Annotated in this window: 198 protein-coding genes, 2 tRNA genes and 4 pseudogenes (1 of these 204 only partly in view); 126 read left to right on the forward strand and 78 right to left on the reverse strand. The window is 67.6% G+C overall.

Annotated features, from left to right (window positions below):
- On the forward strand, positions 1-415 hold the 3' end of the coding sequence (locus ACX1DX_RS12815) for a carbohydrate ABC transporter permease (RefSeq protein WP_076063170.1). 467 nt of this gene lie to the left of the window's left edge; only the last 415 of its 882 coding nucleotides appear in the window; the start codon falls outside the window, past its left edge; the stop codon is at positions 413-415.
- Positions 416-469: 54 nt separating this feature from the next.
- Here ACX1DX_RS12815 and treS read toward each other — a convergent pair whose 3' ends face one another.
- On the reverse strand, positions 470-2,680 hold the full coding sequence (gene treS, locus ACX1DX_RS12820; RefSeq protein ID WP_459396900.1) for a maltose alpha-D-glucosyltransferase: 2,211 nt from the start codon (positions 2,678-2,680) through the stop codon (positions 470-472).
- Between the two features lie 188 nt (positions 2,681-2,868).
- Here treS and clpB point away from each other — a divergent pair, with 188 nt between their 5' ends.
- Together clpB and ACX1DX_RS12830 are read left to right on the forward strand one after the other, a co-directional pair.
- Entirely contained in the window at positions 2,869-5,439 is a 2,571-nt protein-coding gene (gene clpB, locus ACX1DX_RS12825) for an ATP-dependent chaperone ClpB (RefSeq protein WP_459396901.1), read from the forward strand.
- Positions 5,440-5,515: 76 nt separating this feature from the next.
- The gene (locus ACX1DX_RS12830; RefSeq protein ID WP_459396902.1) at positions 5,516-6,175 is read left to right on the forward strand and encodes a DUF1707 SHOCT-like domain-containing protein; all 660 of its coding nucleotides are present in this window, start codon (positions 5,516-5,518) and stop codon (positions 6,173-6,175) included.
- On the opposite strand, the gene ACX1DX_RS12835 is transcribed toward ACX1DX_RS12830, so the two are convergent.
- Positions 6,172-6,534 (reverse strand): hypothetical protein, encoded by a 363-nt coding sequence (locus ACX1DX_RS12835; protein ID WP_459396903.1) that lies wholly within the window; start codon positions 6,532-6,534, stop codon positions 6,172-6,174. The two genes, ACX1DX_RS12830 and ACX1DX_RS12835, sit on opposite strands and share 4 nt — an antisense overlap.
- 56 nt (positions 6,535-6,590) lie before the next feature.
- Between ACX1DX_RS12835 and pdxH the strand changes: the two genes are divergently transcribed.
- The gene (gene pdxH / locus ACX1DX_RS12840; protein WP_459396904.1) at positions 6,591-7,229 is read left to right on the forward strand and encodes a pyridoxamine 5'-phosphate oxidase; all 639 of its coding nucleotides are present in this window, start codon (positions 6,591-6,593) and stop codon (positions 7,227-7,229) included.
- Positions 7,230-7,238: 9 nt separating this feature from the next.
- Here the strand turns inward: pdxH and ACX1DX_RS12845 are convergent, their stop codons facing one another.
- The 5 genes from ACX1DX_RS12845 to ACX1DX_RS12865 form a co-directional block, all read right to left on the reverse strand.
- Entirely contained in the window at positions 7,239-8,036 is a 798-nt protein-coding gene (locus ACX1DX_RS12845; RefSeq protein ID WP_459396905.1) for a hypothetical protein, read from the reverse strand.
- 81 nt (positions 8,037-8,117) lie between these two features.
- Complete coding sequence (locus ACX1DX_RS12850) at positions 8,118-9,374, reverse strand: PQQ-dependent sugar dehydrogenase (RefSeq protein WP_459396906.1); 1,257 nt, start codon at positions 9,372-9,374, stop codon at positions 8,118-8,120.
- 47 nt (positions 9,375-9,421) lie between these two features.
- Entirely contained in the window at positions 9,422-10,732 is a 1,311-nt protein-coding gene (locus ACX1DX_RS12855; RefSeq protein ID WP_459396907.1) for an MATE family efflux transporter, read from the reverse strand.
- Between the two features lie 68 nt (positions 10,733-10,800).
- Positions 10,801-11,307 carry a DUF1707 SHOCT-like domain-containing protein gene (locus tag ACX1DX_RS12860; protein WP_459396908.1) on the reverse strand — a complete coding sequence of 169 codons (507 nt, stop codon included), beginning with the start codon at positions 11,305-11,307 and terminating at the stop codon, positions 10,801-10,803.
- Positions 11,308-11,502: 195 nt separating this feature from the next.
- Positions 11,503-12,309, reverse strand: a complete 807-nt coding sequence (locus ACX1DX_RS12865) for a spermidine synthase (RefSeq protein ID WP_459396909.1) — start codon at positions 12,307-12,309, stop codon at positions 11,503-11,505.
- Positions 12,310-12,439: 130 nt separating this feature from the next.
- Here ACX1DX_RS12865 and ACX1DX_RS12870 point away from each other — a divergent pair, with 130 nt between their 5' ends.
- The 3 genes from ACX1DX_RS12870 to ACX1DX_RS12880 are packed head-to-tail and all read left to right on the forward strand — an operon-like array spanning position 12,440 to position 15,587.
- Positions 12,440-13,549: a ferredoxin reductase gene (locus ACX1DX_RS12870; RefSeq protein WP_459396910.1), complete on the forward strand. Its 1,110-nt coding sequence runs from the start codon at positions 12,440-12,442 to the stop codon at positions 13,547-13,549.
- Positions 13,550-13,557: 8 nt separating this feature from the next.
- Entirely contained in the window at positions 13,558-14,814 is a 1,257-nt protein-coding gene (locus ACX1DX_RS12875) for a fatty acid desaturase family protein (protein WP_459396911.1), read from the forward strand.
- Positions 14,815-14,864: 50 nt separating this feature from the next.
- The gene (locus tag ACX1DX_RS12880) at positions 14,865-15,587 is read left to right on the forward strand and encodes a hypothetical protein (protein ID WP_459396912.1); all 723 of its coding nucleotides are present in this window, start codon (positions 14,865-14,867) and stop codon (positions 15,585-15,587) included.
- Positions 15,588-15,620: 33 nt separating this feature from the next.
- On the opposite strand, the gene ACX1DX_RS12885 is transcribed toward ACX1DX_RS12880, so the two are convergent.
- Positions 15,621-16,139: a hypothetical protein gene (locus tag ACX1DX_RS12885; protein WP_076063684.1), complete on the reverse strand. Its 519-nt coding sequence runs from the start codon at positions 16,137-16,139 to the stop codon at positions 15,621-15,623.
- Positions 16,140-16,151: 12 nt separating this feature from the next.
- Positions 16,152-16,505, reverse strand: a complete 354-nt coding sequence (locus ACX1DX_RS12890) for a DUF5997 family protein (protein WP_459396913.1) — start codon at positions 16,503-16,505, stop codon at positions 16,152-16,154.
- A gap of 33 nt (positions 16,506-16,538) precedes the next feature.
- Here ACX1DX_RS12890 and ACX1DX_RS12895 point away from each other — a divergent pair, with 33 nt between their 5' ends.
- From ACX1DX_RS12895 to ACX1DX_RS12915, 5 genes are all read left to right on the forward strand, one after another.
- Positions 16,539-17,177 carry a LysR family transcriptional regulator substrate-binding protein gene (locus tag ACX1DX_RS12895; protein WP_459396914.1) on the forward strand — a complete coding sequence of 213 codons (639 nt, stop codon included), beginning with the start codon at positions 16,539-16,541 and terminating at the stop codon, positions 17,175-17,177.
- Between the two features lie 82 nt (positions 17,178-17,259).
- Positions 17,260-17,949: a class E sortase gene (locus ACX1DX_RS12900; protein WP_459396915.1), complete on the forward strand. Its 690-nt coding sequence runs from the start codon at positions 17,260-17,262 to the stop codon at positions 17,947-17,949.
- Positions 17,946-18,485, forward strand: a complete 540-nt coding sequence (gene pyrE / locus ACX1DX_RS12905; protein WP_459396916.1) for an orotate phosphoribosyltransferase — start codon at positions 17,946-17,948, stop codon at positions 18,483-18,485. The genes ACX1DX_RS12900 and pyrE overlap by 4 nt, the downstream gene beginning before the upstream one ends.
- Before the next feature lie 94 nt (positions 18,486-18,579).
- Positions 18,580-19,311 carry a LemA family protein gene (locus tag ACX1DX_RS12910; RefSeq protein WP_459396917.1) on the forward strand — a complete coding sequence of 244 codons (732 nt, stop codon included), beginning with the start codon at positions 18,580-18,582 and terminating at the stop codon, positions 19,309-19,311.
- A 487-nt stretch (positions 19,312-19,798) separates the two neighbouring features.
- Positions 19,799-20,341, forward strand: coding sequence for a YceI family protein (locus tag ACX1DX_RS12915; RefSeq protein WP_076063695.1), 543 nt, complete (start codon positions 19,799-19,801; stop codon positions 20,339-20,341).
- Between the two features lie 74 nt (positions 20,342-20,415).
- On the opposite strand, the gene ACX1DX_RS12920 is transcribed toward ACX1DX_RS12915, so the two are convergent.
- Complete coding sequence (locus ACX1DX_RS12920; protein ID WP_459396918.1) at positions 20,416-20,778, reverse strand: GNAT family N-acetyltransferase; 363 nt, start codon at positions 20,776-20,778, stop codon at positions 20,416-20,418.
- Positions 20,779-20,804: 26 nt separating this feature from the next.
- Here ACX1DX_RS12920 and ACX1DX_RS12925 point away from each other — a divergent pair, with 26 nt between their 5' ends.
- The 5 genes from ACX1DX_RS12925 (at position 20,805) to fbaA (ending at position 25,571) form a co-directional block, all read left to right on the forward strand.
- Positions 20,805-22,163 carry a hemolysin family protein gene (locus ACX1DX_RS12925; protein WP_459396919.1) on the forward strand — a complete coding sequence of 453 codons (1,359 nt, stop codon included), beginning with the start codon at positions 20,805-20,807 and terminating at the stop codon, positions 22,161-22,163.
- On the forward strand, positions 22,160-23,203 hold the full coding sequence (locus tag ACX1DX_RS12930) for a hemolysin family protein (protein ID WP_459396920.1): 1,044 nt from the start codon (positions 22,160-22,162) through the stop codon (positions 23,201-23,203). The genes ACX1DX_RS12925 and ACX1DX_RS12930 overlap by 4 nt, the downstream gene beginning before the upstream one ends.
- Before the next feature lie 18 nt (positions 23,204-23,221).
- Positions 23,222-23,866 carry a TrmH family RNA methyltransferase gene (locus ACX1DX_RS12935; protein ID WP_459396921.1) on the forward strand — a complete coding sequence of 215 codons (645 nt, stop codon included), beginning with the start codon at positions 23,222-23,224 and terminating at the stop codon, positions 23,864-23,866.
- Positions 23,867-23,876: 10 nt separating this feature from the next.
- Positions 23,877-24,422, forward strand: a complete 546-nt coding sequence (locus ACX1DX_RS12940) for a hypothetical protein (RefSeq protein WP_459396922.1) — start codon at positions 23,877-23,879, stop codon at positions 24,420-24,422.
- A 126-nt stretch (positions 24,423-24,548) separates the two neighbouring features.
- Positions 24,549-25,571 (forward strand): class II fructose-bisphosphate aldolase, encoded by a 1,023-nt coding sequence (gene fbaA, locus ACX1DX_RS12945; RefSeq protein ID WP_459396923.1) that lies wholly within the window; start codon positions 24,549-24,551, stop codon positions 25,569-25,571.
- Positions 25,572-25,642: 71 nt separating this feature from the next.
- Here fbaA and ACX1DX_RS12950 read toward each other — a convergent pair whose 3' ends face one another.
- Positions 25,643-28,777, reverse strand: a complete 3,135-nt coding sequence (locus tag ACX1DX_RS12950; protein ID WP_459396924.1) for a S8 family serine peptidase — start codon at positions 28,775-28,777, stop codon at positions 25,643-25,645.
- 161 nt (positions 28,778-28,938) lie between these two features.
- Positions 28,939-32,115, reverse strand: coding sequence for a S8 family serine peptidase (locus ACX1DX_RS12955; protein WP_459396925.1), 3,177 nt, complete (start codon positions 32,113-32,115; stop codon positions 28,939-28,941).
- A gap of 295 nt (positions 32,116-32,410) precedes the next feature.
- Here ACX1DX_RS12955 and ACX1DX_RS12960 point away from each other — a divergent pair, with 295 nt between their 5' ends.
- The 7 genes from ACX1DX_RS12960 (at position 32,411) to ACX1DX_RS12990 (ending at position 40,981) form a co-directional block, all read left to right on the forward strand.
- A complete protein-coding gene (locus ACX1DX_RS12960; protein WP_459396926.1) occupies positions 32,411-33,931 on the forward strand; it encodes a sugar ABC transporter ATP-binding protein in 1,521 nt (506 codons plus the stop codon).
- Positions 33,928-34,929 (forward strand): ABC transporter permease, encoded by a 1,002-nt coding sequence (locus ACX1DX_RS12965; protein WP_245244075.1) that lies wholly within the window; start codon positions 33,928-33,930, stop codon positions 34,927-34,929. Before ACX1DX_RS12960 ends, ACX1DX_RS12965 begins: the two co-directional genes overlap by 4 nt.
- A gap of 73 nt (positions 34,930-35,002) precedes the next feature.
- Positions 35,003-36,088 (forward strand): ABC transporter substrate-binding protein, encoded by a 1,086-nt coding sequence (locus tag ACX1DX_RS12970; RefSeq protein WP_182762610.1) that lies wholly within the window; start codon positions 35,003-35,005, stop codon positions 36,086-36,088.
- A 198-nt stretch (positions 36,089-36,286) separates the two neighbouring features.
- On the forward strand, positions 36,287-38,056 hold the full coding sequence (locus tag ACX1DX_RS12975; protein ID WP_459396927.1) for an L-fucose isomerase: 1,770 nt from the start codon (positions 36,287-36,289) through the stop codon (positions 38,054-38,056).
- A gap of 75 nt (positions 38,057-38,131) precedes the next feature.
- Positions 38,132-39,544 carry a rhamnulokinase gene (locus ACX1DX_RS12980; protein WP_459396928.1) on the forward strand — a complete coding sequence of 471 codons (1,413 nt, stop codon included), beginning with the start codon at positions 38,132-38,134 and terminating at the stop codon, positions 39,542-39,544.
- Positions 39,541-40,527 carry a LacI family DNA-binding transcriptional regulator gene (locus ACX1DX_RS12985; RefSeq protein ID WP_076063718.1) on the forward strand — a complete coding sequence of 329 codons (987 nt, stop codon included), beginning with the start codon at positions 39,541-39,543 and terminating at the stop codon, positions 40,525-40,527. The genes ACX1DX_RS12980 and ACX1DX_RS12985 overlap by 4 nt, the downstream gene beginning before the upstream one ends.
- A gap of 19 nt (positions 40,528-40,546) precedes the next feature.
- Complete coding sequence (locus ACX1DX_RS12990) at positions 40,547-40,981, forward strand: RbsD/FucU family protein (RefSeq protein WP_182762602.1); 435 nt, start codon at positions 40,547-40,549, stop codon at positions 40,979-40,981.
- Positions 40,982-41,006: 25 nt separating this feature from the next.
- Here the strand turns inward: ACX1DX_RS12990 and ACX1DX_RS12995 are convergent, their stop codons facing one another.
- The 3 genes from ACX1DX_RS12995 to ACX1DX_RS13005 all read right to left on the reverse strand — a co-directional run bounded on the left by ACX1DX_RS12995 (position 41,007) and on the right by ACX1DX_RS13005 (position 43,439).
- A complete protein-coding gene (locus tag ACX1DX_RS12995; RefSeq protein ID WP_459396929.1) occupies positions 41,007-41,492 on the reverse strand; it encodes a protealysin inhibitor emfourin in 486 nt (161 codons plus the stop codon).
- A 184-nt stretch (positions 41,493-41,676) separates the two neighbouring features.
- Positions 41,677-42,201 (reverse strand): GyrI-like domain-containing protein, encoded by a 525-nt coding sequence (locus ACX1DX_RS13000; RefSeq protein WP_459396930.1) that lies wholly within the window; start codon positions 42,199-42,201, stop codon positions 41,677-41,679.
- A gap of 101 nt (positions 42,202-42,302) precedes the next feature.
- Positions 42,303-43,439 carry a sulfite oxidase gene (locus ACX1DX_RS13005; RefSeq protein WP_459396931.1) on the reverse strand — a complete coding sequence of 379 codons (1,137 nt, stop codon included), beginning with the start codon at positions 43,437-43,439 and terminating at the stop codon, positions 42,303-42,305.
- Positions 43,440-43,468: 29 nt separating this feature from the next.
- Here ACX1DX_RS13005 and ACX1DX_RS13010 point away from each other — a divergent pair, with 29 nt between their 5' ends.
- Positions 43,469-44,122: a DUF1294 domain-containing protein gene (locus tag ACX1DX_RS13010; protein WP_345579312.1), complete on the forward strand. Its 654-nt coding sequence runs from the start codon at positions 43,469-43,471 to the stop codon at positions 44,120-44,122.
- A gap of 123 nt (positions 44,123-44,245) precedes the next feature.
- Here ACX1DX_RS13010 and ACX1DX_RS13015 read toward each other — a convergent pair whose 3' ends face one another.
- A complete protein-coding gene (locus ACX1DX_RS13015; RefSeq protein WP_459396932.1) occupies positions 44,246-44,596 on the reverse strand; it encodes a VOC family protein in 351 nt (116 codons plus the stop codon).
- Positions 44,597-44,900: 304 nt separating this feature from the next.
- On the opposite strand from ACX1DX_RS13015, the gene ACX1DX_RS13020 reads away from it, so the two are divergent.
- From ACX1DX_RS13020 to ACX1DX_RS13035, 4 genes are all read left to right on the forward strand, one after another.
- Positions 44,901-45,452, forward strand: coding sequence for an RNA polymerase sigma factor (locus ACX1DX_RS13020; RefSeq protein ID WP_459396933.1), 552 nt, complete (start codon positions 44,901-44,903; stop codon positions 45,450-45,452).
- Positions 45,449-46,408 (forward strand): hypothetical protein, encoded by a 960-nt coding sequence (locus ACX1DX_RS13025; protein WP_459396934.1) that lies wholly within the window; start codon positions 45,449-45,451, stop codon positions 46,406-46,408. The genes ACX1DX_RS13020 and ACX1DX_RS13025 overlap by 4 nt, the downstream gene beginning before the upstream one ends.
- A gap of 172 nt (positions 46,409-46,580) precedes the next feature.
- Entirely contained in the window at positions 46,581-46,826 is a 246-nt protein-coding gene (locus ACX1DX_RS13030; RefSeq protein WP_459396935.1) for a hypothetical protein, read from the forward strand.
- Positions 46,827-46,928: 102 nt separating this feature from the next.
- Complete coding sequence (locus ACX1DX_RS13035; protein WP_385899779.1) at positions 46,929-47,477, forward strand: hypothetical protein; 549 nt, start codon at positions 46,929-46,931, stop codon at positions 47,475-47,477.
- 44 nt (positions 47,478-47,521) lie between these two features.
- Here ACX1DX_RS13035 and ACX1DX_RS13040 read toward each other — a convergent pair whose 3' ends face one another.
- Complete coding sequence (locus ACX1DX_RS13040) at positions 47,522-47,788, reverse strand: Txe/YoeB family addiction module toxin (protein WP_459396936.1); 267 nt, start codon at positions 47,786-47,788, stop codon at positions 47,522-47,524.
- Positions 47,785-48,027 (reverse strand): type II toxin-antitoxin system Phd/YefM family antitoxin, encoded by a 243-nt coding sequence (locus ACX1DX_RS13045; RefSeq protein ID WP_459396937.1) that lies wholly within the window; start codon positions 48,025-48,027, stop codon positions 47,785-47,787. Before ACX1DX_RS13045 ends, ACX1DX_RS13040 begins: the two co-directional genes overlap by 4 nt.
- Before the next feature lie 185 nt (positions 48,028-48,212).
- Here ACX1DX_RS13045 and ACX1DX_RS13050 point away from each other — a divergent pair, with 185 nt between their 5' ends.
- Positions 48,213-48,896, forward strand: coding sequence for a uridine kinase family protein (locus tag ACX1DX_RS13050; RefSeq protein ID WP_197971685.1), 684 nt, complete (start codon positions 48,213-48,215; stop codon positions 48,894-48,896).
- 369 nt (positions 48,897-49,265) lie between these two features.
- A complete protein-coding gene (locus ACX1DX_RS13055; RefSeq protein WP_459396938.1) occupies positions 49,266-49,940 on the forward strand; it encodes a hypothetical protein in 675 nt (224 codons plus the stop codon).
- Positions 49,941-50,141: 201 nt separating this feature from the next.
- On the opposite strand, the gene ACX1DX_RS13060 is transcribed toward ACX1DX_RS13055, so the two are convergent.
- Entirely contained in the window at positions 50,142-50,480 is a 339-nt protein-coding gene (locus tag ACX1DX_RS13060; RefSeq protein WP_459396939.1) for a hypothetical protein, read from the reverse strand.
- 625 nt (positions 50,481-51,105) lie between these two features.
- On the opposite strand from ACX1DX_RS13060, the gene ACX1DX_RS13065 reads away from it, so the two are divergent.
- Together ACX1DX_RS13065 and ACX1DX_RS13070 are read left to right on the forward strand one after the other, a co-directional pair.
- Complete coding sequence (locus ACX1DX_RS13065) at positions 51,106-51,441, forward strand: type II toxin-antitoxin system Phd/YefM family antitoxin (RefSeq protein WP_182781430.1); 336 nt, start codon at positions 51,106-51,108, stop codon at positions 51,439-51,441.
- A 39-nt stretch (positions 51,442-51,480) separates the two neighbouring features.
- Complete coding sequence (locus ACX1DX_RS13070; protein WP_459396940.1) at positions 51,481-52,059, forward strand: type II toxin-antitoxin system RelE/ParE family toxin; 579 nt, start codon at positions 51,481-51,483, stop codon at positions 52,057-52,059.
- A gap of 61 nt (positions 52,060-52,120) precedes the next feature.
- On the opposite strand, the gene ACX1DX_RS13075 is transcribed toward ACX1DX_RS13070, so the two are convergent.
- The gene (locus ACX1DX_RS13075; RefSeq protein WP_459396941.1) at positions 52,121-52,675 is read right to left on the reverse strand and encodes a GNAT family N-acetyltransferase; all 555 of its coding nucleotides are present in this window, start codon (positions 52,673-52,675) and stop codon (positions 52,121-52,123) included.
- A 230-nt stretch (positions 52,676-52,905) separates the two neighbouring features.
- On the opposite strand from ACX1DX_RS13075, the gene ACX1DX_RS13080 reads away from it, so the two are divergent.
- The 6 genes from ACX1DX_RS13080 (at position 52,906) to ACX1DX_RS13105 (ending at position 58,936) form a co-directional block, all read left to right on the forward strand.
- Positions 52,906-53,421, forward strand: a complete 516-nt coding sequence (locus tag ACX1DX_RS13080; protein WP_459396942.1) for a SigE family RNA polymerase sigma factor — start codon at positions 52,906-52,908, stop codon at positions 53,419-53,421.
- The gene (locus tag ACX1DX_RS13085) at positions 53,418-55,160 is read left to right on the forward strand and encodes a hypothetical protein (protein ID WP_459396943.1); all 1,743 of its coding nucleotides are present in this window, start codon (positions 53,418-53,420) and stop codon (positions 55,158-55,160) included. Before ACX1DX_RS13080 ends, ACX1DX_RS13085 begins: the two co-directional genes overlap by 4 nt.
- A gap of 364 nt (positions 55,161-55,524) precedes the next feature.
- Positions 55,525-55,815, forward strand: coding sequence for a penicillin-binding transpeptidase domain-containing protein (locus ACX1DX_RS13090; protein WP_459398220.1), 291 nt, complete (start codon positions 55,525-55,527; stop codon positions 55,813-55,815).
- A gap of 69 nt (positions 55,816-55,884) precedes the next feature.
- Complete coding sequence (locus ACX1DX_RS13095) at positions 55,885-57,189, forward strand: ABC transporter substrate-binding protein (RefSeq protein ID WP_459396944.1); 1,305 nt, start codon at positions 55,885-55,887, stop codon at positions 57,187-57,189.
- 8 nt (positions 57,190-57,197) lie between these two features.
- Positions 57,198-58,115: a carbohydrate ABC transporter permease gene (locus ACX1DX_RS13100; RefSeq protein WP_345579282.1), complete on the forward strand. Its 918-nt coding sequence runs from the start codon at positions 57,198-57,200 to the stop codon at positions 58,113-58,115.
- A complete protein-coding gene (locus tag ACX1DX_RS13105; protein ID WP_077343552.1) occupies positions 58,112-58,936 on the forward strand; it encodes a carbohydrate ABC transporter permease in 825 nt (274 codons plus the stop codon). Before ACX1DX_RS13100 ends, ACX1DX_RS13105 begins: the two co-directional genes overlap by 4 nt.
- A 55-nt stretch (positions 58,937-58,991) precedes the next feature.
- Here the strand turns inward: ACX1DX_RS13105 and ACX1DX_RS13110 are convergent, their stop codons facing one another.
- The gene (locus ACX1DX_RS13110; RefSeq protein WP_459396945.1) at positions 58,992-59,822 is read right to left on the reverse strand and encodes a carbohydrate kinase family protein; all 831 of its coding nucleotides are present in this window, start codon (positions 59,820-59,822) and stop codon (positions 58,992-58,994) included.
- 98 nt (positions 59,823-59,920) lie between these two features.
- On the opposite strand from ACX1DX_RS13110, the gene ACX1DX_RS13115 reads away from it, so the two are divergent.
- A complete protein-coding gene (locus ACX1DX_RS13115) occupies positions 59,921-60,874 on the forward strand; it encodes a COX15/CtaA family protein (protein WP_459396946.1) in 954 nt (317 codons plus the stop codon).
- On the opposite strand, the gene lplAB is transcribed toward ACX1DX_RS13115, so the two are convergent.
- A complete protein-coding gene (gene lplAB, locus ACX1DX_RS13120) occupies positions 60,840-61,889 on the reverse strand; it encodes a lipoate-protein ligase LplAB (RefSeq protein WP_459396947.1) in 1,050 nt (349 codons plus the stop codon). The two genes, ACX1DX_RS13115 and lplAB, sit on opposite strands and share 35 nt — an antisense overlap.
- Positions 61,890-62,320: 431 nt before the next feature.
- Here lplAB and ACX1DX_RS13125 point away from each other — a divergent pair, with 431 nt between their 5' ends.
- The 10 genes and pseudogenes from ACX1DX_RS13125 (at position 62,321) to ACX1DX_RS13170 (ending at position 71,499) form a co-directional block, all read left to right on the forward strand.
- A complete protein-coding gene (locus ACX1DX_RS13125) occupies positions 62,321-62,827 on the forward strand; it encodes a SigE family RNA polymerase sigma factor (RefSeq protein ID WP_459396948.1) in 507 nt (168 codons plus the stop codon).
- A 1-nt stretch (position 62,828) separates the two neighbouring features.
- Positions 62,829-63,914 (forward strand): hypothetical protein, encoded by a 1,086-nt coding sequence (locus ACX1DX_RS13130; RefSeq protein WP_459396949.1) that lies wholly within the window; start codon positions 62,829-62,831, stop codon positions 63,912-63,914.
- 360 nt (positions 63,915-64,274) lie between these two features.
- Positions 64,275-64,760, forward strand: coding sequence for a SigE family RNA polymerase sigma factor (locus tag ACX1DX_RS13135; protein ID WP_459396950.1), 486 nt, complete (start codon positions 64,275-64,277; stop codon positions 64,758-64,760).
- Between the two features lies 1 nt (position 64,761).
- Positions 64,762-66,177, forward strand: a complete 1,416-nt coding sequence (locus ACX1DX_RS13140) for a serpin family protein (protein WP_459396951.1) — start codon at positions 64,762-64,764, stop codon at positions 66,175-66,177.
- Positions 66,174-67,397, forward strand: coding sequence for a serpin family protein (locus tag ACX1DX_RS13145; RefSeq protein WP_459396952.1), 1,224 nt, complete (start codon positions 66,174-66,176; stop codon positions 67,395-67,397). Before ACX1DX_RS13140 ends, ACX1DX_RS13145 begins: the two co-directional genes overlap by 4 nt.
- Positions 67,394-68,626 (forward strand): annotated as a pseudogene (locus ACX1DX_RS13150) (serpin family protein). Before ACX1DX_RS13145 ends, ACX1DX_RS13150 begins: the two are co-directional and overlap by 4 nt.
- Before the next feature lie 94 nt (positions 68,627-68,720).
- The gene (locus ACX1DX_RS13155; protein WP_459396953.1) at positions 68,721-69,056 is read left to right on the forward strand and encodes a hypothetical protein; all 336 of its coding nucleotides are present in this window, start codon (positions 68,721-68,723) and stop codon (positions 69,054-69,056) included.
- Positions 69,008-69,391, forward strand: a complete 384-nt coding sequence (locus ACX1DX_RS13160; protein WP_459396954.1) for a MerR family transcriptional regulator — start codon at positions 69,008-69,010, stop codon at positions 69,389-69,391. The genes ACX1DX_RS13155 and ACX1DX_RS13160 overlap by 49 nt, the downstream gene beginning before the upstream one ends.
- Before the next feature lie 9 nt (positions 69,392-69,400).
- Positions 69,401-70,537, forward strand: a pseudogene (locus ACX1DX_RS13165) (prolyl oligopeptidase family protein); the annotation flags it as partial.
- A 338-nt stretch (positions 70,538-70,875) separates the two neighbouring features.
- Positions 70,876-71,499: a prolyl oligopeptidase family serine peptidase gene (locus ACX1DX_RS13170; protein ID WP_459396955.1), complete on the forward strand. Its 624-nt coding sequence runs from the start codon at positions 70,876-70,878 to the stop codon at positions 71,497-71,499.
- 48 nt (positions 71,500-71,547) lie between these two features.
- On the opposite strand, the gene ACX1DX_RS13175 is transcribed toward ACX1DX_RS13170, so the two are convergent.
- Positions 71,548-72,363, reverse strand: coding sequence for a hypothetical protein (locus ACX1DX_RS13175; protein WP_459396956.1), 816 nt, complete (start codon positions 72,361-72,363; stop codon positions 71,548-71,550).
- 181 nt (positions 72,364-72,544) lie between these two features.
- On the opposite strand from ACX1DX_RS13175, the gene ACX1DX_RS13180 reads away from it, so the two are divergent.
- Positions 72,545-73,939 carry a tyrosine-protein kinase domain-containing protein gene (locus tag ACX1DX_RS13180; RefSeq protein WP_459396957.1) on the forward strand — a complete coding sequence of 465 codons (1,395 nt, stop codon included), beginning with the start codon at positions 72,545-72,547 and terminating at the stop codon, positions 73,937-73,939.
- A gap of 157 nt (positions 73,940-74,096) precedes the next feature.
- The gene (locus ACX1DX_RS13185; protein ID WP_459396958.1) at positions 74,097-75,173 is read left to right on the forward strand and encodes an EpsG family protein; all 1,077 of its coding nucleotides are present in this window, start codon (positions 74,097-74,099) and stop codon (positions 75,171-75,173) included.
- A 339-nt stretch (positions 75,174-75,512) separates the two neighbouring features.
- Here the strand turns inward: ACX1DX_RS13185 and ACX1DX_RS13190 are convergent, their stop codons facing one another.
- On the reverse strand, positions 75,513-76,115 hold the full coding sequence (locus ACX1DX_RS13190) for a transposase (RefSeq protein ID WP_459396959.1): 603 nt from the start codon (positions 76,113-76,115) through the stop codon (positions 75,513-75,515).
- 165 nt (positions 76,116-76,280) lie between these two features.
- Here ACX1DX_RS13190 and ACX1DX_RS13195 point away from each other — a divergent pair, with 165 nt between their 5' ends.
- Positions 76,281-76,499: a hypothetical protein gene (locus ACX1DX_RS13195; protein ID WP_459396960.1), complete on the forward strand. Its 219-nt coding sequence runs from the start codon at positions 76,281-76,283 to the stop codon at positions 76,497-76,499.
- Here the strand turns inward: ACX1DX_RS13195 and ACX1DX_RS13200 are convergent.
- Positions 76,482-77,243, reverse strand: a pseudogene (locus tag ACX1DX_RS13200) (ISL3 family transposase); the annotation flags it as partial. The gene ACX1DX_RS13195 and the pseudogene ACX1DX_RS13200 overlap by 18 nt on opposite strands.
- Before the next feature lie 166 nt (positions 77,244-77,409).
- Here ACX1DX_RS13200 and istA point away from each other — a divergent pair.
- Genes istA through ACX1DX_RS13220 form a run of 4 tightly spaced genes read left to right on the forward strand, consistent with a single transcriptional unit; the run spans position 77,410 to position 81,182 of the window.
- Positions 77,410-78,963: an IS21 family transposase gene (gene istA, locus ACX1DX_RS13205; protein WP_459396961.1), complete on the forward strand. Its 1,554-nt coding sequence runs from the start codon at positions 77,410-77,412 to the stop codon at positions 78,961-78,963.
- On the forward strand, positions 78,960-79,256 hold the full coding sequence (locus ACX1DX_RS13210; RefSeq protein ID WP_459396962.1) for an ATP-binding protein: 297 nt from the start codon (positions 78,960-78,962) through the stop codon (positions 79,254-79,256). Before istA ends, ACX1DX_RS13210 begins: the two co-directional genes overlap by 4 nt.
- A gap of 39 nt (positions 79,257-79,295) precedes the next feature.
- Positions 79,296-80,648 carry an IS256 family transposase gene (locus ACX1DX_RS13215; protein WP_459396963.1) on the forward strand — a complete coding sequence of 451 codons (1,353 nt, stop codon included), beginning with the start codon at positions 79,296-79,298 and terminating at the stop codon, positions 80,646-80,648.
- Positions 80,649-80,699: 51 nt separating this feature from the next.
- A complete protein-coding gene (locus tag ACX1DX_RS13220; protein ID WP_459398221.1) occupies positions 80,700-81,182 on the forward strand; it encodes an ATP-binding protein in 483 nt (160 codons plus the stop codon).
- A 115-nt stretch (positions 81,183-81,297) separates the two neighbouring features.
- Here ACX1DX_RS13220 and ACX1DX_RS13225 read toward each other — a convergent pair.
- A pseudogene (locus ACX1DX_RS13225) lies at positions 81,298-81,858 on the reverse strand (transposase); the annotation flags it as partial.
- A 258-nt stretch (positions 81,859-82,116) separates the two neighbouring features.
- Here ACX1DX_RS13225 and ACX1DX_RS13230 point away from each other — a divergent pair.
- On the forward strand, positions 82,117-83,448 hold the full coding sequence (locus tag ACX1DX_RS13230) for an ISL3 family transposase (protein WP_459396964.1): 1,332 nt from the start codon (positions 82,117-82,119) through the stop codon (positions 83,446-83,448).
- Between the two features lie 356 nt (positions 83,449-83,804).
- Here the strand turns inward: ACX1DX_RS13230 and ACX1DX_RS13235 are convergent, their stop codons facing one another.
- The 10 genes from ACX1DX_RS13235 to ACX1DX_RS13280 all read right to left on the reverse strand — a co-directional run bounded on the left by ACX1DX_RS13235 (position 83,805) and on the right by ACX1DX_RS13280 (position 95,564).
- On the reverse strand, positions 83,805-84,746 hold the full coding sequence (locus ACX1DX_RS13235; protein ID WP_459396965.1) for a nitroreductase family protein: 942 nt from the start codon (positions 84,744-84,746) through the stop codon (positions 83,805-83,807).
- An 83-nt stretch (positions 84,747-84,829) separates the two neighbouring features.
- Positions 84,830-85,879 carry a glycosyltransferase family 2 protein gene (locus tag ACX1DX_RS13240; protein WP_459396966.1) on the reverse strand — a complete coding sequence of 350 codons (1,050 nt, stop codon included), beginning with the start codon at positions 85,877-85,879 and terminating at the stop codon, positions 84,830-84,832.
- Between the two features lie 229 nt (positions 85,880-86,108).
- Positions 86,109-87,332 carry a lipopolysaccharide biosynthesis protein gene (locus ACX1DX_RS13245; RefSeq protein ID WP_459396967.1) on the reverse strand — a complete coding sequence of 408 codons (1,224 nt, stop codon included), beginning with the start codon at positions 87,330-87,332 and terminating at the stop codon, positions 86,109-86,111.
- A gap of 53 nt (positions 87,333-87,385) precedes the next feature.
- On the reverse strand, positions 87,386-88,282 hold the full coding sequence (locus tag ACX1DX_RS13250; protein WP_459396968.1) for a polysaccharide pyruvyl transferase family protein: 897 nt from the start codon (positions 88,280-88,282) through the stop codon (positions 87,386-87,388).
- 330 nt (positions 88,283-88,612) lie between these two features.
- Positions 88,613-89,800, reverse strand: coding sequence for a glycosyltransferase family 4 protein (locus ACX1DX_RS13255; protein ID WP_459396969.1), 1,188 nt, complete (start codon positions 89,798-89,800; stop codon positions 88,613-88,615).
- 16 nt (positions 89,801-89,816) lie between these two features.
- Positions 89,817-90,470 (reverse strand): acetyltransferase, encoded by a 654-nt coding sequence (locus ACX1DX_RS13260; protein ID WP_459396970.1) that lies wholly within the window; start codon positions 90,468-90,470, stop codon positions 89,817-89,819.
- A complete protein-coding gene (locus tag ACX1DX_RS13265) occupies positions 90,463-91,098 on the reverse strand; it encodes a sugar transferase (RefSeq protein WP_459396971.1) in 636 nt (211 codons plus the stop codon). The genes ACX1DX_RS13260 and ACX1DX_RS13265 overlap by 8 nt, the downstream gene beginning before the upstream one ends.
- Complete coding sequence (locus tag ACX1DX_RS13270) at positions 91,085-92,242, reverse strand: DegT/DnrJ/EryC1/StrS family aminotransferase (protein ID WP_459396972.1); 1,158 nt, start codon at positions 92,240-92,242, stop codon at positions 91,085-91,087. The genes ACX1DX_RS13265 and ACX1DX_RS13270 overlap by 14 nt, the downstream gene beginning before the upstream one ends.
- Positions 92,242-94,035 (reverse strand): polysaccharide biosynthesis protein, encoded by a 1,794-nt coding sequence (locus ACX1DX_RS13275; RefSeq protein WP_459396973.1) that lies wholly within the window; start codon positions 94,033-94,035, stop codon positions 92,242-92,244. The genes ACX1DX_RS13270 and ACX1DX_RS13275 overlap by 1 nt, the downstream gene beginning before the upstream one ends.
- A gap of 293 nt (positions 94,036-94,328) precedes the next feature.
- A complete protein-coding gene (locus tag ACX1DX_RS13280) occupies positions 94,329-95,564 on the reverse strand; it encodes an ROK family protein (RefSeq protein ID WP_459396974.1) in 1,236 nt (411 codons plus the stop codon).
- Positions 95,565-95,685: 121 nt separating this feature from the next.
- Between ACX1DX_RS13280 and alsB the strand changes: the two genes are divergently transcribed.
- From alsB to rpiB, 6 genes are read left to right on the forward strand one after another with little or no spacing between them, the layout of a single operon-like run.
- On the forward strand, positions 95,686-96,666 hold the full coding sequence (gene alsB, locus ACX1DX_RS13285) for a D-allose transporter substrate-binding protein (RefSeq protein ID WP_459396975.1): 981 nt from the start codon (positions 95,686-95,688) through the stop codon (positions 96,664-96,666).
- Positions 96,663-98,222 carry a sugar ABC transporter ATP-binding protein gene (locus ACX1DX_RS13290; protein ID WP_459396976.1) on the forward strand — a complete coding sequence of 520 codons (1,560 nt, stop codon included), beginning with the start codon at positions 96,663-96,665 and terminating at the stop codon, positions 98,220-98,222. Before alsB ends, ACX1DX_RS13290 begins: the two co-directional genes overlap by 4 nt.
- On the forward strand, positions 98,219-99,250 hold the full coding sequence (alsC, locus tag ACX1DX_RS13295; RefSeq protein WP_459396977.1) for a D-allose ABC transporter permease: 1,032 nt from the start codon (positions 98,219-98,221) through the stop codon (positions 99,248-99,250). Before ACX1DX_RS13290 ends, alsC begins: the two co-directional genes overlap by 4 nt.
- Positions 99,251-99,270: 20 nt before the next feature.
- Positions 99,271-99,951, forward strand: coding sequence for a D-allulose 6-phosphate 3-epimerase (gene alsE, locus ACX1DX_RS13300; RefSeq protein WP_459396978.1), 681 nt, complete (start codon positions 99,271-99,273; stop codon positions 99,949-99,951).
- The gene (locus tag ACX1DX_RS13305; RefSeq protein WP_459396979.1) at positions 99,948-100,820 is read left to right on the forward strand and encodes an ROK family protein; all 873 of its coding nucleotides are present in this window, start codon (positions 99,948-99,950) and stop codon (positions 100,818-100,820) included. Before alsE ends, ACX1DX_RS13305 begins: the two co-directional genes overlap by 4 nt.
- Positions 100,821-100,828: 8 nt before the next feature.
- Positions 100,829-101,287 (forward strand): ribose 5-phosphate isomerase B, encoded by a 459-nt coding sequence (gene rpiB, locus ACX1DX_RS13310; protein ID WP_459398222.1) that lies wholly within the window; start codon positions 100,829-100,831, stop codon positions 101,285-101,287.
- 400 nt (positions 101,288-101,687) lie between these two features.
- Here rpiB and ACX1DX_RS13315 read toward each other — a convergent pair whose 3' ends face one another.
- Both ACX1DX_RS13315 and ACX1DX_RS13320 read right to left on the reverse strand, forming a co-directional pair.
- Positions 101,688-102,431, reverse strand: coding sequence for a hypothetical protein (locus tag ACX1DX_RS13315; RefSeq protein WP_459396980.1), 744 nt, complete (start codon positions 102,429-102,431; stop codon positions 101,688-101,690).
- A gap of 464 nt (positions 102,432-102,895) precedes the next feature.
- On the reverse strand, positions 102,896-103,573 hold the full coding sequence (locus tag ACX1DX_RS13320) for a fructose-6-phosphate aldolase (RefSeq protein ID WP_182766239.1): 678 nt from the start codon (positions 103,571-103,573) through the stop codon (positions 102,896-102,898).
- A gap of 114 nt (positions 103,574-103,687) precedes the next feature.
- On the opposite strand from ACX1DX_RS13320, the gene ACX1DX_RS13325 reads away from it, so the two are divergent.
- From ACX1DX_RS13325 to ACX1DX_RS13360, 8 genes are all read left to right on the forward strand, one after another.
- A complete protein-coding gene (locus ACX1DX_RS13325; RefSeq protein ID WP_459396981.1) occupies positions 103,688-105,568 on the forward strand; it encodes a hypothetical protein in 1,881 nt (626 codons plus the stop codon).
- Positions 105,569-105,799: 231 nt separating this feature from the next.
- A complete protein-coding gene (locus tag ACX1DX_RS13330) occupies positions 105,800-106,552 on the forward strand; it encodes a DeoR/GlpR family DNA-binding transcription regulator (RefSeq protein ID WP_459396982.1) in 753 nt (250 codons plus the stop codon).
- A gap of 18 nt (positions 106,553-106,570) precedes the next feature.
- Positions 106,571-107,953, forward strand: a complete 1,383-nt coding sequence (locus tag ACX1DX_RS13335; RefSeq protein WP_459396983.1) for a dihydrolipoamide acetyltransferase family protein — start codon at positions 106,571-106,573, stop codon at positions 107,951-107,953.
- Positions 107,954-107,967: 14 nt separating this feature from the next.
- Entirely contained in the window at positions 107,968-109,335 is a 1,368-nt protein-coding gene (lpdA, locus tag ACX1DX_RS13340; RefSeq protein WP_182762513.1) for a dihydrolipoyl dehydrogenase, read from the forward strand.
- Positions 109,336-109,354: 19 nt separating this feature from the next.
- Positions 109,355-111,817, forward strand: a complete 2,463-nt coding sequence (locus ACX1DX_RS13345) for an alpha-ketoacid dehydrogenase subunit alpha/beta (RefSeq protein WP_459396984.1) — start codon at positions 109,355-109,357, stop codon at positions 111,815-111,817.
- 217 nt (positions 111,818-112,034) lie between these two features.
- Positions 112,035-113,381, forward strand: coding sequence for a PHP domain-containing protein (locus tag ACX1DX_RS13350; RefSeq protein WP_459396985.1), 1,347 nt, complete (start codon positions 112,035-112,037; stop codon positions 113,379-113,381).
- A gap of 32 nt (positions 113,382-113,413) precedes the next feature.
- The gene (locus ACX1DX_RS13355; RefSeq protein WP_459396986.1) at positions 113,414-114,523 is read left to right on the forward strand and encodes an SDR family NAD(P)-dependent oxidoreductase; all 1,110 of its coding nucleotides are present in this window, start codon (positions 113,414-113,416) and stop codon (positions 114,521-114,523) included.
- Between the two features lie 417 nt (positions 114,524-114,940).
- Positions 114,941-116,200 (forward strand): endo-1,4-beta-xylanase, encoded by a 1,260-nt coding sequence (locus tag ACX1DX_RS13360; RefSeq protein ID WP_459396987.1) that lies wholly within the window; start codon positions 114,941-114,943, stop codon positions 116,198-116,200.
- A gap of 252 nt (positions 116,201-116,452) precedes the next feature.
- On the opposite strand, the gene ACX1DX_RS13365 is transcribed toward ACX1DX_RS13360, so the two are convergent.
- From ACX1DX_RS13365 to ACX1DX_RS13390, 6 genes are all read right to left on the reverse strand, one after another.
- On the reverse strand, positions 116,453-117,691 hold the full coding sequence (locus tag ACX1DX_RS13365) for a carboxylesterase family protein (protein WP_459396988.1): 1,239 nt from the start codon (positions 117,689-117,691) through the stop codon (positions 116,453-116,455).
- Positions 117,692-117,958: 267 nt separating this feature from the next.
- The gene (locus ACX1DX_RS13370; protein ID WP_459396989.1) at positions 117,959-118,876 is read right to left on the reverse strand and encodes a type IV toxin-antitoxin system AbiEi family antitoxin domain-containing protein; all 918 of its coding nucleotides are present in this window, start codon (positions 118,874-118,876) and stop codon (positions 117,959-117,961) included.
- Between the two features lie 949 nt (positions 118,877-119,825).
- Positions 119,826-120,824 (reverse strand): LacI family DNA-binding transcriptional regulator, encoded by a 999-nt coding sequence (locus ACX1DX_RS13375; protein WP_459396990.1) that lies wholly within the window; start codon positions 120,822-120,824, stop codon positions 119,826-119,828.
- A gap of 42 nt (positions 120,825-120,866) precedes the next feature.
- A complete protein-coding gene (locus ACX1DX_RS13380; protein WP_459396991.1) occupies positions 120,867-121,760 on the reverse strand; it encodes a carbohydrate ABC transporter permease in 894 nt (297 codons plus the stop codon).
- Complete coding sequence (locus ACX1DX_RS13385) at positions 121,760-122,755, reverse strand: carbohydrate ABC transporter permease (protein WP_459396992.1); 996 nt, start codon at positions 122,753-122,755, stop codon at positions 121,760-121,762. Before ACX1DX_RS13385 ends, ACX1DX_RS13380 begins: the two co-directional genes overlap by 1 nt.
- Before the next feature lie 14 nt (positions 122,756-122,769).
- The gene (locus ACX1DX_RS13390) at positions 122,770-124,077 is read right to left on the reverse strand and encodes an ABC transporter substrate-binding protein (RefSeq protein WP_459396993.1); all 1,308 of its coding nucleotides are present in this window, start codon (positions 124,075-124,077) and stop codon (positions 122,770-122,772) included.
- A 145-nt stretch (positions 124,078-124,222) separates the two neighbouring features.
- Here ACX1DX_RS13390 and ACX1DX_RS13395 point away from each other — a divergent pair, with 145 nt between their 5' ends.
- The 3 genes from ACX1DX_RS13395 to ACX1DX_RS13405 all read left to right on the forward strand — a co-directional run bounded on the left by ACX1DX_RS13395 (position 124,223) and on the right by ACX1DX_RS13405 (position 128,669).
- Positions 124,223-126,520, forward strand: a complete 2,298-nt coding sequence (locus ACX1DX_RS13395) for a beta-glucosidase (RefSeq protein WP_459396994.1) — start codon at positions 124,223-124,225, stop codon at positions 126,518-126,520.
- Positions 126,521-126,524: 4 nt separating this feature from the next.
- Positions 126,525-127,511, forward strand: a complete 987-nt coding sequence (locus ACX1DX_RS13400; RefSeq protein WP_459396995.1) for an acetylxylan esterase — start codon at positions 126,525-126,527, stop codon at positions 127,509-127,511.
- 297 nt (positions 127,512-127,808) lie between these two features.
- The gene (locus ACX1DX_RS13405; protein WP_459396996.1) at positions 127,809-128,669 is read left to right on the forward strand and encodes a hypothetical protein; all 861 of its coding nucleotides are present in this window, start codon (positions 127,809-127,811) and stop codon (positions 128,667-128,669) included.
- Between the two features lie 31 nt (positions 128,670-128,700).
- Here the strand turns inward: ACX1DX_RS13405 and ACX1DX_RS13410 are convergent, their stop codons facing one another.
- Both ACX1DX_RS13410 and ACX1DX_RS13415 read right to left on the reverse strand, forming a co-directional pair.
- The gene (locus ACX1DX_RS13410) at positions 128,701-129,114 is read right to left on the reverse strand and encodes a CBS domain-containing protein (protein WP_182766222.1); all 414 of its coding nucleotides are present in this window, start codon (positions 129,112-129,114) and stop codon (positions 128,701-128,703) included.
- A 114-nt stretch (positions 129,115-129,228) separates the two neighbouring features.
- Positions 129,229-129,792, reverse strand: coding sequence for a DinB family protein (locus ACX1DX_RS13415; RefSeq protein WP_182766221.1), 564 nt, complete (start codon positions 129,790-129,792; stop codon positions 129,229-129,231).
- A 128-nt stretch (positions 129,793-129,920) separates the two neighbouring features.
- On the opposite strand from ACX1DX_RS13415, the gene ACX1DX_RS13420 reads away from it, so the two are divergent.
- The 4 genes from ACX1DX_RS13420 to ACX1DX_RS13435 all read left to right on the forward strand — a co-directional run bounded on the left by ACX1DX_RS13420 (position 129,921) and on the right by ACX1DX_RS13435 (position 137,441).
- The gene (locus ACX1DX_RS13420; RefSeq protein WP_459396997.1) at positions 129,921-131,279 is read left to right on the forward strand and encodes a hypothetical protein; all 1,359 of its coding nucleotides are present in this window, start codon (positions 129,921-129,923) and stop codon (positions 131,277-131,279) included.
- Between the two features lie 199 nt (positions 131,280-131,478).
- A complete protein-coding gene (locus tag ACX1DX_RS13425; protein WP_459396998.1) occupies positions 131,479-133,857 on the forward strand; it encodes a glycoside hydrolase family 3 N-terminal domain-containing protein in 2,379 nt (792 codons plus the stop codon).
- Between the two features lie 168 nt (positions 133,858-134,025).
- On the forward strand, positions 134,026-134,436 hold the full coding sequence (locus ACX1DX_RS13430; protein ID WP_345578009.1) for a hypothetical protein: 411 nt from the start codon (positions 134,026-134,028) through the stop codon (positions 134,434-134,436).
- Positions 134,437-134,483: 47 nt separating this feature from the next.
- On the forward strand, positions 134,484-137,441 hold the full coding sequence (locus ACX1DX_RS13435; RefSeq protein ID WP_459396999.1) for a glycoside hydrolase family 3 C-terminal domain-containing protein: 2,958 nt from the start codon (positions 134,484-134,486) through the stop codon (positions 137,439-137,441).
- A 69-nt stretch (positions 137,442-137,510) separates the two neighbouring features.
- On the opposite strand, the gene glf is transcribed toward ACX1DX_RS13435, so the two are convergent.
- Positions 137,511-138,650 carry a UDP-galactopyranose mutase gene (gene glf, locus ACX1DX_RS13440; RefSeq protein WP_182762478.1) on the reverse strand — a complete coding sequence of 380 codons (1,140 nt, stop codon included), beginning with the start codon at positions 138,648-138,650 and terminating at the stop codon, positions 137,511-137,513.
- Between the two features lie 87 nt (positions 138,651-138,737).
- Here glf and ACX1DX_RS13445 point away from each other — a divergent pair, with 87 nt between their 5' ends.
- Entirely contained in the window at positions 138,738-139,451 is a 714-nt protein-coding gene (locus ACX1DX_RS13445; protein WP_459397000.1) for a LytR/AlgR family response regulator transcription factor, read from the forward strand.
- Complete coding sequence (locus ACX1DX_RS13450; protein WP_182762475.1) at positions 139,448-140,749, forward strand: ATP-binding protein; 1,302 nt, start codon at positions 139,448-139,450, stop codon at positions 140,747-140,749. Before ACX1DX_RS13445 ends, ACX1DX_RS13450 begins: the two co-directional genes overlap by 4 nt.
- Here ACX1DX_RS13450 and ACX1DX_RS13455 read toward each other — a convergent pair.
- Genes ACX1DX_RS13455 through ACX1DX_RS13465 form a run of 3 tightly spaced genes read right to left on the reverse strand, consistent with a single transcriptional unit; the run spans position 140,742 to position 144,791 of the window.
- Complete coding sequence (locus tag ACX1DX_RS13455) at positions 140,742-141,746, reverse strand: glycosyltransferase family 2 protein (protein WP_459397001.1); 1,005 nt, start codon at positions 141,744-141,746, stop codon at positions 140,742-140,744. The genes ACX1DX_RS13450 and ACX1DX_RS13455 overlap by 8 nt on opposite strands.
- Positions 141,747-141,755: 9 nt before the next feature.
- Complete coding sequence (locus tag ACX1DX_RS13460; RefSeq protein WP_182762471.1) at positions 141,756-142,376, reverse strand: hypothetical protein; 621 nt, start codon at positions 142,374-142,376, stop codon at positions 141,756-141,758.
- A 24-nt stretch (positions 142,377-142,400) separates the two neighbouring features.
- Positions 142,401-144,791 (reverse strand): glycoside hydrolase family 3 C-terminal domain-containing protein, encoded by a 2,391-nt coding sequence (locus ACX1DX_RS13465; RefSeq protein ID WP_459397002.1) that lies wholly within the window; start codon positions 144,789-144,791, stop codon positions 142,401-142,403.
- Between the two features lie 306 nt (positions 144,792-145,097).
- On the opposite strand from ACX1DX_RS13465, the gene ACX1DX_RS13470 reads away from it, so the two are divergent.
- The 6 genes from ACX1DX_RS13470 (at position 145,098) to ACX1DX_RS13495 (ending at position 150,762) form a co-directional block, all read left to right on the forward strand.
- Entirely contained in the window at positions 145,098-145,325 is a 228-nt protein-coding gene (locus tag ACX1DX_RS13470) for a CsbD family protein (protein WP_459397003.1), read from the forward strand.
- A 181-nt stretch (positions 145,326-145,506) separates the two neighbouring features.
- Positions 145,507-147,006, forward strand: coding sequence for a methylmalonyl-CoA carboxytransferase subunit 5S (locus ACX1DX_RS13475; protein WP_459397004.1), 1,500 nt, complete (start codon positions 145,507-145,509; stop codon positions 147,004-147,006).
- Between the two features lie 11 nt (positions 147,007-147,017).
- A complete protein-coding gene (locus ACX1DX_RS13480) occupies positions 147,018-148,574 on the forward strand; it encodes an acyl-CoA carboxylase subunit beta (protein ID WP_182762459.1) in 1,557 nt (518 codons plus the stop codon).
- An 11-nt stretch (positions 148,575-148,585) separates the two neighbouring features.
- Complete coding sequence (locus ACX1DX_RS13485) at positions 148,586-148,846, forward strand: hypothetical protein (protein ID WP_076062734.1); 261 nt, start codon at positions 148,586-148,588, stop codon at positions 148,844-148,846.
- 12 nt (positions 148,847-148,858) lie between these two features.
- A complete protein-coding gene (locus ACX1DX_RS13490) occupies positions 148,859-149,218 on the forward strand; it encodes a biotin/lipoyl-containing protein (protein ID WP_182766209.1) in 360 nt (119 codons plus the stop codon).
- A 95-nt stretch (positions 149,219-149,313) separates the two neighbouring features.
- The gene (locus tag ACX1DX_RS13495; RefSeq protein ID WP_459397005.1) at positions 149,314-150,762 is read left to right on the forward strand and encodes an AI-2E family transporter; all 1,449 of its coding nucleotides are present in this window, start codon (positions 149,314-149,316) and stop codon (positions 150,760-150,762) included.
- A gap of 320 nt (positions 150,763-151,082) precedes the next feature.
- On the opposite strand, the gene ACX1DX_RS13500 is transcribed toward ACX1DX_RS13495, so the two are convergent.
- The 4 genes from ACX1DX_RS13500 to phoU are packed head-to-tail and all read right to left on the reverse strand — an operon-like array spanning position 151,083 to position 154,213.
- Positions 151,083-151,817: an SDR family NAD(P)-dependent oxidoreductase gene (locus tag ACX1DX_RS13500; RefSeq protein WP_459397006.1), complete on the reverse strand. Its 735-nt coding sequence runs from the start codon at positions 151,815-151,817 to the stop codon at positions 151,083-151,085.
- A 44-nt stretch (positions 151,818-151,861) separates the two neighbouring features.
- On the reverse strand, positions 151,862-152,722 hold the full coding sequence (locus ACX1DX_RS13505; RefSeq protein WP_459397007.1) for a thermonuclease family protein: 861 nt from the start codon (positions 152,720-152,722) through the stop codon (positions 151,862-151,864).
- A gap of 32 nt (positions 152,723-152,754) precedes the next feature.
- A complete protein-coding gene (locus tag ACX1DX_RS13510; RefSeq protein ID WP_459397008.1) occupies positions 152,755-153,504 on the reverse strand; it encodes a phosphoglyceromutase in 750 nt (249 codons plus the stop codon).
- A 43-nt stretch (positions 153,505-153,547) separates the two neighbouring features.
- Positions 153,548-154,213 carry a phosphate signaling complex protein PhoU gene (gene phoU, locus ACX1DX_RS13515; protein ID WP_459397009.1) on the reverse strand — a complete coding sequence of 222 codons (666 nt, stop codon included), beginning with the start codon at positions 154,211-154,213 and terminating at the stop codon, positions 153,548-153,550.
- A 205-nt stretch (positions 154,214-154,418) separates the two neighbouring features.
- Here phoU and ACX1DX_RS13520 point away from each other — a divergent pair, with 205 nt between their 5' ends.
- Together ACX1DX_RS13520 and ACX1DX_RS13525 are read left to right on the forward strand one after the other, a co-directional pair.
- A complete protein-coding gene (locus ACX1DX_RS13520; protein WP_459397010.1) occupies positions 154,419-155,594 on the forward strand; it encodes a sensor histidine kinase in 1,176 nt (391 codons plus the stop codon).
- Positions 155,591-156,268 (forward strand): response regulator, encoded by a 678-nt coding sequence (locus ACX1DX_RS13525; RefSeq protein ID WP_182762445.1) that lies wholly within the window; start codon positions 155,591-155,593, stop codon positions 156,266-156,268. Before ACX1DX_RS13520 ends, ACX1DX_RS13525 begins: the two co-directional genes overlap by 4 nt.
- Before the next feature lie 129 nt (positions 156,269-156,397).
- Here ACX1DX_RS13525 and ACX1DX_RS13530 read toward each other — a convergent pair whose 3' ends face one another.
- Complete coding sequence (locus ACX1DX_RS13530) at positions 156,398-156,886, reverse strand: hypothetical protein (RefSeq protein ID WP_459397011.1); 489 nt, start codon at positions 156,884-156,886, stop codon at positions 156,398-156,400.
- A gap of 160 nt (positions 156,887-157,046) precedes the next feature.
- Here ACX1DX_RS13530 and ACX1DX_RS13535 point away from each other — a divergent pair, with 160 nt between their 5' ends.
- Genes ACX1DX_RS13535 through ACX1DX_RS13550 form a run of 4 tightly spaced genes read left to right on the forward strand, consistent with a single transcriptional unit; the run spans position 157,047 to position 159,323 of the window.
- Positions 157,047-157,532 (forward strand): CarD family transcriptional regulator, encoded by a 486-nt coding sequence (locus ACX1DX_RS13535; RefSeq protein WP_076063820.1) that lies wholly within the window; start codon positions 157,047-157,049, stop codon positions 157,530-157,532.
- A 14-nt stretch (positions 157,533-157,546) separates the two neighbouring features.
- Entirely contained in the window at positions 157,547-158,245 is a 699-nt protein-coding gene (gene ispD / locus ACX1DX_RS13540; RefSeq protein WP_459397012.1) for a 2-C-methyl-D-erythritol 4-phosphate cytidylyltransferase, read from the forward strand.
- The gene (gene ispF, locus ACX1DX_RS13545) at positions 158,245-158,706 is read left to right on the forward strand and encodes a 2-C-methyl-D-erythritol 2,4-cyclodiphosphate synthase (protein ID WP_459397013.1); all 462 of its coding nucleotides are present in this window, start codon (positions 158,245-158,247) and stop codon (positions 158,704-158,706) included. Before ispD ends, ispF begins: the two co-directional genes overlap by 1 nt.
- A gap of 47 nt (positions 158,707-158,753) precedes the next feature.
- Positions 158,754-159,323 (forward strand): hypothetical protein, encoded by a 570-nt coding sequence (locus ACX1DX_RS13550; RefSeq protein WP_459397014.1) that lies wholly within the window; start codon positions 158,754-158,756, stop codon positions 159,321-159,323.
- A 91-nt stretch (positions 159,324-159,414) separates the two neighbouring features.
- Here the strand turns inward: ACX1DX_RS13550 and ACX1DX_RS13555 are convergent, their stop codons facing one another.
- The gene (locus ACX1DX_RS13555) at positions 159,415-160,851 is read right to left on the reverse strand and encodes a glycine hydroxymethyltransferase (protein ID WP_182762435.1); all 1,437 of its coding nucleotides are present in this window, start codon (positions 160,849-160,851) and stop codon (positions 159,415-159,417) included.
- An 81-nt stretch (positions 160,852-160,932) separates the two neighbouring features.
- On the opposite strand from ACX1DX_RS13555, the gene ACX1DX_RS13560 reads away from it, so the two are divergent.
- Entirely contained in the window at positions 160,933-162,087 is a 1,155-nt protein-coding gene (locus tag ACX1DX_RS13560; protein ID WP_459397015.1) for a hypothetical protein, read from the forward strand.
- Here the strand turns inward: ACX1DX_RS13560 and rlmB are convergent.
- The 4 genes from rlmB to ACX1DX_RS13580 form a co-directional block, all read right to left on the reverse strand.
- Entirely contained in the window at positions 162,062-163,024 is a 963-nt protein-coding gene (rlmB, locus tag ACX1DX_RS13565) for a 23S rRNA (guanosine(2251)-2'-O)-methyltransferase RlmB (protein ID WP_182762431.1), read from the reverse strand. The two genes, ACX1DX_RS13560 and rlmB, sit on opposite strands and share 26 nt — an antisense overlap.
- A gap of 12 nt (positions 163,025-163,036) precedes the next feature.
- Complete coding sequence (gene cysS, locus ACX1DX_RS13570) at positions 163,037-164,482, reverse strand: cysteine--tRNA ligase (RefSeq protein WP_459397016.1); 1,446 nt, start codon at positions 164,480-164,482, stop codon at positions 163,037-163,039.
- A 66-nt stretch (positions 164,483-164,548) separates the two neighbouring features.
- Positions 164,549-165,343, reverse strand: coding sequence for a hypothetical protein (locus ACX1DX_RS13575; protein ID WP_459397017.1), 795 nt, complete (start codon positions 165,341-165,343; stop codon positions 164,549-164,551).
- Positions 165,344-165,377: 34 nt separating this feature from the next.
- The gene (locus ACX1DX_RS13580; protein ID WP_459397018.1) at positions 165,378-166,091 is read right to left on the reverse strand and encodes an ABC transporter ATP-binding protein; all 714 of its coding nucleotides are present in this window, start codon (positions 166,089-166,091) and stop codon (positions 165,378-165,380) included.
- A 155-nt stretch (positions 166,092-166,246) separates the two neighbouring features.
- Here ACX1DX_RS13580 and ACX1DX_RS13585 point away from each other — a divergent pair, with 155 nt between their 5' ends.
- From ACX1DX_RS13585 to ACX1DX_RS13600, 4 genes are read left to right on the forward strand one after another with little or no spacing between them, the layout of a single operon-like run.
- Entirely contained in the window at positions 166,247-167,479 is a 1,233-nt protein-coding gene (locus ACX1DX_RS13585; protein ID WP_459397019.1) for a sensor histidine kinase, read from the forward strand.
- Complete coding sequence (locus ACX1DX_RS13590) at positions 167,476-168,144, forward strand: response regulator (protein ID WP_245244086.1); 669 nt, start codon at positions 167,476-167,478, stop codon at positions 168,142-168,144. Before ACX1DX_RS13585 ends, ACX1DX_RS13590 begins: the two co-directional genes overlap by 4 nt.
- Before the next feature lie 50 nt (positions 168,145-168,194).
- The gene (locus ACX1DX_RS13595; protein ID WP_209455192.1) at positions 168,195-168,914 is read left to right on the forward strand and encodes a DsbA family oxidoreductase; all 720 of its coding nucleotides are present in this window, start codon (positions 168,195-168,197) and stop codon (positions 168,912-168,914) included.
- A gap of 50 nt (positions 168,915-168,964) precedes the next feature.
- Positions 168,965-169,585 (forward strand): class I SAM-dependent methyltransferase, encoded by a 621-nt coding sequence (locus tag ACX1DX_RS13600; RefSeq protein WP_459397020.1) that lies wholly within the window; start codon positions 168,965-168,967, stop codon positions 169,583-169,585.
- A 74-nt stretch (positions 169,586-169,659) separates the two neighbouring features.
- On the opposite strand, the gene ACX1DX_RS13605 is transcribed toward ACX1DX_RS13600, so the two are convergent.
- From ACX1DX_RS13605 to ACX1DX_RS13625, 5 genes are all read right to left on the reverse strand, one after another.
- Positions 169,660-170,346 (reverse strand): hypothetical protein, encoded by a 687-nt coding sequence (locus tag ACX1DX_RS13605; RefSeq protein WP_459397021.1) that lies wholly within the window; start codon positions 170,344-170,346, stop codon positions 169,660-169,662.
- Between the two features lie 23 nt (positions 170,347-170,369).
- Positions 170,370-171,746: a DUF4032 domain-containing protein gene (locus ACX1DX_RS13610; protein WP_459397022.1), complete on the reverse strand. Its 1,377-nt coding sequence runs from the start codon at positions 171,744-171,746 to the stop codon at positions 170,370-170,372.
- A 71-nt stretch (positions 171,747-171,817) separates the two neighbouring features.
- A complete protein-coding gene (locus ACX1DX_RS13615) occupies positions 171,818-172,204 on the reverse strand; it encodes a pilus assembly protein CpaE (RefSeq protein WP_459397023.1) in 387 nt (128 codons plus the stop codon).
- Complete coding sequence (metB, locus tag ACX1DX_RS13620) at positions 172,201-173,358, reverse strand: cystathionine gamma-synthase (RefSeq protein WP_459397024.1); 1,158 nt, start codon at positions 173,356-173,358, stop codon at positions 172,201-172,203. Before metB ends, ACX1DX_RS13615 begins: the two co-directional genes overlap by 4 nt.
- A gap of 153 nt (positions 173,359-173,511) precedes the next feature.
- Positions 173,512-174,603 carry an ABC transporter ATP-binding protein gene (locus tag ACX1DX_RS13625; RefSeq protein WP_459397025.1) on the reverse strand — a complete coding sequence of 364 codons (1,092 nt, stop codon included), beginning with the start codon at positions 174,601-174,603 and terminating at the stop codon, positions 173,512-173,514.
- Positions 174,604-174,832: 229 nt separating this feature from the next.
- Between ACX1DX_RS13625 and ACX1DX_RS13630 the strand changes: the two genes are divergently transcribed.
- Positions 174,833-175,570: a DedA family protein gene (locus tag ACX1DX_RS13630; RefSeq protein ID WP_459397026.1), complete on the forward strand. Its 738-nt coding sequence runs from the start codon at positions 174,833-174,835 to the stop codon at positions 175,568-175,570.
- A 93-nt stretch (positions 175,571-175,663) separates the two neighbouring features.
- Here ACX1DX_RS13630 and ACX1DX_RS13635 read toward each other — a convergent pair whose 3' ends face one another.
- From ACX1DX_RS13635 to manA, 3 genes are all read right to left on the reverse strand, one after another.
- Complete coding sequence (locus ACX1DX_RS13635; protein WP_182762404.1) at positions 175,664-176,272, reverse strand: class I SAM-dependent methyltransferase; 609 nt, start codon at positions 176,270-176,272, stop codon at positions 175,664-175,666.
- 17 nt (positions 176,273-176,289) lie between these two features.
- Positions 176,290-176,362, reverse strand: a tRNA-Thr gene (locus tag ACX1DX_RS13640).
- 40 nt (positions 176,363-176,402) lie between these two features.
- The gene (gene manA, locus ACX1DX_RS13645) at positions 176,403-177,581 is read right to left on the reverse strand and encodes a mannose-6-phosphate isomerase, class I (protein ID WP_459397027.1); all 1,179 of its coding nucleotides are present in this window, start codon (positions 177,579-177,581) and stop codon (positions 176,403-176,405) included.
- 116 nt (positions 177,582-177,697) lie between these two features.
- Here manA and ACX1DX_RS13650 point away from each other — a divergent pair, with 116 nt between their 5' ends.
- Complete coding sequence (locus ACX1DX_RS13650; protein WP_182762399.1) at positions 177,698-177,970, forward strand: DUF3263 domain-containing protein; 273 nt, start codon at positions 177,698-177,700, stop codon at positions 177,968-177,970.
- A 4-nt stretch (positions 177,971-177,974) separates the two neighbouring features.
- On the opposite strand, the gene ACX1DX_RS13655 is transcribed toward ACX1DX_RS13650, so the two are convergent.
- Complete coding sequence (locus ACX1DX_RS13655) at positions 177,975-178,427, reverse strand: hypothetical protein (RefSeq protein ID WP_459397028.1); 453 nt, start codon at positions 178,425-178,427, stop codon at positions 177,975-177,977.
- A gap of 207 nt (positions 178,428-178,634) precedes the next feature.
- On the opposite strand from ACX1DX_RS13655, the gene groL reads away from it, so the two are divergent.
- The 7 genes from groL to pulA all read left to right on the forward strand — a co-directional run bounded on the left by groL (position 178,635) and on the right by pulA (position 193,667).
- Positions 178,635-180,260 (forward strand): chaperonin GroEL, encoded by a 1,626-nt coding sequence (groL, locus tag ACX1DX_RS13660; RefSeq protein WP_076063776.1) that lies wholly within the window; start codon positions 178,635-178,637, stop codon positions 180,258-180,260.
- 244 nt (positions 180,261-180,504) lie between these two features.
- Positions 180,505-180,660, forward strand: coding sequence for a hypothetical protein (locus ACX1DX_RS13665; protein ID WP_459397029.1), 156 nt, complete (start codon positions 180,505-180,507; stop codon positions 180,658-180,660).
- A 38-nt stretch (positions 180,661-180,698) separates the two neighbouring features.
- A complete protein-coding gene (locus ACX1DX_RS13670) occupies positions 180,699-182,189 on the forward strand; it encodes a DUF3375 domain-containing protein (RefSeq protein ID WP_459397030.1) in 1,491 nt (496 codons plus the stop codon).
- Entirely contained in the window at positions 182,155-182,796 is a 642-nt protein-coding gene (locus tag ACX1DX_RS13675; RefSeq protein WP_459397031.1) for a DUF4194 domain-containing protein, read from the forward strand. Before ACX1DX_RS13670 ends, ACX1DX_RS13675 begins: the two co-directional genes overlap by 35 nt.
- Positions 182,793-186,128, forward strand: a complete 3,336-nt coding sequence (locus ACX1DX_RS13680) for an ATP-binding protein (protein ID WP_459397032.1) — start codon at positions 182,793-182,795, stop codon at positions 186,126-186,128. Before ACX1DX_RS13675 ends, ACX1DX_RS13680 begins: the two co-directional genes overlap by 4 nt.
- Positions 186,125-187,228 (forward strand): Wadjet anti-phage system protein JetD domain-containing protein, encoded by a 1,104-nt coding sequence (locus tag ACX1DX_RS13685; RefSeq protein WP_459397033.1) that lies wholly within the window; start codon positions 186,125-186,127, stop codon positions 187,226-187,228. The genes ACX1DX_RS13680 and ACX1DX_RS13685 overlap by 4 nt, the downstream gene beginning before the upstream one ends.
- Before the next feature lie 124 nt (positions 187,229-187,352).
- Entirely contained in the window at positions 187,353-193,667 is a 6,315-nt protein-coding gene (pulA, locus tag ACX1DX_RS13690) for a pullulanase-type alpha-1,6-glucosidase (RefSeq protein WP_459397034.1), read from the forward strand.
- A 62-nt stretch (positions 193,668-193,729) separates the two neighbouring features.
- On the opposite strand, the gene ACX1DX_RS13695 is transcribed toward pulA, so the two are convergent.
- Complete coding sequence (locus ACX1DX_RS13695) at positions 193,730-194,260, reverse strand: GNAT family N-acetyltransferase (RefSeq protein WP_076063772.1); 531 nt, start codon at positions 194,258-194,260, stop codon at positions 193,730-193,732.
- 48 nt (positions 194,261-194,308) lie between these two features.
- Here ACX1DX_RS13695 and ACX1DX_RS13700 point away from each other — a divergent pair, with 48 nt between their 5' ends.
- Positions 194,309-195,016 carry a copper homeostasis protein CutC gene (locus ACX1DX_RS13700; RefSeq protein WP_076063770.1) on the forward strand — a complete coding sequence of 236 codons (708 nt, stop codon included), beginning with the start codon at positions 194,309-194,311 and terminating at the stop codon, positions 195,014-195,016.
- On the forward strand, positions 194,997-195,518 hold the full coding sequence (locus ACX1DX_RS13705) for an NUDIX hydrolase (protein ID WP_459397035.1): 522 nt from the start codon (positions 194,997-194,999) through the stop codon (positions 195,516-195,518). The genes ACX1DX_RS13700 and ACX1DX_RS13705 overlap by 20 nt, the downstream gene beginning before the upstream one ends.
- A 5-nt stretch (positions 195,519-195,523) precedes the next feature.
- On the opposite strand, the gene ACX1DX_RS13710 is transcribed toward ACX1DX_RS13705, so the two are convergent.
- Positions 195,524-196,282: a hypothetical protein gene (locus ACX1DX_RS13710; protein ID WP_459397036.1), complete on the reverse strand. Its 759-nt coding sequence runs from the start codon at positions 196,280-196,282 to the stop codon at positions 195,524-195,526.
- A gap of 216 nt (positions 196,283-196,498) precedes the next feature.
- Between ACX1DX_RS13710 and nagB the strand changes: the two genes are divergently transcribed.
- From nagB to ACX1DX_RS13725, 3 genes are all read left to right on the forward strand, one after another.
- Positions 196,499-197,284: a glucosamine-6-phosphate deaminase gene (gene nagB / locus ACX1DX_RS13715; RefSeq protein WP_076063843.1), complete on the forward strand. Its 786-nt coding sequence runs from the start codon at positions 196,499-196,501 to the stop codon at positions 197,282-197,284.
- 88 nt (positions 197,285-197,372) lie between these two features.
- Complete coding sequence (locus ACX1DX_RS13720; protein ID WP_076063845.1) at positions 197,373-197,756, forward strand: cold-shock protein; 384 nt, start codon at positions 197,373-197,375, stop codon at positions 197,754-197,756.
- On the forward strand, positions 197,757-198,530 hold the full coding sequence (locus ACX1DX_RS13725) for a DUF3027 domain-containing protein (RefSeq protein WP_459397037.1): 774 nt from the start codon (positions 197,757-197,759) through the stop codon (positions 198,528-198,530). It begins immediately after the preceding gene.
- 66 nt (positions 198,531-198,596) lie between these two features.
- On the opposite strand, the gene ACX1DX_RS13730 is transcribed toward ACX1DX_RS13725, so the two are convergent.
- Together ACX1DX_RS13730 and ACX1DX_RS13735 are read right to left on the reverse strand one after the other, a co-directional pair.
- Positions 198,597-199,112, reverse strand: coding sequence for a lipoprotein LpqH (locus ACX1DX_RS13730; protein WP_182762380.1), 516 nt, complete (start codon positions 199,110-199,112; stop codon positions 198,597-198,599).
- Positions 199,113-199,326: 214 nt separating this feature from the next.
- Complete coding sequence (locus ACX1DX_RS13735) at positions 199,327-200,736, reverse strand: IS1380 family transposase (protein WP_459397038.1); 1,410 nt, start codon at positions 200,734-200,736, stop codon at positions 199,327-199,329.
- Between the two features lie 204 nt (positions 200,737-200,940).
- Between ACX1DX_RS13735 and ACX1DX_RS13740 the strand changes: the two genes are divergently transcribed.
- From ACX1DX_RS13740 to ACX1DX_RS13755, 4 genes are all read left to right on the forward strand, one after another.
- On the forward strand, positions 200,941-202,485 hold the full coding sequence (locus ACX1DX_RS13740) for an NCS2 family permease (protein ID WP_459397039.1): 1,545 nt from the start codon (positions 200,941-200,943) through the stop codon (positions 202,483-202,485).
- A gap of 94 nt (positions 202,486-202,579) precedes the next feature.
- Entirely contained in the window at positions 202,580-205,150 is a 2,571-nt protein-coding gene (locus ACX1DX_RS13745; protein ID WP_459397040.1) for a PEP/pyruvate-binding domain-containing protein, read from the forward strand.
- 81 nt (positions 205,151-205,231) lie between these two features.
- Entirely contained in the window at positions 205,232-206,578 is a 1,347-nt protein-coding gene (locus tag ACX1DX_RS13750) for an alpha-L-fucosidase (protein WP_459397041.1), read from the forward strand.
- A 17-nt stretch (positions 206,579-206,595) separates the two neighbouring features.
- The gene (locus tag ACX1DX_RS13755; RefSeq protein WP_459397042.1) at positions 206,596-209,997 is read left to right on the forward strand and encodes a pyruvate carboxylase; all 3,402 of its coding nucleotides are present in this window, start codon (positions 206,596-206,598) and stop codon (positions 209,995-209,997) included.
- Positions 209,998-210,319: 322 nt separating this feature from the next.
- Here the strand turns inward: ACX1DX_RS13755 and ACX1DX_RS13760 are convergent, their stop codons facing one another.
- On the reverse strand, positions 210,320-210,940 hold the full coding sequence (locus tag ACX1DX_RS13760; protein WP_459397043.1) for a DUF7691 family protein: 621 nt from the start codon (positions 210,938-210,940) through the stop codon (positions 210,320-210,322).
- A 161-nt stretch (positions 210,941-211,101) separates the two neighbouring features.
- Between ACX1DX_RS13760 and ACX1DX_RS13765 the strand changes: the two genes are divergently transcribed.
- Positions 211,102-212,067, forward strand: a complete 966-nt coding sequence (locus ACX1DX_RS13765; RefSeq protein WP_459397044.1) for a hypothetical protein — start codon at positions 211,102-211,104, stop codon at positions 212,065-212,067.
- A 1-nt stretch (position 212,068) separates the two neighbouring features.
- Here the strand turns inward: ACX1DX_RS13765 and serC are convergent, their stop codons facing one another.
- Positions 212,069-213,166 (reverse strand): phosphoserine transaminase, encoded by a 1,098-nt coding sequence (serC, locus tag ACX1DX_RS13770; RefSeq protein ID WP_182762366.1) that lies wholly within the window; start codon positions 213,164-213,166, stop codon positions 212,069-212,071.
- A gap of 85 nt (positions 213,167-213,251) precedes the next feature.
- Here serC and ACX1DX_RS13775 point away from each other — a divergent pair, with 85 nt between their 5' ends.
- The 9 genes from ACX1DX_RS13775 to ACX1DX_RS13815 all read left to right on the forward strand — a co-directional run bounded on the left by ACX1DX_RS13775 (position 213,252) and on the right by ACX1DX_RS13815 (position 223,922).
- Complete coding sequence (locus ACX1DX_RS13775) at positions 213,252-214,394, forward strand: N-acetylglucosamine-6-phosphate deacetylase (protein WP_459397045.1); 1,143 nt, start codon at positions 213,252-213,254, stop codon at positions 214,392-214,394.
- A 72-nt stretch (positions 214,395-214,466) separates the two neighbouring features.
- Positions 214,467-215,153 carry an iron-dependent transcriptional repressor DtxR gene (locus tag ACX1DX_RS13780; RefSeq protein WP_459397046.1) on the forward strand — a complete coding sequence of 229 codons (687 nt, stop codon included), beginning with the start codon at positions 214,467-214,469 and terminating at the stop codon, positions 215,151-215,153.
- Entirely contained in the window at positions 215,150-215,902 is a 753-nt protein-coding gene (locus tag ACX1DX_RS13785) for a class I SAM-dependent methyltransferase (RefSeq protein WP_459397047.1), read from the forward strand. The genes ACX1DX_RS13780 and ACX1DX_RS13785 overlap by 4 nt, the downstream gene beginning before the upstream one ends.
- A 134-nt stretch (positions 215,903-216,036) precedes the next feature.
- Positions 216,037-216,393 carry a thioredoxin gene (gene trxA, locus ACX1DX_RS13790; protein WP_076063888.1) on the forward strand — a complete coding sequence of 119 codons (357 nt, stop codon included), beginning with the start codon at positions 216,037-216,039 and terminating at the stop codon, positions 216,391-216,393.
- Between the two features lie 240 nt (positions 216,394-216,633).
- Complete coding sequence (locus ACX1DX_RS13795; protein WP_459397048.1) at positions 216,634-218,271, forward strand: NAD(P)-binding protein; 1,638 nt, start codon at positions 216,634-216,636, stop codon at positions 218,269-218,271.
- Complete coding sequence (nifJ, locus tag ACX1DX_RS13800; protein WP_076063891.1) at positions 218,268-221,843, forward strand: pyruvate:ferredoxin (flavodoxin) oxidoreductase; 3,576 nt, start codon at positions 218,268-218,270, stop codon at positions 221,841-221,843. Before ACX1DX_RS13795 ends, nifJ begins: the two co-directional genes overlap by 4 nt.
- Positions 221,843-222,856 carry a dihydroorotate dehydrogenase-like protein gene (locus tag ACX1DX_RS13805; RefSeq protein ID WP_459397049.1) on the forward strand — a complete coding sequence of 338 codons (1,014 nt, stop codon included), beginning with the start codon at positions 221,843-221,845 and terminating at the stop codon, positions 222,854-222,856. The genes nifJ and ACX1DX_RS13805 overlap by 1 nt, the downstream gene beginning before the upstream one ends.
- 68 nt (positions 222,857-222,924) lie before the next feature.
- A tRNA-Arg gene (locus ACX1DX_RS13810) sits at positions 222,925-223,000 on the forward strand.
- A 445-nt stretch (positions 223,001-223,445) separates the two neighbouring features.
- Positions 223,446-223,922, forward strand: coding sequence for a DUF2510 domain-containing protein (locus tag ACX1DX_RS13815; RefSeq protein ID WP_459397050.1), 477 nt, complete (start codon positions 223,446-223,448; stop codon positions 223,920-223,922).
- 1,830 nt (positions 223,923-225,752) lie between these two features.
- Here the strand turns inward: ACX1DX_RS13815 and ACX1DX_RS13820 are convergent.
- From ACX1DX_RS13820 to ACX1DX_RS13830, 3 genes are all read right to left on the reverse strand, one after another.
- Complete coding sequence (locus ACX1DX_RS13820; protein WP_459397051.1) at positions 225,753-226,016, reverse strand: helix-turn-helix domain-containing protein; 264 nt, start codon at positions 226,014-226,016, stop codon at positions 225,753-225,755.
- A 371-nt stretch (positions 226,017-226,387) separates the two neighbouring features.
- Positions 226,388-227,566, reverse strand: a complete 1,179-nt coding sequence (locus tag ACX1DX_RS13825) for a GmrSD restriction endonuclease domain-containing protein (RefSeq protein ID WP_459397052.1) — start codon at positions 227,564-227,566, stop codon at positions 226,388-226,390.
- A gap of 3 nt (positions 227,567-227,569) precedes the next feature.
- Positions 227,570-228,691, reverse strand: coding sequence for an adenine-specific methyltransferase EcoRI family protein (locus ACX1DX_RS13830; RefSeq protein ID WP_459397053.1), 1,122 nt, complete (start codon positions 228,689-228,691; stop codon positions 227,570-227,572).
- Positions 228,692-228,711: the final 20 nt, after the last annotated feature.

Here is a 228,711-nt window from a genome sequence, read left to right on the forward strand (position 1 = left end):
TGTGCTGGGCGTGATCCTGTTCCACGTGGCGTTCGGCCTGCCGTTCGCCATCTTCCTGCTGCGCAACTTCTTCACGCAGTTCCCTTCGGAACTGCTGGAGGCGGCGAGGGTGGACGGCGCGTCGGAGTGGCAGATCTTCTTCCGGATGATCCTGCCGCTGGGCCTGCCGGCCATCGCGTCGTTGGCGATCTTCCAGTTCCTGTGGACCTGGAACGACATGCTCGTGGCGCTGATCTTCACCAACGCGCAGTCCATGCCGTTGACCGTGGCGATCCAGTCTCAACTGAGGCAGTACGGCTCGAACATCGACGTGCTCTCGGCGGGTGCCTTCCTGTCGATGATCGTGCCGCTGATCGTGTTCTTCGCCTTCCAGCGCTACTTCGTGCAGGCCCTGTTGGCCGGTTCGCAGAAGTAGCCACACAGCACGTCCCCTGCGCCTGACCCGGGCGCAGGGGACGTTGCTGTTGGTTCAGTTTCGGATGATCATCGCCTGGCCGCCGTAGGCGGGCAGCTCGACGGTGAACCCGCCGAGGTCGTCCACGGTGCCCACCTTGCGTCGGGTGGACAGGTCGAACACGCGGCCGCTGGGCAGCTTGTCGGACTGCACGCGGGCGCTGAGCTTCTCGCCGCCGAAGTTCAGGGCGGTGATCTGCGTGGTGCCGGTCTCCAGCTCGTTGACCATCACGAGCAGCGCCTTGTCGCCCACTTCCGGCACGTCCACCAGGGCGCCGGTGGGCAGACCGTTGCGCTTGCGCACCTTGAGGACGGCGGCGAGCCGGCTCGCGAACGACGTCTCGCGCTTCAACTGGTCCGGCACCGAGCCGTACAGCGCGCGGGCCCGCGGCATGCCGCTCGCCGACTTCTTCGCGTCCGGGACCACTCCCAGCAGGTCGTAGGCGCCGCGCTCGATCCACCGGGTGTCGCCCATCGCGGTGAGGGCCTTGACCTCTTCGCGGTCCAGCGGCAGCGCGCCGACGAGGTCCCACCCGGAGAGGGCGAACACCCCCGGCTGCCACGCGTTGAACATGCACAGCAGCAGGTGGGCGTTCGAGATGCGCCGCGCCTCGCTGTCGGAGATCGCGTCGAGGTCCGTGAACCCCAGCGAGGCCGCGACGATCGACGCGGTGGTGCTGGCGATGCCGTTGGTGGTGAACAGGGAGTTGTACGGGGCCGCCGGTCCCGTCAGCTTCTCGCGCATCGTCTCGCGGACGTGCTCGGCCAGCTCGCCGCCGGTGTAGGTCTGGCCGCCGAGGGTGTACTCGTCGTCGCGGTGCGTGGTGGTGAAGTGGACCAGCTCGTAGGTGAGCTCGTCGTGGTTCTGCATGGCGTGCACCAGCGACGCCTGGTCGATGCCCAGGCGCATGGCTTCGCGCAGCACGAGGCGCAGGAACTCGGTGTCGCCCGTGGCCAGCGAGAACTGGGCGGCGGGGCGCGTGATGAAGTCGTAGGAGAGGTCAGGGCCGACGGTGCCGGTGCGGGCGATGTCGTCGATGGAGAGGTTCAGCTCCTGGAAGGTGAACCCCCCCACCTTGCGCACGAGTGATCCGATCAGCTGGTTGGCGGCCAGCGACAGCGGGTGGCCCTCGGACCAGGCGGGGGAGCCGAACGTCTTCTCGACGCCCAGGAAGCCGTTGGCGTCCAGCCGGAGGCCGCGGGAGCCGAGGTCCAGCTGCGAGTGCAGCGCGTCGCCCATCACCAGCCGCATGCCGGCGCACGTGGGGTCGAGCCAGTTGATGGTGGGCTGGCCCTCCTTGAAGTAGTGGAGGTAGACCCAGCGCCGCTCGACGCCCTTGTAGTCGACGATCGGGGGCGTGCAGGACCAGTTGGTCTCCTTGACTCCGGGCTCGTAGAAGATCACCCGCTGGAGAGCGCCGATGATCAGCCCCTCGTCGGAGAGTGCCTGCTCGGCCTCGGGGGAGAGGTTGACCGAATCGCGACCCTCGGGCACGTCGGGCAGCAGCGACCAGTGCTCCGGCGGGATGTCGACCATGTGGAACACCCCCGGGTAGTCACGGTAGTTCAGCTCCGCCAGCCGGAAGTCGGCGCCCTTGCCCGTGTGGCCGGGGACGATGTCGTCGATGATGGTGCCGTGGTACTTGGTGGCGGTCTCGCACATCTCGCGGAACTCGGCCTCGTTGCCGAACAGCGGGTCGATGGCCATCGAGATCCGGTCGAAGTGGCCGTCCACTGACGGGGTGGGCTCCCAGCCGTGCAGGCCGCCGGCCAGCTTCACCGGGCCGGTGTGGACGGCCTCGATCCCGATGCTGGAGAAGGCCTCCCACAGTTCCTGGCTGCCGAGGGAGCCGAGGAAGGACTGCGCCCGGTCCGTCATGTGCGACAGCGGGTAGGCGGTGAACCACACCGAGGCCCGCTGCACCGCCGCGCGTGGGTCCGGGTGGGCGTAGGGGTGGGCCCACATCAGGTGCTTGCCGGCCACCTGGCGCGAGATCTGGTTGGCGTCGTGGAGCATGGATTGCTCCTCGAGCCACTCGACGTAGGCCCGGTTGGCGCCCGAGGCGGTGAACGGCGGGGCGATGGGCCCCTGGTCGTCGGAGCGACGGCGGGCGCGGGGCCGCAGCCGGGCCGGGCGGGCCGCGAACCGCTGCTGGTCGAAGCTTGCCTCGAGCAGTTCGTCGTCGTCGATCTGCTCGGGCACCGGGTTCTCAGGTGTCGTGGTCACCTGCCTTACGCTACCGGTCACTTCGCGCGCGCAGCGCACGTACGGTCTGCCGCGCCCTCGTCCGGGGGCGGGGATGAGGGGATGTCGGTGGAATACAATGGGCCTGAACAAGGTTGAGTGATGTAGACTCAACTTTGTATCCAGAGCGCGGGACTGCGCTTGAGAACTGAACGAGGAGATCCAGCTACATGAACACGGAACGGCTCACGACGAAGTCGCGGGACGCCGTCACGGCGGCGGTCCGGCAGGCTCTCACCAACGGCAACCCCAACACCGAGCCCGTGCACCTGCTGCACGGACTCCTCCTGACTCCTGACAACACCGTCGGCGCCCTGCTCGAGGCCGTCGGCGCCCGCGCTGACCAGGTGGATGGGGCCGCTGTCGCCGCCATCAAGAAGTTGCCCTCCACGTCGGGCAGCTCGGTCAGCCAGCCCGCCCTGAGCGGGCCGTTCGCGCGCGTGCTCGCTGCGGCGGAGACGCTGGCGGATTCCCTCGGCGACGACTTCGTCGCCACCGAACACCTCCTCATCGGGCTGGCCACCATCGCCTCCGATGCAAAGACCATCCTGGACAACGCCGGCGTGACGGCAGACGCGCTGAAGGCCTCGTTCGAGGCCTCCCGCGGGGGTAAGCGCGTCACCTCCGCTGAATCCGAGGGCGGCGAATCCGTCCTCGAGAAGTACTCGATCGACCTCACGGAGCGGGCGCGTTCCGGAAAACTCGACCCGGTCATCGGCCGAGACCAGGAGATCCGCCGCGTGGTCCAGGTGCTGGCCAGGCGCACCAAGAACAACCCGGTGCTGATCGGTGAGCCCGGCGTCGGCAAGACCGCCGTCGTCGAGGGCCTCGCCCAGCGCCTCGTGGCAGGCGACGTGCCGGATTCGCTGAAGGGCAGGCGGCTGGTGTCGCTCGACCTCGCGTCGATGGTGGCCGGCGCCAAGTACCGCGGTGAGTTCGAGGAGCGGCTCAAGGCCGTGCTGAACGAGATCAAGGAGGCCGAGGGCCAGATCGTCACGTTCATCGACGAACTCCACACCGTCGTCGGCGCCGGCGCGTCCGGTGAGGGCGCCATGGACGCGGGCAACATGCTCAAGCCCATGCTCACGCGCGGTGAGCTGCGGATGATCGGCGCCACCACGCTCGATGAGTACCGCGAGCGCATCGAGAAGGACCCCGCGCTGGAGCGGCGCTTCCAGCAGGTCTACGTGGGGGAGCCCTCCGTCGACGACACCGTGGCCATCCTGCGCGGCCTCCGCGAGCGGTACGAGGCGCACCACAAGGTACGCATCACGGATTCCGCGCTGGTCGCGGCCGCCGAGCTGTCGAACCGCTACATCACCAGCCGGCAGCTGCCGGACAAGGCCATCGACCTCGTCGACGAGGCCGCGTCGCGCCTGCGGATGGAGATCGACTCCTCACCGGAGGAGATCGACATGCTCCGCCGCGACGTGGACCGCATGACCATGCAGAAGTTCCACCTCGAGAAGGAGGACGACGAGGCCTCGCGCGAGCGCCTCGCCGCCCTGAACGCCGAGCTCGCCGACGCGCAGGAGAAGCTGCGCGGACTCGAGACCCGGTGGGAATCGGAGAAGTCCGGCCTCAACCGGGTGGGCGACCTGAAGGAGCGCATCGACCAACTGCGCATGGAGGCAGATCGCGCCCAGCGCGAGGGCGACCTCACCAAGGCCTCCACCATCCTCTACGGCGAGATCCCGGCCGCGGAGAAGGAGTTGGCGGAGGCGGAGGCCTCCGACGCCACGCCGTCGATGGTCTCCGAAGAGGTCAGCGCCGGCGACATCGCCGAGGTCGTCGCCGCGTGGACGGGCGTGCCCGTCGGGCGCCTGCTGCAGGGCGAATCCGAGAAGCTGCTCCAGATGGAGGAGCGCATCGGTGAGCGCCTCATCGGCCAGCGGTCCGCCGTCGTGGCTGTGTCCGACGCCGTGCGCCGCTCGCGCGCCGGCATCTCGGACCCGAACCGGCCCACCGGTTCGTTCCTGTTCCTCGGCCCCACCGGTGTCGGTAAGACCGAGCTGGCCAAGGCCCTGGCGGATTTCCTGTTCGACGACGAGACCGCGCTGGTGCGCATCGACATGAGCGAGTACTCCGAGAAGCACTCGGTGGCCCGCCTCGTCGGTGCTCCTCCGGGCTACGTCGGCTACGAGGAGGGCGGCCAGCTCACCGAAGCGGTGCGTCGCCGGCCCTACTCGGTGATCCTGCTCGACGAGGTGGAGAAGGCGCACCCGGATCTGTTCAACATCCTGCTGCAGGTGCTCGACGACGGCAGGCTGACGGACGGCCAGGGCCGCACCGTCGACTTCCGCAACACGCTGCTGATCATGACCTCGAACCTTGGTTCGCAGTTCATGGCGGATCCGCTCCTCGACCGCGAGGAGAAGGAGAAGTCAGTCATGTCCGTGGTGCGGCAGGCGTTCCGGCCGGAGTTCCTCAACCGGCTCGACGAGGTGGTGCTGTTCGATGCCCTGAGCCGGGAGCAGCTCAGCCAGATCGTCGACATCCAGTTGCGGCGCCTCAACGCGCGGCTGGCCAGCCGTCGGATCGCCGTCGAGGTGTCCGACGCGGCGAAGCTGTGGCTGGGTGAGGCGGGCTTCGACCCCGTCTACGGCGCGCGGCCGTTGCGTCGCCTGGTGCAGTCCACCATTGAGGACGACCTGGCCCGAGGCCTGCTGTCCGGCGCGATCAACGACGGGCAGACGGTGCGCTTCGACCGGACGGACGACGGCATCGCCATCGTCGCCTGAGTAGCGAGGGGCCCGCAACACGCGGGCCCCTTCGCCGACAGCGACGACCGCCACGCGCAGCGGTACGCTGGTGCTCATGGCTGGGGACTTCATGCGCATCGGGGATGCTGAACGCGACGACGCTGTCGGGATGCTCCGCGAGCACCACGCCACCGGCCGGTTGAGCTCGGAGGAATTCGACGACCGGATGTCGCGCGCGCTGAGCGCCCGCACGGAGAGCGACCTGACGTCGCTGTTCCTGGACCTGCCCAACCCCAAGCCGGGCAGCCCGTACCCCGCCTCGGCGCCGTCGCCGCAGCCCGTGGTGCCGCCGGTCTACGGCTACGACCTCAACACGCAGGGCTACGGCTACGAGCAGGAGCCCATGCCGTACGCCGAGCCCAATGCGCCCGTCCAGCTGGGCAAGCCTCCGCGCCCCTGGTACGCGCAGTGGTGGATGATCTTCGTGGGCATCGCGCTGGCCGGGGCACTGGACTGGGGCTTCCTCGTGGTGCTCATGGCGCTGTGGATCTGGCTGATCTACCCCATGGTGTTCGAGAACCGACGCGGCCTCGGCGCGGCGCCCAGCATGGAGCCGCCCCGCCCCCTGACCTACTCGGAGCGCGAGTACGTCATGGACGAGGTGCGCGCCGGCCGCAAGATCAACGCCGTCAAGCGTTACCGCGAACTCACCGGGGCGGATCTCCGCACGGCGAAGAACACCGTGGACTCCTGGAGCCGGCAGATCGGCCGCTAGCTGGTTCCGCCGCCCGGCAGGAACAGTCGTTCATCACCCGAGTTGGCGTTGTAGAACCCGACGCCGTGCTTGGCCGCCAGCGAACGACCGGTCCTGGCGGCCTTCTCGGCCTCGCCGTCGGGGCAGCTCGCCACCGTGACGGTGCGGCCGAAGCGGTAGGTGGTGGTGCCGTCGTCGTCGGCGTAGGGGCCGTTGAGGGCGGGGAAGTGGCTCGAGAAATCAGAGAACCAGTTGCGGAGGGCGACGGTGCCCGCGTCGGGGTCGTCGTCGGGGGTGCTCTGCTGTTGGAACCAGGCGACGAAGGCGTCGTCGTCGGTGGGAGCGCCCACGGGATTGAACACGGCGATGTCGTAGCTCATGTGCCGACGTTAGTCCCCCCTGTCTGGGCCCGTGGGGGGAATGGTTGGATGGGTCCATGGCCAACCTCCACGATGTGCGGCGCGACTACACCGGCGCGCCCCTGCCCGACGATGTCGCCTCGGTCGAACCCTGGCGGCTGCTCGACGACTGGGTCAACGACGCGCTCGCCGGCGGGGAACCGGAGCCGACGGCAGTGACGCTGGCCACCGTCGACGTCGACGGTCGCCCGCAGGCGCGGATCGTGCTGCTGAAGGAGATCTCGCCGGACGGGCTGGTGGTCTTCACCAGCTATGAGTCGGCCAAGGGCCGGGAGTTGGCTGAGCACCCCGTCGCCTCCGTGTCGTTCTGGTGGCCGCTGCAGATGCGGCAGGTCCGGGCGGTCGGCTCGGTGACCAGGCTGGCGCGGGAGCGGTCCGAGGAGTACTTCGCCAAGCGCCCCCGCGAGAGCCAGTTGGAGGCGTGGGCCTCGCACCAGTCGTCGCCGATCCGCTCCCGCGACGACCTGGTCGCCGCGCTGGAGGAGGCCAGGCGGCGTTTCGAGGGACGGGACGTGCCGTGCCCACCGCACTGGGGTGGCTACGTGCTCAGCGTCGACACCTTCGAGTTCTGGCAGGGGCTGCCGGGCCGCCTGCACGACCGGGTCGTCTGCCGCCGCACCGCCGACGGGTGGGCGAACGAGCGCCTGCAGCCTTGAGCGCTTGGATCAGTCTGCTGCTGCGAGACCTGCGATGACCCGCAGTTCTGAGACCTCGGGCAGCGACCAGTCCACGTCGGCGTCGTCCTCGGGGTACGGCTCCATCATGTGCGACAGGTACGAGAGCTGCCCGTCCTCGATGTCGAGCATGAGCACGTGGGTGGCGCCGTCGCGCGTGAACGTGGCGCTCGCCGGGAACGTGTAGCTGTCCAGCAGCGTGAGGGGAGCCTCCGGGTCCGGCACCAGGAGGTAGTGGCCGTCCTCGTCGCGGCACACGGCGTCCTCGAGCTGGACGCGCAGTTCCTCGCTGCCGTAATCGTCGACCGCGTCGAGCAGCGCGGTGATGACCGCCCGCGCCTCGGCCGGGAGCGGCTCCAGCGTCTCCGGGAGCGGCTGGCCGAACTCGTCGAACCCGTCAGCATCCTCCGCCGCGGGCTCGGAACCCTGCGCCAGGGAGACCGTCATCATCGAGGCGAAGACACCGGCAGCGGCCCAGAGCCGGGGGCGCCTGATGCCCAGTCGCTGCAGCTGCTTGATGGACCAGGCGTCGCTGCGGGCCAGGAGGTCCTGCGCGCCGTAGGTCACGCCGGCCGTGCCCAGCGCCAGACCGGTGCTCAGGCCGGCGGGGCGGTAGGTGCCGTCGTCGGGCAGCGCCACCTCGGCGGCGGTGCCCCCGGCCATGGCCAGCCAGTAGGCGTGCTTCTTCCACCCGCTGAGGCGGTTGGGGTCGATCAGGGTGATGCCCGCCCACGCGGCGGACTTCAGAACTGCGGTGGCGAGAGCGGAGCGACTGATGCGTCGGGTCATGCCCGCCACACTAGTCCCCACCGCAGGGGGCTCGTTCTCCCGGATAGCAGTGGGGCGTGACCGGCCGCAGCCGCCAGGGCATCAGGCCGGGCGCAACTCCAACAGCAGCGCGCTCTCGCCGTCCTGCAGCAGCCAGATCGCGCCGTCGGGGCCCTCCTCGACGGCCCGGATGCGGGCGCCCATCGGCCAGGTCTCCTGTTCGGCGGCGGTCTCGCCGTCCAGCTTCACCCGCACCAACGCCTCGCCGGAGAGGGCGCCGAGGAAGGCGTCCCCCGTCCAGCCGGGGAACAGGCTGCCCTGGTAGATCATCAGCGAACCGGGCGAGATCGACGGGGTCCAGAACACCTTCGGCGGCTCGAAACCGTCGCCGGAAGCGTGGTCCGGGATGGGCCCGCCGCCGTAGTGGGAACCGTTGGAGGCGGCTGGCCAGCCGTAGTTGAGGCCCGGCTTGATCAGGTTGAGTTCGTCGCCGCCCTCGGGCCCCATCTCCGACGCCCACAGGCGGCCGTCGGCGTCGAACGCCAGGCCCAGGGGGTTGCGGTGCCCCATGGACCAGAACTGCTGCGCTGCGGGCGCATCCTCCTGGAAGGGGTTGTCGGGGGCCGGTTGTCCGTCGAGGGTGAGGCGCAGGATCTTGCCGAGCGTGTTGTCCATCTCCTGCGCCGGGTCCATCTTCTGGCGGTCGCCGGAGCTGACGAAGAGGTGGTCGCCCTGGATGGCCATGCGGTGGGAGAAGTGGCCGTCGCCGTCCACCTTCGGGGTCTGGGCCCAGATCTTGGTCACGTTGCTCAGCGTGGCGGCGTCGACGTCGAGCGTGGCCGTGCCGATCACCGCGCCCGACCCGCCGTCACCACGCTCCACCCAGGAGAGGTAGACGGTGCCGTCGGTCTCGAACGTCGGCCCGGCGACGATGTCGCCGAAGCCGCCCTGGCCCGCGACGGCGACCTCAGGAACGCCGCTCACCTCGCGCACGGTGCCGTCCGGCGAGCGCAGCTTCAGCGCCCCGGTGCGCTCGGTGATGGCCAGGAGATCCGTGCCCGGCAGGAACTCCAACGCCCACGGGTTGGTGTAGGCCTCATGCTCCGTGACGGCGAACTCGTGGGTCTCGGGCACCGGCTCCGTCGACTCCGCGGTGGGCGATTCCGCGACGGTGGGCTCCGCCGCCGTGGACGACGCCTCGGGGGCGGCCGGTGACGGCGCGGACGGTGCGGAGGTGGTGAAGTTGGGGGAGGTGGCGGGAGTGGGCGCCGGGTCTCCCGGCCTGGGCTGCTCACCCGGGCCGGTGCAGGCGGCCAGCGTCAGTGCGGCAGTGAGGACAAGCGGTGCAAGTACTCGCATGCCACGACGCTACCAGCCGGTCCGGCGGGCGCGTCACACCCGCTGGGTCAGCTTGCGCCCAGCCGCATCCAGTGGTCGCCGCGGGCGCGCAGACCCAGCGTGAGAGCCCGCAACCCCATGAACCCGACGGCGAACGCGAGCCACAACCACGTGAGCCCTGGCACTCCGGCGTCGACGGTGAGCGCACCGAACGACAGGGGAGCGTAGCCCAGCAGCGTGATCACCCCGGCGATGGCCAGGTAGCGGCCGTCCCCGGCGCCGATCAGCACGCCGTCGAGGAGGAACACGTAACCGGCCAGCGGGAGCGTGACGGCGATCAGGACCAGCAGCCAGGCGACGAGCGTGCGGACCGCGTCGTCCGGTGCGAAGAACGCCGCCACCGGTTCCCGGACGAGCAGCACGAGCACGCCGATCACTGCGCCGCCGCCCACGGACCACCAGGTCATGAGGCGGGTGGAGTCGCGGGCCTCCTTCGGGTTGGCCGCCCCCAGCGCCGTGCCGATGATGGTCTGCCCGGCGATGGCGAGCGCGTCGAGGGCGTAGGAGAGCAGACCCCACACCTGCATCACGACGTGGTGCGCGGCCAGTCCGGCCGTGCCCTGCCGGGCGGCGATGTAGGTGGTGATGAGGAGCGCGATGCGCAGGGTGACGGTGCGCAGCAACAGCGGGACGCCGACAGCGAGGCTGCTCATCATCTCCGTCCACGACGGGCGGAGCCTCGCCCCTGCGGCGCGGGCCTTGCGCGCGACGAGCAGGGCCGCCGTCGCGCCCAGCGCGGTTTCTGCCAGCGCGGTGCCGAGGCCTGCGCCGCCGATGCCCATCTGGAGGCCGACGACGAGCGCCACGTTGAGCACCAGGTTGAGCGCCGCGCTGCTGATGGACAGCACCAGCGGGGTGCGGGGGTCCGCGAGCCCGCGGAAGGTGCCGGTGGCGGCGAGCATCACGAGCATGCCCGGCAACCCGGGGAGGGACCAGCGCAGGTACTCCACCGCCTGGGTGTGCACGTCGCCCGTCGCCCCCAGCGCGGTGGCCAGCAACGGCGAGGCGATCCAGACGAGTGCGCCCACCGTCGCCCCGATGAGGCCGGCCAGCCACATGGCCTGGACGCCCAGCTCGATGCCCCGGCCGCGGTGACCGGCGCCGATCTGGCGCGCCACCACGGACGTCGAGCCGTAGGCGAGGAAGATCATCAGGCCGGTGGCCGTGGTGAGCAGGCCGGAACCGATGCCGAGGCCGGCGAGCGGAACGGTGCCGAGGTGGCCCACGATCCAGGTGTCCGCCAGCATCATCAACGGCTGGGCGACCAGCGCGGCGAAGGCGGGCACCGCTAGGGCGAGGACACGTCGGCTCAAACTCATGGCGGGGGCGAGTCTATGCCCCTGTCACGGCGCCTCATCTCCGGCGCCTGCCCGTTGGGACCGGCGGTTCAGTACCCGCGTTTGGTGTTCCAGTCCCAGATGTACCAGGCGTAGATGATGTTGCCGATGCCGCCGGTGAGGAAGAACAGGAGCAGGTGCACCCAGAACGAGTTGTACTTGCGGTACATAGCGACGGGCCCGCTCTGGTTGACGAACACCTGCTGGACCGGGGCCATGGGTTGGTGCGCGTACATGGGCGGCGGGTAGGGCGGCGGCATCTGCGGCGGGCCGTAGGGCGAGGGCGGCAGGTGGGGCGCGGCGTAGGGCGGCGGTGGGGGAGTCTGCAGCGGGGCCGGCGACGGGACCGCGGGCAGGCTTGACGCGGGGCCGGGCTTGGGTGCGGGCAGATCCAAGAAGAGCGAGGCCAGTTCCCCGAGCGTGCGGGCCGTCAGCGCGTTGCCGATCCGTTCGTTGAACTCCTCGGAGCTGAGCCTGCCCTGCTCGGCATGGGTCTGGAGGAACCCGACGGCCTCGTTGCGTTCCAGGTCTCCGATGCGGAGCTGCAGGTTGTCCATGACCTCAGGCTAGCTGCGTAGGGCGACAAAATCCCCGCGCCCTACGGACCGCTCACCATCCCCGGCCCCGGGGGCCGGGCGAGTCCTCCATGGTGTCGTCGGTGAAGGGCAGCGCCCCGCCGGGCCAGCGCTGCGCCGCGTGCCCTGTGACCCAGCGGTAGCCGAGCGACAAAATCCCCGCGCCCCACGGACCGCTCACCATCCCCGGCCCCGGGGGCCGGGCGAGTCCTCCATGGTGTCGTCGGTGAAGGGCAGCGCCCCGCCGGGCCAGCGCTGCGCCGCGTGCCCCGTGACCCAGCGGTAGCCGAAGAGCCGGCGCCCGGATTCACGCTCGATCGGCCCGGTGTCGGGCTTGGTGTCGGACGCCAACATCAGCAGGTTCCCGAAGCGTCGGCCCTTGTAGACGTCGTTCTCCATCCCGATCATCGAATGCTTCCACCGTTGGTTGAGCCCGCCGGCGAGCTTCCGGGCCCACTCGAAGGGCGCCTTGTCGGTGATGTTGAAGATGACGACGGCGTCGCCCCTGCCGATGCGCCGCAGGTCGTCCAGCGCCTGTTGGGTCACCAGGTCTCCCGGCACCACGAGTTCCTTGAAGGCATCGACGATGATGACGTCGGCCCACTGCGAGGGCATCGCGGCCAACCCGGTGCGGCCGTCGACGTCGCGCACCTTGATCCCGGAACGGGTGGGCAGCGGGATCTTGCGCCGCACCTCCTCGGTGAGCTCGACGTCGGGCTCGCACACCACCTGGGCAGTCTCCGGCCGACGGTGGGCCACCCAGCGCGGGATGGTCATGCCGGCGCCGCCGATGTGAACGACGCGGAGCCGCTGGTCCGCAGGCGCCCGAAAGGCCGAGTGCTCCAGCAGCAGGGAGATGTGCGCCACGTACTCGAACAGGAGCAGATCCGGCTGGTACGGATCCACGTAGGACTGCGACGTGGGGCCGAACCGGACGTAGTACGCCCCCATCGTTTCGGGGTCGGGAAAGAGTCGGTCAGCCACCTGGAGAGCCTAGCCAAACCTCAGCGGCGGCGCTGCAGGCAAGGGCTGGAGGGGCCTCCCTGAGGCGGATCCTGTCCACCGGTATACCGTTTTCCCTGCCCGTTACCTACGGTGCCGTAGGCTAGGGGGCATGACCACAACGGGGGTCATCGCCCCTCAGCCCCAGGCCACGTCGGTCGCGAAGCGCGTTCTCGGCGGTGTACGTAAGGGCGCCCGCAGGGTTGCGGAGGCCATCGCCACCCCGCTTCTCCCCGAAGACTTCCTCGACCTCATCAGCCCACTGGGCTCCGGTGCCGAACTCCGCGGCCGGGTGCTGGGCGTCCGCGCCGAAGGCCCCAACGCCACCACCGTCACCATCCGTCCCGGCAGGGGTTGGCGCCCCCACACGCCCGGTCAGTACGTCCGCATCGGCTTCGACGTGGACGGCGTGCGCCTGTGGCGCGCGTACTCCCTGACCAGCCCCGTGAATGCGGACACCTTCACCATCACGGCACGCGCCATCCCGGACGGCAAGGTCAGCAACTTCGTCCGCAGCCTCGCCCCGGGCACGCTGCTCCACCTGGACCAGGCCGAAGGCCTCTTCACGCTGCCCACGCCCACCCCGCCCGCAGCGCTGTTCCTGACGGCGGGCTCCGGCATCACGCCCATCATGGGCATGCTGCGCAACGACCCCCTGCCGGCGGATGTGGTCATCGTGCACTCCGCCCCCCGCGAGGCCGAGGCGCTGTTCCTCCCTGAGCTGCGTCGCCTCGAGGCGGCCGGCCGCCTGCGGCTGGTCACCCGCTTCACCGCCGTCGACGGCATCCTCACGCCGGACCAACTCGACTCGGTGGTCCCTGACTGGCGCAGCCGCGACACCTGGGCCTGCGGCCCTGCCGCCATGCTCGACGACGCGGAGGCCCACTGGGCCGCCGAAGGCCTGGGGGAGCGGTTGCACACCGAACGCTTCCGCGCGGCCATCATCGCCGTCGGCGACGGTGGCGCGGTGACGTTCGACACCTCCGGGGTGACGGTGGACGCCGACGCCGCCACCACCCTGCTCGACGCCGGCGAGAGCGCCGGTGTCCTGATGCCCTCCGGATGCCGGATGGGTATCTGCTTCAACTGCGTGTTGCCGCTCACCGGCGGCAGCATCCGCGACCTACGCACCGGGGACGTCACCACGGCTGATCCGCAAGACCCTGTACTCGTCCAGACCTGCGTATCGGCCGCGGCCGGACCCTGTCACCTCACCGTTTAGGACATGCCATGACAGCAACTACGGAAGTTCGCTCCAACCGCATCACCGCCAGCACACCGCAACAGCGTGCCGAGACCTCGTCGACGGGGCGGCGCAACCCCATCGCCCATCTCAGCCCGGCAGACATCGAGGCCATCGGCCGCGAGCTCGACGAGCTCCGCGACGAGGTGCTCAACAGCCGCGGCGCCAACGACGCCGACTACATCCGCGGCGTCATCCGGCTTCAGCGCATGCTGGAGGCGGGCAGCCGCGTGATGCTGCTGTTCTCGAAGTTCCCGCCGGCGTTCATCGCGGGCACCGCGGGGCTGACGTTCGCCAAGATCATCGAGAACACCGAGATCGGCCACAACATCCTCCACGGGCAGTGGGACTGGATGCGCGACAAGAAGATCCACTCCAGCACGTGGGAATGGGATTTCGCGTCGCCGGCGGACCAGTGGAAGCGCTCGCACAACGTCGAGCACCACACCTACACCAACGTGGTCGGCATGGACAACGACCTGGGCTACAACATCATGCGGGTGGACTCCGGCCAGGAATGGGAGCTCAAGCACCTGTTCCAGTCCGTGACGAATTTCTTCACCATGCTGTTCTTCGAGTACGGCATCGCCGCCTACGACATGCAGATCAAGGAGTGGAAGGACGGCAAGCGGTCCACGGCTGAGTTCAAGGCCGACCTGACCGCCACGCTGAAGAAGATCGGCAAGCAGTTCAGCAAGGACTACGTGGTGCACCCGCTGCTGTCGGGTCCGTCGGCGTTGCCCACGCTGGCCGCCAACGTGATCGCCAACACCCTGCGCAACATCTGGACCCACTCGGTGATCCTGTGCGGGCACCTGCCTGAGGGCGTCGAGACGTTCGAGACGGAATCCATCGAGGGCGAGACCCGGGGCGAGTGGTACCTGCGGCAGATGCTCGGCTCCGCCAACATCACCGGCTCGAGGGTGATGCACCTGATGACCGGGCACCTCTCGCACCAGATCGAGCACCACCTGTTCCCGGACATGCCCAGCAACCGGTACCCGCAGATCGCGCCGCGGATCCAGGAACTGATGGAGCGCCACAACCTGCGCTACGTCTCCGGGCCCCTGTACAAGCAGGTGTTCTCTGCCTGGCGCACGGTGCTGCGCCATTCGCTGCCGGACAAGCGCGAGGGTTCGAGCCGGCTGCGCGAGGTGGCCGGCGCCGCACGCGACGCAGTCGGTGAGGTCGTTCGCAACACGCGCGGCATGTGGCTGCCCCGGCGGGCCGCCGTCGCGTCGTAGGCGACTATCCTGTGCTCCGACCGCCGTTGAGGGCATAGGAGGTGCGCGTCGTGCGGGAAGACCGGCCAAGTAGCCACCAGCAGTTGGGGCGAACCTTCATCACGCAGCAACGCGTGATCGCCATGCTGAGCTTCTTCCTGCCGGTGTCGCTCATCGGTTGGAGCCTGATCAGCGGCGAAGGCCTCCGCGGCAGCATCTCGGAGTACTACTACACGCCGATGCGCGACGTGTTCGTCGGCACGCTGTGCGCGCTGGCCCTGTTCCTCTGGTCCTACCGCGGCTACCACCCCACCAACCCGGAGCTGCGGGCCGATCGGATCGTGGCCAAGGTGGCCTCGATCGCCGCGGCCCTCGTCGCGCTGGCCCCGCTCCAGCCGCGGCAGGCGGAGTGGGACTGCACGGTGCTGCAATGCGTGTTCGGGGTGGGCACCACCTACTGGCTGCACAATGTCGCCGCTTCGGTGTTCCTGCTGGCGCTGGCGACCTTCTGCCTGATCCTGTTCCCCCTGAGCGCCATCCCGGAGCATGACCTGGGACCCCGCCTGGTGGCCTACGGCATCAGCGGCGCCACCATCGTGATCTCGGTGCTCCTGATGGTGCTGTGGACGTTCCTGCCCGTGGAGATCTACTTCATGCTGGGCCGCTACAAGCCCATCCTGATGTTGGAGACGATCGCGATGGTGGCCTTCGCGTGGAGCTGGTTCCTGCGGAGCCGCGCCGTCGAGCACGCCGCGCTCGCCCGGTTCAGGCCGCCCGAAGAGGTGGCGGCCTGACCCCGTCGTCGTCGCGGCGCGAACGGGGCGGCGTCAGTCGCCCTCGGCGTCCTGCCTCGGCACGAAGCTGAGCACGCCGCAGTCGTGGCACCGGACGGCGTCGCCGTCGAGCAGCGCCTGCACGCCCACCTGCTTCTTCCACTCCAGGTACCGCGCGCGGTCCAGGTGCGCCACCTGGGCGGGGTCGATGACCTCCACCTGGTAGCTGTCGCACTCCGGGCATTGGGGCGTGGCGTCGAGCCACTGCACCTCGAAGTCGTCTCCCATGAGGCTGAAGTTGCCGCATTCCGGGCAGTCCCAGCACATGAGGATGGTTTCCGGGTCGATGTCGTAGCGATTCACCAGATCATCGAACGACTGGGGGTCCACCGCCCGAAGGTCCGTCGGGTCCAGCCAGGTGACCGGTGCCTCGCAGTAGTCGCAGACCTTCTCCGACATCAGCTGCAGGATCTTCTGCGCCTCTTCGTCGTCCTCCAGGGAGCGCAGGAATTCCTCGTCGACGACGACCTCCTCGTCGGCGACCGGGGGATCTGTGGGTTCAATCGTGGCCATGGGTCAGTCCTCTCAGTGCTGGTCGCGCTGACGGGCCTGTTCCTTCAGCACCTTCTGGTGCGTCTCGCGCTCGTCGACGAGCCAGCCCGGCGGGTTGGCCAGCAGCTCGCCGATCTCATCGCCGGTCAGCGCCTCCTTCACGCCGGAGCGGGCGAGGCCCGACTTCGAGACCCCCAGCTTCTGCGCGACGACGTCGCGGGGGAACGGGCCGTTGCGGCGCAGCTCCACCAACCACTCCGGCGGGTCGTCACGGAGCGCGTCGACCTCTTCGCGGGTGATGGGGGTGGTGCGGAAGTCCTCGGGCGCGGCGGGCAGGTAGATGCCCAGTTTGGCCGCTGCGGTGATCGGCTTCATCGTCTGGCTCATGCCCGAAGCGTAGCCCTGCAGTAGCCTCAACGCATGACAGCAGCAGACGACGGCGGCCTGCGCATCGGCTTCGTGCCGGGCGTCACGCTCACCAAATGGCGCCGCATCTGGGGCGAGCGGTTCCGCGAACCGCTGGAGGTGACGGAGATCACTGAGGCGGAGCAGCGGCGCGCCGTGGTCGCCGGCGACGTCGACCTGTGTTTCGTGCGGCTGCCCATCGACAAGAACGGGCTGCACGTCATCCCGCTCTACGAGGAACAGCCCGTGCTGTGGTTGAGCAAGGACCACCTCCTGGCGGCGCTGGACGAGGTCACCGCCGAGGACCTGGCGGAGGACGGCACGCGGGTGATTCACGACGCGGAGCCGGAGAGCGTCGACCTCGCCGCCTACTCCGCCGCCGTGCTCCGGGTGCCGATGTCGATCGCGCGCTCCGGTAGCCGGAAGGACATGGTCTATCTCCCGGTCGTCGATGCGGAGCCGACCACGGTCGGGCTGGCCTGGCGGGTGGACAACGAGCACCCCCGGATCGAGGACTTCATCGGCGTGGTGCGCGGCCGCACGGTCAACAGCACGCGGACGGCCCAGGCCAAGGGGGAGAAGCCCCCGAAGGAGCAGCCGCGCGCGGCGAAGCCCCCGCAGCCGAAGGGTCGACGGAGCCCACGCCGCCGTTGACCGCGGAGGCTCGCCGCCCAGTGGTGTCCGCTGGGACGGGCTCAGGGACCGCGAGGCGGGGGCATCCTGCAAGAATGGGTCCGTGGCGACTCGGGTGATCAGGGAGAAGCGGGGCATCTCCCCGTTCCTGCTGCTCCTCGTGACCCTGCTCGTCGTGATCCTCGCGGTGGGCGGGTACGTCGGCTGGCAGGTCTGGGGGACCACTGCGTTCGCCCGTGACCGTGCCGTCGACGAGATCACCCGGCTCCGCACGGAATGGGACGCGCCGCTCCCTCCCGAATTGCTGCAGGAGGATCCCGCCGCCCCGCCGCTCATCGCGGAGCCCGGCATGCATGAAGCCAACTGGCTGCTGCGCATTCCGGCCTTCAGCGCGGAGTGGCCGATCATCGCCGGGGTCGAGCCCACGGATCTCAACCGGGGGGTCGGCTGGTACCCCGGCAGCGCGTTGCCCGGCCAGTTGGGCAACTTCGCACTGGCGGGCAACTGCGTGACGGAGGGCGAGCCCTTCCGCCGCCTCCTCGAGTTGCGGCAGGGCGACGACATCATCGTCGAGACCCGCACCGCCACCTTCACCTACGAGATCGTCTCGGCCCCCGCCGAGCTCACCGTCGGGGCTGACGACAACTGGGTCCTCGAGCCGGTCCCCGGCCACCCCGACGTCGTGCCCCACCAGGCGCTCATCACCCTCACCACCTGCGAGGATCTGTTCCCCACCCCGGACCGGGCCGTCGGCTTCGGCACCCTCAGCGACACGGAGAAGAAGACATCATGACCGACCGCACCGAACTCATCGAGCACGTCCAGAACCTCGCCGTCGTGCACGGCAAGGTCACCCTCGCCTCCGGCAAGGAGGCCGACTACTACGTCGACATGCGCCGCGTGACGCTCGACGGCGCGGCCGCCCCCGTCGTCGGCCGCGTGATGAACGACCTGGTCGCGGACCTCGACTTCGACGCCGTGGGCGGCCTCACGCTGGGCGCCGACCCTGTCGCCACCGCCATGCTCCACTCGAAGGCCGCAGCCGGCGGACGCCTGGACGTGTTCGTGGTGCGCAAGGAGAGCAAGTCGCACGGCATGCAGCGCCGGATCGAGGGCACCGAGGTCTCGGGCCGCCGGGTGCTGGTCGTCGAGGACACCTCCACGACGGGCGGCTCGGCCCTCACCGCAGTCGAGGCCGTGCGGGAGGCGGGCGCCGAGGTGGTGGCCGTGGCGGTGGTCGTCGACCGCGGCACCGGTGCGGCCGAGGCTGTCGCCGAAGCCGGGCTCGATTACCGCTACGCCCTCAACCTGGCCGACCTCGGCCTCTGACCCCCTTTTCGGGACCCCATCCAATTGCTCCGGTGAGACCCTGCCCGTGGCTTCGCGCCTGCGGTAGCGTGATTCCCGAAGATAGGAGAACTTCGTGGACACACTGCTGATCATCCTGGCCGTGCTGGTCGTCCTCGCCCTCGGCGTGGTCCTCTGGGGCGTTGCGGCCTACAACGGTTTCGTCAAGAGCCGCAACCTCATCCAGGAATCCTGGCGCCAGATCGACGTCGAACTCAATCGGCGCTATGAGCTGATCCCCAACCTGGTGGAGACGGTCCGCGGCTACGCGGCGCACGAGCGCAACACGCTCGAGCAGATCACCGCGCTGCGCAACCAGGCCCGTGCGCTCGCCGGCCAGAGCGGCGGCCAGCCCAGCCAAGAGCGCGCCGCCGTCGAATCCGAACTGACCCAGGCGGTGCACAACCTGCTGGTGTCGGTGGAGGCCTACCCGGATCTGAAGTCCAACCAGAACTTCATGCAGCTCCAGCGCGAACTGACGGACACGGAGGATCGCATCGCCGCCTCGCGTCGCTTCTACAACGCCAACGTGCGTGACTACAACACGCGCATCGAATCGGTGCCCAGCAACATCATCGCCGGGTTCGCGAAGTTCGAGAAGGCCACGTACTTCGAGGTCAACGACCCGATGGTCCGCCAGGCCCCCGACGTGAACTTCGGCGAGATCTCCCAGCGCCCCGCCGCCGCCCCCGAGCAGCAGCAGCAGATCGCGCCGCAGCAGCAGTACCAGCAGCCGGTCCAGCCGCCGCAGCAGCAGATCCAGCAGCCGCAGCAGCAGCCCGCGGAGCGGCCCCCGTTCGAGAACTGAGCGGCCGGTGAGCAGGCAGACGCCCCTTCGTCGTAGCGACGGAGGGGCGTCTTCCGCTTTCGGCTCTCCCGCCGTCGGCCCCGACCCACGTCGCGCCCGGCCGTCGGCCCCGAATCCAGATTCGGCGTCGTCCGCGACCTCAGATCTAGATTCGGCCCCCCACTCCACCCCACCCCAAATCCAGATCCAGCGTCATCAACCACCCCAAATCTGGATTCGGCGTCGTCCGCGACCTCAGATCTAGATTCGGGCCCCACGCCACCCCACCCCAAATCCAGATCCAGCGTCATCAACCACCGCAAATCTAGATTCAGCGTCATCAACCACCCCAGATCTTGATGTGGAGCCATCGCCCCAACCAGACGTCCCTCGTCAGCCAGGCGACACGCGGATGCCACTAGGCGTTTTGTTGAAAACCGCTCGATATAGTTGAAACCTCAACCAAAGACTGTTAGAGTTTCAACTACCACCCCGGAAAGGAAACAACATGTCACTCAACGAACTCCACGGCACCTTCGTCCTCGATCCCGCCCACACCACCTTCTCCTTCGTGACCCGCCACGCGATGGTCACCAAGGTCCGCGGCTCCTTCGAGAAGTTCGAGGGCCAGGCCGTCATCAACGCCGACGATGTGAAGGCCAGCACCCTCGAGGTCACCATCGACGCCGCGTCGATCAACACCCGCAACGCCGACCGCGACGGCCACGTCCGCTCCGCCGACTTCTTCGATGTCGAGAACTACCCCACCTGGACCTTCAAGGGCACCGACTTCTCCATCGAAGGCGACACCGTCAACGTGACCGGCGACCTCACCATCAAGGACGTCACCAAGTCCATCACCATCCCGCTGGAGTACCAGGGCTCGGCCCTCGACCCCTTCGGCAACACCCGCGTGGGCTTCGAAGGCTCCAAGCAGATCCAGCGCTCCGACTTCGGCCTGACCTGGAACGCAGCCCTCGAGACCGGTGGCTTCCTCGTCTCCGACAAGGTCGTCCTCGAGTTCGAGATCTCGGCCATCAAGCAGGCCTGATCTCCCCAGATCACCACAGGAACGCCCCGGTGACCACACCGGGGCGTTCTTCTGTCTCCGCTCAGGGGAGCGGGTCAGGAACCGTAGCCGAGCGACTCGTATTCGGGGTGCTTGGCCATCCAACTCTTGACGAACGGGCAGATCGGCAACACCTTGCGGTCGCCGGCCCCGCGCACGTCGTCGAGGGCGCCGCGGACGAGGGTGGAGCCCAGGCCCTTGCCCTCGAAGGCGGGGTCGATCTCCGTGTGGGTGAACGTGATGAGCTCGTTGCTCAGGATGTAGTCGGCGAAACCGGCGAGGTCGTCGCCCAGCCGGATCTCGTAGCGGTTCTGCTCGGGATTGTTGGTTACGGTGGCTTTTTCGGTCATGTGTCGACGATACGTCCACCTGACATACTGGAGCGCATGCCATGCTGTGACACATCGGAGGGGTCCCAACGTCTGCCTCTCAGAGGTAAACCGAGATGACCCCTGTTGTATCCCTGCTCGTAGGCGTCCTGGTCGTGCTCCTGATCACGGTCGCCACCGGCTATTTCGTGGCGCAGGAGTTCGCCTACGTCGCCGTTGACCGGTCCAAGTTGGGCAGCCGCGCCAAGGCCGGCGACGACCGCGCGGCCCGCACCCTCGAGATCACCCGCCGCACCTCGTTCATGCTCTCCGGCGCCCAGCTGGGCATCACCGTCACGGGACTGCTCGTCGGGTACGTCGCGGAGCCGCTGATCGGCCAGGCCATCGGCTCCCTGCTCGACGGCGGGGCGCTCACCGCGGTCAGCGTGGCCATCGGCGGATTCGTCGCCATCGGGTTCTCCACGTTCGTGCAGATGCTGATCGGCGAGCTGTTCCCCAAGAACTACGCCATCGCCCGCTCGACGGTGGTGGCGGACGCGCTGACGCCGTCGACGCGCATCTACCTGGCCGTGTTCGGCCCCATCATCTGGGTCTTCGACAAGGCCGCCGAACTGCTGCTCCGCGCGCTGCGGATCGAGCCCGTGCACGACGTCGAGTCGGCCGCGTCGGCCACAGATCTCGAGCGCGTCGTCGCCGCCTCGCGCGAATCCGGCACGCTGTCGCCTCAGCTGGCGCACATCCTGGACCGGATCCTCGACTTCCCCCGCCGCGACCTCGACCACGCCATGAACCCCCGCGTGCACGTCGACGTGGTGCGCGCCGACGCCACCATCGGCGAGGTGCGCAACCTCATGGCCACCGGCCACACCCGCTACCCCGTGGTGGACGAGCATGATTCGGTGATCGGGGTGGTCCAGTTGGCAGATGTGCTGCGCACCGGCCGCGCCCTCGACGAGCCCGTGCTGCGCATCGCCCGCGAGCCCTTCCGGCTGCCGGACCTCACCAAGCTGCCGGACGCCGAGAACCAGCTGCGCGCCGCCGGCGAGCAGATGGCCTGCATCATCGACGAGTTCGGCGTCTTCGTGGGCGTCGTGACCCTCGAGGACCTGGCCGAGGAGGTCATCGGCGAGCTGACCGACGAGCACGACCCCGACAACCCCGATTACCTCCCGCAGTCCGACGACGGCGTCTGGGTCATGCCCGGCGACGTCCACGTGGACGAGGTGGAGCGCGCCATCGGACTCAAGCTCCCCGGCGGCGACTTCGAGACCATCTCCGGCCTCATCATCCACTCCCTGGGGGACCTGCCGGAGGAGGGCGCCGTCGTGAACCTCGTGCTGGAGCCGACGGCGGCGCAGCGTGCCATCGACTCCCACTCCCCGGCGCACCTCGTGCGCATCGAGGTGCTGGCCGTGGAGCGCCACGTGGCCTCCCGCGTGCGGATCTCGCTGCCTGAACTGGGGGAGCAGAAATGACGTTGCTCGAGACAGGCATGAGCGGCTGGACCGTCACCCTCTGGACCGTGCTGATCATCGTGCTGAGCGCGTTCTTCGTCGCCGTCGAATTTGCGCTGATGGCCGCCAAGCCGCACCGGCTGGAGGAGCGGGCGGGCACATTCGCCGGCCGTGCCGCCATCAAGAGTTCGCATGAACTCACCCTGGTGCTGGCCGGCTCCCAACTGGGCATCACGGTGTGCACGCTGGCGCTCGGCGCCATCACCAAGCCCGCCGTGCACCACGCGCTGACCCCGCTGTTGGAGGTCACCGGGCTGCCCGCCGCCGTCGCCGACGTCGCGTCGTTCGTGCTGGCGCTGATCATCGTCACGTTCCTCCACCTGGTGGTCGGGGAGATGGCCCCCAAGTCCTGGGCCATCGCGCACCCCGAGGAATCCTCGGTGCTGCTGGCGGTGCCGATGCGGGCCTTCATGTTCGTGGTCCGCCCCATCCTCAAGGCGATGAACGCGATGGCCAACTGGCTGGTCCGCAAGGCCGGCGCGGAGCCCGTCGACGGGCTGTCGGCCACGCAGGACGTCGCCGGCCTGCGTCACCTGGTGGAGCATTCCGCCAACGTCGGCGCCCTGGAGGCCAGCTTCCAGTCGTCGATCACGTCCGTGCTGACCCTGCGCGAGCGCCAGGTGCGCGAACTGGTGCCGGAGGGGCAGGAACTGGCCGCCATCCCGGTGACCGGCACCCTGGCGGACGTGCAGACGGTGACGCGCAACCACGGCCACATGCGGGTGCTCGTCCGCGACGGTGGAACCACCGTCGGCATCGTGCACGTCCGCGACACCCTGGACGAGCCGGACCTGTCGCGCCCCGCGATGGACCTGGCCCGCCCGCCCGTACGGCTGCCCGCGGACACCGGTGTCGCCACCGCGCTCAACCAGCTGCGCCTGGCCCGCACCCAGATCGCCGTGGTGACCGACGGCGACCTCGAGATCGGCATCGTCACCCTCAGCGACGTGCTGCCCGGGCTGATGCCCACGGGCATCGTCCAATCCGTCGATGCGGGCTGAGCCGCTATCCTGCCGGGCATGACCGACGAGCCCCACGACCCCACTGCGCCAACCGTGGGAGTGGGGCCGCACCCGGAGCCGTGGCCGGACGACGAGCGCCTCGACGCGGAACTGCTGCGCGACGGCGACCGCCGCAACGTCATCGACCGGTACCGGTACTGGAAGCTCGAGGCCATCGTCGCCGATCTTGACCGCACCCGCTCCCGGCTGCACGTGGCCATTCAGAACTGGGAGCACGACTTCAACATCGGCTCCATCGTGCGCACCGCCAACGCGTTCAACGTGGCGGCCGTTCACATCGTCGGGAAGCGACGGTGGAACCGACGCGGCGCGATGGTCACGGACCGCTACCTCCACGTCCACCACCACGAGGACGAGGCGTCGCTGCTGGCCTTCCTCGCGGAGCGCGGCGTCACGGCTGTGGGCGTCGACAACCTGCCCGGTTCCGTGCCCCTGGAGACGGCGGAACTCCCCGCCGACTGCTGCCTCGTCTTCGGCTCCGAGGGCCCCGGCCTGACGGAGGCGATGGTGGCGGGCTGCGAGCAGTTGGTGGCCATCACGCAGCACGGCTCCACCCGCTCGATGAACGCCGGGGCGGCCGCGGCGATCGCGATGTACCACTGGAGTTGCAGCACGGGCCGGCCTCAACCGGGGTGGCGCTAGCATGACCTCCATGCAGCAGCAGGGACAGCGATTCGCGGCCGGGCTGACGCCACTGCCCACGGCGGCACGCGTCACGAGAGCGCGGAGCACCCTGCGGTGGCGCGTGATCTCGACGGTGGTTTCGCTCGTTCTGCTGGTGGTGTTCTGGTTCTTCTTCGGCCGCGACTGGTCGCTGGGCTGGACCATCGGCATCGCCGCCCTGTGGCTTGTGTCGACGGTGTTCTGGCTCGTGCTGTCGGCCGTCGGGCTGAGCAACGCCAAGAAGGATCTGGCCGCCATCACCGACGGAGTGGCGTTCTATCTGGACCCCAAGGGCGTCGAATTCGTCCACCCCACCGCAGTGACGGTGCCGTGGGCCGAGGTGACGGCGCTGAAGCTCGCAGGCCACAACTTCGGCGCCGGGCCCAACCTCGTCGTCGAGGCCAACGGCCAACTGGCGGCCAAGGTGCCCGTGACGTTCCTCGACGCCGCCCCGGCGGTCATCGACTCCGCCGCCCAGGCGTACTCGCTGGGCCGGGTGCGCCTCGACACCACGGCGCTCGACAACCTGCTCTGACCCTCCGACACGATCCCAGCGCCCCGGGAATGTCCGGGGCTACAACCCGGACCCAGACGGTGTGGTATTCAGCCGACGCGATAGGCTGGGCGGGAACCAGCTTTCATCGAGAAAAAAGGGGCTCCCATGCCAGTTGCAACTCCTGAGGTCTACACGGAGATGCTCGACCGGGCCAAGGCGGGCAAGTTCGCCTACCCGGCCATCAACGTCTCCTCTTCGCAGACCCTCAACGCCGCTCTCCAGGGCTTCGCCGAAGCAGGCTCGGACGGCATTCTGCAGGTCTCCACCGGCGGCGCCGAGTACTTCTCCGGCCCCACCATCAAGGACAAGATCGCCGGCGCAGCCGCTTTCGCGGCCTACGCCCAGGAAGTCGCCAAGAACTACCCTGTCAACGTGGCTCTCCACACGGACCACTGCCCGAAGGACAAGCTGGACAGCTTCGTGCGTCCGCTGCTCGCCATCTCGGAAGAGCGCGTCGCCCGCGGCGAACTGCCGCTGTTCCAGTCGCACATGTGGGACGGTTCCGCTGTTCCCATGGAGGAGAACCTGCAGATCGCTGCTGAGCTCCTCGAGCGTTGCGCCAAGGCCAACATCGTCCTCGAGATCGAGGTCGGCGTCGTCGGCGGCGAAGAGGACGGCGTCGAAGCCGCCATCAACGAGAAGCTCTACACCACCGTTGAAGACGGCCTGCGCACCATCGAGGTCCTCGGCCTCGGCGAGAAGGGCCGCTACATGACGGCCCTCACCTTCGGCAACGTGCACGGCGTGTACAAGCCGGGTGCCGTCAAGCTGCGCCCGGAGCTCCTCAAGGAGATCCAGGACGCCGTCGGCGCCAAGTACGGCAAGGAGAAGCCGTTCGACCTCGTGTTCCACGGCGGTTCCGGCTCCACCGCGCAGGAGATTTCCGACGCGGTTGACCACGGTGTCATCAAGATGAACATCGACACCGACACCCAGTACGCCTTCACCCGCCCGGTCGTCACGCACATGTTCAAGAACTACGACGGTGTGCTGAAGATCGACGGTGAGGTCGGCAACAAGAAGCTGTACGACCCCCGCGCCTGGGGCAAGGCAGCCGAGGCCGGCATGGCCGCCCGCGTCGTGGAGGCCTGCCAGCAGCTCCGCTCCGCCGGCCAGTCGTCCAAGTGACGCCTCGCTGACGCACTGAACAGAACTGCGGCCGGTCCCCTGGGGGGCCGGCCGCAGTTGTTTTCGTCAGGTCAGCGGAACCGGACGATGTTGTTGAGGATCTCCTTCGTCACCCAGGTGTACTGGGTGCCGCCGGCCGCCGTGGGCAGTGCCGCGATCACGCTGGCGCTCAGGTAGGTGCGGCAGCCGCCGCGGCCCGTGGCGGCGGTGTCGCACTCGGTGCGCCACCTGCGGCCGTCGGCCGATGTCCAGGCGCCGTTGCGGGCCAACGGGTTCGTGCCCCACTGGGCGCGCGTCATCCGCGGCAGGTAGGTGAGGTTGTTGAACACCCAGCCGTTCGTCTGGGTGAACACACCCGCCTTGGCGGTGACGGTGGTGGCCATGATCATCGTGCGGCAGCGCACCGTCTGCGAGTACGGCTCGCAGGCCGTGAACCATTGGCGCCCGTTGACCATGTGCAGCCCGGGCGTGTTGTACACGTCCCGCACCTCGGGCTTCGGGGCCGCGGTGGTGGGCTTCTTCGTGGGCGTGGGGCTGGGCTCCGGCTCCTCGGTGGGCTCGTCGAGCCACTGGAACGCGGGCGAGGTCCACACCTCGGTCCTGGCCGGGAGGTCCGAGTTGGTCACCCGGATCCGCAGCACGTACTGGCCCTGCGGGGCCGGCACGAGTTCGCCGTCGGCATCGATCAGCAGGCCGTCCCACGCCGCGGAGTTGCCGTCGGGGGAGCGCCACGGCGTGCGCTCGGTGTACACCTCCTGGGCGCTGGCCTCGATCGGCGCTCCGGCAGCATCCACGGCGAGCACCGACAAGGTCACCGACGACGCCGGGGTGGCCAGCAGGAAACCGACCGCGGGCAGCGCCCATTCGTTGTAGGGCATGGGTTCCTCCACCGGGCTGAACGACGGCGTCATGTCGACGCACAGTCGCCCCTCCCGCTGGAGGCAGTCCCACAGCACGCCCAGGAAGGGCGGGGACTGGCTGTCGTCGCCCAGCACCAGCGGCGCGGCGCTGTAGTCGCCCTTCATGCCGGCGAAGGGGACCTGGATGGAGTGGCCCTCCGTCGTGAACCGGAGGTAGCCGCTGTAGATGGCGGTCTCGGCCGCGGCCTCCGGGGCGTCGATGGTCACGTCCACGGTGGCGCTGCCGCCCGCCGGCACGGTGATCGTCGGCGACGAGAAGGTCACCTGGGCCTGTTCCTGCGTGAAGTCCGGCCGGTTCTGCAACCTGGATTCCCCCCAGGCGACAGACGTGGTCACGGCGTCCTGATGCGTGGCGGTCCACGTCACCGCGGCGTCCGTGGCGTTGGTCAGGGTGAGCGTCTGGCGGAACGGGCCGTCGGCCGACTGACCGGTGGCGAGCTTCGACGGCGTGACCAGGTGTTGCTGCGTGATCGCCCGGTCCACATGGATCAGGCCCGCCCCCTGCCGGTGCGCGCCGTCGAGCACGCCGGATTCCGGCATGAAGGAGAAGGCGGCAGGGGTCGCGGTGTTCTGCAGCCTCGTGCGGACCTCGGCGGGAGTGGCGGCGGGGTCGCCCTGCAGTAGCAGCGCGGCAGCGCCCGCCACGTGCGGCGACGCCATCGACGTGCCGGACATCAGGGCGTGGCCGCCCATCGCCAACGGCATCGTCGAGTAGACGTTGCCGCCCGGCGCCCCGAGATCCGGCTTGAGGCCGAGTTCGGCATCGAGGCCCCACGAGGTGAACACCGAGGCCAGGCCTGGGGTGTAGGGGTTGGGGTCGTCGATGAAGGTACCCGGCACCGTGACCGTGACCGGACCCTGCTCAAGCGCCGCCTGCACCTGGCGTCCCGCGTCGGAGAGGATGCCGATGACGGGCGCGCCGTCGCTCCACACCCAGTCCCAGAAGTACTGCTTGTGCAGCACGACGCCGATCGCGCCGGACTGGAGCGCGAGCTGGGTGCGTCGTTCGATGTCGCAGCCGCCGTCGCCGGAGAAGAACGCCACCTTCCCGGCCAGCGTCGGGTCCGGCTTGCACTGCAGGGGGTCGCTGAAGGTGGCCAGTTCGCCGGTGAAGCCCGTCGGCACCGGGGCCTCGGACACCACGGTGTAGCCGGAGCGGATGGCCTCGCCCGCGGCGGGAGTGAAGACCACCTCGGGGGTGGAGATGCTGGTGGCGTCGAACGAGGCCACGGAGATCGCCTTGGCGGCCACAGACGGGGCGCGCAGCGTCTGGGTGCCGAACTCGCCCTCGTTGCCGGCGGCGACCACCAGCACCACGCCGGCGTCGACCATGCGGTCACCGGCCTGCGAGAGCGGGTGGTTCGCTGAGCTCTGCAGCGGCCAGCCCAGGCTCATGTTGACCACGTCCATGCCGTCGGCGGTGGCGCGCTCCATGGCGTCGAGCACGATGGCCATGGTGGTGTCGCCGCTGCAGGTCAGCACCTTGTAGGCGCCGAGGGTGGCTTCGGGGGCGACGCCCACCACGTCGCCGGCGCCGCCGACGGTGCCCGCCACGTGCGTGCCGTGGCCCAGGCAGTCCATGGGGTCGCCGTCGGGCGTGATCTCGCCCACCTCGCCGAACTCATCGGGGAAGGACGTCCAGTCGTCGCCGATGAAGTCCCAGCCGTAGGCCACGCGCTCGGTGGGGAACGTGGTGGTCTCCGAACCGGTGCCGCCCAGGTCGGGGTGCGCGTAGTCGATGCCGGAGTCGATGATGCCCACCTTGACGCCCCTGCCGGTGGCGCCGAGCTCGCTCTGGGCGCGGTCCGCGCCGATCATGGCGAGCGTCGGCCTGGTGGCGGAACCCTCGGCCGACGGAGGGGCGGCCGGCACCCGCATCGCCAGCACCGGGTGCACGGATTTCACCGAACGCAGCCCGGCCAACTTCCGGGCCTGGGCGTCGTCGGCCTTCACGGTCACGCCGTTGAACAGCCGCGTGTAGATGCGGCCCACCTCCGCGGGCAGGCTCGCGGCACGCGCCTCGGCGGTGAAATCCGAGCGGTTGCGTTGGAGCTGGGTCTGCCGGCCGCCGGAGGCGGTGGGCTGGGAGCGGAACTCGACGAACCATTCGCCGGTGGGCCTGGTCCTCCCCAGGTCTGCGGCCGGGTTGGTCACGTAGTCGGCGAGGTTGCCGAGGTTGACGGGCGCGGGGGCCTCGTCGTCGGCGCGCGACACCGCGGGGGAGAGTGCGAGAGCAGCGACGACGAGCGAAGTCATCGCCGTGCGCCACCAACGTTGCTGGAACATGGCGTCCTTCCGTTGCCAAGAGATGAGCACAACCTACTGGTCCGCGGCCCCCCTCGTCTCCGCCCCAGGTCTAAGGAGGGCCCGGCGCCCATGGGGTGACGCGAAAAGGGGCCCGGCGACCGTGCCGCCGGGCCCCCTCGGGGTGCTTCAGGTGCCGCTGGTCAGTTCTTGAAGCGGACCATGTTGTTGAGGATCTCCTTCGTGACCCAGCGGTAGGCGTAGCCACCGTCAGCCGCCGGGTAGGCCTCGATCACGCTGGCGGTGATGTAGGAGCGGCAGCCGCCGCGCCCCGTCGTCGCCGTGTCGCATTCGGTGCGCCACGTGCGGCCGTCGGTGCCCTTCCAGGTGCCGTTGACGGCCAGCGGGTTGGTGCCCCACTGCGCCCGCGTCATGTGCGGGAGGTAGGTGAGGTTGTTGAACGCCCACCCGCTGCGCGGCACGAACGAGCCGTCGTCGGCCTGGATCACAGTGGTGGCCCAGATCATCGTGCGGCACCGCACGGTCTGCGAGTAGTCCTCGCAGGCCGTGAACCACTTGCGGCCGTTGACCTCGTGCATGCCCGGCGTGTTGTACACGTCGGCCGGCAGCTCGGCCGCAGGCGACTTCGTGACGGTCACCGTCGGCTTCGCCACCGGCACCGTGGGCGACTTCGACGGCGTGGGCGTGGGCGACGCCACCGGCGTGTTCTTCCAGCCGAAGGCCGCCGACGTCCAGCTCTGGCTGCCGCCGTCGCCGTCCGCCGCGACGCCCGTGACCTGGATCACGTAGTTGCCGGGCGTGGCCGGGACGAGCAGGCCGGCGTCGTTGGGCAGCTGGCCGTTCCACGTGTACAGCGACTCGAATTCGGAGCGTCCCAGGTGGTCGAAGCTGAGCACCGTGGCGCGGCTGGCGTCGATGGGGTTGCCCTTGGCGTCTGCGCGCAGCACGTCGATGGTCAGCTTCTGCACCGGCACGGCCTGGTGGAAGGCCACCGTCGGCAGGTCCTCGCCGCCCGTGAAGATGCGTCCGGCGTCGACGATCTCGTAGTCGACGTCCGGGTCCACGCACTGGCCCTCGTCCCAGAAGGAGCAGGCGGTGATCTCGACCACCGCCGGGAGGTCCCAGATCTCCGGGAAGATCTCGAGGTTGCCGTAGTCGCCCGCCATGCCGGCGAACGGCACGGACACGGCGGTGGCTCCTTCGTCGGAGGTCAGGTGGACGAAGCCCGAGTACTGGGCGCCCTCCGGGGCCTCCGGATCTGCGTTGATCGTGACGTCGACGGTGGCCGCGCCGCCGGCGGGCACGGTGACGCTCGGCGCGGAGAAGGACACCTGCGAGGCGAACAGGTTGTAGCCGACGGTGTTCTGCGTGCCGTCGCCCCACTCGGGGTCCGTCTCGAGGTAGGTGCTGAGCGCGTCCTCGTAGGACAGCTCCCAGGTGACGGGGGCGTCGGTGACGTTGGTGATGGTCAGCGTCTCGGTGTGGGCGCCGTCGGCGGATTCGCCGGCGGAGATCTTGCCAGGCGAGACGACGAAGCCGTCCTGCAGCGCCCGGTCGACGCGGATCAGGCCGGCGCCCTGACGGTGGGCCGCGTCGAGGATCCCCGCATCGGGAAGTTCGGCGATGGCCGCGGGCACGGCGCTGTTCTGCAGCCGGCTGCGGATCTCCGCCGGGGTCATCGACGGCGCGTTCTCCAGCATGAGCGCCACGGCGCCAGCCACGTGCGGTGCGGCCATCGAGGTGCCGGAGAGGGTGGCGTAACCGTCGGCCTTCTCCAGCGGGTAGGTGGAGCGGATGGACCCGCCCGGCGCGCCGAGATCCGGCTGCAGGGTCAGGTCTGCGGCCAGACCCCAGGAGGAGAAGTCCGAGATCAGCCCGCCGGTGGGGTTGGGCTGCTGGCTCTCACCGCCGGTGAACTGGATGGTGGCGGGGAGCGCGCCCACCACGGAGGTGCCCACGGCCTGGGTGACGGTGACCACCGGAATGGTGATGGTCACCTCGCCCTCGACGGTGGCGTTGATGAAGCCGGGCTCGTTGTTGTAGATGACCAGCGCCTCGGCGCCGGCGGCCTGGGCGTTGGCGGCCTTCTGGTGGAAGGTGCAGGTGCCGCGCTGGGCGATGGCCACCTTGCCGGTGAGATCAGCGGTCTCAGCCTCGCAGTTCAGCGGGTCCGTGGTGCGCGCAACCGGCAGGTTGTTCAGCGCCGACGTCGCGTCGGGCGAGCCCGTCGCGCCCAGGAAACCTGCGGAGACGGGGCCGTTGGCCGTGGTGAACAGCACTTCGTCCATGGTCACGTGCGAGTTGTCGAAGGACGCCACGTTGATGGCGAGGCCAGCCGTGCCGGGAGAGCCGATCGTCATGGTGTATCTGTCGCCGGCGTTGCCGGCGGCGTTGACCACCACGACGCCGTTGCGCACGAGGCGGTCCGAGGCCTTGGAGGTGGGGGCCTCCGGCCAGGAGTCGTAGTCGGCGCCGAGGCTCATGTTGACCACGTCCATGCCGTCGGCCTCCGCGCGCTCCAGCGCGTCGAGGATCACCTGGTCGTCGACGGAGCCTTCACAGCCGAAGACGCGGTAGGCGCCGAGGGTGACATCGGGAGCGACTCCGGTGACCTCACCGGAGGCGCCGACGATGCCGGCCACGTGGGTGCCGTGGCCCTGGCAATCGTCCGGGCGGCCGTCGGGCTTCGGGACGGGCTGGTAGGAGGTCGACGTCGGGTCGGCGTTGTAATCGTCACCGACGAAGTCGTGACCGTAGGCCACCCGCGCGCTGGGGAAGGCGGTGGAGCCGTTGGTGCCGCTGCCGCCGAAATCCGGATGGTCGATGTCGATCCCCGTGTCGATGATGCCCACCTTGACGCCCTCGCCGGTGAGGCCGAGCTCGGTCTGGGCGATGTCCGCGCCGGTCTGCGCGATGGCGGTGATCAGCCGTGGGGTGACGTCCTGCGGTTCCGGCACGGAGAAGATGCGCACCGGGTGGACGGCCTTGACTCCTGGGAGCTCTGCGTACTGCTCGGCGGTGGCGGTGTCAGCGGTGACGGCCACGCCGTTGAACAGGCGCTCGTAGTTCCTGATGACGTTCGCGGGGCGGCCGGCGCGGCGCGCCTCCTCGGCGAACGAGCGGTGTTGGCGCTGGATCGTCGTGCGGCTGCCGCCGCTGGCGGTGGGCTCGCTCTCGAACTCGACGAACCACTTGGTGGCGTTCAGCCAGCGGGCGGTGCGCTCTTCGGCGGCGGCGCTGTCGCGCGGCACACGCAGGTCCGGGTCTCCGGGGTCTGCTGAGGCGGTCAGGGGCGCGAGCCCGACGATGGCCGCAATGGCAACCGTCGCTGCGCGCCTCCAGGCGGAGGGCAGGGGCATGGGTTTCTCCTCGGATGGTGGTCTGGTTGGCAACCTAGCGGGTTGCCGGGCCAGCCACGCGGCTGCCGGGGCAGGTGGTGTCATCGAGCTGGGGCTGGGTGGCGGTTCTCGCCGTACTTGCTCAGCAGCGCCGGGCCCCGCCCCGGGACGGCTGAGTCGGTGGCGGTGGTCGGATGCGATGAGGGATCGTCACGGTTTGATAACGAACCCTGCAGCAATTACCAGGGAGTGCTAGCGTTAACATCGTCGTTCAGAGAGCCGCATAGTTGTCCGGCGAAAGTACGAAGGAGTACACGTGAGCAAACTTCTTGAGCTGAAGAACGTCAGCAAGACGTTTCCAGGCGTCAAAGCGTTGCAGAACGTCCACTTGGACCTCAACGCCGGCGAGGTGCTGGGCCTGTGCGGCGAGAACGGTGCCGGCAAGTCCACGCTGATGAAGATCCTGACGGGTATCTACACGCCGGATCCGGGCGCGGAGATCTGGCTCCAGGGCCAGAAGGTCACCGTTCGCGACGTGAACCACGCCCGTGATCTGGGCCTGAGCATCATCCACCAGGAACTCAACATGGTGCCGGATCTCACCGTCGCCCAGAACCTGTACCTCGGGCGCCCCGGCAGCAGTAAGGGTGGCTTCGTCGACGACAAGGCCCTCAACCGTGAGGCGAGCGAACTGTTCGAACGCCTGGGTATGAGCATCCGCCCCACCTCCCGCGTCGGCGACCTCTCGGTGGCCCGGCAGCAGATGGTGGAGATCGCGCGTGCCCTGTCGTTTGAGTCCACCAAGATCCTGATCATGGATGAGCCCACCGCGGCGCTGACCATCTCGGAGACCGATGCCCTGTTCGGCATGATCCGCGACTTCGTCACGCCGGAGACCGGCCTGATCTACATCTCGCACCGCATGCCGGAGATCGAGGAGATCACAGACCGGGTGTCCGTGCTGCGTGACGGCCAGTACATCGGCACCGTCACCACCGACGAGGTGGAGATGCGCGAGATCATCTCGATGATGGTGGGCCGCGAAGTCTCGGGCGACGCGCGTCCCCGCACCACCGTCGACAGCGACGAGGTGCTGCTCAAGGTGGAGAACCTCAACACCAGGAAGCTCCTGCACGACATCAACTTCGACGTGCGCAAGGGCGAGGTGCTCGGCTTCGCCGGCCTCGTGGGCGCGGGCCGCACCGAGGTGGCCCGGGCCGTGTTCGGCGCAGACCCCCGCACCTCCGGCGACATCCACGTGCACGGCAAGAAGATCAACATCCGCTCCGCCGCAGACGCGGTGCGCGCAGGCATCGGCTACCTCTCCGAGGACCGCAAGACCTACGGGCTGCTGCTCGAGCAGGACATCAAGTACAACGCCGTGCTCGCCGCCATGAACGACTTCAGCATCGGCGGGTTCGTCCTCGACGGCAAGATCCGCACCGTCGGCAAGGAGTTCTCCGACAAGCTCAGGGTCAAGACGCCGTCGGTCAACCAGCTCCTCGGCAAGCTCTCCGGTGGCAACCAGCAGAAGGTCGTCATCGCGAAGTGGCTCGTGCGTAACTCCGACATCCTCATCTTCGATGAGCCCACCCGAGGCATCGACGTGGGTGCCAAGGAGGAGATCTACGACCTCATCGAACAGTTGAGCGCCGCAGGTAAGGCCATCGTCGTCATCTCCTCCGAACTGCCGGAGGTGTTGCGCGTCTCGCACCGCATCGTCGTGATGGCGCACGGACACATCACCGGCATCCTCGACAACGAGGACGCCACCCAGGAAAGCATCATGGAGCTCGCCACCCTCGGCAAGGCCCAGTTGAAAGGAACCGCAGCGTGAGCACTCAAGCCACCACCAAGCAGACGACGAGCCCCGTCCAGGGCTACCTGAAGTCGTCGCTTCAGCAGATCTTCGTCTTCCTCGCGCTGGTCCTCATCTACATCGTCTTCATGCTGGTGGCGCCCAACTTCGCCACCCTCGGCGTCGCCCTGGACATCGTCTCCCAGTCGGCCTACGTCGGCGTGATGGCGTTGGGCGCGACCTTCGTGATCGCGACGGCCGGCATCGACCTCTCGGTCGGCACGGGCATGAGCCTGGTCGCCGTCGCGGCGGGCGCGTTCCTCGCGGCTGACCCGTGGCTGAACCTGCCGCTGGGCGCCGGCCTCGCGCTGACCATCCTCGTGGGCGCGTTCATCGGCCTGATCAACGGCTTCAACATCGCCTTCCTCGGCCTACCACCGTTCATCGCCACGCTGGCGATGATGATGGCGGCCCGCGGCCTGGCGCTCGTCGTGTCGGACAAGCAGACCATCAGCATCAAGAACCCGCAGTACACCTGGCTGTTCAACGGCGAGCTCATCCCCGGCCTCAAGAACGCCATCCTGTGGTTCATCCTCTTCGCGATCATCGCCGGCGTCATGCTCAACAAGACGCTGCTGGGCCGCTACGCCATCGCCATCGGCTCCAACGAGGAGGCCACCCGCCTCTCCGGCGTCAACGTGCGGTTCTGGAAGACGATGGTCTACGTCACCGCCGGGGTCTTCATGGCCTTCGGCGCCATCCTCTACTCGTCGCGGTTCGGCTTCGTCCAACCCGCTGAGGGCGTGGGCTTCGAGCTCAACGTCATCGCCGCCGTCGTCATCGGTGGCACCTCGCTCGCCGGTGGCCGTGCCAACATCATCGGCACCGTCGTCGGCGCACTCATCATGGAGACCCTCCGCAAGGGCCTCCAGATGATGGGCATCGCACAGGAATGGCAGCTCGTCGCCACTGGCGTCGTCGTCCTGCTGGCCGTGTTCATCGACAACGTCCGCCGCGCCAGAGCTGCTGCGGTCTGACCCGCCCCCCGTCCACCACTCACGCACAACAACACCGGGAGGGCGGTCCTCCCAACAACCGAAAGGAACCGCTATGCGCATGTTGCGCTCCGCACTGGCTCTCGGAGCCGTGCTCAGCCTGGGCCTCACCGCCTGCGGCACGTCCACCTCCACCGAGACCGAAGCTCCCGCCCCGGCAGAGGAGACCAGCGCTTCGGCACCCGCGGAAGAGACCTCGGCCCCGGCTGAGGAAGAGTCCCCCTCCGAATCCGCTTCTGAAGAAGCCCCTGCGGACGGCGATGTCCCCAAGGGCGACGGCACGCAGACCATCTACCTCGTCTCCAAGGGCTTCCAGCACCGCTTCTGGCAGGCCGTGAAGGAAGGCGCTGAGCAGGCCGGCGAGGAGCTGGGCTACAAGGTTCAGTTCGTCGGCCCGCAGGACGAGACCCAGGTCACCGAGCAGCTCAACCAGCTGAAGACGGCCCTGGACTCCAAGCCCGCCGCCATCGGCTTCGCCGCCCTCGACTCGGGCGCCGCTTCGGATCTCCTCAACGAGATCGAGGCTGCGAACATCCCGATCATCGCCTTCGACTCCGGTGTGGACTCCGACATCCCGCTGACCACCGTCTCGACCGACAACACCGCAGCCGCTGAGAACGCCGCTGAGCACATGGTCGAACTCATCGGTGGCTCCGGCCAGGTTGGCCTGATCTGCCACGACCAGACCTCCGCCACCGGCAAGCAGCGTTGTGACGGCTTCCAGAACTGGATCAAGGACAACGCTCCTGACGTCACCGTTCTCGAGCCCCAGGTTGCCGGCGCGGTCGACCTCGCCGCCAACACCGCCAAGTCCATGATCCAGGCCAACACCGAGCTCAAGGGCATCTACGGCACCAACGAGGCCGCCGCCACCGGCGCCATCCAGGGCGCCAAGGAATCCGGCGCTGAGGTCGTCGTCGTGGGCTTCGACTCCGGCAAGACCCAGATCGAGGCCATCAAGTCCGGCGACCAGGCCGGCGCCGTGACCCAGGCCCCCGTCAAGATGGGCTACGAGACCGTCGTCGCCGCCATCAAGGCCATCAACGGCCAGGAGCTGCCGAAGGTCATCGACTCCGGCTTCGCCTGGTACGACGCCTCGAACATCGAGGATCCCGAGATCGCCGCCAACCTCTACGAGTGATGCGTGAGGGTGGGCCCGCCAGGGCCCACCCCACCTCATTGAACAATCCCTAGGGGCGCCTGTCCGCGTTTGCCTGCCTCGCGTGGGACACGCCGACAGGGGCCCCTTTTCATCCGACGCAGCCACCCGGCCGCCTGCGCGGAGCACACCGTGCCGGACAACCTGAACCACTAGTAACGAACAAAGAAGGTGTGATTCGTGACCAACTACCCGAAGATCGGTATCCGTCCCATCATCGACGGCCGGCGTAACGGCGTGCGCGAGGCGCTCGAGGACCAGACGATGGGTATGGCGCTGCGCGTCAAGGAACTCTACGAGTCTGAGCTGAAGTACCCCGACGGGACCCCCGTCCAGGTGGTCATCGCCGACTCGACGATCGGTCGCGTGCCGGAGGCCCAGGCCGCCGCCGCGAAGTTCAAGGCCGAGAACGTCGGCCTCACCCTCTCGGTCACGCCGTGCTGGTGCTACGGCTCCGAGACCATCGACATGGACCGCACCATGCCGCACGCGATCTGGGGCTTCAACGGCTCCGAGCGTCCGGGTGCCGTCTACCTGGCCGCCGCGCTGGCCGGCCACGCACAGCTGGGCATCCCCGCCTTCGGTATCTACGGCGAGGAGGTGCAGGACGCCGACGACGAGTCCATCCCGGCGGACGTGCGTCAGCGCCTGCTGGATTACGCACAGGCCGGTCTCGCCGTCGCGCTGATGCGCGGGCAGTCGTTCCTCTCCATCGGTGGCGTGTCCATGGGCATCGCCGGCTGCGTGGTGAAGGAGGAGTTCTGGAACTACTGGCTGGGCATGCGCAACGAGTACATCGACATGGTCGAGATCGAGCGTCGCATCAACCTGGGCATCTACGACAAGGACGAATACGAGGTTGCGTACACGTGGGTGCGCGAGAACCTCAAGCAGGGTGAGGACTTCAACCCCGAGGAGTGGCAGCGCTCCGCCGAGGACCACGAGAAGTGGTGGGAGTGGAGCACCAAGATGGTGCTCATCGGCCGCGACCTGATGATCGGCAACCCCAAGCTCGCCGAGATGGGCTTCGAGGAGGAGGCCGTCGGTCACGGCGCGCTCGTCTCCGGCTTCCAGGGCCAGCGTCAGTGGACCGACTACCTGCCCAACGGCGACCTGATGGAGACGCTGCTCAACACGCAGTTCGACTGGAACGGCAAGAGGCAGCCCCTCATCCAGGCCACGGAGAACGACAACCTCAACGGCGCGTCGATGATGTTCAACTACCTGTTGACCAACACGGCGCAGATCTTCTCCGACGTGCGCACCTACTGGAGCGCCGACGCCATCGAGCGCGTCACGGGCCACCGCCCCGAGGGTCGCGCAGCGGCGGGTGTCATCGACCTGCGCAACTCCGGCGCCACCACCCTCGACGGCACGTTCGCCGCCAAGGACGCCGACGGCAACCCCTGCATCAAGCCCTGGTGGGACCTCAGCGACGACGACATCCAGGCGATGATCGACGAGACGACGTTCCATCCGGCCAACACCGGCTACTTCCGCGGCGGTGGCTTCTCGACGCACTTCCGCTCCGCCGGTGAGGTGCCCGTCACGATGACGCGCATCAACTGGGTCGACGGCCTCGGCCCGGTCATGCAGATCGCCGAGGGCTACACCGTCGAGCTGCCCGACGAGGTGGCCAAGACCATCGAACTGCGCACGGATCCCGGGTGGCCCACCACCTGGTTCGTGCCGAACCTGACGGGCGAGGGTGCCTTCACCAGCGTCTACGAGGTCATGAACGCCTGGGGCGCCAACCACGGCGCCATCTCGTACGGTCACATCGGCCACCAGCTGATCACGCTGGCATCGATGCTCCGCATCCCGGTGAACATGCACAACGTGGAGCGCGAGCGGATCTTCCGCCCGAAGAACTGGCTGGGCTTCGGCACGGCTGACCTCGAGGGAGCAGACTTCCGCGCCTGCGCCCAGTTCGGCCCGATGTACAACTAGTAGCGCTGTTCGTTCCCTGGGCCGGCCGTGCGCGGCTGGCCCAGGCAACGCGCACCACCATCCAGGAGGAGAGAAGTGTCCACCGTCACCGCCCTTGCGGTTGATCTCGGGTCGTCGACCGGGCGAGTGATCGCCGGCACGTTCCGCGACGGCCGCATCGAGGAAGTCGAAGTCCGCCGCTTCCCGCACGAGGCCCGGATGCTCGACGGGTACCTCTCCTGGGATCTCGATGTCATCTGGGGCGAGGTGGTCGAGGGGCTCCGCGACGCCGTCGCCCGCTTCCCCGACGCGGTGAGCGTCTCCGTCGACACCTGGGGAGTCGACTACGTGGCACTCGGCGACGACGGCACGGCGCTGACGCCCGGCCGCGCGTACCGCGACGAGCGCACGATCCGCACCCATGAGGCCTTCCGCGAGCGCCTCTCCGACGAGGCCCTGTGGGCCGCCACCGGTATCGCGCCAGCCACCATCAACACCGCGAACCAGCTGTTCGCGCTCCTTCAGGAGGAGCCGGAGGTGGCGGCCAGGACGTCGCAGATCCTCCTGCTGCCTGACTACTTCACCTATCTGCTGTCCGGTGCCCGCGGCTGGTCGCGTTCCCACGCGTCGTCGTCGGCGCTGATCCGCCCCGGCGCCCACGAATTCTCCGACGAGGTGTTCGAGGCGCTGGGCATCCCGCGCTCGTGGGTGGGGGACGTGACCAACGAGCTCAACGTGGTGGGCCGGTGCATCGTCGAGGGGCTCGAGCAGCTCACCGTGGTGCGCGCCGGTGCCCACGACACCGCCTGCGCCGTGCACGCGCTGCAGCGCGACGTGAGCCAGGACTCGTACTTCCTGAGCTGCGGCTCATGGTCCGTGCTGGGCGTGCTGCGCGACGAACCGCTGCTCTCCGACGAGGCCCGCGCGCTGGGCCTCACCAACGAGGCGCGCGCCGACGACGGCCTGCGCCCCCTGTTCAACATCACCGGCCTGTGGATCCTGCAGGAACTCCAGCGCGACTGGGAGCAGCAGGGCCGCATCCACGACATCGTGGAGCTCATCCGGCGGGCCGAGGCCTCGCCGTCGCTGGGTGCCACCATCAACCCCGACGAGCCGCAGTTCGTGCTGAAGGGCGAGATGGAGAGGCGGGTGCTGGAGGCGCTCGCTGCCCAGGGCGTCGCCGTCGACGACCTCGACGAGGGGGCGGTCACGCGGGTGGTGTTGGAGTCGTTCGCGGCGCGCTACGCCCGCGGCATCGCCGACCTCGCCGCCCTCACCGGAACTCCCGCCACGCAGTTGAACCTGGTGGGGGGCGGGTCGCGCAACAGGTTGTTGTGCCAACTGACCGCCGATGCGCTGGGGGTGCCGGTGATCGCGGGGCCAGTGGAGGCCTCCGTGCTCGGCTCGCTGCTGGCGCAGTTGGAGATCATGGGCCACCTGGACCCGGCCAACCGCAACGACGTCATCGCCAGCACCGCCCGTACCGAGACCTTCGGGCCGCGGTCATGAGGGCCGGGCAGCAACGCGCCAACCTGCGAGACATCGCCGAAGCCTCCGGCGTCTCCATCCAGACCGCCTCCCGCGTGGTGCGGGGCGTCGACGTGGTGGCCGAGGCCACCCGCGCGCGGGTGCTGGAGGCCATCGAGCGGCTCAACTACCAGCCCAACCTCGCCGCCCGCTCCCTGTCTGCGGCGCGCACCGGCTCCGTGCACATCATCGACGCCGTGCCGCTGTTCCACGGACACGCCACGTCGTTCGTCGCCATCTGCCAGGCGCTGTCCAACCTCGAGTTGCACACGTCCACCTCCGTGTTCGGGTCGCCGGACATCGACCATCGGGAACTGCACCACCTGGTGCCGGTGAGCGCCGACGGCGTGATCGTGCTCGGCGGGCGGGCGGAGTCTCGGCCGTGGATCGACACCATCGCCAGCCGCCTCCCGACGGTGTGCGTGGGCGAGACGAAGGACCTCCCCTCGCCGGCCGTCGGCGTGGCTGTGGACCACCGGGCGGGGGCGGTGGCCGCGGTGGACCACCTCATCAGCCGCGGTGCGCAGCGGATCCTGCACGTGGCCGGTCCGCAGGACTGGATCGACGCGCAGGAGCGCCTAGAGGGCTACAAGTTGGCCATGGGCAAGGCGGGCCTCGAGCCCACCGTGCTGTTCGCCAACTCCTGGGACGCCTCCGCCGCGGCTGCCCTGGTGCCGGACCTGCCGCCGGACGTCGACGCGATCTTCGCTGCCAACGACCAGTTGGCGCTCGGCACGATGTCGGCGCTGCAGCTGGCTGGCCGCCGGGTGCCCGGCGACGTGCGGGTCGTCGGCTACGACGACGTGCCGGGTTCCGAGTGGTTCCTGCCCGGCCTCACCACCGTGCGGCAGGACTTCTTCACGATGGGGGAGCAGGCCGTGAAGGCGTTGAACCTGTTGTTGAACGGCGAGCCCGCGGAGTCGTCGTTGATCACGCCCACGCTGATCGTCCGCGACAGCACGTAACCACCCGAAAGGAAGCCCCATGCTCAACGGCCCCATGATCCACCCCGAGCTGCTGAACGCGCTCGGCCGCGCCGGTCACGGCAGCAAGATCCTCATCACCGACGGCAACTACCCCCACGAGACGGGCGCCAACCCGCGCGCCCGCCGCATCTACCTCAACCTCGCGCCCGGGCTGCTCAACGTCTCGCAGATCCTTGACGTGCTGAAGCAGGCCGTCCCCATTGAGCAGGCCGGCATCATGGTGCCCGCCGCCGACGCCCCGCCGGAGCTGCGCCCCGAGAAGATCGACGCCCACGACGAGTACAAGGCGGCCCTGCCCGGCGTCGAGTTCGTGGAGATCCCCCGTTGGGACTTCTACGACGAGGCGAAGAAGGACGACGTCGGCATCGTGATCGCCTCGGGCGAGCAGCGCATCTACGCGAACCTGCTGCTGACGATCGGTGTTCGCCAGTAGTCGCTGGTTGACGCGGAGAGCGGGGTCAGACCAGGTTGCCGGAAACCTCCGGGAACAACGGAGGCGTCCGCGCATCCACCCACGCCACCAGCGCGTGGAAGGCCTCGGTGTCCTCCGCGTCGATGCCGTCGCCCCGGACCACCTCGTGGGAGCGCCTTCCGACCGCGATCCAGAGTCGCGCCGTGATGCCGTCCGCCACCGGTGAGTCAGGCAGGGAGTTGGGGATGGTGAAGAAGTCCGCCTCCGTGATGAGGCGGCGGAGCTCATAATCTTCAGCCTTGGTCAGCTGGTAGCTGTCGGTCTCGTAGGAGGTGGACCGGCCGGCGATACCGCCGGAGACGGAGTAGCGCAGCCTGATCTCGGTGTCGGGACGCGGGTTGTCCCCCCGGGCCCGGCGCACATTGCCCTGCTGATCGGCGTGGTAGGTGAAACCGTCGCCCAGCCGGATGAGGTAGCCCGGCGTGATGACGTCCGCGCACGCGTCGCCGTCAGGTCTACTGCCTTCGGTCACGCGTTCTTCCACCCCGTCGGGCCCGCCGGCGTCCCAGCGGGCCTGTTCCGCGACTGGCGTGGCCCCATCCGCACCGACGACGACGGGGTCGGCGTCTACGTCCCTCGGGAGGAGGCTCCGCTGTCACGCTCGGTGGCGGGGATGTCGGTGGACGAGCACGAGCTGCGCGCCCGAATCCATGGCGTCAGTCGGTCAGCGCAATGACGAGTTCCGTGCGCATGGACTCAGGATCAGCCTCGGGGGTGGGCTCGGTCAGGTAGATCTCCCAGAAGGGAAGCCCCGCCTTCCTGTGGGCAGACTCGACCTTCTCGAGGAAGACGCCCCAGGCCTCGCCCAGCCGGCCGTAGGAGCCGACGTGCGAGACCGTCGCAATGGGGCCGCCCGGAAGGACCGAGCCGTGGAGCGAGGCCCCGGATGGGGTTGTGACAGGGGTGGTCAGGGGGCGGTCGACCGGCACACCCACCTCGAAGGTCGCATTCACTCCTGGCATCCGCTCGTACAGCGTGAACACCGGGCCCACCGGATGGAGCCCCTGAGCCTCCATCGCGGGGAACAGCGCGGACACGGCGCCGTCCATCGCCTGGGACATCGCGGAGAGCGGATAGTCGGTGAACTTCTGCACCACGGTGGGGATCTCCGGCGCCTCCAGGAACTCCACGTCGGTGCGGGCAGGGCCCGTGTAGTACGGGGCGGGCTGGGCGTCAGTCATGTCTTCCCCTCGTCGGGATGGGGGCCGACGACACGGCGTCCGCCCACGTGGCCAGCAACTTTACCCGCGCGGGTCGCGCGTGAACAGGCCTCTATCCCCGGTCACTGCTCCACCCTGACCTCGATGGTGTGGTGCCCCGACGCGCCGTCGGGCGCAACCGGTGTGCGCACGTCGGTCTGCGTGTCCCCCAACCCGTCGCTGGCCCGCACCGCGATGGTGAGGGACCCGGGCGTCGCGTCCCATTCGTAGACCCACTGGCGCCACGTGTCGACGCTGAGGCTCGCGGCGAGACGCGCCTCCTTCCACGGGCCGCCGTCGATGCTGACCTCCACCATCTCGATGCCGCGTGTCGGTGCCCATGCCACGCCCGCGATGGGCTGGCGTCCCGCCGTCACGCTGGATCCCGCGCGGGGGGCGTCGATGCGGGACTGCGTCTTGATGGGACCCTCGCGCGCCCATCCGCGGGGGATCCAGTACCCGGCCTCGGCTTCGAAGGTGGTCAGTTCAATGACGGACAGCCACTTGGTGGCCGAGACGTACCCGTAGAGGCCGGGCACCACGAGGCGGGCCGGGAAGCCGTGGAGGGCCGGGAGCGGCTCGCCGTTCATCCCCAGGGCCACCAGCGCGCGGCCCTCCATCGCGGTCTCGGTGGGGAAGCCTGCGGTGAATCCGTCCACAGATCTGCTCAGCAGTTGGGTGGCGCCGTCCTGCACCCCGGCGCGCTCGAGCAGGGCTCGGAGGGGCACGCCCTGCCAGCGGGCGTTGCCGACCAGGCCTCCGCCCACCTCGTTGGAGACGCAGGTCAGCGTGATGTCGGTTTCGACGTGCGGCATCGCCAACAGATCGTCGTAGGTCAGGGTGAACGGGCGATCCACCAATCCGCGGACTTCCAGGGACCATTGCTCCGGGTCGACCTGGGGAATGGAGAGGGCTGTGTCGATCCTGTAGAAGTCGTCGTTGGCGATGTACAGCGGAGTCAGGCCGGCGAGCGCGAGGTCCGCATCAGGCGGGGCCGGCGGAGCGGGCGTCGCCGGTGCGGGTAGCCGCAGCAGCGCGCGGATCTCCTCCACGCGGCGCGACGACGTGAGCCACCGGCCGGCTGCTGCTGCGGTGCCGGCGACGGCCACCGCGATGGCGACGGCCTGCAGGAACGCTCGGCGTCCCGGCCGTGCCTCGCCGCGGCCGACGGCTCCCGGCGGGGCGGCAGACCGCGCTGACGCGGCGCGTAATCGGGGCATGGTGCAGAATGGGGCCCCACGGCGGCACCGTGGCTATCCGGCTCGTCGTGGTAATTCGGTTGCCACGAGTGGCCTATTGCAGGGGGATCGGCGTGCGGCAAGAGGGTGCGATCACGCAGTGGAACGACGAGCGGGGCTTCGGATTCATCACTCCGGTTTCCGGCGGATCCACAGTCTTCGTGCACGTCAGTGAACTGCCACGAGGTGTCCGCCCAGTCGTGGGAACGACTGTCACTTTCCTGCCGGGCCTGGACGACCGGCAACGGTTGCGTGCCACGAAGGTGCAGTTTCTGGTCTCCGCAGAACGCCTCAGCGTATGGGCCAGGCGCGGTGTGCCCATGGCCGCGGCCGTGGCCGTCGTCTTCTTGGTCTTGATCGGCGTCCTAGCCGCCTTCGAGGTCCTACCTGTGCTCGCAGTCGCGGTTTCAACGCTCATGAGTCTGTGTGCGTTTGCGCTGTACCGGGCGGACAAGTCGGCTGCGATTCAGGGCTCGCGGAGGACTCCGGAAAGAACCCTCCAGGCTGTGTCTCTGTTGGGCGGCTGGCCCGGCGCCCTGATCGCTCAGCGGGTATTCCGTCACAAGACCCGTAAGCAGCCGTTCCAGATGGTCTTCTGGTTTACCGTCATCGCGAACTGCTCAGTCCTCGCGTGGATTGCCATGGGCCGGCCCATCCCGTTCTGACGCGCGACAGATGCCGCCTTCCCACACGGTGCTCCTCGACTGCAACTCGGCGGACTGCTCCGTCGTGCCGGGGTGCCAGGCAAGCCGCAGAGGTCTCCCTCGCGCACCGCTGCAGACCCGTGCCTACTCGCGGTGACGCAGGATGTTCACGACATGACCGTCTTGTGTTCGTACGAAGAAGCGGCGGACGCCCCACGGCTCGGTTGTGAGCGGGTGGACGATCTCGTACCCGCGACGAACGGCTTCGGCGTAGGCCTCATCGACATCGTCAACGGCGATCGAGATGGCTGGGGCATCGGACGCAGCGCCGTCTCGAGTGAGCAACTGTAGGTTGGCGCCCGAGGGAGCAATGTAGCGGGTCACCCAATCAAGGCCCAGGTCTTCGCGACGCAGACCCAGGTAATCGCCGTAGAAGTCGTCGGCTGCGGTGATGTCCGTGACCAGCACGTCCGGAATGATGCGCACTACCCTCATCTTTGCGAGTGTGCCACGGCTGGGAGAGTGTTACGAGGGCCGGGCCCGGAGGTTCTCATCGGTGCGTCCGTCCTGATCGTCGCGGCATGAGAGCGAATGTCTGGCGCCGCCCTTGGCCGTATGGGAATCGCAGATCGGCGAAGAGTAGTGGTTGGGCGGCGCCTCAGGTGGCCTGTCTTTGTGGCATTCGCCCCCCGTTCAGCGGGCGAGCAGCCGGAAGCACAGCGGTGTCCCCTCTCCGGCAGAATCGGACAGTCGGCAGAATGGGCTGTCACGATGCGGCGAGGAGCGGGAACTACTGAGCATGAGACAGCTTCCCCCGCCGCGAGATCTGGAATGGCTTGAGAGCCTATTCAAGCTTTACTCGAAACGAGTCAGGGCCTTTGCGATCCGACGCGTGGGCCCGGATGCGGCTGACGATGTGGTCTCGGAGGTGTTCAGCATCGCATGGAAGCGTCGCCCCAATGTCCCCGAGCCTGCTCTTCCCTGGCTGCTACGCACTGCCCATCACGTGGTTTCCCACGAACGCCGGGGACTGGCACGGCGCCTCAATCTCCGAGACGCAATCGCCGGGGCGCTGGCAGACACGCCCAAGGCCGGAGCCGACGCCTCCAGCCGAGTCCTGGCCGAAAGCGTGCTCAGCCAGCTCTCCTCCACAGATGCCGAAATCCTCCGGCTGACGGCCTGGGAGGGGCTGACTCCACAAGAGATAGCCGTGGTCCTCGACCTCAGCGATGCAGCCGCTCGTACTCGACTCAAGCGTGCCAGGCAGCGCGCCCAACAACTGCTCAATGACTCCGATCCAGCTCTCACACTCGCCGTCGTCACCCCACACCTTCAAGGAGAACCGTCATGACCGACATTGACACCCTGCTGAGGGCTGCTGACCCTGCTGCCGGTGTCCCTGACTACAGCGACGACGAGCGCCGCCACATCCTGGTCAGGGCGATCGCGCCCACGACGCCGGCCAAACGTCATGCGGGGTGGCGGATCGGCGCGGTGGCCGCAGCCGTGGTGATGGTGACCGCCGTCGGCGTGAGCAACCTGGTCGGAACCGGCGCCACGGCGCGCGCCGATCAGATTCTGACCGAGGCTGCCATCAACGCCGTCGACCCGCCGGCGACGGCGGACCAATACTGGAAGATGACTGGGACTGCCGACTACGGCACCGGAGAGGTGTGCGGCGAGAGCTTCACCGAAACGCACTACCTCGCGGTGGATGGGAACCGACCCAGCTGGTACGTCGAGAGCTACGACACCACACCTGGCTGCCCACCGCTGGGCGAGGACCGGATCTGGACCATGACCAAGAGCCCCAACGCCATGGTCGACAGCTGGCGTTGGCCGAGCCCCGCGTTCCTCGCTTCGCTCCCCCGCGACGCAGAGCAACTGCGCTCGCGGCTCTACGCAGACGCAGAGGGGATAGGGGCGCCCTCCACCGACGCCGGCGTGTTCGTCCTGATTAACTACGCGCTGACCTACGGAGCCCCCCCAGCCGACCTTCGCTCCGCCATGTTCGAGGTACTCAAGAACGTGCCAGACATTTCGGTTGCCGACGAAATGGTCGTCGACGGCCGCGACGTCGCCCTGTTCACCCTTGAAGGCGGTGAAGTCACTGAAATGCTGATGATCGACCCGGAAGCCGGGCAGCTGGTCGGCTTCCAAGGCGTGCAGAGTGAGCGCAAGGTCACCTACGAGCGCCTAGTGGTCGACACGGTTCCCGAGGAGGTTCAGGACGCCGCGGACGTGCTGGACTGCGAAGTCGGCTTTGACGACACGATCAACCCAGCGGGCGATCTCATTTGCCGGTGAGGCGAGCCTTACGTCGAAGCTAGCGAACACTTTGTGAGGGCTGGCCGTTGGGGCGGCCCCGATGAGGTCGCGGCGATCAGCCGCAATGCAATCGACCGCAGCGCGGCAGAGATCCGAGTGTCTGGGGAGCACGCGGGTAGCTGTCGGAATTCGGGTCTGGCAGGCTGTGTCTATGCTCGTGAGCTCCGTTGATCCCCGGGACCAGACGTGGGAGGTGACCGATCCCCGCTACCGCGTCTACTTCCACGATGCCCACGGTGCGGCAGAGGAACTCGAGATCACTGGAGCCGACGTCTCCGAGATTCTCGGGCGGGCAGAGACCGAGCGACGTGGCAGAACCTACGTGCTCTACGTCTGCGCGCCGGTCCGCGGTATGGGCCTGATCCGACTTCAAGGAAGCGACCCCAACAAGGAGTAGAAAGCCCCTGGTCGCGGCAGATCCGGACGTTCGACTCCAGCGCGACCAGGGTTTTCCAGACCCGGGTGCCGGATGATTGTGGTGCTGGTCTAGCGTCCGGTTATGAACCGGGGACAACTGATCCGCATTTTCAAGTGCTTCACCGCAGCACTGGTCCTCGCAGGCTGCACCGGAGGCGGAGCTGTCCTGAAAGTTCCGGACGACACCATCGCGGTATGCGCAGGTGTCCTGCCCGGCAAGGTCGAGCCGTACTGGTTCGGTGTCTCGGTATCGAATGCGGGTCAGAGCCCGATCACGCTGAAGGCCGTCCACCTTGGGGAGCAGGATCACATCCTGATGAACGACGCCTTCGCCGTACCTGCGGTGAGACTCGCTGACGGAACCATGCTAGGAGTGGGAGTCATGCACAATCCGGCGGAGGAAAGTTCAGACTTGTGGGCCGGTCGCCAATCGGTAGCCGGGTACGTCATCGCTCCCGGCGCCCATGTGGATCTGGCACTCGGTTTGTCTCGTGACGGGGCCGAGACCGGACGGGTCCACAGCCAGATCGTTACATATCGGGTCGACGGCGAACGCTACGATCGCAACGCGACCTCCGAGCTGAATCTTGCCCTCACGAACGACTGCGAGACCCTCGACGACGTCCAGTAGCACCTCCTTCATCTGCGCGGCATGTCCGGATGTTCGGTGAGTGGCTATTCGTAGTGGGTCCACATCCTCAGGATGTGGACGACGTGGCGATCAGGGAGCACCTCATAGACAAGTCGGTGCTGGATGTTGATGCGCCGTGAGTAGCAGCCAGCGAGGTCGCCGACCAACTTCTCGTACTTGGGTGGCGTGGTGAACGGATCCTGGGCCAGAACCTCCAGAAGGTGCTGCGCCTTCGTCTTCAGCCCTGAGGAGGCCAGCGTCTTGGCGTCCTTCTGGGCTTGGCGTGAGTACACCAGAGTCCAGGGACTCACCAGTCAAGCTCGGTCGAGCCCGCGTCGACGCCCTCCGCGCGGGCGCGACGGATGGAACCGGCCAACCCCGGTACCGACTCAAGGAACAGCGTCTGCTGGATGGCGAGCCAGTCCTCCTCGCCGATAAGCACGGCGTTGCCACGCTGACCGGTGATGGTCAGCGGCTCGGACTCTTCGTTGACCTGGTCGATCAACCGGTACAGGTTCGCGCGGGCAGACGTTGCGCTTACAGCAGTCATGGGTACCACCTCCCCAAGCAGCGTACGTTATGACGTACGTTCCTGCAAGTATGGACGGAAGAGTCGGGGTCACGCGGCAGGGGCACCGATGCGATTCGGTCTGGCCATACACCTGCCACACCGGACTCGACCGTCCCAGGAGCGGCATGAGCGAGCATGGCTGCTGTCGGCATTAGAATGGGGTCATGACCATGACCTTGCTCGAGGGTGAACCCGCTGCGGGGCCTTGGCGGGCCCTCGACACTGCCGAGCTGGTCAATCACGTTTTACAGGTGGCCGGGCAGCCGCTGGGTCGGCCGCAGATCGTTGCCGTGGACGGCAGGGGAGCCTCAGGTAAGTCGACGCTGGCTGCTGAGCTGAAGCGGGCCGTCGCCCGTTCTGCGGTCGTCCACACGGATGACCTGGCCTGGCATGAGCCGTTCTTCGCCTGGGGGCATCTGCTGCGCGACGAGATCCTGGTGACACTGCACCGTGGGGAGGGTGTGCGGTTTCAGCCGCCGGCGTGGGGGCTGCATGGACGCGAAGGCGTGATCGAGGTTGCCGCGGAGGCGGACTTGGTCGTCATCGAGGGCGTCGGCGCAAGCCAACGCGAGTTCGAGCACTTCGTTGATGCCTCGATCTGGGTGCAGTCGGACTTTCAGGAGGCCGAGCGGCGGGGGATCGCTCGCGACATGGCCGAGGGTGTGAACGGTGATCGCGAGCAGACGATCGCGTTCTGGCACGAGTGGATGGCACATGAAGTGCGGTTTCTTGCCGAGCAACGTCCGTGGGAGCGGGCCTGCCTGGTGGTTGCCGGTTCCCCAACCATCGACCTCGATGAGGGGCAGTTCGCCGTAGCGCCTGCACCTTCGAACAACCCGTGGCTCTGATGGTAGGTGCCCCCGCATCTGCCAACGCGACAGTAGCGTGCGGCCACGCTCAGTGCGGCATGTGCGGATGTTGCCGACAAACCAGGGAGGCAGTCTGTTGGCTGCCAGAGCGAGCGTGCGTTGCCGAGGCAGCGATGCCGAGATTCCCGAAGGCTCTCCTCCCTACGAGGACCCTCCACCAGCGAGTGCCAAGGCATGGTCTGGGCTGGTCCCGACCCTGCCCTGTCCGCGGCCGAGCCCTGCGTGGCGGCAGTGGAGCCCTCTCCAGCGCGGCGTCGGGGAACCCACGTCGAGCCGGTTCGTGTGTCCCTTAGCAGCAAGGGAAAAGGTGGGCAAGAAGCAGTGGTTGAAGGATAAGGTGGTCCCCTTATGTCCGATCCTAGGTCCGCAATCGCGGGCATCGAGAATTGGTGCCATCCCAGGGCTCCGGAGGAGTGGCAGGATCTCTGGGGAAGGCTGGGCAATGGTCACGGCCTTGACCCGTATCGCGAGTACTGGGTCATTTATCGTGGATGGGGGCCTGAAGGTGTCGATCTGCGTTTCTCCGCTCACGCGGTAGATGTTCGTGAAGACTGGACGGCGTTCAGGGCCCTGTACGACTTGGCCTGCACCACGGACGAGCGACTGAACGCTCTGCGTGAGGCAGGTTATGGCTTCCAGATCGTGACGTCGACGGACAACACCCCTGAAGAGGTCGCGGAGTACAGGCAATGGTTCTCGGAGATCGACCTTGGCGACTCGGAGGCTCAGGCCGAGTACTTGTATCACACGGTTCTGCTCGAAGTCATTGACATAGACGCTGTTGAGGTGACTGAGGCAGATCTGGTCGAGTTCACCGAGGAGTTCCCCTCCATCAAGGACTGGCGCCGAGCAACACAGTCGCTGTGGATGGTTGACTTCTCAGAGAATCCCCGCCCGCTCAAACGGCGAGGCGTCATGGCGGTGAGCTTGGCCATCAACTACGAGCAGCACAACATCCTGCAGCGTGTCCACCGTCATCACAACGCGCGCACGTTTCGCGGAACTCACCGGAGCGATGGCTGAGCACTTCGTCAGCAAACATGTCCGCGGGAGGACTCGCCTACCCGCGCCCACGGCCCAGCCTAATGCTGTCCAATGAAGTGCAACCTCGCGGATCAGCGCGTTCAGGCGTAGCCTTCGGCACGGCGCAGTCGCTGCGGCGCGGCATGAGCGGATGACGCCTCAGCCGCGTCCGCACGATGGCAGGGAACGAGGCACCCCTTCTCAAGTGCCCTGATGCGAGGCTGGTGCCTCGTGGCCCTCGGCAGGGAGGCGCTCCGGACTGCATGAACACCACTCCGGCGCCGAACCCGCCCCGCTCAGGCTGAGAGCGCGGTACGCCTCGTCCTCGGCGCGACGCCACTCATGGAAGGGTGTGAACTCCACACGACGCACCTGCGGGTTGTTGCGCCACTGGCCGACGGTGTCGACCACGTAGTCCAGATACGTAATGCTGACATCCCACCAATGGCGTTCGTGATCGGAGAATGCCAGTCCTTTGAGGTTCGGATCCAGGGCATATCCGCTTGCACCACCGAGGTAGTTGCCAACAGCGTCACGCACGTGCCGGCCAACTCCACGCAGGCCTCTCGGGAGAGATCCTCGGTGGGCTCGGCACGTGCGATCAACGTCGTAAGCCAGCCTCGCCACGCTGTCCGGGTCTGGTCGGTCCGCGGCAGACGCCCAGACAGCCTCACGCATCGCACCGACGGACTCGATGATCGCGGCGGCCGCAACCTGAGCTGCTGACAGCCGTTGTGCCCGAAGCGGCTGTTTGATCGACACGTAGAGTGCAGCACCCGAGATGAAGGTGGCGATGGCGGAGAGAGCTAGTGAGGGATCCACGACAGCATCTTGCCCATGAGGACCGACAGAATTGGCGAGAGGAGCAAAGCGCGGACAAGATTCCTCGTCTCTGAATGCCTGCGATGTAGCGACTCGACTGTGACGGCTCGAGGGGAACTCAGGCCAGCGGGCGAACGACTGTGACCGACCCCTAGGTCAGGGCGTCGAGGATGATCGCGAACCCGTCTCCCCGCGGCTCACTGCGCGGCATGACCGGACGTTGCGCAGCCCTCGTTCAAGGGCCCTCTTGGGCCAGACCTCTAGTCGCAGGATCGATAGCTTCTCACCGGGGAGGTACGCGCACGCTCTTGCAATCTGCACAGATTCCTATACAGTTCTTGTCATGACCATCTTCGCTGACCTGCACCGCGAGCGGACTCTGTCCGTTACCGCAGCCTCCAGCCGCGGTGTCGCGGGCTTGGTCAAGGATGCGGAGCGTGGTGAGGACATCATCGTCGAGCGCCACGGGCGCGCGGTCGCTGCCGTTATCTCCGTTGAACAGTTCGACGAGCTTCACCGTGTTCGGGCTGACCTGATCGCCGCTTCCCTCGTCTTGTCGCGCGAGCTCTCTGACACTGGCAGCCGCACCGATCTGGACGACGCCATCGCGGCGTTCGGGTTCGACCGGGTGGAACTCGAGGCCGAGCTCGACGCTGACCTAGCCACCGGCCGCGAGTGATAACGCAACTCCGGTCCGGCCCCGGGCCAGCGGTTACGCATGGCTGAAAAGAAGCACCCGGAAGTACCCGGGTGTCTAGTGCGCCTGACCGGGGATGCGGTCGAGGACCTGGAGACCCTGTTCAAGGCCGACCCGCAGATCGTGCGCTGGGCCTTGAAGAAGATGATCCAGATCGAGCGCGACCCCAACGCAGGCGCCCCCTTGCTGGGCGGTCTCATCGGCTACCGCAAGATCGCCGTCGGCGATCGTGACTGGCGCGTCGTATGGCGAGTCGTGCAGGACGACGCAGGAGACTTCCGAGTGGAGGTCGCGGAGGTCTGGGCAGTTGGGTACCGCAAGGACAACGAGGTCTACGAAGAGATCAGGCAACGCGTCGCTAACGCTGGCTCCTCACCGAAGACCAAGGCGCTCACGGAGGTTCTGGAGCTCTTCGCCAAGCAGGCAAGCGACCTGACCGCGACCCCGGAACCGGAGAAGCCTGAGCCAGTCCCGAGATGGTTGACCGACGCACTGCTCTACGTGGTGCACCTCCCCGCCTCCCAGGTCCAAGAGATGACACTCGAAGAAGCCGAGAGGGCTTGGACGGACCATATTTCCGGTGCGGGTTCGGGAACGTAGCTGGGCCTTCTGCTGAGGCTGCCCTCCCTGCCGGCTGCGCTCATCGCGGCAATGGTGCGCGTCAGAACTGGGGTCGGGGATCGTCGTCAAGCCGGCTGAAGATGATGAGATCGGCCTTGCCGTCATGGACATAGCCGGCGCGACGGAGCGTACCTTCTTGGATGAACCTCGCCTTGCGGGCCGTGGCCAGCGAGGCGGCGTTGCCGGTGGCGACGAGGACCTCCACGCGGCCAATGCCTTGGGAGTCGAGCGCCCAGTCGGTGATGGCGGCGAGTGCTCGCGCGGTGATGCCGCGGCCTCGGGCCCAAGGCCCGAGCCAGTAGCCGGCCTCAGTCTTGGCCACGTCCCAGTCGGTGTTCTTGAGTCCGATCACGCCGACGAACTGCCCGTCGACCTCGATAGCTCGTTCCAAGGCTGTGCCGCTGGCCAACTCCTGAGGCGCGATCTCCAGCGCGAAGAACCGTGCGGATTCCTCGGTATAGGGCTGGGGCAGGGGAAGCCACTTCTGGGTCTGCGGGTCGGAGCAGGCGATCGCGATCGCCGGCACATCCGCCTCGGTCAGAGGGCGAAGTACGACCCCGTGGGACTTGATGACTTCATCTGAAAACGACGGCATGACGAGACCATAGCTGTTCTTCCAGTGGCCTCGGCGATGCGGTTTCTGCCTACAGCGACAACGTCCGACTCTCGGCATGAGCGGCAACGAATGCGCCTCGGGCCTTCCGTGGTTCGCTGCGCGACCCATCCGGCATTCTCACGCTCTCCATGGCTAGAACTTCCGTCTCCTGAACCGGCGACTAAACCCCATACTTGGGCCAACGCGTCGTAACAGGTATGGAGGTACTCGTGTCCGAAGCCCAGCCCACCGTCGACGAGACGGCAGTGGGTTTCGACTCGTTCGTCCGCACCCGCCGCGCTGATCTCTGGCGGGCCGCGTGGCTGCTCACCGGCGACCGCGACAAGGCCGACGACCTGGTCCAGACCGCTCTCGGGCGCACCTACGGCCGCTACACGGTGCTCGCCAACGACGCCAAGTTCGAGGCCTACGTCCGCACCACCATCTACCGCACCTATGTGTCGTGGTGGCGGCGGAAGTGGAACGCCGAGCTGCAGTCGGACGACCTGCCCGACAGCCCAACGACGAGCGCGGACCAGGCGGTCAGTATGGACGTCGTCCGGGCCCTGGCCGCGCTGCCGAAGATGCAGCGCGCGGTGATGGTGCTGCGGTTCCTGGAGGACCGCACGGTCACCGAGGTGGCGGAGCTGCTCGGCATCGCCGAGGGCACCGTCAAGGCACACACCTCCCAGGGGCGCGCGGCTCTGCGCGCTTCGCTTCACCTGTCCGAGGAGGAACGGTCATGAGCGACGACCAGCTGTCCGAGATGTTCAAGCGCGACCTGCCCCGCCCCGGCGACGGTGCCTGGTCCGAGGATGCCCGCCGTCGCGCGGGTCGCCGACGGGTGACCGTCGGCACGCTGGCCATGGTGGCCGCGCTCGCCGTCGTGAGCCCGTTCGCGTTGCAGTTGGTGAACAGGTCCAGCGACACCGCGGTGCCCGCGCCCGTCGGCACCGAGCCGGTCGCGACTGCAGCCGGGGACCGCGAGGCCGCGTGTTCCGGGGCGGACCAGTCCACAGCCGACGAACTGCCGGAGGAGGCCGTCCGGCTGTGGCTGTGCGACGAGCCGGGTGAGATCGGCTTCTCCCGCACCGGGCCGCAGGACCCGCTGACGCGGGGGGTCGACGAGGCCCTGGCCGCCTTCCAGGAGCTCCCGAAAGCAGACCCGAACCAGGCCTGCACGGCGGAGTACACCCTGACCTACGTCGTGGTCGCCGAGGCCGCAGACGGCACGATGACGCCCGTGCGCGGCGAGCTGCACGGCTGCCGCAGCGTGGGCAACCGCTCCGGCGGTGGCGCGTTCCTCGACACGCTCGCCGGCCTGTGGCAGGCGCAGCGGGCCGCGAGCCCCGCGCCGACCTCCAGCCTCTCGTCGGAGCAGGTCTGCTCGTCCATCGGTGCCATCCTGCCGGCCACGGTCGACGGCGCCACGCAGGGTGCCCTGTGCCGCCCCGACGACGGCACCGGCGCCAAGAGCGAGGGTGTTGAGCTGCCGGCCGACGTGCTCCAGCGCGTCAAGGACGACGTCGCCGCCAACGCCGTCGACGGCGCCCTGGGCGAATGGGAACCCACCGCACGGCTGGTGCTCGCCAACGCGTGGGGCGAGTCCGTCACGCTGACCCGCTTCGCCAGCGGGAGCTACGTGGTGGGCAGCCAGGTCTGGCGCCCGAAGGGCGACCTCGCGGCAGAGCTCGACGCCCTCGTCGGCCAGCTCGGGAACCCCGTCACCCAGCAGCCGTACGTGCCGGAGCGGCCGGACTGCACCGCGGCCCGCAACACCGCTGCAGAAACCCCTGCGGTCATCGAGGGCGAGATCACCGGCGTCTACTTCTGCTTCGAGAGCCCCGAGGGCGGGCCGCGGCTGATCGCGCCCGGGGGCCTGTACGAGCCGGCGTTCGTGGAGCGCGCGGTGGCGGCGTTCAACGGACTCCCGGTGCTCGAGGGGGAGTGCGCCCTTCCTTCCGACGGCACCAGGCCCGAGGTGTATGTGGTGTATGCCGGCATGGAGGGCGACGTGGCGGCCGTGCGGGCGGACGGCTGCGGCCCGGCGACGGGCGCGGTCCAGAAGGACGGCGACCTCGTGGGCCTGCTGGTGGACCTGTTCCACGAACAGACCGGGGATGAGGGTGCCGGGATGTATTACGGCGCGCAGGAGCTGTGCCCGCGGGCCGATTCGCTGGTCCCGTTCAGCCCCGAGGACGGGGACGCGACCCAGATCGTCGCCTGCCTCGGCCCCGACGGCGCGCTGCCGGTGGACCTGCCGCAGGAGCTGGTCAAGGCCATCTCCGCCACGTTCGAGAGTGCCCCGCAGCCCGACAACTGGGCCGCCAGCGAGGGCACCTTGGTGTGGGTCAACAAGTACGGCGAGCCCATGACGCTGCTCCGCGGCGAGGACGGCTCGTTCGGTTGGATCGCCGACGGCCCGCGCGTGTGGACCCCGTCGCCGGACGTGCAGGCCCAGCTGGACCGCATCTTCGAGCTCTAGCAGCAGCACGCCGTCTGCGCCGGTGCTGTCCAGCGCGGGAGTCACGCCCGTGGACGCCTCCACCGCGTCGGCCAGATCCATCCGCGCACAGAACGCCACCGTCCGACCGACAAGCGCCACAACGACGGCCGATTCAACCGGCTGAAACCCCATCCGTTCAGCGGTGGACTCAATCACCGCTGACGGTGACGATGCCAAAAACTTCTCATTCATGGTCTTCCCCTTCCGGAAGATGCTGGGGTGCTGGTCAAGCACCCCCTGTTTGGATGACTCCGACCTACCGCCACCCACCGACAAATGGGGCTGTCAGGCCGTGGTTCCCACCGTCACGACCCGGTTAGGGGTCGTGACGGTGGGGAAGGGTATGTTCGTGCGCGGGGTGGTTCCTGGCTGGTCGCTCTTCCTGCGGTCCTCTGCAACTGAGATGCTGCAGACGATGATGAAGGCCACGGTCGACTCCGGCACCGGCAAGTCACTCAAGGGCGTGATGACCGGGGCCAAGACGGGCACCGCGCAGTGGGGCAAGGCGGGCGCCCTGCAGACCCACGCCTGGATGATCGCCTACAACGACAAGTACGCCGTGGCGTCGTTCGTCGAGGTGGGCGACAGCGGCGGGTCGACGGCGGCCCCGCTGATCCTCCAGCTGTTCCGGTAGCCGTACGCCAGGAGAGAAATCGGCGGAACACGGCCTTCCTGCAACCCCGAACCGTGCCACAGTTCGACCATGAACCTGAATCGTCGCACCCTCCTGCTCGTCGGTGGCGGTCTCTCGGCAGCCGCCGTCCTCGCCGCCTGTGGCGACAACAACCCGCTTTCGTCCGAATCGCCCACCGGCACCGCCCCCTCGGGTAGCCCGTCAGGTTCGGCCCCCGCCTCCGACGTCACTCTGACGCAGTGGTACCACGAGTACGGCGAGGCCGGCGTGAAGGAGGCCGTCGAGAAGTACGCGGCCGAGTACACCGGCGCCAAGGTCGAGGTGAAGTGGACCCCCGGCGAGTACGCCAAGATCCTCGCGGCCCAGCTGCTCACCGACGACGTCCCCGACGTCTTCGAGGTGGAGCAGGGCGGCAGCCTCGACATGATCCGTTCGGGTCAGCTCGAGCCCCTCAACGACATCATCGATCCGGTCAAGGACCAGTTCAACCCCGCCGTCATCAAGCGCTTCACGTTCGAGGACAAGATCTACGGCGTCCCGCAGACCATCGACATGCAGCTGCTGTACTACCGGCCCTCGCTGCTCGAGGCGAAGAACATCGCCGTGCCCACCACCTTCGAGGAGCTCGTCGCGGCCGCCAACGCCGTCAAGACCTCCGACATCGGCGGCTTCTTCGCCGGCAACGACGGCGGCGTCGGCGTGCTCGGCACCATCCTGCTGTGGGCCTCGGGCCACGAGCAGCTCAACGAGGAGCGCACCGAGGCCGCGTTCCTCACCGACGACTTCTACAACGCGCTGGTGGCCTACCGCGACTTCTCGAAGTCTGGCGGAGTCCTCCAGGCCGCGTCGGCCGAATGGTACGACCCGGGCGCCTTCGTCAACGGCGAGGCCGCGTTCCAGTGGGGCGGCCTGTGGTCGCTGCCCGCGATCAAGGAGGCCCACGGCGACGACGTCGGCGTCATCGCGTTCCCCGCGATCGGTGCCAAGGGACGCCCGGTGGTGCCGTTCGGCGCGTTCGGCGCCTGCGTCGCGGCGAAGGGCAAGAACGTCCAGGCCGCCAAGGACTTCGTCAAGTGGCTGTGGATCGACCAGGAGGACAAGCAGGTCGACTTCTCCAACGCCTACGGCACCCACGTGCCCGCCAAGGTCGCGCTGGTGCCCAAGGCCGACAAGCTCGCCGACGGCGCCGGTGCGGACGCCGCGAAGTACGTCGCCGAGAACGGCTTCACCAACGACATCATGTGGTCGGGTGCGCTGGGCGACGCGTTCAACGCCGCCGTCAGCAACGTCATCAAGAACGACGCCGACCCGAAGGCCGAGTTCGCCGGCTTCGCCGAGAAGGCCAAGACCGAGTTGGCCAAGCTGAAGGGCTAACCTGCCCGATGTTGAAGCGGCTGCGCGGACGCCAGGGACGCAACCTGTGGTTCCTGGCCTTCGTCGCGCCGTTCTTCCTGGGGCTCGCGGCGTTCGTGTACGTGCCCATCGCGTGGAGCGCGTACCTGTCGTTCTTCGACGCGCGCAACACCGTCACCCCCACCAAGTTCGTGGGGCTGGGCAACTACGCCTACCTGCTGCAGGACAAGCTGTTCCTCAACTCGCTGCTGGTGTTCGCGATCTTCGCGATCTTCATCGTGCCGCTCACCTACGTGTGCTCGCTGGGCCTCGCCCTGCTGCTGAATAACCTCAAGTACGGTCAGGCGTTCTTCCGGTCGGTGTTCTTCATCCCGACGGCGGTCAGCTACGTCATCGCCGCCATCATCTGGCGCTTCGTGTTCTTCAACGGTGCCCGCTTCGGCATGATCAACTCGTTCATCCGCAGCGCCGGCGGCGACCCGGTGAACTGGCTCGGCGGTGGGAACAACCTCTACTGGGTCGCGCTGGTGAGCGTCCGCCTGTGGCTGCAGGTGGGCTTCTACATGATCTTGTTCATCGCCGGCCTCAACCAGATCCCCCGCGAGACGTACGAGGCGGCAGCCCTCGACGGCGCCTCCGGTTGGCGGTTGCTGCGCTGGATCACGCTGCCCCAACTGCGGGCCGCGAGCGTCGCCGTCCTCATGCTGCTGTTCATCAACGCCTTCCAGGCCTTCGACGAGTTCTTCAACATGCTGAGCTCGATCGGCCAGTACCCGCCCTATGGTCGCCCCCCGCTGGTGCATCTGTACCTCATCGCCTTCGGCGGCGGCCAGCAGGATCTCGGCGTCGGCGGCGCGGGCACCATCATCCTCACCGCGATCATCGTGGTGTTCGGCCTCGGCCAGAACTGGGTACTCGGCCGCAACGAGCGGAGGGCCGCGCGATGAAGGGCAACCGGGTGCTGACGTCGGTGCGCTACGGCGTGCTGGTCGCGCTGGCGCTGCTGTTCCTGCTGCCGTTCTACGTGATCGTCCGCAACGCGTTCTCGACGCAGGGCAACATCACCGCCCCGCGCTGGAACTGGCTGCCCGACCAGTTCAACCTGACCAACCTCGACTCGCTGCTGGCCAACGACTCGATCGGCATCGGCCGGGCCATGCTCAACAGCGGGATCATGGCGGTGCTGCAGACCGGCGGCACCGTCGTCGTGTCCGTCATGGCGGGCTACGCGCTGGCCCGCTACACGCACCGGCTGGCGAAGTTCCTGCTCGGGCTGACGTTGTTCACGCTGATGGTGCCGGCGACGACGACGTTCCTGCCGATGTTCATCATGACGGCGCAGCTGGGCTGGGTCGACACCTTCCGGGGCCTGGTGATCCCGGGCATGTTCTCCGCGTTCGCGACCTACCTGTTCCGGCAGTTCTTCCTGGACTTCCCCGTCGAACTGGAGGACGCGGCGCTCGTCGACGGGTGCAACCCGTGGACGGCGTTCTGGCGGATCGTCGCGCCGAACTCCACCGGCATCATCGCGGCGGTGAGCACGATCATCCTGATCGGGTCATGGAACGCGTTCCTGTGGCCCACGTTGATCGGCCGCGACGCGACCCGCACGGTCCAGGTGGCGTTGAGCCAGTTCATGACCAGCCAGGGGGTGCGCTATCCGGAGCTGTTCATGGGGTCGCTGGTCGCGATCCTGCCGATGCTCGCGGTGTTCCTGTTCCTGCAGCGCTATCTGGTGCAGGGGCTGACGACGTCGGGCATCCGCTGAGCGTCCTTCGTGGGGCGCCGGCTTCGCGCGGGGGCCCCTCAGGAACCGGCTGCGGTCAGTGGGCGTCGGAGGCGCTGGCGAAGGTGCCCTCCGCGCGGCGGACGCCGTGGACCCGGTGCTTCGGGACCAGGTCGTCGAGAAAGCCGTAGCGCTCGAGCTTGCCCGCCGCCGACACGTCGCCGTCGGCCGCGCGGAGCTTCACGCACCTCCACCAGTCGGAGATGTCACCCCAGCCGGGGGCCGCGAGCGACCCGCCGAACTGCTGCACCGCCAACGACGAACACAGCGACGCGAACGCCAACCGGTGCCCCAACGGCCAGCCGGCGAGCACGCCCAGCACCGACGCCGCCGCGAACACGTCCCCCGCGCCCGTGGTGTCGATCTCCTCCACCGGCACGGCAGGGCAGTAGGCCTCCTCGCCCGTCGTCGAGTCGACGGCGTACGCGCCGGCGGCGCCGTCGGTCACCATCGCGAGCGGTACCAGGTCGGCCAACGCGCGCACGGCGTCGCGTGGGGAGTCGGTGCGGGTGTAGTGCATGGCCTCGCCGGCGTTGGGTGAGAACGCGTAGCAGTGGCGCAGCGGCTCGAGCCGTGCCGGATCCCAGCGTTCGGTCTCGTCGTAGCCGATGTCGGCGAAGATCAGTGCGCCCTTGGCCGCCAGAGCGCCCCACCAGGCGGTCTCGCCGCCGAGGTCGACGACCGCCGCCTTCGTCGACGGCGCCAGGTCGATCAGCGTGTCCAGGGGTTCGGGCAGGTCGTGCCCGTGGGTGACCATGGCGCGGTCCCCCTCGGTGGCGATCGACACCGTCAGCGCGGAGTGGAAGTTCTCGAACCGCCGGGATGCCGACAGGTCGATGCTCTCCTGTCCCGACAGCGTGTCCCACATCCAGTCGGCGTAGGCGTCGTCGCCGAACCGGGGTCGCCGGGGCCGCCGGACACCCGCTGGATAGGCTTTCCGCGTCCAAGTGGCAAGGAGGCCAAGAGGTGGGTTCGACGACCGTGTTCCGGGTGGCCGCAGCGCTGCTCTTCACGACCATCGTGCTGGGTTCGGTGGTGTGCGCGACCGACTCGAGCTCGGCCTGCCCCGCGTGGCCGGTCTGCTACGCCGACCAGGTGGCGCCCCTCCCGCAGTTCGAGTGGCTGAACAACCCCGTCATCGAGTTCGTGCACCGGTTCATCGCCTTCCTTTCCCTGGTGTTCACGGGCTGGGCGGGGTGGCTCGGGCGCCGCTCCGCCGACGTGCGGGTCCGGCTGTTCCCTTGGGTGGCGCTGGGCCTGGCCGTCGGCTCGGCGGTGTTCGGGATGATGATCATCCTGTTCACCCTGCCGCTCGGCCTGGCCCTCATCGACGTGGGCGGCGCGATGGTCGCGATGACGCTGATGACCGTCGCGTCGGCTGCGGTGACTTCCCGGGTCGACGGTGGCTCGCCGTCGGTGCGACGCCTCGGCCTCGGCGCCCTCGTCGTGCTGATCTCCATGCACCTGCTGGGCATCGTCGTGGCGGGCGTGACGTCGGCGGGCACGGGCTCGTTCACGCGCTGCATCAGCTGGCCGCTGTGGCTGGTGCTCGACATCGACAAGTACCCGGCGCTGCAGGTGGCGCGCATCGTGATGGCTGCCGCCGCGCTCGTGCTGATCGCGGCGACGGTGGCGAAGGCCGCGCGCAGCCCCAAGCTGCGCATGCCCGCCGTCGTGCTGGCCGCGCTGACCGTCCTCGAGTTGGCGCTGGGGCTGCTGATCCGCGCCCAGGGGTTGGCGCTCACCCAGACCAACGGCATCAACGCCACGCTCGCGGTGCTGTACACCGCGCTGGCGTCGGGGATCGTGTGGGCACTGGGCTACCTCATCGGGCGGGCGGGATCCGTCGCCGGACGCTCGCCGGCGCCCACGGCCCCGGAGGCCGTCACGGGATCCGCTTGGTCCACTCCTCGGAGCTGAACTTCGTCTCCACGAGGTGCTTCGCCTTCGCCAGCTCATCCTCGGAGTACTCGCGGCGCTGCGTGGAGTAGAGCGACTCGAAGTGCTTCAGGAACGACGCCAGGATCTCGTCGCGGGGCATCTGGGTCTGCGAGCGCAGGGGGTCGACGCGCTTGTTGGCCGACTTCGTGCCCTTGTCAGACATCTTTTCGCGCCCGATGCGCAGCACTTCGAGCATCTTGTCGGCGTCGATGTCGTAGGCCATGGTCACGTGGTGCACGACGACGCCGCCAGTGACCCGTCGCTGGGCGGCGCCGGCGATCTTGCCCTTGTCCGAGGCGATGTCGTTGAGCGGCACGTAGCGCGCGTTGACGCCCAGTTCCTTCAGCGCGCCCAGCACCCACTGGTCCAGGAACTCGTAGGAGCGCTCGAAGCTGAGGCCCTCCACCAGCGACACCGGCACCACCAGCGAGTACGTGACGCAGTTGCCGGGTTCCATGAACATGGCGCCGCCGCCCGTGATGCGCCGCACCACGTCGATGCCGTGCCGGGCGCGGCCCTCGTCGTCGATCTCGTTCTTGTAGCTCTGGAAGGAGCCGATCACGACGAGGGGCTGGTCCCAGTCCCAGATGCGGAGGCTGGGGCGGATCTCGCCCTTCGCGAGCTCCGCGGCGAGCACCTCGTCGAGCGCCACGTGCATCCGCGGGTCCATGGAGACGGGGCCGATGACGTCGAACGTGTGGTCTGACCAGTCGGTGGCGTGGCCGAGGGCGCGGCGCACCGCGATGCCCACGGCCTCCGGCGTGAAGCCGATCATCTGCGTCTCGGAGTGCAGCCGCGCGGTGATGGCTTCGGCCATCTCCACCACCGACGACGTGGTGGGCATGCCGAGCAGCGCGCCGTTGATGTCGTCCAGGGCCTCGTCGGGTTCGAGGAAGAAGTCGCCGGAGATGGCCACGCGGCTGAGCCTGTCGCCCTCCTGTTCGACGTCGACCGCCACGAGTTTGCCGCCAGGAACCTTGTATTCGCCACGCATGTCGATGAGCTTACCCACCCGGGGTTGGGGCCCGTGGTGGCGGAGGGCTGAGTGAAGTTGTGCACCAAGTCCGCTGCACAACTCGACAACGCCTGGTGGGGTGGGCGGGGGCCACGACGGTGGGCTGAGTGAAGTTGTGCACCAAGTCCGCTGCACAACTCGACAACGCCTGGTGGGGGCAGCGGCCACGACGGTGGGCTGAGTGAAGTTGTGCACCAAGTCCGCTGCACAACTTCACTCTGCCGGGCAGGTTCGACGCGGGGGGCGACGCGGGGGCGGCCGCGGCGCCCCGACTCAGGCATGTCGCCGGGCCTGTGCACCGAACGGCACCCTCGACGCGTGTTGGGGGTGACAGATCGCTCAACCAAGGAGGCACCGTGCATGCCGAAACACTCGCCATACCGGCTCCCGCCGCAGTTAGGGTGAGCCGTGTGAACGACGACGTCAGCGAGGCGACCCTCGGCTTCGAGGGGTTCGTGACGCAGCGCGGCCGGGGCCTCTGGCGCGCTGCGTGGTTGCTGACGGGCGACTCCCACCACGCCGAAGACCTCGTCCAGACCGCGCTTTCCAAGACCTTCACGCGCTACGGCGACTTCGGCAACGACGCCCAGTTCGAGGCCTACGTCCGCACCACCATCTACCGCACGTTCGTGTCGTGGTGGCGCAAGCTCAGTTGGCGCAACGAGAAGGCGGCCGAGTTCGTCGCGGATTCGGCCGCCCCCGAGACACCGCACGGCGTCAACCTCGACCTCGTCCGCGCCCTCGAGGAACTGCCCCGCATGCAGCGCGCCGTGCTCGTGCTGCAGTACTTCGAGGATCTCGCCACCGACGACATCGCCCAGCGCCTGGGTATCTCACCCGGCACCGTCAAGACCCATTCGTACCGCGGCCGCGCCGCATTGCGCGCCTCCAAGCACCTCGCAGGAAGGGGTGAGTGACATGAACGACGACTTCCATGATCTCTTCAAGCAATCGGTGCCGCAGGCGCCCTCGCCCAACGGATGGGCCACCGCCGCCCGCCGCAAGCGCCGCAGCCGTCAGATGGTTGCGGGCAGTCTCTCGGCCGGGGTGGTGATCGCGCTGGGGGTCCCGCTGGCGCTCAACCTGTCGTCGAGTGGGGCCGAGAACCTGGTGGCCTCCCCGGAGCCGACGGTGAGCTCAGCGGCGCCCACCACCTCGCCGGAGGAGACGCCTCAGCCCGCGCCCAGCGTGACCGCGCCGTCGCCGGAGGTGTCGCTCTCGACCCGACGCGACGGCCAGCCCGGAGCCGAGGTCTGCTACAACGAGGTCGACGAGCCGGTGGGCAGCTGGATCAACATCGGCACCATCGACACCGGCGCGGCCCGCGCCTGGCTCTGCACATCCGATTACGGCACGGTCGGCCCGCTGGAGCCGCTCGTCGTGGACGTCGATGGGCTCGTAAGGGCCCTCTACGCCCAGCCGCCGCTGACCGAGGCTGACGCCCCGGAGACCGCGCAGTTCTACACGGTGATCTTCGAGTACGACGACGGCCGCAAGGCCTCCTTCACCGGCGACATCCAGGACTCCACTGAACTGACCGACGGCGAGAACCAGCTGCAGGGGAGCGAGGCGTTCTTCCGCGACGAGATCGAGGCCCGCTGGTTGGCGCAGCGCGTGCAGCTCGGACGCCCCGTGGGCGAATACGCGCCGGTGCAGGCGTGCCCAGTGGCGATCAACCAGGCGCTGTTCCCGGTCGAGCTGGACGAGGTGGTGGGCGGGTACGCCTGCGCCTTGGAGGCCGGCGAGCCGACGAAGAACGTGGAGTTGCGTGAATCCGTGGCTGCTCAGATCGGGGCGGAGGCCCTGGCCAACTCCGTCCCCACCGAGGCCGCAGGCAGCGACGACGCCGGGCAGCGCACCCTGGTGCTGCGCAACGTGTGGGGCGACGAGCTGCGGCTCGAGCAGCGCGGCGACGGCTACGAGTTCCGCGGCGAGACCAGCCTCATGCGCTGGACCCCCGCGCCGGAGTTCGCCGCCGAGCTCGACGCCCTCTTCGCCGGGTAGGCCGCCGAGGCGCCGGCGACGCCCGGCCCGCCGTCGACGCCCGGCCCGCCGTCGACGCCCGGCCCGCCGTCGACGCCCGGCCCGCCGTCGACGCCCGGCCCGCCGTCGGGGGTGGAGGCAGAGTGAAGTTGTGCAGCGGACTTGCTGCACAACTTCACTCTGCCCAGCCCGGGACCGGCGCCCCAGCCGGGCGTTGTTGAGTTGTGCGGCGGACTTGCTGCACAACTTCACTCTGCCCAACCCACCCCTGCCCAACCCGAGGCGCCGCATCACCCACCCGCCCCGCTCCAGCCCAACCGACCGCTTCTCCGTGACAACCTCCCGCGACCCCCACCGCGTCGTTAGGGTGAGGAGGTGGCCATGCAGGGCATCGAAGCGTTCATCGCCCACCGTGGTGGCGACCTCCTCCGCGCCGCGTGGGTGCTCACCGGCGACTCCCATCACGCGGAAGACCTCCTCCAAACCGCGTTGGCGAAGTCGTTGGGCGCCTACGACACCCTGGCCAACGACCACAAGTTCGAGGCCTATCTCCGCACCACCATGTACCGCACCTACATCTCCTGGTGGCGACGGCTCAGCTGGCGATCCGAGATCCCCAGCGAGGTCCCCGACGACGACCAACCCGCCGCGGACGCCACCGCCGAGCTCCGGCTCGACGTGCTGCGCGCCCTGGCCACCCTTCCCCGCATGCAGCGGGCGGTGGTGACCATGCGCTACGTCGAGGACCGGCCCATCGCGGAGGTGGCCGAGGCGCTGGGCATCAGCCAGGGCGCGGTGAAGAAGTACGCCCATCGAGCGTGCGCCGCCCTCCGGGAGTCGACGCACCTCACGCCCCAGGAGGCTTGAGATGAACGACGACGACATCAGGGACGCACTCAACCGCGCCGCCCCCCATCCCACCGTCCCCGCAGGCCTGCTCCGGGGGGCGCTCCGCCGCCGTGGGCGCACCCGTGGGCTGGTCGCCGCCGGTGCCCTCGCGCTGGCCGGGACGCTGATCCTGCCGCTGGCGCTGAACCTGGGCAACGGCGCCGGGCCCGTGGCCGAGCCCGCCTCCGCGCCGGTGACCGACGCGGTGGCCGAGGTCGCCGAATCCACCCACCCCCCCGTCGAAGAGGCAGCCCCGGAAGCAGAGGGGACGCCCGAGGCCGCCTCCGGTGAGGAGTCCGTCACGGTCTCCCCGGAGTTCGCCGCCACGCGCTCCCTGGAACTGGGCTGGGACGTCATCCAGGCAGCCGATGGCCCCAACCGCGTCGTGTCGCCCTCATCCCTGTCCATGTCGCTGGTGCAGGCGGCCGAGGGAGCCGAGGGGGCATCGCTGGCCAGCATCGACGACACCCTCGGCCTCACCGGCGACTCCCGGGCCGCCTCATTCGCCGCCCTCCGGGAGCAGCTGCTGCCCTACGACTCCCTCCCCGCAAGCGTCGACGCCGACGACCCGCCCGAGACCCCCGTCGTGCATCAGGCCAGCCGGGTGCTGGCCATCGACTCTGAGCTGAAGCTGCCGTTCCTCGAGCGCATCGCCCTCTTCTACGACGCCCAGGCCGAGTCCACCACCTTCGACGACGCCAAGGCCAACCTCGACGCCTGGGCCACCAAACACACCGCCGGCCTCATCGAGCAGTCCGCGATCGAGCCGAAACCCGACCTGGTGGCGGTCCTCCAGGACGCGTTGCTGTTCGCCGCGGCCTGGCGCGACGAGTTCCGCTACGAGCAGCCCATCAGCTTCACCACCCCTGCCGGCCCCAAGACGGTGGAGGGGGTCTCAGACGTCCTGCCGGTGGCCTACGCCGAGGGCGAGCGCTGGACGGCCGTGCGGCTCCCGTACGACGACAACCTCGCCGCCGACGTCATCCTCCCGACGCCGGGCGTGGCCCCCGAAAGCCTGACCGTCGAAGAGCTCGAGGCCGCCCGCCTGGCCCTCGACGCCGCCGAGCCCGCGCCTGTCACCGTGACCATGCCCACCTTCGACCTCACCGCCAAGAGCGACCTCATGGAGGCGCTGCCGCAGATCGACCTCTCCAACCTCAACGGCATCGTCGACGGCGGCTTCGCGGGGAAGTGGGTGCAGCAGACCAAGCTGATCGTCACGGCCCAGGGCACGGTCGGCGCGGCGCTGACCGAGATGGCCGTCTTCACGAGCAGCGGGGGCTCCGCGGAGCGCGAGTTCATCGTCGACCGCCCGTACGTCTTCCGCGTCTCCGACACCCGCACCGGCTGGCCGCTGTTCGTGGCCGCCGTCTCAGACCCGACCGAGGAATCATGAACGTCCGCTGGCTGAGCCTCATCACGGCCCTCGCCCTCACCGCCTGCGCCCAACCCGCTCCGGCGATCGACGCAGGCGAGGCGAAGGGCGTCGTCGCAGTCCTCGACCTCCCGTACGAGTCGACGCCCTCCGTCGATGAGGCGGCCGACGCCTCCGAGGAGCTCGGCTGGCTCGCCGTCCAGAACGGCGAGGGCCTCAACAGGGTGGTCTCGCCGTCGTCGCTGAGCATGTCGCTGGTCCAGGCCGCCGAGGGCGCCAGGGGCCGGTCGCTCGAGAGCATCGACGACGCCCTCGGCCTCGCCGGCGACCACCGGGCCCGCGCCTTCGGCGCCCTCCGCCAGTCGCTCACACCGTACGACGACCTCCCCACCAAGGTGGATGCCGACGACCCGCCCGAGACCCCCGTCGTGCACCAGGCCAGCCGTGTCGTGGCCGTGGACTCGGTGCTGGAGCAGCCCTTCCTGGACCGCCTCTCCGAGTTCTACGACGCCCCTGCCCAACAGGTGACCCTCGCCGACGCCAAACCCAACCTGGACGCCTGGGTCAAGAAGCACACCGCCGGCCTGATCCCGCAATCCGCCGTGACGCCCGACGGCTCCACCGTGGCCGTCCTGCAGGACGCGCTTCTGTTCGCCGCCGCCTGGGCGCAGGAGTTCACGGGCGAGCCGGCCATCCCGTTCGACACCCCCGACGGAGTGACGCCCGTGGACGGGCTCGCGGGCACCTTCTCCGTCCGCTTCGCCGGGGGTGAGCGCTGGACGGCCGTGCGGCTCCCGTACGACGACGCCCTGGCGGCCGACGTGATCCTGCCCCGCCCCGGCGTCGACCCCTTGGAGCTGACCGAGCGTGAGCTCGCCGAGGCGCGGTTCGTGCTGGCGCAGGCTGAGCCGGAGCCGGTGGACGTCACCATGCCGGCCTTCGACCTCGCCGCCAAGACCGACCTCCTCAAGGCCCTCCCCGACATCGACCTCAGCGACCTCGGCGGCATCGTCGAGGGCGGTTTCGCGGCCCAGTGGGCGCAGCAGGCCAAGCTGATCGTGACAGCCAAGGGCACCGTCGGCGCCGCCGTGACCGAGATGGTTATCGCGACGAGCGCCGGACCGTCGGTAGAGGTGCGCACGTTCACGGTGGACCGCCCGTACGTCTTCCGCGTGCTGGACACCCGCACCGGCTGGCCCCTGTTCCTGGCGGCCATCTCCAACCCGAGCGAGGAATCATGAACATCCGCTGGCTGAGCCGGGCAGCGCTCCTCATCACGGCCCTCGCCCTCACCGCCTGCTCCCAACCCACCGCCGAACCCATCGCGACGGAGGTCAAAGGCGCCGCAGCCGTCCTCGACCTTCCCCTCGACACCACCCCCAACGTCGACGAGGCGGCCCGCGACTCCCAGGAGGTCGCCTGGCGCGTCATCCAGAACACCGAAGGCAACAACCGCCTCACCTCCCCGAGCTCCCTCAGCATGTCCATGGCCCAGGCGGCCGAGGGCGCGCAGACTGTCACGCTGCAGAGCTTCGACGACATCCTGGGCCTCACCGGCGACGACCGCGCCAAGGCGTTCGGCGCCCTCCGGCAGGCGCTCGCCCCGTACGACTCCCTCCCCGACGAGGTGGACGTCAACGACCCACCGGAAACCCCCGTCGTCCATCAGGCCAGCCGCGTCCTCGCAGTCGACGCGACGGTGGAGCAGCCCTTCCTCGACCGCCTGGCCGAGTTCTACGACGCGGCCGCGGCGCAGTCCCCGCGCGCGGAGGCGCAGGCCAGCCTCGACGAGTGGGTCAACCTCCATACGGCGGGCCTCATCGAGAAGTCGGGCGTCAAGGTCAAGCCCAACACGGTCGCCGTGCTGCAGGACGCCGTCCTGTTCGCCGCCGCGTGGCGCACGCCGTTCGAGCAGGAGCGCAAGGTCCCGTTCACCGGCCCGGCCGGGGCGGGTGAGGTGGACGGCGTGAGCGGCATCGTCACGGCCCGCCTCGCCGAGGGCGACGGCTGGACGGCCGTGCGGCTGCCCTACGACGACAATCTGGCCGCCGATGTCGTGCTCCCTGACGAGGGGACGGGCCCGGAGGAATTGGCCGCGGAGGACTTCGAGGCAGCGACCGCCGCCCTCAATGACGCCTAGGAGCAGCAGGTGATGGTGGTCATGCCGTCGTTCGACCTCAAATCCAAAACGGACCTCATGGAGGCCCTCCCTGAGATCGACCTCAGCGACCTCAGCGGCATTTTCCCCGGCGGCTACGGCGAACAGTGGGTGCAGCAGGTGATCCTCCAGGTCAGCGCGAAGGGCACCGTGGGCGCGGCCGTCACCGAGTTGGCGGTGGCGGAGAGCGCCCCCATGCTCGACGGCGTGTTCGAGGTGGACCGCCCCTACGTCTTGCGCGTGCTCGACACGCGTACCGGCTGGCCTTTGTTCCTGGCGACCATCGCCGATCCCGCCGCCAACGCTGGTTGAGCCGCGAGCTCCGCGAGCGTGGCTAAACCGCCGACACACACGCCGGCCCTCGCGCCTTGACCTGAAGTGCACTTCAGCTCTTAGCGTCAGCTCCATGAAGCAGCTCAACATCGCCCTCCGCATCGTCTTCGCTGCCGCTGCGGCCCTCCAGCTCGTCCTCGCCGTCGCCGTCCTTCCCCGCGCTTGGTGGATCTCCCTCCTCTTCCTGGCAGCCGCCGCCCTCCTCGGCCGCGGCGCGCTCCGAGGCTGCCGCCGTAACCTCATCCTCGGTTCGGCCCTCGCCGTCATCGCGCCGCTGGCTGTGGGCCTCTCCGGCGTCGAGCCAATCGACATCTGGCACCACGTCGTCCGCATCCTCGTCCTGGCGGGCATTCTTGGCGCATGGCTACTCTCTCGTCCATCGGCGCCGTCGCCCGCACCGTCGGTGTGAGCGTCGAGGCCGTCCGCTACTACGAGGCGGAGGGCCTGATCGCCCCACCCAGAGACGCCTCCGGCCGCCGCCGCTACCGCGAGGTTGATGTCGACGCACTGCGCGTCATCACCGCGCTGCGGAAGGTGGGCTTCGGCATCCGGGAGATCGGCGACCTCATGGCCGTGAAGCGCGGCGAGGACTCGCCGGTGCAGAGGATCGACGCCGGACTCGCCGCCCTCGCACAGCTCACCCGGCACCTCGATGAGCGCCAGGCGGCCCTCGACGACGCCCGCAGCCTCTGCCAGCAGTGGGAGGGCGACCTCCGAACGGCTCGGCAGCAACTGGCCCCATAGGCTGGTTCCATGACCTACCCCCGCACCCGCCGCGACGACACCGTCGACAACCTCCATGGCACCACCGTCCCTGATCCGTACCGCTGGCTCGAGGATGCCGACAACCCGGAGGTGCAGGAGTGGGTGGCGGCGCAGCGCGACTTCACCGAGGCCCAACTCCAGCACCTCCCCGCCCGCGGCTGGTTCAGGGAGCTGATGGGCCGCATCGTCGCGCGACCCCGGGCGGGCGTGCCGCTGAAGCGCGGCGGCCGCTGGTTCGTCAGCCGCAACGACGGCACCAGCGCGCAGGACCTCTGGTACACCGCGCCCACGCTCGAGGAGCTGGTCGGCGGGGGAGAGGTCGTCCTGGATCCCAACACGTGGAGCGATGACGGCACGTCCTCGCTGTCCACCTTCACCGTCGCCCGCGACGGCTCGCTGATGGCCTACGCCCGCAGCGACGGCGGCTCGGATTGGCAGCACATCCGCACCCGAGACCTCCGCACCGGCGAGGACCTCGACGGCGAGGTCACCGCGAAGTTCTCCAGCCCCGCGTGGCTGCCGGACAACAGCTCGTTCCTGTACGCCACGTTCGACGAGGCCGACGACGCCCGGGGCACCGCGACGGCCGGCCTCGGGGTGGCCCGCCTCATGATCCACCGCCCCGGCGGCGACGACGAGCTGCTGCTGACCTTCCCCGATGAGCCGCACACCATGGCCAGCGGCGAGGTCAGCCACGACGACAACTGGCTCGTCGTGAGCATCTTCCGCGGCACGGAGAACGTCAACCGCCTGTGGGTCTACCCGATCACCACGGCGGATGGCCGCTCCACCCTCGGCGAGCCCGTCAAGCTCCTCGACACCGCCGACGCCGAGTACACCTTCATCCGCACCGACGGCGGCCACATCTATCTGCACACCGACCTCGACGCCCCGCTGGGCCGGGTCATCCGCCTGAACGTGGCCCGCGGTGAACTGACCGAGGTCGTCCCGGAATCCGACGCCACGCTCAGCGCCGTCGAAGCGGCGGGCGACGGCATGCTCCTGGCCTACCTCGACGATGCCCAGCACCGCGTCGAGTACCGCAACCTCGACGGCTCAGATCCGCGTCCCGTCGACCTCCCGGCCGGCGCCCTGGTGGCCCTCGACTCCTCCCCGCTGCGCGACGAGGCCTTCGTGGGCCTCAGCACCATCGCCACCCCCACCGCCTCCTTCCACGTCCCGCTGCCGGTCGCCGAGGCTGCCCCTGCGACGGAGGAGCCGGGCAGGCCGAAGGGCCCCCACCCCCTCCCCGCCCAGCCCATCAGCCTCTCGGCGGCCTCCGAGCGGTTCGCGCCGTCCTTCACCATGGAGCGACACCGCGCGCCCAGCGCCGACGGCACCCCCGTCCCGTACTTCCTCATCACCCCCGACGACGGCCACTCGGGCCCCCGCCCCACGCTCCTCTACGGCTACGGCGGCTTCAAGATCCCCGTCCTCGCCGACTACCGCCCCGGCTGGTCCGCGTGGCTGGCGGCCGGGGAGCGCTCGCGATCGCCAACCTCCGCGGCGGCGGCGAGTTCGGCACCCGCTGGTACGACGACGGCCGCCTGGCCAACAAGCAGCGCGTGTTCGACGACTTCATCGGGGTGGCCGAACACCTCATCTCCACGGGCGTCACCACCTCGCAGCAGCTGGCGATCTACGGCCGCTCCAACGGCGGTCTCCTCGTCGGCGCCGCGCTCACGCAGCGCCCCGACCTGTTCGCCGCGGCGATGCCCACGGTCGGCGTGCTGGACGTGCTGAGGTTCCACAAGTTCACGATCGGTTCGGCGTGGATCAGCGACTACGGCGACCCCGACACCCCCGAGGGCTTCGACGCGGCCTACGCCTACTCGCCGCTGCACCGCATCGAAGAGGGCGCCCAGTACCCGCCGACGATGATCCTCACCGCTGACCACGACGACCGGGTGGTGCCGCTGCACAGCTTCAAGTTCGCGGCGGCGCTGCAGGCGGTGTCGCCCGCCGAGGCGTGGCTCCGGGTGGAGAGCTCAGCCGGCCACGGTGCGGGGAAGTCGTTGCAGATGGTCGCCAGCGAGTGGGCCGACCTGCTGGCCTTCGCCGCTCACCACACCGGCCTCGTCCCCTGAGCAAGTCGCTCTGCGACTGGTCGATGGGCTCTAGGCGCGCCCGACGACCTAACCCAGCGCCGCCACGACAGCCGCAGCAATCGCGTCCTGCGCCTCAGCCGACAACGACGTGCCGTCGCCCAACCCAGGCTGGCCGGCACTCACGAACACCCCGTCGACGGCGTCCAGCGCCGCGCTGATGCTGCGACCGTGCATCGTCAGCCAGTACTCAGCCACATCCTCCGTGGTGACTGGCGCGATGCCGACGATCTCGGCGTCCGGTAGTGCCTCCCGCAAGGAGGTGAAGTACGCGTCGGCACCGGGCCTGATGCTGTAATCACCGTCAGCGACCCCGCCGAACGTCACGACGACGTCAGGATCAGCGTCGGCGACCAGGCCGACGGAGCGGGCGAAGTCCGCACACGGGGTGAAGTCGCAGGAGCGGGGCGACGTGATGTAGCCGCGGCCGGGGGAGGAGAGGTTGACCACCTCACCCCAGCCCAGCGCCTCTGCGGCGGTGGTAACCCAGGTGTCGTCGCCGATGGAGTGCGAATCGCCGATCACCACGACGGTGGACCCACCGACGGCCGGCGACCCAGACGCACTCGGCTCCGGCGACGTCTCGACGGCTGGCGGCACACTTTCGCTCACGTCTGCGGTGGGCGACGGGGTCGCCGACTCTGAGATGACCACCGACGGCGATGACGATTCAGCCACGGGATCCGACGACGGGGTCACGGCAGGGGTGGAGGCCCCGCTCGGGGCAGGCGCAGCCTCGATGGGCCGGTTCATCAGCAGCGCGGCGGCGGCGAGGGCGACGGCGACCACGCCGAGCACGATCAAGCCGATGATGCTCAGCCTGCCGAAATCGCGGGTAGCGCTCATGACCCTGTCTTCCTGTCAGTGATTCACGGAACGTCTCAGAGGGTAGTGCAATCCGCCCTGAGGTGGCGATCATGACGGGCCCCGAATCGGAGACTCAGGGCAGTTCGGGCTAGTGTATCCACCGCAGTGACTTGTCGCTGCCCCGACATCCCACTGTGAACCAACGTTACAAGGCTCCGGATTGATCTGGATCGCCCTGCCGGACAAGGAAACATCTATGGAGTTGCAGCAGTACCTGCAGATCGTGCGCCGATACTGGAGGAGCACGCTGGCAACCGCACTCCTGTGTATCGCCGTCGCGGCTGGCTTCACCCTGCTTCAGAGCCCGAAGTACACCGCCACGTCGTCGCTGTTCATCACTGTGGAAAGCGGCGGCACGGCGGGCGAACTGTCCCAAGGGGCAACTTACGCGGAGCGTCAGGTTGGGTCTCTCGTCTCGGTAGCCAGCTCCGCCTTGGTGCTCCAGCCCGTGATCGATGAGCTCGGACTGGATCTGACAGTGGGGCAGTTGGCTGACAAACTCAGTGTGTCTTCGCCAACCGCCACGTCGATCATCAAGGTCAGTGCCGAGAATGGGTCGCCGCAAGCGGCAGCCGACTTGTCCAACTCAGTGGCCGCCAGCCTGCAGCGCTCCACTGAGTCCCTGGCTCCGGCTGGCCCCGATGGCGCCCGTCTGGTGAGCGCCACAGTGATCGACTCGGCCGTGGCGCCCACTACTCCTTCGGCGCCGCGTCCGGCCATGAACCTCGCACTAGGCGCGCTGCTTGGCCTTCTGCTCGGCTTGGGCCAAGCGGTTCTGCGCAGCGTGCTGGACACCCGGGTGCGGACCAGTGAAGACGTGGCGGAGGTGACGGATGCCCCCATCCTCGCCGAAATCGGACACCGCGAGAAGACCGCGGCGGGCCGGGCCGCCGAGGACCAGGGTATCGAGTGGGCCAGTGCTGAGGCCTACCGAAAACTGCGTACTAGCATCGGCTTCGTGGGCCTAGGGGGCGAGCGTCGCTCTTCCATGGTCATCACATCCTCGCTCCCTGGTGAGGGTAAGACTGAGACTTCCACCAACCTCGCCCGGGTCCTGGCCCTCGCCGGGGAGCGAGTGCTGTTGATCGACGCGGATCTTCGACGGCCGCAGGTTGGGGCACGGCTTCGCATTGACAGTGAACTGGGGCTGACCGACGTTCTGACGGGGCGCGGTTCCCTCCAGGACCTGATCATTGATGTAGCTCCTGGCTACCTCTCCGTCCTCCCCGCAGGGACGATCCCTCCGAACCCTTCGGAGCTCTTGGGCTCGGAGGCGATGGGGCACCTTCTTGCGACCGTGGAGCGCCAGTACGACTACGTGCTCATGGATGCACCTCCCGTTCTGCCGGTGACAGACGCAGTCGTGCTCGGAGCTCAGGCCGGAGGGGTGGTTGTAGTCTCTCGCTCCGGTTACATCCGACGCCCACAATTACATGGCGCCTTGAACAGTCTTCAGGCGGCGGAGGTCGACCTTCTCGGGCTGGTTCTCAATGATGTCCCAGCTACTCGAGCTGACGTCTACGGCGGGTACTACACCTCCAGCCCTAGCCGCTAGGCATGAGAGGGAGAGAGACCAACCTCGCCAAAGGGCTCGACGCGGAGCGTGCCGATGCCCGTCGCGCTGAGGACGCAGCCGTCGATATAGATGCGAATACAACTGTCGGTGCTCCTCGATGCAGTAGACCGGATGTTCTTCTGAATGGGGAGGTGGCATGGTAACCTATTACGGTGTAATCGCATCGGTCCTATTGCTTTCTCTCGCTGCTGAATGGACTCGCGGTACAGCGGTTGAAACGGACCTCTCTGCAAGGAACGACTTAAGCTATATCAGGCGGGTCCTGATTGGATGTGTGGGCGTACTTCTGACTCTTGTCGCTGCCCTCAGGTGGAGAGTGGGAACAGACTACCGTGTCTATGAGCGGCTGTACCCTAGTTACAGGGATGGCTTTATGGACGCACTCGTGAAGGTCGATGAGCCAGCCTTTAAACTCCTAGCCCTCATTTCCTCCTGGATTTATGACGATGCGGCTACGATGTTCTTCTTTGCGTCCCTCCTGGCTGTAGGAACGGCCGTGTGTGCGCTCGCTGCACGTGGAGGGCCAGTCGCGTTCATCTTTGGACTATACATCCTCTCTGGATCGTGGCACCTCTCATTCAACGCAGTGAGGCAGGCAATTGCCATCGCCATTGTGTTTGCTGGCCATCGCTTCATTTTGCAACGGAAATTCATTCTCTACCTTCTCATCGTTGGTGTCGCATCACTCTTCCATGCAAGTGCGGTAGTTGCGCTACCTCTATTCTGGGTGCCAAGGCGCAGGCTTGGAGGCTGGGGTCTCTCATTTGCCGCAGCCTTGGCGGTGACTGGGTATGTATTTTCGGGACAGTTGCTCCAGCTCGTACTTCAACTCGCCGAGGCCGATGTGAGCGTCTATGTAACCCAGGTTGTCAGCCCTTTAAGGGTCGTTGTGGCGGTGGCGCCTGTCCTGGTCTACCTATTGTGGCTTCGAGCTGAAGATCGTGACCCATCCGCATGGTTTTACAGGAATCTTTCGATCGTTCACGCCGCCATTGCAATCCCGTTCTCGGTCAGTGCATATCTATACCGATATACGCTCTATACGCTAATTTTCGTCCCGCTCAGTCTCGCGTCGTTGACCGCGTTCCGAGAACCGTTGTCGAGGCAATGGGTCCGTCTTGCGATCACCTTGTTATTCGCAATCTTCTGGTATCTCGAGGTGACCGGTTCACCGGACTTGCATGCGTTCTCGTGGATCTGGGAGAGGCAGTAGTCACAACCCCATGGTCCGCATGTATGAGGTTTGGATATCCTCCCTGTAGTCCCCTTCAACCCTTCGTTGAATCGCATCTATGGTGCATCCTGGCGTCCATCGCCAGTTGCTAGCGCGTGAGCAACTCCTTCTTCGCCACCCTAAGCGGAACTTCTGGAAAACGGTGGATCTGGGACAGGCGTGACCCAAAGGTGCGCGACAGGGGCTGAGATGATCGGTCCGTGACGGTAGGCCCGTTGACCTTCAGCAGACCGGCGGCAATTGATCGCGAAAGCGCGGGCTCGGGTGTCAGCTTCGTCGGCTCAGGCGGATTGCTGGCTCTTCAACCTGAGCGTGGGGTCAGAGGCGTAATCCGCCGCAGAGCAGCACCATTCTGGGGCGGTAGTTGTCGGGTCGCGGAATCCTCTGGCGGCGTCGGGCGAGTTCAATCAGGCCGTTAATGGCCTCGGTTCCGCCGTCATTGGCGCCGCCGGTGGTGAAGTAGCCCAAGAACGCGTCGCGCCACTGGTCGAGCGTGCCGCCGAGGCGGGCGATCTCCGGGATCGGACACGTCGGGAACGAGGATAGGATCTCCTCCGCGACCCGACGCCCGTCAGCACGACGCGCCTGGTGATAGGCCGAGCGCTGATGCTGCGCGCAGTGCCAGGTGAATATTCGGCTCGTTGAGCGCCAGAGCTGTTGGGGACTGTACGTTTTCCGGTGTAACTCCGATGTAGGAGGTACCCGATGAGGATGCAGGTAGAGCGGATCGTCTCGGCGTCCGCGGTGTCCGTGGATGTCCTGCTGGACCCGGCGGCGGACTTCATCCACGGCAGCCGTGGCGAGTTTGACGACCTGGAAGGCGTCGAGCACCGCGACGGCGTCCTCCAACTGGTCGTTGATCGCGTTCTTGCAGCCGTGGAAGGGGTCCAGCGTGGCGATCTCGACGCCCTTGCGGAACACTGAGTATTCGCTCTTCTGAGGACCACTGGTATTGCTGTCGGGGGCCGATCGCGTTGACAGACGCGATCGCGTTGTTCGGGGGCATCGAATATTCGGGTTCAGGGCCACTGTTTCTAGGCTCCTTCTGCCGCGCGGCCCTATCGCGCGGCAGAAGGAGAAATTCGGATGGTACGCAGAATCAAGGCGGAGCTGGTGCTCCGGCTTCGCGCAGAAGGATTCACGGGGCGGCAGATCGCCGCGCAGGGCATGTCCCGCACCAGCGTGGCGGCGGTGATCGACGCCGCCGCCCGGGGAGGGATCGGCTGGGACGACGTCGCCGTGGGGCATGCGCGATCACCCCGCAGGGGGCATCCCATTTCCGGCTCATCACAATCCAGGGTGTAATCGGGGTCTGAATCCGCCGGTCTCGAGCAGTGATCTGGCGATGTAGTTGGTGAGGTTCCGGAAGCCGAGTGCTGATCCGCGGAGGTGTTCGAGGCGGCCGTTGAGGGCCTCGGTGGGACCGTTCGAGGTGCCGGGCCGGTCGAAGTAGGCCAGCACGTCGTCTGCTCGCTTCTTCAGTGTTCGGCCGAGTGTGATCACCTCGGTCAACGCGGCGGGGACGCCGTGGCTGACCGAGGCGATCAGGCTGGTCGTCAGGGCCCGGCCTCTGGTCCGGTCGGGTTCACGGTAGGCGGCGATCATCCGTTGGTAGATGCCCCAGGTGGCTTCGACCTCGACATGATCATCGCCGGCGAACAGGGCAGTGAGCCTGTCCTTCTGCCGGTCGGTGAGGAGGTCGGCGCCGGTGTGCAGGGTGCGGCGCGCCGAGTAGAGCGGGTCGCTGGTGCGGCCTCGGTGTCCGTGGATGGCCTGTTGGACGCGTCGGTGGCATCGGTCGAGGGCGTCGCCGGCGAGGCGGACCACGTGGAAGGGATCCATGACGGCGGTCGCGTCGGGCAGCTCTTCGGTGGTGGCGGTCTTGAACCCGGTGAACCCGTCCATCGCGACGACCTCAACTCTGTCGCGCCATGCCTGGTCGCGTTCGGACAGCCACTGCTTGAACGCCTGCTTGGAGCGCCCTTCGACCATGTCGAGGAGCCTGGCAGGCCCGGTGCGGCCGCGGATGCCGGTCAGGTCGATGATCACGTGAGTATTGGCGGTCCTGGGGGCCGGGTGTGGTGCGGTTGAGCGCCACCGGCCCGGGTGCCGAATCGTGTGGTTGAGCGCCGTGGTTGGTGTGGTTGAGCGCCACCTGCTTCTAGGCTCCTTCCCGCCTATGTGAGGGCCACGTGGGCGGGAAGGAGTACCGGTAATGGTACGCAGGATCAAGGCGAAGTTGGTGTTGCAGCTTCGTTCGCAAGGGTTGTCGGGCAGAGCGATTGCTGCCGGGCAGGGCATGTCCAGGCACAGCGTGCAGGCGGTCATCGACGCTGCCGAGGAGGCCGGGCTGGGCTGGGACCGGGCGGAGGGCATGTCTGACGGGCAGGTCTACGAGGTGTTGTTCCCGGGCCGCGGTGTCCGGGAGAGCGTCTTCGCCCAGCCTGACTGGGGGCGGGTGCATCGGGAACTCGCCCGGGTCGGGGTGACGCTTCGGCTGCTGCATCAGGAGTATCAGGACGCGGCGGTGCGGGACCGGCAGCCGGTGATGAGTTACGACCGGTTCTGCCGGTTGTATGCCGACTACGCGGCCGTCCTGGGTGCTTCGTCGAGGGTGGGTCACAAGGCTGGCCGCAGCGTCGAGGTCGACTGGTCAGGGCCGACGATGGAGCTGCTGGATCCGACCACCGGCGAGGTGTCGAAGGTGTATTTGTTCGTGGCGTGTCTGCCGTTCAGCAGGTTCGCGTTCGTGCACGCCTCGTTGGATATGCGGCAGGAGTCGTGGTTGCGGGCGCACGTGGCGATGTTCGAGTTCTTCGGCGGCACGGTCCCCAGGATCGTGCCGGACAACTTGAAGACCGGTGTGATCTCCCATCCCCGTGAGGGGGAGGTCGTCCTCAATGACGCCTACCGGGAGCTGGCAGGGCACTACTCGGCCGCGGTGCTGCCGGGCCGTGTCAGGCACCCAAAGGACAAACCCAGTGTCGAGAACACCGTCGCGCACGTGGCGACGTGGGTGATCGCGGGGTTGCGGAGCGAGACGTTCACCACCTTGTCCGGGTTGCAGGCCCGGATCCGGGAACGCGTGGATGCCTACAACACCACACCGTTCCAGAAGCGGGAAGGGTCCCGCCGCAGCGTCTTCGCATCCGAGGAACGGCCGCTGCTCGGGACGCTGCCGGCGGCGCCGTTCGAGATCAGCCAGTGGGTCTATGGCCGCAAGGTGGGCCGCAACGGCCATGTCGTCTGGTCGAAGAATTACTACTCGGTCCCGTTCGCCCATATTGGGGCGAAGGTCGACCTGCGCCTCACGCAGACGATGATCGAGATTTACCGCGGTGATGAACGCCTGGCCAGTCACTTGCTGCTGCCCTCAAACACCTCGAACAAGTACCGCACCAACGATGCTGACTTGCCCGAGGGTCGGGGTTGGCAACCGTGGGACAGGACACGCATCGACGCCTGGGCGGACCGGGTGGGGCCCGCCACAAAGGCGGTGACCGACCGGGTGTTCGAGTCGGTCCCCATCGCCGAGCAGGCCCATGACCCGGCGCTGGCGATCCTGCGCCTGACCAGACGTTTCTCCCCGGCCCGGGTGGAGGCAGCTTGCCAGTTGGCGCTGCGGGGACCGGTGCGCAACATCCGCTACGCCCATCTGAGACCGATCCTGGACACCGGGCAGGACAAGACCGGTCAGAGCGTCGAGACCGCCGACGAGGTTGGCGGCTATGTCCGCGGCAGCGACTACTACGCCGGAGGGACCCGATGAGCGCCTCGCTGCTGGACATCGAGACCAAACGCAAGCTGCGGGAGATGAACGCCACCGACCTGCTGACTGCGATCGACACCCAAGACCCAGTGGTCTCGGCCGGGTTGGCGTTCGAGGACAGGCTCCGGATGGCTGTCGATGAGGCCTACTCGTCGTTCACCCACTCCAAGGTCACCGGCCTGATCCGACGCGCCGGTTTGCGTTACCCGAACGCTGACCTGCGCCGGATCGACCTGCTTGAGGAACGAGGGCTGGACCGCAGCCTGCTGGAGGGTGTCAGATGGTTTGTGTAAGGGGTGGCTCCTGACAAGGAAGCAGACACACTGATGACCATGACCACCAAGGAAGACCGTGAAGACCGGCGACGTGCCCAGAGGGAAGGCGTCGCCGCGCTGGAGGCCTCCGGTGCGCTGGATGACCTGTATGCCCGCATCGATGCCGGTGAGGTCCAGCTCGAGGGCAAGGACGGGCTGATCCAGCAGCTGATCAAGGCCGGCTTGGAACGGGGCCTGCAGGCTGAACTGACCGAGCACGTCGGCTACGACAAGGGCTCCGCGGAAGCGCCCGCGTTCCCGAACTCACGCAACGGCTCCTTCTCCAAGAAGGTCTCGACCAGCGCCGGCGACGTCGAGCTGGCGATCCCAAGGGACCGGGATGGAACGTTCACCCCGATGCTGGTGCCGAAGGGCTCCAGGCGCCTTTCAGGGCTTGATGACATGATCATCAGCCTCTACGCCGGCGGGATGACGGTGCGTGACATCGAGCACCATCTGGTCTCCACGATCGGCACTGAGATCAGCCGCGAGACGATCTCCAAGATCACCGACGAGGTCGCCGATGAGGTCCTGGCCTGGCAGCAGCGGCCGCTGGACTCGTTCTATCCGGTGATCTACCTCGACGCGATCATGGTGAAGATCCGCGACGGCGCCCACGTGCGGAACAAGGCCGCCCACATCGCCGTCGGTGTCGACATGGACGGCATCAAGCACGTGCTGGGGATCTGGATCCAGGCCACGGAAGGGGCGAAGTTCTGGGCCGGGGTGTGTGCACAGCTCGCGAACCGGGGCGTCAAGGACGTGTTGATCGTGTGCTGCGACGGGCTGACCGGGTTCCCCGAGGCGATCGAGGCCACCTGGCCGCAGTCGACGGTCCAGACCTGTGTGGTCCACCTGATCAGGGCCGGGATGCGGTTCGTGTCCTACAAGGACCGCAAAGCCGTCGCGGCAGCGTTGAAGCCTGTCTACCAGGCCGCTGACGCCGACGCCGCGAGGGCGGCGCTGGACGAGTTCTCCGCCTCGCCGCTGGGCAAGGGCAACCCGAACACGGTCCGGGTCTTCGAGGACGCCTGGACGAAGTTCATCCCGTTCCTCGCGTTCCCGCCGATGCTGCGCAGGGTGATCTACACCACAAACGCGATTGAGTCGCTGAACTACCAACTGCGGAAGGTCACCAAGAACCGAGGCCACTTTCCTTCCGATGACGCCGCGGTCAAGCTGCTGTGGTTGGCGATCTGCAACATCGAGGACAAACGAGCCCGTGACCGGGCCAAGGAGAAAGGACGACCCCGAGGAGCCAAGCGCAACGCTGAAGGCCGCCTCGTCGAAGGACAGGTGACCACGAACTGGAAACAGGCCCTGGCTCAACTCGCCATCGCCTACCCCGACCGCATCAACCCCCACCTCTAAACCAACCCCCGGAGACCACCACTTACACAAACAACTTGACAAGCTCGCCTGCTGTCCCATCTGGGCTCCTGCCAGTTCGTCACCCGCCAGCAGAACGTCGTGTTCCAAGGCTTCACCGGATCCGGGAAGTCGTATCTGGGATGCGCGCTGGCGAAACGGGCCTGCGAACACCGGATCCGGGCCCATTACATCCGGATGCCCGACCTCGAGGAGGCCTGGACCGCGGCCCAGGAACAGACCGGTGGAGCCGGGAAGTTCCTCCGCAAGTACGCTGCCTTCACGCTGCTGGTGATCGATGAATGGCTTCTGGATCGTCCCACCGAATCGATGCGCGGGATGCTGCTGGAACTGATGGAACGCCGCTATGGCGAAACCTCAACGGTATTCTGCACCCAGTATCAGCAGAAGGACTGGCACCAGCGCCTCGGCGCCGGCGTCCACGCCGACGCCATCATGGACCGCATCGTCCACAACACCCTCTGGATCGAGACCGGCACCTACAACATGCGCGAGCACACCGCCGCGCAGACCTAACCCCGCAGGGTCAGCGCCGGTGGTGGCTCCCAGCCACGTCACCACCGGCGCTCACCCGCACCAACCCCGGCGCTGGACCGCACGAACCCCCGGCTCCCACAGCGTCAAATACTCACACGGTGACGTACTTGTCACCGCGGCGGGTGTGGCGCCACACGTGCTCGTCCACGCCGATGGCCTTCACGCCGTCGAACCTGGTCGGGTCGTCGATCAGGACCCGCTTGCCTTCGGCCAGGACCGCCGTGTTGGCGGTGTTCCACGACACCCCGAGCCCCTCGGCGACGCGGGCGACGGTGAGGTGCTGCACGACCAGCCCCTCCAACGCCCACCGCAGCCCGCGGCGTGACATCTTCGCCCGCGGTTCCGCGGCGAGGCTGGTGTCTTGTCGCCACACATGCCCGCAGCCGGTGCAGCGGTAGCGGCGGATCGTGACCAGCAAGGTCGTCGGCCGCCAGCCGAACGGCTCATGCGCCAACGGCCGCGTCACGGTGTCACGCGCGAGGCCTTCGCAGCCGCAGCGTCGGCACCACTGATCCGGCTCCACGACCCGGCAGGCGAGGACCGCGCGGCCAGGCTCCAGCAGTTGGCCGGTGACCTCCAGGCCGAGCTCGTCGAGCCGACAGAACGAGGTCAGGTCAGGGCAGGCGAACCCCGCCACAGGGGTAGCATCAGACACGTCGAGGTCTTCCAGATGGGCAGTGTGAGAACTTCCATCATCGGGAGACCTCGACCCCTACCCGGCCCGACGCGCCGAACAGCCCCCTACACCCTCATCTGTGATGAGCCCCATTTCCCCCGGGGGACCGTTACTGGCTCTTCGTACCTGAGCGTGGGGTGAGCGGGGATCCGATGGCGGGCGTGTCGGCGGGGTGAAGGGGGTCGAGGCCCTCAAGAATCGGGGTTACCACACCACCTGATCTTCAAGGACCTCGACGTGCCCGATTCTACTTCCTGCTGCCGTGCCGGCGGCGGCTACTGTCAGCGCTGCGACCTTCTGGTCGGTCTGCCTGGGCTCCACGTGGTCGGCGTCCAGCGCGACGACGCGGGGCTGCGTGTCGAGGTCGAGTCACGGACGCCGGAGGTGATGGGCTGCCCCGCCTGCGGCGTGATCGCGCATGCGCATGGCCGGCAGAGGGTTGAGTTGATCGACGCGCCGTGCTTCACGGCGCCGGTGAAGCTGTGGTGGCGGAAACGTCGCTGGCTGTGTCCCGAACCGATGTGCCCGGTGAACTCGTTCATGGAGCAAGACCCCGATGTGGCGCGACCCAGAGCGCTGCTCACCAGTCGCGCGACGTCGTGGGCGATCGGGCAGATGCGACGGGAGAACGCCTCCGTTCAGGGGATGGCCCGGCAGCTCGGCTGCACCTGGAGGACCCTGTGGCGAGCGGTCAAGCCGATCCTTGAAGCCGCCGCCGCCGACGAGGCCCGCTTCGCCGGGGTCACCTCGCTGGGCGTCGACGAACACATCTGGCACCACGTCTCCACCAAGCCCGTCGACCAGGGCGGACGCGGCCCGAAGGAGTTCACCGGCATGGTCGATCTCACCCGCGACAAGGACGGACACATCCGAGCCCGGCTGCTGGATCTGGTCCCGGGCCGCTCCGGTGAGGCCTACAAGACCTGGCTGCGTGACCGCGGCGACACGTTCCGCAAAGGCGTCGAGATCGCCACCCTGGACCCGTTCCACGGCTACAAGAACGCCATCAACGACCAGTTGGAGGACGCCGTCGCGGTGCTCGACGCGTTCCACGTGGTCAAGCTCGGGACGGCCGCGGTCGATGAGGTCCGCCGCCGGGTCCAGCAGGACATCCACGGCCACCGCGGACGCAGAGACGATCCGTTGTATCGGATCCGGAACCTGCTGCGAGCCGGGCAGGAACACCTCACCGACCGGCAGAAGACCCGCCTGGAGACCGCGTTCACAGCCGACGACCGACACGTCGAAGTCGAGGTCGCCTGGCACTGCGCCCAACAGCTCCGCTCGGTCTACCACCAGTCCAGTCACGCCGACGGCCGCAGGGTCGCGGACAAGATCCTCGCCACGTTCCCCTCATGTCCGATCCCGGAGATCGCCCGCCTCGGCCGGACGCTGAACCAGTGGCGCGACGCGTTCCTGGGCTACTTCACCACCGGCGGCGCCAACAACGGCGGAACCGAATCCATCAACGGGTTGATCGAACTCGCACGCCGCGTCGCCCGAGGGTTCCGCGACCCCGACAACTACCGCCTCAGAATGCTCCTCATCGGCGGCGGTCTACGACTATGACCCCACGCTCAGGTACGAAGAGCCCCGTTACTCGACCTCAACCCTGAGCCCCGCGTCGTCGCGGGCGACGCCGGACACGTGGAGCCCCGGCAGCCCGACCAGAAGGTCGCAGCGCTGGCAGGAACCGCCGGAGGCACGGCAGTAGGAAGTAGCATGCGGGATCGTCGAGGTCCTTGGAGATCAGGTGGTGGTGTGGTGACCCTCATTCTTGAGGGCCTCGACGCCCTTCACCCCGCCGACACGCCAGCCGCCGGACCCACGCTCACCCCGCGCTCAAGTACGAAGAGCCCTCAATCCCCACGTGGTGGGCGTGAGGCGCTGTGCCAGATTCCTACCCCTACTTCGGCAGGGGGCGTCTACGACAGATCTGGACCCAGCAAGACGTCACTGAGCGGATTACGGAAGGACTTCGGTACCTTGACACTATCCAAGAAGTCACCGACGGCAATAAAGACGATGAGTCGCTCGCTCGATTCTATTCCCACCAGTGAACGGAGTTGGTCCTCCTTGGCACCGCTCATCATGGCGTTCAAAGGGCAGGCGGCGAGACTCATGTACTCGAGTGATAGGAGCAAGGACATGGAAAACAGGCCGCCATCCACGAATGCTTGGTTGCGTTCTGTGGGCTCAAGGAAGGACTCGAGATCTGCGGTGACCACGACGAGGGCTGGCGGTAGGGCGTATCCGGTCATTCCTCCCTGCAGCTCGAGGACCTGCGTCATCTGTGTGTCGTCTGTGATGATCCGGACCCTTGTTGACTGACGGTTACACACGGACGGTGACTTAAGAGACATACGTACTGCGTCACGAACGCGAGCTTCGACGGTCGATGACGTCGCGAATTCGCGCACGCTGACGCGCCCCCGGAGCAAATCAGCGAAATTCTTCTGATCGTTGTCCACTTTGGATGCGGCCGTAACTGTGACAACGCCACCAAGATCAGAGGTCGAGCCGTTCACCAACTCGAGCAGATCGGGGCCAAGAACCCTCAATAGGTGGTCGGTTTCGAAGTTAAGGACAGAATGGGCCTCAATATAAGCCTTGAGCGTCGAGAGCGCATTTACGAAGGGGATCCTTTCGACAGGGTAGCCCATCAATTGATACTGCCGCATAGCAGCCCCAAGCTCAGTGAGAGCGGTCACCCCGAAGCCGGCACGGAAGTCGGTGTGGCTGAGGCCCTTCTCGATCGAGTGAGCATGAAAAGTTAGCTTTCCTTCGACTTGGGTTAGATTTGCGCCTTTCAGGTCCCGCAGTCGATGATTACGGAATGTTCGCCAATCATAAATGTGCACGCGCACCGCTAAGACTTCTTTGTACAGATGCCGGAGGCGAGCGGTGAGCCAAGCGGGGGAGAGTCTGAGGGCGCTGTGTCTTAGGGAGGTCATGAGTGATACCTTTCGGGCCGTCGAATCGGAGATTTACGCCAACTGGTCAAGCGGGAGGGTGCCCTGGCTGAACCCAAGGCCGAGAGATGTCGCACACACGCCGCGACGGACTTGACATGACTTACCCAAGAACTTAGTGTCGCGAGTCCGACACGTCGGTAGAGCAGGCCAACTAGACGCATTTGAAGGTCTCCGTCTGGAACAGCCAACTCCGCGTTTTGGTCCTGCATCGAACGGATCCTCATGCGCGCCACCTCCGGCGCTAATGGCGACGCAGGGGAAAGAAGCCCTATCGAGGTCGAGATCAAGGCCTTGATTCGGAGATAGTTCAGGATGGAGGGAAGCGCGGCTGAGTATCCCCAAGCCTCCGTCGTGCTTAATGCGTCACTGACGGCCATTAAATCTGAGTACTTTGATTCGCGGAACGATCGCGTGAGTGAGCCCGGTCGCGCATTGATAATGTATCTCCGGCCCGGTATAGCCCTTACTGCACCCGCGAACTCGAGATACGAAACGTTGAACAGCAAGTCCTCGCCCAGTGAGATTTGCGTGGCGAAACGCAATTGGAGGTCGTCTATGATCTGCCGCCTATAGAGGCGCCCACATGGTGAATTTAGGAGTCCGCTGCGGAGCGATGAAGCGAGAAACGTAGCCTTGTGGGCGGACCCTCCGAAGAGCTCATCCACCTCTGCTCCCTCGACCACGAAGTCAATATCGGAATCTAAACTGTCCACCAGCCGAGATATGAGATCCGGTTCGGACCGATCGTCCGCATCTACGAAGGCGAGCAACTCGCCCCTAGCGTGTTCCAGCCCCGTATTCCTGGCTGAGCTCACTCCGCGGTTCGGCTGGGCAATCAGCCGAACTCGCGGATCCCTCTCAGCGAACTCTTCGAGAACCGCTCTGGAGCCGTCTGTCGACCCGTCGTCAACACACACTATATCTAGCGCGGCCCAATGCTGGTGCAGTAGGGACTCTAGACAGACGGTCAAGTAGGGAAGCGCATTAAAGACAGGAACGACCACCGATACTAAAGGGTGCGACATGAATCCTCCGTGACAACTGTAGATGTCAGATGATTGAGCGTGGTTGCCTCAGCGGTCCCCGCCGCAACTCGTCGACTCTCCACGCGGTTATGTGGGGCTGACGCGATCGCGGTGAGGGCCCCTCTGGGACAACGTGCGTCGGGCCGCAAAGACCGCGAGGCGCAAGGCCCTCGCCGCTGCCGCAGGAACAGGAGATGAGACGTACCGGCCTCATTGGGGCCTCGAGCGCTCATTCTTCCACCCACTCCCGGTGTGCTCGGACGATAGCGGTTCTCATTAGGAAGGCCCTTGTGGCAGCTCCCATGGCGGCCATGGCCGAGCCAACGATCAGGCCCGACGTGCCGACGACGCTCAAGAACACACCCGTGATAGCAGAGACGAGGCATGCGATGGCGAAAGAATAGGCGATGTGGTAATACCTATTGAGGATATTAAGAGCAACAGATTGTGTGTAGGACACTAAGAGGAAGACGCTGGCCGCGGCGAGGAGCCCGAGTGTCGCCGTCCCGGTCTTGAACGCAGGGCCGTACAGGCTCATAAACAACGCGTCACCGAAAAGCACGAGGAGAAGGCCGCCCGCGAGACCGCAGATCATGACACCAAGGGAGATCCTGTTGGCCTGGTGAACGACTCGGTTGACCCCGGCATGAACGAGCAATCTCCGAAGAGGGGTGATCATGACTTTAGCGATGCTCGCACCCGTCAAGTCTGCAGCAGTGAGAATGTATGCGATTGCGGCGTATACCCCCACCACGTGTAGATCATCTTGGAAGCCCAATATGAAGATCGGCAGATATGTCAAAACTGATGCGAGCAGTTGGGCCCCAGTAACCGGAACGCTCGCGCGGAGAATCTCGCGATAGCCGGTTCCAGACTCGACGGCAGGGTAGAAGACGGAGCGTGCGCGTTTCATTGCGTAGGCCGCGGTTAGAGCCGAGGCCAGAGCGGCCCCGATTACCGCAATCAGCAGGGAATTCCATAGGAACGCGGCAACGGAAGATATCAGAATCGACACCGCGGCTCCAGCAATCCCGATCACTCCGAGAGTCGGGATGTTGTTTCCATACTGAATTCGCGCTAAGTCGAGATCAAGCATGGAATCAAACAGTTTCATTGCAATGATTGCCGTTCCAAGCAACAGTGGGACCGCTGGGACGACTAAAAGAATGATAACCACGGCGACAGAGGCAAGAGCCAGTCCTACAACTCTTAGGAAGACGTAGGACCGCCACGGCCACGCGGTCCTCATGGTAAGAAAGATTGTGCGGAGACCGAGTTGAGCGGTGACAAAGATGGGGGTGGCGACTGCCAGAATGATGCTATAAGTGCCGACCGCATGAGGGCCTCCGAGCGCCTGCGCGATCCAGACCAGATACCATTTCGAAAGGGCGCTAGCAGCGGTTCCGGCCATCAGCAGGAGACTTGCGATACCAACCTTGATCTTGGAATGCAAGTTAGTCCTCGTATGGGAGATTTCGTGCGGAAGATGGATACGTGTAGCGCATGCTATGGGCAAACTTTGCCGGAGTCGAGATGTCGCCTGAGGTAGTCCCATCCTGCCAATCGTCCCGTAGTGACTCGTGCGTTTACGTCTTCCCAATCAGGGGCGGACAGAGGAAGGTCCTCAATCTCCTGACTGCGGTCGTAGAGGCGGTCGGCTAGACCTGCGAAGGACAGAAGCGAGTCGAAGCGGGCAAGCCCGCGCGCGCGGTTACCAATCGCGATGAAGGGCTTATTGAAGAGGATGGAAAACACTGTGCCGTGGAAAGAATCAGTTACTACGAAATCAGACTCAGCGAAACTATGTAGCCATTGCTCAAGTGGTGCCATTCTGTAAACCGAAGGATTATTCGCAAAGGCGTTCTTTTCTTTGGCGGAGGGTGGTAGGACCTCGAAGGAGGGAATACCCAGGCGGGAGGCTATACGTGAGGTCAATTGCGATGTTGCCTCACTTCGGTCAAGCACGTAAGCGAAGAGACCGCCTTGAACGGGTTTCAGAGGCGCAGGACTTTGACGTATGAGGGATCGGTAGTGGTCCGCTTCGAACAGGAGGGTAGGATCGACATGATGCTGCGCCTTGACGCCCCAATGAGTTCGACATAAGTCGATTCCCGACTCTTCGCGCACGGAGATGGCCCGGAAGGTTGTGGCTAATTCCGCACTCCTCTTCTCCAGGCTCCGCGAGTAGCGGATTAATTTGTCACCACCGAAGGAAGCCGCGTAGGACATGCGTATTATGTCCCGCTCGCCGGTGTAGGCCAGGAGTTGTTGTTCGACGTCTGCGTAGCCTCCGCGCCATACTTGATCACTTCCTACCACTATGGCGTGCAGTGTATCGAGGTAGGCTTCTCGCTCTCTCTTGCTCTTAGCAAAAAGGTCGATTGTCTTGAGCCGTTGTAACACGAACCGCTGTGTGTGTGTTTGTACGTCCTCCAACTGTCGACGATTCAAGTCGAGTGGCAGTTGTCTGCGCTGCTGCAGCTGACGGGCATGTCGTCGGAGGCTGCGCGCGACACTCCTCAATGCACTGAACTTTCCCCCGAATTTATCGTGAAGGCTTGGTAGCCCAATTCGGTCACTGCGCGCTGCAGGGCATACGCTTGGATTAACCCGCCGTAATTCCCGCCCAGTGGGTAGAGAGTGGATATGAGTACGCGCTTATCCTCTCCTTCTGCATTAGCGGACAAGTGTGCGTGTATCGTCATTCGTTTTCCTGAGGTGAGGCGTGGGCTGTTAAAGACGTCTCGTGCGCGGCCTTGAGCGCCGATTGGGTCTTGCTGCTTGGTGAATCAGCAATGCGCGTCTGAAGAAGGCTTCGTGCTGAGCCCAAACAGTGGTCTGGTCATAGTCCTTCACTGCGCGTTGCCTGGCGTTAGAGCCTTGCAGGCGGCGCAATTCGGGGTCCATGATCAGCCTCTCTAGCGCATCGGTGAGCGCCGCCACATCTCCTGTAGGGACCACTGAGCCAGTAGTTCCATCGTCGACGGCATCGATCGTCCCCGTCGAGTCCGCAACGATCGCTGGCACCGCCATCGCGGCTGCCTCCAACACGACGTTTGGGAAACCTTCGCGACGACTCATGAGCACGAGAACGTCCATTTGCGCATAGTAGGGACGAGGATCCGGTGTCGCGCCGACGAAATGGATCTGGGGAGATCTACGTGCCAGGGTGTAGCCCGCCGAGGCTCCCTCATCTGGGCCGATGAAGAGAGCGCGCACGTTGGGACCGTCGAGGTTGCACGAGGTGATGGCATCCGCAAGGGTGTCCACACCCTTATCGGGGTGAAGACGGCCAACGAATCCGACCGTCATCCCGTGAGTGCGCGCGAGGAAATCCGCAGTCCCGTCATCGATAGATCCCGTCGCAGCATTGGGGGAGAATCGCTGGGTGTCAACACCGTGGGAGGAACCAGCTCCAAGGACGTGAACTGAAGTGGGGCCAGTCACGCCAAGTTCTTCCAGCCGGCGAGCTAGGCTGAAACTGTTCGCCACAATATGGGAGGAGCTTCGCGCCGTGAGCTTCTCAAGCCACAAGAGGATTCGGCGAGCGACACCGCCTGTAGTCTCAAGTCTAAGACCCCATTGCTCGTAAACCCGAACCGGTGTTCCGAGGAATCGGCTCGTGATTGCTCCAAGGAGGCTGGCCTTTGGAGTCGCGTACACGACGACGTCGGGCCTGATCGCTCTAAGGGTGCCGAAGACGCGTGTTAGTGACTTGGCGTCACTGAGAAGAGACGGTTGTCGGGACATCGGAACAGTTTTAAAGCTCGCGCCCTCACGTTCGGCGAGCTCTGTAAGGCCCGCCCCCTCGTCACAGATGAGAGTGACCTCCCAGCCCGCACTTACTAGATATCTCAAATAGCCGGGTAAGAAGGTCTTGGCCGTCATCGCGCTCGTCACTATGAAGCATAGCTTTGCCATTGTTGAGTCCTTTGGGCTAACCGCTCGAAGTCCACCGACCGGGGATCCCCTTCACGATCACGCGGGATGGGACGTTCTTTGTCGCTACCGTGCCTGCCCCCAAGATGGATCCTTCTCCTACGGTAACCCCCTGAAGGACCACCGCCCCAGCCCCGATCAACGTTCCTGACTGGATGTGGACCTCGCCAGACAACACCGCAGCTGGATTCACAGATACGTAGTCTTCAAGCAATGCGTCGTGACCGATGGTGGCGTTCGGGTTGATGTGGACGTAGGCCCCTGCCTGGACATTTGTGGATATTACGGAACCCGCGCACACGACCGTTCCCGCACCGAGAGTGGTGTTGACGCCAATATGCGCCGATGGGTGTACCGCGGAGAAGGGGCCCAGTCCCGCTTCCTCCAGACGCGTGGCAAGCCGGCGCCTTACGCCGGGAGCGCCGATGGCCAGTACGAACTGAGCCGCCGGCCTCGTGGCTAGCCATTCTGTCGTTGTTCCGAGATAGGGGACGCCGCGTGAGGCAAGACGCGCTAGGTTTGAGTCTGACGGTGCGTCGTCTATCACGCCTCGAACAGCGATCGTCGCGCCAGCCGCGATCATGGCCTCAAGCGTGTCCAGCGACTCGCGGCCAAAGCCCGAGGCGCCGATGACGACAACTTGCTCAGGCATTGAAATCCTCCTCACCGTTGCCGAGAAATTCGGCCATGGTTGCCTGGCCTTCGTGGGTGATGCCATCTCTCTTCACTACGCAAAGAGCGGTGAGGAGCAGGATCTTGAGGTCCAGCAGGAGGCTGCGCTTTTCCACATATTCGACGTCGAGGCGGAATTTCTCCTCCCATGAGAGAGCATTGCGACCCATGACCTGAGCCAAGCCGGTGATGCCCGGACGAACTTCGTGGCGACGTGCCTGCTCCTCGGTGTAGAGCGGTAGGTACTTCACCAACAATGGTCTGGGACCAACGAGGCTCATGTCGCCCCTGAGCACATTCCAGAGCGTGGGCAGTTCGTCGAGGCTCGTCGCCCGAATCGCCCGACCGAAGGATGTCAGGCGCTCCTCGTCGCTGACGCGGTCGATGTCGGGCTGCCGCATGGATCTGAATTTCACAAGCTCGAAGACCTGGCCGTTGAGCCCTGGTCGCTCCTGGCGGAACAGGACAGGGCGTCCGTGCTTTACGAGCACCATCACGCCCACTGCCAACTGCAGAGGGGCAGTAACGACTAGGCCGGCTGCGCTGGCCACGATGTCCATGCCGCGCTTGACCGTGTCGTAGCGGCGGCGGTTGTTAGGCTGCCGCACGCGTGCTGTCCAAGAACGCCGTGACGGCTTCAGCAACCCGGGCAAAACGGGAGGGGTCGAGTACCGAGCCGCTCGGGAGTGACAATCCGTCCTTGAATAGGCGCTCGCCTGTTCCATCGATGAAGGCGGTGGCTGATGCGTAGACCGGCTGCAGGTGCATGGGCTTCCAGAGGGGTCGTGATTCGATGTTGTGGTTTCCCAGCGCATCCCGAAGATCATCTGAAGAGAACCCCGCAGCCTCGGGATCCACCAGAATCGAGGTAAGCCAGAAGTTGTCGTGGGTCTCGCCACCGTCCGCCCCAGAAGGCTCCCCGAAGAGGGTCACACCCGGCACGTCAGTGAAGAGTTCTCGATAGGAGATGCGGTGCTGGCGCCGGCGCTCGATCATCTCGTCAAGGCGCGAAAGCTGTGCCCGTCCCAGCGCCGCCAGGATGTTGGACATCCGATAGTTATAGCCGATGTCGGTGTGCTCGTAGTGCACTACGGGCTGACGGGCCTGCGTCGCGAGGTAACGCGTGCGCTGCGCGAACTCCTCATCGTCCGTGAGCAGAGCGCCGCCGCCGGACGTCGTCATGATCTTGTTGCCATTAAAGGAGATCGCAGCTGCTACGCCGAAGGCGCCGGCGGAGCGGCCGTTGCGAGTGGCGCCGAGCGATTCTGCGGCGTCGGACAGCACCGGGACGCCGCGTGCGGCGGCGATGGCGTCGATGCGCTCGTGGTTGACGACCTTGCCCAGAAGATCGACGGGGACGACGGCCTTGACCGTGCGGCCCTCCTTCTCGAGTGTGGTGAACGCCACTTCAAGGAGATCAGGGTTCATGTTGCCGGTCTCATCGGCGTCGACGAACACGGGCTCGGCGCCGGTGTAGACGATTGCGTTGGCGGTTGCCGCGAAGGTCAGGCTCGAGGTGAGGACCAGATCACCGCGGCCGACGCCGAGGTTGAGCAGCGCCAGGTGTAGCGCTGCTGTTCCGGAGGACAGTGCGACGGCGTGCTTGCGCCCGGTGTACGCGGCGAGTTCCTCTTCAAATGCGTCCACCTCGGGTCCGAGGGGAGCGACCCAGCCGGAGCGGATGGCGCGAACCAGCGCGTCCTCCTCGGCCTGGGTGACATCCGGAGATGACAGGTAGATCCGGTCAGTCACTAAATCACCTTTTCAGAGAGGGCCGGCAACGGGTAGACCGTTGGGTCTGAGTCGAGCATTTGCAGCACGCCTTCATCGCTGTCAGTGGCGAGCTCTGCAGGATTGAGCGCAGGAACCTGCACTTCGCTGATCAGCGGGTGCTCGCTCTGGGCGCCCGCTTCGACTGTGCTGAAGAGCACCTCGTGCATCTTCTCGCCCTCTCGCAACCCGGTGAAGTGGATCTCGACGTCCTTCTTGGACTCCGCGATCATCCGCTTCGCCACGTCGAGGATCTTGACCGGCTCTCCCATGTCCAGCACCAGGACGTCGCCGGGGAGACCGATGGCGCCGGCCTGCATCACCAGCTCGCACGCCTCGGGGATGGTCATGAAGTAGCGGGTGACGTCCGGGTGGGTGACCGTCACAGGGCCACCCTTCTCGATCTGGCTCTGGAAGGAGATCAGCACCGAGCCGCGGGAGCCGAGCACGTTGCCGAACCGCACGGACAGGTACGGCACCTGGTACTCGTTGGCGTACCAGGCGGTGAGCCGCTCCGCGAGGCGCTTGGTGCGGCCCAACACGCTGGTGGCCGCGGCCGCTTTGTCGGTGGAGATGTTCACGAACCGTTCCACGCCCACCGAGTAGGCGGCACGCAGCACGTTGCGGGTGCCGAGCACGTTGGTCTTCCACCCCTCAAGGGGGAAGCGCTCCAACATCGGGAGGTGCTTGAGCGCCGCCGCGTGGAACACCACGTCCGGGCGGTGCTTGCTGAAGATGCGCTCGAGGGCGTCCTCGTCGCGGATGTCGCACAACACCATGTCCTCGGTGTCGAGGAGACCGTTGCCGTACAGGTCGAGCTGCACGCCGTGCAGGGCGGACTCGTCGCGGTCCAGCAGGATCAGCTTGGCGGGACCGAGGCGGTGCACCTGGGCGGCGAGCTCGGAGCCGATGGAGCCGCCGGCGCCGGTGACGAGCACCACCTTGCCGGTGACGTAGTCGGCGATGGCGCTGAGGTCGGTCTTGATGGGGCGGCGACCGAGGAGGTCGGCCACGTTGAGCTGGCGCAGCGAACCCAAGGTGACCTGGCCGCCCACCATCTCCCGCAGCGGCGGGATGATCAGCAGGTCCAGGCCGTGCTCCTCGCAGGCGGTGCTGAGGCGCTGGATGAGGTCCGGGCTGGCGGCGGAGATGGCGAAGATGACGGCTTGAGCGCCCCGCTCCTTGGCCACCTTGATGATGTCCTTGCCGAGGCCGAGCACCCTGTGGTGCCGGACGCGGAGGTTGCGCTTGTCGCGGTTGTCGTCGACGAAACCGACGATGCGGTAGGGCGCATCCTCGGCGAGGTCCATGAGCGTGGCCACCTGGTGGCCGGCGTTGCCGGCGCCGTAGACCAGCGTGGGGATGGCGTTCGCCGCCGCGCTGCGGGGCCGGCTGTCCACGATGGAGCGGAAGACCAGGCGCGCCGTGGCCATGAAGATCATGGCCAGCGACGGCAACGCCACTGCGGCCCGCAGGGGGAAGTGGTCGGCTGCCAGGAGGAAGGTGGTGCCGTTGAGGATCGCGATACCGGCGACGGTGAAGCCCGTGCCCGCGGCATCAGCGAAGCTGCCGATGCGGTTGCGCCCGAGGTACAACTGCGAACTCAGGCCGCCGATGACCTGGAGCAGCACGGCGGCAGCGGTGTAGAAGAGCACCCATCGGGCCTGAACGGGCTCCAGCGCCGCGTCGCGCATCGACAGGAAGACGATCACCGCGAGCACCCAGGCGAGCGCATCCCACATGACCAGGATCAGGCGCCGGACAGCTGCGGGCATGCGGTACAAGAGCGCGCTCAGAGCGTTAGACCCTCTTGGCTTGTTGGTTTCGTCATTGGCTGCATCCCATTCCCCACGGGGCTACCATATACTCCGGCCGCTGAGAAGTGCCAAATTGTCATGAGTGTTTGGGAAGGAAAAGCTCGTAGCTGGACGGCATTTGCTGCTATGTGGCCGCCTGCCTTGTGTCGATCCGTTGTGTGGCAGGTCAGTTGCAGGGTTATCGGTTGTTAGTCCAGCGGGAGCTGGGTTGTACGAGTCCCCTGCAGACTGGAGCGTTGGCTGCGACATCACTACATGCCTTGGCAAATTGTCTTCAGCGACTCTGCTATCCCCATTGCGGTGCCGCCGATCAACCCGGTGTCGGTGCCAAAACTCGCGAGGCGCACCGACACGTCGCGTGAGGCAAGAGGCCTGGCGCCCGCATGAACGGATGCGCGTAGCCCGGCCAGTAGCCCCTCGCTCGTCTCGTTGAGGATGGACGTCAAAGAGATCAGGCGCGGGTTCAGTAGGTCGCAGACGTTTGCGAGGTTGTTGCCAAGCCTCTGGCCTGCCTTGAGCACCGCGTCATGGGCTGGCATGTCATAGCGAGACAGGTCCGCTATGAGGCGGTTTTGGGCGTCGAGATCGATGGTCTGAGCCGGCCCCTCGCCGTACAACTCTCCAATAATCGCCCCAAGGGAAGCCCAAGCCTCGATGCAGTTCATCTTGCCGCAGCGGCAACGGACATCTCGGTCCTCGCGACTGATGGCGACTGGAGTGTGACCCATTTCGCCCGCGGCCCCGCTGAATCCCCTGAGTACGTAGCCTGGCCCCAGCGCGATCCCCGCTCCGATTCCCCAGCCGACCTTCACTGAGATCACCGGGAAACTTCGCGGGGTGTTGAGTGATTCGGCGTAGGCGCGCAGATTGACCTCGTTGTCCACGAGGCAGTCGCAACCGTAACGCTCCTGCAGGGCTTGGCCCACTCTGAATCCGTCCCAGCCCGGCATGATCGTCGGGCGTACCGGCGCACCCCTTGAGTAATCGATGCGGGCGGGAATGCCGATCACGATCTGGCGCAGAGGTCCGTGGGTGGAGATTGCGACGCTGAGCGCGTCGTCGACTGTGTCGGCAAGACGATCCAGATATGCATCGGGGCCAACTTCTAGGTCGGAGACGAAGGTCTTCCGGAGTAGAACTGCCCGTCCCATAGTCGTGATCGCCACGCGGGACAGGCTGGCGCCGCAGTCAATGGCCATCACCTGACCCAAAGAGGGATTCAACCGGCCCATCGCAGATGGCTGCCCCCGCTGTTCGCGCTTCTCGGTCCCCGCCACTTCCAGGATGTTCAGCTCTTTCAGCCGTTCCCATGCCGCGGCGACCTGGGATCTCCCGAGCCCGGTTGCGCGGCTCAGTTCGCTGCGCGTGTACAGGCCTCGGAGCGCGATCCACCATGCCACCGCGGTCACATGCGAAACCGGACTGTGTGTCGGCGGGTGCAGAGCAGGCATGCCCTGTGTCTCCAAGTATTGCTCTTGGTGAATCATGCCGCATTATTGCATGAGACCAGCATAAACCGGACCTTGAACATCAGAAAGCTACAGGCCTAATCTCGGCGTAGTCAAAGTAGACGCACTGCAAACCAGTGCACAGACGAGAGGTTCAAAGATGAACAAGACCACCAAACTGCTGGCGCTGGCCGCAGCCGTCACGCTCGGACTCACAGCGTGCGGCTCGAACGCCGAGACGGCTTCCTCTGACAGCTCAGGCGGAGACGAGAAGGTCGCCGTCGTGCAGAAGGTCCTGACGAGCGAGTTCTGGCAAGACGTTAAGGCAGGTGCGGAGGCTGGTGCTGAGGAGTCCGGTCTGGCGATTGACATCTACGCGGCGAACTCTGAAGAGGACGTCGAGGGCCAGGTGAACCTCGTTGAGAACGCCATCGGTAAGGGGTACAAGGCCATCGGCGTGGCGCCCATTTCGAATGTCAACCTCAACGCCGCGCTCGCCAACGCGACCAAGGAAGGCATTTACGTTGTCAACGTCGACGAGCCCGTCGATCTTGAAGACCTGGAAAAGCGTGGCGGTGCTGTGCAGGGTCTCATCACGACGGACAACGTCCTGGTGGGCAACATGGCTGGCGACTTCATCGTAGAGCAGGTCTCCGAGGGGGAGGTGGCCATAATCGAAGGCCGCGCAGGCGTGAAGTCGGGCAATGACCGCACCACGGGGGCCCGCGAAGCATTCGACCGTGGCGGCCTCACTGTTGTGGACTCGCAGCCCGCGGACTGGGACCGCACCAAGGCGTTCAACTTGGCTCAGAACTACCTCAACAAGTACCCGAACCTGAAGGCGATCTACGCGGCTAACGACACGATGGCGATGGGTGCGCAGGAGGCAGTCGCGAACTCCGGTCGCGAAGTAGTTGTCGTCGGCACCGATGGCAACACCGACGCAATCCAGTCCGTTGCCGACGGTGGCCTGGCAGCAACCGTTAAGCAGGACTCGGAAGGCATCGGCCGGGAGTCGGTCAAGCTCATGAAGAAGCTGCTGACGGAGAAGCCTGAGATCAAGCCGGGCAATGAGATGGAGACGGTTCACGTCACCCCCATCCTCGTGACAGGGGATAACTCCTCGGAGTACCTCAAGTGACCAACCACGATTCCAGTGCAGTTGCGCGGCCCGCCGTGGCCGCGCAACTGCGGGGGGTGACCAAGGCGTTCGCTGGAGTGGTTGCTGTGAAGCACATCGACTTGGAGCTGCAAGTTGGACGCGTGCTTGCCATCCTCGGTGAGAACGGTGCAGGCAAGTCAACGCTCATGAAGATTCTGTCCGGCGTCTACGAACCGACCGAGGGCACCATCGTCGTTGGCGATCAGGAGTTCTCCCACCTGACGCCCGCACGGGCTCGCGACCTGGGCATCTCGATCATTTACCAAGAACTCTCCGTCATCAACCAGCTGAGCATCGCGGAGAACATCTTCCTGGGCAACCTGCCCAAGAAGGGCGGCCTGGTCGATTGGCGTGGCCTCTTTGCCAAGGCCCAGGCGTTGCTGGATCAGTACGGAATCCGTCGAGACGCCAGCGATTATGTGAGCGACCTGAGCGTCTCGGAAAAGCAGATGGTGGAGGTCATGAAGGCCACGGCCAGCAACGCCCGAGTCATCGTCATGGATGAGCCCACTACCTCTCTCACCGAATCAGAGATCGAGGTCTTGTTTGACCTCGTGCGGCAACTCCAGCAGGAAGGCCGCGCAATCGCGTTCATCTCACACAAGATGAAGGAGATCTTCGACATCGCCGACGACGTCCTTGTCCTGCGTGACGGGGCGGTCTCCCTCGAAGCGGAGATCGGAGACGTGGATGCGGACACGTTGGTGCGAGCGATGGTCGGGCGCGAACTGGACGGCCGCTTGGAACGTCCCCCCTACCAAGGTGATAACGAGGGAGAAACCCTGCTGTCCGTGAGGGAACTCTGCCGAAAGGACGGAAAGGTTCAAGACATCCAATTCGACCTCCGGGCTGGCGAGATCCTGGCCTTCTCGGGTTTGGTCGGAGCTGGCCGGTCCGAGTTGGTGGAGGCGATCTACGGTGCCAGCAAGCGCTCCGTCGGCAGCATCGAAGTGTTCGGACGCAATGTCAGCGTGCGCAACACCTATGACGGGCTCAATGCCGGCATGTCGTTGGTGAGCGAGGATCGCCGAGGCTCCGGTATCTTCAAGAACTTTGACATCACTACCAACATCTCACTTGCTAATGGCCTGAAGCGTTCGCGGTTCGGCGGCCTGCTCGGATGGACGAACCACAAACGCGACACTCTCGAAGCGGCCCAGTTCCAAGAGGAACTGCGCATCAAGTGCCGCGACCTCTCCCAGAGCATCACTGAACTCTCCGGCGGTAATCAGCAGAAGGTCCTGATCGCGCGCGCCCTAAATGCCAAGTCTCGGATCATCATCTTCGATGAGCCCACGAAGGGCATCGACGTTGGGGCTAAAGCCGAGATCTACCGCCTGCTGCGCAAACTGTGCTCGGAGGGGGTAGGGATCCTGGTCATCTCCTCCGATCTTCCTGAAATCCTCACGGTCTCCGATCGAGTGATCGTGATGAGGGACGGGCGCATCGTGGGCGAGCGCGTAACTGCCACAACCACTGAAGAAGAACTAGTTTCCCTGGCGACAGGACATATCGAGGAGGTGGGAGCAGCGTGAGCTCCACCACAAGCGTGACTGGCACTCAGTCGAACAAGACCAATCCCCAAACTCCCAAGCCGAAGACGCCCACCAGTTGGCGGGAGCAATTCACTCATCTCTGGGGCCGTTACAGCGTCTTTGCCATCCTGGCCCTCGTCGTGGTGGTATTCAGCATCGCAGAGCCTGCGTTTATGGGCGGCAACAATCCCGTGCGCATCCTCGAACAGAGCTCGGTGACCATCCTGCTGGCTTTCGGAGAGTTCTTCGCCATCTTGTTGGCGGGCATCGACCTGTCGGTCGGCTCCAACATGGCCCTCTCCGGTGTGGTGGGAGCCCAGCTCATGGTGAACGGCGTCCCCTGGATCGTCGCAGTCCTAGGGGCGGTACTGTTCGGTGCCTTCATCGGGCTGTGTAACGGTGCGTTGATCGCGGCCACCAGGCTCCACCCATTCATTATCACGTTGGGTACGATGTCGATCCTCCGTGGCGTTACGTACGTCGTCTCTGATGCGACTGCGGTAGCGGGACTGCCTATCGCGTTTTCCTCCACCATTAACGGACGCGTTCTGGGAATACCCGTCCCCATCATTCTCGTGTTGGTAGTCCTCGTCTTCCTCACGATCTTCACGGGTCGCACACAGGCCGGACGCAACCTGTACGCCATGGGTGGCAGCCCGCAAGCAGCTTGGTTCGCTGGTATTCCTTCGACGCGCCACACGCTCCTCGCCTTCACCGTCTCAGGGCTGTGTGCGGGCATGGCGGGAGCTGTCAATATTGCCCGCCTGGGCGCTGCGGAGCCGAATGCTGGCACTGGCTATGAGACCTTCGCCATTGCCGCGGTCATCATCGCCGGCACCTCATTCTTCGGTGGTGAAGGCAAGATCTGGAAGGTCTTGTTCGGCGGTCTCATCATCGGTGTCATCAACAACGGACTGAACATGGTGGGCGTCTCGTCCTACTACCAGCAGATCGCTATGGGCTCACTCATCATCATCGCCGTTGCCCTTGATCGATTCTTCGGCCCCACCGCCGCAAGACGTTCCTAGTCTTCAAGGAGAAGGACAGAATGCCCCGTTTTTCGGTTTCCCTCATGTGTATGGACCTGCTCGAAGTCAAGGAGCAGTTGCAAACCATGAACTCAAAGGTCGATGCGTATCACATCGACATCATGGATGGTCATTTCGCACCGAACATCACACTCAGTCCTGATTTCATCGCAGCAGTGCGGCGCGGATCCGGTACGACGATCGATGCCCACATGATGGTGACGGACCCTGGTTTCTGGGTTGACCAAGTGGCCGAGGCGGGCGCGGACATTTACTCCGTGCACGCAGAGACAATCCAGAACACTGCCTTCAGGGTCAACAATCAGGTGCGGGCCGCTGGCATGAAGCTGGGCCTGGTTCTCAGCCCCCTCACCCCCTTGTCCTCCGTCCGGCCGCTGCTCGAGCACGTCGAGCTGCTCACCCTGATGACGGTGGATGTCGGCTACGCCGGTCAACCGTTCATCCCCGAGGTGTTGAGCAAGGTGGCGGAGGCGAAGAGCCTCAAGGAGTCCGACGGGCTCTCCTACACGATCCAAATCGACGGTTCCTGCAATGGCAAGACATTCAAACAACTCACCGATGCGGGAGCTGAGCAGTTCATCCTGGGCAACTCCGGCCTGTTCGGCCTGGCCGACGATTTGGAGGACGCATGGAAGGCCATGAGCCGCTCCTACGACGCGGCGGTAGCTGAGCCGAAATGATTCTCGCACTAGACCTCGGAGGGACGAACCTGCGCGCTGGCTTGGTTGGACCTCAAGGCGTTGCCTGGTCAGGCCGAAAGCCGAGCCAGGAAGTTCTCAGCGGCGGGTTGACAAGTCTCCGAAGCACTCTGGGGGATCTCATCAAGAGAGCGGAAGGTCATGCGGAAGCGGTCGTGATGGGCTTTCCGGGCACGGTGGCCCGCGACCACCGCACCGTGCTCACCGTCACTAATATCCCCGGCTTCAATGGATTCGATTTTGCATCCATGTGTGAGCGAGACTTCGGGTTACCAGGGATCGCAGATACGGATGTCAATCTCCTTCTGAGAGACCATCTCTCGCAGCTGTCGACCGTTCCACGCGTGGCCTGCGCTTTCTATCTCGGCACAGGGCTTGGCAACAGCATCGCAATTGACGGGCAGATTTTCGCAGGTGCGCACGGCGTCGCTGGTGAACTCGGTCACATACCTTGGGGAAGTGGTCAGCATCGTTGCAAGTGTGGACTCCCTTCCTGCATCGAACCCGATGTCTCTGGAATGGCGGTTGCTCGAACGGTTGCCGACCATCCAGACCTGGACAGCGTGGCGGACTTCTTCGAGAATGCACCCGCTTCCGTGATCGACGGCTTCATCGATGGAGCCGCCAAGGTGGTCGCTACTGAAATCAACATTCTCGATCCCGATGCCGTAATCCTCGGCGGCGGGGTGTTCGAATCCCCATGTGTGCCTCGCGCGAGGGTGGAGGAGTCAATTCTCGCCCACGTGCGGAGGCCACTTCCTCATGACGACATAGCCTTCACTTGGGTTCCGGGCGATCTCTCCGCCGGTCTACGTGGGGGATGGAACCTCTATCAGGAGAAATTCAAATGAAGATTGCAATGACTAGTGACCACGTGGCGGTCGACCTCCGCAAGCAGCTGGTTGAACGACTCCGCCAGCAGGGCTTCGACGTCACCGACGTCGGGCCGGAAAGCCCAGAGCGAACTGATTACCCAGTTTGGGGGTCGGACCTTGCCCGTGCTGTGGCTGCGGGACAATACGATAGGGGGATCGCAATCTGTGGCTCCGGCGTTGGAATCTCGATTTCAGCGAACAAGGTGCCAGGCATCCGTGCGGCTTGCGTCTCAGAGACCTACTCTGCGCAGATGTCCCGCCTCCATAACGACACGAACATGTTGTGCTTCGGGAGCCGCGTGGTTGGTCCGGATGTGGCATTCGCGATCTGCAGCACTTGGCTGGAGACCCCGTTTGAAGGGGGCCGACACGCCGGACGCGTTGCCCAGCTCGCTGACCTCGACCGTGGTGAGGTGCCTACGTTCCAGACTTATAGCGAATAGCCTCCCGCCGGCCCAGATTTGCGCGTTTGGACGGGCTCATCGAGTGAGATGCTGGTGGCGCAGCTGCCCCGCCCTAAGTGTATCGGGGATGCCGGATCCGACCCGGCGCCCCCTACTGGACTCGCCGACGGCGGGGGCGCTGCCCGGTCGGCCCGACATCTCGCGGGGGGAGAGGTTTCAGAGCGCGTTGGCCTCGGATACCGGCGCCGTCGATCCTTGAACGACCTTGATGGGCCTGCGCACCACCCGCAGGGTTCACACCGCGCGCAGCGTTCCGTTGGCTCGGGCGAGGCTCTGGGCTGTTGGACCAAGGGCCCAACCTCGGGTGGATCGGCGAGGCGCAGAACCCCAATTTTCGCTGCGGCGAGAGCATTCGATCCAAACATTGTGGTCCCTAAACTCAGGAATGTCCGTCCATCCACTCTGCGATCATTTCGGCGGCCGCATCATGAGCGCTGTCCGAGGCCCCGGCATCTCGGAGGATCGCAAGCAGTGCCTCCGGGGTCGGTGCGATGCCATGGCTGCTTTCGCGCACAGCCACTGAGTAATCCCTTGCCAAGTCACCCACGCGGTCGTCGCGATCCGCCTGTTTGACGAGCCATCGATGGAAAGGCGCATCGGATTCCCCACGGAGGCTAGGACGCCAGACCACCCCGAAGTAGTGACCTTCCGCTGCGAGAGCCAACCTGTTCTGAAACTCGACGAACCCGGGTGGGCGGTAATGATGAGTGCGAGGCTTGGGCTCGATCTGGCTCACGATGCGCCGGACATACTCGAACTCCAGTTTTGGAATCCCCACGAGAAGATTCGGCCCGTCCTCATCGAATGCCGCCATAGGGAGCCCCAGCGCGGCCGCGGCCCAGATGACCTGCCCATTAGACACGTAGGGGCAGACCTCCCCGAGCAACTGCTCAGCGACGTTTTTGAGCGAGTAGCTGTTGACCGCTGGGCGTGTGCCCCGTTGAAGGGGCGAGAACATCCTGAGCATGTCGCAGATCATTGATAGCGGGATGTAATCAGTCTCGCCGTCGAACTGCCACGGCACGGGGGACATGTACCCGTTCGGCCCGAGGCGGGCGTATCCCTGAAGGTCGCCGACCAATTCGTGGTCAGCAAGCGTGTCAATCAAATGGCGGGCGCTCATTCGCTCCCCGAGGAGTCCCTGAGCGAGAGGGTTCCGCATTTGTCGTAAGGAGGCCGTGTGGTTCGCGCCGGTCAGGCCTGACCAGGCACGGGCGTCTTTCTGTCGATCACGGTCCGTCGCGTGGTTGCTGGACATCATCTCTATTCCTCATTCCGGGCTGCACACCCACGCCGTTCAGCCCCGTGAGTAGAGAGAGATCTCAAACCAGGCACTGCGCTTCTGGATCGGCCGCCGTTGTCCTCGACGCCCATGCCGCGTGGGGACATAAGCTCGGAGAAGGGCAGTCCAGTCCGCCCGGAGGACAAATTTTAGCCCCCGCTGCAGACCGTGTCCAGGGTTTCGGTAAGGCACCCGGCTGCGACGGCCGAAAGGCCTCCGCGACAATGCGCGCGGGAGGCATCACTCGCAGCGCGCCCATACGCTCCAGACTGAGGTGAGCGAGGGTCAGGGCTACTCGTCAGAACCTACTCAAACGGCAGTTCGGTGGTGCCGTGGATCTCTTCCCAGTCGTCGACGAAGCGGTCCACCGCGGTGATGATGTCGGGGGCGGACAGGGCCTGCTGCAGCAGCTGCGGCGACAGCGTCACCGCGTCGGCGCCGCTCTGGAGTGCGTGCGACACCTGGGCGATGTTCTTGAAGCTAGCGGCCATGATCTTGCTGGGGGCGTCGAACCGCTTGATGAAGCCCGCCAGTGCCTCGATGGTCTCGCGGGTGTTGATGTCGATCGACTGCATCCGGTTGTAGTACGGCGCCAGGTAGTCGACACCCGAGGCGATGGCCAGGAAGCCCTGCGTCTTGGAGTAGATCGCGGTGGCGGTCACCTTCACGCCTTCGCTCTTGAGGATGCGCATGGCGTGGAGGCCGGCCTCGGTGAGGGGGATCTTGGGGTAGACGTTGGCGTCGATCTTGTCCAACAGGCGGTGGGCCTCGTCCACCATGCCCTGGGTCTCCTTGGACAGCACCTGGACGTGGAGGGTGCGGTTGGGGCCGATGATCGAGCGGATCTGGCGGAAGTGCGCGTAGAAATCGATCTTGCCCTCGGCCTTGAGGATCGACGGGTTGGTGGTCACGCCGGTGACAGGGTAGATCGGCGTGAGCCGCTCGATGTCGTCCAGGTTGGCCGTGTCGAACAGGATGTCCATGACTGTGCCTTTCGGGTGAGGGGTGCCCCTGGTGATATCCAACCACGCGGCTAGGTGTTTCGCGGCTGAGCGGCCGTTGGGCAGATGCCCAATTTGGGGCCCTATCCTGTGCCGATGCACCGACTCTCCGCGCAGGACCTGCGCCGTAGCCGCACCTATCTGTGGGCCTGGTGGGCGGGCTGGTTCGTGCTCGCCATCCTCTGCGGCCTCGCGCTGGGCGCCATGCAGCTGGGCGACGACGTGGTGCGCCAACCGCTCGGCTCCGCCGGTTACGTGCTGATGGGGCTGTTCCCAGCCTGGCTCGGCACGGCGGTCACGCTCCACTGGGCGCCGCGGCTGACGTTCGCCTTCGGCGCCCTGCTCGGCGTCCTGTTCGAGGCCGCACCTGTGCACGACGACGTGCGCGGCCTCGGCTGGGCGGCCGCAGTGTTCGCCGTCGCGGGGCTCGTTTGGTTCCTCTGGCGCGACTCCCGCAGCACGCCCCACGGCCCCCACGTGGTGCCGGCCAACGGGACGCAATGGGAGGGCTCGTGGGCGGCCGACGACGCCCGGATCGACGCGAAGGTCGGCGCCCTCGTCGCCGGCGCGTTCGCGCTGCTCACCCTGATCGGGCTGGGCGTGCACCACTTCATGCTCAGCGACGTCGCCGCCTTCGAGGCCCGGGCCGAGCTGGCGGCGGGCACCGTCGTGGAGCTGATCGAGGACCCGTACGAGATGGTGGTGGAGGTTGGCGGGCGGGAGTTCACGTTCGAGCGGTTCTACACCGACGAGGAGCAGGACGAGCCCCAGCCGGGCGAGGCCATCGAGGTGCTGATCGACGGCGACCGGGCGACGCCGCTGGGCCAGGGGCAGGGGAACCCCGCGTTCGTGCTGGGGATCACCGCCGTCGCGCCGCTGCTGGGCGCGGCCATCGGCCTGCGGTTGGGCACGCGTCGGTCGCGGCGTCGCGCCCTGCTCGAGCGGGGCGGGCCTTCTGCGACGGTGCGGCTGCTGTGGCTCGAGGAGTTCGACGCGTTGGCGCTGCCGGTGGATGACACCGTGCCCACGCTGCGGCTGATCAACCTCACCGGGTTGCGGGAGCTGTACCCGGGGGAGGAGGACGTGGAAGAGGACCGTCCTTCGACAGACCCCGCGGATGATGGGGCCGCGTCCGACGACGACGATGACCCGGAACTGCCGGTCGGGGCGTTCGAGATCGCACAGTTCATCCGGGAGCAGGAGGCCGAGGAGTTCGACGACGAGTTCACGCCCGAGGAGCGGGCCAACCTCGAGGCCTTCCTCGGGCCGCGGAGCGAGGCCAACGGCGAGCCGTTCATCCTCGTGGGCAACTGGGCGCAGGGCTCCACCGTCGCCCTGCTGCGCGAGAGCGGCGAGGTGTGGTTCGCGGAGGTGGCGGCCGGGCGGCCCATCACGGATCGCCGGGCCGTCGTCGAGGCCGGCGTGCCGTCGGTAAAGCATCGGGCCGTCGACCGCACCATGCGGGCGCTGCCCGTCTGGGCGCACCGGAACGCCGGCTGGCTGCGCTGGGCGTTGGCGTGCGGGGCGGGGCTGGTGGCCGTCCTGGCGTTGGCGCTGTTCCTCTGGGGCGAGCCCGTGGAATGGCCGGTGGTGTTCCTGGTGCTGATGGCCGCGTCTGCGCCGTGGTCGGCGACCCAGTGGTCGGAGGGCCGGATCTCTGCCGCCCCCGCGGGCCTGCGCACGCACGGGGCGTTCCTGGACGAGGTCTACGGGCGGGACCGGGCCACCGTCGTGGTGCCGGTGGACCAGTCCGTGGCGGTGCGGTTCGAGCGGCCGGACGAACTCATCAACCTGGGGGTCGACGTGGTGGCGCCGGGGGAGGACCTCACCGCGGAGCAGGCGGCTGAGCGGGTGAGGTTGATGATCTTCCAGTCGCCCGGCTCCGGGCAGAGCTACCGGGCGCCCGCGCCGGGGTTGGCTGCCGGGGTGGGAGTGGTGCTGGTGTCGTTGTGGTTGATCTGGCCGCTGGTCGGCTGAATGGGATAGGACACGGAGCGTTTACCACGGTCAACGTCACCTGATGGGTGCAGGCGGTAGCGCCGGAGCCCGAGATCGCGCCGAGACCCACCCCTGGAGAGGTGGCCAGGTCAATGGGCGAAAAGGTGTTCTGGACGATCGGTGACCTCCTGATGCGAAGGCTCGAAAGGGCGCGTATAGTGGCGGTATCGAAAGCGATTCGTAACCCCAACGAAAGCGAAGTGATCGACAGTGACCGTCGAACGCGCAGGCCGCGAGAGCGAGATCATGTCGCGCCTGAGCGATGACGGCGCGCTCACGGTGTCCTCCCTCGCGGCGGATCTGGGGGTGTCGGAAGTCACCATCCGAGGCGACCTCCGGGCGCTCGAGCAACAGGGCATGCTCGTGCGCACCCGCGGCGGGGCCAGGCCCACCACGCTCAAATCGATCCTCCAGCGCGAACAGCTCAACGTCGAGATCAAGACGCGCATCGCCGCGGCCGCGGCCGCCATGATCCGCGACGACGACGCCGTCATGATCGAGGCCGGCACCACGTGCGCCATGGTGGTGCGCAACCTCAGTGCCCGACGCGGCGTCCAGGTGGTCACCAACTCGGCGCTCGTCTTCAACAACGCGCGCATCAACGCCAACGTCAACGTCATCCTCACCGGCGGCGTGTTCCGCCGCGAGTCCGAGTCGTTCGTCGGCCCGCTCGCCGAGCGCGCGATCGGGGAGTTCAACGCCCGCATCGCGTTCCTGGGCACCGACGGGTTCTCCCCGGAGCGCGGCCTCACCACCCGGTTCGTCGAGGGCGCACAGGTGGCCTCCACCATGCGCGACCGCGCCGAAGAAACCTGGCTGGTGGCCGATTCCACGAAGTTCGGCCAGGCCGGGTTCGTCAGTTTTCTGCCCCTGAACGGCATCACCGGGATCATCACCGATTCCGGGTTGCCCGAAGGGGCACTGGAAGCGTTGCAAGAGCACACCCAGGTGTGCGTCGTCTAACAAAGAAGGAAAACCGCAATGGCAACCGTTGTAGTCATGCCGCAACTCGGCAACAGCGTCGAGTCGTGCTTGATCATTTCCTGGCAGGTCAAGGTCGGCGACGAGGTCGCTGTCGACGGCGTGCTGTGTGAGGTCGAGACAGACAAGGCCTCCATGGAGGTACCGTCCACCGAGGCCGGCACCGTCCTGGCCATCCTCTGGGACGAGGGCGACGACGTCCCCGTCAAGGAGCCGCTGGTGGTCGTCGGCGCGGCGGGGGAAGACCCCCAGCCCGCGCTCGACGCCGCCGGCTGGAAGGGCAAGGACGGCGAAGCTGAGGAAGCTGAGTCGGCTGCTGCGCCTGTCGAGGCGCCTGCGGATGAACCTGCCACGTCGGCTCCCGCGTCCTCCGACCAGCCGCAGGCGGCTGGCTCAGGAAACGCCGGGACGAGCCCCCGGGCTCGCAACCTCGCCAGTTCCAGCAACATCGACATCAACGCCGTCCCGCAGGGCTCCGGCCCCGGCGGCCGCGTGATCGAGCGCGACGTGCAGGCCGTCCTCGCGGCCGGCGGCACCACGCTCGCCGCAGCCCGCGCGGGTGCGCTCCCCGGCCAGGGCACCGGCCTCGGCGGCCGCGTCGCCTCCGCAGACCTCGGCAAGGAAGCCCCGGCCGAAGCCCCGCAGGCCGCGCCGTTCCTCACGTCCGGCGCCCGCGAGTACCCCGGCCCCTCCACCGCCACCCCGGTGAAGGGCATCCGCAAGGTCATCGCCGAGCGCATGATGCACTCGCTGGCCAGCTCCGCACAGCTCACCTACACGTCGACGGCGAAGGCCGCCGGCCTGCTGTCCCTGCGCAAGAAGCTCAAGGGCTCGCCCGAGGAACTGGGCCTCAACAAGGTCACCATCGGCGACCTCGTCGGCTTCGCCGCCGTCAAGGCCGCGGCCAAGAACACCAACCACAACGGCCACCTCGAGGACGGCGTCTTCACCACGTTCGAGAACGTGCACCTGGGCATGGCGGTGGACACCCCGCGCGGCCTCCTCGTGCCCACGGTGCGCAACGCGTCGCAGATGAGCCTGCGCGAGTTCTCCACCACCAGCAAGGACCTCGCGTTCCAGGCCATCGACGGCAAGATCAACCCCGATCTGCTCGCCGGCGCCACGTTCACGGTCTCCAACCTGGGCGGCTTCGGCATCGAGAGCTTCACCCCACTGCTGAACGTGCCGCAGGTGGCCATCCTGGGCGTCGACGCCATCTTCCCCAGGGCCGTCATCAACGACGACGGCACCGTCGGGGCAGAACAGCGCATCGGCTTCTCGCTCACCGCGGACCACCGCGTGATCGACGGCGCCGACGCGGCCCGCTTCCTGCAGGACCTCGTGCGCTACATCGAAAACATCGACATCACGGTCCTGGGCTGAGAGGGAAGAGCGGAATGAACGAATTCGACGTCATCGTGCTGGGCGGCGGCCCCGGCGGCTACATCGCCGCGGAGCGCCTCGGCCACGCGAAGAAGAAGGTCCTCCTCGTGGAGGCCGACGCGCTGGGCGGCACCTGCCTGAACGTGGGCTGCATCCCCACCAAGGCGCTCCTCAACGCGGCCAAGACCTACGCCCACGCCAAGCACGGCGCGAAGCTGGGCGTCAACGCCGGCGACATCTCGGTGGACTGGCCCACCATGCAGAAGTGGAAGAAGCAGACCGTCGACACCCTCGTGGGCGGCGTCGGTCAGGCCGAGAAGAAGGCCGGCGTCACCGTCGTCAAGGGCCACGGCACGTTCGACGGCCCGGGCAAGGTCACCGTCGACGGCACGCAGTACACCGGCAAGCACGTGATCCTCGCCACCGGCTCGGTCCCCGTCATGCCGCCCATCCCCGGCGCCAAGGACAACCCGAAGGTGGTGGACTCCACCGGCATGCTCGCCATCGAGGAGATCCCGGCGCGCCTCGCCGTCATCGGCGGCGGCGTGATCGGCCTCGAGTTCGCCAGCCTGTTCGCCATGCTGGGCTCCGAGGTCACCGTCGTGGAGATGCTGCCGGAGATCGTGCCGTTCATGGACGACGAGCTCGCCGCGCAGCTGCGCAAGGGCCTCGCCGACGTGAAGTTCAAGCTCGAATGCAAGGTCACCGCCATCGACGGCGGCACCGTCAAGTACGTGACGTTGGCCGGCGCGGAAGAATCCGTCGAGGCCGACGTCGTGCTGATGGCCGTTGGCAGGCGCCCCCTCGTGCAGGGCTGGGGCGCGGAGAACTCGGGCCTGGAGTTCTCCGGCAAGGGCATTGTCGTCGACGACCGGATGCGCACCAACCTGCCCAACGTGTGGGCCGTGGGTGACGTCACCGGCCGCTCGCTGCTGGCCCACGCGGCCTACCGCATGGGTGAGATCGCCGTCGCCAACATCCTCGACCCCGAGGCGCACCGCCGCGGCGAGATCATGCGCTGGAACACCATCCCGTGGGCCGTGTATTCGGCCCCTGAGGCGGCAGGCATCGGCCTCACCGAGAAGCAGGCCGCAGCGGCCGGCTACACGGTGGGCAAGGTAACGGTCCCGGCCTACCTGTCCGGTCGCTTCGTCGCCGAAGAGGGCGTCAAGGCACCCGGCGCCTGCAAGCTCGTCTACGACGCCGACAGCCTCACCGTGCTCGGCGTCCACGTGCTCGGCAGCTACGCCTCCGAAATGGTCTGGGGCGCCTCCGTCGTGCTCGAGACCGAACTCAGCATCACCGACCTGCGCCAGGTCGTCTTCCCCCACCCAACCGTCAGCGAACTGATCCGAGAAGCGGCTTGGGCCGCGAAGATCTGACACCAGGAGATACACACCCATGACCAAGTCACTCATCGTCGACCCGAGCAACGTACGTTCGGCCTCGTACATCGAATCACCGAAGGTTCCCGTCAACCAGTACAAGCCGGATTTCGACGCGGAACTCGCCAAGTACGGCAAGCAGGGCCTCGTCGACATCCTCCACGACATGATCGCCGTGCGGCAGTTCGAGACCATGCTGGATTCCATCAAGAAGACCGGCTCCTGGAACGGTGTCGAGTACAACCACCGCGGCCCCGCGCACCTGTCCATCGGCCAGGAATCTGCCGTCGTGGGCCAGGCCTCGCAGCTGAACCCCGACGACTACGTCTTCGGCTCGCACCGCTCCCACGGCGAGATCCTCGCCAAGTGCTACTCCGCGGCCCGCAAACTGCCCGAAGACCAGCTCGAGAACATCATGAAGCAGTTCCTCGACGGCGAGACCCTCGGGTTCGCCGAGAAGGTGGGCTTCGAGAACCTCGCAGACCTGGCCGAGAACTTCATCCTCTACGGCACCGTCGCTGAGACCTTCGCCCGCTCCGCCGGCTTCAACCGCGGCCTCGGCGGCTCCATGCACGCCTTCTTCGCGCCGTTCGGCTCCATGCCCAACAACGCCATCGTCGGCGGCTCCGCGGACATCGCCACCGGTTCCGCGCTGTTCAAGCGCATCAACCGGCAGAACGGCATCGTGATCGCCAACATCGGCGACGCCTCCATGGGCTGTGGCCCCGTCTGGGAAGCCATGATGATGTCCGCCATGGACCAGTACCGCACCCTGTGGAAGGACGGCGTCGACGGCAACCCGCCCATCTGGTTCAACTTCTTCAACAACTTCTACGGCATGGGCGGCCAGACCGCCGGCGAGACCATGGGCTACGACATCCTCGCCCGCGTGGGCATGGGCGTGAACCCCGAGGCCATGCACGCCGAGCGCGTCGACGGCCTGAACCCGCTCGCCGTCGCCGATGCGGTCGCCCGCAAGCGCGAGATCCTGGAGAACGGCCACGGCCCGGTGCTCACCGACACCATCACCTACCGCTTCTCCGGCCACTCGCCGTCGGACGCCTCGTCCTACCGCACGCCCGAAGAGGTCGAGCTGTGGCAGGCCCACGACGGCCTCACGAACTACGCCAAGTACCTCGTCGACAACAAGGTCCTCACCCAGGACGAGGTGGACGGGATCCAGGCCACGTTCGACGAGCGCCTGACCAAGATCATCGCCATCGCCACGAAGGACGACGGCTCCAGCCCCCGCGTCGACACCGCGTTCATCGAATCGGTCATGTACTCCGACGGCAACGAGCCCTCGCTGGACACCACCCGCGAGCCGGAACTCCTCCAGCCGCTGGCGGAGAACGCCCGCGCCAAGTCGCTGCTCGCCAAGAGCCGCTTCTACAAGGACGCCTCCGGCAAGACGGTCTCCAAGGCCAAGGCCTACAACTACCGCGACGCGCTGTTCGAGGCCGTCGCGCACGGTTTCGCCACGGACCCGACGCTCGCCGGCTGGGGCGAGGAGAACCGCGACTGGGGCGGCGCGTTCGCCGTCTACCGCGGCCTCACGGAACTGCTGCCGCACCACCGCCTGTTCAACTCGCCCATCTCCGAGGCCGCCATCATCGGCGCCGGTGTCGGCTACGCGCTCTCGGGCGGCCGCGCCATCGTCGAACTGATGTACTGCGACTTCCTCGGCCGCGCGGGCGACGAGATCTTCAACCAGGCGCCCAAGTGGCAGTCCATGTCCGGCGGCCTGCTGAAGATGCCGCTGGTGATGCGCGTGTCCGTGGGCTCCAAGTACGGCGCCCAGCACTCGCAGGACTGGTCCGCGCTCGTGGCGCACATGCCCGGCCTGAAGGTCTACTACCCCTCCACCCCGTTCGACGCCAAGGGCATGATGAACCTGGCGCTGCGCGGCACAGATCCGGTGGTGTTCTTCGAGTCGCAGCTGCTGTACGACGTGGCTGAGCAGTTCGTCGAGGACGGCGTGCCCACCGAGTACTACGAGGTGGAGGAGGGCCAGCCCGTCGTCCGCCGCGAAGGCGCGGACGTGACCATCGCGACGCTCGGCCCCACGCTGTACCGGGCCATGGAGGCCGCAGACATCCTGCAGGACAAGTACGGGGTGTCCGCTGAGGTCATCGACCTGCGCTTCATCGCCCCGCTCGATCTGACGGTGGTGTTGGAGTCGGTGAAGAAGACCGGCCGCCTGCTGCTGTCGTCGGACGCGGTGGATCGTGGCTCGTTCCTCCACGATGTCGCCTCCCGGGTGCAGACCCTGGCGTTCGACAGCCTCGACGCTCCGGTCACCGTGGTGGGTTCGCGCAACATCATCACGCCCGCCGCTGAGCTGGAGAAGCTGTTCTTCCCGCAGCCCGAGTGGATCGTCGACGCCATCCACGAGCGGATGCTCCCGTTGAAGGGCCACACGCCGGAGTCCAACCAGACCGACGGCGAAATCGTCCGCCGCGCGAAGCTGGGCCTCTGACGACGGTGGGCCGGGCGTCGCTTCGGTGTCGCCCGGCCCACCATCTCGCAGACCGCCCGTGACGTCGCAGACCTGGGCGTGACGTCGCAGACGGCCTGCGGGGTCGCAGACAGTCCTCTGTCTGCGACGTCGGCCGAGGTCTGCGACGTCCGACGGAGGTCTGCGACGTTCGGCCGGAGTCTGCGAAGTGCGCAGCGATGCAGTGAATAGGAGAAGCATGACCACCACGATCAACGACCCGAATGCCACCCCGGTCGAGCGACTCGACGCGCTGCGGGAGCACCTCGCCACCAACCCGGACTTCCCACCCTTCGTGACGGAATCCAATAACCACGTCCACACCATCTACAGCTTCAGCCCGTACACCCCGTCCATGGCGGCGCTGCGGGCCCGCGAGGCCGGGCTGACCGTCGTCGGCTCCGTGGACCACGATTCGGCCGCCGGTGCCGCGGAGATGACGGCGGCCGCTGAGGCCGTCGGTCTCGGCTCGGTGACCGGCTTCGAATGCCGCGTCTACGTGCACTCCGCCGCCGACGTGGCGGCGGGTCGCGCCCCGTTACACGACCGGAAGCTCAACAACCCTGACACCGCCGGCATCGTCTACATGACGGTGCAGGGCATCCCCGCGTCGTCGCGCGACGCGGCGGCGGAGTTTCTCAAGCCCATCCGCGAGGCGCGCCTGAAGCGCACCGCCACCATGGTGGACAACGCCAACGCGATCCTGGACAAGCTCGGCGCCCCGTTGATCGATGTGGAGACCGACATCGTCGGGCGCTCGCAGTTCCTGCTCGGTGGCACGGTCACCGAGCGTCACCTCCTGGCCGCGATGGCGGACAAGCTGATCGCGCACTTCGGGCGCGGCGATTCGCTGGTCGACGGGCTGGCGCAGCTGGGGCTGAACCTGTCCGACAAGGTCAAGGCGCAGCTGGCCGACGTCGACAACCCGCACCTCACCTTCGACCTCCTGGGCGTGATGAAGGCCGAGTTCCTCGACCAGATCTACGTCATCCCTGAGCGGCTCGAGGACGGCGGCGAATGCCCGACGATGGCCGAGGTGATCGCCTTCGCCAAGTCGATCGGGGCCATCCCCTGCTACGCGTACCTGGGTGACGTCACCGCGTCGCCGACGGGGGACAAGAAGGCGGAGAAGTTCGAGGACGACTTCCTCGACGAGCTCGTCGAGTTCCTCGGCGAGATCGGGATGCCGGCCATCACGTACATGCCGCCGCGCAACACATCCGCGCAGATGGCGCGGATCGCCGACTTGGCGGACCGCAACGGCCTGCTCGAGGTGAGCGGTGTGGACATCAACACGCCGCGTCAGGTGTTCAACTGCCCCGAGCTGCAGCGCCCGGAGCTGGACCACCTGAACGACGCGACGTGGGCGATGGTCGCCCATGAGCGGCTCGCCGAGCACGACCGTTCCCTCGGGCTGTTCGCCGAGAACTCTCGCCTTGCCGGGCTGCCGCTGAAGGAGCGCGTCGCGCGTTACTCCACCGTCGGCCGGGAAATGATCCAGGACGGCCTGTCCGTCGCCGACGCTGCGGCGCGCCTCATTCCCTGAGCCAGCGGCCCAGGAACCGTTAAGGAGAACCCATGACCATCACCACCATCGCCCCGATGGTTCGGGGCGCGTACCTCGCCCGGCACGGCATCCCCGTCGTCCTCACGCTGAGCGACCAGGCCGAGCCCGTCGGGCCCGTCAGCCTCCAGGCAGCCTCGATCGACGAGCTGCCCGACGCCCTCCAGGGCGCCGAACTCCCCCTCCCCGCTCAGCTCGCCGTCGAGGTGGCGGGGGAGAGCTACTCGTTCGCCGTCGAGACCCTCGGTGACGTCTCCGTCCTGCCCGACGCGAAGTCGGCCGCGGCGCGTTCCGCGGCGTTCCGCTCCGAGGTGGTGGCCGGCAAGGTCGCCGTCGTGACCGGCGGCGCGCAGGGCTTCGGCGCCGAGATCGTGCACGGCCTCGTCGACTCCGGCGCGTTCGTCTACATCGCCGACCTCAACATCGACGGCGCCACCGCCCTCTCCCAGGAGCTGGGCACCGACCGCACCGCGGCCATCAAGGTCAACGTCGGCGACGAGGACTCCGTCGCCGCGATGGCTGCGGAGATCGCCCGGCGCACCGGTGGCCTCGACCTGGTCGTCTCCAACGCCGGCGTCGTGCGCGCGGGCCCGGTGTTGGAGCAGGAGTTGAAGGACTTCGCCTTCACCACCGACATCAACTACACGGCGTTTTTCCTCGTCACCAAGCACCTGGGTCGCCTGCTCGCCGCACAGCACCGCACCGCGCCCGAGTGGACCACCGACATCATCCAGATCAACTCCAAGTCCGGCCTCGTCGGCTCGAACAAGAACGGCGCCTACGCGGGCTCGAAGTTCGGCGGCATCGGGCTGGTGCAGTCGTTCGCGTTGGAGATGGTGGAGCACGGCGTCAAGGTCAACGCGATCTGCCCGGGCAACTTCTACGACGGCCCGCTGTGGTCGGACCCGGACCGCGGCCTGTTCGTGCAGTACCTGCGCTCCGGCAAGGTACCTGGCGCCACCACCGTCCAGGAGGTCCGCGACTTCTACGAGGCCAAGGTGCCGCTGCGTCGCGGCACGTACGGCGCCGACGTGATGCGCGCGGTGTACTACATCGTCGAGCAGGCCTACGAGACGGGCCAGGCCATCCCGGTCACCGGCGGTCAGGTCATGCTGAGCAGCTAGGGCTGGGTGAGTACGTCGTCGCGGTCCGTCGGGTCAAGCCCGGCGGACCGCGATTGCGTTCTGGGGGATGAAAGCTGAGGTCGTCCCGCCTGCGCTGGGCAAGGCAGGTAGCGCGTGAGGCCGTGCGGGCCGAGCCCGGCAGGCGGTTCTCGGGTTGCTGCTGGGTTTGGTGCCGTCCTTGGGCATGAATTCGGCACTTGAGCCGGGCGCGATGTTTCAGTGCTGGGTTTGGTGCCATTGACGGGGTCAAACTCAGCAGTGAGCTGCGACGGCGTGCTTGGGGTCGCCTGGCGGGCTGCGGTCGCGCCGGCCCGCCGCGGTTGCTGCCTTGTCCAGCTGCACCCGATGCCACCGAAGCCTCAGCGCAGCGTCAGGTCCTAGCTATTGTTGTGAGGTAAGACAAAACACTGGAGGGACATGTACCCCGAGCAATCACCCCAGCCCGATCCGACGCTCGCGCACCGCCGCGCCGCCCGCACCCTCACCCTGCGCCGCGCCGACGGCACGCCCCTCGCCGACGCCGAGGTCGCCGTCGAGCAGACCCGGCACGAGTTCGGGTTCGGCTGCATCGGCTTCGACTTCCTCCCGCTCCACAACAACGAACTGGAGCCCGACGGCGACGAGGCCGGCCGCCTCACCGCGCTCGCCGACCTCTGGCTCGACGTCTTCAATTGGGCCACCCTGCCCTTCTACTGGGGCCGCTTCGAGCCCGAACGCGGGAAGCCCCACACCGAGGAACTCCGTCGCACGGCTGAATGGTTCGCGCGGCACGGCGTCACGCTCAAAGGGCACCCCCTGGTGTGGCACAGCGTCGACGCGAAGTGGCTGCTGGACCTCAGCACCGACGAGATCGAACGCGTCCAGCGCGAACGCATCCGCCGCGACGTCGGCGACTTCGCCGGCCTCATCGACATGTGGGACGCCATCAACGAGGTGGTCATCATGCCGGTCTTCACGGCGGAGGAGAACGGCATCACCCGGCTGTCCCGCAAGCTGGGCCGCGTCGGCACCATCCGTCTGGCGTTCGAGGAGGCCCGCGCCACCAACCCGTCGGCCACGCTCCTCCTCAACGACTTCGACATGTCCAGCGCCTACGACACCCTCATCGAGGCGGTCCTCGAGGCCGGCGTCCACGTGGACGCCATCGGCCTGCAGAGCCACATGCACCAGGGCTGGTGGGGCCAGGAGAAGACCGAACGCATCCTGGAGAAGTTCTCCCGCTACGGCCTCCCGCTGCACTTCACCGAGATGACGCTGGTCTCCGGCGAACTCATGCCCAAGCAGATCGTCGACCTCAACGACCACGTCGTCGATTCCTGGCCCACCACCCCCGACGGCGAGGTCCGGCAGGCAGAGGAACTCGAGGCGCACCTGCGGCTGCTGTGGCAGCACCCCAGCGTCGTGTCGGCCACGTACTGGGGGATCTCCGACGTCGACGCCTGGCTGGGCGCGCCTGCGGGGCTGGTGCGGCTCGACGGCACCCCGAAGCCATCCTACGACGCGCTGCGTCGCTTAGTGAGGGAGGAGTGGTGGACCGCGCCTGTCACGCGTCGGACGGACGCCGAGGGTCGGGTCGCCGTGGAGGGGTGGAAGGGGCGCTACCGGGCTGTCGCAGACGGGGTCGCCGTGGACTTCGACCTCGCCGACGCCCAGCCTGAGGACCTGACGCTGCGCTGAGGCTTCGGGAGTGCCGGGTGAGGCTGGACAAGGCAGCAACCGCGGAGGCCGGCGCACCCCAGACTCGGCAGGCGACCCCAGCACTCCGTCGCACTTCACTGCTGGGTTTGAGCCCGTCTATGGAGCCAAAGTCAGCACTGGAGTCGAGCGCCTGCACCCAGTGCTGAGTTCGTGTTCAAGGACGGCATCAAACCCAGCATTCGGCAAAAGCCGCCTCGGGCTCAGGCCGCACGGACTCACGGTGTGTGAAGGTCAGCGGTGCTGCTGGGCCATCCACTGCCAGATGTGCTGACCGTTGTCCTGCGGGTCGTTGCGGGCGACGTAGATCCAGGACCAGTGCCCCATGAACTGGTGGCCCTGCCACGTCACCGTGTCATACAGCGTGACGATGTCGTCGTCGATCAGCGCCGCAGCCCGCCCGGTGTTGGGCTCCCACGGTAGGACGGTGTCGTCCTTCGAGTGCACCAGCCACGTCGGGGTCGAGCTGACGCTCTGCAACTCGGCGTCGGTGAAGAAGTTGGGCGTCGCACCGGGACAGATGGGGACGACGGAGGCGAACTTCTCCGGGTACTCGACCGCCATCTTGAGCGACATGTAGCCGCCGTTGCTGCAGCCCAAGACGTGCACCCGTTGCGGGTCGATCTTGTGGTTCGACGCGAGCAGTTCGTCGACGAGCGCGGCGATCTTCGGCGCGAAACCGTCGCCGTCGGTCATCCACGCGCTGGGCGACTGCGGAGCGACGACGTACGCGCCGCCGAAGATCTGCTGCGCCTCCGGCGTCACGAAACCGACCGCGCCACGGTTGCCGCGCAGTTGTGCCTCGTTCGTCTGGCGTGTGCCCATGCCGCCTTCGCCGCCTCCGTGCAGCCAGACGATCAGCGGGTGCTTGCCGCCCTGGCCGTGGCCGTTGTTCCTGGGGGTGAACAGGCGGTAGTTCAGCCCGGAGATGGAGGTCCCGTAGCTGAAGGCGTCCACCTCGAGGTTCGTCAGTTCACCTTGGACGAATCGGGCGATCGTCACCTGGCGCTGGTTGCGCAGCCGGAGCGGGGCGTTCTGCGTGATTGTGTAGGTGAGGTTGAATTCGACGTTGCGACCGGCCGGGACGGTGTAGCCCAGGGTGGCGCCCCCTGGAACGCCCTCGGCGGTTGCCAGTTCGAGGGTGATGTTGCCCCGGTTGTCGATGCGGGCCGCGGTCACGTCGCGGTGGACGTCGTAGGTGCCGAGGGTGAGCTGGTTCGAGGAGGCGGGGAGCGGGCTCTCCGCCCGGGCAAGCACCGAGAAGGTCTCGAGGGTCAGGCTCGAGGGGTCGAACTGTCCGAGCACGCCGGCCCGGATGGTCAGCGACGTCACCTGCTCGCCGCCGTCGAGCACCGTGGCGTTCAGGTCGAAGCCCACCGAGGTGGACGCCGAGGCCACCTGCGGGAGGGTGGCCACTGCTGGGATTGCTGCGGCCGAACCGAGCAGGGCACGTCGTGTGAGGGGTTGCATCATTCCGAGACTCCTTCGTCTGGGCTGGGATTTGTCCAACGCATCCGCCGTGGGCCTCGTCGTGGAGGTCGTGGCGGACATGATCATTACCCGGCCTCGTGGGGTGCAGGACGGAGAGCCGCAGCATGATCGGACGCATCGGCGGCACAATCAGTCGACGCAAGGTAGCCAGCGCGCCAGGTGGTCTGGGTCTGGGCTTGTCGGGTGGCCTTCGGTGCCCTGCTGGATTTGTTCCTGTCCTTGGCATCAAATCCAGCAGCACTGGAGGGCTCAGGATGCCCGGCAGCACAGTGCGCGACGGAGCTGGTCCGGCCAGCCTCCCCGCCGCAGGACGGTCGCCATCTGGTGAGCGGCAGCGCATGCTTCCTGATTCGCGCCGGTCCAGCCGTACCGCAGCGTGCGGCTATCGTCCTGCACGACGTTGAGGTTGTCCCGATCCATGTCGCGCGTGGCGTCCTGGTGGTCGGCCAGCCCGTCGAGTTCGAGGATGAGCTTGTAGTCGCGGTAGATCCCATCCACACGTCCGGCCTCGCGGCGCACCTGGCGCTCCGGGATGGGGAGGCCATGAGGGACGAGGACGTTGGTGTGGAACCGCCACTCCAACGCGCTCTCGATGCCCTTGGCTGCTTCGGTGCAGAGTTGGGCCAGGAGAGCACGGTGCCCGACGCGCGACCGGGCGGCGACAGCCTCGCTGATCCGCTGGGTCGTCGTCTTGTCCTTCGCCAGTGCCCTGGCCACGGCGCTGACGGTTTCGTTCTCGTCCCCAGTGTCGGCGATGTCGAGGAGGACCTCCTCAACCGACGTCCGCGGCAGCGTGTACAGGCGCCTGCGCTCGCCTCTGCGGAAGGTGATGCGCCACTCGTCGAGGGCGAAGTCCTGATGGTCGGTGGGGACCCAGATGGTCACGTCGGTAGGAGCCTCGCGGACGATGTCGTACACGTGGCCCGCCGCGCGGCCGCCGACCGCCGCCTCCTTCCCCCCGCGGAGGATTCCCGCCCAGGCGGCCGCTGTGAACGACGGCGCCCCGAGGAGGTACAGCCCTTGAGCCACCGGCCGCCAGCCCTGCGCCATGCGTGAGATGACCTTGCGGCTCAGCCCGCCGTCGAGGAGTTGCCGCGTGCTGAGCACCCCGGCCTGGTCCGCGGCCAGTTTCTCGAGGGATGAAGAGAGATGTTGTCGATGTCGCACGGCGCCAGTCTGTGCTCGCGAGGGTGCGGCCGGGAGGGGAGGGCGGCAACGGACAACACCTCAGGGGCAACTGACAACACGAAGGTCCTCTGGGACAACACTTGGCGCGGGTTGGACAACACCCTGTGTGGCCTGAGGCAGGCAGACGACCTCAGGTCGTCGTCGGGCTTCGCCGCTGAGTTTGAGTCCGTCTATGGCGCTAAACCCAGCACTGAGTTGGAGCGGTCCAGGCCAGTGCTGGGTTTGTGTCCAAGGACGGCATCAAAGCCAGCAGTGGCCGGCAGTCGACTGCCGGGTTCAGGCTGAGCGGTGATCGCGCGGTTGCTGCCTTGCTCGGCGCAGGTGACGGCGCCTCGGCCGCCAGCGCCTGACCCGGGACGAGCTCATGTCCGCCCGGGCTCTTCAGCTCCTGACGGCCTGCGTCGGGTGGGCGAGTTGCGGCCGAATCCGGTTGCGCTGAACGAGGCAGCAAACGCGGAGGCGGGTGCCGCCCCCGGCCCGCCACGCGACCTCAGTTCGCCGTCGGGTTTCACCGCTGAGTTTGGGCCCGTCTATGGCGCCAAACTCAGCACTGAGGCCGAGCGGTCGACGCCAGTGCTGGGTTTGTGTCCATGGACGGCATCAAAGCCAGCAGTGACCTGCAGTCGCCTGCCGGACTCAGGCCGAGCGGGGGCCACGCGGTTGCTGCCCGGCCCAGCGCAGGCGACGGCAGCCTCGGCCGCCATCGCCTGACCCGACACGCCGCCCCAGCCCGCCAGGCGACCTCAGCTCGCCGTCGGGTTTCACCGCTGAGTTTGAGCCCGTCTATGGCGCCAAACCCAGCACTGAGGCCGAGCGGTCGACGCCAGTGCTGGGTTCATATCCAAGGACGGGGCTAAACCCAGCAGTGACCTGCAGCCGCCGGCCGAGCGGGATCATGCGGTCCAGCAGCCGACCACACAGCCCCGTGTCAGGAGGCGACCACGGCGGTGGTGCCCCGCAGGATGAGCTGCGTCGGCAACTGACGGTGCGGGTCTGTCATCTCGCGCCCGGCCAGCAGGTCGAGCAGCATGCTCAACGCCATCGCGCCGATCGCCTGCAACGGCTGGGCGACGGTGGTCAGACCCTGCCTCGCCGCCTCAGGCACGTCGTCGAAGCCCACCACGGACAGGTCCTCGGGGACCCTCAGGCCGCGAGCGTGGGCCGCGGCGATCACCTGCAGCGCCGACACGTCGTTCGCCGCGACGATCGCCGTCGGGCGGTCAGGGTCGTCGAGCAGCCGGGCGGCGGGTTCGGCAGCGCCGACGGCGGTGTAGTCGCCGGACAGCACGTGCCGCCCGTTAAGGGGCACCTTGGCCGCCGCCATGGCCTTGCGCAGGCCGGCCTCGCGTGAGACGGCGGAGGCCAGGTCGTCGCGGCCACCGAGGTAGCCGATCCGGCGGTGCCCCAGCCCCAGCAGGTGGTTGACGGCTGAGCGCGTGCCGCCCTCGTCGTTGACCGAGACGGCGGGCCTGGTGAGGTCCAGCCGCTGTGGGTCCACAGCCACCACCGGGAAGTTCCCGGAGGTCGCCTCGACGCTGGGCGTGACGATGATGGCGCCGTCGATCAGGCTGCCGGCCAGGCGACCCAGCAGCTTCTGCTCCCAGCCGGTGGGGGCGTGCGGGTTGTGGGAGGCGCCGGCCCAGGCCATGATCTCCAGATCAGTGCCCTCGGCGGCGGCCCCGACGCCCTTGAGGATCTCGGCGGAGTAGGGCTCGAACTGGCTCACCAGCACCCCGACGACCCCCGTGCGGCGGGCGCGCAGCGACTGGGCCCCGATGTTGCCGACATAGCCGAGCTCATCGATGACCTGCTGCACGCGCTGCTGGGTGTCTGCGGCGATGCCGTCGCGCCCGTTCATGACCTTCGAGATCGTCGATACCGACACGCCCGCGGCGCGGGCGACATCAGTGATCGTCACTCGACGCATGAACCCTCCCTCCACAGACCGTACACGTGCATGTCAGCCCCATCAGCCCTTGACGGCGCCGCTGAGACCGCCGACGATCCGGCGCTCGAAGATACTGAAGAACAGCAGCGCGGGGAGCATGGACAGCGACGTGAACGCCAGCACCGCGGCGGTGTTCACCGAGTACTGCGACGCGAACGCCTGGACGCCCAGGGGGAGGGTGTACTTCTCCGGGGAGCTCAGGATGAACAGCGGCAGCATGTAGTTGTTCCAGGCGCCGATGAACGCCAGGATGCCCGTCGTGATGACGCCCGGCAGCGACAGCGGCAACACCATCCGGAAGAAGAAGCCGACGCGGCCGGAACCGTCGATCATCGCTGCCTCTTCGATCTCCTTGGGGATGGCCCGCAGGAACGGCACGAGGATGATGACGGTGACGGGCAGCGCGAACGCGATCTGCGGCAGGATGATGCCGGCCAGGCTGTCGGTGAGCCCCAGGGTCCGGATCAGGATGTACAGGGGCGTGATGGCGACCGTCAGCGGGAACATCAGGCCGGCGGCGAACAGCGAGAACAGGGCGTTGCGGCCCCGGAACTGGTAGCGCGCGATGACGTAGCTCGCGGCCAGGGCGAGAGCGACGCAGCCCACCGTCGTCAGGGTGGCGGAGATCGTCGAGTTGCCGAACTGGATCCAGAAGGTGCTGGAGGTCAGCACGTCGGTGTAGTTCTGCAGGATCCACGGATTCGGCAGGCCGGACGGATTCGTCGTGATCTGCGCGTTGCTGCGGAAACCGCCGAGGATGATGTACAGCACCGGCCCGATGCACAGCGCGATCAACACCGTGGCGAGCATGTAGAGGCTGGGGCTACCCCAGGGGACGCTGGACTTGCTCTGCTTCTTGCCACCATAGGGGCGGCGAGCGGCCCGGCTACGTTGGGTGAGGGCGGCCTGGGACATCAGTTCTTGTCCTTTCCGGGCTTCTCCGTGAGGGCGCCCTCGGTGTCGCGGCGCAGCACGAAGCGCTGATAGGTCAGAGCGATGACCAGCGAGATCAGGAAGATGACGACGGCGACGGCGTTGCCGTAGCCGTAGTTACCGGCGAGGCGGCCCTCGCGGACCATGTAGGTGGCCATCGTCGAGGTGCCCGCGGTGTCTGCCACGTACTGACCCCAGATGATGTAGACGAGGTCGAACAGCTGCAGCGAGCCGATGATCGACAGGAACGCCCAGATGCGGATGGTGGGGCCGAGCAGCGGCAGGGTGATGGCGCGCTGGATCTGCCAGTAGGACGCACCGTCGACGGCGGCGGCCTCGTACAGCTCATCGGGGATGCCCTGCATACCCGCGAGCATGAGGATCACCGCGAAGCCGATGTACTTCCAGGAGATGATGACCATCAGGGTCCAGATGGCGATCTTCGGGTTCGCGATCCAGTCCTGCTGGAGAGCGTCCAGGCCGATCTTGCCCAGGAAGTCGTTGACGGCGCCGGTGCTCTGCAGCATCAGGGACCACCCGGTGCCGACGATGACTTCGGCGATGACGTAGGGGACGAAGATCAGCACCCGGATGAGGGAGCGGCCCCGGACCTGTTGGTTGAGTAGGAGGGCGAATCCGATCGCGATGGGCCCCTGCATGACGAGGGACGCGATGACGATGAACCCGTTGTGCTGCACCGCGGAGAGGAAAAGACCGTCGGTGAAGATGGTGACGTAATTCTGCAGCCCGATGAACTCGGTGGGCGGGCCGAAGCCGCGCCAGCGGAAGAAGCCGTAGTAGGCCGCCATGAACACGGGGAAGATGACGAAGCCTACGAACATCACGATCGCAGGGCCCGCGAGGAGAATGATCTCCGCGCGCTTGAGCCAGTCAGCCCGTGCTCGGCGCGGCCGGCCGGCCCGGGCCGGCGCCGTGGAGGCGCCGACCCGAGCAGTAGTGGTGGTGGTGTCAGTCACGACCGGCCTCCGTGTCAGCCCTTGGCGGCGGCGGACTCGACTGCGGACACGATGTCCTCAGGCGTGCCCTGACCGGCGAGCATGTTGACGACGCCGGCGTTGAGCGCGTTGCCCACGTTCTGGCCCAGCAGCGTGTCGAGCCAGACCGTCATGTAGGCCGCGTTGGAGTAGGCGCCGAGGATGTCCTTCAGCGCGGGGTCCTCCACCGCGTCTGCCGCCTCGCCGTTGGCAGGAAGGGTGTTGAACGCCTTGGCGTAGGCCTCCTGGTTCGCCTTGCTGGCGTAGAAGTCCAGGAAGTCGGCGCACTCAGCGGGGGAGTCGACGTAGCAGGCGTAGCCGTCGGCGCCGCCCATCATCGCCGTCGGGTCACCTTCGCCGCCCTCGACGGCCGGGAAGGGGAACCAGCCGAGGTCAGGCAGCGGCTTCTCGTCGGGGGTGAGGGAGGCGATGACGCCGGGGTTCCAGGCGCCCATCAGTTCCATACCGGCCAGGTGGTTGGCGACGAGGCCGGCGGAGCTACCCGCGCCCTGCTGGGCGGAGGTGGTGAGGAAGCCCTGGTTGAACGGCTCGGTGTCGGCGAACTTCTGCAGTTCCTTGCCCGCGTCGAGCCAGCACTGGTCGGAGAAGTCGAGCTCTGCGGCCTTGTTGATGGTGTCCTCGCTGCACTGGCGCAGCACGAAGAAGTAGTACCAGTGAGCTGCCGGCCAGGCGTCCTTGCCGCCCAGTGCGATGGGCTCGACGCCCGATTCCTTGAGCTTGGCGACGGCGTCGTTCAGCTCGTCCATGTTCTCGGGCGTGCCCTCGATGCCGGCCGCCTCGAAGAGGTCCTTCGAATAGTAGATGCCGCCGGGCAGGAGCGAGGTGGGGAGGCCGTAGATCTTGCCGTCCACGTTGAAGGTGTTGACGATCGCGTCGCCGTAAGCCTCCTTGGTCTCGTCGGAGATGGCGTCGGTGATGTCCATGATCTGCTGGGCCTCGACCATGTCGGCCAGCTTGCCGCCGCCACGCGCCATGAAGATGTCGGGCGCGTCGCCGGAGTTGAGCGCCGTCTGCAGGCGTCCGTCCATGTCTTCGTTCTGGATCACCTGGATCTCGAAGGTGACGTTGGGGTTCTCCGCGGTGAATGCCGCAGTGGTGTCCTCCCAGTAGGCCTTACCGGGGCCTGTGGTGGAGTTGTGCCAGAAGCTCAGGGTGACGGGTTCGCCGCCGGCAGCTGAGCTTGCCGCATCGCTGGGCGCTGTGGTCTCGCCGGGCTCAGTTGCCCCGCCGCACGCGCTCAGCAGGAGAGCCGCGATCGCGGTTCCGATGAGGGCCTTCTTCATGTGTGGTTCCTCCCAGTCAGCATTGACTTTGATGGCATTTAGTTGTGCCGTGAGACTAATCCTGGCAAGCTAAGTGCACGATGTCAAACGTTTTCGGTAACGTTTTCGTAACCGACACACTCACTCGATGACGATGGAGCACCACATGAACCCCTGGGCAAACACCGAACACCCCCTTGACGAGAGGGTGGACGCCCTGCTCGACGAGATGACGCTCGCCGAGATGGCCGGCCAGCTCGGCGCCTTCTGGCCCCGGCCGAAGGAGCGCGCGGAGGGCGGCGGCGAGGTGGCCCCCATGGAGTCTGTGATGTCGAGCGGCGAGTTCGAGGAGGTCAGCCGCGACGGCTTGGGCCACCTCACCCGCGTGTTCGGCAGCGCGCCCGTCTCAGTGGAGGAGGGGGTGGGGAACCTGGCCAGCTTCCAGAGGCGGGTCGTCGAGCACTCCCGCTTCGACATCCCCGCCATCGCGCACGAGGAGTGCCTGACCGGGCTCACCGCGTGGCGCGCCACCGTCTACCCCGCGGCCATCGCATGGGGCGCGACGTTCGACCCGGCGCTCATCGAGGAGATGGCCTCGGCCATCGGGCAGGACATGGCCGCGCTCGGGGTCCACCAGGGCCTGTCGCCGCTGCTCGACGTGGTGCGCGACTACCGCTGGGGCCGCGTCGAGGAGACCATCGGCGAAGACCCCATGCTGGTGGGCACCGTCGGCACCGCCTACGTGAAGGGTTTGCAGGGCGCGGGCGTCCTCGCCACGCTCAAGCACTTCGTGGGCTACTCCGCCTCCCGCGCCGGCCGCAACCACGCGCCGGTCAGCATCGGCACGCGTGAGATCGAGGACATCCTGCTGCCCCCGTTCGAGATGGCGGTCCGCGAGGGCAAGGTGGCCAGCGTGATGAACTCCTACTCGGACCTCGACGGGGTGCCCGCCGCCGCCAGCCGCCACCTGCTGACGCACGTGCTGCGCGAACGCTGGGGCTTCGAGGGCACCGTCGTGTCCGACTACTGGTCCGTGAGCTTCCTCCAGGCGATGCACCGCGTCGTCGACGACCTGACCGAGGCCGGCGCGCTCAGCCTGCACGCGGGCATGGACGTGGAACTGCCCGAGACCGGCGCGTTCGGGCACCTCGAGGAAGCCGTCGAGCGCGGCATCCTCACCGAATCGGACATCCGCCAGGCCGCCCGCCGCGTGCTGCGCCAGAAGATCCAGCTGGGCCTGCTCGACGAGGGCTGGGACCCGGCCACGGCCGGCGCCGCCGTGAACCTCGACAGTGAGCGCAACCGCGACATCGCCCGCCGCGTGGCTGAAGAGTCCATCGTGCTGCTCGCCAACGACCAGAACCTGCTGCCGCTCCAGGCGAAGAGCATCGCGTTGGTCGGCCCCATCGCCGACGACGCGCTGACGTTCCTCGGCTGCTACTCGTTCCCGAACCACGTGATGCAGCGGCACCCCGACATGGAGATGGGCCTGGACATGGTCTCGCTGGCCGACGCCGTACGCGCCGAGTTCGCGGGGGCTGAGGTCGCCGTCGAGAAGGGTGTGCCCATCCTCGAGCCCGACACCTCCGGGATCGCGGCGGCGGTGGAGGCGGCCAGGAACGCCGAGGTCGCCGTCGTGGCGGTCGGCGACAAGGCCGGCATGTTCGGCCACGGCACCTCCGGCGAGGGCTGCGACGCCGTCGACCTCCGCCTCCCCGGCGCCCAGGCCGACCTCGTCGAGGCCGTCCTCGCCACCGGCACCCCGACGGTGCTGCTGGTGGTCTCGGGTCGCCCCTACTCGCTCGGCGCGTTCGCGGACCGGGCGGCCGCCATCGTCCAGGCCTTCATGCCCGGCGCCGAGGGCGGCATGGCGATGGCGGGGGTGCTGTCCGGCCGCGTGAATCCCACCGGCAAGCTGCCCGTCGGCATCCCGAACCATCCGGGCGGCCAGCCCGGCACCTACATCGCGCCCCCGCTGGGCTGGTTCTCCGACGGCGTGTCCAACCTGGACCCGCGGCCGCTGTTCCCGTTCGGCCACGGCAGCTCCTACACGTCCTTCGAGATCTCCGATCTCCAGCTCTCCGCCAGCGAGGTGCCCGTCGACGGCGAGCTCACCGTCACCGCCACCGTCGCCAACACCGGCGACAGGGCGGGCGCCGAGGTCGTCCAGGTGTACCTCTCGGACCTCACCGGCCAGGTGGTGCGCCCCCTGAAGCAGTTGGTCGCCTATGCGAAGGTCCCGCTGGAGGCGGGGGAGTCGCGGACGGTCACGTTCGGCCTGCACGCGGATCTGATGAGCTTCACGGGGCTGGCCAAGACCCGCATCGTCGAGCCCGGCGCCATGGAGGTCAAGGTGGGTGCGAGCAGCGAGGACACGCCGCTCGTCGGCGCCTTCACCCTCACAGGCGCGGTGCGCGAAGTGGGCGAGGGCCGTGTGCTGGTCCCGTCGATCTCCCTAGGCTGATCCCATGGCATTCTTCGACCTCACTCCCGCCGAGCTGGCCACCTACGCGCCGGAACTCGACGAGCCCGCCGATTTCGACCAGTTCTGGGCCCGCACCTTCGAGGAGCACGGCTCCGGCCCGCTCGACTTCACCTGCGAACCCGTCGAGACGCACCTCGCGGTGCTGGACGCGTTCGAGGTGAGCTGGCTCGGCTTCGACGGCCACCGCGTCTACGGGTGGCTCGCGCTGCCCCGGGGCATCGAGGGGCCGCTGCCCGCCGTCGTGCAGTACACCGGGTACTCCATGGGCCGCGGCATGCCGTTCGAGAACATCCACTTCGCCGTCGGAGGGTACGCGCAGTTCGTGATCGACGCGCGCGGTCAGGGATGGCGCAACGGCAGCCCCAAGCCGGGCAGCGAGGACCCGGGGCTGCGGACGTCGGGCAGCGTGCCCGGCTTCATGACCGCCGGCGTCCTGGACCCGGAGGGCTACTACTACCGTCGCCTGTTCGTCGACGCCGTGCGGTTGGCCGAGGCCGCCGCCGGCCACGAGCGGGTGGATGCCGACCGGTTGTTCATCACCGGCGGCAGCCAGGGCGGCGCCATGGCGCTGGCGGTGGCCGGGTTGGCTCGGCACCGGGGCGTGCGGATCGCCGGGTGCGCGGCCGACGTGCCGTTCATGTCGCACTTCCGCCGGGCCATCGGGCTGACCGACGCCTACCCGTACAAGGAGGTCGCCGACTACCTGGCGGCCTACCCGCAGCGGGCCGAGCAGGTGATGCGCACGCTGTCGTACTTCGACATGATGTCGATGGCCGCGCGGGCGGAGTCGCCTGGGCTGTTCTCGGTGGCGCTGATGGACCAGATCACCCCCCCGTCGACGGTGTACGCCGCCTACCACCACTACGCGGGCGAGAAGTCCATCGAGGTCTACCCCTTCAACGGCCACGAGGGCGGCGGCGGCTACCAGGTGGAGCGGATCCACCGGTGGCTGGCTGAGCTCAGCGGCTGACCGTTTTCCGACTGCGGAGTTCCTGGGCATACACGCCCGGGAACTCCGCACTTGTCGAGGGTCTGTCTCGGTGAGCGGTGTTGTCTGAGGACGCTGAAGTGTTGTCCGTTCCCGGTCGGGTGTTGTCCGTTCGCTCGAAACGCTGGCTGTTGCTCCGACGGCCCGCTCAAGGTTGGGCGTATGCGACCTCGACAGTCTCTCCCCCCACCCCTCCGGCGCCTCGCTGACGACCAATCAGGAGTACTCACCACCGCACAACTGATCGACGGTGGGCTCAGCCAGGATGTGATCTCGCGCATGGCGCGAGACTGGCAGCGCGTCGCCCAAGGTCTGTACCTGCTCGCCCCGCCGTCGTTCCTCGGCGCGGCCTGGTCGGGCGTTCTCCGGGGCGGCGCTGACGCAGCGGTCGGTGGCCGGGCGGCCGGATTCCTGCACGGCGTGGTCCGCGACGAGCCCTCGGACGTGACCATCTGGGCGCCGCGCGAGCACCTGGGGTTCGCGGTCGGCGAGTGGAGCGTGCGGTTCCGGAGGTCCAGCCGTCGCGGGCATCTCACCCCGCGGCGCACCAGCGTCGAAGAGACGCTGCTGGACATCGCTGACGAAGCGGACGAGAACGAGGCCGTCTCGGCCGTGGCTCGTGCCTTCGCACAGAAGAAGACGACACCGGGGCGCGTCCTGGCGAGGGTGGGGAAGCGGAGGGCCGTCCGGCACAGGGCTGTGCTGGAGGAATTGTCGACGGCCGCTGGGAGGGGCATCGAGTCGGCCCTCGAGTGGCAGTTCCACCGGAAGGTGCTGCAGGCCCACGGATTGCCGCTGCCTGACAGGCAGGTCCAGCGCGAGGCGGGCCGCGTCGACGGCAGGTACGAGGAATACGGCCTCATCCTCGAACTGGACGGTAAGCGTGATCACGGCAACTGGTCCCGCGACATGCGCCGCGACAACGCCAACATCGTGGACGACGACAGCCGCACGCTCCGTTACGGCTGGCACAACACCAATGACGAGCCCTGTGGAGCGGCCACCCAGGTGGCGACCCTCCTGCGTCGCGGCGGTTGGTCAGAGCGGATGCAGCAGTGCCCCGCCTGCCCGGTGGTCGAGACCCATGAACGAGACCCACTGACAAAATGGAGTGCGGACCTATCCGGTGAAGTCACCTGATAGGTCCGCACTCGGAATATCCCTGGGCGGGTCACTCCTCGGAGATCGCCCCCACGGTCTCACCCACGGTGGACACGTCCATCTGAACGGCGACATCGGCCTGCGCGACGATGCCCACCACCTCGTCGCCGTCGAGGACGGGGACGCGGCGGATCTGGTTGTCTGCCAACACCTTGGCCACGACGGAGGCGTCGTCATCCACGTCGACGCACACCACGTCCCTGGTGGCGACGTCGCGGACGCTGCACGACGCCGGGTCGACGCCCTTGGCGATGCCGTTGACCACGATGTCGCGGTCTGTCAGCACGCCGACCAGGCGGCCGTTCTCCAACACCGGCATGGAGCCGACATCGTGCTGGGCCAACTGCTTGGCGGCGTCAACGAGGGTGTCGTCCGGCGCCAGGCACTGGGCGGGTGAGGTCATGAGTTCTCGTGCGGTAGTCATCGCTTACCTCCCGATGGGTTGAGCCGGCCGTCGGCCAGCCGTCTTTCCACCCTGTCACAGCAGCGCCCAGGTGGGAAGGACACCAATGGGTGAGAAGGGACCCAGCGGGTGGGCTCAGTGAACGATGGGCGCCCAGTTCGGATCGCGCCCGATCAGCGCCACGAGACGCTCCTCAGGAGTGTGCGACTCGTCCAGCACGACGGGGGTGCCGAACTCGCCAGAAGCGCCCAGCGCCTCGGCGATGGGTGCCATGCCCTCGACCATCCCGGCCACCACCTCGGGCTCCCATTCGGCGTCCTGGCCGGATGCCTTCGCCAGGTCCCAGCGGTGCATGAACAGGTCTGCGAGGTAGAACTGCTCAAGCACCTGGCCGAGCGTCTGGTCGCCTTGGCCGACGTCGATGACGCGGGCCACCTGCTCGTCGTCCTCCACGAGTGCCTGCACGTTGGCGGTGTGCTTCCACCATGCGGCGAGCACGTCGTCCCCGACCTCCACGGTGGGGAGTTCCACTCCGGCTCCGTTGAGCATGCCGGGGAGCCAGCCCATGAGGTGGGCCAGCACGTCGCGGGCGCGCCATTCCTGCACGGGGGTGGGTGCGTCCCAGTCGGTGACGTTGGCCGCGATGGCGGCGAGCTTGCCGGCGAGAGCGGAGTGCTGTTCGGCGATCTGATTGGTCATGCGAAGAAGCCTAGAGGGTGAAACGGCGAAAGCCGGGCGTCGGCCTGTGGACAGTCTGGACAGGGCGCCCCAGGTGACCCCGGACCCAGACAGAATGCCCTCGGATCCGCTAACGAGAGGGAAGATCCATGGTGAAGAAGTTTCTCAGCGCCGCAGCAGCTGCGGTGCTGGCCTTGGGGGGCGCAGTGCTCCACGGGGCGGGCAGGCTCACTGGCACCAGGATGCCCATGAAGTCCATGAAAGCCTGGCTGGGAGCGGTCATCGCCGCGGCCCTGGCCGTGACTGGTCTCGCTTTCAGCTCCCCGGCGGCGCAGGCGACGGCGGGGGAGGAGACCATCAAGCTGTGCGGAGGCGTCCCCACCGACGGCTCCACCTGCTCCATCGCGGTGGACTCCCAATTCCTCACCACCAGCCCGGAGGAGGGCGTCACGCTGCACGTTTCGGTGCGCGGCGTCCCCAACGTGACCGTCTCGCTGAGCGCGATCGTCTACGAGGTGCGCGACGCCGACAACCGGGTGATGTTCGCCCCCCTCTCGGACCCGGTCATGGTCACCCCCAAGAAGGTCAAGGCGACCGACACCGTCGGCGTCGCGCGGGCCAGCCTCAAGACGCGCGCGCTGCCTGGCGAGTACACCTCCCAGGCGACGATCGCGGTGCAGCCCAGCGACTGGCGGCCCGTACGGGGAATGGTGCTCAACTCGGCAGACCGGTACGCAGGAATGGACCGCGTCTCCCTGGTGAGCAAGCGGCCCCGCGACCGCGGCTTCGAGGCAGCCCCCACGAAGGACGGTGCGTTCACGCGCCTGCTGTACAACGCGTCGAGCTCGGGGCGCTACAGCGTGCAGCTCAAGCAGGGCACGAAGTGGGTCCCGCTCGACGTCAACGGGCCAGTCCAGGGCGCCGGCGCCGGCATCACGAAGCTCCGCGGCCAGCTCCCCGTCGGGCTGGTCTCCGGTCGCTACGAGATGCGGGTGGTCAACGTCACCCACGGCGAGACCGGCCTCACCCCTGTCGGCACGCCGCAGCAGTTCATGGACTGGAAGCTCGCCATGGACAGCAAGCTGTTCAACGTCTACACCACCCCCGGCACGTGGGACCTCAACGGCCGAAAGTGGCGCACGACGTGCGAGGCGTACTCCGCCACGGAGCGGTGCCGCACGGAGATCTGGGCCACCCAGATCCTCTATCAGGCGGGCACGTTCAACCGGCTCGACGGCTGGGCGTTCAACAACCTGACCTACAAGCCGTCGCCGCGTTCCCTCTGGAAGGGCAACCCGGTGGGCGGCAACGGCACCGTCGGCCACACGGGCGAGTGGACGGCGACGGACGGCCGGAAGTGGCGCGTCGAGTGCGACACCGCCACCTCGGGTCGTAACGGTTGCCGCGCGTACGCGATGGCGAAGGTGGCTGAGCCGGTGTCGGCCGGCGCAACTACCTACCGCGTCGTGGACACGTGGCTCTTCAACAACATCGTCCAGTTCACCTGATCCACCTCGCATGGACGACACTCGGAGCGGCAGCCTGATGGCTGCCGCTCCGGCCCGTATATGGGCCCCCTCCCGGCCGATTGTGCGCACAGACCGACAGGTTGTGCTCAGGCGGCGAGCGCCTCTCCGGACGGCTGATTGAGTTGCTCGCGGTATCACGCGGCCGCCCGGCCGCGTCCCACTCGACGAGGAGAATTAGATGAAGGTACTTCAGCGTGAGGGTGCAGGGGGGCATCCGATGAAGCGCTCCGCCGTGCGTGTCCTGGCTTTCGCCGGCGTGGCGGCCATGGCTCTTTCGGGTTGCACCGCAGCCCCGGCGCAGCAGGGGACCCAGTCCCCGACACCTTCGGCTGCGCAGTCGGTCAGCGAGACCACCACCACCGGCGACTACACCGAGCGTGAGGTCACCGACGGCACCACGACCTTCATGGTCGTCGACAACCCCGGGGACGGCCCCACCCTGTCCTACGGCGCCGAGAGCGGCGTCACGCTGCTCGAGGAGGAGATCGACGGCGCCACGTACGCGTTCAAGGACATGAACGCCAACGGCGAACTCGACGTGTGGGAGGACTGGCGGGTCGAAGCCACCGAGCGCGCCGCCGACCTCGCCGGCCAGATGTCGATCGAGCAGATCGCCGGCCTCATGCTGTTCAGCTCGCACGAGCGCACCCCTGCGGACGGCCTCACCGACGCGCAGAAGACCTACCTGTCCGAGTCCAACCTGCGCGCCGTCCTGAACGCGGCCGGCAGCGACGCCAAGGTCACCGTGCCGTGGGTCAACGAGATGCAGGCGTTCGTCGAGACCCTGTCCACGGAGGACACCCCCTACGTGCCGGTCAACTTCGCTTCCGACCCGCGGTCGACCGCCGGCTCCGGCGGCTACAACGCCGATGGCGCCGACATCTCCCGCTGGCCCTCCAACTTGGGCCTGGCGGCAACGTTCAACGCGGAGCACACCCAGAACTTCGGCGAGATGGCCTCTGCTGAATACCGTGCGCTGGGCATCTCCACCGCGCTGAGCCCCCAGATCGACCTCGCCACCGAACCCCGCTGGCTGCGCGTCGGCGGCACCTTCGGTGAGGACGCAGCCCAGGCGGCCGAACTGGCCGCCGCCTACGTCGACGGCTTCCAGGGCACCGGGGGCGGAGACGCTTGGGGGACGGAATCCGTCAACGCCATGATCAAGCACTTCGCCGGCGACGGGCCGGGCGAGGGTGGCCGCGAGGCCCACACCGACGCCGGCAAGTACGGCGTCTACCCGGGCGACAACCTGGCCGAGCACGTCTCGGTCTTCCAGGGTGCGCTCGACTCCGCAGCAGTCATGACGGCCTACTCGATCGCGCTGGACGCCGACGGCGAGCCACTGTTCGAGGACCGCATGGGCACGGCGTACGACGCCAGCCGCATGGCGATCCTTCGGGAGGACAACTCCTACCAGGGCGTCATCGTCACCGACTGGGGAGTCATGACGGGGGCCAAGGACGAGGGCGCCTTCATCGGCACCGCGTGGGGCGCGGAGGAGCTCAGCCCGGCGGAGCGATACGTCGAGGTGCTGGGCACCGGCCACGACATGTTCGGCGGCGTGAACGACGCCACCTTCCTCCTCGAGGCGGCCGAGCTGTGGCAGACCAAGCACGAGGCCGGCGAACTCGACGTGGACGCGGAGACCCGCTTCCAGGAGTCCGGCGCCCGCATCCTCACCATGTTCTTCAATCCCGGCCTCTACGAGAGCGCCTTCCTCGACCCCGAGCAGTCGGCCGAGACCCTGGCGAGCGAGGACAAGGTGGAGGCCGGCTACGCCGCCCAACTCGATTCGGTGGTCATGCTGAAGAACGACGACGGCACCATCGCCGCGGCCGAGGCAGCACAGTGGTCCGACAAGACCGTGTACATCCCCCAGTCCTACGACGTCGGCACGGCGAGCATCTTCGGCGAACCGGCCTACACCGAGGGCCCGACCATGGACCTCGACGTCGCTGCCAAGTACTTCTCCAAGGTCGTCACCGACGAGGTGGAGAAGGATGCTGACGGAAAGGTCGTCGGCTACACCGCGCCAGACCTGAGCGATGTCGACCTCGTGCTCGTCGGCATGGACAGCCCCGTGGCCGGCGCCGTGTTCGGCAACTCGGGCTTCGACGCCGCGACCGGCGAGTGGTACCCGCTGTCCTTGCAGTACCGTCCCTACACCGCCGACGGCGAGAACGTCCGCAAGGTGTCGATCTCGGGCGACCTTCTCGAGGACGGCACCAAGCAGAACCGCTCCTACTTCGGCAACACCTCGCGCATCTCCAACGAGGCCGACCTGGATTCGTTCGAGCGGGCCGTCGCGGCCGTCGAAGCCAGCGGCAAGGACATCCCCGTCGTGACCGTCCTCAAGGCGGCCAACCCGGTCATCCCGGCGGAGTTCGAGGCGAAATCCGATGCCATCGTCGTCGGCTTCGGCACGAGCGACCAGGCGCTGATCGAGGTCTCCCTGGGCCTGTACGAGCCCAAGGGCCGCCTGCCCATCCAGTTCCCCGCGGACATGGACACCGTCGAGAAGCAGTTCGAGGACGTCGCCAAGGACGTGACGCCCTAGACAGACGCCAACGGCAACGTCTACGACTACGGCTTCGGCCTGAACTACGCCGGCCCCATCGCCGGCTGACCAACCACACCGCCCGGGTGGCGGGCCGATCCACTTCGGCCCGCCACCCGTTCCCGGCACCGGGACCCGCCCGGAGCCACAGACGATAAGGAACAAGAAGTGAAGACCAACAAGATTCTGACCACCGGACTCGGCCTCCTGTTCGCGCTGACCGGCGCCCTGGGCGTCACCGCCTGCTCCGCCGGGGACGACGCCGCCGCCCCCGCCGTTAGCGCGCCCGCCGCCAGCGAGGTGGACGTGGCCGAAGACCTGGAGAACGCCCGCCAGACCGTGCTCGAAGCACTCAAGGACGACGACTGGAACCAGGTCATGCTGGCCAGCGACGTCGAGGCCCCCACCGTGAAGTACGGCCTGCTCGTGATGCCCTACACCTTCTCGGAGAAGACCTCCCGCGTGCAGGGAACCATCGAGATCAAGGACGGCAAGTTCACCATCGAAGCCGATTCCGCCGCCGACGACAAGACCTGGCAGATCGACCAGGACGGCGAAATCTCCGAAGTTTCCGAGTAAGCGCCCCCACACCTCATCATTGAACCTGTGCTCGAAGGAGACAAGTAGTGAACGCCAGACCGAAGAAGGTCTCTGATCGCCGGAAGGCGCCAATGCCGAACAAGAGGTTCCTGTGGATCTGGGTCCCCGTCCTCGTGACGGTGACCGCCCTGATCATCGCCGCCAACGTGGCGCTCGTGGTCGGCGGCGGCTGGGTCGCCTCCCAGCTCGGTTCTGGTACCTACACCTTCACCAACTCGGAGGAATCCGAGGGGTGGGACACCGAGTACTACACGGCCGATTTCGCCACCATCGATGATGTCGACGCGGCGGCCAAGGAACTCGTCGAGGAGATCGCCGCAGGCGGCATCGTGCTGGCCAAGAACGACGGCGCGGCCCTGCCGCTCGCCTCGGGCCGGCGGGTCACCATGTTGGGCCGCGCGGCCGCGGACCCCGTCTTCGGCGGCGCCGGCTCCGGCTCCGTCGACACCCGCTCCGCGGTGACCGCCCGCGGCGGGCTCGAGGGCGCCGGGTTCGAGATCAACGAAGAGGTCTACACGGCCATCGAGGCGTTCGCCGCCGAGAACCGTCGGGGCCACATCGAGATGGACAACCCCGAGGCCTCCAGCTACACCATCGGTGAGCTCCCCGTCGCACAGTACGAGGCCCTCCAGGGCTCGTTCCAGGACTTCGCGGATGCGGGCATCGTCTTCATCGGCCGCCCCGGCGGCGAGGGCGGCGACCTCACCCGTGACATGGCCGGCTGGGACGAGAACGCCGTCGATGGTCAGCACCAGCTGGAACTGAACCAGGACGAGCGCGACCTCATCGAGCTCGCGAAGTCGTCGTTCGACACCGTGGTGGTCGTCGTCAACGCCTCCACCACCATGGAACTGGGCGATCTCCAGGACGACGCCGGGGTCGACGCCATCCTGCTGGCCGGCTCGCCCGGCGCCAGCGGATTCTCTGCGCTCGGCGGTATCCTCGCCGGCGACGTGAACCCCTCGGGCCGCACCGCCGACGTCTGGGCCGCCGACTTCACGAAGGACCCCACCTACGCGAACTTCGGCGACTTCATCTACAACAACATCGAAGCCTCCTTCCCGGTCTCGGCCGTGGAGCGCGCCACCTCCAACGCGACGCTGACCTCCGACGCCCCGTTCGTGAACTACGCGGAGGGCATCTACATCGGCTACCGCTACTACGAGACGGCGGCCGCTGAGGGCTTCATCGACTACGACGACGCGGTGGTCTACCCGTTCGGCCACGGCCTCAGCTACACCGACTTCGCCTGGCGCGTCGTGTCCTCCGAGGCGGGTGCCGTGGACGGCGCCATCTCGGTGGAGGTGGAGGTCACCAACACCGGTGCCGTCGCCGGCCGCGACGTCGTCGAGCTGTACTACTCGGCGCCCTACACGCCGGGCGGCATCGAGAAGGCAGAGGTGGTCCTGGGGGCCTTCGCCAAGACGGACATGATCGAACCGGGCGCCTCAGAGACCCTCACGCTCGAGTTCGCGGTCGAGGACATGGCGTCCTACGACCACCTGGAGAACCGCGCCTACGTCCTGGAGGCCGGCGACTACGAGATCAGCCTGCGAACGGACTCGCACACCCTCGCCGACGGCGTGGAGCCGATCGCCTACACCGTGGACGAGACCGTGGTGTACTCCGGCGACAACCACCGCTCCACCGATCTCACCGAGGTCACCAACCAGTTCGACGGCGTCTCCGAGCAATTCGCGGCCGCGCCCCAGGACGGCAAGGTCGTCTCGATGTCGCGCGCCGACTTCGCGGGCACCTTCCCGACCGCCCCGTCGGAGGATCAGTACGTGGCGGGCGACGCCATCGTCGCCGGCTTCGCACCGTGGGATCACGAGGCTGCGGCCGACGAGTTCGACGGCGACAAGCCTGCCACCGGCAAGGGGTCGGACCTGACCCTCATCGACATGCGCGGCCTGGCCAAGGATGATCCCCAGTGGGCCGAACTGCTGGATTCGCTGACGGTCTCCGAGATGTCCGACCTGCTGCTCAACGGCGCCTACCAGACCGCAGGCATCGGCTCGATCGCCAAGCCGCAGACCCTGGAGCCGGACGGCCCCGCGGGCTTCTCGTCGTTCATCAACTCGTCCATCAACGGCGTTGCCTACCCGTCGCAGTTCCTCATCGCGCAGACGTGGGACGTCGACCTGGGCACCGAGATGGGCCGCATGCTCGGCAACGAGGCGCTCCACAAGGGCATCAACGGCTGGTACGCCCCGGCGGCCAACCTGCACCGCTCGCCGTTCGGCGGCCGCAACTTCGAGTACTACTCGGAAGATCCGCTGCTGTCGGGTGCGCTGCTGACCTCTGTGGCCAACGGTGTCGCCGAGAAGGGCGTCTACACGATGCTCAAGCACTTCGCGCTCAATGAGCAGGAGACCAACCGCGTCAACAACGGCATCGCCACGTGGGCGACCGAGCAGACGATCCGCGAGCTGTACCTCAAGCCCTTCGAGATGGCCGTCAAGAACATCTCGATGGACGTGTCCTACATTTCGGGTGCCGATGGCACCCGCACCGACACCACCATCGGCGCGGCGGGCATCATGAGCTCCTTCAACCGCATCGGCTCCACGTGGGCCGGCGGCTCCGAGGCGCTGATGACCAACGTGCTGCGGAACGAATGGGGCTTCCAGGGCTTCGCGATCTCGGACTTCAACCTGTACCCGTACATGAACCCCAACCAGAGCATCAGCGCGGGCACGGACCTGACGCTGACGTTCCAGCCGTCGAAGTCCTTCGTGGACACGACGTCGGCGAAGGCCGTCACGGACATCCGCAACGCCACCCACAACATCCTGTTCACGGTGGCCAACTCCAACGCGATGAACGGGCTGGCCCCGGGCGCGACGGTGGACTACACGCCCCCCACCTGGGTCTACATCCAGTACGCGGTCACCGCCGTGCTGGGCGCCCTGGTCCTGCTGGGCGCGTTCCTGGTGTGGCGCCGGGTGCGCAGGCACTCCGGTGAGGTCAGCGCAGCCTGACCCACACCGACGGTTGACGACAACTGCGGGGCCCGCTTCCGAGCGGGCCCCGCAGCTGTGTGTCCGGCGTCAGAACCAGGCGCGCACGACGCTGTCGAAGCGGCTGAGCGCCGAGCCGATCGCCATGTGCATGTCGAGGTACTGGTAGGTGCCCAGCCGCCCGCCGAACAGCACGCGTGGTTCGTCCGAGGCTGCCTGCCGGTACTGCTCCAGGACGGCCCGGTCCTCGGAGGTGTTGACGGGGTAGAACGGTTCGTCTGCCGCCTGCGCGAAGCGGGAGAACTCCCGCACCACGACGGTGCCGGAACGGTGGGTGCGCTCGGGGTGGAAGTGTTTGAACTCCAGCGTGCGCGTGTAGGGGACGTCCTCGTCGCACTCGTTGATGACTGCGGTGCCCTGATGGTCATCGACGTCGAGCACGCGACGGTCGAAATCCACCGTCCGCCAGCCGAGGGCCCCGTAGCGGTGCCCGAAGTAGCGATCCAGCGGGCCGGTGTAGACCACGGGCACCTGGCCGACGGCGGAGCCGCGGCTGAATTCGTGCCCGGGCTCCAGGAAATCCACGCCCAACCGGACGTCTATGCGGGGATGGTCCGCCATGCGCTGCAGCCAGGCGGCGTAGCCGTCGCGGGGCATGCCCTGGTAGGTGTCGTTGAAGTAGCGGTTGTCGTAGGTGAAGCGCACCGGGAGCCGGGTGATGATGCTCGACGCGAGTTCGCGCGGGTCCGTCTGCCACTGCTTGGCCGTGTAGCCGCGGATGAACGCCTCGTACAGGGGCCGGCCGATCAGTGAGATCGCCTTCTCCTCAAGGTTGCCCGGTTCGCGCCCGCCCAGCTCAGCTGCCTGCTCCGCGATGAGACCGCGAGCCTCGTCGGGGCTCATGCCGCGACGGAAGAACTGGTTGATGGTGCCCAGGTTGATGGGCAGCGGGAACACCTCGCCGCGGTGACGGGCGTAGACCCGGTGCTCGTAGGGAGTGAACCGGGTGAACCGGTTGACGTAGCCCCACACGTTGTCGTTGGAGGTGTGGAAGATGTGCGCGCCGTAGCGGTGTTCCTCGATGCCCGTGGCCTCGTCGACCGTGCTCCAGGCGTTGCCCCCGATGTGGTTGCGGGACTCCACGACCGTCACCTGAAGGCCCAGTTCGGTGGCGGCCCTCTCCGCGATGGTCAGCCCGAAGAGCCCGGACCCTACGACCAACAGATCCATGTTCCCTCCCGGCTGCGGCTCCCGGGTAAGGCTACCAGCGTGGACAGGGGCCAGATTGGTAATGTGAGGGCGAGCGAGGAGGGACTGATGATCACCATCGGCGTCGTTGACGACCAGCCGGAGAGCCGCCACCTCCTGCAGGGCTATCTGGCCCGGTACGAGTTCGAAAGCGGCGTCCAGTTCAAGGTGGAGGAGTTCGCCGACGGTTCGGAACTGACCGCCTCCTACCGCCCCCGGTTCGACATCATCTTCCTCGACGTCCAGATGGACAACCTGGACGGCTTCGCCACCGCCCGCCTGATCCGCGAGGTGGACCCGGGCGTCATCCTGATCTTCGTCACGAACATGGCGCAGTTCGCCATCAAGGGCTACGAGGTGGACGCCCTGAGCTACCTGTTGAAGCCCGTTCCGTACTTCGCGTTCTCGCAGGAGTTGAAGAGGTCGCTGGAGCGTCTCGACAAGGCCCGCGACGAGCACATCATGCTCGGCGTCGGCGGCGAGATGCTGCGCGTGGACCTGGCTGACGTAATCTACATCGAGAGCATCAAGCACCGGCTCGTCTTCCACATGGTGGATGAGAAGCTGTCGATGATCGGCACGCTCAAGGAGATGGCCACCCAACTCGAGCCGCGCGGCTTCTACCGCTCCAACAGCTTCCTGCTGGTGAACCTGCGCCATGTGGAGGGGTTCAGCGGCAGCGAATCCAAGCACACCGGCGGTGTCTCCCTGCCGGTCAGCCGCGCGCGGAAGAAGCCGTTCCTGGAGGCCCTGTCCGCCTACTTCGGCGGGAACCCCGCGTGACCGAGATCTTGCCCAACATCCCGCGGGAATTCACGGGGTTGGCGGAGTGGCTCGCCTGCGTCGTCTACATCCTCGTCCTGCCCCGACGGTGGGGCGTGGCCGGCACGGTGGCCGCCCTGGCGGGGGGCCTGGGGCTACTGGTCGGCGTGCAGCTGTTCGCCGGCACGCTGCCGCAGTACCTGTGGACGCTCGGGATGGGGCTGGCGGCCGCGTGCATGCTTGCCTTCGTCGGTATCGCCACCACGGTCAACGCCCGCGACGCCGGCTACGTGACCGCCCGGGCGTTCGTGCTGGCGGAGCTGGTCGCGTCGCTGGAGTGGCAGATCCACGCCTTCTACTTCCACCCCGAGCCAGGAATCACCGCACTGTTCCCCACGCTCGTGCTGCTGGCGCTGTATGCGGCCGCCTTCGGGGTCGCGCACGTGCTGGAGCGGCGGCATTTCGACGGGATGGCGCCGGCCGTCGAGCCGCGGATGCTGGCGATCGCCATCGCCATGGCGGTGGGCACATTCGGCCTGAGCAACCTCAGCTTCGTGACCCCCAACACGCCGTTCAGCGGCGAGATCTCCCTGGAGGTTTTCTACATCCGCACGCTGGTGGATCTGGCCGGCTACATCGCGCTGTACGCCCAGCACGAGCAGCTGCGCAAGCAGCGTGCAGACCTGGAGGTGGCTGCCATGGACGCCATCCTGCGCACCCAGCACGACCAGTACCTGGCGGCCAAGCGCGACATCGAACAGGTCAGCCGCGCCTCCCACGACCTCAAGCACCACCTCGCCGTGATCCGGTCCGAGCGGGATCCGGAGCAGCGGGGCAAGCACCTCGATGCCCTGGAGGAGTCGCTCAACGAGTTCGGCGCCGCGTTCGACACCGGCAACCCGGTGCTGGACACCGTGCTGACGTCCAAGGCCCGCTACTGCCGATCCAGGGGCATCAACTTCACGGCCGTGGCTGACGGCGGCGCCCTGGGGTTCGTCGACGTGATGGACCTGGCCAGCATCTGCGGCAACGCGCTGGACAACGCCATCGAATCCGTGATGCGCCTGCCCGAGCCGGAGCAGCGACTGATCCGGGTGGCCGTGTTCAACCAGGCCCGCTTCGTCGTGCTGAAGTTCGAGAACTACTTCGACGGCGAGCTGCGCTACGAGGAGGGCGAACTCGCCACCCGGAAGGTGGGGGGCACGCACGGCCTGGGAGTGAAGAGCATCAAGCAGGCGGCCGAGAAGTACGGCGGCGAGGCCACCTTCGTCGGCCGCGAGAACTGGTTCACCCTGACGGTGCTACTCCCGCTCAGTTGAACCCGACGACCGACTGCGCCACGCGGTAGGCAAGCACCGAGACGCTGCGTCCGGTGCGGCCGGGCAGGTTGACCAGCTGGCCCATGCCGCTGCGTCGTAGCTGCCTGTGCGCCGGCGCGTGGGCGGCGCGAAGGTCGCGCCACAACTCGCGCTTCTGCTGCAACTGCTCCGGCCCTCCGGCGCGGATCAGCATGATCGAGGAGACGGCGCACACCAGCCCCAGGTAGTGCACCTGGTAGCGGTGCAGGGCATCCGGCGTCGAACCGGGCGACGGTAGCGCGCCGATCATCAGGCGGTTGACGCGCAGCTGCTGGTCCAGGCGCTTCAGCATGACGGCCTCGTTGACCGACTGGTCGGCGCGGCCGATGTGGTACCGGTACAGGTCCACGTCCAGGTAGAACAGCCGCTGCACGTAGGGCAGGGGCACGAAGGCGTAGAGGTTGTCGACGTAGAAGGTGTGCTCCGGCAGGCGCATGCCGGAGTTGCGCAGCACCGCCGTGCGGTAGGTCAGCGCGTGCATCAGCATCCCCTGGTCGGCGCGGAACCGGCCCACCTCGTCCCAACCGAACTCGCGCCCCGTGGGGAGGGTGGAGCGGTAGCGCATGGCGTGCCGGGGCGTGCGGCCCTCCTTCTCGTAGACGAAGTTCGTCACGACGAGGTCCAGCCGATCCTGGCCGCGCAGCACGCCGAGCAGCGCCGTGAGCGCCTCGCGGTCGAGCCAGTCGTCGCTGTCCACCACCCGGAAGTAGCGCCCCGTGGCGGCGTCCAGGCCGGCGTTGACCGCCGACCCGTGGCCGCCATTGGCCTTGTCCACCACGCGCACCTGCCCGGGGTGCGCCTCCGCGTAGCGGTGCGCGATGGCCGAGGTGTCATCGCTGGAGCCGTCGTTGACGACGATGACCTCGAGGTCGTCGTCGAGCGGCATCAGGGAGTCGAGGCAGCGGTGGAGGTAGGCGGCCGAGTTGTAGCTCGGCACGGCCAGGGTCAGGGTCGTCATGTCCGGTCCTCAGACCGTCTGCTCAGCGACGTCTTCGGCGGGCACGGGCTCCTGACGGAAGATGAGCTTGAAGATGGGGTAGAACACCCAGAACGAGATGGCCGCGTTGATGATCATCGTGACGACGTCTGCGACGGTCTCGCCGGTCTGTCCCCAGCCGAGGGTGTTGATCAGGAAGGTGTAGATCGGCGCCTTGTAGAAGCCCTGTGCGGCCGCCGCCACGACGGTGATGACGACGTAGGCCACCAGGTACCAGAACGCGGCCCGCCAGATGCTGGTGTTCGACTTGAACGTGATGTTGCGCTGTGCGAAGAAGTTGATGATCTGCGCGATGCCGATGGCGAGTTGGACGGCGAGGAAGTAGGCCAGGCCGCCCCCTCCGTCGGGCAGGGCGCCGGCGGCGTAGTCGAAGATGAAGTACTGGGAGCCGTCGACGTTGGCGCCCACCGGCCACACCTGGAAGTTGGTGTCGATCAGTGAGGTGCGCGCGAAGATGGCGCGGAACAGCGGCATGACGATGATCTGCAGCACGGTGACCCCGTTGCTGAGGATGAAGAACATCAGGAACTTCGACAGTTCCGGGTGGCGCTCGCTGTAACGGCCCCACGCGGTGCGGATCTTGGTGAACATGGGCGGGTCTGCTCCTTGGTGATTTCAGTGTGCGTTGAGCTGGCGGGACAGGTCCCTGCCCAGGCGCCGGTTGCGGAAGAAGCCGCCGACGATGGTGCGCAGCCCACGGAAGTGGTGGCCGTTCACGAGCGCGACGATGCCGTCGACCATCTCGTCGCTGACCATGCCGTTGGACATCTTCGCGATGGCCCGGAACGGCATGTTGTACAGGAACTGGATGTTGAGGTCCGGCTCGCCCTTGGCCTCGCTTCGACGGCGCAGGGTGACGAGGATCCAGTGCGCCAACCGGCCCAGGGGGCTGCGGGCGCGGCTGAGGTCGCCGAGCGGGTCGTTGCGGTCCAGCGCGCCGGAGGTGGCGTCCCTGGGCACGGTGATGCCGAACAGGTCGCTGAACTCGTCGTCGGCGAGGCCGCGCAGCATTGCGCGGCGCACGGTCTCAGGCGCGACGGTCGGGTCGACGGCGACTCCCGGGATCTGCAGTTCGCCGCCCAGCCGCAGGTCGGCGGAGCTGGCGCCCACGAGGACGCGGCGCAGCCCGCCCTCGGTCTCCCAGACGCCGGAGGTGGCGTCGAAGTGGCGCCAGGTGTAGCGGTCGAAGGGGATCGTCACGCTGGCGGAGTCGCCCGCGGCGAGGTGCACCTTCACGAAGCCCTTGAGTTCCTTGACCGGCCGGACGACGGCGCTGGCGGGCGTCGAGACGTAGAGCTGGGCGATCTCCGCGCCGGCCACCGGGCCGGTGTTGGTGATCGTGAATTCGGCGCCGGCCTCGGTGAGGTGGAGATCCGAGTAGGTGAAGTCGGTGTAGCTCAGGCCGTGGCCGAACGGGTAGCGGACCGAGCGCCCGGCTGCCTCGGCGTGGCGGTAGCCGACGAACAGACCCTCGCGGTAGACGCTCGCGCGGCCCTCGGCGGGGAAGCGCCCGAACGTGGGGGTCTCCACCAGCGACACCGGGTAGGTCTCCGCGAGCTTGCCCGACGGCGATACCTCGCCGGTCAGCACCCGCAGGGCCGCCTCGGCGCCGGCCTGCCCGGACAGGTAGCCGTGCAGCACGGCCCGGGTCTGTTCCGCCCACGCCAGGTCCACGACGGAGCCCGCGCTGAGCACCACCACCACATTCCGGTTGACGGCGGCCACGGCGCGCAGCAGGGAAAGCTGGGCGTCGGGCAGGTCGATGTGGCGGCGATCCACGCCCTCGGATTCGCTGATCTCGTCGAGGCCCAGGTAGACCAGCGCCACGTCGGCGGCGCGCGCGGCGGATACCGCCTGCGCCTCGAGGTCGCCGTCGATGCCGGAGTGGCGACGGTAGCCCTGCGCGAACGCGGTGAACTCCAGGCCGCTGTCGGCGATGGCCTCGCGGGCGGAGCTCAGCCGGGTGGGGTTGACCTGGGACGAGCCGGCCCCCTGGTAGCGCGGCGTGTCGGCCATGTCGCCGATGAGCGCCACGCGGGTGCCGGGGGAGAGGGGGAGGATGTCATCCTCGTTGCGCACCAGCACCATCGACTCCTCGGCGGCGCGGCGGGCGAGTGCATGGTGGGCGTCGTGGTCGACGGTGGGGCGCTCGGCGTCGGCACCGGCGAGGGCGAGCCTGACGACTTCGGCGGCCCGGGCTGTGAGGTCGGCCTCGGACAGACGCCCGTCGTGGACGGCCTCGACCAGTTGGCGCACCGAGTCCAGCCCCGGGGCCGGCATCTCCAGGTTGGCGCCGGCGGCGACGGCGGCGACGGGGTCGTTGCTGCCGCCCCAGTCGCTGATCACCACGCCGTCGAAGCCCCATTCACCGCGCAGGATGTCCGTGAGCAGGTGGCGGTTCTCGTGGGCATACGTGCCGTTGACGAGGTTGTAGGAGCTCATCAGTGCACGGGGCGCGGCCTCGCGGACCACGATCTCGAAGGCGGTGAGGTACACCTCGCGCAGCGTGCGCTCGTCGACGACGGAATCTGACGCCATCCGGCGCAGTTCCTGGCTGTTGACCGCGAAGTGCTTGGGAGTGGCCGCGACACCTTCGGCCTGGATGCCCCGCACGTAGCCGGCGGCCAGCTTGCCGCTGAGGTAGGGGTCCTCGGAGAAGTACTCGAAGTTGCGCCCGCCCAGAGGGCTGCGCTTCAGGTTGAGGCCGGGGCCCAGCAAGACGTTGACGCCCAGCGCGGCGGCCTCGCGCCCGAGCGCGTGCCCCACCTCCTCGGCCAAGTCGACGTCCCAGCTGCAGGCCACCGTCGCCGAGGTGGGGAAGCAGGTGGCCGGTTCGGAGGCGTTGAGGCCGAGGTGGTCGCCGGAGCCCACCTGCTTGCGGACGCCGTGCGGGCCGTCGGCCATGAAGAACGACGGGACGCCGTGCCTGGGCAGGTCGCGTGACTGCCAGACGTTCTTGCCGCTCAGCAGGGCGGCCTTCTCAAGCGTCGTGAGTTCCTGGGTCATGGGTATCTCCATTGATTCGCGTCCCCCGGAGCCGGTGCGGGCGGCCCGGGAAGGGGTCGTCCGAAAGTCGACCACAGGCGTGGGAGTGGGCACCGGCACCGATGCACAGTCGGCACGATCCGCGGCACGATCCGTCGTCGGGTGCCTGGTGGCCCCGCGCTGTGGGCGGGGTGCGGGGCGGTCCTCGGCCGAGGCGGAGCGGCCCAGATCCCACCCCTATGGCGGGGATTTCACGAAACCCTTGGTTGACCCCAACCCTGCGGGTACATTGGGAAGTCCTATCCACCGACCGCTAGGAGGCAGCCTATGGGACTCGGAGACCAGATGAAGGAAACCGTCGGTAAGGCCAAAGAAGGCATCGGCGACGCAACCGACAACGAAGAACTCCGCCGTAGTGGTCAGAAGGACCGCATCGAGGCAAACGTCTCGGAAGTCGGCCACAAGGTCGACGAGAAGGTGGGCGATGCCTCAGGCACCGTCGCCGACAAGGTTGAGGACTTCAAGGATTCCGTCACCGACGACCGTCGTCACTGACAACGGTCCGGCCACACGGCCATGAACCAAACGGGACCATCCCTCGCGGGTGGTCCCGTTTGCTGTCTCGCGTACCCGGAGCGTCCGCGAACGGACGACACAACAGACTACTTTCCCCCGGCACCCGGCTTTCTCGGGGGTGCCTCATGGAGCGCGTGGCGGCCATGATTGGATAGTTGCCATGACAGCGCGAAAGATCGGCGTGACGGAGCTCGTGCTCCGCGACGCACATCAGAGTTTGATGGCGACTCGCATGGCCATGGAAGACATGGTGGATGCGTGCGAAGACATCGATCAGGCAGGCTACTGGTCGGTTGAATGCTGGGGCGGCGCGACGTTCGACGCGTGCATCCGCTTCCTGAACGAAGACCCCTGGAAGCGGCTGCGGACCTTCCGCGAGCTGATGCCCAACTCGCAGCTGCAGATGCTGCTGCGCGGCCAGAACCTCCTGGGGTACCGCCACTACGAGGACATGGTCGTCGAGAAGTTCGTGGAGAAGTCCGCCGAGAACGGCATGGACGTGTTCCGCGTGTTCGACGCCCTCAACGACCCCCGCAACATGGCCAAGGCGATGCAGGCCGTCAAGAACGTCGGCAAGCACGCGCAGGGCACCATCTGCTACACCGTCTCTCCAGTCCACACGGTTGAGGGCTACATCCGCCTGGCCGGCCAGCTCCTGGACATGGGCGCCGAGTCCATCGCCCTGAAGGACATGGCCGCGCTCCTGCAGCCGCAGCAGGCCTACGACATCGTCAAGGGCATCAAGGACACCTACGGCGACGTCCAGATCAACGTGCACTGCCACTCCACCACCGGCGTGACGCTCGTGTCCCTGATGAAGGCCATCGAGGCCGGCGCCGACGTCGTGGACACCGCGATCTCGTCGATGTCGCTGGGCCCCGGACACAACCCCACGGAGTCGCTCGTGGCGATGCTCGAGGGCACCGGCTACGAAACCGGCCTCGACATGGAGCGCCTCCTGCGCATCCGTGACCACTTCGCCACGGTGCGCCCCAAGTACAAGGAATTCGAGTCGGCCACGCTGGTCGACACCGACATCTTCTCCTCCCAGATCCCCGGCGGCATGCTCTCCAACATGGAGTCGCAGCTCAAGGCGCAGGGCGCGGGTGACCGCATCCGCGAGGTCATGGAGGAAGTGCCCCGGGTCAAGGCCGACGCGGGCCAGCCGCCGCTGGTCACCCCGTCGTCGCAGATCGTGGGCACGCAGGCCGTGTTCAACGTGCTGATGGGCCGCTACAAGGTGCTCACCGGTGAATTCGCGGACCTGATGCTCGGCTACTACGGCGAATGCCTCGGCGAGCGCAACCCTGAGGTCGTCGCACTGGCGCAGGCGCAGGCCAAGAAGGAGGTCATCACGGACCGCCCGGCAGACCACTTGAAGCCCGAATGGGACGAACTGGTCAAGGCCGCCTCGAACCTCGACGGCTACGACGGCTCCGAGGAGGACGTCCTCACCAACGCGATGTTCCCGGGTGTGGCGCCGAAGTTCCTCAAGTCGCGCGACGAAGGCCCCAAGAGCGTCGGCAAGACCCACGCCCAGCTCAAGTCCGAAGCGGCCGCCCAGAAGGCCGGCGCTGAGCGCCCCGGCATCACCGGCCCCGTCAAGTACAACGTCACCATTGCCGGCCGCTCGCACAGCGTTGCCGTCGAGCCGGCCTAAGGAGAACATTCATGGCAAAGCAGCACACGATGGAGGAGCGCCTCGCGCAGCTCGCCGAACGCCGCGCGCACGTGCAGACGGGCGGCGGCGAGGACAAGCTCCAGAAGCAGCGCGACAAGGGCAAGCTGACCGCCCGTGAGCGCGTCGCCGCCATGCTCGACGAGGGCTCCTTCCAGGAGACGGGCGCGTTCCGCAAGAACCGCACCACCACCTTCGGCATGGACAAGGCCGACATGCCCGCCGAGGGCGTCGTCACCGGTTCCGGCTACGTCATGGGCCGCCCGGTCCACATCGCCTCGCAGGACTTCACCGTCATGGGCGGCTCCGCGGGCGAGGCCCACTCGATCAAGGTGACCGAGGCCCTCAACGCCTCGCTTCGCACCGGCACCCCGTTCGTCTTCATCAACGACTCGGGTGGCGCGCGCGTGCAGGAGGGCATCGATTCGCTGTCCGGCTACGGCAAGGTCTTCTACGCCAACGTGCTCCTCTCGGGCGCGGTGCCGCAGATCTCGATCATCGCCGGCCCCTGCGCCGGTGGCGCCGCCTACTCCCCGGCGTTGACGGACTTCATCATCCAGACCCGCAAGGCCCACATGTTCATCACGGGCCCGGGCGTGATCAAGCAGGTCACTGGCGAAGAGGTCACGCAGGACGACCTGGGCGGCGCTGACGCCCACATGGGTCGCTCCGGCGTCGTGCACTTCGTCGCGGACGACGACGAGCAGGCCATCCTGATCGCCCAGAAGCTGCTGAGCTTCCTGCCGCAGAACAACACCGAAGACGCCCCCGTCGTCAATCCCGACGACGTGGTGGAGCCCAACGAGAAGCTGCGGGGCATCATCCCGGTCGAGTCCAACAAGGGCTACGACGTGCGCGAGATCATCCACGAGATCGTCGACCACGCCGACTTCCTCGAGGTGCAGGCCGGTTGGGCGCGGAACATCGTGGTGGGCTTCGGCCGCATCGTGGGCCGCACCATCGGCATCATCGCCAACCAGCCCAGCGTCATGTCCGGTGTCCTCGACATCGACTCCTCGGACAAGGCCAGCAAGTTCGTCCGCTTCTGCAACGCCTTCAACATCCCCGTGGTGAACCTGGTCGACGTGCCGGGCTTCCTCCCCGGTGTCGCACAGGAGCACAACGGCATCATCCGCCACGGCGCGAAGATGCTCTACGCCTACTCCGCGGCCACCGTCCCGAAGATCACCGTGGTGCTGCGCAAGGCGTACGGCGGCGCGTACCTGGCCATGTGCTCCAAGGACCTCGGGGCCGACAAGGTGTTCGCCTGGCCCACCGCAGAGATCGCGGTGATGGGTGCAGAGGGCGCTGCCAACGTCGTGTTCCGTCGTGAGATCGCCGCCGCCGAAGACCAGGACGCGCGCCGCGCCGAACTGGTGGAGGAGTACCGCGAGACGTTCTCGACGCCGTACATGGCGGCCAGCCGTGGCCTCGTCGACGACATCATCGATCCCGCCGACACCCGCCGCGAGATCGCCATGGCGCTCGAACTGCTCATCGGCAAGCGCGAGATCCGCCCGGCCAAGAAGCACGGCCTCGGCCCTGCGTGATCGGAGTCGACATGGAAGACACCCAGATGCAGGAGTTGCGCGACCTCGTCGCGCAACTCACGGACAGAATCGCGGGGTTGGAGGCGCAGGTCTCCGAGCTGCAGTCCGCCAAGGAGATCCCCGAGGCGGACCTCATCGCCATCGGTGCCGCCGTGGCGGCGTACTTCGGGCACCGCGCCCGGGTGCGCGCCATCCGGTACGGCTCGCAGACCCGTTGGGCCGCCGCCACCCGAACCCGCGTCCATGACCGCTCCGTCCCGCACGTCCGTTAAGGAGACACCACAATGAAGCTCAAGGTGACCGTCAACCAGACGGAGTACGAAATCGATGTCGAGGTCGAGGAGGAGGAGCGTCCCGGTCTGGGGCCGATCGTGATCGGCGTCAACGCAGGCTCCAACCCCATCCCGACGAAGGCCTCGGTCAGCGCTGTCAGCTCCAACGCTGTCGTCGCGCCCCTGGCGGGGTCCGTCGCACGGATCCTCGTCGCTGAAGGCGACGAGATCGAATCCGGCCAGGTGCTGCTGGTGCTCGAGGCCATGAAGATGGAGACCGAGATCACGGCCCCCACGGCCGGCAAGGTCGCCAGCATCCTCGTCGCCCCGGGCGACGCGGTGCAGGGCGGCCAGGCCCTCATCGAGTTCTAGCCGACGCAGCGACGGGCGCCCCACCTTCGGGTTGGGCGCCCGTCGTGCATTGTGGGCTTGGATAAGGTTGCCCCAGATCGAGATGAGGAGATCGCGTGAGCGACGACAGAACTGGCGAACCGACAAACCCCAGGCCGGTTGAGGGGTTGCCGTTCGACGAGGAGACCCTCGTCGCGCTGCCATCGCCTGACCCCTCCGCGCCCGTCGACCGGGCCGACGTCATCGGTGAGGGGGGCCGCTGGGTCGCGGGCTGGGCCGGCCGTTTGATCCTCATGGCCGCCGCACTGTTCGTCATCGGCTGGCTGGCCGCCAGGTTCTGGGACGGCATCCTCCCCGTCGTGCTCGCGCTCCTGTTCGCCTCGGTCCTCTGGCCCGTGACCGCCTGGCTGAAGGGCCGCGGGGTGCCGTACGTCGCCGGCGCCGCCATCTCACTGCTCGGCGGCTTCGGCGCCCTCGCCGGGCTCATCTGGTTGATCGCCCCCAGCATCGCGGCGCAGTGGTCCACCCTGTCCGGCCAGGCCATCAAGGGTGTGCGGCAGCTGCAGGATTGGGCCGCCGGCCCGCCCCTCAACATCCGCGACGAGCAGCTCAACAGCTGGATCGACCAGGGCCTCAACTGGGTCCAGGGCAGGAGCGGCGAGTTGGTGGGGCAGGCGCTCAACGTGGGCGGCTCCATCGGCAGCGCCATCGTCACGCTGCTGCTGACGCTCGTGCTGACGTTCTTCTTCCTCAAGGATGGCCACGGGTTCCTGGCCTTCACCCGTCGCGTCGTGGGCCGCAAGGCCGGGTTCCACGCCACTGAGCTGCTCACCAGGCTGTGGACCACCCTGTCCGGCTACGTCCGCACGCAGGCCATCGTCAGCTTCGTCGATGCCGTGTTCATCGGCTTCGGTCTGTTGGTGCTGGGCGTGCCGCTGGCCTTCCCCCTGGCCGTGATCACGTTCATGGCGGGCTTCATCCCGATGGTCGGCGCCATCACGGCCGGCGTGCTCGCAGTACTCGTCGCGCTCGTGTCCGGCGGCATCTACACCGCCCTGTTCACCCTCATCCTGATCCTCGCGGTGCAGCAGTTGGAGGGCAACGTCCTCCAGCCCATGCTCCAGTCCCGGGTGATGCAGCTCCACCCGGTCATCGTGCTCCTCGCCGTGCTGCTGGGCGGCGTCTGGGGCGGCATCATCGGCGCCTTCCTCGCAGTTCCGGTGGCGGCTTCCATCGCCGTGGTGATGCGCTACCTGGGAGACCTGATCGACCTGCGCACCGGAGACCGGGGTGCTGAGGACATCCGCTGGGCCACCGACGACGGGCACACCGTCGCCTTCGAGGGCGAGCAGCACGCCGCGTTCTTCCGCGCCCTGGTGCGCCGCCGCACCGCCCGCCGCGAGGTGGAGGAGGGCACTGCTCGCGCCACCGTGGAGCTTCCCGACGGCGAGGTGGCCCGCGTCGACGGCACCGGCTGGCTCGGCAAGCTCATGCGCCGCCGCCCACTCGAGGGCACTCCGGATCCGAAGGAGCAACTGGGCCCGGAGGAGCCCCAGGACCGGTAGACCGCAGAAAGCCGCAGGCCGGTTGAGCGTTTGGGCAAAACGCCTTGACCGGACCCAGTCGCCGCTTGGAGGCTGGCCACAACCCCCCTTCACAGGCGAAAGGTATCCATGCGGAGCACCAGACATCTGCTTGCTACCGCGTAGCTCCGGGCGTCCGCGCCCCGCTCGGACCGTCCGGCATGAGCTTCGCTCCACTGCTGGGTTTATGCCCGAGGACGGCGCCACATCCAGCACTGAACCGGGCGGCCGTGTTCAATGCTGGCTTTGAGGCCAAGTACGGCGCCAAACCCAGCACTGGGCGTGAAACTTGAACGAACCTCTCAGACGGTGCGGTGCACCTTGTGCGACGCGGCCTGGGCCCGCGGGCGGATCGCAAGGCGGTCGATGTTCACGTGCGACGGCCTGGTGGCCATGAACACGATCACGTCCGCCACGTCGTCGGCTGTCAGCGGCTCCGCGACGCCGGCGTACACCTTGTCCGCCCGCTCACGGTCGCCGTCGAAGCGGGTGAGCGCGAACTCCTCGGTCTGCACCATGCCGGGGGCGATCTCGGTGACGCGCACCGGCTGGTCGAACAGTTCCAGCCGCAGCGACTCGACGATGGCGCGCTCGCCGGCCTTCGCGGCGCAGTAGCCCGCGCCTCCCTCGTAGCCGGCGTCTGCAGCCAGGGACGTCACGAACACGATCACGCCTTCGGCGGCCACCAGCGCCGGCAGCAGGGCCTTGGTGACGCGGGCGGTGCCGATGGTGTTGGTCGCGATCATCGTCGCCCACCTGTCCAGGTCGGCTTCGGCGACGGGTTCCAGTCCCAGGGCGCCGCCCGCGTTGTTGACCAGCACGTCGAGCCGGTCGCCGACGGCCGCAGCGAGGCGGGTCACGTCGTCGTCCGAGGTGATGTCGCACACCACGGCGGAGCCGCCGATCTCCTGGGCCAGCGCGACGATGCGGTCTTCACGGCGTGCGGCGCAGATGACGCGGTAGCCCGCGGCGGCGAGTTGGCGGGCGGTGGCGGCTCCGATGCCCGAGCTGGCACCGGTGACGAGAGCAGTCTTCATGCCTGTCACTGTATTCCCAGTGGCGGGGGGGTGCGACGAGGGGGTCAGCGTCTCGCGGCGCGCCAACCGGCGGCCTCAGCGTCTTCGGGGGTGCAGAACCAACGCTCGCCGTAGGACTCGTTGATCTTCGTGTCGTCGTAGTGCTGTTGCCCCGGCTGGTGGTAGATGTGTTCTCCCTCGCGGTTGATGTTGCCCTTGATCAGGCAGCCCTGCGAGGAGACGCCCGCGGGCGGCTGCGCCGGCGCGACGGGTTCGGCGGGGGTTTCGACGGAGGGTGGCCCCGCGTCGCAGGTCTCGCCCCACACGCCGAGGCCCTGTTCCCGGGCGTCTGCCTGGGCAGCCAGGTGGTCCGCGACATAGGCATAGGGGGCGGCATACGTGTACTCGCGGCCCAGACCGCGCGCGATGATCTCTTCGGCGACATTGACGCCGTCGGCCGTGAAGACGTGGCGCAGCAACCGGTTGTGGCGGTCTGTGTCGCCCTGGGTGGGATCGAATTCGATGTGCACATCGCGCGACTGCACCAGCGACTGCATGGCGCTCGCCGCTTCCTGATAGCCGCAGTCGCCGCGTTCCGGGGTGTCGATCCCGATGACGCGGATGCGGGTCCGCTCGCCGTCGATCAGCACGTCGATGGTGTCGCCGTCGATAACGCCCGCCACCGGCACGAGGTCGCCCACGACGGCGTCCGCCGAAGGCCCTTCCGTCGGGCTGGCGCTGATGGTGTCGGGCTCCGGGGCCTCCGCTTCCTCAGTGACCACCGGGGTGCCGGGCTGGGACGCGGGGGGCGTCTCCACCTCCGCCGTCGTCACCTGCGCGGTCTCCACCCCCGGCGAATCGATGGACGGGCCGGGGAAGCAGCCGCTCAGCAGAAGCAGGCAGAGCAACGCAGGCCCCACGAACACGTGGGGCCTGCGAGTGAGATGCGGAGTGGTGATTACTTCTTGCCCTGGTTCTTGACAGCCTCGATGGACGCCTTGGCGGCCTCGGGGTCGAGGTACCGGCCGCCGGGGGTGACAGGCTTGAAGTCCTCGTCCAGTTCGTAGTAGAGCGGGATACCGGTGGGGATGTTCAGGCCGGCGATGTCCTCGTCGGAGATGCCGTCGAGGTGCTTGACCAGCGCGCGCAGCGAGTTGCCGTGAGCGGTGATCAGCACCGTCTTGCCCTCGGCCAGGTCCGGCACGATGTGCGCTTCCCAGTAGGGCAGCAGCCGGGCCACGACGTCCTTGAGGCACTCGGTGCGGGGACGGTCAGCCTCCGGGATGTCCGCGTAGCGCGGGTCGTGGTGCTGGCTGAACTCGTCGTCGACGTCGATGGGCGGCGGCGGCGTGTCGTAGCTACGGCGCCACAGCATGAACTGCTCCTCGCCGTACTGCTCCAGCGTCTGCGCCTTGTCCTTGCCCTGCAGAGCGCCGTAGTGGCGCTCGTTCAGGCGCCAGTTGCGCTTGACCGGGATCCAGTGGCGGTCGCAACCATCCAGCGCCAGGTAGGCGGTGTGGATGGCGCGGCGCAACAGGGAGGTGTGCAGAATATCCGGGAGGAGCCCCTCCTGCTTGAGCAGTTCGGCGGCCTTCTTGCCCTCCGCAATGCCCTTTTCGTTGATGTCGACGTCCACCCAACCGGTGAACAGGTTCTTCGCGTTCCATTCGCTCTCGCCGTGACGGAGCAGGATCAGCTTGGCAGTCATGCGCCCAACATTAGCGGCGACAACCCTGCCGTGCTCAGCCAGGTCAGGCGTTGGGCCACTCTTCACCCTCGGGGATCTCACCGGTGATGATGTAGATCACGCGGCGACCCACGGCGACGGCGTGGTCCGAGAAGCGCTCGAAGTAGCGGCCCAGCAACGCAACGTCCACGGCGCCCTCGACGCTGATCTCCGAGCCTTCCTTGAAGATCTCGGTGAAGTGATCGCGACGTAGGTCGTCCATGCGGGAGTCGATGTTGGCCAGCGTCTGGGCGCCCTTGGCGTCGCGCTCCGCCAGCGACAGGCGGGCCACGTCGATGACCTCTTCGGCGATCTTCGCCATCTCGCGGAAGTTCGGCTCGAAGCGCTCCGGGACGGCGTGGGCCGGGTAACGCAGGCGGGCGATCTTGGCGATGTGCGCGGCGAGATCCCCCATGCGGGCGAGTTCGAACACGACGCGGATGGCCGACACGATGGTGCGAAGCTCGCCGGCGACGGGCGCCTGGAGCGCGAGCAGGCTCAGGCACTGGAACTCGAGCTCCTCGTGCATCTTGTCCAGTTGCGCGTCATTGGTGATGACGGCTTCCGCGCGGCCCAGGTCTGCCGTGAGCAGCGCCTCGGAACTCTCGATGATGGCGACCTCGACGAGATCTGCCATATGAACGAGGCTGTCCAGGACGGAGTCAAGTTCCTCATGGTAGCTGGTACGCATTCTGCGGTACTCCTTTGTCACGGTTGCCCCGAGTCTAGCTGGACACCTTTCCTGCCCGAGGTTAGGGCAGCTACCTAGCTGGACGTGTCATCTCGGTGAATGAACGATGAACGGCAGGTGAAGGATTGGTTCCGCATCCCGGACCGGGGCTTCAGGGTTGTCTGATGACCTGGCCAATCGCGCTGCGCCCCATATGATGTGGCACATGCATCCCGCGGTCGCAGGCCTCATTGGGGCCTTCCTGGCCCTGGTGGTGGTGACGTTCGTCCTGCTGATCCGCCGGGGCCTTGCGCGTCGTCGGCTGCTGGAGTCCCAGGGTCGGGTCGAGGCCAGCGAGGAGCTGCGCATCTCGATGGACCTGCTCCACTCCGGCGCCATGCTGGTGGGGCCCCACGACGAGATCCTGCATGTCAACGAGCCTGGCATCGTGCTCAACCTCGCGCGGGGGAGCCGCGTGGGGTTCGCCGCCCTGCTGGAGAAGATCCGGGAGGTCCGCGCCAGCGGCACCCTGTACCGCGGCCCCATCCGGCGGGAGATGCACCCCGGCGCCGAGGCCCTCGAACTGGAGGCGCGCGTCGCGCCAATGGGCGACGACCTGGTGCTCGTGATCGCCGACGACGAGTCGACGCAGCGCCGCGTCGAGGCCGTGCGCCGCGACTTCGTGGCCAACATCTCGCACGAACTCAAGACACCCATCGGTGCGCTCAGCGTGCTTGCGGAGGCCGTGGAAGCGGCCAGCGACGACCCCGACGCCGTGCAGCGGTTCGCCGGTCGCCTGCAGCATGAGTCGTCGCGGCTGGCGCAGCTGGTCAACCAGATCATCGACCTGTCACGCCTCCAGTCGGAAGACCCCATGCTCAGCCGCGAGATCGTCGACGTGCACGGGGTGGTCACAGAGGCGGTGAGCCGCTCCCGGGCCCGCGCGGAGAAGCGCGGGGTCAGCCTCATCGTCGCGCGCACGGCGCACACCTACGTCGTCGGCGACAGGTGGCAGCTGGCAGACGCAGTTAGCAACCTGGTGCAGAACGCCATCAACTACTCCCACGAGCAGGCCCGGGTGACGCTGAGCATCCTGCAGGTCACCGCGGAGGGGGACCGGTTCGTCGACATCAAGGTCTCCGACAACGGCATCGGCATCAGCGCGGAGGAGCAGGAGCGCATCTTCGAGCGCTTCTACCGCGTGGACTACGGCCGCTCGCGGGACGCTGGCGGCACCGGGCTGGGCCTCAGTATCGTTCGCCACATCGCCCTGGCCCACGGGGGGTCCATCCGTGTCTGGTCCAGGCTCGGGCAGGGATCCACCTTCACCTTGAGACTTCCGGCCTATCTCGGGCCTGATCCACTAGACACCGCCCTGGCGGAGGAGGAATTTGCGCTGTGACCCGCATCCTGATCATCGAGGACGAGGACTCGTACCGCGACGCCACGAGCTTCATGCTGAGGAAGGAAGGCTTCGACGTCGTGACCGCGGCCGATGGCGCGGAGGGACTGGCCGAGTATGACAAGAACGGGGCCGACCTCGTGCTCCTCGACCTCATGATGCCGGGCATCCCGGGCGTCGAGGTCTGCCGCCAACTGCGCTCCCGCGGCAACGTCGCGATCGTGATGGTCACCGCCCGCGACTCCGAGGTGGACAAGGTGGTGGGCCTCGAACTGGGTGCCGACGACTACGTCACCAAGCCGTTCAGCCACCGCGAGCTGGTGGCCCGCATCCGTGCGGTGCTGCGCCGCGGCATGGACCAGGTGCTGCTGCCCGAAGTGGTGGAGGTGGAGGGCGTCCGCATCGACGTCGAGCGCCACCAGGTCACCGTCGACGGCGAGGACGTGCGGTTCGCGCTGCGCGAGTTCGAGCTCCTCGAACTGCTGGTGCGCAACGCGGGCCGGGTGATGACCCGCGGCCAGCTGATCGACCGGATCTGGGGCAGCGACTACGTCGGCGACACCAAGACCCTCGACGTGCACATCAAGCGGTTGCGTTCGAAGATCGAGAAGGACCCGTCCGAGCCGCGGCGTCTGATCACCGTGCGCGGGTTGGGCTACAAGTACGAGGGCTGACGCGGGTGCTGGGTTTGTAGCCGCCAGCGGACCCCCGTCCAGCACCGCACACCCAGAGGCGCTCGCTCACTGCTGACTTTGATGCCAAGTACGGCATCAAATCCAGCAGTACCGCGGTCCGAGGGGAGGTCAGCCGGCGTTGGAGAACGCCTCGGAGAAGTCCTCGTGCTCGGAGCTCATGACCGGCGTGTGGACCTTGAGGCTGGTGCCGCCGTCGAAGGTGACCGTGACCTCTGCCAACCGACCCAGTTCCAGATCCGGGTTGGAGAAGGACGTCTCCGAACCATCGAGGTAGACGGAGTTGCCACGGGGGATCGACGCGGTGAAACCGATGTCGACAGGCTCGCCGTACTGCTCGAAGCCCGCCTCGGCGGCCACCGTGATGCCGGTCACCTCCGCGGCCTCGTCGCGGGAGTGGATGCCGCCGAGCAGCACCGCCTCACCCGCGTCGTCCGCCACGATGACGATGTTGCGGATCTTGTAGCCGTTGTCCTCGGCCTGCACGCCTGCGGCCGGCGGGGAATCCGGGACCCAGCCAGCGCGGGTGCAGGCGCTCATCGAAAAGGCGAGTGCTGCGGCGACGGTGATGGCCGCGAAACGGCGCACGGGCTTGGTCATGGGTCCTCCGGTCAGGGGCATGCGTGAGCACATAGTAACCAGTTCTCGGCACCAGGTGCGACACTCTCGCCGCGTTCGCGGACCCCCGCCGTTACGGGCAGGCGCCCCGGGTGTATAGGGAGCCTGCTAGAATTGCCTGTGGAAAGGTGGTCTTCAAGATATGACTTTTTCGATCGGTGAGACGGTCGTCTACCCAAACCATGGAACGGCTGTCATCGAGGACATCGAAAACCGGACGATCAAGGGCGAGGACAAACTGTTCCTCGTTCTTCGTGTGCTCGGCCAAAACGATCTCGTGATTCGTGTCCCGTCCGACAACCTCGATCTCGTCGGCGTGCGCGACGTGGTCGATCAGGAAGGCCTTGAACGGGTGTTCGATGTGCTCCGCGCAGAACACACCGAGGAACCGGCCAACTGGTCGCGTCGCTTCAAGGCGAACATGGAGAAGCTGCACTCCGGCAACGTGATCAAGGTGTCCGAGGTCGTCCGCGACCTGTGGCGTCGTGACCGCGACAAGGGGCTCTCCGCAGGCGAGAAGAGGATGCTGGCGAAGGCCCGCTCCATCCTGCTCGCTGAGCTCGCGCTCGCAGAAGATTGTGATGAGGAGAAGGCCGAGACGCTTCTCGACGAAGTGCTCGCTTCCTGATTCAGACAACCTTCGTGTCAAACACTCAAGTACCGGTCGTCGCCGTTGTGGTGGCGGCCGGTAGTGGTTCCCGGCTGGGTGCGCCCGTGCCGAAGGCCCTCGTTGAACTCGAGGGTGTCTCCCTCGCGCGCCGCGCCGTGGATGCGTTGATCGACGGTGGGGTCACCGCCGTCGTCGTCACCATCCCGGCCGGCTTCGAAGCGGAGTTCGACCAGCAACTCGACGGCGTGCCCGTTCCGGTGCAATGTGTGCAGGGGGGCGCGTCGCGTCAGGAGTCGGTGGCCCACGGCCTCGCCGCCCTGGAAGCGCCTGCTGACGCCGTCGTCCTGGTGCACGATGCGGCCCGGGCGCTGGTGCCGCCCGCTGTGGTGCGGTCCGTGGCAGACGCCGTGGCCCGCGGCGCTGAAGCGGCCATCCCGGTGGTGCCCGTCGTCGATTCGGTGCGTCGCGTGGACGAGGACACCTCTGTCGTCGTGAACCGGGCCAGGCTCCGCGCCGTCCAGACTCCCCAGGGTGCGCGCCTGGGCGCCCTGCGTCACGCGCACGCCGCCGTCGCCGCCGAGGGCGTTGAAGTGACGGACGACGCGACGGTGTGCGAGTTCGCCGGCATGCACGTCTCCCTCGTGGCGGGCCACCGCGACGCGCTCAAGATCACCGAACCCACAGACCTCATCGTGGCTGCGGCCATCCTGCAGAACCGGAAGGACCACTGATGCGCGTCGGCATTGGTACTGATGTGCATCGGCTCGAGGGGGGGGTGCCCCTGTGGATGGGCGGCCTCCACTTCCCGGATGAGCCGGCCGGGCTGGCCGGGCACTCCGACGGTGACGTCGCCGCGCACGCCGCGTGTGATGCGCTGTTCGGCGCTGCAGGGCTGGGCGACATGGGCTCCAATTTCGGCACGTCCGAGCCGGAGTGGGCCGGGGCCAGCGGTGTCGCCTTCCTGGCGGAGACCGCACGCCGGGTGCGCGCCGCAGGGTTCGAGATCGGCAACGTCTCCGTACAGATCATCGGCAACCGGCCCCGTTTCGCCGCTCGGCGCGCCGAGTCCCAAGCCGTGCTGACGGAGGCGCTGGGTGCCGCTGTGACCGTGACCGCCACCACCACCGACGGGTTGGGGCTGACGGGTCGCGGCGAAGGGGTCGCGGCCGTCGCGGTGGCCCTCCTCGCGTGAGCCCGGCGGTAGGTAATCTTGCCGACGGTCCGACGAAGGAGAAGGCAATGACGTATGCAGGCAGGCGCCTCGCGCTGACGGTGAGCGCGCTGGTGATGCTGGGGCTAGGTGCGGCCTGCACCGGCGCCGGGAGCGTCACCCCCACCGAGACGCCGGCGTCCACGTCGGCTGTCGCCACCTCGGAGCCCGCGGCACAGACCTCTGACACTCCCGCGGCGTCGCCCACTGCGTCGGATTCCGTCGAGGACGTCCCGGACGACCTCTTCGAGGAACTCCCCATCGACAAGGCGCTCCTCCCCGCGGAGATCGGCGAGTTCGTCCTCGACACGGAACTCTCCTTCGACCAGGCCATCTACAGCAGGGGCTCCCTGGCCGAGGACACCTTCGAGAGTGTCACGGTCAACGCCACCGCCCCGCACCAGGGCGCGGCGGATTACGCGTCGATCATGGAGGACGTCACGGAGGTGGAGGCGGGCACGGCTTACTGCGGCGTGCAGTCCGGTATGTCGGCCTGCGTCTTCGACAGCGCCAACCACGGCACCGTCCACGTCACCAGCCTGGACGCCGCGCCGGCAGACCTCCAGCCCATCATGGAGGCGGTCCGCCCCCTCCTCTGAGGAAGGGCACAGTGAACTCCCGAAACGGAAGAGGGGCCGCGATGCTGTTGCATCGCGGCCCCTCTTTCTGTTCAGGTCAGAGACTGAACAATCAGATCTCGAAGCCCGGGTAGAGCGGGTGCAGGTTGAGCAGCCGCTCGGCTTCGGCGAGCGAGTTGTCGCGCGCCGCATCGTCGAGTGCGTACTTCGCCTTGCTGGGGGCACCGGCCGAGGTGGTGGTCGGCTTGGTGGCCTTCAGCACGCCGGTGATCATGTCCGCGACGGCGTCCATGTCCGAGGCGGTGAAGCCGCGCGAGGTGAGGGCCGGGGTGCCGAGGCGCACGCCGGAGGTGTACCAGGCGCCGTTCGGGTCGTTGGGCACCGAGTTGCGGTTGGTGACGATGCCCGCGTCGAGCAGCGCGGCCTCGCCCTGACGGCCGGTGAGGCCGAAGGCGGTGGTGTCGAGCAGCACGATGTGGTTGTCCGTGCCGTCCGTGACCAGCTTGCCGCCGCGCTTCATGAGGCCTTCGGCCAGCGCCTTGGCGTTGTCCGCCACGGCCTGCGCGTAGGTCTGGAACTCAGCGGTGCGGGCCTCGGCGAGCGCCACGGCCTTCGCCGCCATGACGTGCGACAGCGGGCCGCCGAGCACCAGCGGGCAGCCGCGGTCCACCGACGGGGCGTACTCCGCCGTCGCCAGCACCATGCCGCCGCGCGGGCCGCGCAACGACTTGTGCGTGGTGGTGGTCACGACGTCGGCGTAGGGAACCGGGTCCTCCTCGCCGGTGAACACCTTGCCGGCCACCAGGCCGGCGAAGTGGGCCATGTCGACCATGAGGACGGCGCCCACCTCGTCGGCGATGTCGCGCATCTTCGCGAAGTTGATGCGACGCGGGTAGGCGGAGTAACCGGCCACGAGCACGAGCGGCTTGAACTCCTTGGCCTGCGCGCGCAGGGCCTCGTAGTCGAGCAGGCCGGTCTCGGCGTCGGTGCCGTAGGAACGCTGGTGGAACATCTTGCCGGACACGTTCGGGCGGAAGCCGTGGGTGAGGTGGCCGCCGGCGTCGAGCGACATGCCCAGCAGGCGCTGGTCGCCGAAGCGGCGGCGCAGGGTCTCCCAATCCGCCTCGCTCAGCTCCGCGACGCCCTTCACGCCGAACTCCTCCAGCGCGGGGGACTCGATCTTGTGCGCGAGGATGGCCCAGTAGGCGGTGAGGTTGGCGTCGATGCCGGAGTGGGGCTGCACGTAGGCGTACTCGGCCCCGAAGAGCTCACGGGCGTGCTCGGCGGCGACGGATTCGACGGTGTCGACGTTCTGGCAACCGGCGTAGAAGCGGTGCCCGACGGTGCCCTCTGCGTACTTGTCGCTCATCCAGGTGCCCATGGTGGCGAGCACGGGAAGGCTGGCGTAGTTCTCGGACGCGATGAGCTTCAGCGACGCGCGCTGGTCGGTGAGCTCCTGGCGCGTCGCCTGAGCGATGCGGGGCTCCACCTCCTCGATCATGCCCAGCAGGGTCCGGTAGGCCGACGAGATCGATTCGAGATCGCTCACAGTTCTCCTTGGATTCAGGGGTGCGTGCTGCCCACTCTAGTGCCCGAGGTCCTGAACGGCCCATCCGTTACCCTTCAGCCTGTGTCGGTGAACAGGCGTGGTGCGCTGGGGCTTTTTGCGCTCGTGGGGTTGAGCGGCTGTTCGTTCGAGCCCATCGAGTGGGTGGAGGGCACGCCGGAGGCCGTGGAGTCCGTTGATCCCACCGTCGAACTTCGGCCTGACTTCTTCATCCAGACCAGCGACAACGGCGTGAAGTCCATCGAGGAGGCCCGCACCGTGGGCCAACGCATCTCGACGCCGCACTTCGACGCGCGGCTCGAGCAGGTGTTCCTGGGCGCCGAGCTCGGTCAGCAGACCGCCATGCAGGTGCGGCGCCGCACTCCGCTGCGGGCGCCGGAGGGCCACCAGATCCTGGCCTTCACGCTGGCGGCGGGGGTCCCGTCGTTCCAACCCGACCCAGGCGCGGACCTCGCGCACCGGCTAAGGGTGGGCGACGTCGCGTTCGACCTCGGGGCGCCGTTCGTGCGGCACACCATCAACGACGACGGCGAATACGACATCGACTGGACGCTCATCATGCTGTGCATCCCCGAGGGGTCGCCGGTGTTCCTCGACGTGACGGACCAGATGCGCACCGTGTCGCTCGACCTGCTCACCGGCGCCCCCGTCGAGGACGAGGCGTGGGCCGACACCACGGGTTTCCGGGAGCGGCATCTCATCGCGGTGGAGCCGGAGCGGCAGATCTTCGTGCACAACATCGTCAGCGTGCCGGACCCGTCGCTGCAGATCGAGCAGGACGAGGCGCAGTTGGCGGTGGCGCTGGCGCCGAACCCGACAGCGAGCGTCCTGACGCCGTGGCTGCCCGGCCTGGGGTGGGCAACAGCCGGCATGCAGTGGCTCAGGCTGCGGCTCACGTTCGAACCCAGCCTCACCGACACCCGCTTCACCTACAGCTTCAGCTGCCCGGAGTCCTTCACGTTGGAGGACAGCGAGGGCGTCAACCACAAGGTGGTCGCGCCGGAGACCGTGGCGGCAGACGACATCGAGATGTCCACGACGGTGGACCTCATCTGGCAGTTGGCCGGACCGTACACCGGCGGCACCATGCGGTTCCAGCCGAAGGGCACCCTGCAGGCGCTCTACACCGGGGGAGTGACGGTCCCGGCGCAGTTCACCGCGACCCCGTCCCCGCTGCAGTTCGGGGTGCAGTTCACTGCCCGGGAACAGCCTCAGTGATGCCGGCGCGCTGCTGCGAGACCTCGTAGAGCGCGACGGACGCGGCCACGGAGGCGTTGAGCGACTCCACCTCGCTGGCGATCGGGATCGACACCAACTGGTCGCAGTGGTCTCGCACCAGGCGCGCAAGCCCCTCGTCCTCGGAGCCCACGACGATCACCAGCGGCCCGTCGAGGCCCGCGGCGCCGCTGATCGGCACCTCGCCCTCGCCCGCGAGGCCGAGGATGGTGAAGCCGGCCTTCGTCGCCTGCTCGAGCGTGCGGTTGAGATTGGTGGCCATCGCGATGGGCAGGCGTGCCGCGGCACCCGCGGACGTCTTCCACGCGGCGGCGGTCATCGACGCGGAACGCCGCGACGGGATGACCACCCCGACGGCGCCGAACGCCGCCGCCGAACGCACGATGGCGCCCAGGTTGCGGGGATCCGTGATGCCGTCGAGGGCCACGATGATGCCGTCCGCCTCGAACGCATCGGCGATGAGGTCCTGCGGGTCCGCGTATTCGTAAGCCGGCAGCTGCAGGGCGACGCCCTGGTGCACGAGGCCACCGCCGGTGACACGGTCCAGCTCCGCGCGGGTGACCTGCAGCATGGGCAGGCCGCGGTCCGCCGCGAACTTCAGGATGTCGCGGAGCCGGTCGTCGCGCTCCGAGCCCTCAGCCACGAAGGCCTGCTTCACGGGCATGCCGGCGAGCAGCGCCTCATAGACGGGGTTGCGTCCCACCACCCAGTCGGCGCCCACCGGCTTCTGGCGCGTGGTCTTCGTCGGGGTGCGTCGCTGCGCGGCCTGCTTGGCCTTGTACGCCTTGTGGTACGTGCGTTCCTCGGCCTTCGGCGTGGGGCCGCGGCCTTCGAGGGATCGGCGGATGCGGCCACCGGAGCCGGCGGCCTTGTTCTTGCCTTTGCTGGTCGCGCCGCGGCGCGAGGAGTTGCCTGCCATGAGCTTCTTTCGTCAGTTGTCGAGGTGCCACTTGGGCCCGGACGGGGTGTCTTCGATGGTGAGGCCGACGTTGCTCAGCGTGTCGCGGATGCTGTCGGCGGTTGCCCAGTCCTTCTCGGCCCGGGCCTTGGCCCGCTGTTCGAGGAGAGCGGCCACCAGGCCGTCGATGACCGGGGTGAGGTCTGCGTCGGTGCCCTGGCCGGCCCACTCCGGGGCGTCGGGGTGGATGCCGAAGACGTTCAGCATGCTGTCCACGACGAGGGCGTAGAGCCTGGCGTTCTCCGTGTCCCCGGCGGCGATGGCCTGGTTGCCGGCGCGGATGGAGTCGAAGAGCGCGGCGGTGGCGGCGGGGGTGCCCAGGTCGTCGTCCATCGCCGTCGTGAAGGCCTCGTACCCGGCGGCGTTCATCGGCGCGTAGGCGACGAACCCCTCCTCGGGAAGGAAGGCGCGGGAGCGTTCGACGAAGGAGTCGATGCGTTCGATGGCCTTCTCCGCCTCGGCCAGGGAGCCGCGGGTCTCGTCGTCGGCCGGGGAGAACTCGATGGTGGAGCGGTAGTGCGGCGAGAGCAGGAAGTAGCGCACGGCGCGGGGGTCGTACGCCTTGGTGACCTCGGAGACCAGCGCGGTGTTGCCCAGCGACTTGCTCATCTTCTCGCCGGCCATGGAGACCCAGGCGTTGTGCAGCCAGAAGCGCGCGAAGCCGCGCCCCGCGGCGGCCGACTGGGCCAGTTCGTTCTCGTGGTGCGGGAAGCGCAGGTCGATGCCGCCGCCGTGGATGTCGAAGGTGTCGCCCAGGTACTTGCCCGCCATGGCCGAGCACTCGATGTGCCAGCCGGGGCGGCCACGGCCCCACGGCGACGGCCAACTCGCGGTGAGCGGCTCGTCGGCCTTGTGGCCCTTCCAGAGTGCGAAGTCTCGCGGGTCGCGCTTGCCGCGCGGGTCCGCGTCGGCGGCGGCCTCCATCTGGTCGACCTTCTGGCCGGAGAGCTCGCCGTAGCGGGGCCAGCTCGTGACGTCGAAGTAGACGTCACCGGAGCTGTCAGCCGCCGGGTAGGCGTGGCCCTTGCCGATGAGTTCGGCGATGAGCTCGACCATCTCCGGGATGTGGCCCGTGGCGCGCGGCTCGTACGTGGGGGGCTTGCAGCCGAGGGAGGCGTACGCGTCGTGCAGTTCGCGCTCGAAGTGGTACGCGTGCGCCCACCACTCGACGCCCTCCTCGGCGGACTTGGTGAGGATCTTGTCGTCGATGTCGGTGACATTGGCCACGACGGTGACCTCGTAGCCGGTGTGCTCCAGCCAGCGGCGCAGGACGTCGAAGTTGACCTCCTTGCGGATGTGGCCCAGGTGCGGGGAGGCCTGGACGGTCAGCCCGCAGTGGTAGATCGACACTTTGCCGTCGACGAGGGGCACGAACTCGCGCACGGTTCGTGAGGCGGTGTCATACAGCTTCAGCGTCACAAGAGGGCAGTTTACCGGTCAGAGCCCCCGTCGACGCACTGTCGACGGGGGCGCAGCGCCGAAGCATCACTTCACCTCGGCCCGCAGGAAGCGCCACGTGCCGATCGTGAGGGGCAGCAGGACCCACAGGGCGGTGGCCGAGGAAACCTGCGCCCACTGGTGCGCGGACAGGTCCAGCGACGACATCAGCGGCTCGGTGGCGGTGTTGAGGTCGATCCAGGAGGCGCGCTCGTTGAGCCACGGGACGAAGGTGACGGCGGTGGTCCACAGCTGCGGCACCACGAAGAAGAGCACGACGGCGGCCGGGGTGTGCAACAGGATGAGGCCGGACGCGCTGGCCTGGAACATGACGAGGATGAGGGTGAGGGTGGCGCCGCCCAGCATGCCGGTGTTCAGGCCCCAGCCGTCCCAGCTCTGGTCGGTCAGGGCGCCGATGCCGGCGGCGGCGTAGGTCAGCCCCGTGGACACGACGGTGATCGCCAGGCCGGCCACCTGCGACGCGATGAGCTTGGCGGCGACGACGCGGCCCCTACGCGGCTCGAGCGCGAAGGTGGTGAGTCCCGTGCGCTGCGACCACTCGGCTGTTGCCGCGAGGATGGCCACCACCGGCACGATCAGTCCCAGGGGGAAGAAGGCGAGGAGGAACAGGTCGCCCACGTCCCCGGGCGGGAAGAAGGCGACGCCCAGCGCCGTGGCGCCCACGCTCACGAGCACCGCGATGGCCAGCAGCCACCGGCCCGCCCGGGTGTCGACCAGCTTGCGCCCCTCGACCAGGAGGAGGTGGGCGAAGCCGGCGGTCCGGGGCTCCGGCAGGGCGGCGACGGAGGTGGGGGTGGAGACAGGGAGGTGCATGGTGGTCATGGGAGTTCGCTTTCTCTGGGGTCCGGGAACCGGGTCAGGCTGCGGACGCGTCGGTGGTGAGGGAGAAGAAGACGTCTTCGAGGCTTCGGGAGCCGGCGGCGGTGAACTCGGCCACGTCGCCGCGGGCCAGGATGCGCCCCGCCGCGATGACCACCACGTCGTCGGCGATGAGCTCGACCTCGCGCAGCAGGTGCGAACCGAGCAGCACCGTGCCGCCGTCGTCGGCGAAGCTACGCAGGAGGGTGCGCATCCAGCGGATGCCGGAGGGGTCCAGGCCGTTGGACGGCTCGTCGAGCATGAGCACGCTGGGGGAGCCGAGCAACGCGTTGGCGATGCCCAGGCGCTGGCGCATGCCCAGGGAGTAGGCGCCCACCCGCTTGCCGGCTGCCTTCCTGTCCAGCTGGACAAGGTCCAGCACCTCGTCCACCCGGCGGCGGGGCAGGCCCATCTGCAGCGCGCTGAGGGTGAGCGCCTCGCGCCCGGTGCGGCCCATGTGCTGGGCCCCCGCGTCGAGGAGGACGCCGATCCTGCGGCCCGGGTTGACCAGGTCGCGGAACCGTTCACCCAGCACGAGGGCGGAGCCCGACGTCGGGGCGGTCATCCCGCAGATCATGCGCATGGTGGTGGACTTGCCGGCGCCGTTGCCGCCGAGGAAGCCGGTGACTCGGCCGGCTTCGGCGCGGAAACAGATGTCGTCGACGACGGTGGTGGAGGAGTACTTCTTCGTGAGATTCGAGACGGTGATCATGGCTCCAGCCTCGCGGTCGGTGCGGCGTGTCCGAATCGGCCGGACGGCTCGAGTGGGGAGGGCGAAGGGACCGTTCCCGCCTGCACCTTTGGTAGGGCCCAGCTCGCTACTTCGGCCGGACGACCCCGGGCCGGGCCGCTCCCTAGACTGGCCGCATGAGCCCGTCCGCCCTCCGCCACCACCCCGGCGCCCGGCGGTTGGCGCACCTGTGGGGCGAGGTCTGGCGGTTCACCGTGGCCCTGCTCCTGGGGCTGGTGTTGTTCGGCATCAGGATCGAAGCCAGCGAGGCACCCAGCCGGCCCGCACTGGACATCACCGGTCAGGTCACCGTCCTGGCGCAGCCCGTCAGCGAGGTGTGGCTCGCCATCGATCTGGTCACCGGCCTGCTGGTGCTGGGTGCCCTTGTGGTCCGCAGGCGGTGGCCCTTGCCCGTGGCGGTGTTCGCGTCGGCCGCGCTCGCTGTGACGAGCTTCGGGATGCCGGCGGCGGCCGTCTGCCTGGTCTCCCTCGCGTCGAGGCGACGATGGCCGGACCTGGCGGTCACCGGCCCGGTGCTGGCCGCGGGAGTGGCGGTCAACCACGTCTTCTGGCCCGCCACCGGGAGCCTGGCGGACCAGATCATGTCCATCGTCGTGTCGCTGGTCATCTTCGGCGCCGCGTGGGCCTGGGGAGCGTACCGGGGCGCCAGGCGGGAGTTGGTCGCCTCCCTCCGGGAACGGGCCGCCACCCTGGAGCGCGAGCAGACCCTGCGCGAGACCCAGGCGCGCACGGCGGAGCGCGCCCGGATCGCGCAGGAGATGCACGACGTGTTGGCCCACCGGATCTCGCTGATCGGGGTGCACGCCAACGTGCTGGCCTTCCGTTCGGACCTCGAGCCGTCGCAGGTGGCCGAACATGCGGGCGTGATCCGTGACAACGCCGACCACGCCGTCGCCGAACTGCGCGACGTGCTGGGCGTGCTGCGGGGTGGCGAACTGACGGCCACCGCCCCGCCGCAGCCCACCCTGGACCTGTTGCCGTTGCTGATCGAGGATGCGCAGCGCGCCGGCACGAGGGTCGCCGCGGTGGGGGCCATGCCGGACTTCGACGGTTTGCCCGCCGCGACGAGCCGCACCGCCTACCGGGTCATCCAGGAATGCCTCACCAACGCTCGCAAGCACGCAAACGGCCTGCCCGTCACTCTCCAGGTGGGCGGCACGGAGGGCGTGAGCCTCGATATTGTGGTGACCAACCCGCTGCCCGCAGCCGGCGCAGTCGCCCAGGTCGACGGCACCGGCATGGGGCTGCTCGGCCTCGCGGAACGCGTGGCGCTGGCGGGCGGAACATTGGTACACGCATCCGAGGACGGCTTCTTCGTGGTGCGCGCCCACCTGCCATGGAGTGGATGATGGAACCGGTCAAGGTACTGCTGGTCGACGACGAGCCGCTGGTGCGGGCGGGGCTCAAAGCGATCCTGGGCGGCGCGGAAGAGGTGCTCGTCGTCGGGGAGGCCGCGGACGGCCGGGAGGCGCTGCGCCGGGTGGCCGAGCTGGCTCCCCAGGTGGTGTTGATGGACATCCGGATGCCGGTGCTGGACGGTGTCGCCGCCACGGCCCAGATCAGGTCCGCGCGGGGTGACAGCGAGGGTCCGCACGTCGTGGTGCTCACCACCTTCGACGGCGACGACTCGGTCGCGCAGGCGCTGAGGGCCGGTGCCAGCGGATACCTCCTGAAGACGACCCCGCCGGACCGCCTCGTCGCCGGCATCCTCGAAGCGGCGGCCGGCCAGCCGGTGTTGTCGCCGTCGGTCACGGCGCGGCTGATGCACGCAGTGGCCACAGGCGGGGGAGGGCAGCGGGATGGGGCTCGCGCCCAGCTGGAACTCCTCACGGAGCGGGAGCTCGAAGTGGCCCGCGCGGTGGCGCGAGGCGACTCGAACACCGTCATCGCGCAGTCGCTGTACCTGAGCCTGGCCACCATCAAGGCGCATGTGTCGCGCGCGCTGCTGAAGCTGGGCCTGGAGAACCGGGTGCAGCTCGCCCTGCTGGTGCGCGACGCGCAGCTGGACCTCTGAGTCTGCGGACACGCGTAGCGGTCAACCCGGCGTCCTGTATGGTTGAAAATGTGAGTATCGACGTTCAGATCTGGTCCGACATCGCCTGCCCGTGGTGCTACATCGGCAAGCGCCGCTTCGAGAAGGCCCTTGCGGAGTTCCCGCAGCAGGACCAGGTCAACGTGACCTGGCGCTCCTACCAACTGGATCCCAGCCTGCCCGAGCACGACCACCGCTCCGAGGTCGACTACCTCGTCGAGATGAAGGGCATCGCACGTCCCCAGGTGGAGCAGATGCTTCAGCACGTCAAGGGCAACGCCGCGGGGGAGGGCCTCGAGTACGACTTCGACGGCCTCGTCGTGGCCAACTCGCGCAAGGCGCACCGCCTGCTGCAGGCCGCCAAGGCCGCGGACCGGGCCGACGGCGACCACCGCACCGACACCCTCAAGGAAGCCCTCCTGGCGGCGCACTTCATCGACGGCGAGGACATCAGCGACGTCGAGGTGCTGACGCGGCTCGGGGCCGAAGCCGGACTGGACCAGTCGGAGGCCCGCGCCGCCGTCGACTCCGCCGAGCTGGACCGCGCCGTCGAGGACGACATCATGGCGGCGCGTCAGATCGGGGTACAGGGCGTGCCGTTCTTCGTCTTCGAGAACAAGTACGGCGTCTCCGGTGCGCAGCCGGCAGAGGTGTTCGCCCAGGTGCTGCAGACCGTGGCGTCGGAACAGACCCCCAGCCTCATCACCATCGAAGGCGAGGCGGGCGACGCCTGCGGCCCCGACGGCTGCTGACGGACGGCCGACACCCCGCCGGGTTCGGGCCGCGTGGAACACTGGGGTCCATGACCACGCCTGAAGACCGCCAACGGCGACTCTGGGACACCACGGCCGCGCGCTACGACCAGATGGTCGCGCCGCTGGAGGGTCGTTTCATGGCCGCCAGCCGCCGCTGGGTGGGCGAGCGTGCCGTGGGTGAGACCCTCGAGGTCGCCATCGGCACCGGGCTCAACCTCCCGCACTACCCCGACGACATCACCATCACCGGCCTCGACATCAGCGCCCCCATGCTCGACGAGGCCCGCGCCCGTGCAGCGCGAACCGGCCGCGAAGTCACGCTCGTGGAGGGCGACGCCCAGGACCTCCCGTTCGCCGACGGCACCTTCGACACCGTCGTGTCCACGTTCGCCATGTGCGGGGTGGGCGACGACGACCGTGCCCTCGCGGAGCTGGTCCGGGTGGTCCGCCCGAACGGCCGGATCCTGCTGGCAGACCACATCGTGTCGACCAACCCCGTTCTGCACGCCCTCCAGTGGGCGCTGGAGGCCGTGACCAAACGCACCAACGGCGAATACTGGACGCGGCGGCCGCTGCCGAAGCTGGAGCGCATGAGCGGGGTCCAGATCGTCGACAGCGGTCGCAGCCACGCGGGCATCATCGAGCACCTGCACGCCCGCAGGTCCTGACGAGCGGCGTCGGGCGCCAGCCGCGACGGGCCCCGGGCGGGAAGCTCGGGGGCCCGTCTTGGGTGCTGCGAGGATCAGGGAAGCTTGGCGTCCAACGCGGCCGTGACCTCGTGGAGTTCAGCCTTGATGGCGCTCTCGGCGATCACCAGGACGACGCCGTACTTCGGCGTGGTCAGCACGCAGGCCTCCATCGTGAAGGCCTCGCCACTCTCCTCATCGACATCAGAGATGGTGCCGCAGGTGGCGCCACCAACCTTCTCGAGGTTGGTCATGTCGCCGGTGAAGTAGGCCTCGCCGCCCGCCACGTCGCCGAGGGCCACGGCCATCACCAGCGCGTAGCGCGTGCCCGAGTCCTTGTCGTAGAAGATCAAGCCGTCAACGGCCGTCTTCTCCCATCCGGCGATGGCGGGCGCATCGCTCGCCGAGATCGTGAGCTCCTGGGGCTCGGTGGGCGCCGGGGCGTTGGTGCTGAAGCGGACCATCGAGTTGAAGACCCACTGCGTCTGCCACCTGAAGCCGCTCGCGGTCTTGGCGATCACGTCAGCCTGGATGTAGGAGCGGCACCCGCCCTGGCCGGTGGTGGCCGTGTTGCATTCGGTGCGCCAGTTGCGGCCGCCGCTGACGAACCCGTTCATGTTGTGCGTGGCGAGAGGGTTGCCCTTCCACGTCGCCAGCGGTGCAGGCAGGTAGGTCAGGTTGTTGAACACCCAGCCGTTCTTCTGCACGAACTTGGCGCCGTCCCAGGACACGACGGTGGCCATGATCTCGGTGCGGGGACCGGGCGCTACTTCTGCTTCTTCTTGGCAGCCTTCGCCCGCAGGGCGTTGATGTCGAACGTGGCGGCCAACTCCAGGTCTGGAGCGTTCGCGCTGTCCTCCCACGGGTCGTACGGCTTCTCCTCGTTGTCGTCGACGAAGCCGTGGGACGGGTCGTACTTGTTGGCCAGTTCACCGCCCACCATCTGAAGGTCACCGAGCTGCTCGTCGGGCAGGGTGGTGAGGATCTCGTGGATGTATCCGGAAGCTGCGTCCGCCGTCGGCACCTCGCGGTTCTCCCGCTGCGACTGGTACCAGCGGTAGTCGAGCACCTCGTGGAAGAACTGGGCGGCGTCGCGCTTGCTCCGGAGATCTGCAGGGATCCGGTTGATGGCCGGCTCGAACACCTCGACGAGCCACTTGTGCGCGGCCACGGACTCGGCCATGTTCGGGGCCTTCTTGGCGCGGAAGGTGTCCATGTCGTTGAGGAGCCGGCGCGCCTGGTGCTCCTCGGCGTCGAGGCCGGTGAGGCGCATCAGCCGACGGGTGTGGTGGCCCGCCTCCACCACCTTCGGCCGCATCCGGATGGTGCCGCCGTCCGCGGAGGCGTCGACGTCGATCTCCGCCACATCGAACCCCAGGGCGTTCAGGCGGCGGACGCGCCCCTCGAGGCGGTACAGCTCGGACTCGTCGAACTCCTCGACGCCCGTGAGCTCCACCCAGAGCTGGTGGTAGCGGTCCTCGATGGTCTTCACGAGCCACTCCGGGTCCAGCGAGGGGTCGAGGATGCCGCCCGCTTCCAGGTCGAGGAACTCGCCGAAGAGGTTGGTGCGCGCGATCTGCAGGTCGTGGGCGCGCTGGCCGTCCGTGAGCTGGTCGTGCAGCTCGCCCGTCTCGGCGTCCACCAGGTAGGCGGCGAACTCGCCCGCGTCGCGCCGGAAGAGGATGTTCGACAGCGACACGTCGCCCCAGTAGAAGCCGGTGAGGTGCAGGCGGGCGAACAGGACGACCATCGCATCGAGCAGCCGGTTGACGGTCTCGTGCTTGACGCCGTGGTAGAAGAGCGAACGGTACGGCAGGGAGAACGGGAGGTGGCGCGTCAGGAGGATGGGGTCCAGAGGGTCGCCGTTGGGGTCCACCCGGCCGAGGACCACGCCCACCGGGTCCACCGACGGCACCTTCAGCCGCTTCAGCTCGGTGAGCAGGCGGTACTCCTGCACCGCCACCTCTTCGAGGATCTCCTTCGCGGCGAAGATCTCGTCGCCCACCTGGAGGAACCGCACCACGTGCCGGGAGATACCGCGCGGCAGCGCGACGAGGTGTTGGGCCGGCCAATCGGTCAGCGGCACCTGCCACGGGAGCCGCAGCAGGTCGGCGTCGGGCCTGGCAGCGAGGAATCTGGGCACACGCCCAGCCTACTGGGTCGGTCCCTCGATGCAGTTCGCCTGATCCTCGCGGGACCTCCGACGTGGAGGGTCTACGCCAGGGTTGCGAGCAACGCGGCCGCGTACGCGTTCTCGGCGTCCGCGTCGCGGTGGGTGCTGCCATCGGCCAACTCGACGACGAACTCACGGCCCTCCCTGCGCAGGGTGACGAACGTGTCGTCCAGCGCCATCCGCAACTGGTTCTCGTCCGGCAGCCACACCGTCGCCGACTGGGGCACCGAATCCAGGGCCCACTCGGTGGTGCCGTTGAACGCGAACAGAGTGCCGGTCTCCAGGGGGCGGGCCTCGATGACCATGTCCGCCAGGTAGAAGACGTCGTCGATCATCTCCGTGCGCGTCACGGCGAACCGGTCCCCGGGGCTGGGCACCCAGGCCAGCCCCGCGTCGCGGAGGGCCAGCGCCAGCGTGAGGCTGATCATGTCGCCCTGTCGAGCGCGCGGGTGGCGACGGCCACCAGGTCGTCGCGCCCCTCCACACCCACGCTGATCCGCAGCAGCCCGTCGGAGATGCCGGCTGTTGCCCTCGCCTCGTCGGTCATGCCGGCGTGGGTCATGGATGCGGGGTGGCAGATGAGGGACTCCACGCCGCCGAGCGACTCCGCCAGGTGGAAGATCTCCAGCCCGTCGAGGAACCGTTCGACGGCGGCCCGGCCGCCCGCCAGCTCGACGCTGATGAGCGAACCGAAGCCGGATTGCTGCGCCTTGGCCACCTCGTGGCCCGGGTGCGACGGCAGTCCAGGCCAGTAGAGGGTGCCGACGGCCGGGTGGTCCTGGATGGCGTCGACAAGGGCCGCTGCGTTCTCGCCGTGGATCCGGAGGCGGGCCTCGAGGGTGCGGAGCCCGCGGAGGGTGAGGAAGGCGTCGAACGCGCTGGAGGTGAGGCCCAGCGCGTTGGCCCACTGGCGCAGCTTCTCGTGGTGCTCCGGGGTGGCCGCGACGACGCCGCCGCCCACCACGTCGGAATGGCCGTTGATGAACTTGGTGGTGGAGTGCAGCACCAGATCCGCGCCGTGCTCGAGCGGGCGCTGCAGGAGGGGGGAGAGGAACGTGTTGTCCACGGCCACCAGGGCGCCGGCGGCGTGCGCGAGGTCCGCGGTGCGGCGGATGTCGGTGATGCGCAGCAGCGGGTTGGACGGGGTCTCGATCCAGACCATGGCCACACCGCCGTCGAGCGCGGCGGCGAACGCGTCGTCGTCGTTGAAGTCGACGAAGGTCACGTCCAGCCGGCCCTGCGAGGCGAGGAAGGTGAACAGGCGCCAGGTGCCGCCGTACGCGTCATGCTGGACGACGACCCTGCCCCCCGTCGGTACGAACGCCTCGGCGATCAACGTGACGCCGGCCAGCCCGGTGGCCACCGTCGTGGCACCTGCGCCGCCCTCGAGCGTGTTGATGGCGTCGTTGAGCAGGTCCCTGGTGGGGTTGCCGGAGCGGGAGTAGTCGTATTCGCGGGCCCGGCCCAACTCCTCGAACGCGTAGTTCGACGACAGGTAGATCGGTGGGACGACGGCGCCGTAGGTGGGGTCGACGCCCAGGCCGGTGCGCACCGCCTCGGTCCAGCGGGAGAAGTTGGTCATTCCACTCGGCCTTTCTGCAAACTGTCCCCCAAGATATCCCGACGGGGCCGCTGCGCTGCTCGCTGCCCGCGGTAGTTCGCTGTCAGGTGAGGACCCCAGGGAACGGGAAAGGGCCCCGGCGACGCCGGGGCCCTTCCACGAGTGATCGAGCGATCAGGAGATGCGCTCTTCGGTGCGGTCGCTGAACACGTGGAGCTGGTCAGCCGGTGCGGTGAGGCGCACGGTCTGGCCCTTCTCCGGGGCGGTGCGGGCACCGACGCGGGCGACGAACTGCTGGGCGTTGACGATCTCGTCGTCGGAGAGCCCGGCCAGGGTGCCGTACAGGTAGGAGTCGGCGCCGAGTTCCTCGACCACCGCGACGTCGAGACCGATGCCCTCCTGGGCGACGCTGAAGGCCTCCGGGCGGATGCCGACGGTGAGGGTTTCTTCGCCCTCAGCGCGGGCCAGGACCTCACGGGGGACGCGCACGATGTAGTCGCCGACCTGGACGCCGTCTTCGACGCGCCTGCCGGAGATCAGGTTCATGGCGGGGGAGCCGATGAAGCCTGCCACGAAGAGGTTCTTCGGGTTGTCGTACAGCGCCAGCGGGGAATCGACCTGCTGCAGGATGCCGTCCTTCATGACCGCAACGCGGTCGCCCATCGTCATGGCCTCGATCTGGTCGTGGGTGACGTAGACGGTGGTGACGCCCAGGCGCTGCTGGAGAGCGGCGATCTGGGTGCGGGTCTGCACGCGCAGCTTGGCGTCGAGGTTCGACAGCGGCTCGTCCATGAGGAAGACCTGCGGGTTACGCACGATGGCGCGGCCCATGGCGACGCGCTGACGCTGGCCACCCGAGAGGGCCTTCGGCTTGCGGGAGAGGAAGTCTTCGAGGCCCAGCAGGTGAGCGGCTTCCTGGACGCGCTTCTGGCGCTCTTCCTTGGGGACGTTCTGCATCTTCAGAGCGAAGCCCATGTTGTCCGCCACAGTCATGTGGGGGTACAGGGCGTAGTTCTGGAAGACCATCGCGATGTCGCGATCCTTCGGCGGGAGATCCGTGACGTCACGGTCGCCGATGAAGATGGAGCCCGAGTTGACCTCTTCGAGGCCGGCGAGCATACGCAGTGAGGTCGACTTGCCACAGCCCGAGGGGCCGACGAGGACCATGAATTCGCCGTCCTCGATCTCGAGGTTCAGCTTGTTGACCGCTGCGCGGTCCGAGCCGGGGTAAACACGGGAGGCATCCCGGTAACTAACGGTGGCCATGCCACTTGTCCTTTCCACGGGCAGGTACGTGCCCGACGATCCGTTGTGGATTGGAACCCTAAGTATTTAGGTTTTCCTGAGCCGGACTTTACACCTTCCGGACTGATCGCCAACAGCGGGGTTCGCTTGTTGGTCGTAACAAACTGGTCACGATCGGCCGCTGGATCGATCAAACGCAGCGGCGTCCACGGCGGGGCACGGTGGGGGCGTTTCACGTAGGCTTCACCCCGTGATCGACGAGCCGAAGTCCTCGGAAGAGCCCCGAACCGAGCAGTGGTGGCAGGACCAGGGCATGCCTTGGCGCAAGGAGCCGGGGCGGGCCGACTACTGGTGCCTGGGCTGGTTCGGCTTCATCGGCCTGTTCTCGCTCGTCCTGCTGCCCACCCGCGCGTGGCTGATCACCGCCGCCCCGGACTGGCTGGCCATGCTGACCGGCGGTCGAACCGCCGTCGCCGTCAGCGGTGCCTTGGGTTCGCAGGGCGACATGCCACACTGGCCCGTCGTGCTCCTGGTCGCCTCGATCTTCGGCCTCAAATTCGACTGGGTCTACTGGTGGGCGGGCAAGCTCTGGGGGCGGGGCATCATCGAGGTCTGGGCCGGCCAGTCCAAGCGTGCGCGGAGGAATTACGAGCGCGCGGAGCGCTGGGCGGAGAAGTTGGGTCCCCTCGGTTTCCTGGTGGCCTATTTTCCGATCCCCCTGCCGCTGATGCAGGTGGTGTTCGTGCTGTCCGGCGCCACCAACATGAGCCTGCGGCGGTTCCTCCTCTACGACTACATCGCCTCCACGCTGTGGTTGGTCCTGTACTTCTGGCTGGGGTGGCGCTTCGGCGCTCCCATCGTCGACGTCCTGGAGCTCTACGCCCGGATAGCGATGTGGGTGGCGCTCGGGCTCATCGTCTTTGTGATTTTCACGAGTGTGCTCGCCCAGCGGCGTCGTGCCAAGCCCAATTCGGGTGAAGGCGCTTGAGAACCGGCTAAGGAGTGGAACCCGGGCACTGTGATGCCCCGCTCGGCTGATTGAGATCCCTGGAAGGGGCCGACCCCACGGTCGGCCCCTTTCTCACGCCTTGCCGCAGATGGCGACGATGAACGTGGAGTCCTCCGTGAAGGGGCGGAGGTCCCACGTCGAGAGCGGGATCTGGAGTTCGAGCCCGGCCTGCGCGCAGTCGGCGAGGAAGTCGCGGAAGTCGTAGCCGCGGCCGGCGCCGAAGCCGATGACGGCGCGTCCATCTTCTGCCAGGTGGGTCGCGAAGCGGTGCAGCACGTCAACCCGGGTGGAGGGGGCCAGGAAGCCCATCACGTTGCCGGCCGAGACGATCACGTCGAAGTTGGCTTCGATGCCCTGCGCCGGGAGGTCCATCTCCGCCAGGTCCCCGACGACCCACGTCGGGCCGGGGTGGTCCTGCCCGGCGGCCTCGATCAGTGCCGGGTCGACGTCGATCCCTACGACGGTGTGGCCGAGCTCGTGAAGCCTGCCGCCCACCCGGCCGGGGCCGCAGCCCGCGTCGAGGATGCGGGAGCCTCGCTGCGCCATGGCGTCGACGGTGCGGGCCTCGCCGTCGAGGTCGTTGCCCTGCGCCGCCATGGTCCGGAAGCGCTGGATGTAACGGCGGGAGTGATCGGGATCCGCTTGGATCATGCGGGTCCACTTGCTGGGCTCAGGGGTCATGCGCGCAATTGAATCAGAGCCTCCTGAGGGAGTCGAACCCTCGACCACTCGCTTACAAGGCGAGCGCTCTGGCCGCTGAGCTAAGGAGGCGTGGGCCCTATTGTGCCAAGCCGGGGCGCGGAATTCCGAATCAGGCGCCCGATGCGGCCACGAACATCTGGCCCTCACCGTGCACCGTGACGTCCTCGTCTGCGGCGAGGAAGGCGCTGTCGCCCGATTCCAGGTGCATGTCGCCATCGTCGCCCTGGAGCACGAACCGGCCCGCCGTGACCAGCGCGATGCGACCGCAGTCTGAGCGCGGTACCGGGAGGTGGGAACCGTCGACGGGGGACACCAGCCACAGCTCGAACTCCGGGAACGACGTGGGGTAGACGTAGACGCCGTCCGCGCCCTCGGCGACGAGGACGGTGGGCTGCAGGGGCTCGAAGCGGACCACCTGCAGCAGGCCGTCCACGTCGATGTGCTTCTGGGTGAGGCCGCCGCGCATCACGTTGTCCGAACTGGCCATGATCTCCACGCCCACGCCGCGGAGGTAGGCGTGCATGATGCCGGGCTCCAGCGCCACGGCCTCGCCGGGTTGCAGTGTGAAGCGGTTCATCAGGAGCGCGGCGAGGATGCCGGGGTCACCGGGGAAGTGCTCGTCGAGTTCGACGGCGGTGCGGGCGAACTCGCCCAGCGCGCCCGGGGCCTCGAGGAGGTTCACGGCTGCCGCGAGCACAACATCGACCAGGTGCCGCCGCTCGTCGAGCGAGAGGACGTCCAGGAAGACCTCCTGCAGGGCAGGGGCGGCGGCGCGGTCGCGCAGCGGGCCGATGACGGAGGCCAGTTGGTCGGCGACACCGAGGGCCTCGAACAGGCCGGCCGTCTCCAGCGGGTCGCGGAAGCCGAGGAGGCCCTCGAACGGGGTGAGTGCGACGATCGCCTCGGGCTTGGGCCAGTCGTCCTTGAAGGACCGGGTGGGCTCCGACGGGTGGAGTCCCAACAGCGATTCGCGGGCGTAGCCGACTTCGGCCTGCTGCCGCGAGGGATGCGCCTGCAGACTCAGCGGGGTGGAGGCGGCCAGGATCTTCATGAGATAGGGGAGCCTGTCGCCGAACTCGGCGCGGGCGGCGGCGCCCACCACCTCCGGGTTCTCCTGGACGTGGGTGGCCAACGCCATCCCGTCGTCGAGGAAGGCGTGGCCCCCCGGATGAGTGCCCAGCCAGTACTCGGCCCATGGCCGGTCGTCTGGCTCTCGGCGAAGGATCCCCGGGATGGCCGTGTGGCTGCCCCAGGCGAAGTGCTGGACATGGCCGGTGAGTCGGCGCATCGGGGATCGGCTCCTAGGGACGTGGTGTGCGGGCAGAGGCGACTCTACCTTCGGACTGGTACCAGTGTTGCCGCAGTTGAATGACACAGGTGTCGTTTGCAGCTAAACTGACCGTCATGTCCGAGGCCCTTATGCACACGCCGGTCGACCTGACCGAACGCGAAGCCGCGATCCTCGACTTCGAGGACAGCTGGTTCACGTCCGCGGTGCCGAAGGAGCAGGCGATCATGGAGAGCTTCTCCCTGTCGTCGGCACGCTACTACCAGCAACTCAACGCCCTGATCGACACCCCGCGCGCGCTGGCGTACCGGCCGCTGCTCGTGAAGCGTCTGCGCCGCATGCGGAGCCAACGCCAGGCTGCGCGCTCGGCGCGCCGCCTCCACGCCTGATCAGTCACCGACGGAACCTCAGCGCCGCCAAGCCCTCACGCAGGGGGCGTTTTGTGCCCACGCGGTAGCCGCCCTTGAGCAGGTCCGCCTGTACCTCGAAGTGATTGGCCGTGGCCCTGTCCCCGGAGCGGAGCATGGACCAGGCCACCGCAATCACGTAGAGCGGGATGAACGGCAACCCCAGGCAGTAGGCGTACTGCCACGCATGCGCCTCCTCATGGGCGAGCAGGTCAGGGATCCGCCCCTCGACCTCGCCCACCGTCTGGCCGGGAACCAGCACGACGTCGCCCACCGTCATCGCGCTGGCGTTGACCAATGGCAGCTTCACCTGCTCGAACACGATGAGGTGGCCCTGACGGCGGGGCCGGCCACGGCCGACAAGGCCCAGTGCCAGCCCCAGTGGGGTGGAGAGATTGAGCGCGTTGGCGACATTCCGGAGGGTTCGCGGCGTGTCCATGGGATCACTCTAGTGAACCGATGCCCCAGAAGCTTTGCACTCCCTCGGGGAGAGTGCTAATAATGGGGTTAGCACTCTCACGTTTGAGTGCTACCGAATTGCGGTGAGGCCCGGAAGGGCCGTCCGTCGCGGGCACCAGCAGTTCAACCTGACATCTGAAGACACCCGGGGCTAGCCGCCCCATCGACGGGAGGACTCCCGAACACCATGGCAAAGCTGATTGAATTCAATGAGGCCGCACGACGCGGCCTTGAGCGCGGCATGAACACGCTTGCGGACGCCGTCAAGGTCACCCTCGGCCCTAAGGGCCGCAACGTCGTCCTGGAGAAGAAGTGGGGCGCCCCCACGATCACCAACGATGGCGTGTCCATCGCCAAGGAGATCGAGCTCGAGGATCCCTTCGAGCGTATCGGCGCCGAACTCGTCAAGGAGGTCGCCAAGAAGACCGACGACGTCGCCGGCGACGGCACCACCACCGCCACCGTGCTGGCACAGGCGATGGTCCGTGAGGGCCTGCGCAACGTGTCGGCCGGCGCGAACCCCGTTGGCCTGAAGAAGGGCATCGAGACCGCCGTCGCGGCGATCGTCGAGAAGCTCGGCGAACTCGCCATCGACGTTGAGACCAAGGAGCAGATCGCCGCCACCGCGTCGATCTCCGCTGCTGACCCCACGGTCGGCGAGATCATCGCCGAGGCGATGGACAAGGTCGGCAAGGAAGGCGTCATCACCGTCGAGGAGTCGAACACGTTCGGCCTCGACCTCGAGATGACCGAGGGCATGCGCTTCGACAAGGGCTACATCTCGCCCTACTTCGTCACGGACGCCGAGCGCATGGAAGCGACGCTGGATGACCCGTACATCCTGCTCGCCAACTCCAAGATCTCGTCGCTGAAGGACCTCCTGCCCGTGCTGGAGAAGGTCATGCAGTCCGGCAAGCCGCTGCTCGTCATCGCCGAGGACGTCGAGGGTGAGGCCCTGGCCGGCCTCATCGTCAACAAGATCCGCGGCACGTTCAAGTCGATCGCCGTCAAGGCGCCCGGCTTCGGTGACCGCCGCAAGGCCATGCTCACCGACATCGCCATCCTGACCGGTGCCCAGGTCGTCTCCGAGGAGGTCGGCCTGTCGCTCGACACCGTCTCCCTGGACCTCCTCGGCCAGGCGCGCTCCGTGCTCGTCACCAAGGACGAGTGCACCATCATCGAAGGCGCCGGCGACTCCGAGCAGATCGAAGGCCGTGTGGCCCAGATCCGTCGCGAGATCGAGAACTCGGATTCCGAATACGACCGTGAGAAGCTCCAGGAGCGTCTCGCCAAGCTGGCCGGCGGCGTCGCCGTCATCAAGGTCGGCGCGGCCACCGAGGTCGAGTTGAAGGAGCGCAAGCACCGCATTGAGGACGCTGTCCGCAACGCGAAGGCTGCGGTCGAAGAGGGCATCGTTCCCGGCGGTGGCGTCGCGCTGCTGCAGGCCTCGAAGCTCGCTTCGGTTGAGGGCCTGACGGGCGACGAGGCCATCGGCGCCCAGATCGTGTTCGCCTCCGCTTCGGCTCCGCTGAAGCAGATCGCCTTCAACGCCGGCCTCGAGGGCGGCGTCGTGGCGGAGAAGGTTGGCTCGCTCCCCGCGGGCGAGGGCCTCAACGCCGCCACCGGCGAGTACCAGAACATGGTCGAGGCCGGCATCATCGACCCGGCCAAGGTCACCCGCTCGGCGCTGCAGAACGCCGCGTCGATCGCCGCGCTGTTCCTCACCACCGAGGCAGTCATCGCCGACAAGCCGGAGAAGGCCCCCGCGGGCGCTCCCGGCATGGACGAGATGGGCGGCATGGGCGGCTTCTGACCCCGCTGGTTGAGCCGGCCGCCTCCGACGAAGGAGGAGCGCGGACGCGTCGAAACCGTTGAAGGATTCTCAACGCCTGAATCGAGAAGGGCGGTCCCGCAAGGGGCCGCCCTTCGTCGTGCCGCCACCGTTTCCCGCTATGGCTTGCCACCGTTTGCAAGCGGGAGCTGCCACCGTTTTAAGTCTGCGACCGCCACCGTTTTCAAATGCGCCATAGCATTCGGAGTATGTGAAGGCTGCGCAGTTGGTATCGCGTCACGACTACCGGCACCTGGCGTGGTTGCGGGAGAAGCTGGGGGATCAGCTGGTGGCAGGGGTCGTCCTGACGATGGACAAGGTGGGGCGACGGCTGCAGGACAATCTCTACGCCTTGCCGGTGAGTGCGTTGTGGATGCTGTGAGGTAGGGGCGATTACGCTGGGCGCCGAACGGAGGTGTCATGGTGAGTGCCGTGGGCGGCGGTGCCGTCGCCAGGCGCGCGAGCGAGACTGCTGGTCTCCGGTTGCTACGCGCGGACCTGATGCCCGTGCTCGTGGCCATCCTCGGCGCCCGTTTCGAGGAACGTCGCACCATCCCATACGCCGAGTTCGTGCTGATGGTGGCGGACGACCTCGACGAGTTGCGCGGAACCGGGATCAGCGCGCCGCGTACCGCGCAGGAGTACATCGCTGATTGGGTGCGCGACGGCTACCTGGTCCGGCGTCCCACAGCGGCGCGCGAGGAGACGGTGGAGCTGTCCCGCTCGGCGGCAGACGCGGTGCGCTTCGTCCTCAGCATCGAACAGCCCCAATCGACGGTGACCTCATCCCGGTTGAGCAACGTCACCGGGCTCCTCGGAGACCTGGCTCGCGACTCCGACCCCAACCCTGAGCGGCATCTCGAACTGCTCCGGGCCCAACGTGCCGAGCTCGACGAACAGATCCGCCGCGCCGAGGCCGGGCAGTACGAGCCGATGTCCGATGCTGCCGCACGTGAGCGCCTGCTCGAAATCCTGCGGCTGGCCAGCGAGGTGCCGGGCGACTTCGCCCAGGTTGCCGACGACCTCGAGGCCCTCAACCGGGACCTCCGCGAGCAGATCGTCAGCCACGACGGTGCCCGCTCGGGCGTGCTGGGCCAGATCTTCGACGGCGTGGACGTGATTGAGAACTCGGAGGCGGGCCGCACGTTCGGTGCCTTCCACGAACTGCTACTCGACCCCGTCCTGGCGGATCGCTTCAACACCGCGGTGGACGCGGTGCTCGAGCGGGGCTTCACCACCGAGCTGCCCGCCACCGATGCGGTCTTCCTGCGCCAGTTCCTGATCGTGTTGCAGCGCGAGAGTGCGCAGGTGCGCCAGCGCCTCACCGATTTCTCGCGCAGCCTTCGACGGTTCGTCGAGACGCAGGAGTACCGGGAGCACAAGCGTCTAGCCGAGGCCCTGAGCCGCGCGGACCAGGCAGCGCTGGCAGCGTTGCGCACGGTGCACCCCACCACGGAGATCGGTCGCGACCTCGACCTCACGTCGATGCAGATCTCTTCCATCGGCGCCTGGCGGCTGCACAACCCCGCAGACATGCGCCCGGAATCGGACGTCACGGAGCACCTCACCGGGGAGCTGGACCTCGCCGTCCTGCGCCAACTCGTCCGCCTGACCGAGATCGATTTCGCGGAGTTGCAGGGCAACGTCGCTGAAACCGTCGCAGAGGTGCCGGGCGCCACCGTCGGGGACGTGCTGGGCCGGTTCCCCGCCACGCAGGGCCTGGCCTCTGTCGTGGGGCTTCTCCTGCTGGCCACCCAGCACGGGGTACCGGCCAGTGGGCAGGAACTCTGGCGATGGACCTCCGCCACAGGCACGGACCGCACTGTCGGTGCGCCCCGATATGTTTTCCTCACCGTCCCTTCCGAGTGGAGTGCCCATGTCGCTGCAACCCGCGCCCAAACGGGCCGATGAGGTCGACGACCTCGACGAGTTCGACGACGACCTCACCGAGCCCCTAGCCGACCCGGGAGAACTGGACCCCGGGACCAGGCGCGTCCTGCTGCGGCTGTTGCGCGGGCCATACCTCCGCGCAGAGGAGCACTCCCACCTCTGGCACGCGCTCGTCCGCAACGAGCCGCTGGTGCGCTCACGGCTCGCGGATCTCTACCTCGAACTGGTCGTGGATCTCGACGCCGGGGTGGCGTTCGTGCGCAACCTGGACCTGGAGGATGCGCCCAAGGTGGTGCGCGCCCACCCGCTGACGGTGCTCGACACCGTGCTCGTGCTGTTCCTGCGCCGCACGCTGCTCGCCGGTCAGGGGCAGGCCACCCGCACCTTCGTGGGCCGCGATGACATCGAGGATCAGTTGCGTGGCTTCCAATCCCTGGACACCACCAACCGCAAGGGCTTCGACGACCGCATCACCGCTTCGATCAACAAGATGAAGGCCAACTCTGTGCTGCTCAACGTCACCGGCAGCGACGACCGCTGGGAGATCTCGCCCGTGCTGGCCCTTGTCTTCGGGGCCGACGAGGTGGCCGCCGTCACCGCAGATCTCGAGAGGCTGGCCGCCCCATGACGCAACACAGGCTGAGCCGGGTGCAGGTGGTCAACTGGGGCACCTTCGACGGCGCGTGGAGCTTCACGGTGCCGTGGAAGGGGCTCCTCATGACCGGCCCCTCGGGAGCCGGCAAGTCCTCCCTGCTCGACGCGATGGCGGCCATCCTGGTACGTCCCGCGAAGCTGCGGTTCAACGCTGCTGCCCAGGGCACGGATACGGGGGACCGGGAACGCAGCACCCTCACCTACGTGCGCGGGGCCCACAAGCGCGAGACGGATGAGACCACGGGCGAGGTGGGCACCGCGTACCTGCGCCGCGGCGCCACCTGGAGCGGAATCGCGCTGACCTACACCGACGAGCGCGGCAGCGAGGCCACGCTGCTGCGCCTCTTCCACATCCGCTCCGGTTCCACGGACGCGGCAGATCTGAAGTCGATGTACGTCTTCGCGTCGGAGCCGGTCGACGTCATGGCCCTCAAGCCGTACGTCGAAACGGGTATCGAGAACCGCCGTGTCAAGGCCGCCTTCCCCGCCTGGGACGTCTACAGCTCGGACGCCTACACCGGTTTCGCCGCGCGCTTCCGGCGGCACCTCGGCATGGGCAGCGAACAGGCGCAGGTGCTGCTCCACAAGACGCAATCGGCCAAGAACCTCACCAACCTCGACACCCTGTTCCGGGAGTTCATGCTCGACCTGCCGGAGACGTTCCGGTTGGCCGACGAGACGGTCGAGCAGTTCGGCGAGCTCAGCCAGGCACACGCCACCGTCGTCGACGCCCGACGGCAGGTGGAGGCGTTGAGCCCGCTGCGCAGTGCCGCCCAGCAGTTGTCGGCGCTGGCCAAGGCCAGGCGTCAGTTGGAGCTTGAGGAACAGCATCTGGGCACTTGGCTGCTCGGCCGGGAGCTGACCGCCGCGCGGGTGCAGGAGGAGCGGCAGCGGCCCGCCGTCGCCCGGCTGGCAGAGGAGTTGTCTGCGGCCGAGCGTGAGGCCACCACTGCGGAAGCGGCACGGCAACAGGCGCAGCGGGCTGTCGACCAGTCGGGTGGCGCCCAACTGGCCACGCTGGAGCAGGTGCGGGGTCTGCTGCAGCGGGAGCGCGCCCAGCAGGAGGCGCGGGCGGCCGCATGGCGGGAGGCCGCCACCGAGTTGGGGCTGTCGTTCCCGGCGGATGCCGCGACGGCCGAGGGGTTCCTGAGCGAATTGCAGGGTATCCGGGTATCAGATGAGGAGAGCCGCGCCCGGTTCGGGGAGCGGCAGTACGAGGCGATGGCGGAGCGTGGCCGGATCACGGATCAGATCAGCGTCCTCGAACGTGACCTCAGTGCGTTGCGGACGCACCGCTCCAACCTGGATGCCCGGCTGCTGCGGGTGCGCAGCAGGCTGGCCGAGCAGTTGGGTATCGCCGAGGAGCGGCTCCCCTTCGTTGGCGAGTTGGTGCAGGTGCGCGAGGAGGAGGCGCCCTGGACGGGCGCGATCGAGCGGGTGCTGGGCTCCTTCGCCCGCACTCTGGTGGTGCCGGAGCGGCATTACCGCGCGGCCGCCGAGTTCATCGATGAAGACTTCCTCGGCGCCCGCCTCGTTTACGAGAAGGTGGACGAGGGAGACGCGGCCGCTCAGTTGCGCGCCGGTGGGGAATCGCTGCTGGCCAAGCTGGAGTTGGCCGATGGGCCCTATCAGGGATGGCTGGGGGAGCGGTTGGCGGCGCGCTTCGATTACGCCTGCGTCGAGTCGACGGAGGGGTTCGCCCGGCACGCGAAGGCGGTGACGCGGCGTGGCCAGGTCAAGCACTCGGCGGCCCTGCACGAGAAGGACGACAGGCGGCGCGTCGATGACCGTTCGCGCTGGGTGCTGGGCTTCACCACCGAGGCCAAGGAAGCCGAACTGGAGCGGCTGCTGGCCGTGCAGCGCGAGCTCCAGGAGCAGACGCAGGCGCGGCTGGCCGAGCTCGACGGTAAGGGGGAGCGGCTGCAGCTGCGCCGCCGCCTCCTTGAGCGCCTTGATGATTTCGACTGGGCCTCGGCGGACCTGCAGCAGGTGCTCGCTCAACTGGGCGATGTAGACCGACAGCTCGACGAGTTGCGCAGTCAACACCACGATCTTCGCCAGTTGGAGGCGGCGCTGGAGCGGGCCAAGGTGGCACTCACCTCGGCGGGGCGACGGCGCGACGACCTCGCCGTCGAGCACGGCAAGGCAGCTGACGCGCTCGCGGCCGTGGCGCAGCGGATCGAACGTCTGGTGGCCGACATCGAAGCCGCTGCCCCCATGCCACCGGAGGCAGAGGAGGCGCTCGCCGGTGTGGCGGCGGAGCTGGGCGCGCCCGACGACAGGCTCGAGGTGGAACTGCGGCGGCGCTTCCGGGAACGCTCTGACGAGAACCTCAAGCACACCAACAAGGCGGAGAGCCGGGCGGTGCGGGCCATGGGCACCTATCGGCGCGAATGGCCGGGGGCGGCGGCAGATTGGGGTGAGGCCGTGGATTACCTGCCGGAGTTCCTGGCGCGCCTCGACTCGCTCGAGTCGGACGGCCTGCCTGCCTTCGAGGATCGGTTCTTCACGCTCCTGCAGAACCAGGCCCGCAACAACATCAGCCAGCTGCACATGCAGATCCGTGGTGCGTACCGGGAGATCCGTAGCCGGGTGGACGAGGTCAACAAGTCCCTGCTCATGACGGAGTTCGCGCCCAACGAGTACCTGCAGATTGAGGTCACGAACCGCTCGCTGCCCGACGTGGCGGCCTTCCTGGCCACGCTCAACGACATCACTTCCGGCTCGGTGATGGACGCCGTGTCCATGGCCAGCGCGGCGGAGCGGGCCGCGGCGGAGGTGCGCTTCGGGCAGATGCAGGCGCTCCTCGCGCGGCTCAGCTCCGATGACCCGGCGGACAAGACGTGGCGGCAGCGATGCCTGGACACGCGCCAGCACGTCGCGTTCCGCGCCAAGGTGCAGGACCCCGACGGCGTGCAGGTGGACGTCTTCACCGGCTCCGGCGGACGTTCCGGCGGCGAGCGGCAGAAGCTCGTGACGTTCTGCCTGGCCGCAGCCCTGCGCTTCCAGCTGGCCCCACCCGGCGAGCTGCGCCCCACCTATGCGCTGGTCGTCATCGACGAGGCCTTCGACAAGGCCGACCACACGTTCACGCAGGCGGGCCTGGAGGTGTTTCGCACCTTCGGGTTCCAGCTGCTCCTGGCCACGCCCATGAAGATGCTGCAGACCATCGAAGACCATGTGGGCGGCGTCGTGATGGTCGCGAACCAACCGGGGCGTGGCTCGACGCTGCAGGAGTTGCCGTTCGACACGAGCCGGCCCACCATCGACGAGGGGCCGGAGGCGGAGCAGGGGGTGCTGCTGTGAGGACGGTGGCGGACCTCCGCGCCTGGGCCGCCCGGCAGTGGGCCCGAAACTGGCGGGAGTGGGCGGCCATGCCGGAGTCGACCGGGCCGCCCTCCTGGCCGCTTCACCCGCCCACGCAACGAGAGCTCGCCGCGGACCCGGATGCGGTGGCGTTGGCGGTCGGGCAGTGGCGCCAGTTGGAGGGAGAGGACGGCGTCACCCTCGAGTGGGTGGAGCGGACGCTGCCGTCGTTCGGGAGGCAACGCCTCCCCAGCCGTGCGCACCTCAGCGGCCCCGCCGTCGCGCGGCTCCTGGGGGAATCCGAGGCATGGGAGCGGGCGACGGCGGCGCTGGCACACCTGCGCCACGCGTGGCCGGTGCTGGAGCAGCACCCGGCGGCGACGCGGGCGGTGAAGGCGCTGGCCACTCTGCCGGAGGAGGATCTGGTGCGGCTCATGGCCGTGCTGGGATGGTTGGAGGCGAACCCGGAGACGGTCCGATGGGAGCGGGAACTGCCGGTGCCCGGCGTCGACACCAAGTGGGTCGAGCGGCACCGCACCCTGGTAGGGGAGTTGGCCCACGCCATCACCGGGAGCTTGCCTGGGCTCCGCCGGATCGGGGCGCGCTTCACCGTGCACCTGCCGCCGGAGGCCGACGGCGTGCGGCAGTTCTCCGTCGACCTGGAGGGGTTGCGTGGGCTTGGCCTCCGGCCGCAGCGGGTGCTCATCGTCGAGAACGTGGTCTCGTTGCTGTCGTTGCCCGATCTGTCGGGAACCGTGGCCATCCACGGTATGGGCTTCGCCGCCCCCACCCTGGCGAGGGTGGCGTGGGTGGCCGCGGCGGAGCAGCTGTACTGGGGAGACCTGGACACCTACGGGTTCCAGATCCTCGGCCGCCTTCGAGCCGCGCTCCCGGATGTCCGCTCAGTCCTGATGGACGTGGCGACGTTGACCGCGTATCGCGGTCTCGCCGTGACCGAGCCCGTGCCGTTCCGCGGAGCGATCGGATACCTGACCGCTGAGGAACACCGCGCCTTGGCGATGCTGCGCACCGGGGACCTGCGATTGGAGCAGGAGCGGCTGCCGGCCGACGCCATCCGCCAAGCCCTCATGTCCGTCTAGGGACCCTGGCCCGGTCCGGCCGCTGGGTCGGAGGAATGTCCGTACGGGTGTTGAGCTTCGGCCCGGCGCATGAGAAGATATGAGCCTTGAACGTTAAAATCGTCATGACGAAGGAGTCACCTTGATGTCGCGTTTACGCTCCCGATTGTTCTCGGGCATCGCCATCACAGCGTTGCTGGCCACCTCAGGAGTGGTCACAGCGATCTCACCCCCAGCGCCGGCCGCCGCCGCAACCGAGTCCGTCACCCTGGTGGGTGACTTCCAGACCGAACTCGGTTGCACGGAGGACTGGCAGGCCACATGCAACGCCACGGCCCTCACTGATGCCGACGGCGACGGCCTCTGGACGGGCGATTTCACCGTCCCCGCAGGCAATTACGAATTCAAGATCGCGATCAACAACGCGTGGGATGAGGCCTACGGCCTCGATGGGGGCAACTACCCCCTGCGCCTCGCCGCGGACACGGCGGTCACGGTGAGCTTCGAGGACGGCTCCAACAAGGTCTCCCTCGGCATCGCCGACCTGCCGGCCGGCTACCAGGAGTCCGACGCGGCGCTCGTCGCTGCGCCCTTCCGTGACCCGGGCGCCGGCAACAACTTCTACTTCGTCATGACGGACCGCTTCGAGAACGGCGACACCACCAACGACGCCTGCATCGCCACCGGTCCCGCCGCCGACGGCGTGCTCCCCGTCGACTGCAGTGGCACCGACCGCCTGGTGACCGGCTTCGACCCCACCGACAAGGCGTTCTTCAACGGCGGCGACATCCAGGGTCTCCGCGACAGGCTGGATTACATCGACGACCTCGGGATGAGCGCCATCTGGCTCACGCCGTCGTTCGTGAACCGTCCGGTGCAGGGCGTCGGCGCTGACGCGTCGGCCGGCTACCACGGGTACTGGATCACCGACTTCACCCAGATCGACCCGCACTTCGGCACCAACGCCGAACTGGACGCCTTCATCGACGAAGCGCACACCCGGGGCATCAAGGTCTACTTCGACATCATCGCCAACCACACCGCCGACGTGATCCACTACGCCGGCCACGAGGGCACCAACCCGCCCTACGTCACCAAGGCGGCCAGCCCGTACAAGGACATCAACGGGGCGGAGTTCGACCCCGCCGCCTACGCACCGGGCACCGCGGCCATGCCGCTGATGCACCCCGACGAGCGCTCGTTCCCCTACGACCCGGAGATCCCGGCGGGCATGGAGGACGCGAAGTTCCCGGCGTGGCTCAACGACCCGACGCTCTACCACAACCGCGGTTTCGACCCCGCCTGGCCGGCCGGCGAACCCGCCCGCTACATGGACTTCGGCGACCTCGACGACCTCATGACCGAGAACCAGATCGTCGTCGACGGCATGACGGCCATCTACAAGGCCTGGACCGACCTCGGCATCGACGGCTTCCGCATCGACACCGCCAAGCACGTCGACTTCGTCTTCTGGCAGGAGTTCACCAAGTCCATCAAGGACCACGCCAAGGACGACTTCTTCATGTTCGGCGAGGTCTATGACGCCGACGCGCGCCTGCTCTCGCCGTACGTCCGCAACTCCGACATGAACTCGGTGCTGGATTTCGCCTACCAATCCAGCGCCCTGGGCTACGCGAAGGGCTTCACGGCACAGGGCCTGTCCGGCCTCTTCGCGGCCGACGACTACTACACGACGGCGACCTCGTCGTCGTCGAGCCTGCCCACTTTCCTCGGCAACCACGACATGGGCCGCGTCGGCTTCCTCCTGGGCGACTCCGCGGACCGCCAGCAGCGCTCCGAGCTGGCCCACGAACTGATGTTCCTGACGCGCGGCCAGCCGGTGGTCTATTACGGCGACGAGCAGGGCTTCGTCGGCGACGGAGACGATAAGCACGCCCGCGAGTCGATGTTCGCCTCGCAGGTGCCCAGCTACCTCGACAACTCCCTGATCGACGGTTCGCCCGCCGGCAGTGGGGCCCACTTCGGTACCGACGGTGTGCTCTACGACGACATCGCTGGTCTGGCCGGCCTGCGCCGTGCGCACCCGGCGCTCTCCACCGGTGCGCAGACGGAGCTCTACGCCGAATCCGGCGCCGGCGTCTACGCCGCCGCCCGCGTCGACCGCACCGAGAAGGTCGAGTACCTCGTGGCCGTCAACAACGCCACGACGCCCCAGACCGTCGACTTCGCCACCCTGACGCCCGGCGCCACCTACGCTCCGCTCTACGGCGCCACCACGGGCGTGACCAACGTCGACGGCTCGGTCACCCTGACCGTTCCCGCGCTGAGCGCCGTCGTCTACAAGGCCGGTGCCCCGGTCGCGCCTGCTGGCGACGCCCAGCAGATCGCCGTCACCTCCGGCGCCCCCATCGACGGCCTGGTGCCGCTCATGGCGGACATCGCCGACGACCGCTGGGCGGAGACCTCCTTCGCCTACCGCGTGGCCGGCTCCAGCAGCTACACCCCGCTGGGCACCGCTGAGACCGACCAGCCGCGCGTCTTCGGCGACTTCGGTGCGCATCTTCCCGGCACCGTCCTCGAGGTGCGGGCGGTGAGCACCGACGCCAGCGGCGTGCGGGTCGCCGCCTCGACCACCGTCGTCGTCGGGACCGACCTGGGTGCGACCGCCCCCGACGCCGGTGAGATCGACTGGTCCACCGCCGTGACCGTCCCCGGCAACCACAACGCAGCGATGGGCTGCTCCGGAGACTGGAAGCCGGACTGCGCGGAGGCGCTTCTCGCGCTGGATCCGGTGAGCGGGCTCTACACGGGCACGTTCTCGCTGCCCGCCGGCAGCTACGAGTACAAGGTGGCGGTGGGCGGCTCCTGGGACGTCAACTACGGCGTGGGTGGCGTGCCCGGCGGGGGCAACTCGCTGTACACGCTGACCGAAGCCACCGAGGTCACGTTCTTCTACGACCCGGTGACGCACCTGTTCTTCAACACCGCCCAGAGCCCCGTCATCACCCTCCCCGGCAGCTTCAACGCCGCAGCGGGGTGCCCGGGTGACTGGCAGCCTGAGTGCCTCGCCACGCTCATGTTCCCGACGGGCGACGGCAACTACACCTGGTCCACCACCTCCCTTCCGGCCGCCACCTACGAGGTGAAGGTCGCCCACGGTCAGTCGTGGGCCGAGAACTACGGTGTCGGCGGCGTGCCCGGTGGAGGGAACTACTCGTTCACCACGGCGGCGAACAAGCTCGTGTCGTTCGCCTACAACATCGACAGCCACCTGCTCGAGATCACCGTCCAGGATCCGCCGCTGGCCGGCACCGATCAACTGCTCGGCCACTGGATCGACCAGCAGACCGTCGCCTGGCCGGCGACCGTCGCCGCTGGTGACCCGGCCACCCGCACCTGGGAACTCTGGGCCGACGCGGACGGCGGGCTTGCGCTCGTCGACGGTGTCGTCACCAGCAGCACCGGGGCGCCCGCGGCCAAGCTCGGCGACCTCACCTACGACGCCACCGGTCTCACCGCGGCCCAGCTCGAGGTCCGCGGCCACCTGCGCGGCTTCCTGGCGCTGAAGCTCGACGCCGACCGCGCGGCGGTCGAGGAAGCCCTGAAGGGCGACCTCGCCGTCATCCAGCGCAACGCCGACGGGCTGCCCGAGGCGTTCACCGGGCTGCAGATCCCGGGCGTGCTCGACGACCTGTATGCGTCGGATGCGCGCGCCGGCGAGCTCGGCGTGACCTTCGCCGCGGGGGTGCCGTCGCTCAGCCTCTGGGCGCCGACCGCCACCGACGTCGACCTGCTCCTCTTCGCCGACTCCACCGGCTCGGGCGAGCCCACCCGCGTGCCGATGGTCGAGCAGGCCGACGGCACCTGGACGCTCACCGGCGAGGCCGGCTGGAAGAACCGTGCGTACCAGTTCGACGTGGGCGTCTTCGTCCCGTCGCTGGACCGCATCGAGCGCAACGTGGTCACGGATCCGTACTCCATCGGCCTCACCCTCAACTCCACCCACTCGGTGCTCGTCGACCTCGACGACCCGGCCTGGGCGCCGGAGATCTGGACGGGCAACGAGGCGCCGGTGATCGACCAGTTCGTCGACCGCACGATCTACGAACTGCACATCCGCGACTTCTCCATCACGGACGAAACCGTCCCTGAGGAGCTGCGCGGCACCTACGAGGCGTTCGCGTTGGAGGACAGCGACGGCGTGGCCGCCCTCACCGAACTGGCCGAGGCCGGCATGAACACCGTCCACCTCCTGCCCAGCTTCGATATCGCCACCATCGAGGAGGACCGCACCCAGCAGGTGGAGCCGGTCGTCCCCGACGCCGGCCCGGCCTCCGAGGAGCAGCAGGCGGCCGTGACCGCCGTGGCAGACCAGGACGCGTTCAACTGGGGCTACGACCCGTTCCACTACTCGACGCCGGAGGGCTCCTACGCCTCCGACGCGAACCAGATCGGCGGGAAGCGGACCTCCGCCTTCCGCGAGATGGTGGGTGGCCTGCACGGCATGGGCCTCCAGGTCGTGCTGGACGAGGTCTACAACCACACCGCGCAGTCTGGGCAGGCCGACAAGTCGGTGCTCGACCAGGTGGTGCCGGGGTACTACCACCGGCTCAGCCTGACGGGCAGCGTCGAAAAGTCCACCTGCTGCGAAAACGTGGCAACCGAACACGCCATGGCCGAGCAGTTGATGGTCGACTCCGTGGTCACGTGGGCCCGCGACTACCACGTCGACGGTTTCCGCTTCGACCTCATGGGCCACCACTCCCGCGCCAACATGGAGGCCGTCCGCGCGGCGCTCGATGAGCTCACCGTCGAGGCAGACGGTGTCGACGGCAGCAGCATGTACCTCTACGGCGAGGGCTGGGACTTCGGCGAGGTGGCGGGTAACGCCCGCTTCCACCAGGCCACGCAGGGGCAGTTGGACGGCACCGGCATCGGGGCGTTCAACGACCGGCTGCGCGACGCCGTCCACGGCGGTGGGCCCTTCGACGAGAACAAGTCCGAATTCCAGGGCTTCGGCACGGGCCTCTTGACCGACCCCAACGGGGTGAGCACCCGGAGCGCCGACGAGCAGCGGGCGGACCTGCGGCACCGCCAGGACCTCATCCGCCTCGGGATGGCCGGCAACCTGGCCGACTTCTCGTTCGAGACGTCGGCGGGCACCGTCCAGAAGGGCAGCGAGCTGGACTACAACGGCCAGCCGGCCGGCTACGCCACGCAGCCGTCCGAGTCGGTCAACTACGTCGATGCGCACGACAACGAAACGCTGTTCGACCTGGGTGTCTGGAAGCTGCCCACCGATTCGACGATGGACACGCGGGTGCGGATGAACACGCTCTCGTTGGCCACCGTCGCGCTCGGCCAGTCCCCGTCGTTCTGGCATGCGGGCACAGACCTGTTGCGCTCGAAGTCCATGGACCGCGACTCCTACAACTCCGGCGACCACTTCAATGCGCTCGACTGGTCCATGCAGTCGAACAACTTCGGCGTGGGCCTGCCTCCGGAGGAGAAGAACGGTGCGAAGTGGGACGCGATGCGGCCGCTCCTGGAGGACCCGGCGAACACGCCGTCCCCAGGCGACATCGCCACCTCGCGCGCCCGTGCGCTCGAGCTGCTGAAGTTGCGCTCCACCTACCCGCTTCTCACGCTGGGCACGGCTGAGGACATCGCGCAGAAGGTCACGTTCCCCAACGCGGGCGCCGACCAGACGCCGGGCCTCATCCTGATGCGCATCGACGACACCGTCGGCACGGACGTGGACGGTGCGGTCGACGGGCTCCTCGTGGCGTTCAACGCCACCCCGGAGGCACTCTCGGAACAGGTCGACGGCATGGCCGGCGTGGACATGGCGCTCTCGCCCGTCCTCACCGACGGACCTGACGCCGACGCCACGCTGGGCACCACCTCCTGGACCTCGTCCACCGGCACGCTGACGATCCCGGCCCGGTCCGTCGTCGTCCTCGTGCAGGACCAGGAGCAGGCACCCACCACCCCGCCGACGAAGCCCACCCCGCCGGTGTCGGCGCCGCCCACCACGAAGCCCCCGACGACGCCTCCCGGCCCGCCGGCCTTCGTGCGCAGCGCTCCGTACACCCTGCCGGGGCTGCACAAGGGCCTCAACGGGCGCGACTGGAACACCACCTGCGAGAAGTACTCGCAGACAGAACGGTGCCGCACGGAGATCTGGGCCACCGTCGTGGTGATCCAGGACGGGAAGTTCGTGCGGAAGACCGGATGGGCGTTCAACAACCTGACCTACCTGCCGTACATGACCCGGCAGCAGTGGCAGGGCAACCCGCTGGCGGTCACCAACGGGTGGACGGCGACGGACGGCCGCAGGTGGCGCACCGAGTGCGACACCGCCCAGACGGGCGGGAACGGCTGCCGGTCCTACGCCGAGGTGACCGTCTACACGGCGGTCGAGGCCGAGAAGGGCGGCGGTTGGGTCTTCAGCCAGAACAACGAATGGGTGTTCAACAACATCGTGATGTTCCGCTGATCCCCGGATAAGCGCTGACGCCGGTCGAGCACTGCTCGGCCGGCGTCACTGCATTGTGGGGTTCAGCGCGACATGCTGCGCAGCATGCGGTGCATCGCGACCCCGCCCCAGCTGGGGCCGGCCATGAACTGCTCGTCCAGGTCTGAGAAGCCCCGCCGTGCGTAGAAGCGCCTGGCGCGCTCGTTGCCGTTGATGAGCCACAGGTACATGGGGCGGCCGTCGTCCACGTTGCTGAACAGGGCGTCGGCCAGCCCCGTGCCGTGGAAATCAGCGGAGACGTACAACCTGTCGAGCTGGCGGGTGGCGGGGGAGGGCAGGAGGTCGTTCTCCACCTCCCAGCTGGCCGGCGCATCCGTGATCGACGCGATGCCGACGATCTGACCGTCCACCCTGGCGACGAGGGCGCGAGCGGAACCGGGGTTGGCGAAACGCGCCTCCAGGCCGGGCACCCACTCGTCGCGGTAGGCGCGCTGGCGCTCGGCGAAATCGGTCGGCACGGTCCCGGCGTAGGTCGCCTCCTGCTGCGCGACGAGGAAATCGAACCAGCCCTCAGCGTCGTCGGGTGTGGGCGTGGTCAACACGGGTACGGGCACGTGCTCATGTTATCGCTAACACGGGCGCAAACCTGGCAAGCTGTGAACATGAGCCTGCTGGAGGTCATCGCACTGCACGCCGCCGACGCCGAGCGCGCCGAAGCCGGCGGCGCAGACCGCGTGGAACTGGTCGGCACCATGGACGACGACGGACTCTCCCCAGAGCCCCGCATGGTCGACAAGGTGCGCCGCGCCACCACCATCCATCTCCGCCCGATGGTGCGCCTGAGGCCGGGCTTCGGCACAGACGGGGGCGAGGTCACCCGGCTCAAGGGGCTCATCTCCGCCTACCGCGACGCCGGCGCCGACGGGGTGGTGCTCGGCTTCCTGAACGGCGCGAACCGGGTGGACCGCGAGGTGGTCTCGGAGCTCGTCGGCGACGGCTCACTGCCCTGGACCTTCCACCGCGCCATCGACCACTGCCTCGATGCGGCCAAGGCCTGGCAGGACGTGCGCACGCTGCCGGGGCTCACGCACGTGCTGACGGCCGGTTCCGTGCGCGGCGTCGAGCAGGGACTGGACGACCTCATCCGCCGCGCGAAGGCGGACGAGGAGGTGGCCCGCCTCATCATGGCCGGCGGCGGCCTCAAGCCGGAACACGTGCCGTGGCTGGTCCGGGCGGGCGTGCGCGCCTTCCACATCGGGTCACCGGCGCGCCCGGGCGGCTCCTTCAAGGCCTACATCGACACCGAACTGGTGGAGAGCTGGCGCGACCTCATCGACACCGAGGTGGCGCATGTCCGCAGGCCCCACTGAGCGCCGCGTCAAGCGCCGCCGTGGCGCCCGGGTGATCGTGCTGTCGTCTCCGGAAGGGGCGCAGCCGCAGGTGCTCCTCCAGGGCGACACGGATCCGGGCATTCCGGGTTCCCGTTTCTGGCAGACCCCGGGCGGCGGCATCGACGACGGTGAGTCGCCCCCCCAGGCGGCCGCGCGCGAGTTGTACGAGGAGACCGGGCTCACCGTCGACCCAGAGGAATTGGGACGGCCAGTCGCCACCCGCACCGTCACCCATGGCTATTCAGACCGCGTCCTCATCCAGCACGAGACCTACTACCGGCTGCACGTGCCACGGTTCGATCCGGTGCACGCGGCCCTGAGCGAGGCCGAGGCGAAGCGGCGCGTCGAAACGCGGTGGTTCCCGCTCGACGCGCTGCCCGCCGACGTCTGGCCCGCGGAACTGCCTCTGCTTGCGGCCCACGACGGCGAGGCGCTCGACCTCGGCGAGATCGAGGAATCCACGGTGCCGGCCCGAAGCTGAAGGGCTCAACGCCCCCTGAGCGAATACAGCATGAAGCCGATGCTGCACCCCAGCGCGATGAAGCCCCACAGCGTGGTGAACAGGGGCGACGGCTGCCCGGCGAGGTACCACTGCACCAGCAGCCCGGATGCACCGACGCTGGTGGCGACGTAGCCCAGCGCCTTCGTGAGCGGCTTGGTGCGCAGCCCGATGACTCCGGCGGCCAGCAGCATGAACGCGGAGGTGTTGCTGACGAGGAACCCGACGAAGCAGAGCACGGAGGCGACCCTGGCCAGCGCCCGGTGGCTGTCAGTGACCGGCACGGGGGTACCAACCGTCTGCGGGAGCACCACCGACGGCGGGGGAGCCCACGGACCGGTGGGTACAGAGGGGACTGTGGGCGGCGGGTAGGCGGACGCCGGCCCAGGCGGGTCGAGCGGCTGCCCGGTGGGAGGCGGGGGTGCCGTGTCGAGCGGGGACTGAGTCGTCGGGAAGGGCGTGAGCGGGTTGCGCGGGCCTGCCGGGGCGCCGCCCGGATCTGCCGTCAGGAGCGACGTGTACACCGTGAAGGCATCCCTCGGGTCGCGCATGCTCGAGGGGCGGTCGCCGATGAGGTTGAGCGGCTGCTGCGGGGGGAGCGGGTCGAAGCCGGTGGGGTGGCCGATGGGGCCGGGGGTTTCCGCCCGGTACGGCTCGCCGGACGACAGGGGGCCCACCACAGGGGTCGCGAACCCGTCCGGTCTCTCCACGGGCGCGTAGGCCGCGCCGTCCTTCCATGTCGCCATGGATTCATCGTAATGGCCCTGCGGCAACGGGGTCGGAACGTCAGGTTGGGCAAACGTACGGACAAACCTCTCCCCTGTACCTCGGTGCGCACATTTCCTGTTCACTTCACGGGGTAAATGAGCAGGATATGCTCAGGTCACGTTGCGCACAATAGGGTGGCGGGATGCAAAGCCGGACATTTCGGCAATCAGATTCGTGAAGATTCGGAAAAAACCATGGAAGTTATCATCGTCGAGAACGCTGACCAGGTGGGTCAGGTCGCCGCAGACAAGGTGATCGAGAACCTGGAGGGCATCGCAACTCCGGTCCTGGGCCTCGCCACGGGCAGTTCCCCGCTGTCGCTGTACGCGGAGTTGTCGCGCCGTTCCACCGAGGGCATCATCGATTTCTCACACGGCCTCGGCTTCGCTCTCGACGAGTACGTGGGCATCGACCCGGCGCACCCCGAGAGCTACCGCAACGTGATCCACCGCACCGTCGTCGAGCCGCTCGGGATGGATCCTGACCGCGTGCGCGTGCCCAACGGCTTCGCCGACGACCTGGAGGCCGCCGCTGACGAGTACGACGAGGCCATCGAGACCGCCGGTGGGGTCGACGTGCAGATCCTGGGCATCGGCTCCAACGGCCACATCGGGTTCAACGAGCCGTTCTCGTCCTTCTCCTCGCGCACCCACGTCGAGATCCTCACCGCGCAGACCCGCGAGGACAACGCGCGCTTCTTCAACTCCATCGACGAGGTCCCCACGCACTGCATGACGCAGGGTCTCGGCACCATCATGGACTCCCGCGTGGCCGTCCTGGTGGCCACCGGTGAGCACAAGGCCGACGCCATCGCAGCCATGGTCGAGGGGCCCGTCGCCAACGTGATGCCGGCCTCCATCCTGCAGTTCCACCCCAACTGCATCGTGATCGTCGACGAGGCCGCCGCCTCGAAACTCGAATACGCTGCGCAGTTCAAGGCCCAGCACGCGCTGAAGCAGCAACTCACGGGCAAGGCCTGACCCGCCCGGCCCACGTCGCTTGGGCAGCCAGCTGCCCAAGCGACTAGACTGTGCCGTCACTGGATTTTCTCTGAGAAGTGGGGGCGACGTGCCAACCGGTAAAGTGCGATTCTTCGACGCTGAGAAGGGCTTTGGGTTCATCACCAAAGACGGCGGTGGCGATGTCTACGTGCGCTCCAACGCGCTCCCTGACGGGGTCACCTCCCTCAAGCCCGGGCAGCGCGTCGAGTTCGGCGTGATCGAGGGCCGCCGGGGCGAGCAGGCGCTCAGCCTCCACGTCCTGGAGACCCCGCCGTCGCTGTCCAAGGCCCAGCGCAAGAACCCCGAACAGTTGACGATCATCGTCGAGGACCTGATCAAGATGCTCGACACCATCGGCAACGACTACCGCCATCAACGCCACCCAGACAGCAAGCATGCCTCCAAGGTCGCTTCGCTGCTGCGCCGCGTCGCCGACGAACTGGAGCTGTAAATGGCAAAACCCTTCAAACTGGATGCCGTCACCGCCGAGGCCGTCGACCTCGCCCGCGAAGCTGCCGTCGAAGAGGGCGGTGACGAGGCCGTCGGCGCCCACCTGGGTGTGGTCGCTGAAGAGGGCGACCGCATCGTCACCCACTCCTTCGAGTGCCTCCTGACGGGCTACGCCGACTGGCGTTGGGCCGTGACGCTGGTGCGCGCCTCGCGTTCCAAGGTGGTCACCGTCAACGAGGTCGTGCTGCTGCCGCAGCCCGCCGCGCTCCTCGCGCCTGACTGGGTGCCGTGGGAGGAACGGATCGGTGCCGGCGACATCGCGCCGGGCATGCTCATGGCCACGCCGGACAACGACCCACGTCTGGAGCCCGGCTTCGCCGCCACAGACCTGCCGGCTGACGCGGACCCGTCGGAATGGGTTCAGCTGCGCACCACCGTCGCCGAACTGGGCCTCGGTCGCCAGCGGGTGCTGAGCCGCGTCGGTCGCGACGAGGCCGTCGAGCGCTGGTGCCGCGGTGAGGCGGGCCCGCACAACGAGATGTCGCGCGAGGCCCCCGCCAACTGCGCCACGTGCGCCTACTTCGTGCCCCTCCGTGGCTCGCTGGGCGTCATCTTCGGCGCCTGCACCAACGAATATTCGCCGTCCGACGGACACGTCGTGTCGCTGGACCACGGCTGTGGCGGGCACTCCGACGTCGTGGCCGAGCAGCGCCCCAAGGAACTGCCGGCTCCCGCGTTCGACACGGTGAATGTCGAGGAGAGCCTCTTCGACTGAGACTGGAAAGCCCGCGGGTCCGACGCTGGTCGGGCCCGCGGGCTTTGTGTTGCCTGCCGGTGGGGCTCAGGCCGGGCAGCTGGCCTTGACGACGAAGTTGACCGGGTCCTGGCCGGTGACGGCCGGGTCCATCAGGTCGTAGAACGGGCCGCTGCCCACGACGGTGAACCAGTCGCCGTCCCAGGTGATGGTGGCGCTGCCCAGGTCCCGTGCGGTGTCCATGTCGACGAGCTTGCCGTCATCGAACACGACGCTGGCGCTCACCACCGTCTGCTTGTCGCCGGTGGTGGTGACGGCGACCTTCGCGCCACCCTCGTTGCTCCCGCTCATGGACCAGTTGTCGTTGACCTGGGTGCAGCCCACCTTGGTGATGGCCTCTTCGGTGTCGCCGAGGCGCACGGCGGCACCGCCCTGGGGGGCTGCGGTGGTGATCTCCGTGGGAAGGGCCTGGCCGGCAGGGACGTCGGCGTTGGCTTCTCCGGTGCCCTGCCCGACGGGGGAGGGGGCGCCACCGGCGCCTCCGGTGCACCCGGAGAGCAGCAGCGCCAGCACGGCGGGTCCTGCGAGGAGGGATGCCTTCACACGATTCATAGAACGCCCTTTCTGACTTCGGCCAGCTTAGCCTCGATCTTTCGTGACGGGCCGTTGAGGGGTTTGTCGGCGCCTGTGGCGTCGATGCGGAGCTGATTCTTGCAGGTGGGTGTGACAAAGGACCGCGTGTCGCTCGCGGGTGGGCGGGTTTCCAGGCCGAAGGGGCTTTCCGGGGTCAGGATTGGACGGTCGAGGGCCCCGGGGGTCAGGTCGCGGGCGCCGGCAGGTTCTGGAGCCTTGTGATTCCGTCGAGGATCGGCCCGGCCCAGGGTGACTGTTGGGCCAGGTGGAGGACGGTTCGTCTGGCGCGGCGGGCCAGGGCCGCGGGGATGCTGTAGAGGCGGTAGCGCAGTCGTTTGGGTTCCCAGCGGCGTGCTTCATGGCCGGCCAGAGCGAGCATCCCGGTCCAGGCCTGCAACTCTGAGGCCAGCGCCACGATCTGGCACCAGATCCGGTTGGCGTTGAAGTCGTGGAGGGGGAGGTTGGTCAGGCCGGTGTCTTTCGCGATCCGGATCCGGTCCTCGCAGCGGGCCCGGCGACGGTGCCGCAGTTCAAGGTGTTGGAGGGTGCCGCCTCTGGTGTTGGTCGCGAACGCGGTCAGCCGGTAGCCGTCGACGTCGTCGAAGCGCAGCTGAGCGCCGGGGTGGGGCCGTTCTCTGCGGACAATCACCCGCATCCCGTCGGGCCAGCCCGACAGGTTGAGCAGGCCGGTGAGCTCGGCCAGATCCGCCCCCTCACGCGCGTCTCCATCGGCGTTGAGGGCCGGGACCCAGACCCACTCCGGGACCGTTCGATACAACTCGGTGGTGTCCATCGGGAGCGTGAACCCCACCGAATAGGACACGCGGCGGCCGGTGAGCCATCGGGTGAAGTCTTTGGTGCCGCCGGCTCCGTCAGCGCGGATCAGGATCGTCTTCCCGGGTCGCGGGTTCTTGTCGGGCAGTTGGGTGAGGGCGGCTGTGGTGACGGTGATGTGGTCGGCGGCGGTGTTGGAGCCGGCGTTCCCGGGCCGCAGATACGCCACCAGCGCTTCACCGGTGCCGGCGGGGCCGTGATCGGCGAACGCCATCAACGGGTGGAACCCGAACCCGCGTTTGAACGTCGGCGCGGCCTGCTGCTTCTCCGAATGCGCGGTGATCAGGGTGGCGTCCAGGTCGATGATCAACGGATCCTCAACACTGCGGGCGTGGTCGGGGGCGTGTTCCCCGGCCAAGGCCCAGGCCCTGGCGCGGGCCTGCTGCCTGGCCGCGCTGATCGCGGCCACCGCCTTGTCGGCATCGGTTGCGAGGGTGGCGATCAGGCGGGAGACGGTCGGGTCGGAGGCCACTGGTCCGTAGAGGCCGGGCTCGCCGCGGAGGGTGGCGATGTCGCTCAGCGCTTCACCGCCGAGCACCAGCGACACCGCGAGATCGCAGATGATCTTGCCCGGGTCGTGGATGGCCAACGGTTTCCGCCAGAGGGCCAGCGCCCCGGACAGGGCGTGGTCCAGCCCGGCGGCGCGGATGGTCTCGGTGAGCAGAATCCCACCGGCCTGACCCACCGCAGCCACCTTGGCGGTGTCGACATGAACCCTGGGATACAAGCCGGTATTCTTCACCTCGAAGGTGCTCCTCATCTTGGTTGCTGTCGTCTCTAGACAAGACACATCATCCCAAGTCAGGGGCACTTTCGCTATCTCAACCCGCCGCCAGCCGCCACACCCCATGAAAGCGCGAGGTTAGGCCAGGATGGGAAATGGACCCAGGCCTGGCGCGGGTCGCGCATCGTGGACGCGCACCTGGTGAACGTTCGCGGTGCGGAGGCAATAGGATGGTCGTCCGTGGTTACGAACTCCCCCAAGGCAGCAAAGCTGCACCCAGAGACCGCGCGCGGCACCGCGTCCGGCCTCGATCGTTTCTTCGAGATCACCAAGCGCCGCTCGTCCGTCGGGCGAGAGATCCGCGGTGGCCTCGTCACGTTCTTCGCAATGGCCTACATCATCGCGCTGAACCCCCTCATCATCGGTACCGCGGCAGACAAGAACGGCAACCTGATCTCAGGTGCGCCCATGTACAGCGACGCCGCCCGCACCATCGTCGATGAGGCCGCCGTCGGCGCGTCGATCGGCATGGTGGCGGCCGCCACCGCGCTGATCGCGGGACTGCTGACCCTGGCGATGGGCCTGATCGGGCGCTTCCCGATGGGTCTCGCCGCCGGCCTCGGCCTCAACGCCCTGGTGGCCTACGTGCTGGCCCCGCAGATGACCTGGCCCCAGGCCATGGGCCTCGTGGTGTGGGAGGGCATCCTCATCTTCGTCCTGGTGCTGACCGGGTTCCGGACGGCCGTGTTCAGGGCCATCCCGAAGACGCTGCGCACCGCCATCTCGGTGGGTATCGGTCTGTTCATCGCCTTCGTCGGCCTCGTCAACGCCGGCGTGGTCCGCCGCGGAGCGGGCACTCCCGTCGAGCTCGGTGTCGGCGGCACCCTGCAGGGCTGGCCGATCGGCGTGTTCTTCTTCGGAATGCTGATCCTGATCGCCCTGTACGTGCTGAAGGTCAAGGGCGCCATGCTCATCTCGATCGTCAGCGCCACCGTGCTGGGCATCATCATCGAGGCCGTCACGAAGGTCGGCGCCCAGTCGCCCGACGGCAGCAACGCCTACGGTTGGGCGCTCAACGTCCCGGCGCTGCAGAACTTCACGCTGCCCGATCTGGGACTCATCGGCCGTATCGACATGTTCGGCGCGTTCTTCCCGGACGGCGAGTTCTCGCCGGCCAACTTCGTCGCACTCCTGGTGCTGGTGTTCTCGCTGCTCCTGGCCGACTTCTTCGACACCATGGGCACCGTCGTGGCCGTGGGTTCTGAGGGTGGCCTGCTCGACAAGGACGGCATGCCGCCGCGCACCACCGAGATCCTGCTCGTCGACTCCGTCGGCGCCATGGCCGGTGGCCTTGGCTCGGTGTCCTCGAACACCTGTTACGTCGAGTCCACCGCAGGCGTGGGCGAAGGTGCCCGCACGGGCCTCGCGTCGGTCGTCACCGGCCTCGCGTTCATCGCGGCGATCTTCCTCGCCCCGCTGATCAACCTGGTGCCGTCCGAGGCCGCCGCCCCCGTGCTGGTGTTCGTCGGCTTCCTGATGATCTCGCAGGTCGTGGACGTCGACTGGACGCGCCCCGAGGTGGGTATCCCCGCCTTCCTGACGATCATCCTCATGCCGTTCGCCTACTCCATCACGGTGGGCATCGGCGCCGGCATGGTGGCGCACGTGTTCATCAAGCTGGTCAAGGGTGAGGCCAGGAAGATCCACCCCCTGATGTACGTGGTGGCGGCGCTGTTCGTCATCTACTTCATCCAGGGCGCGCTGATCGGCTGGCTCATCGGCTGATCTGCTGGACCACAACGGGCCGGGCGGTATTCCGCCCGGCCCGTCGTCGTCCCGGCCGATGAGGCACTCTGGAGGAGAGCGACGAGGAGGGACGATGGCGGAGAACTTCAGCCTGGTCAGTACCGGGACGGCGGGGCTGGACCGGATCGTGGACTCGCTGCGCCTCGGCGACAACGTGGTGTGGCAGGTCGATTCCCTCGACGACTACCGCCGCGTCGTGGCGCCCTTCGTGCGGCAGGCCCTCGCCGACGGACGCCGCCTCACTTATGTGCGCTACGGCGCCCACGCGCCCGTGGTGGACGATCCCGCCGTCGAGGTGGTCGAGATCGAGCCCGGAGGCGGTTTCGAGGCGTTCGCCACGGCCGTGCACACCATGGCCGCTGAGCGGGGCAGGCTCGCGTTCTACGTCTTCGACTGCCTCACCGATCTCCTGAGCGGGTGGCACTCGGACCTCGCCGTGGCCAACTTCTTCCAGGTCACCTGCCCCTTCCTCTACGAGTTGGACACCGTGGCCTACTTCCCGTTGGTGCGCGGCGAGCACACGTACGCCACGGTCGCCGCCATCCGCTCCGCCACCCAGCTCCTGTTGGACCTCTATGGCGTCGACGAGGAGCTGTACGTGCACCCCCTCAAGGTCTTCGGGCGGCATTCACCCACGATGTTCTTCCCCCACGCGCTACAGGGCGACGAGGCGCGGCCCATCACGTCGTCGGAGGCCTCCGCCCGGCTCTTCGCCCGGATGAGCGACACCTTCGACCCACCGGACCACTGGCAGTCGCTGGTGCAGATGGGCCGCAACGCGTTGCGCTCCGGGGACGAGGGCGAGGTGGCCGGCGCGAAGAGCCTGCTGCTCCGGATGCTCGTCGGCGGCGAGGGCCGGATGGTCGAGTTGGCCGAGGACTACCTCACCCTCGACGACCTGGTGGCCACCGCCTCCCGGGAGATCGGCACCGGCGCCATCGGCGGCAAGGCGCTGGGCATGCTCGTGGCCAGGGCGATCCTGGCGCGGCAACCCCAGTTCCGGGCGAAGATGGAGGCCCACGACTCCTTCTTCCTGGGCGCGGACCTCTGGTACACCTATGTGGTCGCCAACGGGTGGTGGCGGCTGTGGATGCAGCAGAAGACCCCCGAGGGCTACTTCAGCGCCGGTGCGGAACTCCACCAGAAGCTCGCCACCGGCCGCTTCCCGCCGTCGGTGCGGGACCACTTCATGCGGATGCTGGAGTACTTCGGGCAGTCGCCGATCATCGTGCGCAGTTCCTCGCTGCTGGAGGACAACTTCGGAAACGCCTTCGCCGGCAAGTACGAGTCGGTCTTCTGCGCGGGCCAGGGCTCGCCGGAAGACCGGTACCGGCGCTTCGAGGATGCGGTGCGCGCGGTGTATGCCAGCGTCATGAGCGCCGAAGCGCTCGAGTACCGCCGCGACCGTGGCCTCTCGCACCTCGACGAGCAGATGGCCGTCCTGGTGCAGCGTGTCTCCGGAGACCACCACGGCGACCTCTTCTTCCCCCACGCCGGCGGGGTGGGCAACTCGTCGAACCTCTACGTCTGGGAACCGGGGATCGACCTTGAGGCCGGGATGTTGCGCGTCGTGTTCGGCCTGGGCACCCGGGCCGTGGACCGCACCCACGAGGACTACGCCCGGATCGTCACCCTCGACGTGCCCAGCCGCCGGCCCATCGTCGAGGAAGGGATGGAGCGACGCTATTCCCAGCGCTACGTCGACGTGGTCTCCCTGAGTGCCAACGAACTGGTGACCGAGCCACTGCTCGACATGCTCAGTGGCGCGGCCGGAGACCCCGACGGGCGGGTCGGGGCCGACTGGTCGCTGTTCCTCACCCCGGACCGGGGGGCTCTGCGGCGCCTGCAGGAACTGGGCCGCTCCGCAACGCAACCACAGATGATCTGTGACCTGCAGGGGCTCCTCACCACCACGGACTTCGGCACCTTGATGCGGGGGGCGCTCGCCTCCCTGGCAGAGGCCTACGACTACCCGGTGGACATCGAGTTCACCCTCAACTTCCGCCCGGACGGCGACTACCGCTTCAACCTCGTGCAGTGCCGTCCGCTCCAGACCCGCGGCCTGGGCAAGGCGGTGCTGATGCCGGAAGTGGCCGACACCGCGGCCTGCCTGTTCAGGTCGAACGGCACGTTCATGGGCGGCAACGTGCGGCTCCCGATCGGAGCCGTCGTCTACGTGCGCCCCAAGCGCTACCTCAGCCTGGGACATCAGGACCGCTACGCGGTGGCCCGGCTGGTCGGCCAGGCGACTCGGGCGCTGAAGGGGAAGGGCGTGATGGCCATCGGCCCCGGCCGTTGGGGGACCACCACGCCGTCGCTGGGGGTGCCGGTCTCGTTCTCGGAGATCGCCGCGGCAGACGCGCTCATCGAGTACACCTACCCGGACGCGGATTTCCATCCCGACCTCAGCTACGGCAGCCACTTCTTCCAGGACATCGTCGAGGGGGAGACGTTCTACGCCGCCATCTTCGACGGGCGGCCCGGCTACGTGTTCAACCACGAGAAGCTGACGACGCAACCCAACGAGATCCACTCGATCGTGCCCAACGCGGACCCGGCCATCGCCGAGGTGGTGCACGTGGTGTCCACGGAGTCGCTCGTGCTGTACTCCGACGTCGTGAACCAGCGGGTCTTCTGCTGCTGACCCGCAGCGGCGTCGTTAAGATCGGTTACCTGGAGCCGGAGCCGTCCGACGTTGGACGCCGCGGATCCACAGGAGGAACTGATGCTTCGTTTTGAGATCCGCACCGGGCCGGAGTTCGGCGACAACCCACCCGCATATCCCGAGACCGGACACGTGCCGGACTGGTACCGCGACGCGAAGCTGGGCTTCTTCATCCACTGGGGCCTCTACTCGGTGCCCGCCTGGGCAACTGCCCACGGGCCCGGGGGAGTGCCCGTCGAGGACGCCTACACCCACCACCAGTACGCGGAGTGGTACGGCAACACGGTGCGCATCGCCGGCAGCCCCACCTGGCTCCACCACCAGGCGGTCTACGGCACTGGCACCAGCTACGAGGACCTGGCGGACCACTGGCGCGCCGACCAGTTCGACGCCGACGACTTCGTCGGCCGCCTCGTCGACGCCGGCGCCCGCTACATCATCCCCACCTCCAAGCATCACGAGGGCTTCTGCCTCTGGGGCACGGGCACGACCGGTTTCAACGCCGTGCAGCGAGGCCCGCGCCGCGACCTGATCGCCGAGCTGCACGACGCCACCCGCCGCGCCGGCGCCCGTTTCGGGCTCTACTACTCCGGCGCGCTCGACTGGCACGTCTCAGACTTCCCACCCATCGAATCCGACACCGACCTGTTCCGCTTCCGCCGCCACGACGAACTGTTCTCCCGCTACGCCGCCGCCCAGGTGGACGAGCTCGTGGAGCGGTTCGCCCCGGACGTGCTCTGGAACGACATCGAGTGGCCCGACGGGGGCAAGGGGCACGAGGACTACGCCGTCGCCGCGCTGCTCAAGCGGTACCTGGACCAGGTGCCCGACGGTGTCGTCAACGACCGGTGGGGCGTGCCGTACCACGGCTTCCTCACCCGCGAATACATGGAGATCAACAACACCGTCGAGGTGCCCTGGGAGGCCACTCGGGGCCTCGGTTTCTCGTTCGGCTACAACCAGGCCGAAGGGCAGGAGCACACGCTCAGCGGAGCCGCGCTCGTCAGGTTGCTCGTCGACGTGGTGGCCAAGAACGGCAACCTCCTCATCAACGTCGGCCCCCGCGCGGACGGCACCATCCCCGAGCTGCAGGCGGCGTCGATGGCCGCCCTCGGCCGCTGGCTGCGGAGCTACGGAGACGCCATCTACGGCACCCGCCCCTGGCTGCGTGTGGGTGATGGGGATGTTCGCTACACGCACAAAGCCGGCGTCGTCTACGCCCTGCTGGACCCGTCACCGGGCGAACTCCACATCCCCCACGAGCTCGCCGGAGCGCGACTCAGGTGGCTCGGCGCCGACGGTGAAGTCACCGTCTCAGCGGGCGACTGGGTGTCGGTTCCCCACGTGATCAGGGACGAGCCGGTGGTGGTCGCGGCCATGGAAGGCATTCCGGTGCGGGCGGGCTAGCCGTTAGGCTGACGCCCATGTTCCAAAAGGTATTGGTCGCCAACCGCGGCGAGATCGCAGTGCGCGCATTCCGTGCAGCCTACGAACTCGGCTATCGCACCGTCGCAGTGTTCCCCTACGAGGACCGCAACGCCGATCACCGCGTGAAGGCGTCGGAGTCGTACCTCATCGGGGAGGAGGGCCACCCGGTCCGCGCCTACCTGAGCATCGACGAGATCATCCGTGCGGCCAAGGAATCCGGCGCGGACGCGATCTATCCGGGCTACGGCTTCATGTCGGAGAGCCCTGAATTCGCCAAGGCCTGCGAGGCGAACGGGATCACCTTCATCGGACCCTCGTCGGACGTGCTCGCCATGGCCGGCAACAAGGTGCGCGCCATCGAGGCCGCCAAGAAAGCCGGCGTGCCGGTCCTCAACTCCTGCCCTCCGTCCACGGACGTCGAGGTGCTGAAGAAGGCGGCAGACAGGATCGGCTTCCCCGTATTCGTGAAGGCCGTCGCCGGCGGCGGTGGCCGCGGTATGCGCCGCGTCGACGACCCCAGCAAGATCGCCGACGAGGTGGCCGCCGCCATGCGCGAGGCCGAGGCCGCGTTCGGTGACCCCACCGTCTACATCGAGCAGGCGGTCGCCGCCCCGCGTCACATCGAGGTGCAGATCCTCGCGGACGGCGAGGGCAACATCGTCCACCTCTTCGAGCGTGACTGCTCCATCCAGCGCCGCCACCAGAAGGTCATCGAGATGGCCCCGGCGCCGTTCATCTCCGAGGAACTGCGCCAGGCGCTGTGCAGCGACGCCGTGAAGTTCGCCGAATCCATCAACTACTTCTGCGCCGGCACCGTCGAGTTCCTCGTCGAGACCGACGGCCCCCGCGCCGGTCAGCACGTGTTCATCGAGATGAACCCGCGCATCCAGGTGGAGCACACCGTCACCGAAGAGATCACCGACGTGGACCTGGTGCAGGCGCAGATGCGCATCGCAAACGGCGAGACGCTCGAGCAGATCGGCATCCGCCAGGACGAGCTGCAGATCCGCGGTGCAGCCCTCCAGTGCCGCATCACGACGGAGGACCCGCTCAACTCCTTCCGCCCGGACACCGGTCTCATCACCGCCTACCGCTCCGCGTCGGGTGCCGGCATCCGCCTCGACGGCGGCACCACCGGAACCGGCGTAGAGATCAGCCCCCACTTCGACTCGCTGCTGGTCAAGCTGACCGCCCGCGCCCGTAACCTGAGCATGGCCATCGCCCGCGCCCAGCGCGCCCTGGCCGAGTTCCGCGTCCGCGGCGTGGCCACCAACATCCCGTTCCTGCGCGCAGTGCTGGAGGACGCGGACTTCCTCGCGGGGCCGGTCACCACCAACTTCATCGACGAGCGCCCCTACCTGCTCAACGCCCGCACCCCGGCAGACCGCGCCACCAAGCTGCTACGCCACATCGCCGAGGTCACCGTCAACAAGCCGCACGGCGACGCGCCCACCACGCTGGACCCGGGCGACAAGCTGCCGAAGGTGGACCTCAACGGGGGAGTCCCAGACGGCTCCCGTCAGCGCTTGCTGGCGCTCGGCGCCGCCGGGTTCGCCAAAGAACTGCGCGACGCGGTGCCCGTGCGGGTCACGGACACCACCTACCGCGACGCGCACCAGTCGCTGCTGGCCACCCGCGTCCGCACGCGCGACCTGCTGCGCATCGCCCCGACGCAGGCCCGCCTGCTGCCGGAGATGTTCTCCGTCGAATGCTGGGGCGGAGCCACCTATGACGTGGCGCTGCGCTTCCTGGGCGAAGACCCGTGGGAGCGGCTCGCCACGCTGCGTGAAGCGATGCCGAACCAGAACCTGCAGATGTTGCTGCGCGGCCGCAACACCGTCGGCTACACGCCGTACCCCACCGAGGTGACGCAGGCCTTCGTCGCCGAGGCAGCCGCCACCGGCATCGACATCTTCCGCATCTTCGACGCGCTCAACGACGTGGAGCAGATGCGCCCCGCGATCGAAGCGGTGCTCACCACCAACTCGGTGGCCGAGGTGGCGCTGTGCTACACCTCGAACCTGCTTGACCCCAACGAGAAGATCTACACGCTCGACTACTACCTCCGCCTGGCGGAGAAGATCGTCGACGCAGGTGCGCACATCCTGGCCATCAAGGACATGGCCGGGCTGCTGCGCCCCGAGGCGGCCCGCCGCCTGGTCACCGCGCTCCGGGAACGTTTCGACCAGCCCGTGCACCTGCACACCCATGACACCACGGGCGGCCAGATGGCCACCCTCATGGCGGCCATCGACGCGGGGGTCGACGCCGTCGACGTGGCGAACTCGGCGCTCAGCTCCACCACCTCGCAGCCGCCGATGTCGGCTCTTCTGATGGCGCTGGACCAGACGGAGCGCCAGACCGAACTCGACGCGCAGGCCGTGCTGAACCTCGAGCCCTACTGGGAGGCCGTGCGCAACCTGTACAAGCCGTTCGAGTCCGGCCTTCCCGCGCCCACCGGCCGCGTCTACTCGCACGAGATCCCGGGCGGCCAACTGTCGAACCTGCGCCAGCAGGCCATCGCGCTCGGCCTCGGCGAGAAGTTCGAGCAGATCGAGAACATGTACGAGGCCGCAGACAAGATCCTCGGCCGGCCCATCAAGGTGACCCCGTCGTCGAAGGTGGTGGGCGACCTCGCGCTGCACCTCGTCGCCGTCGGTGCAGACCCGAAGGCGTTCGAAGAGGACCCGCAGAACTTCGACATCCCGGATTCCGTGATCGGCTTCCTCGGCGGCGAACTCGGCGAACCGGCCGGCGGCTGGCCTGAGCCGTTCCGCGCCAAGGCGCTGGGGGGCCGCAAGGTCCCCGTCCGCGTCACCGAGGTGTCCGACGAGGACCTGGCGCTGCTGGAGAACGAGGGCCGCGAACGTCAGGAGACGCTCAACCGGCTGCTGTTCCCCGGCCCCACGAAGGCGTTCATCCAGGCCCGCGAAGACTTCGGCGACATCTCCGTGCTGCCCACCGTCCCGTACCTCTACGGCATGGAACGCGGCAAGGAATACGCCATCACGCTGGAGAAGGGCGTCACGCTGCTGGCCGGTCTGGAGGCCATCTCCGAGCCCGACAAGCGCGGCAAGCGCACCGTCATGACGCTGCTCAACGGCCAGATCCGGCCGGTGCGGGTGCGTGACCTCTCGATCAAGTCGGAGGTCGCGGCGGCTGAGAAGGCGGACACGTCGAACAAGGGCCACGTGGCCGCACCCTTCAGCGGCGTCGTGACGCCGTCGGTGGTTGAGGGCGACGTGGTTGAGGCGGGGGCGCCGGTGGCCACGATCGAGGCGATGAAGATGGAGGCCTCCATCAACGCCCCGGTGAGCGGCACCGTCCGTCGCGTCGTGCTGCCGGGCGCCACCCAGCTCGAGGGCGGCGACCTCGTCCTGGTGATCGACGCCAGCTGACGGGCTCGGCCGTTGGGCCCTGCGGCCGGTTCCGCAGGTGATGGGAGGGGCCCTCCCGCCCATGCCGGGGTCCCGACGCGCGTGGGTTTGTCGGCGGGGTGTTGGCGTCGGGACTCCGACAACGCCCACCTAACCCGTCGGGCCCCTCCCATCTCCTGCTGTGGGCTGGCTGTTGCCGTTGGTGGGGGTGGCCGGCGGTGGTTGCTTGCGGCCGGTTCCGCAGGTGATGGGAGGGGCCCTCCCATCACCTGCTGTGAGCTGGCGGCTGCCGGTGGCCGTTGGGGGATCAGTGCGGGCTGGGTCCGGGGCCCTTGGGGTGCGGCTACGAGTCGGTGCCCACGACGGTGACATCCAGCCGCTCGTCCGAGGCCACAGCCTCGAGCACCTCGACGACGGGCTGCAGCCAGGAGCGCGCCTCGTCGCTGAGTTCCGGGTTGGTCAGCACGCGTCGGTAGTCCTCCAGGGCCTCGACGGCGTGCACCCGCTTCGCGTAGCCCACCACCTGGCCGGGGAGCGGCCGCAGCGGCACGGCCAACTGGCGGTCCGCCAACGAACGCAGCGAGTAGTCGCTGTTCAGGCCGCCGCGGGCGAGGTCCCATTCGACCCGGTCGAAGGTCTCCGCGTCCCACGGGATGTCGCGGCGCGCGGCCGCCAACTCGTCGAGCCAGGCCTGGAACAGGTGCCAGCTGGGGGCCATGCGGTCCGGCGGAATGTAGGCGCCGGTGAGCAGCGCGTCGACATCCGTGCGCTGCGGCAGCGACGGATCGATCTCGTTGGCCGGATCGCGGCGCATGAGCGGCCCGAACCAGTGCCGACGCGACGGCTGGGGGGCCGCGAAACGCTCGGCGGCGACCGCGCGCAGGCGCTCGGCTAGAGGCGCCGGAGCGCGGAAGATGTCGCGCACCTCATCGATCGAGATCGCGTAGACGACGAGCCGGTGCATGCTTCCACGTTATCCCGCGCGTAGTATCAACGCAGTGAATCCGAGAAGTCGTCGCCTGATAGTCACGGGGGTCCTGGTGGCCCTCGTGTTGCTTGCTGTCGCCAGCGCCGTGTGGGGCGGCCAGCTGTGATCACCGGTGACGCCCTATGCTGGGCGGTCTGATGAACATCCTCGTCCGTAGCGCAGCAGCCTCGCTGGCCGGCGGCCTGGCGCTTGCCACGGCCGTGCTGCCGGCATTCGCAGAGGACGTCCCCATCCCCGAGAGTGCAGCGCCGCTGGTGGGCATGGCCTACGACCCCGGCAACGAGGAACTCTGGCTCGCCGGCGCAGACGCGGACCAGGGCACGCTGGTGGACGCCACGGGCGAGAAGGAAGTCACGTTCACCGCAGACCTCGTCTCGGTGCAGGCACTGTCCTGGTCCGGCGACAGGCTCTGGGTCGGCGACATCGGTGACCCCAGAAGCACCCGCGACACCATCGTCGTCTACCGCCTCGGCTCCACCGACGGCGGGCGCACCACGTACCACGCCTACGACTTCCAGTACGAGGACCAGCCGCAGGACGCCCAGGCGATGCTCATCTCCGGACGCGGCAACATCTACATCGTCACCGGCGGCGAATCCCCGGGCGTCTACCGTGTGCGCGGCGACATCAGTCGCGAGGACATGAACACCCTCGTGCGGGTCTACGACGCGCCTGAGGGCGTGACCGACGGCGTCTTCCTCAGCGACGGCTCCACCATGGCGCTGCGCACCACCGCCGGCATCGAGTACATCGACGCCCTGCGGTGGGAACCGCTCGTCACCGACACCATCGTCGGGGCCCCGGAGGGCGAATCCATCGCGAGGGGTGCCGACGACGAACTCTTCGTCGGCGGCAACCCCGCCGTCCGCGTCAGCGAGGTGCCCGGCGAGGACGTGACGACCACCGTGGCGCCGCAGGTGGCGGAGTCGCCGTCGGCAGAGCCGTCCACGACGGCGCCGACAGCCACGGGGAGCGCGGAACCCGCCGCCCCCGAACCCGCCGCCGAAGAGGGCCCGGCGAGGGCCGGCACCATCACGGCGTTGGCGCTGGCCGCGGCCGTGGCGCTCGCCGCCGGCGTCGTCACCTACCTCTGGCGCAACTGACTTACAACCGCTCGATCACGTAGTCGAGGCACGCGGTGAGCGCCTCCACGTCGTCGGGGTCAACCGACGCATAGCAGCCGACGCGCAGCTGGTTGCGGTTCAGCGCCCGGTACGGATCCACGTCGCGGATGCCGTTGTCGCGCAGCGCTGCGATGACCGTGGCTGCGTTGACGCTCTCGTCCAGGTCGATCGTTGCGACGACGGGGGAGCGGTGCGCCGGGTCAGTCACGAACGGCGACGCGAAGCTGCGCGCTTCGGCCCAGTCATACAGCGTCTGGCTGGAGCGGCGGCAGCGCGCCGCGACCTCCGCCATCCCGCCGAGGTCCAGCATCCATTGGATCTGGTCCTCGAGCAGCAGCAGCGTGGCCAGCGCGGGGGTGTTGAGCGTCTGGTTCTTCCGCGAGTTGCTGACCGCGGTGCTGAAATCCAGGATTTCGGGGATGTAGCGCCCCCCGGCCTTGATCCGCTCCGCCCGCTCGACGGCAGCGGGTGAGGCGAACGCGAGCCAGAGCCCGCCGTCGGAGGAGAAGTTCTTCTGCGGGGCGAAGTAGTAGACGTCCGTCTCCGAGATGTCGGCGTCGATGCCGCCGGCGGCCGAGGTGGCGTCGATCAGCACGATGGAATCCGGGTCGCCACGGCGCACGACGGGGGCCGCCGCGCCGGTTGAAGTCTCGTTCTGCGCCCAGGCGTGGACGTCCGAGTCGCGGCTCTCGGGCAGCGCGACGCCGCCCACGGGGGCCTCGAAGATCGCCGGGTCGTCCAGGTGCGGGGCGCGCGACGCGGCGCGGGCGAACTTGCGGGTGAACTCGCCGAAGACGCCGTGGGCCGAGCGCTGCTCGATCAGCGAGAAGACGGCCATGTCCCAGAACAGGGTGGAGCCGCCGTTGCCGAGCACCACCTCGTAGCCGTCGGGCAGGCGGTACAGCTCGGCGAGGCCTGCCTGAATGGTGGCGACCAGTTCGCGGACCGGGGCCTGACGATGCGAGGTGCCCATGATGTCGGAGCGCAGGCCCAGGTAGTCGAGGGCCTCGGGGCGAACCTTCGCCGGGCCGGAGCCGAACCGGCCGTCGAGCGGGAGCAGATCGTCGGGGATCATCATGGGGGCAATCTTCTCATCTCACGCGACCTGCACATTTCGGGGATCCATGTTCAGGGCCGCGAAACGAGTGGTGTTGGATGGAACCATGGCCGTTACGCAGATCAAGGTTGCCCACGCAGTCACTCCCGAAGGCGTCGTCGACGACGCGGTCCTCACCGTCGACGGTGACCGCATCGTCTCCGTCGAATCCGGTGGCGGGGGAGAGGGCACCCTCTGGGCAGTCCCGGGATTCGTCGACTCGCACTGCCACGGGGCCGTCGGTGTCGCCTTCGGCAACCCCGACCGAGAGGCCAACCTGCGGGCCGTCGACTACCACCGCAAGCAGGGCTCCACCACGGTGTTCGCCTCGACGGTGACCGAACCCATCGAGAAGCTCGAGGCGCAGTTGGCCGTCCTGAAGGAACTGGTGGAGGCCGGCGAACTGGGCGGCATCCACCTGGAGGGGCCGTTCCTGGCCGAGGCCAAGAAGGGCGCCCACGACCCCGCGCTGCTGCGCGACCCTGATCCGGAATCCGTCGAGCGCCTCATCGCCGCCGGCGGCGACGCCCTGAAGATGATCACGCTCGCCGTCGAACGCGACCACGGCGAGGAAGCCACCCGCCGCTTCGTGGAGGCCGGGGTCCATGTCGCCTTCGGCCACTCGGATGCCGATGACGTGACCACCGCGGAATCCATCGAGTGGGGCGCCGACATCGCCACCCACCTGTTCTCCGCCATGCGCTCCATCCACCACCGCGAGCCCGGCCCCGTGCCGGTGCTGCTCTCCGACGAGCGCGTGATGGTGGAGCTGATCTGCGACGGCATCCACCACGCCCCGGTGATCGCCGCCATGTCCATCGACGCCGCCGGACCCGGCCGCGTCGCGCTGGTGACCGACGCCATGAGCGCCACCGGCATCGGCGACGGCAACTACCTCCTCGGTGAGCTCGAGGTGGCGGTCAAGGACGGCACAGCCCGCCTCGTGACCACCGATGGCAGCCAGGGCGCCATCGCCGGCTCCACCCTGACCATGGCCCGCGCCTTCGAGTTCGTCGTGCAGGAGGTCGGCGTCTCGATCCCCGACGCGGCGCTCATGGCGTCGACCACCCCAACGAAGTGGCACGGCGTGCCGGACGTCGGCGAACTCGCGCCCGGGAAGTTCGCGGACGTGTGCCTCGTGGACGACGACGGCGTGCTGAGGGGCGTGCTGCGCCGCGGCGAGTGGATCGTCGCCTCCCAGGCCGGTTGAGGGGCCCAAGCCGCGGCGCCAGGCTTCCCGCAACCACGCCGGGGCTAGGATGGCCGGGGAAAGGGGGTGGCGATGAGTGACCTGATCGACACCACGGAGATGTATCTCCGCACGGTGTATGAGCTGCTCGAAGAGGGGATCCCGCCGCTTCGGGCCCGCATCGCTGAGAGACTCCACCAGTCCGGTCCCACCGTCTCGCAGACCGTGGGGCGGATGGAACGAGACGGACTCCTCGTCGTCGACGAGGACCGCACCATCAAGCTGACGCGCACCGGCGCCAAGCTCGCGCGCGACGTCATGCGCAAGCACCGCCTCGCTGAATGCCTGCTCACGGAGGTCATCGGCCTCGAGTGGGAGAAGGTGCACGACGAGGCCTGCCGTTGGGAGCACGTCATCTCCCTGGACGTGGAGAAGCGCCTGGTCGCGATCCTCGATTCCCCCACCCACTCGCCCTACGGCAACCCCATTCCCGGGCTGCACGAACTCGGCATCGACGTGCACCACCAACCGTTCCGCGAAGGCGCGGACCCGCTCACCGACATGGTGACCGAGGAACCGCAGCGGTTCGTGCTGCAACGCATGAGCGAGAACCTCCAGGCCGACGCGCACTCGCTGGGGCTCCTGGCGCGCACCGGCTTCGGACCTGACACCCCCTTCGAGGCGGTGAGGATCGGCGACACGGTGCACATCACCGTCGGTGAGGCCGCCGTCGACGTGCCCGTGCACACTGCGGAACTGCTGTTCGTGAGCCCCGAGTGAGCGACCTCGACGGCGTGCTGAGGTGGTTCGGCACCCGCAAGCCCGGCGCCATGGAGGAGGTGCTGTCCCGTGCCTACGGCGGTGACCGCACTCCCTACGAGTGGCTGGCGCGGGCGGTGTCGTCGTCTGCCGTGACCGTGCTCGACCTGGCCTGCGGCGCCGGGGCGATGATCGAGCGGCTGCAGCGGCCGGGCCGCACCGTCATCGGCCTCGACCGGTCAGAGGCGGAGCTGCGCGAGGCGCAGCGCCGCGGCCGCGGCCCGCTGGTGCAGGCGCACGCCTCCTACCTGCCGTTCGCCGACAACAGCTTCGACGCGGTGGTCAGCTCGATCGGCATCTCCGTCGTGGCTGACCGTCCACGGTTCCTGGCGGAAGCCGCCCGTGTGCTGAGGCCGGGTGGTGTGTTCGCCGCACTCACGCCGTCGCTGCGTCCCGCGAACATCGAGGACCTGAAGATCGTCAGCCGTCTGGGCGGCTACCTGCGCACCACCCCGCACCTCCCGGGCGTCACCGAGTTCACGGCCAAGCGTGCCCTGGGTGAGGTGGGCCTCACGAAGGCCGAGGACAAGCGGGCGAAGTACTACTACGAACTGGCCAGCGAGGAGGACGCGGAACACTTCCTCGCCGGGCTCCGCGCCCCCGTCGACGCCAGCCGCACGGCCGCCACGCTCGATTTCCTCCGCCAGCGGCTCCGGATCGGCCCCGTCAAGGTGCCGCTGCCGATGCGCCGCATCATCGCGATCAAGTAATTTCCTGCCGGGCTGGGACCCTGTCGGTCCATAGGAAGTGGCAGCGAGCCGGGGTATGGTCGAAGTGTCGGGCGGAATATCCCGTAATCCCACCGCGTTGCACTACGTGGAAACGACGACGAAAGGTGTCACCCATGGCGACCACTGACCTGACTGCTGTTGATTTCGAGAGCACGGTCAAGGACAACGAGATCGTGCTGGTCGACTTCTGGGCCGACTGGTGCGGACCGTGTAAGCGTTTTGCGCCGATCTACGATGACGCCTCCGTGCGGCACGACGACGTCGTGTTCGCGAAGGTCGACACCGAAGACGCTCGCGACCTTGCGGCTGCGCTGGAGATCCAGTCCATCCCCACGTTGATGGGCTTCAAGTCCGGCCAGCTGGTGTTCCGCCAGGCCGGCATGCTCAGCGGCAAGCAGCTCGACTCCGTGATCGAGCAGATCCGCGACCTCGACATCGAGGCCGCGCTCGCCGATCAGCAGAAGAAGTAACCCGCAGACCACCAACGAACGGCGGCCCGTCCCCACTCCGGGGGCGGGCCGCCGTCGTCGTGCGTGAGCACCTGGATGGGGTCACCGGTTCCGTAACGCTGTTGGTCGGCGTGTCGCGCCCGTGACCCCATCCAATTGCTCATGGGCACAGCGCGACCCCAACGTTTGGGGACACCCCCTCTGGAGGCCCATACCCCCGCCCCCTACTATGACCAGTAGTAGTAACGGAAAGGGACGACGATGACCTCCGACCGCAAGGACATGACGGTCCAACCGGATCTCAGTGCGAGCCAGGGACGGGTGGCGGCGGTACGCTCGCGCCGTCCCATCTACCTGGACATGCTCCCGCCGTGCAACGCGGGGTGCCCGGCGGGCGAGAACATCCAGGAATGGCTGAGGCTCATCAAGGCCGGTGAGGCGGAGGCGGCCTGGCGACAGCTGGTGGCCGACAACCCGTTCCCCGCCGTCCACGGGCGCGTCTGCTACCACCCGTGCGAGACCGCCTGCAACCGTCAGGAGCTCGACTCCGCCGTCAGCATCCACTCCGTGGAGCGCTACCTGGGCGACCTCGCCATCGAGAAGGGCTGGCAGTTCCCCAAGGTCCGCCGCGCCTCCGGCCGCCGCGTGATGGTGGTGGGCGCAGGTCCCTCAGGCCTCTCCGCCGCGTACCACCTCGCCCGCCTCGGCCATGCCGTGGAGATCTTCGACGCCGGTGACCTCCCCGGCGGCATGATGCGCTACGGCATCCCCGAGTACCGCCTCCCACGCAACGTGCTGGACGCCGAGATCGACCGCCTCCGCGAGATGGGCATCGTCTTCCGGCAGAACACCCCCATCAAGGATCTCCTGGCCACGCAGGAGCAGGGCCGGTTCGACGCGGTGTTCATCGCCGTCGGCGCCCACATCTCCAAGCGCGTCGACATCCCCTCGGCAGACGCCACACGGGTCGTCGACGCGGTGAGCTTCCTGCGCGACGTCGCCTCGGGCGAGCGGCCGGTCATCGGCCGCAGGGTCGCCGTCTACGGCGGCGGCAACACGGCCATGGACGCAGCCCGGGTCGCCCGGCGGCTCGGCGCGGAGGAGTCGGTCGTCGTCTACCGGCGCACCGAGGAACAGATGCCCGCCCACGCCGAGGAACTCGAGGGCGCCCAGACAGAGGGCGTCAAGATGAACTGGCTGCGCACCATCAAGGAGATGCACGACGAGGACCTCACCGTCGAGGTCATGGAGATCGACGAGGAGGGCAGGGCCCGCGGCACCGGCAGGTACGAGACGCTCACCGCCGACACTGTCATCCTCGCGCTCGGCCAGCGCGCCGACACCGACTTCCTCCGCGCCATCCCCGGCATGAGCTTCAACGACGACGTGGTCGACGTCGATCCGCATTCGCTGATGACCGCGGTGCCCGGCATCTTCGCCGGAGGCGACGCCGTGCCGTCGGACCGGACCGTCACCATCGGCACCGGCCACGGCAAGAAGGCGGCCAAGCGGATCGACGCCTACCTCAACACCGAGGAATGGGTCACGCCGCTGAAGCACCCCGTCGTCACCCTGGACCAGATGAACGTGTGGTACTTCGGCGACCACGGCCGTCGGCAGCAGCAGGAGACGGAGGGGGAGGACCGCATCGGCGACTTCGCCGAGATCGTCTCCGGCCTCACCGACGAGGAGGCGAACTTCGAGGCGCGCCGGTGCCTCAGTTGCGGTAACTGCTTCGAGTGCGACGGCTGCTTCGGCGCCTGCCCGGAGGACGCCGTCATCAAGCTGGGCAAGGGCAACCGGTACCGCTTTGACTACGAAAAATGTACGGGCTGTGCCACCTGCTACGAGCAGTGCCCGGTGCACGCCATCGAGATGATTCCGGAGGGAGGACGATGAGCAGCCTGCAGGCCATCATCGACGGCAACGAGGCAGCGGCTGATGTCGCCTACCGGGTGAGCGAACTGTGCTCGATCTACCCCATCACTCCCAGCTCCACCATGGCGGAGCTCGCCGACGAGTGGATGGCGCACCACCGCCCCAACATCTACGGGCAGGTGCCCACCGTCATCGAGATGCAGTCCGAGGGCGGCGCCGCCGGCGCGATGCACGGCGCGTTGCAGGGTGGTGCTCTGTCGACGACGTTCACCGCGTCGCAGGGTCTCCTGCTGATGATCCCCAACATGTACCGCATCGCCGGCGAGCTGACCTCGACGGTGTTCCACGTGGCCGCGCGCTCCCTGGCGACGCAGGGCCTGTCCATCTTCGGCGACCACCAGGACGTCATGGCCGTGCGGCAGACGGGCGTGTGCCTGCTCAGCTCCGCGTCGGTGCAGGAGGCCCACGACATGGCCGCCATCGCGCACCACGCCACGCTGCGCACGCGCCTGCCGTTCGTGCACTTCTTCGACGGGTTCCGCACCTCGCACGAGCTCAACACCATGACGCGTCTCACCGACGACCAGCTGCGCGCCTTCATCCCGCGCGACCTCGTGCTCGAGCACCGCGGCCGCGCCCTCAGCCCCGCCAACCCGTTCATCCGCGGCACCGCGCAGAACCCGGACACCTACTTCCAGTCACGCGAGACGTCCAACGCGTTCTACGAGTGGGTGCCCGGCGTGCTGACGGATGCCATGCGCCAGTTCGAGGCGCTCACCGGCCGCAGCTACGGCCTCGTCGAGTACCACGGCGCCGAGGACGCGGAGCGGGTTGTCATCATCATGGGCTCCGGCATCGAGGCCGTCACCCCCGTGGTCGACAGGCTCAATGCCGACGGCGGGCGCGTCGGGGTCATCCAGATGCGCCTGTACCGCCCCTTCCCGACGGAGGCCCTGCTCGCCGCGCTGCCCGACAGCGTGCGGCGCCTCGCGGTGCTGGACCGCACCAAGGAGCCCGGCGCCTCAGGCGAGCCGATGTTCCTCGACGTCAGTTCCGTGCTGGGCGAGGCGGTCGCCAACGGTCGGCGGGCCTCGCTGCCCCAGATGATCGGTGGTCGCTACGGCCTGTCGTCGAAGGAGTTCACGCCCGCGATGGTGCAGGCGATCTTCGATGAGCTGGGCGCCGAGCACCCGCGGCCCCGGTTCACCGTCGGCATCAACGACGACGTGACGCACCTGTCGCTCGACTACGACCCGACGTTGGACCTCGAGGACCCCGAGACCCTGCGCGCCGTGTTCTACGGGCTGGGCTCCGACGGCACCGTCGGCGCCAACAAGAACACCATCAAGATCCTCGGCTCATCGGAGGACCTGTTCGCCCAGGGCTACTTCGTCTACGACTCGAAGAAATCCGGCTCGCGCACCGTCTCGCACCTCCGGTTCGGCCCCAACCCGATCAAGGCGCCGTACCTGGTCAGCCAGGCAGGCTTCATCGGCTGCCACCACTGGTCCATCCTGGAGCGCGTCGACGTGCTGGAGTTCGCGCGGCCCGGCACCACGCTGCTGCTCAACTCCCCGTACGGCCCACGCGAGACGTGGCACCACCTGCCGCAGCCCATGCAGGAGAAGATCATCCAACTGGGCCTCAAGGTCTACGTGATCGACGCCGGCAAGGTGGCACGCGCGGCGGGCCTGGGCAGCCGCACCAACACCATCCTGCAGACCTGCTTCTTCGCCATCTCCGGCGTGCTCGACAGGGAACTGGCGATCCGCAAGATCAAGGACGCCATCTCCAAGACCTACGCCCGCAAGTCGGCCGAGGTCGTCCGGAAGAACCACGAGGCGGTCGATTCCGCGCTCGCGGACCTCTTCCAACTCGACATCCCCGTCGATGCCACCTCCGGCCGGGGCTTCATCCCCCCGGTGCCGTCGGATGCCCCCGAGTTCGTCCGCACCGTCACCGCGACCATGCTGCAGGGCCGCGGCGACGACCTGCCCGTCTCGGCGCTGCCCGTCGACGGCACGTACCCCTCCGGCACGACGAAGTTCGAGAAGCGCAACATCTCCGAGATCGTCGCCGAGTGGGATGAGGAGGCCTGCATCCAGTGCGGCAACTGCGCCTTCGTCTGCCCGCACGCCGTGCTGCGTGCCAAGTCCTACCCGACCGAGATGCTCGACGGCGCGCCCGACGGCTTCCTCAGCGCCCCCCTGAACGCAGTCGGCCTCCCGTCGACGAGTTACACGTTGCAGGTCTACGTCGAGGACTGCACCGGTTGCGGCCTCTGTGTGGAGGCGTGCCCCGTCAAACCCATCGGTCAGCTGAACCGCCGCGCCATCAACCTCGTGCCGAAGCTGGACCGCAGCAAGGACATCGAGGCCGTCGAGTTCTTCGAGGAACTCCCGGTCAACAAGCGCGTCAACGTCGATTTCGGCACCGTGCGCGGCACCCAGTTCCTGGAGCCGCTGTTCGAGTTCTCCGGAGCCTGCTCGGGCTGCGGCGAGACCCCGTACCTGAAGCTGCTCAGCCAGTTGTTCGGCGACCGCGCCACCATCGCCAACGCGACGGGGTGTTCGTCCATCTACGGCGGCAACCTGCCCACCACGCCGTGGGCGAAGAACGCCGAGGGTCGCGGCCCGGCCTGGTCCAACTCCCTGTTCGAGGACAACGCCGAGTTCGGCCTGGGGATGCGGCTGGCCGCGGACCTCCACGAGGACCTGGCCCGCCGTCGGCTCCTGGAGCTGAAGGGGCAGATCGGCGACGACGACCTCGTCGACGCCATCCTGGGCGCGAGGCAGCGGCAGGGCTCCGAGATCGCGGCGCAGATGGAGCGGGTCAAGCTCCTCCTCCCGAAACTCACCGACCTCACCGGCACCGCCGCGGAGGACCTCCGCTCTGTGGCCGACCACCTGGTGCGGCGCTCCGTGTGGATCGTGGGCGGTGACGGCTGGGCCTATGACATCGGCTCCGGTGGCCTGGACCACGTGCTCGCCTCCGGCCGCAACGTCAACATCCTCGTGCTCGACACCGAGGTGTACTCCAACACCGGCGGGCAGGCCTCGAAGTCGACGCCGATGGGCGCCGTCGCGAAGTTCGCCTCCGGCGGGAAGACCACCAACAAGAAGGACCTGGCGCTCCAGGCTTCGGCCTACGGATCCGTCTACGTGGCGCGCGTCGCCATGGGTGCGGACCCGCAGCAGACGCTGAAGGCGTTCCGTGAAGCGGAGGCCTACGACGGCCCCAGCCTGATCATCGCCTACAGCCACTGCATCGCCCAAGGCTTCGACATGCGCAAGGGCCTGGACCAGCAGTACAAGGCGGTCAACTCCGGCCACTGGCCGCTGATGCGCTACAACCCCGTCATCCGCGACGCCGGCGGCAACCCGTTCCTGCTCGACTCCCCGCGCCCGCGGCTGTCGCTGGCCGAGTACCAGTCGGTCGAGCTGCGCTACCGGGTGCTGCGGGCCGCAGATCCGGAGGAGGCCGACCGGCTGCTCTCCCTGGCGCAGGAACAGATCGACCGCCGCTGGGGTGAATACGAACAGCTCGCCGCCCGCGGCGCTGATTCCTTTGCTGCAGACCCGAGGAGAGACTGATGACCGACCTGACCACCACCTACCTGGGCCTCTCCCTGCGCAACCCGGTCGTCGCCTCGGCCGGGCCACTGTCGCAGTCGGTGGCCGGCATCAAGGCGCTGGCCGACGGCGGCGTCGGAGCCGTCGTGATGTATTCGCTGTTCGAGGAACAGCTCCGCCGGGAGGCCGAGGTTGCCGCCGCGCTGGAGGAGATGTACGACAATTCCTTCCCCGAGGCGCTCAGCTACTTCCCGACGGTGCCCGCCTCGCAGAAGGACGCCAGCCACGCATACCTGAAGCTGGTCGAGCAGGGCGCCAAGGCGATCGATGTACCTCTGATCGCCTCGCTGAACGGCGCGTCGATGGGCGGCTGGACCCAACAGGCCCGCCGCCTGGCGGACGCCGGCGCCTCGGCGATCGAGCTGAACATCTACTTCGTGCCCGGTGACATCACGATGACCGGCGCTGCGGTGGAAGAGCGGCACCTCGAGATCGTCGCGGCGGTGAAGAGCACCGTCGACGTACCCGTGGCCGTGAAGATCAGCCCGTACTTCTCGTCGGTGGGCAACATGGTGCTGCGCCTGGTGGACGCCGGCGCGGACGGCGTGGTGCTGTTCAACCGCTTCCTGCAGCCCGACATCGACGTGGACAGGGTCACCGTCGAATCCGGTGTCTCGCTGAGTTCCCCGGTGGAGGCCCGCCTGCCGCGCACCTGGATCGCGGTGCTCCGCGGCAAGATCGCTGCGTCGCTGGCCGCCACCACCGGCGTGGACCGGCCGGAAGACGTCATCAAGTACATCCTGGCTGGAGCCGACGTGGTGATGACCACCTCATCGCTGATCCGACGCGGCCCCGCCTACGCCGAGGTGCTCGTCGACGAACTGGCCGCCTGGTTGGAGGACCGCGACCTGACGCTGCACCAGGCGCGCGGGCTGCTGAGCGTGCCGAAGGAAGCGGCCGCCGACGTCTACGAGCGCTCCGGGTACGTCTCGGCGTTGGAGAAGGCCAAGGCCACCTACGGATCGCTTCGCTGAACGACAGTCCGGAGCGCCGCCGCGCCCGTTGTGCGGGGCGGCTCTCAGGCCGGTATCCTGACCTGGTTGGCCCCGTAGCTCAGGGGATAGAGCACCGCTCTCCTAAAGCGGGTGTCGTTGGTTCGAATCCAACCGGGGTCGCCAACTGTGTGAGCGTGAACGTAGACCGGGAGCGTCTTTGGCTGGGGGTTAAAGACCCGCGAGCGGGACCCAAGGGGACAGCATTGGACAATTCGTATCCCACGGGTATCCCACAGTGGTCGGGCTGACGACCTGATGGGTGAGTATGCAGGCTCGGTCACGTCCAGCTGTGCCCGCAGGGATAGAGATAGGAACGTCGGGAAGGCTGCAGGGGTACCTGAGTGGACCCTTGGGTTGGCTAGGCCCTCCTAGGTCGACCCCCTGACCTCCTAGTGGTACGCAGGGGCCCCCGGGGGGTGACCCCCTGAGCGCTACGGCCTGCCTGCCCGTATTAAGCGGCTGAGGAAATGCCACGCTCGAAAGGGCGGGTTCAATCCATAGGAGTTGGTGTCTCGCTGTCGGCGGCGTGGCTAGCATTGGGCAACCGAACGTAAAGGGGGAAACGGCGATGGGGCTGTTCCGTAAAGCAGTGAGTCTTTCAACTCTCGGGGTTGTGTCATACCGCAGCAAGGATGAGCGGGTGCTGAGGGCCGCGAAGCAGACTGCGAAGTATTCGAAGCAGGCGCGTAACGCGGCCCGTGCTCAAGTTGTCCAGGGTGGTGTTGGGCTCGACCTGCAGCGCCAGCAACTGCAGACCGCGGAGTATCAGGCGGGCGTCTCACAGGCGCAGCTGGAGCAGGGGGAGGAGTTGCTGAGTCGGCGGCCGGTGCAGCGGCAGGTTGTGACCCGTGGCGCGCTGCATGCCCCGCAGCGGGCAGTCCCTCAAGCACCCCCATCTATCCCGGCTGGCTGGTATCCGGATCCGTACGACAAGGCCATGCTGACATGGTGGGACGGGACGAGGTGGCTCACAGAGACAAGGCGCAGCAACGCCCCGCTCCCCAGCGGTCCAGCGGCAGACGGCACGCCCCCGGCTGACTCCTGACGCAGAAACCCCCGCATCCCGGCCGTGTTGCCAGGATGCGGGGGTTTCGGTTTGTTAACCATGCATGGCAGACGTTGCTGCCGGAGCGTGGCTGGGGGTAGCTCAGCCCGTGAGGGCTGGGCAGCTGGGGGGTAGCTGGTGAACCGGCTGGGGGGTTAGCTCAGCCCGTGAGGGCTGGGCAGCTGGGGGGTAGCTGGTGAACCGGCTGTGGGGTTAGCTCAGCCCGTGAGGGCTGGGCAGCTGGGGGGTAGCTGGTGAACCGGCTAGGGGGTAGTTACCAAGTAGCAGGTAACAAGGAGGTAAGCAGGGTAGCTAGCTACCCCGGTAACCAGTTATCAGGTAACAGGTAACAAGGAGGTAAGCAGGGTAGCTAGCTACCCCGGTAACCAGTTACCAGGTAACAGGTAACAAGGAGGTAAGCAGGGTAGCTAGCTACCTGGTGACCCGTTACTGGTTACCAGTTACTAGTTACCTAAGGAACGGCAGCTTTGCGCGGGAATTCCCGACACTCACTGACGAGGCGGGTGTGTCCCTGGAAGGTGCCCGGGAGCTGGGCCGAACCTCCAGGAGCGCGCTGTGAGCACCCCATCTAGTGAGGAATCCAGAGTGAACCTGCCCTGTTTCATGGCTCGGCGAAACGCCCGAGTGACCACTCGATTAGCCGACTCCCTGTCCTTCAGGTGTGGTGCGAGTACCTCGCGTAGCTGGCCACGGTCGGCAACCCATCCGAAGCGTTCCCCACCTAGGTGTTCCGTCTCTGCCATGACATGAGCCTCTAGTCGCTCCGCTGGCGTGAGTAGCTCGTTCCTTGCCTGCCCCCTCAGGAACGCGAAGTCCCTCATGCCGGAGGTGTAGCCGCGTCTTGAGCGCCTACGCATAGCATTCCCCCAGATGCGCCTGAAGCTTGGACCTATCCCGCTCAACCCTGTGGCAGGCTGGGCAGCAGTTGAAGGTGCTGGCCCAGTCCCATGAGGTGGCCCCTGGGATCACGTCTTCCCAAGACAGCGGCACCGTTAGGAACATGAGTGCGGTACGCTCTCCATCCCGCTCTTCGATGCCGTAGCGCGATTCGCACCCCTTGCGTGCCGTGATGGTGGGCCGCTCAATATGACAGCAGCGGCAGGTCCGTTGGGGGTCGTAGTAGAACCGCTCTGATACGTGATCGGCCCAGCCGTCTCGGGCCCAGTCCGGGGCTACGTTATGGGTCATGCTTGCTTCCCTCCGTTGTGGTGAATGGTGATGGTGTTGTCTGCCTGGTAGGAGGGTCTGAGACAGCCCAGCTGAGAGGACTCCGTGAGGAGTCCCGCGTAGATTGCGTGTTCAATGGAGCGGGTTACACGGGCACGCTTGCTTGCTAGGGTCGGCAGGCCATCTCCCAAGAGTTCGGCTAGGTGGTCAAGGGCGCAGCGGCACACGGTCCCACAGTCGGCTACGTGGTAGAACAGCCGGAGCCGCTGGGGTAGGGCGGTATCTTCGGCGCTGGGCCGTCGCGTGGTGCACGCGGGAGACCCTCCCCCGCAGCTCTCAGAGCGCCTCGCAGGCGCGGGGCTAGTATCTGTATGGGTCATGCCCTCTCAGGCCCTCCGAGCTCGACCCCCGCAGCGGCTAGAGCTAGCCCCGGCGCTTGGGTTACCCAGATTCCGGCAGCGTTGAGGGTGAGCCCCTTGTCCCTCAGCTCTGCAGCGGAGAGGCAGCGCCTGCGGTCAGGGCCAGAGCGCTCCCCGTGTTTGCCTGCCCTGTGACGGTCTGCCGCGCTGTTGCCCCCGAAGGATTGGCAGCAGGCGCGGCAGTGCACCGGCCCTGGAGCACTGCAGGTGCGACCCGTGCACCTCACGATGCCGCCCTGGTCGTGAACGCCTGAGCCTTTGGGTTGTAGCCATAGGCCGGGTAGGGATTCGCCAGCGCGTTGAGGTCCTCAAGCTTGATTCGGTGCTGAGCTCTGGCGGCACTCTTGGGGCTGATGTCCATGGTGGGCAGGTCACCTGAGTAGATGCGGCGGTAGATGGTCTTCGTTGACACGCCCAGCGATCGCGCAGCTTGGGTGACAGTGAGCAGGGGATTGGGCGCGATAGCGCCTGCAGGGTGATGGGTCATAGGTGAACCCCTTCCATGGAAGTAGCAGCTCAGAGGTCCACCCGTGATGAGTGTCCTCTGTGCTGCCCTCCGCTACGGACAGGGGCGAAAGCGCACGTCTAGCGTGGTAGCTCTCTACCGGTTTGCTTGGGTTATCCGGTGACCTCCCACGGCCCACCCCGAAGGGTCACCGCAGGCACTGAGCGAACCTGAGGGGCGAGCATCTGGCCAGCCCCGCAGGGGTTACCCCTAGCCCAAGGAGAGGGGAACGGCCAAGACGATAGCGCATGTGGCAGACTCTGTCAAGCTGCGCAGCGGCAGGAGTAAGTGCGCGATGTTGGGTGAGGAACTGCCTTGCATAGCAGCCGCGAGCTCATCATCAGGCACTCCTGTCAACGATTGCCCTTGGACCGGTTGTGCGTGACACACAGCATCTCGCAGTTGTCGAGAGTCGACTCTCCGGCTTTAGACCAAGCCGTGACGTGATCGGCTTCCATCTCGCTCTGCTTGTAGATCCGCGCCTTGTTGTTGTTGCTGCCGACCGCGCACAACGGGCAGTTTGAGGTGCCGTCCTGTTGCGCCTTATCCGTCTGGCGCTTATACGCGGCTCTCTTGATCGGCTCCTCGAACAGGCGGACGTTGAGCAAGCGGGGGTCCTGCTGCTTTCCGAGCAAGTAGGGGTAGATGCCCTTGCGGTCCTTGACTGCTGGGTCGGCTAGTAGTTCCTGCAGGCGTTGATTGATCTCCTCGGGGTTATACGCAGTGCCCTTGTACTGTTCGTATAGAGCACCCCAGTCAAGGCCGCGCATAGCGGGGTCTGGCGGCGCAATGAAGACCGAGTTGATCCACTCGATCACTGTGGTGAAATAGGTTTCGAGCTCGATGATATTCGGGTCGTGTCGGTGGTCAGCCATGTAGCCCTGGATCGTCTGGCCCTTGGCGCTAGACACCCACGAGAGGGCGACCCTCAGCACTTCCTGCCGCTTGGGGTCGCCCTTCACGAAGTGGGACCACTTCTGTTGGTTGGCGTTCTGCGAGTTTGAAAACACCTTCTTGGCTGCCGTGACGAACGCGCCAGAGTAGATCGCATTGTCGACCTCCTGTTGGTTCAGGGGCACACCAGCGATGTTGATGGTCTCGAACCACTCCTTGATCTCCGGCTCGGTGCCACCGCACACGTAGACCAGGAGCTCGCTGTCCATGATCTTGTCCTGGTCCTCCTTGGGAAGCGACGAGAAGGTCTGCTCCTTCCCGTTGCGCAAGACGGCGAACTTCTTAGTCACGAAGCGGCCCACGCTAGTGATGCGCTGCTGACCGTCGAGGACTTCCAGGCGCGGGCCTTCGGCTGCGCCCGTGTCAACGAAGTAAATCAACCCCAGGGGGTACCCCTTCAGCAGAGAATCTATGACAGCCACATCTTTCTTGCCGTCGCCGTAGATATAGTGCCGCTGGTACTCCGGCTGGATCACCAAGTCACCGTTGAGGCCGAAGAGTCCTTTCCCTTCGATCTCGTTGTAGGCGAAGCCCTTAACGACCTCAGCCACCGTGTAGCGCCTCAGTTCGGTCTCCATGCTTCAGTCTTTCTTCGGCTCGGGGTTGCGGTGTCGGATGAAGAGTCGCTTATAGACCCCACGGACGGGGTAGCCAACGTCAAAGTGGGTCCCGGGGCCGAAGGTATCCGTTCGGATGGCCCCGCTGAGCGTGCCTGTGTTGGACTTTTTCCGGACCCCGTCTACGACCCGCTCCTTCTTGTTGTACTTCTTCGTGGGCGGGAAGTCCCCTTCGGTGCTGCCTACGATCTCGAACTGCTCTGGGTTGTACTTGTCGAGGAAGGTGATGGGGACCCCCATCAAATCTGGGTAGTCGCTTGGGATCGCGTCGACGAAGGGTACTTCGATGGCCTCGAAATTGTCGTAGCGCTGATAGCCAAAACCCTTCACTTCCTTATGTCTGCTGAACTTGATGTTGTCCGCCATGCTCATCAGCGGCAACGGCTCGTGGCGACGACCGTGCTCCACATTGGTGAACCAGCAGGCGTTTCCGAGTCTGGTGAAGTTCCCCTTGTATCCCATCTTCTCCGCTTTGAGCCGGTCGCTCTCGGCGATCTCGACATCCTCGGGTACTTCAAAGACCATGTCGGAGGAGTTGGCCGTCGCGCCCTTCCAGAGTCGGTTGGCTTTGATCAGCGGAAAGACTTCACGGTAGGTGATGGCATTCATGTTCCCAACGACGGAAAATTGCTTGTTGCCCTCAGCCAGCCAGACGATGAATGAGCGGAAGAGGCTAAACGGCGGGTTCGTGATCACCATGTCGGCTTCGTCACGAAGGGCAGTGACTTCAGAACTACGGAAATCTCCGTCGCCTTCCAGGTATTCCCACTTCAGATCGTCAATGTCGATGCGGCCATCTCCGGAAACATCTTCCGGCAGGAGCGTGAAGACCCGTCCGCGCTCCAATGACTTCGTCTCATCGTAGGCTGGGCCCTCAATTTCGAAGAGCGTGGGAGTGTAGAAAGCTGCACCAGCGTTGCTGTTCGGCGCATAGCTTGTTGAGATCAGCTTCCTCAGGCCGAAGTCTGCGAAGTGCAGCGCGAAGAACTGGCTCTTCGGACCTGAGCGTGGGGTGAGCGGGGATCGGATGGCGGGCGTGTCGGCGGGGTGAAGGGGGTCGAGGCCCTCAAGAATCGGGGTTACCACACCACCTGATCTTCAAGGAC

This window comes from Tessaracoccus zhenghani (assembly GCF_054552775.1).

Bases quoted from the DNA above. Each gene is read 5' to 3' on its own strand.
- ACX1DX_RS12985 (WP_076063718.1), top strand. From the start codon at position 39,541: ATGAGGGCCGGGCAGCAACGCGCCAACCTGCGAGACATCGCCGAAGCC.
- ACX1DX_RS13725 (WP_459397037.1), top strand. From the start codon at position 197,757: ATGGCAAAACCCTTCAAACTGGATGCCGTCACCGCCGAGGCCGTCGAC.
- ACX1DX_RS13745 (WP_459397040.1), top strand. From the start codon at position 202,580: ATGGCGGAGAACTTCAGCCTGGTCAGTACCGGGACGGCGGGGCTGGAC.
- ACX1DX_RS13045 (WP_459396937.1), bottom strand. From the start codon at position 48,027: ATGACTGCTGTAAGCGCAACGTCTGCCCGCGCGAACCTGTACCGGTTG.
- ACX1DX_RS13410 (WP_182766222.1), bottom strand. From the start codon at position 129,114: ATGACTACCGCACGAGAACTCATGACCTCACCCGCCCAGTGCCTGGCG.
- ACX1DX_RS13655 (WP_459397028.1), bottom strand. From the start codon at position 178,427: ATGGACACGCCGCGAACCCTCCGGAATGTCGCCAACGCGCTCAATCTC.
- ACX1DX_RS13780 (WP_459397046.1), top strand. From the start codon at position 214,467: ATGAGTGACCTGATCGACACCACGGAGATGTATCTCCGCACGGTGTAT.
- ACX1DX_RS13485 (WP_076062734.1), top strand. From the start codon at position 148,586: ATGGAAGACACCCAGATGCAGGAGTTGCGCGACCTCGTCGCGCAACTC.
- ACX1DX_RS12990 (WP_182762602.1), top strand. From the start codon at position 40,547: ATGCTCAACGGCCCCATGATCCACCCCGAGCTGCTGAACGCGCTCGGC.
- ACX1DX_RS13195 (WP_459396960.1), top strand. From the start codon at position 76,281: ATGGTACGCAGAATCAAGGCGGAGCTGGTGCTCCGGCTTCGCGCAGAA.
- ACX1DX_RS13600 (WP_459397020.1), top strand. From the start codon at position 168,965: ATGACCACGCCTGAAGACCGCCAACGGCGACTCTGGGACACCACGGCC.
- ACX1DX_RS13680 (WP_459397032.1), top strand. From the start codon at position 182,793: ATGACGCAACACAGGCTGAGCCGGGTGCAGGTGGTCAACTGGGGCACC.
- ACX1DX_RS13050 (WP_197971685.1), top strand. From the start codon at position 48,213: ATGACCATGACCTTGCTCGAGGGTGAACCCGCTGCGGGGCCTTGGCGG.
- ACX1DX_RS13445 (WP_459397000.1), top strand. From the start codon at position 138,738: ATGATCACCATCGGCGTCGTTGACGACCAGCCGGAGAGCCGCCACCTC.
- ACX1DX_RS12930 (WP_459396920.1), top strand. From the start codon at position 22,160: ATGACGTTGCTCGAGACAGGCATGAGCGGCTGGACCGTCACCCTCTGG.
- ACX1DX_RS13380 (WP_459396991.1), bottom strand. From the start codon at position 121,760: ATGTCCCAGGCCGCCCTCACCCAACGTAGCCGGGCCGCTCGCCGCCCC.
- nagB (WP_076063843.1), top strand. From the start codon at position 196,499: ATGGAAGTTATCATCGTCGAGAACGCTGACCAGGTGGGTCAGGTCGCC.
- nifJ (WP_076063891.1), top strand. From the start codon at position 218,268: ATGAGCAGCCTGCAGGCCATCATCGACGGCAACGAGGCAGCGGCTGAT.
- ACX1DX_RS13425 (WP_459396998.1), top strand. From the start codon at position 131,479: ATGAAGGTACTTCAGCGTGAGGGTGCAGGGGGGCATCCGATGAAGCGC.
- ACX1DX_RS13535 (WP_076063820.1), top strand. From the start codon at position 157,047: ATGACTTTTTCGATCGGTGAGACGGTCGTCTACCCAAACCATGGAACG.
- metB (WP_459397024.1), bottom strand. From the start codon at position 173,358: ATGACCAACTTCTCCCGCTGGACCGAGGCGGTGCGCACCGGCCTGGGC.
- ACX1DX_RS13395 (WP_459396994.1), top strand. From the start codon at position 124,223: ATGAACCCCTGGGCAAACACCGAACACCCCCTTGACGAGAGGGTGGAC.
- ACX1DX_RS13185 (WP_459396958.1), top strand. From the start codon at position 74,097: ATGGTAACCTATTACGGTGTAATCGCATCGGTCCTATTGCTTTCTCTC.
- ACX1DX_RS13475 (WP_459397004.1), top strand. From the start codon at position 145,507: ATGACAGCGCGAAAGATCGGCGTGACGGAGCTCGTGCTCCGCGACGCA.
- ACX1DX_RS12875 (WP_459396911.1), top strand. From the start codon at position 13,558: ATGACAGCAACTACGGAAGTTCGCTCCAACCGCATCACCGCCAGCACA.
- trxA (WP_076063888.1), top strand. From the start codon at position 216,037: ATGGCGACCACTGACCTGACTGCTGTTGATTTCGAGAGCACGGTCAAG.
- ACX1DX_RS13605 (WP_459397021.1), bottom strand. From the start codon at position 170,346: ATGGCCACCGTCGTGTCCTGGGACGGCGCCAAGTTCGTGCAGAAGAAC.
- ACX1DX_RS13070 (WP_459396940.1), top strand. From the start codon at position 51,481: ATGGCTGAAAAGAAGCACCCGGAAGTACCCGGGTGTCTAGTGCGCCTG.
- ACX1DX_RS13375 (WP_459396990.1), bottom strand. From the start codon at position 120,824: ATGCGTCGAGTGACGATCACTGATGTCGCCCGCGCCGCGGGCGTGTCG.
- ACX1DX_RS13765 (WP_459397044.1), top strand. From the start codon at position 211,102: ATGAACATCCTCGTCCGTAGCGCAGCAGCCTCGCTGGCCGGCGGCCTG.
- ACX1DX_RS13280 (WP_459396974.1), bottom strand. From the start codon at position 95,564: ATGATTCACCAAGAGCAATACTTGGAGACACAGGGCATGCCTGCTCTG.
- ACX1DX_RS13130 (WP_459396949.1), top strand. From the start codon at position 62,829: ATGAACGACGACTTCCATGATCTCTTCAAGCAATCGGTGCCGCAGGCG.
- ACX1DX_RS13510 (WP_459397008.1), bottom strand. From the start codon at position 153,504: ATGACTGCCAAGCTGATCCTGCTCCGTCACGGCGAGAGCGAATGGAAC.
- ACX1DX_RS12915 (WP_076063695.1), top strand. From the start codon at position 19,799: ATGTCACTCAACGAACTCCACGGCACCTTCGTCCTCGATCCCGCCCAC.
- ACX1DX_RS13090 (WP_459398220.1), top strand. From the start codon at position 55,525: ATGTTCGTGCGCGGGGTGGTTCCTGGCTGGTCGCTCTTCCTGCGGTCC.
- ACX1DX_RS13805 (WP_459397049.1), top strand. From the start codon at position 221,843: ATGACCGACCTGACCACCACCTACCTGGGCCTCTCCCTGCGCAACCCG.
- pdxH (WP_459396904.1), top strand. From the start codon at position 6,591: ATGGCCAACCTCCACGATGTGCGGCGCGACTACACCGGCGCGCCCCTG.
- ACX1DX_RS13530 (WP_459397011.1), bottom strand. From the start codon at position 156,886: ATGACCAAGCCCGTGCGCCGTTTCGCGGCCATCACCGTCGCCGCAGCA.
- ACX1DX_RS13135 (WP_459396950.1), top strand. From the start codon at position 64,275: ATGCAGGGCATCGAAGCGTTCATCGCCCACCGTGGTGGCGACCTCCTC.
- ACX1DX_RS13315 (WP_459396980.1), bottom strand. From the start codon at position 102,431: ATGAGCGCCCGCCATTTGATTGACACGCTTGCTGACCACGAATTGGTC.
- ACX1DX_RS13755 (WP_459397042.1), top strand. From the start codon at position 206,596: ATGTTCCAAAAGGTATTGGTCGCCAACCGCGGCGAGATCGCAGTGCGC.
- ACX1DX_RS12970 (WP_182762610.1), top strand. From the start codon at position 35,003: ATGCGCATGTTGCGCTCCGCACTGGCTCTCGGAGCCGTGCTCAGCCTG.
- ACX1DX_RS13575 (WP_459397017.1), bottom strand. From the start codon at position 165,343: ATGACCACCATGCACCTCCCTGTCTCCACCCCCACCTCCGTCGCCGCC.
- phoU (WP_459397009.1), bottom strand. From the start codon at position 154,213: ATGCGTACCAGCTACCATGAGGAACTTGACTCCGTCCTGGACAGCCTC.
- ACX1DX_RS13030 (WP_459396935.1), top strand. From the start codon at position 46,581: ATGCTCGTGAGCTCCGTTGATCCCCGGGACCAGACGTGGGAGGTGACC.
- ACX1DX_RS13625 (WP_459397025.1), bottom strand. From the start codon at position 174,603: ATGGCCACCGTTAGTTACCGGGATGCCTCCCGTGTTTACCCCGGCTCG.
- ACX1DX_RS13305 (WP_459396979.1), top strand. From the start codon at position 99,948: ATGATTCTCGCACTAGACCTCGGAGGGACGAACCTGCGCGCTGGCTTG.
- ACX1DX_RS13585 (WP_459397019.1), top strand. From the start codon at position 166,247: ATGAGCCCGTCCGCCCTCCGCCACCACCCCGGCGCCCGGCGGTTGGCG.
- alsB (WP_459396975.1), top strand. From the start codon at position 95,686: ATGAACAAGACCACCAAACTGCTGGCGCTGGCCGCAGCCGTCACGCTC.
- ACX1DX_RS13065 (WP_182781430.1), top strand. From the start codon at position 51,106: ATGACCATCTTCGCTGACCTGCACCGCGAGCGGACTCTGTCCGTTACC.
- ACX1DX_RS13675 (WP_459397031.1), top strand. From the start codon at position 182,155: ATGTCGCTGCAACCCGCGCCCAAACGGGCCGATGAGGTCGACGACCTC.
- ACX1DX_RS13275 (WP_459396973.1), bottom strand. From the start codon at position 94,035: ATGCCCGCAGCTGTCCGGCGCCTGATCCTGGTCATGTGGGATGCGCTC.
- lplAB (WP_459396947.1), bottom strand. From the start codon at position 61,889: ATGCGTGGCGAATACAAGGTTCCTGGCGGCAAACTCGTGGCGGTCGAC.
- ACX1DX_RS13390 (WP_459396993.1), bottom strand. From the start codon at position 124,077: ATGAAGAAGGCCCTCATCGGAACCGCGATCGCGGCTCTCCTGCTGAGC.
- ACX1DX_RS13820 (WP_459397051.1), bottom strand. From the start codon at position 226,016: ATGACCCATCACCCTGCAGGCGCTATCGCGCCCAATCCCCTGCTCACT.
- istA (WP_459396961.1), top strand. From the start codon at position 77,410: ATGGTACGCAGGATCAAGGCGAAGTTGGTGTTGCAGCTTCGTTCGCAA.
- ACX1DX_RS13580 (WP_459397018.1), bottom strand. From the start codon at position 166,091: ATGATCACCGTCTCGAATCTCACGAAGAAGTACTCCTCCACCACCGTC.
- ACX1DX_RS13650 (WP_182762399.1), top strand. From the start codon at position 177,698: ATGTCCGAGGCCCTTATGCACACGCCGGTCGACCTGACCGAACGCGAA.
- ACX1DX_RS13415 (WP_182766221.1), bottom strand. From the start codon at position 129,792: ATGACCAATCAGATCGCCGAACAGCACTCCGCTCTCGCCGGCAAGCTC.
- ACX1DX_RS13025 (WP_459396934.1), top strand. From the start codon at position 45,449: ATGACCGACATTGACACCCTGCTGAGGGCTGCTGACCCTGCTGCCGGT.
- ACX1DX_RS12845 (WP_459396905.1), bottom strand. From the start codon at position 8,036: ATGACCCGACGCATCAGTCGCTCCGCTCTCGCCACCGCAGTTCTGAAG.
- ACX1DX_RS13775 (WP_459397045.1), top strand. From the start codon at position 213,252: ATGGCCGTTACGCAGATCAAGGTTGCCCACGCAGTCACTCCCGAAGGC.
- ACX1DX_RS12955 (WP_459396925.1), bottom strand. From the start codon at position 32,115: ATGCCCCTGCCCTCCGCCTGGAGGCGCGCAGCGACGGTTGCCATTGCG.
- ACX1DX_RS12860 (WP_459396908.1), bottom strand. From the start codon at position 11,307: ATGGACAACCTGCAGCTCCGCATCGGAGACCTGGAACGCAACGAGGCC.
- ACX1DX_RS13705 (WP_459397035.1), top strand. From the start codon at position 194,997: ATGTCCGCAGGCCCCACTGAGCGCCGCGTCAAGCGCCGCCGTGGCGCC.
- ACX1DX_RS12895 (WP_459396914.1), top strand. From the start codon at position 16,539: ATGACAGCAGCAGACGACGGCGGCCTGCGCATCGGCTTCGTGCCGGGC.
- ACX1DX_RS13405 (WP_459396996.1), top strand. From the start codon at position 127,809: ATGGCGCGAGACTGGCAGCGCGTCGCCCAAGGTCTGTACCTGCTCGCC.
- ACX1DX_RS12870 (WP_459396910.1), top strand. From the start codon at position 12,440: ATGACCACAACGGGGGTCATCGCCCCTCAGCCCCAGGCCACGTCGGTC.
- ACX1DX_RS12885 (WP_076063684.1), bottom strand. From the start codon at position 16,139: ATGGCCACGATTGAACCCACAGATCCCCCGGTCGCCGACGAGGAGGTC.
- pyrE (WP_459396916.1), top strand. From the start codon at position 17,946: ATGACCGACCGCACCGAACTCATCGAGCACGTCCAGAACCTCGCCGTC.
- ACX1DX_RS13615 (WP_459397023.1), bottom strand. From the start codon at position 172,204: ATGATCAGCCTCACGCTGGCGCTGGCCCTCCGCGACGCGGGGCTGGCC.
- ACX1DX_RS13175 (WP_459396956.1), bottom strand. From the start codon at position 72,363: ATGAGCGCTACCCGCGATTTCGGCAGGCTGAGCATCATCGGCTTGATC.
- ACX1DX_RS13320 (WP_182766239.1), bottom strand. From the start codon at position 103,573: ATGGACATCCTGTTCGACACGGCCAACCTGGACGACATCGAGCGGCTC.
- ACX1DX_RS13210 (WP_459396962.1), top strand. From the start codon at position 78,960: ATGAGCGCCTCGCTGCTGGACATCGAGACCAAACGCAAGCTGCGGGAG.
- ACX1DX_RS13470 (WP_459397003.1), top strand. From the start codon at position 145,098: ATGGGACTCGGAGACCAGATGAAGGAAACCGTCGGTAAGGCCAAAGAA.
- pulA (WP_459397034.1), top strand. From the start codon at position 187,353: ATGTCGCGTTTACGCTCCCGATTGTTCTCGGGCATCGCCATCACAGCG.
- ACX1DX_RS13020 (WP_459396933.1), top strand. From the start codon at position 44,901: ATGAGACAGCTTCCCCCGCCGCGAGATCTGGAATGGCTTGAGAGCCTA.
- groL (WP_076063776.1), top strand. From the start codon at position 178,635: ATGGCAAAGCTGATTGAATTCAATGAGGCCGCACGACGCGGCCTTGAG.
- ACX1DX_RS12925 (WP_459396919.1), top strand. From the start codon at position 20,805: ATGACCCCTGTTGTATCCCTGCTCGTAGGCGTCCTGGTCGTGCTCCTG.
- ACX1DX_RS13465 (WP_459397002.1), bottom strand. From the start codon at position 144,791: ATGACCCAGGAACTCACGACGCTTGAGAAGGCCGCCCTGCTGAGCGGC.
- ACX1DX_RS12890 (WP_459396913.1), bottom strand. From the start codon at position 16,505: ATGAGCCAGACGATGAAGCCGATCACCGCAGCGGCCAAACTGGGCATC.
- ACX1DX_RS13480 (WP_182762459.1), top strand. From the start codon at position 147,018: ATGGCAAAGCAGCACACGATGGAGGAGCGCCTCGCGCAGCTCGCCGAA.
- alsE (WP_459396978.1), top strand. From the start codon at position 99,271: ATGCCCCGTTTTTCGGTTTCCCTCATGTGTATGGACCTGCTCGAAGTC.
- ACX1DX_RS13795 (WP_459397048.1), top strand. From the start codon at position 216,634: ATGACCTCCGACCGCAAGGACATGACGGTCCAACCGGATCTCAGTGCG.
- ACX1DX_RS13500 (WP_459397006.1), bottom strand. From the start codon at position 151,817: ATGAAGACTGCTCTCGTCACCGGTGCCAGCTCGGGCATCGGAGCCGCC.
- ACX1DX_RS13255 (WP_459396969.1), bottom strand. From the start codon at position 89,800: ATGGCAAAGCTATGCTTCATAGTGACGAGCGCGATGACGGCCAAGACC.
- ACX1DX_RS12855 (WP_459396907.1), bottom strand. From the start codon at position 10,732: ATGAGTTTGAGCCGACGTGTCCTCGCCCTAGCGGTGCCCGCCTTCGCC.
- ACX1DX_RS13815 (WP_459397050.1), top strand. From the start codon at position 223,446: ATGGGGCTGTTCCGTAAAGCAGTGAGTCTTTCAACTCTCGGGGTTGTG.
- ACX1DX_RS13670 (WP_459397030.1), top strand. From the start codon at position 180,699: ATGGTGAGTGCCGTGGGCGGCGGTGCCGTCGCCAGGCGCGCGAGCGAG.
- ACX1DX_RS13635 (WP_182762404.1), bottom strand. From the start codon at position 176,272: ATGACCCCTGAGCCCAGCAAGTGGACCCGCATGATCCAAGCGGATCCC.
- ACX1DX_RS13350 (WP_459396985.1), top strand. From the start codon at position 112,035: ATGACCACCACGATCAACGACCCGAATGCCACCCCGGTCGAGCGACTC.
- ACX1DX_RS12940 (WP_459396922.1), top strand. From the start codon at position 23,877: ATGCAGCAGCAGGGACAGCGATTCGCGGCCGGGCTGACGCCACTGCCC.
- ACX1DX_RS13490 (WP_182766209.1), top strand. From the start codon at position 148,859: ATGAAGCTCAAGGTGACCGTCAACCAGACGGAGTACGAAATCGATGTC.
- glf (WP_182762478.1), bottom strand. From the start codon at position 138,650: ATGGATCTGTTGGTCGTAGGGTCCGGGCTCTTCGGGCTGACCATCGCG.
- ACX1DX_RS13710 (WP_459397036.1), bottom strand. From the start codon at position 196,282: ATGGCGACATGGAAGGACGGCGCGGCCTACGCGCCCGTGGAGAGACCG.
- ACX1DX_RS13760 (WP_459397043.1), bottom strand. From the start codon at position 210,940: ATGCACCGGCTCGTCGTCTACGCGATCTCGATCGATGAGGTGCGCGAC.
- ACX1DX_RS13355 (WP_459396986.1), top strand. From the start codon at position 113,414: ATGACCATCACCACCATCGCCCCGATGGTTCGGGGCGCGTACCTCGCC.
- ACX1DX_RS13005 (WP_459396931.1), bottom strand. From the start codon at position 43,439: ATGCCCCGATTACGCGCCGCGTCAGCGCGGTCTGCCGCCCCGCCGGGA.
- ACX1DX_RS13095 (WP_459396944.1), top strand. From the start codon at position 55,885: ATGAACCTGAATCGTCGCACCCTCCTGCTCGTCGGTGGCGGTCTCTCG.
- clpB (WP_459396901.1), top strand. From the start codon at position 2,869: ATGAACACGGAACGGCTCACGACGAAGTCGCGGGACGCCGTCACGGCG.
- ACX1DX_RS12935 (WP_459396921.1), top strand. From the start codon at position 23,222: ATGACCGACGAGCCCCACGACCCCACTGCGCCAACCGTGGGAGTGGGG.
- manA (WP_459397027.1), bottom strand. From the start codon at position 177,581: ATGCGCCGACTCACCGGCCATGTCCAGCACTTCGCCTGGGGCAGCCAC.
- ACX1DX_RS13325 (WP_459396981.1), top strand. From the start codon at position 103,688: ATGCACCGACTCTCCGCGCAGGACCTGCGCCGTAGCCGCACCTATCTG.
- ACX1DX_RS13335 (WP_459396983.1), top strand. From the start codon at position 106,571: ATGGCAACCGTTGTAGTCATGCCGCAACTCGGCAACAGCGTCGAGTCG.
- ACX1DX_RS13140 (WP_459396951.1), top strand. From the start codon at position 64,762: ATGAACGACGACGACATCAGGGACGCACTCAACCGCGCCGCCCCCCAT.
- ACX1DX_RS13075 (WP_459396941.1), bottom strand. From the start codon at position 52,675: ATGCCGTCGTTTTCAGATGAAGTCATCAAGTCCCACGGGGTCGTACTT.
- ACX1DX_RS13420 (WP_459396997.1), top strand. From the start codon at position 129,921: ATGGTGAAGAAGTTTCTCAGCGCCGCAGCAGCTGCGGTGCTGGCCTTG.
- ACX1DX_RS13825 (WP_459397052.1), bottom strand. From the start codon at position 227,566: ATGGAGACCGAACTGAGGCGCTACACGGTGGCTGAGGTCGTTAAGGGC.
- ACX1DX_RS13160 (WP_459396954.1), top strand. From the start codon at position 69,008: ATGGCTACTCTCTCGTCCATCGGCGCCGTCGCCCGCACCGTCGGTGTG.
- ACX1DX_RS13100 (WP_345579282.1), top strand. From the start codon at position 57,198: ATGTTGAAGCGGCTGCGCGGACGCCAGGGACGCAACCTGTGGTTCCTG.
- ACX1DX_RS12850 (WP_459396906.1), bottom strand. From the start codon at position 9,374: ATGCGAGTACTTGCACCGCTTGTCCTCACTGCCGCACTGACGCTGGCC.
- ACX1DX_RS13035 (WP_385899779.1), top strand. From the start codon at position 46,929: ATGAACCGGGGACAACTGATCCGCATTTTCAAGTGCTTCACCGCAGCA.
- ACX1DX_RS13085 (WP_459396943.1), top strand. From the start codon at position 53,418: ATGAGCGACGACCAGCTGTCCGAGATGTTCAAGCGCGACCTGCCCCGC.
- ACX1DX_RS13345 (WP_459396984.1), top strand. From the start codon at position 109,355: ATGACCAAGTCACTCATCGTCGACCCGAGCAACGTACGTTCGGCCTCG.
- lpdA (WP_182762513.1), top strand. From the start codon at position 107,968: ATGAACGAATTCGACGTCATCGTGCTGGGCGGCGGCCCCGGCGGCTAC.
- ACX1DX_RS13155 (WP_459396953.1), top strand. From the start codon at position 68,721: ATGAAGCAGCTCAACATCGCCCTCCGCATCGTCTTCGCTGCCGCTGCG.
- ACX1DX_RS13145 (WP_459396952.1), top strand. From the start codon at position 66,174: ATGAACGTCCGCTGGCTGAGCCTCATCACGGCCCTCGCCCTCACCGCC.
- ACX1DX_RS13240 (WP_459396966.1), bottom strand. From the start codon at position 85,879: ATGTCGCACCCTTTAGTATCGGTGGTCGTTCCTGTCTTTAATGCGCTT.
- rlmB (WP_182762431.1), bottom strand. From the start codon at position 163,024: ATGGCAGGCAACTCCTCGCGCCGCGGCGCGACCAGCAAAGGCAAGAAC.
- ACX1DX_RS13750 (WP_459397041.1), top strand. From the start codon at position 205,232: ATGCTTCGTTTTGAGATCCGCACCGGGCCGGAGTTCGGCGACAACCCA.
- ACX1DX_RS12835 (WP_459396903.1), bottom strand. From the start codon at position 6,534: ATGAGCTACGACATCGCCGTGTTCAATCCCGTGGGCGCTCCCACCGAC.
- fbaA (WP_459396923.1), top strand. From the start codon at position 24,549: ATGCCAGTTGCAACTCCTGAGGTCTACACGGAGATGCTCGACCGGGCC.
- ACX1DX_RS13015 (WP_459396932.1), bottom strand. From the start codon at position 44,596: ATGAGGGTAGTGCGCATCATTCCGGACGTGCTGGTCACGGACATCACC.
- ACX1DX_RS13735 (WP_459397038.1), bottom strand. From the start codon at position 200,736: ATGAGGAGCACCTTCGAGGTGAAGAATACCGGCTTGTATCCCAGGGTT.
- ACX1DX_RS13110 (WP_459396945.1), bottom strand. From the start codon at position 59,822: ATGTGGGACACGCTGTCGGGACAGGAGAGCATCGACCTGTCGGCATCC.
- ACX1DX_RS13260 (WP_459396970.1), bottom strand. From the start codon at position 90,470: ATGCCTGAGCAAGTTGTCGTCATCGGCGCCTCGGGCTTTGGCCGCGAG.
- ACX1DX_RS13550 (WP_459397014.1), top strand. From the start codon at position 158,754: ATGACGTATGCAGGCAGGCGCCTCGCGCTGACGGTGAGCGCGCTGGTG.
- ACX1DX_RS13215 (WP_459396963.1), top strand. From the start codon at position 79,296: ATGACCACCAAGGAAGACCGTGAAGACCGGCGACGTGCCCAGAGGGAA.
- ACX1DX_RS13700 (WP_076063770.1), top strand. From the start codon at position 194,309: ATGAGCCTGCTGGAGGTCATCGCACTGCACGCCGCCGACGCCGAGCGC.
- ACX1DX_RS13360 (WP_459396987.1), top strand. From the start codon at position 114,941: ATGTACCCCGAGCAATCACCCCAGCCCGATCCGACGCTCGCGCACCGC.
- ACX1DX_RS13455 (WP_459397001.1), bottom strand. From the start codon at position 141,746: ATGACGACCCTGACCCTGGCCGTGCCGAGCTACAACTCGGCCGCCTAC.
- ACX1DX_RS12950 (WP_459396924.1), bottom strand. From the start codon at position 28,777: ATGTTCCAGCAACGTTGGTGGCGCACGGCGATGACTTCGCTCGTCGTC.
- ACX1DX_RS13105 (WP_077343552.1), top strand. From the start codon at position 58,112: ATGAAGGGCAACCGGGTGCTGACGTCGGTGCGCTACGGCGTGCTGGTC.
- serC (WP_182762366.1), bottom strand. From the start codon at position 213,166: ATGATGATCCCCGACGATCTGCTCCCGCTCGACGGCCGGTTCGGCTCC.
- ACX1DX_RS13400 (WP_459396995.1), top strand. From the start codon at position 126,525: ATGGCATTCTTCGACCTCACTCCCGCCGAGCTGGCCACCTACGCGCCG.
- ACX1DX_RS13000 (WP_459396930.1), bottom strand. From the start codon at position 42,201: ATGACTGACGCCCAGCCCGCCCCGTACTACACGGGCCCTGCCCGCACC.
- ACX1DX_RS12830 (WP_459396902.1), top strand. From the start codon at position 5,516: ATGGCTGGGGACTTCATGCGCATCGGGGATGCTGAACGCGACGACGCT.
- ACX1DX_RS13365 (WP_459396988.1), bottom strand. From the start codon at position 117,691: ATGATGCAACCCCTCACACGACGTGCCCTGCTCGGTTCGGCCGCAGCA.
- ACX1DX_RS13590 (WP_245244086.1), top strand. From the start codon at position 167,476: ATGATGGAACCGGTCAAGGTACTGCTGGTCGACGACGAGCCGCTGGTG.
- rpiB (WP_459398222.1), top strand. From the start codon at position 100,829: ATGACTAGTGACCACGTGGCGGTCGACCTCCGCAAGCAGCTGGTTGAA.
- ispF (WP_459397013.1), top strand. From the start codon at position 158,245: ATGCGCGTCGGCATTGGTACTGATGTGCATCGGCTCGAGGGGGGGGTG.
- ACX1DX_RS13055 (WP_459396938.1), top strand. From the start codon at position 49,266: ATGTCCGATCCTAGGTCCGCAATCGCGGGCATCGAGAATTGGTGCCAT.
- ACX1DX_RS13520 (WP_459397010.1), top strand. From the start codon at position 154,419: ATGCATCCCGCGGTCGCAGGCCTCATTGGGGCCTTCCTGGCCCTGGTG.
- ACX1DX_RS13460 (WP_182762471.1), bottom strand. From the start codon at position 142,376: ATGTTCACCAAGATCCGCACCGCGTGGGGCCGTTACAGCGAGCGCCAC.